Origin of the sequence: Sphingobium fontiphilum, from assembly GCF_014196635.1 — a bacterium.
Taxonomy (GTDB): Bacteria; Pseudomonadota; Alphaproteobacteria; order Sphingomonadales; family Sphingomonadaceae; genus Sphingobium; species Sphingobium fontiphilum.
In genome coordinates, this window is the sequence record NZ_JACIEB010000006.1 from 56,732 (window position 1) to 281,018 (window position 224,287).

Below are 224,287 nucleotides of genomic sequence, written 5' to 3' on the forward strand. Positions count from 1 at the left end.
GTTCATCACTTCCGATTCGCCCGCCCGTTCGCGGCGTTTGTCGACGATGGCGAGCGGGGCGTTGTCGAGCCGCTTGGCGAGCGCCCGGGCGCGCACCACGCCGCCCACGTCGGGCGACACGACCATGATATTCTTCTCGCCGAAACGCGCCTGAATATCGGCCGACATCACCGGCGCGCCGAACAGGTTATCGGTCGGAATGTCGAAAAAGCCCTGGATCTGCCCGGCGTGCAGATCGACCGACAGCACCCGGTCGGCGCCCGCCGTGGTGATGAGGTTGGCGACCAGCTTGGCGGAGATCGGCGTGCGCGGGCCGGGCTTGCGATCCTGCCGGGCATAACCGAAATAGGGAACGACCGCCGTGATCCGCTTGGCCGACGCGCGTTTGAGCGCGTCGATCATGATCAGCAACTCCATCAGATTGTCGTTGCAGGGGTAGCTGGTCGACTGGAGCACGAACACATCCTCGCCCCGGACATTTTCATGGATTTCCACGAAAACCTCTTCATCGGCAAAGCGGCGGACGCTGGCGTTGGTCAGCGGGATTTCGACATAGTCGGCAATAGCGCCGGCCAGCGGCTTGTTGGAGTTGCCAGTCAGCAATTTCATGTGCCCGAATCCCCGTGACAGATCGGTTACGTTGGCGAAGTCGCCGCCCCTTTAGCGGCGCGACCCCCCGCTGGAAAGGCGCTTTTGCGTGGCGCGGCAAAATGCTTTAGGGGGCCGCCATGACCGCCAAACTCGTGATCGCCCTTGCCCAGATGACCCAGTCGGTGGGCGACCTTGCCGCCAATGCCGACGCGATGCTGGAATGGCGCGCCCGCGCGACCGGCGCGGACCTGATCGTCTATCCCGAATTGCAGTTGATCGGATACCCGCCAGAAGATCTGGTGCTGAAACCCGCGCTGATCGAGCGCGCCGACCATGAACTGGACCGGCTGGCGCAGGCGACGGCCGATGGCGGCCCGGCGATGCTGGTCGGCACGGTGGCGGCGGCGCAGGGCGTGCTGTTCAACGTCGTCGCCCTGCTGGAAAATGGCGCGGTGACGCAGATCAGGCAGAAGCGCGAACTGCCCAATTACGGCACGTTCGACGAAAAGCGGCTGTTCGCGCCCGGCCCCCTGCCCGCGCCCATCGACTTTCGCGGCGTGAAGATCGGCGTTCCCATCTGCGAGGATATCTGGTTCGCCTTCGTCACCGCCCATCTGAAGGCGCAGGGCGCCGACATCCTCATCAGCCCCAATGGCAGCCCCTATGAAGTGGACAAGGACGAACGCCGCCTCAATGGCGTGGCGGGCACGCGGGTGCGCGAAACCGGCCTGCCGCTCGTTTACCTCAACCGGGTCGGCGGGCAGGACGAACTGGTGTTCGACGGCGCATCCTTCGTGATGAACGCCGACCTTTCCATCGCGGCGCAGATGCCCGACTGGGAAGAGGCGCTGGCGATCACGACATGGGAAAAGCGCGAGGGGGCGTGGACGTGCCTGCCCGGCGATGTCCACCAGCTGGATGAGCGGCCTGCCGATATCTATAATGCTATGGTTCTGGGCCTGCGCGATTATGTAAACCGCAACCGCTTCCCCGGCGTGGTGCTGGGCCTGTCGGGCGGTATCGATTCGGCTTTGTCGGCGGCGGTAGCGGTCGACGCGCTGGGGCCGGACCGGGTGTGGTGCGTGATGATGCCCTCGCGCTTCACCAGTCAGGACAGTCTGGACGACGCCATCGAATGTGCGCGCCTGCTGGGCGTGCGTTATGACAACATCCCCATCGAACCGGCGGTGGGCGCGTTCGACGCGATGCTGGCGGATGTGTTTTCGGGCCGCAATCGCGACCTGACCGAGGAAAATATCCAGTCGCGCATCCGCGGCGTCACGCTGATGGCCCTTTCCAACAAGTTCGGCCACATGCTGCTGACCACGGGCAACAAGAGCGAGATGTCGGTGGGTTACGCCACCATCTATGGCGACATGGCGGGCGGCTATTCGGTGCTGAAGGACGCCTACAAGACCACGGTGTTCGACCTGTCGCGCTGGCGCAACGCGAACATGCCTTCGCTGGGCGTCGGCTTTGGCCCGCAGGGTCCGGTGATGCCCGAACGCGTCATCACCAAGCCGCCCACGGCCGAACTGCGCGACAATCAGAAGGATGAGGACAGTCTGCCCCCCTATGAGGTGCTGGACCCGATCCTTTATGGTCTGGTCGAGGAGGAATTATCGGTCGCCCAACTGGTTGCGCGCGGTTTCGATCAGGACATTGTCGCGCGGATCGAGCGGCTGCTCTACATCGCGGAATATAAGCGCCGCCAGTCGCCGCCGGGGGTCAAGATCGGCAGCCGCAATTTCGGCCGCGACCGCCGCTATCCCATCACCAACGCCTTTCGTTCGATCTGATCCATGGCCGTCGTCACCCGTTTCGCGCCGTCGCCGACCGGCCATCTGCATGTCGGCAATATCCGCGCCGCGCTTCACAACTGGCTGTGGGCGCGCAAGAGCGGCGGGCGCTTCCTGCTGCGGCTGGACGACACCGATCTGGAGCGGTCGCGCGAAGACTATGCCGACGCCATCCGCGCCGACCTGCAATGGCTGGGCCTCCAATGGGACGCGGAGGAAAAGCAGTCGCAGCGCTTTGCGCTTTATGAGGAAAAGTTCGCCGCCCTGCGCGCGGCGGGCCGGGTCTATCCCTGTTACGAAACGCCGCAGGAACTGGAATTGCGGCGCAAGATATTGCTCGGCCGGGGCCTGCCCCCGGTCTATGATCGCGCCGCGCTGACCCTGACCGCCGATCAGGTCGCGACCTATGAAGCGGAGGGGCGCAAACCCCATTGGCGGTTCAGGCTGGACCATGACCGGCCGATCGTCTGGACCGACCTGATCCGTGGCGATCAGCATTTCGACCCGAAATTGCTGTCCGATCCGGTTGTCCGCCGCAGCGACGGGTCGTGGCTCTATCTGTTGCCCTCGGTCATCGACGACGCCGACATGGGCGTCACCCATGTGCTGCGCGGCGAGGATCATGTGTCCAACACCGCGACCCAGATCCAGATGTTCGAGGCGCTGGGCGCGCCCCTGCCCGCCTTCGCGCATGAGGCGCTGCTGACCGGGTCGGAAGGCAAGCTGTCGAAACGGCTCGGCTCGCTGGGCGTCGCCCATTTCCGCGAGATGGGGCTGGAGCCGATGGCGGTGATATCGCTGCTGGCGCGATTGGGGTCGAGCCAGCCGGTCGAACCCTTCACCGATCCCGCGCCCTTGATCGACAGTTTCGACTTCGCCCATTTCGGCCGCGCGCCCGCCCGCTTCGACGAAGCCGAAATGGCCGCGCTCAACCACAAGATCGTGCACCAATTGCCCTATGCCGCCGTCGCCGACCGCCTGCCCGACGGCGTCGGTGAAGCGGGTTGGGAGGCGATTCGCCCCAATCTGGAAACGGTGGATCAGGCGGCCGACTGGTGGCGGATCGTCACCGGGCCGGTCAAAGCCCCGGCGGCGGAAGAGGAGGATGCCGCCTATCTGGCGCAGGCCGCCGCCACGCTCGCAACCCTGCCCTTCGATGCCGGCATATGGAAGGCGCTGACCGAGGCGTTGAAGGCGCAGACGGGGCGCAAGGGCAAGGCGCTGTACCTGCCGCTGCGCCGGGCGCTGACAGGGCTGGACCATGGCCCGGACATGGCCGCGCTGTTGCCGCTGATTGGCCGGGACGCGGCGCTCGCGCGGCTCAAGGGCGGCTGATCACGCCTTGCGCGCGATGCCGTTGGCGACCAGCGCGTTGGCAATGGCCGCCACTTCCTGCGGATCGCGGCTGTCGTCCCACACGCCATAGCGCAGGCCCAGAAACACGTTCATGCCCATGATCGCCCAGGCGTGAACCTCGTCCACGTCATCGCTCAATTCCCCTCGCTCCGCCGCCTTGCGCAGACGAGCGGCCATGCGCGAGGCGGTCGTTTCATAATGGGCGCGATAGGCCGCATGATCGACGAATTCCGCTTCGTCGATGATGCGATAGATCTCCTTGTGCTCGCGCGCGAATTCCAGAAAGCTCAATAAACCGATCCGTTCGGCGTCGATCCCGTCCCTAGCATCCGGCAGGCGCAGCGCGACATGGTCTCGCACCTGGCCTGACATATCGGCCACCAGCGCACGGAAAATATCGTCCTTGCTGGCGAAATAGGTGTAGAAACTGCCCAGCGCACAGCCCGCCCGGCGGGTGATGCCGCTGATCGATCCTTCATGGAATCCCTTTTCGCCGAACTCATCGGCCGCCGCCCGCAACAAGGCCCGGCGGGTGCGCTCGCCGCGCGCGGTGCGAGGCGTCTTGTCGTCCCGCGCGCTCGCCGATTCGGTCATGCCTGCTCCCATAGCTGTGTTGTTTTTGTCGCAGCATTACTGCGACATTGGTAGGGGCTCCTATATTTGAAGTTGAAAGCCGGTTCAACTTTCATTATCCAATCATTCAAAGCAATCCGGCAGCCCGGTGGACCGGGCGCCGCCATCAGGAGAGGAACCGCCATGGCCGTTCGCAGCACCGCCCTAAACACCTTTCGAATCCTCGCCCTTTCCAGCGCCGCCTGGGGCGGTTGCGTCACTCTGCCCGCTCTCGCGCAAGAAGGCGCCAGCGCCCCGTCCGACGATGAAGGCGCGATCGTCGTCACCGCGCGCCGCCGCGAGGAAACGCTGGTCGCCGTGCCCATCGCCGTCAGCGCCTTTTCCGGCGACAAGCTGGAATCGCAGGGCGCGCTCGACATCACCGACATCGCCAACGTCGTCCCCAACACCACGCTGGAGGCGTCGCGCGGCACCAATTCGACGCTGACCGCCTTCATCCGCGGCGTGGGCCAGCAGGATCCCGTTTCCGGTTTCGAACAGGGCGTCGGCATCTATCTCGACGACGTCTATCTCAACCGTCCGCAGGGCAGCCTCCTCGACATTTACGATGTGGAGCGGATCGAAGTGCTGCGCGGTCCGCAGGGCACGCTCTATGGCCGCAACACCATTGGCGGCGCGGTCAAATATGTGACCAAGATGCTGCCGCAGGAATTCGCGCTGAAGCTCAAGGGTTCGTTCGGCACCTATGACCAGGCCGATGGCGTGCTGACCGTGTCGGCCCCGATCAGCGACCTGATCCGCGTCGGCGGCGCCGTGGCCCGCCTGTCGCGCGGCGGTTTTGGCAAGAACCTGACCACCGGCGAGGATAATTACAACAAGGACGTCTGGGCGGCGCGCGCCACATTTGAAATGGGCGGCTATGGCGAACCGGTGCTGATGCGCATCACCGGCGATTATACCAAGGACAACAGCAATGCGCGCGGCGGCCACCGCCTGATGCCGGGCCAGCTTTCGGGCACGCCGATGCTCAAGGACGTGTTCGACACGCAGGGCGGCCTCACCGATCCCAAGCAATATGTGAAGTCCTATGGCCTGTCGATGAACATCAGCGCCGAACTGTCGGACAGCGTCACGCTGCGTTCGATCAGCGCCTGGCGCAAGGATGACAGCGCGTCGCCGATCGACTTCGACGCCCTGCCCGCCATCGACGTCGACGTTCCCGCCTATTATTTCAACGAGCAGCTGAGCCAGGAATTCCAGCTTCTCTATGACAATGGCCCGCTGAAGGGCATGGTCGGCTTCTATTATCTCGACGCCAGGGCCGACACCCTGTTCGACGTGCGCCTGTTCACCACCCTCGCTGGCCTGACCGCCTTTACCCAGGCCAATGTCGACACCGAAACCTATGCCATTTTCGGCGACTTCACCTTTGACGTGACGGACCAGATCAGCCTGTCGGCCGGTGGCCGTTACACATGGGACAAGCGCCGGGCCGACATTTTGCGCCAGAATTATCTGGGCGGCGGCTCGCCCGTGTTCGACGGCGCGGGCGTTCCCTTCGGCGCGCCCGGCACCGATTTCAACGGCGAGCGCGAATATAAGAAGTTCACCCCGCGCTTTTCGGTCAGTTACAAGCCGAACCGCGACCACAATGTTTACGCCAGCTATTCGAAGGGCTTCAAGGGCGGCGGTTTCGACCCGCGCGGCGTGGGCGTGAACGCGCCCGACCTCAACCAGGACGGCATTCGTCAGGACAGCGAAGTCGCCGCCTTCCTCAGCTTCGCGCCGGAACAGGTCGACAGCTATGAAGTCGGCTACAAGGGCAACTTCATGGGCGGCGCGCTTTATGTCGCGGTCGCGGGCTTCTATGCCGATTACAAGGATGTGCAGATCCCCGGCTCGGTGGCATGCAGCGTCGGCGGCATCGCCTCCTTCTGCGGCATCGTGTCCAACGCGGGCAAGGCGACGTTCAAGGGGCTGGAGTTTGAGAGCAACGCGCGCCTTGGCCGTGATGTGCTGACCGGCGGCGACCGCATCAACCTGTCGACCGCCATCGGCTATATCGACGCGAAATATAAGGAATATATCTCCAATATCGGCGGCGTTCCGACCGATGTCGCCGATTTCCGCAAGGTGCAGAACACCCCCAAATGGACCGCCAGCGGCACGCTGAGCTATACCGCGCCGGTCGGCGAGGGCAGCATCTATGTCGGCAGCACCCTGTCCTGGCGTTCCAAGACCTATCAGTTCGAAATCCCCAACCCCTATATCGACCAGAAGGGTTTTGCGCTGTGGGACGCCAGCATCGTTTACACCGCGCCCGACGACCGCTGGAGCCTCGGGCTCCATGGCAAGAACCTGCTGGACAAGGAATATAAGACCTCCGGCTACACCTTCGTCGCGGCCAACCCCACGACCGGCGCGATCATCAACAACGCGGCGGGTTTTCCGACCCCATCGCTGGGCAAGGAAGGCACGCTGACCGCCTTCTACGGCAATCCGCGCCAGGTTTTCGTGACCGGCACGCTGAAGTTCTGATCCGGCAGAGTCCCCCTCTTACCCCCGACGCCGCCCTTGCCCTTTGGACAGGGGCGGCGCACGGAGATTGCATGACCCAGGCATCGTCCCCCGCCCCCGCCCGAAACAACCCTGTCTATTCGGGCGTGGTGCTGGCGATGCTGTTGCTGGTCTATACCTTCAACTTCCTTGACCGGCAGATCCTCGGCATCCTCGCCGGCCCCATAAAGGCCGAACTGGAACTGACCGATACCCAGTTGGGGGCGTTGGGCGGCATCGCTTTCGCGCTGCTCTATTCCACCCTCGCCATCCCGCTGGCGCTGCTGGCGGACCGCACCAGCCGCACCTGGGTCATCACCGTGTCCCTCGCCATCTGGAGCGGCTTCACCGCGCTGTGCGGCCTGGCGGGCAATTTCATGCAGATGTTCCTGTGCCGCATCGGCGTGGGCGTCGGCGAAGCGGGCGGCGTCGCGCCATCCTATGCGGTCATTTCCGACTATTTCCCGCCGCACCAGCGCGCTCGTGCGCTCTCCATCTATTCGCTCGGCATCCCCTTGGGGTCGGCGGGCGGCGTGCTGCTGGGCGGCTATATCGCGCAGACGGTGGAATGGCGCACCGCCTTCATCGTCGTCGGCCTGCTCGGCATCGTCATCGCGCCGCTGTTCCGGCTGGTGGTGCGGGAACCGGCCCGGCCGGTGCCGACGGGCGACGCCGTGCCGGTCAGCGCCGTGTTCGGCATATTGGCGGCCAAGCGCAGCTTCTGGCTGCTGGCGCTGGGCGCGGCGAGCAGTTCGATGTGCGGCTATGGCGTCGCCTTCTGGCTGCCCAGCCTGCTGATGCGCAGCTTTGGCCTCGACCTCATCGGCGCGGGCCAGTTTCTGGGCGGGCTGCTGCTGATCGGCGGGGTTGCGGGCGTGCTGGCGGGCGGATGGCTTGGCGACGCCATGGGCGGGCGCGACAAGGCCTGGTATGCCTGGGTGCCCGCGATCAGCTATGTCGTGGGGATGCCATTGTTCGTGATCGGCGTGCTGTCGAACAGCGTCACCTTGGCCTTCGCCCTGTTCCTGATCCCGCAGGCTTTGGTCTATGTCTGGCTCGGCCCGGTGCTGACCGCCATCCAGCACCTCGTCCCCGCCCATATGCGCGCCAGCGCGGCGGCGACATTCCTGCTCATCAACAATCTGGTGGGCCTGGGCCTTGGCAGTTGGGCGGTCGGCTCGCTCTCCGACGCGCTGACCCCCGCCTTTGGGAATGAGGCGCTGCGCTACGCCATCGTCGCGGCGCTGGGCTTCTACCTGCTCGCCGGCCTCTTCATGGCGCTGGCGGGCAAGGCGCTGCGCCGGGATTGGGTCAGCGCCTGATCGCGCCGATCAGCGTTCCTTGGTCGCGCTGAACTTGACCTTGGGGTGGCGTTCCTGCTGATAGCCGATGTCCCACGCGCTTTTCGCCATGAAGACAAGGTTGCCGTCGCGGTCGCGGGCCATGTTCGCGCCATTATAGGCGACCAGATCCTTGACTGCGGCTTCTTCCCCGCTGATCCAGCGGGCGGTGTCGAAGGGCGAAGGCTCCAGCCCCGCCGCGACCTTATATTCCGCCTCCAGCCGCGAAATCAGCACTTCAAGCTGCAACTGGCCAACGACGCCGACGATCCAGTTGCTGCCGATTTCGGGGTAGAAGACCTGGATAACCCCCTCTTCGGACAGGTCGTCCAGCGCCTTGCGCAACTGTTTGGTCTTGGTCGGGTCTTTCAACTGCACGCGGCGCAATATTTCCGGCGCGAAATTGGGCAGGCCGGTGAAGCGCAGGCCCGGCTTTTCGGAGAGCGTATCGCCCACGCGCAGCGCGCCATGATTGGGAATGCCGATGATGTCGCCGGGGAAAGCCTCGTCCGCCAGTTCGCGGTCCTGCGCGAAGAAGAGGATCGGCGAATGGACGGCCAGCGGCTTGCCCGACCCGCTGGGGGTCAGCTTCATGCCGCGTTTGAACTTGCCCGAAACCAGCCGCATGAAGGCGATGCGGTCGCGATGCATCGGGTCCATATTCGCCTGAACCTTGAAGATGAAGCCGGTGACCTCGCTCTGATCGGGTTCGACCGCCGCGGGCTCGGCGGGCTGCGAACGGGGCGGCGGGGCATGGGCGGACAGCGCGTCGATCAGCTCGGTAACGCCGAACAGCTTGAGCGCCGACCCGAAATAGACCGGAGTCAGGTCGCCATGGCGGTAGCGGCCAAGGTCGAATTCGGCATAGCCGCCCTGCGCCAGCTCCGCTTCCTCGCGCAGCCTTTCCAGCCCCTGCGCCGACAGCACATCGGCCAGTTTCGGGTCGTCGAGGCCGTTGAAAAGCTGTTCCTTGCCCTCAAATTCGCGTGACGGGCCGGTCGGCTGGCGCAGGCGGTTGGTGGCGAAGTCGTAAATCCCCTCAAACTCGCCGCCCATGCCCACGGGCCAACTCATCGGGCATACGTCGAGCTGCAACTGGTCGGCCACTTCGTCCAGCAGGCCGAAAATCTCGCGCCCTTCGCGGTCGACCTTGTTGACGAAAGTGATGATCGGCACGTTGCGCAGGCGGCATACCTCGAACAGCTTGCGGGTCTGCGGCTCGATGCCCTTGGCGGCGTCGATCACCATGACGGCGCTGTCGACGGCGGTCAGCGTGCGATAGGTGTCCTCGCTGAAATCCTCGTGCCCCGGGGTGTCGAGCAGGTTGAAGGTGATCGTCTCGCCATCGCGGGTCCGCTCGAACGTCATCACCGACGAGGTGACGGAAATGCCGCGCTGCTGCTCGATCTTCATCCAGTCGGACCGGGCGCGCCGGTTCGCCCCGCGCGCCTTGACCTCACCGGCCAGATGGATCGCGCCGCCTTCCAGCAGCAGCTTTTCAGTGAGCGTGGTCTTGCCTGCGTCGGGGTGGGAAATAATGGCGAAGGTGCGGCGGGATGGGATGGTCATGGCCGCGCATATAGCAAGCTTTGCCGCCCGCGCCAGATGCCGGTCAATCGACCAGCGTCACATCCATGCGGAAGCTGCGGCTGTCCCCCGGCTCCAGGCGCATGATCCCTTGTTTGGACCACACATCGCCTGCGAACCCCTCCACATCAGCCATGCCCGCCCAGGGTTCGACGCACAGATAATGGGCGCCCGGCTTTTGCCACAGGCCCAGCCACGGCGTGTCGGGAAAGTCGATCTTCAGCCGCTCCCGCCCCGGCACGCCCCAGAGCAGCGAGCGGCTCTCCAGTTCATCCCAGATCAGCGCGTCGCGTTCGAACATGGCGTGGATGGGGGCAAGCGTGTCGCCAGCCACGGGGGATGATATGCGATCATGCGCGATCAGGCCCGGTTCTTCACCGACGCGGCGGATCGGTGCGGGTTCTTCCCGTTCAAAGACGATGCGATGATCCTCCACCGCCCCCCCAAAGGGCAGCGGCCAGGCGAAAGCAGGGTGATAACCGAAACTGAACGGCATCGCCGCCGCGCCCCTGTTGGAAATGGTGGCGGTCATCCGCAGGCCGCGCCCTTCGACCGCGAAAGCCATGTCCAGCCGGAAATCAAAGGGATAGACGGCCCGACTCTCCGCGTCGGCCTCCAGCCGGAAGGTCACGGCATCGCCCGCCCGCGCCACAACGCCGAAGTCGCGCCGCCGGGCAAAGCCATGCTGGGCCATGGGATATTCAACGCCGTCGATCCGATAGACATCGCCGCGCGACCGGCCGACAAAGGGGAAAAGCAAAGGCGCATGGCCCGTCCACCAGCGGGGATCGGCATCTGTCATCCATTCGCGCCCGGCCCCGTCGCGTATCGACCAGAGTTCCGCGCCCAGCGGGTTGATGGCAGCGGTCAGCCCTTCGGCGGCGATAGTGACAAAGGGTTCGGACATGGCTTTCAATCTCCCGGAGCACCGTCAATCCTAGTGTGGTGGATTTGAAATTCGCCACATTGAGCGGCCAGGCGCGGAGCGAATTTCAAATCCTTAAACCACACTAGAATCATATAGTTGCTAGTGACCCTTTTGAATCTGAAGTTCGCTCCGACCTATCCATCCAATGTGGCGAACTTCAGATTCGGGTCACTAGCTGGTAATGCCATGGCTTCAAACCCGGAAGGGAACCGCGACCTGCGCCCGATGGTTACACTATCGCAACCGCCACATGATCAGGAAACGCCCCTATGCTGACCCGCGCTCTCGCCCTTTCCCTGCTGCTCGCCACCCCCGCCATGGCCGCGCAGGAGCGGGCACAGGAGCCGGAGAAGAAGGACGACACCCTTAGAAAGGCGGGCGACATCGCCACCCAGCCCGCCCGCGACATCGGCCTCGACAAGGATCAGATTCCAGCCGTGCTGACAGCCGCCGCCGAAGACCCCTATGCCGCGCCGCCCAGCCGCAGTTGCAAGGGGCTGAACCGGTCGCTGGGCGAGCTCAACGCCGTTCTGGGCGACGATTTCACCGTGGGCGAAAAGGCGAACGAAAATCGCACGGGCAAGATCGCCGAAGCCGTGGGCAAGACGGTGGTCAATTCCCTGATCCCGTTCCGCGGCCTTGTCCGCGAGATCAGCGGCGCGGCCCCCGCCGAACGCCGGTTGCAGGCGGCGGTGACGGCCGGGATCGCCCGGCGCGGCTATCTGCGCGGGATGGCCAGCGCCAAAGGATGCAAGATCGCGCCGATCATGCCGGCAGCGCCCGATGCGAAGGACAAATGATCAGGCCCGGTCTGCGTGCCGCACACCGAACAGGACCAGCCAGCCCGCAAGAGCCGCTTCGCCGATCAGCGGCAACAAGCCGACCGGACCGGGGATCAGCAGGCGAAGCTCCGGCGACAGCATCGCCGTGACCCGCAACAGCAGATGGGCAAGCCCGCCTACAGTCATCAGCGCGCCGATCAATGCCGGGACTTGCCGGGAACGGATAGCAAGAACCCCTATCAACAGGCAATAAAAGCCAAAGAAGACAAGGCTGATCGCATAAATCTGACCATGTAGCGACAGCGACAACGGGATGAGGGCGGCGCGATCCGTCATGTTGCTGCCCATCAGCACCAGCGGGGCCATATGGAAAATGCCGGCGCAGGCCAGCACCGCAATACCCGTCAGGCTGAATCCGGCGGCAGCCAGCGACAGCAATCGCCCGCCATTGCGAAACAGGCCATAGAGCAGCGCCGTCACCGCGATATAACAGCACAGCATGAAGAGGTCGGCTACCTCGCCCGCACGATACAGCGTCGGATGAGCCGCGATGGCGCGCATCGTGGCGGCGCCGTCGCCATCCACGACCAACCGCCCCCGCACGCCGACTTCGGCAAATATGCCGCCGATGATCGTGCCCAGATAGAGAAGTCCGGCCAGCCGCGCCTGAACAGCCGAAACCGGCGTCAAATCAGCCGAAGACATGAAGCGATGCCCTGGATGGCCAGCGCCACGCCGTCACGACGATCCCGATGGTCAGCGCGACCTCGATCACGCCCAGCGTCAGGTAAAATGGCGGCGCGCCTCCCGACATGGTGAGCAGCATGATCGCGGTGTAAAGACAGCCGAGCAGGATATTGAGCCAGCGATTGATCGCCGTCGGCAGCACCAGAGCCAGGAAGATCATCACCGACGGGATCGCCATCATCACGGAGACGGCAACCAATATCGTGGGTGTCGCCGGGCCCAGCGGCCCGATGATGCCCTCATTCATCGCCATGACGCGACCCGGCCGGAACATGCCGAAAAAGTCGCCATAGACATAGCAGAACATGGTCGACGCCCACAGGGCGCTCAGGCGCAGCGGCGCGGGGGCGTGAAAGGGTTCAACTCCGACAGGCTCGACTTGGGACATGGCGACGCTCCTCTGACATATCGTATTATATCACTAATACACATGGTCAGAGGGCGCAAGCCCGCCGCGCGCAGATCAGCCGCGCAGCGTTCCGCCCAGCTTTGCCGCAGCCTTCACCACCGCCGTGCTGATCGCGTCCAGCTCTTCCTGGGAGAAACTCTTTTCGCCAGGTTGCAAAGTCACTTCGATGGCCAGGCTCTTGTGGCCCTCCTCGACGCCTGCGCCGGTGAAGATGTCGAACAGCCGCGCCTCGACAATGGCCTTCTTGTCCGCACCCTTCACCGCCCGCACCAGCGCGTCCGCCTCGACCGCTTCGGGCACGATGAAGGCGAAGTCGCGCTTCACCGCCTGCAAGGCGGGCGGGGCATAGGGCGCGCGCATGAAGCCGGTCTTGCGCCTGGCCGGAATGGCGTCGAGGAAAATCTCGCCAGCGACGACCATGCCGGTCAGGCCGAATTGCTTGGCCAGGCTGGGATGCAGCACGCCATATTCGGCCAGAACCACTTTCGGCCCCAGACGCAGCGTGCCCGACTGGCCGGGATGATAGGCGGCCGATGCCTCCCCGAAATTCTGGAGATTGGCGACCGGCGCGCCCGCCGCACCGAGCAGGGCGATGACTTCAGCCTTGGCGTCGAAGGCGGTAAATCCCTGCGCCTTGCCGCTCTGCCAGCCGCGCGGCGCCTTCTCGCCCGCGAGCACGAAGCCAACCGCCGCGCGTTCCTTGTCCGCGCCATAGCGGCGGCCTAGTTCGAACAGGCGGATGGACGGCGCGCCGCGATCCATGTTGCGGCGCGTGGCCGACAACAGGCCCGGCAGCAGCGAGGGCCGCATGACTTTCAGATCCTCCGAAATCGGGTTGGCCAGCGTCCATGCGCCGCCGCCGACCGATGCGGCTTCCTTTTCGGAAATGAACGACCAGTTGATCGCTTCCGACAGGCCACGCGCGGCGGCGGTGCGGCGCACGCGGCGCTCCATCAACTGTTCGGGCGTGGCGGTCGGCCGGGCGACGCCCGGCTCGCGCGGCAGCGGCGTGGACGGCACATGGTCCAGCCCGACGATGCGCACCACTTCTTCCACCAGATCGGGCCAGCCATCGACGTCGCGCCGCCATGTCGGCACGGTGACGGTCCAGTCGCCCGCAATCGAAACGGGCATCCCGTCCTGATATTCGACCCGCGACTCATCGCCCTCGACCGTGAAGCCCAGGCTTTGCAGAATGCGCTTCTGCTCGGCGGCGGGCACGTCGACGCCGGCCAGACCCAGGCAGCGGGCAGGATCATAGCTAACCTTCTTGGGCGTCAGCGGCGGTTGCCCGGCGCGGGTCGCCTCGCTCGCCGTCCCGCCGCACAGCTTCATCACCAGATCGGCGGCGATCGACAGGCCATCGTCGAGGAAAGCGGGGTCGACGCCACGCTCGAACCGACCGCGCGCATCGCTGGTCAGCGTCAGCTTCTGCCCGGTCATGGCGATATGTTCGGGCGTGAAATAGGCGCACTCGATCAGCACCTGCGTGGTGGCATCCGTCGCCCCCGAATGTTCGCCGCCCATGATGCCGCCAATATCGTGCACAGCTTCATCATCGGCGATCACGGTCATGGTCGGATCGACGGTATAGGTCTTGCCGTTGAGCGCCAGCACCTGCTCGCCGCTGCGCCCCTTGCGCGCGACCAGCGGGCCTTTCAACATCGCCATGTCATAGACGTGCAGCGGACGGCCCAGATCGATCATGATATAGTTGGTGATGTCGACGAGCGTGCTGATCGGCTTCTGTCCGATCGCCTTCAACCGCCGCGCCATCCATTCGGGCGACTGACCGTTGGTGACGCCGGTGACGGTGCGCGCAAAGAAGGCCGGGCAGCCTTCGGGATCGTCCGTCCTTACATCCGGGCCGGGGCCGACGCCCTCGATCACCGGCACGACAATGGCGTTCAGCGTCCCCAGCCCCTTGGCCGCCAGATCGCGGGCGATGCCGCGCACGCCCATGCAATCCTGCCTGTTGGGGGTGATGGACACGTCGATCACAGGATCGTCGAGGCCCGCCCAGGCGGCATAATTCTGCCCCACCGGCGCATGGGCAGCCAGTTCGATGATGCCGTCATGCTCGTCGCCCAGTTCCAGTTCGCGGAAAGAGCACATCATGCCGTTGGACTCGACGCCGCGAATGGCCGTCTTTTTCAGCACCATGCCATTGGCGGGCACGACCGCGCCCTCCACGCCGAACACACCGACCAGCCCAGCGCGGGCATTGGGCGCGCCGCATACGACCTGCAACGGGTTACCGTCGCCATGATCGACGGTCAGCACCTGCAACTTGTCGGCCTGCGGATGGCGCTCCGCGCTCAACACCTTGGCAATCTTGAACGCGCCGAGCTTTTCGGCGGGATTTTCGACGCCCTCGACCTCCAGACCGATGTCGGTCAGGGCTTTCAGGATCATCGGCAGGTCGGCGTCGGTGGCAAGGTGCGTCTTGAGCCAGCTCAGGGTGAACTTCATGCGCCCACTCCCCCGCTCAGCGTCGGCACATCGAGCGCCGAGAAGCCATAATGGCGCAACCAGCGCAGGTCGCCGTCAAAGAAAGCGCGCAAGTCGTTCATCCCATATTTCAGCATGGCGAGGCGGTCGACGCCGGTGCCAAAGGCAAAGCCCTGCCATTCATCGGGGTCGAGACCGCACGCCTCGATCACGCGGCGGTTGACCATGCCGCTGCCCAGCACCTCCAGCCAGCCGCCGCCGGGCGCATCACCATCGCCGCCGATAACGCGCTGGCCATTGGTCAGGGTATAGCCGACATCGACCTCGACCGACGGTTCGGTGAAGGGGAAATAACTGGGGCGCAAGCGCAGAACGATGTCTTCCCGCTCGAAGAAAGCCTTGAGGAAGGTTTCCAGCGTCCATTTGAGGTGGCCGAGCGTGATGCCCTTGTCGATCACCAGGCCCTCGATCTGGTGGAACATCGGCGTGTGCGTCGCGTCGCTGTCGCTGCGATAGACGCGGCCGGGCGCGATGATGCGGATCGGCGGTTCCTGATCCTTCATCGTGCGGATCTGCACCGGCGAGGTGTGGGTCCGCAACAGCATCGCCTTGCCCGGCGGGTTTTGCGGGAAATAGAAAGTGTCGTGCATCGCCCGCGCCGGGTGGGTCTCGGGAATGTTGAGCGCGGTGAAATTATGCCAGTCGTCCTCGATTTCCGGGCCTGTGGCGACCGAGAAGCCCAGGTCCGCGAAAATTTCGGTCAACTCGTCCATCACCTGGCTGACGGGATGGACCGATCCCTGCGGGCCGATATCGGCGGGCAGGGTCATGTCGATGCGCTCGGCGGCCAGCTTCGCGGTCAGCGCCGCTTCCTCCAGCGCCGCCTTGCGCGCGGCGAGCGCGGCCGTCACGGCCTCGCGCAGGTCCTGGATCGGCGGGCCTTTCTCCAGCCGCTCCTCCGCCGACATCGGGCCAAGCGTCTTGAGCAGCCCGGTGACGACGCCATTCTTGCCGATGGCGCCGACGCGCAGCGCCTCCAGAGCGTCAGTCGTGGCGGCGGCGTCGATATCGGCCAGCAGGCCGGCCTTCAGTGCGCTGATTTCGGTCATGGTCTTTTCGCAATGCGTGAACGTGTCGCCCCGCGCCTTAGCGGGGCGGGACGAACATGAAAAGGGCGGCATGAAAAGGGCGGTTCAGCCCCGCGCGCGCGAACGGAAGGAGGACATGACCAGACGGCGGATGAGGCCCATGAGGTCGGGATAGCTCGCCCGGCCATAGGCCGACCCGGCGGGCAGCGCCGCGACCAGCCGCCGGTGCGCCTCGCCCAGCGCGTGATAGGGCATTCCGGGCAGCAAATGGTGGAGCGCATGATATCGCAGGCCAACGGGCGCCCACAGGCCGGGCAGCAGGCCGGGCGGCGGCACGTTGACGCTGTCCAGATATTGGGCGGTCAGGCTCATTTCTTCGCCCTCATTATCCCACAGATGGGCCACCAGCGTGCGGACCTGGTTGATCGCCATCGCCCCGGCGATGACGCCCAGATAAATGGCATAGGCGCGCAGCGGCGCGATACCAGCGATCACCAGCCCCAGCAGGGTGATGGCGAACAGGCTGGCCGCCACGTCCCAGCGCCGCCAGAACCGGCCATAGGCCGGGTCCGGCGCGGCGCGCACGAATTGCGGGTTGATGGCGAGCGCCGACAACCGCTCGCGCACCACACGGCGCAGGCCGGGGATGAAAAGGCTCAGCGGATTAAGGATGACGAGGCGGATGAGAAAGCCCAGCGGTGCGAGCAGCGCGGTCAGCATGAACACCGCCAGCGTCCCCGGCCCCATGTGCGACAGGGGCAGATATTCCGGGTCCGCCGCCGTGCCATAACGCTGCCGCTGGTGGTGCAGCGTATGGACCCCTTCATACATGAAGGACGGCACCATCATCGGCACGCCGATCAGCGCGTTCCACGCGGTGCGAAAACCGGGGACTGCGCCGGGTTTCATGTGCGAGATTTCGTGGATGAACAGGGTCGCGCGATACAAGGCCAGCATCGCCACGGCCGCCGCCGCCAGCGCCAGCCAGAGCGGCTTGGCAAGGATGGTCAGCGCCAGCGCGCCATAGCCCAGCGCCGCCGAACCGAAACAATCGGTCCAGTAAAGCAGCCGGTTATGCCGCCCCAACTCCTTGTTCAGCCTGGCGGCGGCACGCAACATCGCCATATCCTCGCCAGGCCCTTTTCCGGGCCTGGGCGATGGCACAGGGGCCGTCCCGCTTTGCATCGCTTCACCCAGATACATCATGCTTCCCATGTTCGTCCGCCAACCGGCCATCGCCGACCGCCACTATATGCGTTCGCTTCGTGACATCTTGATCGACATCAGGCGCGCGCGCCCAGCAGCGCCCCGCCAAAGCCGATGAACAACGCGCCGGTCAGACGGTTGAACATCTTCTGACGACTCTGCCCTTTCAGCCAGCCCGCCAATCGCAGGCCGCCGAGCGCATAGACGCCATACCAGAAGCTCTCAATGACCACGAAGCTGATCACCAATATGCTTAACTGGGGGGCAAATGCGGCACGGGTGTCGATGAATTGTGGAAATAATGCGGCGGCGAAGATGATCAGCTTGGGATTGGACAGGCCCGTCAGAAGCCCCGCGCCATAGAGCGCCCAGCCCGAACGGTGCGGCCCGTCATCGTCCATGTCCCCGGCGGACACCGGCGCGCGCCAGGCCTTGATCCCCAGCCAGATGAGATAGGCGACACCGGCATAGCGCAGCACATCGAACAGGCGCGGCGACGCCTCCAGCACCGCGCCGAGGCCAAATGCCGACGCGATCAGGCACAGCAGCACCGCGCTCATCAACCCCGCCATGGTCGCCATCGCCTTGCGCGGGCCATGATGGATGGATTGCGCCATGACATGCAGCATGTTCGGCCCCGGCGTCGCCGAAATCAGGAACACGGCGGTGACGTAGAGACACCAGAGATGCATCGACATGGCCTCAAGTCCTTTTCCTGCCCAGCGCAGCCATGCCCCGGCGCGTGCCGACGCCAAAGGGCCAGTAAACGAAAAGAGGCGCCGGAGCATCTGCCCCGGCGCCTCTTTTTCAACCCTTCCCGGTTGGGGAAGCGGATCAGGCCGCGGGCAGAGCCGCCTTCGCCTGCGCGATGATCGCGCTGAAGGCTTCGCCTTCATGCATCGCGATATCGGCCAGAACCTTCCGGTCCAGTTCGACGCCGGCCAGCTTCAGGCCGTGCATGAACTGCGAATAGGTCAGACCCTCCGCGCGGACACCGGCGTTGATGCGCTGGATCCAAAGGCCACGGAAGGACCGCTTCTTGACCTTGCGGTCGCGATAGGCGTACTGGCCCGCCTTTTCGACGGCCTGACGGGCGATACGGATCGTATTCTTGCGACGGCCATAATAGCCCTTCGCCTGATCCAGAATCCGCTTATGCTTCGCCTTGGTGGTCGTACCACGCTTGACACGCGCCATTGGTCAGACCTCCCTTACTTCAGGCCATAGGGCGCCCACAGGCGCACATGGGCAACATCGGAATCCGACAGCACGGAGGTGCCGCGATTCTGGCGGATATATTTGGCATTGTGGCTGATCAGGCGGTGACGCTTGCCAGCGACGCCGTGCTTGACCTTGCCGGAAGCGGTGAATTTGAAGCGCTTCTTCACACCGCTCTTGGTCTTGAGCTTGGGCATTTTCGTCTCCTTGTTTCAGCGCGACGATTACAGACAGCCCCGGCAGCCCTGGTTAGCCGGGCGGTCCTTCCGAATATCGCGAAGGGCGGCGCTTAGTCGCATGAGGGTATAAAAGCAAGGCGATTCGGAGCCAAAGCGGCGTCCGGGGCGTTCATGCGCCCATGGCGGATACAGAACCCATCCCTGCCCCCGTCGCCCCGGCCGCATTGCGTGCGACAAACATAGAAGCGGCCCCTTCCTGGATCGGCGCGGCGCGCGTGCGCTGGAGGCGTCTGCCGCTGCCCGCGCGCATAGTGCTGTGGATCGTCGGCATCCTCTTCGCCATCTGGCTGATCCTGTTCATCACCAAAGGGCGATTCCTCAAAACGCCCTTTGAACGGATCATGTCCGCCTCGCTGGAGCGGCCCGTGCGGGTGGGGGGCGATTTTCAGCTCTATTTCGCACCGATTACCATCAAGTTTTTGGCGCAGGACATGACCATCGCCAACCTGCCCTGGGCCAGCCGACCCGCCTTTTTTCAGGCGGGGCAGATCGACATGCGGATCGCGCCGCTCAGCCTGATGTTCGGGGATCGCTACCGGGTGCGCACGCTCGATCTGCAAAAGGCGGCAATCGACCTCGAATGGTCAAAGGACGGCAATTCCAATACATGGACGTTTGGCGCGCCCGACGCCAAGGCCGAACCGCTCACCCTTCCCTTGATCCAGCGCGCGCTGATAACAGGCACGACCATGCGCTATCGCGATCCCGCGATGCAGATAGCCACCGACATCTCCGTGGATACGGTGAAGGCGCAGGACACCCGCTTTGCCAGCGATATTCGCTTCACTGGCGCCGGCACCATGCGCGGCAAGCCCTTTTCGATGCGGGGCGGACTGTTGTCGCCCAATGAAACGGTGACCGGCGGGCGAAACCAGCTTGCCGTCGCGGCACAAGCTGGCGCGACCGAACTGGACATCACCGGCACCCTGCCGGGTGCGACGGTGATCGAGGGCGCCGACCTGAAGCTGAAGGCCAGCGGCCCCAATATCAGCCTTCTCTTCGACTATCTGGGCATCGTCACGCCCGATACCCGTGCTTATCATGTGACTTCAGCCCTGACCAAGGTCGGCGGGGAATGGCGCTTTACCCATATCAAGGGGCGCTTTGGCGACAGCGACATTGCCGGGCGGATGACCGTATCCCTGCCCGACAATCGCCCGCTGCTGAAAGCGAACCTGTCGACACAGAGGCTCGACATCCTCGATGCCGGGCCATTCATCGGTTATGATCCCGAAAGACTGGAGGCGCAGGGCGCGGCGGGCGCGATCACCACCGTCGGCGGCCAGAAACGGCTGTTGCCCGACGCGCCGCTGCGGATAGAGGCAATCCGCAATTTCGACGCCGACGTGCGCTATACGGTCAAATCGGTGCGCGCTGACAATGTGCCTGTCTCCAACATCGCACTGGCGCTGAAGCTGGACCACAGTCTGCTGACCCTGTCGCCGCTGACCTTCGACATGGCGGGCGGGCATATCAGTTCCGATATCGCCATCGACGCGCGGGTCAAACCGGTCGACACCCGCTATGACATCCGCCTGTCGCCCACGCCCATGGGCCGGTTGCTGGCCGGATGGGGCGTGGAAGAATCGGGCACCACCGGTACGATCAAGGCGCGGGTGCAAATGACCGGCATCGGCAACAGCGTCCATGATTCACTGGCCGCCGCCAATGGGCGCATTGCCGTCATCCTGCCCGCAGGCAGCATGTGGGCGCGCAACATCCAGTTGTCGGAACTGGACGTCGGCACCTTCATCTCCAAAATGTTTTCCGGCAAATTGAAGAAGCCGGTGCAGATCAATTGCGGCCTGATCGCCTTTACCGTGCGCAACGGAGTCGCGGCGGCCGACCCGATCCTGATCGACACGCAGAAGAATGTGATGCTGGGCCGGGGCAGCTTTTCCTTCCGCGACGAGAGCATCGACCTGCGTTTCCGCGCCGATGGCAAGAAGTTCAGCCTGTTTTCGGGCCAGTCGCCCGTGGGCATCGGCGGCCATTTCGCCGCGCCCAGCTATGACATCATCAGCCCCGAATTGGTCGCGCGCGGCGGCGCAGCGGTGGCGCTGGGCGCGGTGGCCAGCCCTCTGGCCAGCGTGCTCGCCTTCGTCGACATTGGCGACGCAAAGAGCGCGGCCTGCGGCCCGGTGCTGGCGGGCGCCAACGCCGCCGCGCAGCGTGCGAAGGGCGGCAAACCGCGCAACGATGTGGGGCGCGGCACCACCAGCAAGAAGGAGTAGGCGCGGTTACCGCGTAACCGTCAGCCGCACTCCACCGTGACGTGCGCCATGCGGGGCATCGCCGCCACCTTCGCACGGATGGCGGGGCCGTCAGCGCCCGGCTCCAGGCTGATGATGACGGCATGGGCATGGGGACCGATGCGCCAGATGTGGAGATCCCGCAGCCGCGCGCCCTCGCCCTCCACCGTCGCCCGCACCCGCGCCAGCAGCGCCGGTTCGGCGGTATCCAGCAATATGCCGACCGTATCCTGCATCAACCCCCAGGCCCAGCGCGCAATGACCACCGCGCCCAGCAGGCCGACCGCAGGGTCCAGCCACAACCAGCCCCAGTAACGCCCGGCCAGCAGCGCGACGATGGCCAGCACGGAGGTCAGCGCATCGGTCAGCACATGGATATAGGCGGCACGCAGATTATTGTCGGCATGGCCGTGGGCGTGCCCATGGCCGTCATCATGCCCATGGTCATGACTGTGATCATGGCCCAGCAGCACGGCGCTGACCAGATTGATGACCAGGCCGATCACCGCCACAAGAGTCGCCTCGCCAAATTCGACATTCACCGGCTGGAACAGGCGCACGCCCGATTCGATCGCGATAAAAAGCGCCGTCACCGCCAGCAACAGGGCGGAAGCAAAACCCGCCAGATCGCCGACCTTGCCCGTGCCGAAGGTGAAACGCGCGCTGCGGGCATGGCGGCGGGCATAGCCATAGGCGGCGGCGGCCACAGCCAGCGCCCCGGCATGGGTCGCCATGTGGAAACCGTCGGCCAACAGCGCCATGGAACCCGTCCACCAACCCGCCGCGATCTCCACCACCATGGTGAGAGCGGTCAGCCAGACGACCCACAAAGTCCGCCGCGCGTTCCGGTCATGCCCGGCGGTCAGGTAGATATGATCGAAAAAATGTTCCTCGCCCCCATCGGCAGCGCCAAAGGCGGCCAAATCCGGGGCGGGTATGTGATCGTGATCGTGGCGATGATGGCTGTGATCGTGGGCCATGGTCATTTCCCGTAACGACGGATGATGGCCAGCATCTCTTCCGTCGCCGCGCTGCGCTGTGCATCGGTCAGGCCTGGCCTGGCGACATGCTCGCGCATATGCTGTTCGATCAGTTCGTCCATCAGCCCGCCGACAGCCCCCCGCACCGACGCAACGAGTTGCAGCAGTTGCGAACAATCGGCCTGGCCCGAAAGTTGATTTTCCACGGCCTGGACCTGCCCGGCGATGCGGCGGACCCGGCCGAGCAGTTTTTGACGATCTTCAACAATGTGCATAGGATAGTCCCCTACCCTATGCCGCCACGCAGTTCAACCTAGCGTTTCTTCGCCAAGCGCCCCAGAAAGTCGCGCTTGCCGACCGCCACGCCCTGCGCGCGCAATATGTCGTAGGCGGTCGTGGCGTGGAACAGAAAATTGGGGAAAGAAAAGGAAAGCAGGAAATTTTCAGCCAGAAAATCGACATGCGCCTCGCCAAAGGCAAAGCGCATGTCGCCACCCTCCAGCGCATCGATTTCAGCGGGCGTCAGGGCGGCAAGCTGCGCCAGCGCCCCTTCCACCCGTTCGCGCAGGGCGGGAAAACTGTCGGGCGGGGTGCTGTCGTCGGGCCGGAATATGCCAGCCTTCACGCCATCTATCGCACCCAGCGAGTGAACGACAGTTGATTTCACCTGATAGGAAAAGGGCAGCATGTCGGGCGCCAGGCGCGCTTCGATGATGGTTTCGGGCGCTACGCCGGTCTGCGCGCAATGCGCCTCCGCCTTGTCCAGCAAATGCAGCATGGTCCCCAATATCTGCTGAAAAAGGGGGACGGTGACGGTGTAAAGCGACAGGGCCATGGGCATTTCTTCTCCGGTGCTCATCTCGATGGCGGGAGGATAATGGGGCGGTGCGCCCTTATCCAGTGGCTTTGCCCGGCCAAACCGTTAGTCAGGGGCGAATGACCAGCATGACATGCGACATCGCCATCGTCGGCGGCGGCCTCGCCGGAGGACTGATCGCCCTGGCCCTCGCGACGCGACACCCCGACGCCCGGCTCCTGCTGGTCGAGGGCGCGCCGACATTGGGCGGCAATCATGTCTGGTCCTTCTTCGACGCGGATATCGCGCCCGATCATCGCTGGCTGGTCGATCCGTTGGTCAGCGCGCGCTGGCCCGGCGGCCACGACGTGCGCTTCCCCGATCTTCGTCGCCACCTGTCCGCCCCCTATAACAGCATCGTTTCCAGCGAATATGATGGGCGCCTGCGCACCATTCTGGGCGACCGGATTCTTGCCTCCGCAACCGCCGAGAGAGTAACGGCGGGCAGCGTTATGCTGGCCGACGGCCGCATCATAGATGCAGCCGCGGTGATCGACGCGCGGGGCGCGGGCGACCTGTCGGCCCTGCGCTGCGGCTGGCAGAAATTCGTGGGACAGGTGATCGAACTCGACCGTCCCCATGGGGTCGACCATCCGGTCATCATGGATGCGACGGTCGAACAGGTGGACGGCTATCGCTTCGTCTACCTGCTGCCGATGGGCGAGCGGCGCATTTTCGTTGAGGACACCTATTACAGCGACGCGCCAACGCTGGAGGTGTCGGCCATTGAACGGCGAATCGCCGATTATGCGGCGCACGCCGGCTGGGCGGGGGCGCGGGTCATCCATGGCGAGACCGGCGTGCTGCCGGTTGTCTATGGCGGCGATTTTGATCGTTTCTGGCCCGCCGCCGATCCGGTTGCGCGGGCCGGCGCGCGAGCCGGGCTGTTCCAGCCGATGACCGGCTATTCCCTGCCCGACGCCGTCCGCTTCGCCTGTGCGCTGGCGGATCGATGGCCGATGGATGGCCCGGCGCTCGCCCGCTTTTCGCGACAATGGGCCGCCGACCACTGGCGCCGGGGCGGCTATTACCGCCTGCTGGGCAAGATGTTGTTCGGGGCCGCCAAGCCGGACATGCGCTGGCGCATCTTCGACCGATTCTATCGCCTGCCCGAACCGCTGATCGGCCGCTTTTATGCCGGGCGCTCGACGCAAGCTGACCGTTTGCGCATCTTGTGCGGCAAGCCGCCCGTCCCCATAAGAGCCGCCATGCGTGCTTTGTTGGGATATTCCGCCTGATGGCGAAGACAGCCATTGTCATCGGCGCCGGTTTCGGCGGCCTCGCCCTTGCCATCCGTCTGCAATCGGCGGGGATCGAGACCACTCTGGTCGAAGCGCGCGACCGTCCCGGCGGGCGCGCCTATGTCTGGCACCGCGACGGCTTCACCTTCGACGCCGGGCCGACCGTCGTCACCGATCCCGACTGCCTGGCCGAACTCTGGCGCCTGTCGGGGCACGACATGGCGCAGGACGTCGACCTGATGCCGGTCATGCCCTTTTACCGGCTCAACTGGCCTGACGGCACCAATTTCGACTATTCCAACGACGAAGCCGGGCTTCGGGCCGAAATCGCCCGGCTCGATCCCGCCGATGTCGCGGGCTATGAACGCTTCCTCGAATATTCGGCGGGCGTGTTCGAAGAAGGCTATCGCAAGCTCGGCGCGGTCGCCTTCCTCGACTTTGCCTCGATGATAAAGGCCGCGCCCGCGCTGGCCAAATATCAGGCATGGCGATCCGTCTACTCGATGGTCTCCTCGTTCGTGCGCAACGAAAAGCTGCGCGAGGCGCTGTCCTTCCACACGCTGCTGGTCGGCGGCAATCCGATGGCGACCAGCGCCATATACGCCCTGATCCACAAGCTCGAAAAGGATGGCGGCGTGTGGTTCGCGCGCGGAGGCACCAATGCGCTGGTGCAGGGCATGGCGACCCATTTCGAGCGGCTGGGCGGCGTGATGCGGCTGGGCGACAAGGTGGTGGAGATCGAAACCCATGGCGACCGCGCCGTTGCCGTGCGCACGGCCAGCGGATGGCGGGCGGAGGCGGACTCCATCGCCAGCAACGCCGACCTGATGCACAGCTATCGCGACCTGCTGGGCCATCATCCGCGCGGGGAAAAGCAGGGCGAAAAGCTGGCGAACAAAAACTGGTCGCCCAGCCTGTTCGTGCTTCATTTCGGCATCAAGGGCACATGGCCCGGCATTCCCCACCACATGATCCTGTTCGGTCCGCGCTATAAGGGGCTGCTGGCCGACATATTCGACCATGGCGTGCTGGCGCAGGATTTTTCGCTCTACCTCCACCATCCCACGATCAGCGACCCGTCGATGGCGCCGGAGGGGCATTCGACCTTCTACGCGCTTGCCCCGGTCCCGCACATGGGCAAGCTGCCGATCGACTGGGATCAAGTGGGGCCGCTCTATGCCGGACGCATCCTCGACGAGATCCAGCACCGGCTGATCCCCGACATCCGGTCGCGCATTGTGACGCAATTCCATTATGCCCCGCCCGATTTCGAGCGCGACCTGGCCGCGCACAAGGGCAGCGCCTTCAGCCTGGAGCCGCTGCTGACCCAAAGCGCCTGGTTCCGCGCCCATAATCGCGACGATGTCATCCCCAATCTCTATCTGGTAGGGGCCGGAACCCATCCCGGTGCCGGCATCCCCGGCGTGGTGGGCAGCGCCAAGGCGACGGCGGCGCTGATGCTGGACGATCTGGGCAGGGCGTGATGAAGAGACTGGCGGTTTACTGCGGTTCAGCGACGCCGGCGGACCTGACCTATATCGACGCGGCGCGCCATGTCGGCCGCACATTGGCGCAGCGCGGCATCGGCGTCGTCTATGGCGGCGGGCGCCTCGGCCTCATGGGCGCGGTGGCCGACGCCGCGCTGGAGGCGGGTGGCGAGGTGATCGGCGTCATCCCGCAGGCGCTGGTCGGCGCGGAAGTCGCGCACAAGGGCTGTTCGCAGCTTCACGTCGTGGAGACCATGCACCAGCGCAAGCAGATGTTCACCGACCTGTCGGACGGTTTCGTCACCCTGCCCGGCGGCGTCGGAACGATGGACGAATTGTGGGAAGCGATCAGTTGGGCGCAGCTTGGCTATCATAAAAAGCCCGTAGGCCTGCTGAATGTCGCGGGCTTTTACGACCAGTTGATCGGCTTCAACCGGCACATGACGCAGGTCGGCTTCATCCGGCCGCAACATGCCGGCATCATGCTCCACGCCGACGCCATCGAGGATCTGCTGGAGGCGATGGCCGCCTATCAGCCGCACGAGACGATCTTCGCGATGAAGGCGGCCAACCTCTGAGCTTCGACCGGCCCGCATTGGTCGCCCACGCCCGCGACAGTATCGCGCGCGGGTCGAAATCCTTCGCCATGGCGTCGAAACTGTTCGACCGGGTCACGCGCGAGCGCGCCTGGCTGCTTTATGGCTGGTGCCGCGAATGCGACGACATCATGGACGGGCAGGACCACGGCGGCGCGATGAACGCGGTCGCAGACGCGCAGGCGCGGCTGTCGACCATCCGTGTGCTGACCGATATGGCGCTGGCGGGTGAACCCAGCGGCGACCCGGCGTTCGACGGGCTGGCCGTGGTGATGCGCGAATGCGCCATCCCCCATGGCTTCGCCCATGACCTGATCGACGGCTTCGCGCTCGACGCGCGCGAATGGCGGCCCCGCACGCAGGACGATCTGATGCGCTATTGCTATCATGTCGCGGGCGCGGTCGGCTGCATGATGGCGGTGCTGATGGGCGTCGATCCGGCGGACGAGGCGACTTTGGACCGCGCCTGCGACCTCGGCCTTGCCTTTCAGCTCGCCAATATCGCCCGCGACGTGGCGGAGGATGACGCGGCCGACCGCTGTTACCTGCCCGTCCAATGGCTGGTGGAGGCGGATATTCCGCCCGGCGAGCATATGAAGCCATGGGCGCGGCCAAAGCTGGCGGTTCTGGGCCAGCGGCTGGCGATGCTGGCCGCCGCGCATGAAGACAGCGCCCGCCATGGGACCGGCGCCCTGCCCCCGCGGGCGGCCTGGGCCGTGCTGGCGGCGGCAGGCATTTACGGCGACATCGCCCGCGCCGTCTCCGCACGCGGCGCGCAGGCATGGGACAGCCGCATCGTCACGCCCAGATCCGACAAGCTGCTCTGGCTGCTGCGCGCCGGGCTTCAGGTGCCCGTCCGCGCCATCCGCTGGCCGGCCGCCACGCCAAGGCCGGATTTGTGGACAAGGCCGCGCGGGCGGGTTGAAGCATTGTCCCAGCCCCATTCATCGCCCTGAACTTGTTTCAGCGTCCATTCCACCCATCTGAACGAAGGCTTGCCGCGCATGGATGCTGAAACAAGTTCAGCATGACGATTGGAAAGCCGCCGTTCCTTGCTCGCCCCTACCGCCGCAACCACTGCGTCGCCATGAACCAGCCGCCTATGCCCATCGCCATGGCGACACAGGTGGCGACCACGCCCCAGAAGGCCCAGCGTTCATGGGCGAAGGGAATGCCCTCGACATTCATGCCGAGCAGGCCGGTAAGGAAGGTCAGCGGCAGGAAGACCAGCGCCACCACCGATATGATGAGCGCCTGCCGGTTGATCCGCTCGGCGCGCAGGTCGGTCAGTTCCTCATGCGCCAGCGCCGATCGTTCGCGCACCGCCTCCAGTTCCTCCGCCATGCGCGCGCAGCGATCGGCCGCTTCCTGAAGGTGCAGCCGGTCATCGGGGTGAACCCACGGCACATCGGCCATCGCCAGCAGGTCGAGCGCCTGCCGCTGGGGCGCGATGAAGCGGCGATAGGATATGGCGGTGGCGCGGATGCGCGAGACCCGGCGACGGGCGTGAATCGGCGCATGATCGCCAAGGTCGCTTTCGATCTCGTCCAGATCGTCGCCGAGATCCGCGACGTCGGGGTCCAGTTCGGCGGTAATATGCTGCGCCATGTCGGTGATGAGGTCGCCCGGATCGCGCAGCCGCCCCGCCATCATGTCGGCCACCACCGCGTCGAGAATGGCAAGTTCGCGATAGCCGACAGACACGACCCGCGCATGATCCGCCCATAGCCGGATCGACACCAGCGGATCGCCGCCATTCCCCTGCGCAGCGCCCAGCCCGCGCAGGTTGATGAGCGCGCCCTCCCCCATCACCAGACAGCGGGGCCGCGTCTCCTGCGCCAGCAGGGCCGAGGCGGCGGCATCCGGCACATCACAGCGTTCGACCACCGCGCGCGCATCCTCCGCGCCCGCATCGACATGGATCCACACAAAGGCCGGGCGCGTCTGCAAGGCGCGATAGGCGTCGAGATGCAGTTCATGCGCGCCTTCGTCATCATAGACGAAAATGCGGCTCATTCCGCCATCTCCAGCCAGAGCGTCAGCCCTTCCCCCGACGCGTCCGGCATGGCGTCGGCGATGATCCGCACGGCGTCGGCGCGGGCGCGGTGCAAGATGGCGGGCGGGACGGCGGGGTGATGATAAACCACGTCCGCCTCCCCCAGCAGCCGCGCGGCGCGCAGCGTCAGATCGTCGGGATCGGCTGACAAAAGGCGGATCGGCACCGTCCCCTGTGTGGCGGCGGCGCCATCCGCGCTGAGCCAGCCGGGCACAGCGTCGGCTGCGTCAGCACGCAGCGGGTCCAGCACGCCGCCCGGCGCCAGCGCCGCGTCGATGGCGCGACGCCGGTCCGCCGCGCCCGGCCAGCGCGCCTTCATCGCTCCACGCGCCTGCGCCAGCGCATCGGCCAGCGCGCCCAGTCGCGCGGGCAACATCGCCTCCAGCCTTTGCCGCAGCGCCTTGGCCAGCCCCGCCGAAGCGCCGCCGGTGCCGATGGCGATCAGCACCGGATCGCGATCGACGATGGCGGGAAGGGTGAAGTCGCAATGTTCCGGTCGGTCGGTCGCGTTGACAAGCACGCCGCGCGCGCGCAGCCTTTGCGCCGTCGCCTCATCCCCGTCCGACACGATGGCGATGGCGGCCTCCGCTTCCTCGCCCACGATCACCGCCCCCGCCCGCTCCAGCAGGCGGCGCTTGGCGTCAGCCGCCTCGCCCATGCCGGTCAGGATCACGGCCCTGCCCGTCAGTCGCAGAAAGACGGGCAGGCTGTGCATCAGCGGACGCTTTTCAGCCAGTCGGGGATGATGTCGCCCGCGATCAGCGTCTCGACCGGCGGGCGGGCGCGGACCACCGCCCATTTGTCGCCCGACACCAGCACTTCAGGGGTCAGCGCGCGGCTGTTGTAGGTTCCCGCCATGGTCGCGCCATAGGCCCCGGCGGTCATGAAGGCGACCAGATCGTCGGCCGCCACCACATCCATGTCGCGATCCATGGCGAAGGTGTCGCCCGTCTCGCACACCGGCCCGACGACATTGGCGGCGGCGCGCTGGCCCGAAGGCTTGACCGCGCGAATATCGTGCCATGCGTCGTAAAGGCTGGGCCGCATCAGATCGTTCATCGCCGCGTCGACGATGACGAAGGGGGCCTGCGCGCCCTGCTTCACGCGGATGACGCGCGACAGCAGCGCGCCGGCATTGCCGACGATCACCCGGCCCGGTTCGAACAGCAGGCGCACATTCCACCCCTGCGTCACGCGCGTCACCATCGCGCCATAATCGGCCGGGCTGGGCGGCACAGGCAAAGCGGGGTCATAGGGAACGCCCAGGCCGCCGCCCAGGTCAGCGGTGCGGATGTCGTGCCCCGCAGCGCGCAGCGCGGCGACCAGCGCGCCGACCTTCACGAACGCCGCCTCAAGCGGGGCAAGATCGGTCAACTGGCTGCCGATATGGACGGCAACGCCCTGCACGTCGAGACCCGGCAGGTTGCGCGCGGCGGCATAGCTGGCCAGCGCCCGGTCATAAGGGATGCCGAACTTGTTTTCCGACTTGCCGGTCGAAATCTTGGCATGGGTGCCCGCATCGACATCGGGGTTGATGCGATAGGCGACTGGCGCGCGCTTCCCCATCGACAGGGCGACTTCCGACAGCATTTCCGCTTCGGGCTCGCTCTCCAGATTGAACTGGAAAATGCCCAGCTCCAGCGCCAGGCGCATTTCATCGGCCGTCTTGCCCACGCCGGAAAAGACGATGCGGCTGGCCGGGATGCCCGCAGCCACCGCGCGCCGCAATTCTCCGCCGGAGACGACGTCAGCGCCCAGCCCCAGCTTCGCCAGCGTGGCGAGCACGGCGGCATTGGGATTGGCCTTGACCGCAAAGGCGATCAGCGGGTCGTCGAGCGCCGACAGGGCGTCGCTGAACACGCCGACATGGCGGGTCAGAGTCGCGGTCGAATAGACATAAACAGGCGTGCCCACGGCTTCGGCAATGGCCGCCATCGGCACCTGCTCCACCCGCATGGCGCCGTCGACATAGTCAAAATGGTCCAATGATCCGTTCCTTGAAATAGGCTCGCCGGCCGCTCAGCCTTCCGGCGGCAGGTCGAAGGGGTCGTCGCGCCGCTTTTCCGACTGACGCAGCAATTCCACATTGCGTTCGGGCCGCGCCTGGCTCGACGGGTCGGTCAGCTCAGCGGCGGTGGGCGCTGCCGCCGCCCCCACCGGCACGGCGGGCAGGCGCTGGCCCTCGACGGGTTTCAACGGCTGGCGACCGCCACAGGCCGACAGGAAAACGATCAGCGCCAGCGCGGCCATGCGATGCTTCATCATGCGTCTCCCAATGCGGCGCGCGCCTGCGCGATGCGGGCGCGCACCTGCGCGGGCGCAGTGCCGCCATGGCTCATCCGGCTGGCGACCGATGCGTCGACGGTCAGCACCGCATAGACACGCTCGTCGATGCGCGGGTCGATGCCCTTGAGCGTCTCGATCGGCAGGTCGGCCAGCGGCACGCCAGCCGCCTCCGCCGTCGCCACCGCCCGGCCGGTGATATGGTGCGCCTCGCGAAAGGGAATGTCGCCCTCGCGCACCAGCCAGTCGGCAAGGTCGGTGGCGGTGGCGAAACCGCTTTCGGCCAGCGCCCGCATACGGTCCGTGCGGAACGTCACCGTTTCGATCATTCCCGTCATCGCCGCGATGGACAGGCCGAGCATGTCATGCGCCTCGAACACCGGCGGCTTGTCGTCCTGCATATCCTTGGAATAAGCGAGCGGCAGGCCTTTCATGGTGACGCACAGCGCCGTCATGCAGCCCATGACGCGCCCGGCATGGCCGCGCACCAGTTCGGCGGCGTCCGGGTTGCGCTTCTGCGGCATGATCGAACTGCCGGTCGAATAGGCGTCGGGCAGCTTGACGAAGCCGAAGGGCTGGCTGGCCCAGATCACGAACTCTTCCGCCAGTCGCGACAGGTGCAGCGCCAGTTGCGTGCCCGCCATCAGATAATCGAGCGCGAAATCGCGGTCGGACACGCTGTCCAGGCTGTTGTCGGTTGGCCGGTCAAAGCCCAGCGCGGCAGCCGTCATGTGCCGGTCGAGCGGAAAGCCGGTGCCGGCCAGCGCGGCGGCGCCCAGCGGGCATTCGTTCATGCGGACGCGCGCATCGGCAAAGCGGCTGCGGTCGCGGCGGATCATCTCATAATAGGCCATCAGGTGATGGCCCAGCGTCACCGGCTGCGCCGACTGCAAATGGGTGAAACCGGGCATCACCGCGTCGACATGCTCTTCCGCCCGCGCCAGCAGCGCGCGTTGCAGCGCCAGCAGGCCCGCGTCCACTTCATCCATGGCGTCGCGCACCCACAGGCGGAAATCGGTCGCCACCTGATCGTTGCGGCTGCGCGCGGTATGCAGCCGCCCAGCCGTGGGGCCGATCAGTTCGGCAAGGCGCGACTCCGTGACCATGTGGATGTCTTCCAGGTCCAGATCGACCGGCACGCCGTTCGCCGCATAGTCGTCGGCAATGGCGTTGAGGCCGGTGGTGATCGCCTGCGCGTCCTCGCCATCGACGATGCCCTGCGCGGCCAGCATGGCGACATGCGCCTTCGATCCCGCTATGTCCTGTTTCCACAGGCGCTTGTCGAACGGGATGGAGGCATTTATCTCGCGCATGACCGCGGCGGGGCCAGCGGCGAAACGGCCGCCCCACATATTATTGGAGGTTGGCGTGCGATCCGAAATGAGACTGCTCCTGTCGGGTGCGATGATGATGGCTCTACTGGCCGGATGCGATAGGCAATCCGGGCCTTCGGGGCAAGCCAATGCGACGCAGGCCGCCAGCGGCGAAGCGACCGGCGGCGAGGCGACCGGCAATGCCAACGCAGCGGCCGACGGCGACGAAATCTACCGAATCGACCGCAGCAAGGCGGGCGCCCCTGCCCCCGACTTCCCGTTCAGCGGGCCGGGCGGGCAAAAGACGTTGCAGGATTTTGCCGGACGCCCGCTGCTCGTCAATCTGTGGGCGACATGGTGCGCGCCCTGCATCGCGGAAATGCCGACGCTCGACCGGGTGGCGGAAAGCCATGCAAAGGATGGCCTCGCCGTCCTCACCATTTCGCAGGACAGCCAGGGCGCGAAGCTGGTCGAACCCTTTTTCGCCAAGCATAAACTGCCTCATCTCGAAGCCTGGACCGACGCCGAAAACGAGTTCGGGTTCCATTACGCCACCGGCCTGCTGCCCACGACCGTGCTCTATGGCAGCGATGGCAAGGAGGTCGCGCGGGTGATCGGCGCGATGGACTGGGAAGGCGAGGAAGCCCAGGCCTTGATCGCCGAATTGTTGTAGGCAGCCCGCATCAACCCCATATGCCCTTTGCAGGCCGGGACACTAACATGGGTGAGCGCGGCCATGCGCCCGCAGGAGAGCAGAATATGCAGGATGATCCCGTCGTCATCGCCGGCTATGCACGCACGCCCATGGGCGGGTTTCAGGGCGTATTCGCCGACATCAAGGCCACCGACCTGGGCGCCGCCGCCGTGCGCGCGGCGGTGGAGCGCGCCAAAGCCCCAGCCGACGCGATAGAGCGCATCTATATGGGCTGCGTCCTGCCCGCCGGGCTGGGCCAGGCGCCGGCGCGTCAGGCCGCCTTGCTCGCGGGCCTGCCGATGTCGGTGGAGGCGACCACGGTCAACAAGATGTGCGGATCGGGGATGCAGGCGGCGATCATGGCGCAGGAGGCGCTGGCGTCGGGCGCGGTCGACATCGTCGTCGCCGGCGGCATGGAAAGCATGACCAACGCCCCTTATGCCCTGCCCAAGCATCGCGGCGGCGCGCGCATCGGCCATGACCGCATCATCGACACGATGATGATGGACGGGTTGGAGGACGCCTATGAACCCGGCAAGGCGATGGGCGTGTTCGCCGAGGAAGCGGTGCGCGAATATCAGTTCACGCGAGAGGATCAGGATCGCTTCGCCATCCGTTCGCTCGAACGGGCCAATGCCGCCATCGCCGGCGGCGCCTTTGCGGGCGAGATCACGCCGGTCACGGTCGCCCGGCGCGGCGGCGATGTGGTCGTCGACACCGACGAACAGCCGGGCAAGGCGAAACCGGACAATATCCCCAACCTCAAACCCGCCTTCGTCAAGGATGGCACCATCACCCCTGCCAACGCATCGTCCATCTCCGACGGCGCGGCGGCGCTGGTGATGACGCGGGCCAGCGTCGCGGCAAGGTTGGGGATGCCGGTTCTCGCCATGGTGCGCGCCAGCGCCGCCCATGCCCATGAGCCCGCGAAATTTACCACTGCACCGGTGCCCGCCATCCGCAAGGTGCTGGGAAAGGCAGGCTGGAACGCCGACGAAGTCGACCTGTTCGAAGTGAACGAGGCCTTTGCCGTGGTCGCCATGATCGCCGCGCGCGATATTGGCATCCCCGACGAGAAACTGAACGTCAATGGCGGCGCGACGGCGCTGGGCCATCCCATCGGCGCGTCGGGCGCGCGCATCATCGCCACGCTGATCGCCGCGCTCCAGAACCGGGGCCTCAAGCGCGGGATCGCGTCGCTGTGCATCGGCGGCGGCGAAGCCACGGCGATGGCGATCGAACTGGACTGACCGTGTACGCGGGGAAGGCCCCGCGCCCGATCAATCCTCCAATATGCGGCTGTGTGCCTGCGTATCGCGCATCCGGGCATAGACGATCAGGGAAATGGCGATCATGCCCGTAACATAGACATAAAAGGCCTGTTCCATCCCCCTATCCTTGAACCACAGGGCAACCAGTTCCGCCGTGCCGCCGAACAGCGTGTTGGCCAGCGCATAGGGCAAGGCGACGCCCAGCGCGCGGATATGGGCGGGGAACAGCTCCGCCTTCACCACCGCATTGATCGACGTATAGCCGGTGACGATCACCAGCCCCGCCATCACCAGCAGCCCGGCAATGACCGGATCGCGCGTGACCGCCAGTGTCGCGAATATGGGATAGGTGCACGCCACGCCCAGGACGCCGAAGCCGATCATCAACGGCTTGCGCCCGATCCGGTCGGACAACGCGCCCGCCACCGGCTGCAACAGCATGAAGACGAACAGGGTGACGGCGTTGATCTGCGACGCCGCCTCGCGGCTGAGGCCACTCGTATTCACCAGGAATTTCTGCATATAGATGGAATAGGCGTAGAAGGCGATGGTGCCCCCCGCGGTCAGCAGCATCACCGTCAGCGTTTCGCGCGGATGGCGCGTCACCAATTCCCAGAAGCCAGATTTCGGTGCGCCCTCCGCCTTCGCCGCGGCAAAGCTCTGCGTTTCGGACAGGCCCCGCCGCAACCAGAAGACGATGATAGCCAGCGCCCCGCCGATGGCGAAGGGAATACGCCAGCCCCAGGCGTCGAGCGCCGCTTCGCTGAGCAGGGATTGCAGCACCAGCAGCACGCAGATGGCGACAAGCTGTCCGGCGATCAGCGTGACATATTGAAAGCTGGAGAAGAAACCGCGTCGGCTTTTCCCGGCCATTTCGGATAGATAGGTCGCACTCGCCCCATATTCGCCGCCGATGGAGAGCCCCTGCATCAACCGCGCGACCACCAGCAGGGCGGGCGCGGCGACGCCGATCAGCTCATAACCCGGCGTCACCGCGATCAGCAGCGATCCCGCGCACATCAGCGACACGGACAAAGTCAACCCGCTCTTGCGCCCATGCCGGTCGGCATAGACGCCCATCAGCCATGCGCCGATCGGCCGCATCAGGAAACCGACGGCGAACACGCCGGCCGCGCCCAGCAATTGCGCCGTGCGATCCCCGCTGGGGAAGAAATGGGGCGCGAAATAGAGGGTGAAGGCCGCATAGGCATACCAGTCATACCATTCCACCAGATTGCCGGTGGAACCGCCGATAATGGCTTTCAGGCGCGCGCGTTGATCGGGGGCGCTGGTCATGGCGTCAGGATCATCTCACCATTTTCCACCCGCCAGCTTGAAAGCCGCGACAACAGGTTCATGCCAATCACATTGACCCCGCCGAACGAGGCGGAAACGGCGACCGGCAGGTCGCTGGCGCTGATCGGCCCCAATGTCAGCATGGCGATGCTGGACCGCTGCGCCGTGATCGTGCCGTTGGCGGTGTTCATCATCATCGGTGGAGCCAGACGATCGATGTTGAGGCCGGCCGCCATCGCCGTTTCTTCCGACAGGGCGGTGACGGTCGCGCCGCTGTCGATCAGGAAACGGGCGGTCGTGCCGTTGATCTGCGCCTCCACCCAATAATGGCCGTCCGCGCCCGGCGCGATCCGCAGCGACTGGCCGCTGACCTTCTGGTCGGGCTTGCCCGCCACTTCATTGCGCACGCGATTGGCGACAAAGCCCAGTTCGTTGCGGAAGCTGAACAGGATGAGCACGCCTGCGAAGATGGCGACCCAGGCCAGCACCATGCCCATCGCGCCGCGCCACGGCACCCGCCGCGCCAGCAGGGCGGACCCGACCAGCACCAGCAGCACGAGCAGATAAACGCCCCGCATCATCTGGTCGGTGGTCATGTCCATCAGTCGGTTCGCGTCCCTTGCGCCAGGTCGATCACCATGCCGTCATAACCGGGCTCGACGCCCGGCGGCAATGTCGCCCGTAATGTCGCATAGTCCATGCTCTGGTCCATATGGGTCAATATGGCGCGGCCGGGGCGGCAACGCGCGATGGCGTCCAGCGTCAGCGACAAATGCGGATGGGTGGGATGCGGCCGTTCGCGCAGGGCATCGACCACCCATATATCGACGCCGGCGAACAGGGCGTCCATGGCGGGCGTCGCTTCATGGAAATCGGTCGCGTAACCGATAGACCTATCCCCATGGCTGAAGCGGAAGCCGGTCGAGAAAATTTCGCCATGGGGCATGTCGGTGCAAGCGATCGAGATGTCGCCGATGGTCAGCCGGTCGGGCAGGTCCATGCCATGGATGGTCGGGTGATAGCCGTTGCTGCCCTCAAACGCATAGGCGAAGCGGCGACGCAGCAGCGCCATGGTCTGCCGCTTTGCATAGCCGGGCACGGGGCTGCGGCGGTGATGATAGATTTGCCGCACATCGTCCAGGCCATGGCTGTGATCGGCATGGTCATGCGTCCACAGGATCGCGTCGATGTCGATGATGTCGGCGGCCAGCAACTGGGCGCGCATGTCGGGCGAGGTATCGACCAATATGCGCGTGGTCGGGCTTTCGACGATGATCGACACGCGCGTCCGCCGGTTCTTTGGTTCGGCGGGGTCGCAATCGCCCCAGTCATTGCCGATGCGCGGCACGCCCGACGATGTGCCGCAGCCCAGCAGGGTCAGCTTCAGGCTCATGCCGCCTTGGCGAACAGGGTGCGGAAATTGGCCGATGTCGCCGCCGCCAGCGTCTCGACGCTTTCGCCGCGCAACTCCGCCAGGAACTTCGCCGTGTCCGCGACGAAGGCCGGTTCACAGCTTTTACCCCGGTGCGGCACCGGCGCGAGAAAAGGCGAATCCGTCTCGATCAGCAGGTGGTCGAGCGGCAGGCGCGCGGCCGTTGCCTGCAAATCCTTCGCGCTGCGAAAGGTCACGATCCCCGAAATGCTGATGTAGAAGCCCAGCTCCATCGCCGCATCGGCAAAGGCGCCGCTGGCGGTGAAGCAATGGATGACGCCGCCATAGGCGCCCTTGCCCATCTCGTCCCGCATGATCGCCAGCGTGTCCGCCTCCGCATCGCGGGTGTGGACGACCAGCGGCAGGCCGGTGTCGCGCGATGCCGCGATATGGCTGCGAAAACTGGCCTGCTGCCGCGCGCGATCGCTATGATCGTAATAATAGTCGAGGCCGGTTTCGCCGATGCCCACGACGCGCGGATGGGCGGCGCGCGCGACCAGCTTGGCGGTGTCGATATGGGGGTGCTCGTCCGCCTCGTGTGGGTGAATGCCGACCGTCGCCCACACATCGGGCTCGCGCACGGCGGTATCAAGGACATCATCCCATTCGCTTTCGCGGGTGGCGATGTTCAGCATCGTTTCCACCCCGCGCGCGCGGGCGCGGGCGAGAACATCGGCCTGATGCTCGATCAACCCCTTGTAATTCAAGTGACAATGGCTGTCGATCAGCATCGCTTCACGCCTCGTCCGACGGCAGTTCAAGCCGGGGAAACAGCGGCTTGGGCGCGGCCAGCACAAAATCGCTTTCGGCGAGGTCCGAATACCAGTGGTCGCCAATCGCGTCATAGGTCCGCTTGTCGGCGGGCACGCCCATATGGTCGAGCAAGGCGGTGGCGCTGGCCGGGATGACCGGCAGGATGGCGACCGCCAGTTGCGCGATGGCGATATAGAGCGTCGCCAGCACCGTTTCCATCCGCTGCGGGTCGGTCTTGCGCAGCGCCCAGGGCGCCTGCGCGTCGATATAGGCGTTGCAGGCGAAGGCCGCGCGCAGCCAGGCGTCGATGGCGACCGAAGGCGCGAGGTCGTTGAAAGCGGCGGGCATGTCCGTGCGGACGGCCCGGTCGATCAGCCTGAACAATTTCGCATCGGCTGCATCATGGCCGGTGATGGCGGGCAGCCGCCCTTCCAGATTCTTGGCGATGAAGCTCAGGGTGCGCTGGGCGAGATTGCCGAAGGCGTTGCCGAGGTCACTGTTCGACCGCGCGACGATCGCCTCCGCGCTATAGCTGCCGTCATTGCCGAAGGTGACTTCCGACAGCAGGAAATAGCGCAACTGATCGACGCCGAAACGCTCGGCCAGTTCCATCGGATCGGCGACATTGCCCAGCGATTTCGACATCTTCTCGCCCCGGTTGAGCAGGAAGCCATGGCCGAACACCTGTTGGGGCAGCGGCAGCTTCGCACTTATCAGGAAGGCGGGCCAGTAAACGGTGTGGAACCGCACGATATCCTTGCCGATGATATGGATGATCTCGCCGCCGTCCGCCCAATAGCGCGCCATGCGCTCGGCATCGTCGGGATAGCCGCAGCCGGTGATGTAATTGGTCAGCGCGTCGACCCACACATACATGACATGGCCGTCCGCGCCCGGCACCTTCACCCCCCAGTCGAAACTGGTGCGCGATACGCTAAGGTCCGACAGGCCGCCTTCGACAAAGCGCAAAATCTCGTTGCGGCGGCTTTCCGGGCGGATGAAGTCGGGCTGGCTTTCATAGAGGGCGAGCAGCCGGTCCTGATAGGCGGACAGGCGAAAGAACCAGCTTTCCTCGACGGTCCATTCCACCGGCGTGCCCTGGGGCGAGAGCTTCGCGCCCCCTTCCCCCTCGACGATTTCCTTTTCGTCGTAAAAGGCTTCGTCGCGGACCGAATACCAGCCTTCATAGCGGCCCAGATACAGGTCGCCGTTCTTCTCCATCGCCTGCCAGATCGCCTGGCTGGCGCGATGATGGTCGGCCTCGCTGGTGCGGATGAACCGGTCGTAACTGATGTTGAGCCGGTCATCCATATCCTGGAAATAGCCGGACATCTCGTCGGCCAGTTCGCGCGGTTCGATGCCGCGCGCCCGCGCCGTCTGGGCCATTTTCAGCCCATGTTCGTCAGTGCCGGTCTGAAAGAAGACATCGCGGCCCATCATCCGCTGGAACCGGGCGATGGCGTCGGTGGCGATCACCTCATAGGCATGGCCGATATGCGGGCGGCCATTGGGATAGGATATGGCGGTGGTGATGGTATAGGGCTTGGACATGGGGCCTTCCCTAAAAGCTGCGCGAAAAAGAAGGAACGGCTTTTTGCCCGAAAAGCCCCGCTGACGAAAAAATATCGGCCTTTATCGCCCGCCGCCGCGCGCGGGGGCCAGTGCGGCGACATGGCCCGCCAGTTCGAACACCACCGACTGCGGCTCCAGCGTCAATATGACCGCCCCGGCCGCCAGCTTGCGCGCTTCGTCCCAATGGTCGAGCGCACGGCCCAGCGACGCCCCTCGCCGTGTCCGCGCCGCGCGCGCAAGGAAGGCTGGCGCGCGCTCCAGAAAGGCCTGATACCGGGCGCGGGCGGGTTTTGTCCCCAATTGCTTTGCCAGCGCGAGCCGCTCGCTATTGTCCGGGTCGCCATGGGCCGCGATCCGTTCCAGCGCGGATTCCAGCCCGGCGATGTCCAGCCCGGCATAGGCCATGGCCCGCCCCGGCGATCCCTCCGCCGCGCGCAGCAGCGCGTCGAGCTCCGTCCCCTGGATGTCGGGCTGCTGCGCGCCCAGCACGGCGCGCATCGCCGCATCATCCAACGCATCGAACCGCAACAGGCGGCACCGCGAGCGGATGGTCGGCAAGAGCCGCGCCGGGGCGTGCGACACCAGCAGGAAAACCATGTCGGTCGGCGGCTCCTCCAATGTCTTGAGCAGTGCGTTGGCGGCGGGCGCTTCCATGTCGTCGGCGCTGTCGATCACCACCACCCGCCGGGTCGACAGCGACGGCGCGGTGGAAATCAGGCGCGACAGCCCGCGTATCTGGTCAACGCTGATATTGCGCGCCTGATCGCCATTATCCTTGGTCAGGCAGATGAGGTCCGCATAATCGGGATGTGCGCCCGCCGCGATCAGCCGGGCGATGGGGTGATCGTCCGCCACCGACAGGCCGTCGTCGCCGGGCGGCGGCCCGGCCGCCTCCGCCAGCAGGCGCAGCGCCATGGCTCTGGCGAACATGCCCTTCCCCACGCCCAGCGGCCCGGCCAGGATCCAGCCATGATGCAGCCGCCCGGCCCGCGCCTGCTCCAGCATGGCGCGCGCCTGCCGCTCATGGCCGATGGGAAAGGTCATGGCAGCAGGTCCGCGATGGCGTCCATCAGCCGCGCGGTGACATCCTCCGCCGCGCCCGATGCGTCGATCAGGCGGACGCGAGCGGGTTCCGCCGCCGCGTGACCGGCAAAGGCGCGGGCGACGGCGTTGTGAAACGCCCGGTCGCGCCCGCCGATACGGTCCCCCGCCCCGCCGTCGCGGGCATGGGCGCGCGCCTGCGCCTCCGCTTCGGGCAGGGTGAGCACCAATGTCCGGTCGGGCAGCAGCCCTTCGCTGCCAAAGCGGTGCAGCGCCAGGATGTCGCCATCATTCAGCCCGCCCGCCCCGCTTTGATAGGCGCGGCTCGAATCAAGGAAACGGTCGGACAGTACCCATGCTCCCCGCAAAAGCGCAGGCCGGATCGTCTTTTCGACATGGTCGGCGCGCGCCGCCGCGAACAGCAGGGCTTCGGCCCGCACGCTCCAGCGGTCGGCCTCGCCGGTCAGCAGCAACTGGCGGATCGCCTCCGCCCCGGCGCTGCCGCCCGGTTCGCGGGTTTCGACCACCGCGATCCCGCGCGCCCGCAACGCCGCCGCCAGCGCGCGGATCTGGGTGGACTTGCCCGCCCCCTCGCCCCCTTCCAGAGAGAGGAAACGCCCGGTCACACGAAGAAGGACTTGAGGCCGTTCCACAGGCGGCCGAACAGGCCCGCTTCCGCCACATCCTCACCGGCGACCAGCGGCAGCACCTGCGGCGCGGTGTCGGGGGTGGAGATGATGAGCTGGGCGATCTGCTGCCCCTTGGCGATGGGCGCCTTGATCGGGCCGGTATAGGCGACCTTGACGGTGATGTTGGCCGATGCCGTGCGCGGCAGGGTGACGGCCATGTTCTGCGGCGCGACCAGCGGCACGCTCGACGCGCTGCCCAGTTGCACCTCGGCGGTTTCGACCACCGCGCCCTTCTTGAACAGGGGCTGCGACTTCCAAGCCTTGAACCCCCAGTCCATGAAGCGCACCGATTCGGCAATGCGGCCGTTGAAGCTGGTGAGACCAGCGACCACCATCACCAGACGGCGGCCGTCCTGTTCGGCCGAACCGGTGAAGCCATAGCCCGCTTCTTCCGTGTGACCGGTCTTCAACCCGTCGGCCCCCGCGATCTTGCCCAAAATGGGATTGCGGTTCGCCTGGGTGATGTCCGACCCGCCCATCGTCTTGCCCCAGGTGAAGGAGGTCGTGGCGTAAAATTTCTTGTAGAGGTCGGGCGTCTCGTTGACGGTCGCTTCAGCAAGGCGAGCGAGGTCGCGCGCCGTCACATAGGTCACGCCTTCATCGGGCCAGCCATTGCTGTTGCCGAAATGGCTGTTGTCCAGTTTCAGCCGCTTGGCTTCCTCGTTCATCAGGCCCGCGAACGCCTGTTCCGTGCCCGCAATCCCTTCGGCCAGAACGACGCAGGCGTCATTGCCCGACAGGGTGACGATGCCGTGCAGCAGATTTTCGACCGAAACCTGCTCGCCAGCCGACAGGAACATGGTCGATCCCGCCTGCGGCCCGTGCCATTTCGCCCAGGTTTCGGGGCGAACCGTGAATTTCGTATCGAGCTTCAACTGCCCCTGCTGGATCAGGCGGAAGGCGACATGCGCGGTCATCATCTTCGCCATGGAGGCGGGCGGCATCGGCGTGTCGCCGCCCTTGTCATACAGGATCGCGCCCGACGACAAATCCTTCATGAACGCGATCGGCGCTTCGCTGGTATAGGGCGGCGCGCCCGCCGACACGGGCTGCACCAGCAATCCGGCAAGAAGGACGGCGGCGAAGGTTTTTTTCATGGAAGGATGAACCCTGATAGTGATGATGGCGGCGCGTCGCGCCCGTCTATGACCCGTCATTAGCCATGATCCGCGCGTCGGCATAGCCCCTCGATGCGGCCCGGTCGACGCCCGCGCGCGCGGCGGACAGGTCGGCATAGGGGCCAAGCCGCACCCGCCACACGCCATCGCCCTTCACCACATTCCCGCCGACATGACCGGCCAGGTCGCGCGCGCGGTCGGCAGAGGAAAAGGCGGCGACCTGCACAACATAGCCCGCCCGGCCGGGCACATATACAGGATCGTGCGTCGACGCCTCGCCGCCTTGCCAGCCGCCACCCATGCGCCGCCGCAGCGCGTCGAGCGCGCCATGGCTGGCCGGCGCGCGCTCGCTCGCGGGCAGATGGGCGCGCAACCGCGCCCGGTCGCTTTCGGGCGGCTCCACCCGGCGCACCCGCACCGCGCTGCTCCCCCGCCCCATGACGCCCAGCAGCCGCGCCGCCCCCGCCGACAGGTCGATGATCCGATCGCCGGAGAAAGGTCCGCGATCATTGATCCGCACCAAAATCGTCCGCCCCGTATCCAGCGCCGTCACCTCGACATAGCTGGGCAGCGGCAATGTGCGATGAGCCGCCGTAATGCCTTCAGGCAGAAACGGCTCGCCTCTTGCCGTCATGCTGCCGCGCAGTTCATGCCCATACCAGCTCGCCAGCCCCACCGCGTCATAATCATGGTCGTCAGCCGGGGTATAGGTGACGCCGCGCACCCGATAGGGCGGGCCGATCTTGACCGGCAGGTCGGACACGGCGCGCGCCGCAGGCCTGTCCCCGCCGGGCCGCCGCCCGCCGTCCGATCCCCCGCATGACGCCAGCAGCGCGGCCGCCGCCGCCGCGCCGACCAGCCTATTGCCGCACCGCATCGGCCAGCAATCCCACCGACAGCGCATAGAAATTGGAGCAGTTATAATCGAGGATCGCGCGATAATTGCCGGTCAGAAGGTAAGCGGTCTTGCCCGGCCCGTCCGGTTCCAGCAGCGTCGCCATGATGGTGTCGGCGGGCCACATGCCCGACTGCGGCACGATGCCCAGCCGCCGCCATTCCGCCATGGTCAGCCAGCGGCTGTGGCGGTTGAAAACGCGCGGGCAGCGGGCGGGGGTGGTTTTCGCCTTCACCGCGTCGCGGTCCAGCCCGGCGGGAACCGACACGGCGAGGCCCCATGGCTCGCCGCGCCGCCATCCGGCATCGACGAAATAATTGGCGATGGAGGCCAGCGCATCGGCCTGGCTGGTCCAGATGTCGGCTCGCCCGTCGCCATCGCCATCGCGCGCCAGCCGCAGATAGACGGACGGCAGGAATTGCGGATAACCCGTCGCCCCCGCCCAGCTTCCCACCAACCGGCTGCGCGGCACGCCGCTGTCCAGCATCTTGATCGTGGCCAGCAATTCCGGTTCGAACAGCGTCCGCCGCCGCCCTTCCCACGCCAGCGTCGCCAGACTGCGGATCAGGTCGAAATCACCGGTATAGGAACCATAATTGGTTTCATGCCCGAAAATGGCGACCATGATTTCCTTTGGCACGCCCGTCTCCGCCTCGATCCGCGCCAGCCGCGCGCGATTGGCGGCATAGGCGGCCCGGCCCCCGCTGATCCGCGCCGCGTCGACATGCTGGCGGCGATAGGGCTCGAAAGCGGGAATCGGCGAATAGGCGCCGCCGCCGGGCTGATTCTGGTCGAGTTGGATGACGCGGGGATTGGGCGTCAGCGTGGGATAAAGCGCGTCGAGCGTCGAATCGCTGATCCCCATCGCCCGCGCCCTGGGCCGCAGGCTCTCCAGATAGGCGCGGAAGCCCTCATCGACGGGCGCCTGCGCCTGTGAAACCGGCGCGGGCGCGACCGAAAAGGCGGCGGTCAGCAGCAGCCCGGCCAGCAAGATGGATCGCAACGAACGAAATGCCATACGCCCTTTGTGACACAGAGGGCGGGCGCGACAAAAGCCCCTTATCGCACCTGTCCCCCGCCCGACCCGATTTTAGGACTTGGCAGCGCGCGCGCGGGCGTTAGGGAGGGCTGACCAGCGGCGCCGCGATGGAAGGGTGGCAGAGTGGTCGATTGCAGCGGTCTTGAAAACCGCCGATGCGCAAGTATCCGTGGGTTCGAATCCCACCCCTTCCGCCATTACTTCAGCGGCAGCACGTTGGTTCCAACGCCTGATGCCCAAAGCCGCGCAGTAAATGCCGCAGGATCTTTGCTCGGAGGATCATCTAGGTCGTCCCTAATCTCCCACACAAGTCGCGACCAAAGGTCGTCGTGTTTGCCTTGCGACTTTTTCTCATTCGAGAAAGCCACTTCATCACAATAATCATGCAGCGCCTTGATAACGCCAGCCGAACCAATGAGATGTAGGTTGTTTACGGCATTAGCAAATCTGATCTGGGTATCGGGCGGAGGCGTCTTTCCCACGATGCCGCTTACTGCGGCGAAAAACTCCTCATAATAGGATAGTTTCTTTGCCCGCCAGATCGCTTCCCTCTCCTTCTGCTTGGTGACATAGATCGCGCCAGCGGAGGCTACGATTGCGGCGAGCGCAGAAATGAGAGTGGCGAGCATAACGGATCGTATCGCCTGATTGGGCCCTGGAACAGCATATTACGCGCGGATGCGTAGAATGCTCGGCGGCGTCAGACGAGAGAGCACACTATTGGTCCGCCCCCGGCCCCGATCATGCCAAGGGAAGGCAGCGATAGCTCTCATTCCCGGCGCGACGGGCGATGGAGCCGCGTCAGCGCGACCGGCCTATTCCCATTCGATCGTGCCGGGCGGCTTGGACGTGTAGTCGTAGACCACGCGGTTGATGCCCTTCACCTCGTTGATGATGCGGGTGGCGACGCGGCTCAGGAAAGCGGCGTCGAAGGGGTAGATGTCGGCGGTCATGCCGTCGGTGGAGGTCACGGCGCGCAGCGCGCAGACGCTGTCATAGGTGCGATAATCGCCCATTACGCCCACGGTCCGCACCGGCAACAGCACGGCGAAGGCCTGCCAGATCGCGTCATACAGCCCTGCCGACCGGATTTCCTCCAGATAGACCGCGTCGGCCTTGCGCAATATGTCGCAGCGCTCCTTGGTCACTTCGCCGGGGATGCGGATGGCGAGGCCAGGGCCGGGGAAGGGATGGCGACCCACGAAGATTTCGGGCAGGCCCAGTTCCCGGCCCAGCACGCGCACTTCGTCCTTGAACAGCTCGCGCAAGGGTTCGACCAGCTTCATGTTCATGCGTTCGGGCAGGCCGCCGACATTATGGTGCGACTTGATCGTCACGCTGGGGCCGCCGGTGAAGCTGACGCTCTCAATCACGTCGGGATAGAGCGTGCCCTGCGCCAGGAAATCGGCGCCGCCGATCTTCGCGGCTTCTTCCTCGAACAGGGCGATGAATTCGCCGCCGATGAACTTGCGCTTCTTTTCCGGGTCGGTGAGGCCGGCGAGACCGCCGAGGAAACGCTCCTCCGCATTCACATGCACCAGTTTGATGCCATAATGTTCGCGGAACAGGCTGACGACCTGTTCGGCCTCGCCCAGCCGCATCAGGCCATGATCGACGAACACGCACGTCAACTGGTCGCCGATCGCTTCGTGGATGAGGACCGCGGCCACCGCGCTGTCGACGCCGCCCGACAGGCCGCAGATGACCCTGCCCTCGCCCACCTGCTCGCGAATTTCGGCGATCTTCACCTGTCGGAACTCGGCCATCGTCCAGTCGCCGGGGCAACCGCAGACATGGCGCACGAAATTGGCGATCAGCTTGCCGCCATCGGGCGTATGGGCCACCTCCGGGTGGAATTGCGTGCCATAGAATTTGCGGTCTTCGTCAGCGATGACGGCAAAGGGGGCGCCGTCCGACACGGCGACGATCCTGAAGCCCGGCGCGAATTTGGTGACCTTGTCGCCATGGCTCATCCACACCTGATGCCGCTCGCCCACGCCCCACAGCCCGTCGAACAACGCGCAGGGTTCGGTGACGGTCAGGAAAGCGCGGCCAAATTCGCCGCCTTCACCCGTTTCATGGCCGGGGCGGACTTCGCCGCCCAGTTGGTGGCTCATCACCTGCTGGCCGTAGCAGATGCCCAGGATCGGCACGCCTGCATCGAACAGCATCTGGGGGGCGCGCGGGCTGCCCTCTTCCGGCACGCCTGCGGGTGAGCCGGAAAGGATGACGCCCTTGGGCTTCATGCGCTGAAAGGCGGCTTCGGCCTGGGTGAAGGGGGCGATTTCCGAATAGACGCCGGCTTCGCGGACACGGCGGGCGATGAGCTGCGTCACCTGGCTGCCGAAATCCACGATAAGGATGGAATCCTGAAGGGGCAGCGTCATCGAATCGCCTTTGCTGGAGCGGGGAAAAGGGGGTGAAGGGCGGTTAATCGCCCCGGCCCCGAATGTCCAGCAAGGCGGCCCCGCGCCAGCACGGATGCGTCAGGCCGGGCCGAGATAGACCCATTTGACCCCCAAACCGATAAGGCGCGTATCCTTATTGTGGCTGTTCCGTTCTGACAGACGTTGCGCAAAAGGAACATCCAGACGCAGAACCGGGCGTTCTGCCGTTTGTGCAAGCGGAGGAATTTCCGCCACCAAACGCCAGCCGCCGCCGTCGCGCAGATATTCCAGATCAAGTTTTTCGGGGCCCAGCCATGCTTGCACTTCATGCATGCGGTGATTATCGATACTGTTGAGAATGCGCACGGCCAAGCGATATGCCGTGCCTTCAACCATCCGGCAATCCATGGTCAATTCCGCCCGGTCGGTTGTCCAGCGCATGCCGCCCCAGGTCAGCACGTGTTGACGCATATTCCAGCCGGAATGGCGGGTCTGCTCACTGAAATCGGCGAAATAATGATTGGCGACCGGCGGAAGCCGCTCGGCCGGCGCATATTTCCCCAACCGTTGCGACGCATGGACATATATGATCCGGTCGATCCGTGTCATCATGGCCAAGCGGGCGGCGGTTTCAGGCCGCAGACGCTCCTTGTATCGGCCTACGTTGTCGCGCGGGGTCGCGATGGGAATATTCCATCCGAAACGATTACAAAGGCGCTCGACCGATTCATCCATCTGCTCAACGATGCCGACGAAATCCATACGATCAAGATTCGCCAATGCGCACGACAGGATGTTGTTATCTTCAGCCTTACTATCAATCATCTCCTTCAGCGCATCGAAGGAAATCGGCCGGGCGGGCTCTCTCAAAAACTTCAGGTCGGGCACGTCCTGCTGCGCCAGCCACCGACTTTGATAGTTGGAGAGGTAATAGGCGTGATCCGTTTGCATGAAATCATCGAAAGACACCTCGGGCCGCACTGCCCCCAATTTGACGGCATAGTGAAAGGCGCTGACCGCCAGTTTGAGCGGATCGCGCAGGAAGGTGATGATCCGCGTCGGCTTTCCCAGAAAATCGGCCATCGCCAGCGGGATATGGCCGCCGATAAAGGCCAGTTTCGCACTGTCCGGATGAGGGCGCCGCACTTCCGCCCAATATTGCTGCGCCTGCCAGGCCGCCAGCGTATCGGCGAGGCTGATATTATCCTCGATCAGTCGATGAACAGATGTGCCTGCCGTCTTGGGAATGTGAAAGAAGAAAACCGATCCCACTGCGTTGGTCACATCGATATCGCCTTGCTGTTTCAGGGAAGCGCTGCTGATCTTCCTTGGCAGAACAAGACTATGGCGTCCACCGGTCAACGGCCATTGTCGGCGCAATCGAACGGACTAGCGCGCGACCACATCCCGGCTCAGATAGACTTGCGCGACGCGACCGTCCCTGACGGTGCAGGTGAAGCGACGTAGCGCGCCGCTGGCCGCATTCCATGACGCCCTGCTCTCGACTTTGCCGTCGATATTGAAACCGCCGTCAATCGGCTGGGGCTCGTCCATGGACCGGACCTCGGCATAGCCGCCATTGGCCGACGCCTCGTCCCGCGCGGCCAGGGCGCAGGCGTTGGCGGCCTCCTCCAGGGCGTCGCCGGCAGTCGGCGCCGCGCCATCGTCGTGCGGCAGGGCGTCCACGCCGTCCGGACGGTCGTCTGACGGCGGGGGCTGCCCGTCGAGCGCATCGTCATGTGCAGCCCGACGGTCCTTCGACGCTGACGACGCCACAATGGCGACCGCCCCCAGCAGCGCCGCAATGCCGATCGCATCGCCCAGACCGAAATCATCATGCCGATGGTGGTGACGATCATAATGGCGCGGACGCGCCTGCGCGGGGGTGATGCTGCCCGCCAGCATCGCTGCGACCATGATGCCGCCCGTCATCTGTGCCATCTTTCCAGCCATCGTTCATGTCCTGTCCCGTCGCGATAGACCGTTACCTAAACGCGACCGGCTGTCACGATGCTGAACGATACGCTCCGTTTAGGGCGTGGACTCCCCGATCTTCAACCCGGTGAACCGCGCGACAAAGGCATAGCTGTCGGCAAATTCCTCGATCAGCTTGTCGGTGGGCTTGCCCGATCCATGGCCTGCGCGCGTTTCGATACGAATGAGGTGCGGTTTCGACCCGAGATCGGCAGCCTGCAACGCGGCGGCATATTTGAAGCTGTGGCCCGGAACGACACGGTCGTCAGTGTCCGCCGTCGTCACCATGATCGCGGGATAATCGCGGCCCGACGCAATATTATGATAGGGCGAATAAGACAGCAGGCGGTGGAAATCCTCTTCCTTGCCCGGCGATCCATAATCGTCGGTCCAGTAGCGCCCGGCGGTGAACCGGTCGAAGCGCAGCATGTCCATCACCCCTACGCCCGGCAGCGCGGCGGCGAACAGGTCGGGCCGCTGGTTGACCACCGCGCCGACCAGAAGCCCGCCATTGGAACGCCCCTCCACCGCCAGCCCGTCGGCGGTGGTGTAACCATTGGCCTTCAGATATTCGCCCGCAGCGATGAAATCGTCGAACACATTCTGCTTGTTGGCGAGCCGCCCGGCATCATGCCAGGCCTTCCCATATTCGCCGCCGCCGCGCAAATTGGCGATGGCATAGACGCCGCCCTGTTCCAGCCAGGCGAGCCGGGTTGGCGAAAAGCTGGGCGTGACCGAGATGTTGAAGCCGCCATAGCCGTAAAGGATGGTCGGCGCCGCCCGCTTCGCGTCGGCCAGCGCCTTCTTGCGCACCACGAACATGGGGATTTTCGTTCCGTCCTTCGACGGATAGAAAAGCTGTTCGGTCACGAAATCATCGGGGTTGAAGGCCAGCTTGGGCTGCGCGAACAGGCTTGTCTCCCCTGTCGCCGTGTCGAAGCGATAGATGGTCGAGGGCGTCGTGAAGCTTGAAAAATTGAAGAAGGTTTCAGGATCGCCGCTCTTGCCGCCAAAGCCCGCCGCCGATCCGACGCCGGGCAGCGGCACGTCGCCAACTTTGCGGCCATCCAGTTCGACCAGTTCAGCCAGGGTCGCCGCATCGGACATATAGGCCAGGATCAGCCGCTGCCCGACCATCGACCCGCCCGCCAGCGTATCGACCCGTTCCTGCACGACCTGTTTCGGGCGAGCGCGGGGATGCAGGGCGTCCAGCGTGACGACGCGCAGGCGCGGCGCGCCCCTGTCCGTAATGAAATAGAGCGTCGCCCCCTGATTGCCGATCATCCGCCAGTCATTTTTCAGCCCCTTGACCAGGGTTCGCGGCTTGATCGGGCCGCCATCCAGCCGGGCGACGTGCAGTTCATAACGGGCATCGGTGCCCTGCGACGATGTGATGAGCAGCCACTGGCCGTCGTCGCCCACCTCCGCGCTGTGGCCGAGCTTCGGCCGGTCGGGCGTGGCATAGATCAACCGATCTTCGGACTGGGGGGTGCCGAGGCGGTGATAATAGACCTGCTGGTTCTCGTTCAGGCTCTGAAACGCCTGTCCCTCCGCCGGGGCGGCAAAGCGGGAATAGAAAAAGCCCTCGCCCTTCCCGTCCCAGGCCAGTTCGGAAAATTTGACCCACTCGATCCGCTCGTCCAGCAACTTGCCGCTGTCCACATCCAATATATGGAGCGTGCGCCAGTCGGTGCCGCCGTCCTGCACGGCATAAAGCAGATATTTGCCGGTCGGCGCAGGCTTCCATTCGGCCAGCGCCGTCGCGCCATCCTTTGCCCAGCCGTTCGGATCGACCAGCATCTTCTGCTCGCCCGTCAGGCCTTCGCGCATGAACAGCGGGCTCTGGTTTTGCAAACCACTGTTATAGCTGTAAAAATAGCGGCTGCCCGCCTTGCGCGGCAGGCCGTATCGGCCATAATCATATAACGCCTGCATCCGCTTCTTGAGCGCATCGCGGCCCGGCACCGTCGCCAGATAAGCCCGTGTCACCTCATTTTGGGCGCTGACCCAATCATGCACGGCCTGATCGGCGCGCACGTCATTTTCCAGCCAGCGATAGGGGTCGGCAACCTTTACGCCGAATTGGTCCTCCACCACATCGCCGCGCTGCGTCTGTGGATAGCGGATCGCCTGCTGCGCACTGTGCTGCGCGACGGCGGCATCGGGATTGGCCAGCGCGGGCGCGGAGGAAAGCGCCGCCAGCAAGGGCAGCGCCAGATAATGATGGGGGGACATCGGCATCCTCGTCAAAACAGATCAGGCCGCAGCCTAGGGGGCTGCGGCCTGATTGTGAACCTCTGACCTTTGCTGCTCCATCAATTCAGACGGAGCGGAAAAGGGTCAGGCGTTTTCCAGCTCATCCTCATCGGCGCCCATGACCGGGCCAGAATCCTGACCCTTGGCGCTCACGTCGCGATCGACCAGTTCAATGATGGCGATCGGCGCGGCGTCAGAGGCGCGGAAGCCGGCCTTGATAACGCGGGTATAGCCGCCGTCGCGATTCTTGTAGCGTTCCGCCAGCACGTCGAACAGCTTGGCCAACTGCGCGTCGTCCTGAAGGCGCGACTGCGCCAGACGGCGATTCGACAGGCCGCCACGCTTGGCGAGCGTGATCAGCTTTTCGACATAGGGGCGCAGTTCGCGCGCCTTGGCGATCCCGGTGGTGATCTGCTCGTGCTTGATGAGGGCAGCCGCCAGATTGCGGAGCAGGGCGGTGCGATGACCGGCGCTGCGCTGCAGCTTGCGATGACCAACCTTATGACGCATGTCTTCTTCCTTCGTTCGTTAGGGGGCCGTGTGAGGTACCCCGGACCAGGCGACCGTTGGAGGTCGTCGCCCATTCACCTATTGCGTCATCCCAGCGAAGGCTGGGATCTCGTGCGCCAAGGTCGCCCTTGGCGGCCTGAGACCCCAGCTTTCGCTGGGGTGACGGTGTTGGATCAGCCCAGCAGCTCCTGTTCGAGCTTCTTGGCCATTTCCTCGATATTTTCCGGCGGCCAGCCGGGAATGTCCATGCCCAGGCGCAAGCCCATGGACGACAGCACTTCCTTGATTTCGTTCAGCGACTTGCGGCCGAAATTGGGGGTGCGCAACATCTCCGCTTCGGTCTTCTGAACCAGATCGCCGATATAGATGATATTGTCGTTCTTGAGGCAGTTGGCGCTGCGGACCGACAGTTCCAGTTCGTCCACCTTCTTGAGCAGATAGCGGTTGATCTGGTTGGTGTCGCTTTCGCCTTCGCTCGCCGAAGACACCGAACCGACGCCGGCGGCCGGGGCGGCGCTGGGCAGCGCATCTTCGAAGTGGACGAACAGCTGGAGCTGGTCCTGCAGGATGCGCGCGGCATAGGCGACCGCGTCTTCCGGCGTCACTGTGCCGTCGGTTTCGACGGTCAGCGACAGCTTGTCATAGTCCAGTTCCTGGCCGACGCGGGTGTTGTCGACCTTGTAGGCGACCTGACGAACGGGCGAATAGAGCGCATCGACCGGGATCAGACCGATCGGCGCATCGGCCGGACGGTTGGCGACGGCGGGGACATAGCCCTTGCCGACATCGGCGGTCAGTTCCATGTTCAGGCTCGCGCCCTGATCCAGGTGACAGATCACCAGATCGGGGTTCATCACCTGAATGTCGCCGGAAACGGCGATATCGCCCGCCTTCACCACGGCCGGACCGGTGGCGGACAATTGCAGGCGCTTGGGGCCATCGCCTTCCATCTTGAGCGCGACCTGCTTGATGTTGAGGACGATGTCGGTGACGTCCTCACGCACGCCGGCGAGCGACGAGAATTCGTGCAGGACGTTCTCGATCTTGATCGAAGTGACCGCCGCGCCCTGGAGCGAGGAAAGAAGAACCCGGCGCAGCGCGTTGCCGAGCGTCAGGCCAAAGCCGCGCTCCAGCGGTTCGGCGACGAACACCGCCTTGCGCTTGCCGTCACCCGAAGCCTTGATTTCGAGGGCGTTGGGCTTCTTCAATTCCTGCCAGTTCTTCATGTTGACAGTCATGTAATTCCCCTGGGGATGTGGCCGAACCGCTTTTCCTGAACCCAACAGGACGTTCCGGCCGATGCAAATGGGTGAACGGGCGACGCGTCCGCCGCCCGCCTGAAAACGCCAGCCGCTGGTTTAGACGCGGCGACGCTTGGAAGGACGCACGCCGTTGTGCGGGATCGGCGTCACGTCACGGATCGAGGTGATGTGGAAGCCCACGGCCTGCAGAGCGCGCAGCGCCGATTCACGACCCGACCCGGGGCCCTTCACTTCGACTTCCAGAGTGCGGACGCCATGTTCGGCGGCCTTGCGGCCGGCGTCTTCGGCGCACACCTGGGCGGCGTACGGGGTCGACTTGCGGCTGCCCTTGAAGCCCATCATGCCGGCCGAGGACCAGCTGATCGCGTTGCCCTGGGCATCGGTGATGGTGATCATGGTGTTGTTGAAGCTGGCGTTGACGTGCGCCACGCCGGCCGAGATGTTCTTGCGTTCGCGGCGCTTGATGCGCTGGGGTTCGCGTGCCATTTTTTGCTCTTCCTACAGAAACTTGTGATGCTGGAGGCGTCTCGCATGGGGAGAGCTGCCTCCGGCGGAGAAAAAGTACAAATCCGTCCCCCGGACGGATTTTTACTTTTTCTTACCAGCGATCGGCTTCGCCTTGCCCTTGCGGGTGCGCGCATTGGTGTGCGTGCGCTGACCGCGAACCGGCAGGCCCTTGCGATGACGCAGACCGCGATAGCAGGCCAGGTCCATCAGGCGCTTGATGTTCATCGCGGTGTTGCGGCGCAGGTCGCCTTCGACGGTGAGGTCGGCGTCGATCGTTTCGCGGATCTGCAGCACTTCGGCGTCGGACAGGTCCTGAACGCGGCGGCCGTGGTCGATGCCCAGCTTGTCGGCGATGTCGACGGCGGTCTTGCGGCCGATGCCGTGAATGTAGGTGAGCGCGATGATCACGCGCTTGTTGGTCGGGATGTTAACACCCGCAATACGTGCCATGGTAATCTTGTCTCCTGCTCCACGGGGCGGTTGGCGCCGCCCCATCTCAAAGCGTCCGGCCGCGCCAGACAGGCAACGGCGATTCACAACCCCCGGGACGCAAAAAAGACGGTCAGTGCCAGAGCACTGCCGCTTGTCAGCGTATCGGGATGCGCGCGCTTTACCGATTCGTCCCATGGCTGTCAACCAATCCGCCCATCCACGCCTGAAACGGCCTGCCCCGCCCCGCGCGTTTCCCATCCATTTCCGGTTGAGCGACACAGGCCGCTCGGGCAAGGAGGGGGGATGCCATCATATCCGCACTGTCTCGCCCCTTCGCGCCTGCTCGCTTCCGGCCTGGCGCTGACGGCCCTCGTTCCGCTCGGATCATGCACCGGCGAACAGCGCCCCGCTCCGGCTGCGGCGCCCGCACCGCCCCCAAGCCCCGCTCCGGCACCCTCCGCAGCGCCGCCGCCCGGGCCGCCCCCGGCAGCGAATTGGCAGGACCGCGCTCTGACCGTCGGAACATGGACCTACCGTGCTGACGCCTCCGGATCGTCGGCGCATTTTGGCCCCGTCGGCGGCGCTCCCCTTTTGCGCATTCGCTGCGACAAGGCGGGCGGGCGAATCCAGTTCGCACGGAATGGCGTCGCGACCGGCCCGATGATCGTGCGAACCAGCTTCGCGGTCGCCCAATGGCCCACCGCCGCCAGCACCGGCACGACGCCGGAAACGATCGCCACGCGCGCGTCGATGGACGCCACGCTGGACCAGATCGCCTATAGTCGCGGGCGCTTTTCGGTGGAGTTGCCCGGCCTTGCGCCATTGACGGTGCCGCCATGGGCGGAAGTGGGGCGGGTGATCGAGGATTGCCGGAATTAAGGGCTGCGACACGGCCCATGTCGGGACGCAGCATTATGATTCGAAAAAAGATTATTACAAGCCTTGATCGTCGCCCGATGATGGCGGACACATCATGCGTGGCCGGCGCAGGGCACGCCGAAAACCGGTCGCAAAGAGCTTCAACTTAGCGAAAGGAGGTGATCCGATGTCTCATGGTTCAGCAATGGGGTCGGTCAAGTCCATTCGGGAAGCGCGCTGCTGAGCGACGCTGAAACAAGCGTCGATTTCCCCTAATTCCAAAAGTGACAGGCCTCCGATGCGCTGATGCGCAACGGAGCGGTCGCCGGGGCGAAAGAGCGCGATCCACGTTTCCCATGGGCGGCACTTCCGGCCGCTGACCATGCACATGATGGGCCGTCGGGCGCCGACCCGGCGGCCCCTCTCATTGGCATGGTCGATGAAGAAACCCTTGAAAGGCGCTGATCAACGAAGCCCTTGCGCTTCAATCCAGCACGTTGGGCAGGGATTCGAACCCCTTGCGCAGCGCCGCCGACCAGCTTTGCGAGATCATCGCGAACTGTTCATTATCGGCTTCTATGCGGGTGCGGATGCCAAAGGCGCAACTGTCGCGCTCGATGACGGTCAGGTCCAGCGGCATTCCCACTGAAAGGTTCGAACGCAGGGTGGAATCCATCGACACCAGCACCGCCTTCACCGCATCCTCCAGGGAGGTTTCGGGGCGGATGATCCGGTCGAGGATCGGCTTGCCATATTTATGCTCGCCAATCTGGAAGAAGGGCGTGTCGGCCGTCGCCTCGATGAAATTGCCGGCCGAATAGACCAGGTAGAGGCGGGGCTTGCCGCCCTTGCGCTGGCCCGAAATCAGGATCGAGGCGTCGGCGGCGGCGCCCTGCATCTCGATGGTGTTGCGATAGCGATTCTGCATCGCGCACATCGCCTCCCCCACAATCTGGGCGACGCGGTGCATGGTCGGGCAATTGAGGATGGTTTCGATTTCCGGGTCGTGCGCCGAATCCTTGATGGCGCGCGACAGCACTGTCTTCACCCCCTGGGTGATCGACAGGTTGCCCGAACACATCAGCGTGATCGCGCGTTCCCCCGGCACTTCATAGGTGAAGCTCTTCCTGAAACGGGCGATATTATCCATCCCCGCATTGGTGCGAGTATCGGACAGCATGACCAGACCCTGGTCAACGCGGACTGCCACGCAATAGGTCATTACCCCCCGGCTCCCTGATTCACCCGGCCTTATTCAGATTTCCGGCCGATGACGACATATTCTGTTGTTGCTGACGTTGCAGCTGTCGTTCCTCGACCCCGTCCTCCGCCTGCGCGATCCGGACGTCCGCGTCAATCCAGATGTTGCCCGCCAGTGTCACCGAACCACGAACCGGCGCGGCCTGATCGGCGTCGAGACCGGATGCTACGCGCAGATAATGGTCGGTCACGCACACCCGATTGGAGGGGTCGAAGCCGACCCAGCCCAGCCCCGGAACCAGCGCCTCCGCCCAGCCATGCGTTTCGTGCAGAACATCGCCTTCCTGCGCCAGCAGATAGCCCGAAACATAGCGCGCCGGAATGCCCATGACCCGCGCGCCCGCAATGAATATCTGCGCCTGATCCTGGCACACACCCGCGCCCACCGCGAACGCCTCGGCAGCCGTCGTGTTCGCGCCCGTCACGCCCGCGCGATAGGTCACGCTGTCGCTGATCGCCGCCGACAGGGCATGGAGCCGGGCCAGCGCGCCGATGTCCGGATCTATGGCCAGCGCCATCTGCTCGATCGCCGGCGACGCGGCGGTCAATGGGGTCGAACGCAGGAAATAGCGCGGGTCGACGCGCGTCGCCGGCCATCCCAGCACGCCATGTGTCTCGCGTGTTTCGACCAGCCCTTCCGCGACGATCACCGCCTCGTCCTGACGGTCATGGCGAATCCAGATCGCCTCCATCTCGCCATGGGCGTTGCGGGTGAAGTCCGTCACCGGCTGGTCGTTGATGCTCACCCGCCAGTCGATGACCGTCTGCGCCGCGCTGTCCACCGGCATCAGCTTCAGGCGCATCGCCACGCGCCCGGCCGTCGCTTCATAACGATAGACGGTCTGGTGGCGGACCAGCAGTTTCATGCCCCCTGCCCTCCCTATCCGAAATGATAGGCCTGGGCGATTTCCGCACCCAGTCGATTGGACGCGGCAAGCCCGCTCTGCACCGTTTCGTGCAAGCCGATGCGGAAAATCTCGCCGCTGTCGAGCGCGCCCAGTTCAGTGACCATCGCCTCGATCGTGTCATTGCACTCCGCGCGCGCATTGTGCCAGCCGGCCAGCCGGTTCAGGCGAAAGGCGAGCTGGTCGTAACAATAGGCGACGCTGCGCGGGAACAGGCGGTTGAGCATCAGGAAATCGGTGATCTGCCAGGGCGTATAGGTGCCGCCATAGACATGGTGATAGGCGCGGCTGCCTGACAAGGCGTGAAGCACCGACGTCCATTGATAATGGTCGCGGCTGCCGCCAATCACTTCGGTTTCAGGCAGCAGCACATAATATTTGATGTCGAGCAGACGCAGCGTCATCTGCGCCCGCTCCAGCGCGCTGCCCACGCGCAGGAAATCATGGCCCGCATTGCGCAACTGGCCCGAATCGGCCGCCCCGCGAAAGGTCATCACCCGCGTCTTCACCCAGTCGATCAGGCTGGGCAGTTGCTGGCGCGCTTCGGAGAGGTCATAGCTGTCGAGCTTGCGCCAGCCGTCATTCAGCGCCTCCCACATGTCCTGCGTCAACATGGTGCGCGCCGACTTGGCGTTGGCCCGCGCCTTGAGCAAACAGGATCGGATCGAGGACGGATTGTCGAGATCCAGCATCAGGAAGGATACGACATCGCTTTCGGTGACGGTCGTGCCTTCGGGGAAATGGCAATCGGCGCCGGTCGCGCGCACGACCGATCGCCATTCGTCGCGATGGTGCGCGCCCGGCAGGATGGCCATGCGCTGTCCCATGGTCAGCAGGCGCGCGGTCGATTCGGCGCGCTCCATATAACGCGCCAACCAGAACATGTTTTCGGCGGTGCGGCTCAGCATGGGAACACTTTCCGATTATTGCGGCTGTTGCGGACCGGCGGCGTGCGCCTGGATGAAAGGACAGGCAGCACCATCGTCAATCCTGCAGCACCCAGGTATCCTTCACCCCGCCGCCCTGGCTGGAGTTGACGACCAGCGATCCTTCGGTCAGCGCGACGCGCGTCAGCCCGCCGGGCACGAGCCTGATCTGCTTGCCGACCAGGCAATAGGGGCGGAAATCGGCATGACGCCCGACGACGCTGGCGGGCCCGAGCGTCGGCACGGTCGACAGGTCGAGCGTGGGCTGGGCAATGAATTCGGACGGGTTCGCCTTGATCCGCTCGGCATAGGCGGCAACCTCGTCCTTGCTGGACTTGGGGCCGATCAGCATCCCGTATCCGCCCGATCCATGCACTTCCTTGGCCACCAGTTCGTGCAGATGCTCCAGCACATAGGCGAGTTCATCGGGGCGCGAACATTGCCAGGTCTGGATATTGTCGAGGATCGGCTCCTCGCCCAGATAGAACCGGATCATTTCGGGCACATAGATATAGACCGCCTTGTCGTCGGCGATGCCCGACCCCGGCGCCGACGCCAGCGTCACGCCGCCATTGCGATAGACGTTGAAGATGCCCGGAATGCCCAGCAGGCTGTCGGGCTTGAAGACCAGCGGGTCGATATATTCGTCGTCGATCCGGCGATAGATGACATCCACGGCCTTTGGCCCCAGCGTGGTCTTCATCCACACCCGCCCTTCGTCGACGAACAGGTCGGCCGGCTCCACCAGTTCCACGCCCATCAGATCGGCGAGGAAGCTATGCTCATAATAGGCGCTGTTGAGCGAACCGGGCGTCAGCACCACAACCACCGGTTCGCCCTTGCAGGCGGGGGGGGCCACTTCCTGAAGGCTCTTGAGCAGTTCGGCGGGATAGTCGTCCACCGGCGCCACCAGACCATCGCTGAACAGGTCCGGGAACATGCGGGTCATGATCTCGCGATTTTCCAGCATGTAGGAAACGCCCGACGGCGTGCGGCAATTATCCTCCAGCACCTCGAAACGGGCCGGGCCGGTGCGCACGATGTCGATGCCGACAATATGGCTGTAAACCTTGCCCGGCGGGCTGAAGTCAGCCATCTCGGCCAGATAGGCGCTGTTTCTGTAAATGATGTCGGCGGGCATGACGCCGGCCTTCACAATCTCGCCGCGGTGATAGACATCGTGGAGAAAGGCGTTCAAGGCCCGCGCCCGCTGGCGAATGCCCTTGTCCAATATGCGCCATTCGTGCGCAGTAAAAATGCGCGGCAGCAGATCAAAGGGGATCAGCCTTTCCGGATCGCCGCCCTCGCCATAGACGGCAAAGGTGATGCCGATCCGCCGGAAAATGGCTTCTGCTTCATCGAGACGACGGTTCAGGCCCGCGATCCCGGTTCGCTCGACCCAATTCTGCACCTCCGCATAGCAGGCGCGGACGGAACCGTCGGGTTCGAACATTTCATGGAAGGGCAATGTGTGGTTCCTCCCTTCGGCCGGACGGCCGCTTGTGCATTGCAACATTAGTGCAACCGCCCGAAATTATTGCAAGCCCTAAAATTGCAGGGATTTTTGCGTATTGCTCCAACAGGAGAATGGGAAGCCTCCAATCGCGGAGCCAGCAAGGGATCAGGCGGTGAAAGTCGGGCTGTGAAGGCAGGATGAAAACAACCGCACCTCCCCTGTTGACCCATCGCCCGACCCTGCGTATAGCGCGCCCTCACCCGAAGGGGCGGAGTAGCTCAGCTGGTTAGAGCAGCGGAATCATAATCCGCGTGTCGGGGGTTCAAGTCCCTCCTCCGCTACCAACCCGGATTGTCCACCAGTGACCCACTGAGGCCACTGGCAGACATTTTTCGAGGAAAATCAAATATTTTTCGCGTCCCGTTGCGTACGCCGGCGTCCCGGTGCGACCGGCTGCGGCCACCCACGGCGATTTGGATTGGGGGTATTTTGGGGGTATTTTTCGGCTGTCCCCAAAACAGGCGATACCCCCAGATGGCTTTGAAAGAACTTGAGGTCAAATACGCCACCAAGCGGCAGCGCCCCTACAAGCTGTCCGATGGAGAAGGCCTGCACCTGCTCGTCCAGCCGAACGGATCGAAGCTCTGGCGCCTGAAATACCGCTTCGACGGCAAGGAAAAACTGCTGAGCTTCGGCAAATATCCGACCGTCACGCTGGCGATCGCCCGCGAGAAGCGGACCGAAGCCAAGCGGCTGCTCGATCAGGGTGAGGACCCCGCCGAGGCCAGGAAGCGGGCGAAGAAGCAGAGGGCCGCGCTCAAGCTGTTCGAAGAGATTGCGCGGGCCTGGCACGCCAATCGTATTGAAGGGCTGGACTCGGCCCATGCCCTGCGCGTCATCAACCGGATGGAGCGCGACGTCTTTCCGGTCATCGGGAAGCGTCCGATCACGGAAATCGACCCGCCCGAGATTCTCGAGATGATCCGCGCGGTCGAAGCGCGCGGCGCCCTCGATATCGCCCGTCGCCTCAAGCAGAACGTCAGCCAGATCTATCGCTTCGCGATCGCGAGCGGCTGGGCGACCATCGATCCGACGCTCGGCCTCAACGATGCGCTCAAGCCCAAGCCGCCCGTCAGGCACATGGCGCGCGTGCCGCTCGCGGAGTTTCCGAAGCTGGTGCGAGCGATCTTCGCCTATGACGGCGAGGACACGCCGCGCCGCCGCGAGATCACCCGTGACGCGCTGCTGTTCACCTTGCTCACATGGGTCCGAACCAGCGAAACCCGCTTCGCGGCCAGGGACGAGTTCGAGGATCTCTATGGACCGAACCCGCTATGGCGTCTGTCGCCGGAGCGCATGAAGATGGAACGTGAGCATCTTGTTCCGCTGTCCCGCCAGGCCGCAATGATCGTTCAGCGCCGCTTGCAGGCGACGAACGATGCGTTCCTCTTTCCCGGAGCCAAGCCTGGAAAGTCTATTTCCGAGAACACCATGATCTATGCCTGTTATCGGATGGGGTATCTCCATCGGCAGACGGTACATGGGTTTAGGGGGCTCGGCTCGACCTGGGCGAACGAAGCCGAACGCTACAAGCCGGATTGGATCGAGATGGCGCTCGCTCACGAGGACGAGGATGAGGTGCGCGGCGCTTACAACAGTGCGCTCTATCTCACACCGCGAAGGCGGATGCTCCAAGACTGGGCCGACGTGATCGACGCGGCAACCGCAGTGTCGAATGTCGAGAAGAATCCTATCGAGTTCTCACAATTCATGCGCTGTTCCGCTCCCATCCAGCACCTGCCACCAAGCGACCAGAGACAGCCGTATTGGCAACGCCCCCTTCGGGCGGCTTCGCGATGAGCCTCAAAAGTCAGAACCGCCGATTTAGAGGCGCGGTTTTCTGCCATAGTTGTTAGAAATATCAGCTACTTAGATGCATCCGCGAATAGTAGAATGAACTCCAAGAAACCGTATCTCACTACATCTCATCATAGCTGATTCCCCTTGCAACTCGACAAGGGAAACCGCCGGGACCGCCAATTACGCCGATACATCGTCTGGAAGGGCTCGATTGGGGCGAGCAGAACGCGCGCATCCGTCCCGATGGACGCGCTCAGCGTGACTAATTCAATGAAATATATGGGGTTATTTGCGTCGCCACGAAGCGTCAGCGGTGCAGGCTCATCAGTCCTTAATCAATGAGTGGGAGGAATAGTTCGCCAACAAATTGAATTGGACGATGAGCCCCAAGGCGCGGCAAATGGCGCCAAATCAAAAAATGCCGTGGGGAGGACAGTCATGGTCACAGCCTTTAGGACAAATTTGCTTTGTGCCACCGCGCTATCGATCGCGTGTGCGCTTGCAGTGCCGGCACATGCCCAGGACGCTGCATCGCAGGGCGAAAAGCCCGAGGCGCAGGAAGGTGGCCTTGAGACAATCGTCGTCACGGCGCAGAAGCGCGAACAGAATTTGCAGGATGTTCCAGCCGCCGTTTCCGCCATAGGCGGCGAGACGCTGCGCACGCGCGGCATCACGGAGACCTCAGACTTGATGGGCGCGATCCCCAGCCTGCAAGTCACCACTCCCTATGGTCGCACCCAACCGAATTTCTCGCTGCGCGGGATTTCAGTGGCGAACGAATTTTCCGCCTCCACTGCGTCGCCGGTTGGCGTCTATGTCGATGAAGTCTATCAGAGCTTCCGGGCGAGCCATGGCCTGCAACTCTATGACATCGACCGGGTCGAGGTACTGCGCGGACCGCAAGGAACACTCTACGGTCGCAACACCACGGGTGGCGCGATCAGCTTCTTCACGCGCAAGCCGGATCTGGGAGAGGCCAATGGCTATCTGACCGCCGGCTATGCCAATTACGACACTTTCACGGTGCAGGGCGCCGCTGAAGCGACGCTGGTTCCCGACATCTTGGGCGTCCGCGTCGCCGGTACTTTTGCAAAAGGGGATGGTTGGCAGCGCAATGTACTGCCTGGGAATGAGCGCGACCTAGGGACCACCGATACGATCGGCGGTCGCATCTCGATCCGCTTCCGGCCCGATCCCGATCTCGACATCAATTTGAAGCTCTATGCCGCGAAGGACGATCCATGGGGCACCGCGCCCTATGCAGGTGGTCAACTCGCGGGCGGGCAGGATGCGCTCGGCTATTCGCGTTACGATCCGCAACCTTTCCTAGGCGGGCGGTTGCTGCGTGACAATGAGGTCGCAGTTGATCGGGTAGGTAAGAACATCAGCAAGTCGAAAGGGATAGCCCTCAACATCAAATGGGATGTCAGCGACCAATTCTCCGTCACCTCGATTACCGGCTACGACACCGGCGACTATATCAACAATCCTGATGATTGCGATGGCGGCCCAGCCGATCTCTGCTCGATCGGCCTCACGTCGACGAGCAAGAATTTCAACCAGGACCTGCGTTTCAGCTATTCGAACGACCGCCTCGATATCATTGCCGGCCTTTATTATGGCAGGGACAAGGTCAAGACGGTCAACTACCCGGACTTTTTCGGGGCGCTGAGGCCGCTGCTGCTTGGCGCCGGTCTTCCGGGCAGCTACAATAACGCCGCAATCGGAACGCCCGACGCGATCCGCTATATCCCAGCCTTTGCCGCCAATCCGGCGTTGGGGCCTGGCGATGCCGGATTCTGCGACGCGATCGAGATCAATCCCAACGGCTTCCTTGATGCACGCTCGCTGATTGCACTCCAGACCGACATCGCGATCAATAATACGGGCAATGGCGGCATGGGGGGTAGCTTTTCGGCGGGCTGCGCCGGGGCAGGCGCGCCTCCGTTCACCCCGATCCTCGGCGAACAGCGTTTTGACGTGTCGCGCCCCTCGAAGGCGATCTACGGCGACGTAACCTGGAAAGCGACCGAGCGGCTGACCGTGGCGGTGGGTGCACGCTACACCCAGGATAAGGTCAATTACCTTAACGGCAGCACTTTCCTCTATGCGCTCGACGGTACGACGCCGGTTGTCAACCTGATCCCCTACAGCAATCCATACAACCCCAATCTCGCGCCGCTTGAGCAGCGCGAAAAGGCAAACAGGCTAACCGGCCGTATCAATGTCAGCTATGAGTTCGCCGATGATATCATGGGCTATCTCCAGTACAGTCGCGGTTACCGCAGCGGCAGCTTCAACGGGCTTGCCTATCAGGGCGTCAATCAAGTCTATTATATCCAGCCTGAAAAGGTGAATGCATATGAGGCGGGGCTCAAAACCCGGCTGTTCGATCGCCGCGTCCAACTTAACCTCGCGGGCTTCTACTACGAGTATTCGAATCACCAAGTAACGCAGGTGGTCGCCGCTACAACCTTCACGCGCAGCGCCAATGGTCGCCTGTTCGGTGGCGAGGCCGAACTCGCCTGGCAGGTGGCCGATACGTTGCGTTTCGATGCTTCGCTGGGCTATCTCAACAGCAAGTACAAAGGCAATGTGATCGATCCGGCAAACCCGGCCAGCCCGACATTGAACGTCAACGGCAATCCCTTCCCGAACGCGCCGGAGGTTACGTTCCAGGCCGGATTCGACTGGGATATGATCGATGACGGCACCAACAAGCTGACCTTGCGCGGTGATGCGTCCTACATGGGCAAGTACTATTTTGATCCGTTCAAGAATTATGGGCAGACACCGTGCGATACACCCCCAGCGGGATCGAACATAACGCTCGCGGGTAAGGCGATTACATGCGCAAATCCGGGCTACTGGCTCGCCAATGCGCGATTAACCTATGCGCACGACAATATGTCGGTTAGCTTGTGGGCGAAGAATCTGTTCGACAAATATTACTACACCTACGGCCTCAACATGGACGTGTTCGGCTACGATTATCTGAACCGCGGCATGCCGCGCACTTATGGCGTCGAAGCGACAGTCAAGTTCTGATCGCTGCTGCGACGGGGGCGGCGGGCATCCTCTCCCGCCCGCTGCCCCCGATTTTTTCGACCTGACTTTCAGACCGAGGAGCATCCATAATGCGTTCCACCGGCAACGGTCCCTCATTCATCGGCACGGCGTACAGAATCGAGCGCGCTGTGATCACTGAGATCGGCGCAGCTGAAAGCACCGCCCAGGCGAGCAGCGCCGAGCGGCCAGCGCGCCTCCGGACGATTTAACGTGGATGCGTCTCGGAACAGAACTGAGCTGGAACGAATTTTCGCGACCCAACGCGAAGGGACGCGTGAGCAGGTTTCGCGCAGCTACGAAGAACGCATGGACCTGCTCGGGCGCCTTGGCCGGATATTTGAGCAGCACAGAGACGAATTGGTCGATGCCGTTGCCGCCGATTTCGGCATTCGATCCCGCTACGAGACTATCCTGCTCGACCTGATGCTTGGCATATCGGAAATTAAATTTGCGCGCCGCAATCTGAAGACGTGGCTGAGGCCGCGGCGGGTGAAGACTGACATCTTCGGCCTTCCCGGTTCATCGCGCCTGGTCCCCCAGCCCCTAGGTGTGGTGGGCGTTCTCGGCACGTGGAACTATCCGCTCGGCACCATATTCGTTGGCGCGGCCGGTGCATTGGCGGCCGGCAACCGCGTGATCGCAAAGCCGAGCGAAGTTTCCGCCAACGCCGCCGAAGCCAGCGAGCGGCTTGTGCGCCGGTATTTCGCCGAAGAGGAATTCGCGATTGTCCAGGGCGGGCCCGACATGGCACAGGCGATGACGGCCCTACCTTTCGACCATATTCTCTTCACCGGTTCACCCGCGGTTGGCCGCAAAGTCTATGAAGCGGCGGCTGCCAACCTTACACCTGTTACTCTGGAACTTGGCGGCAAATGCCCTGCCATCGTGGGCAAGGGTGCATCGCTTGCACAAGTCTGTGAAAGCTTAGTGTTCGGCAAGCTGCTCAACGCCGGCCAGACCTGCATCGCCGCTGACTATGCCTTCGTCCATGTCGATCAGATGGAAAGCTTCGTCGCCGCACTCCGCGCTCAGGTTGCCAAATGCTACCCCAACGCGGCAAGCAACCCCGATTTCACCAGTATCATCAATGACCGACAGTTCGCGCGGCTCCAAGGTTTGCTCGATGATGCCGAAGCCAAGGGCGCGACGGTGCTCAACCTCTCGGACAACGGCGATGGAACGCTTCCTGAACGGCATCGGATCGTGCCGTTGGCGGTTCTCGACGTTACCGATGACATGGCGATGATGCAGGAGGAGATTTTCGGACCGATCCTGCCGATCATGCCATATCGCTCCGAAGACGAGCTCATTCGCTACGTAAACCGGCATGAGCGCCCGCTGGCGCTCTATTATTTTGGCGACGAAAGTGAGGAACGGCGCAAGATCATTTCCGAAACGCACGCTGGCGGCGTGACTCTCAACGGCACGGTCATGCACGTCTTCCAGCGCCGGCTGCCTTTCGGTGGCATCGGACAGAGCGGCATCGGTGCCTATACCGGCGTCGCCAGTTTCGAGCGCTTCACTCATTACAAGCCGGTGTTCTCTCAGCCGAAACTCAGCCTGCTTGGTCAACTTCTGCCACCCTATTCGAGCAAGACCGAAGGACTACTCAACATCTTCGAAAAGATCCTCTGACGTGGCTGCGGCGGTTGATGCTGGCATGTTGCATGACGCCGGGTCGCCAGCATGGGTCGAATGACAAGGGAAGCAAATGGCTGACTATGTAATTATTGGAGGTGGGTCGTCGGGCGGCGTTATCGCCAGCCGGTTGTCCGAGGACCCCGATGTCACCGTTTGCCTGCTCGAGGCAGGCGGCCCAGGCACCTCGCCGCTTGTGTCCACGCCCGGCGCTTTTGCGGCGCTGATCCAAGACTATCGGATCAATACGCTCAACTGGCGGTTCAACACCGACCCTTCAAAGGCGCTCAACGACCGCCGCCTCTACAATCCGCGCGGGAAGATGCTGGGTGGATCGAGCGGTATGAACGGGATGGTCTATATCCGCGGCGACCGGTCGGATTTCGACCACTGGGCCGAACTCGGCAACGACGGCTGGGGTTACAACGATGTCCTGCCCTATTTCCGCAAGGCTGAGAATAATGAGCGCGGTGAGGATGAGTTTCACGGCTCGTCGGGACCGCTTCACGTATCCAACGGCAAGCGCGAATTCGATGTCTATGATGCTTTCATCGAGGCGGCGACTGGACTGGACCATCAAGCCAATCCGGACTTCAATGGTGCCAGCCAGGAAGGTGTCGGCATCTATCAGTTTACCGTGAAGGACGGGAAGCGCGCCAGCGTGAAGGCGTGTTACCTTGATCCGGTGATGGGCAGGCGCGGCAACCTCCGCGTCGAAGTACATGCCCGCGTCCATCGTATCAGGTTTGAGGGCAACCGCGCGGTGGCAGTCGAGTATTCCCAGGACGGGCAGTTGAAGACGATCCCGTGCGAAAAGGAAGTCATTGTCAGCGGCGGCGCCTATAATTCGCCCCAACTGTTGATGCTTTCCGGTATCGGACCGCGTGATGAGTTGGAGAAGCATGGAATCGAAGTGATTCATGATATTCCCGGTGTCGGCCAGAATCTTCACGACCATCCTGACCTGATGCTGAGCTACCAGTCGAAGAAGCGGCTCGGGATCGCACTCAATGTCGTTGGCGCGCTCAAGACCGTGCGAGACCTATTCCAGTATCTCACGCAAAGGAAAAGCTGGCTGGCATCGCCGCCCACGGCTGCAGGCGGTTTCTTGCGATCCGCGCCGGGGCAGAACCGGGCGGACTGCCAGGTCCATGTCGTGCCGCTCGCCTATCGCGACCATGCGCGCGACTACAAGCTGATGACGAAATGGGGCTATACGATCATTCTCAATATTGGGCGCCCAAAGAGCCGCGGCTGGGTTGCCTTACATGACTCAAACCCCGAATCCGATCCCAAGATAGACCTCAATCTCTTGAGTCATCCCGACGACCTCAAGACGTTGCGCAATGCCTTCCGTGTCGTGCAGGAGATCCTGCATTCGGATCGCATGAAGGCGATGATGAAACGGCCTCTCTATCCTGACCGCTACCTTGAAACTGATGAAGAGATCGACGCCTATATCCGGGCAGAAGCCAATCATGCTTATCATCCGGTGGGAACATGCAAGATGGGCACCGACGAGATGGCGGTGGTCGACAACCGCCTGCGCGTTCACGGCCTCGCAAATATCCGCGTGGCCGATGCCTCGATCATGCCATCAGTCGTCAACGGCAACACCAATGCAACCTGCATCATGATCGGCGAGAAAGCCGCCGACATGATCCGGCACGATAATATGAGCAGCAAGAATAGCATCGCAGAATATTGAATTGGACGATTGGATCAATGCTGCAGACACAGATGCTTACGAAAAGAAGTCCGGAGAGGCCTATCGCATGTCAGTTTATTATGTGTCGACTGCGCCATTGTGGGCGAGCGCCTTAGAGGAGCGCGGCTGATGGACGTCCGTACGCAAATACGTCGCGCCGCACGTTATTTCGCCCAGCAAGAGGCTCTCGTTCACGGCCACAGGCGGTTGACTTTCTCGGAAGCCTGGTTGCGCGGCGTGAAGCTCGCAAATGCTCTTGCGGAGTGCGGCCTTCAACCGGGTGACCGGATTGCTACGCTGGAGAAGAACTCCATCGAGGCCGCCGACATCATACTGGCGGCTGCCATTGGAAACTATACGCGTGTTCCTCTCTATGCGCGCAACCGATGTGAAGCGCACGCCCATATGATCGCGAGTACCGGATCTCGGTTGGCGCTGGTCGATGAGGCATTGGCTTCGGAGTTGGCGGGGCTGGATGCCCAAGCTCCGACGCTTGAGCGGATCATTATCCGCGATCACAACTATGAGAATTGGTTGGCGACAGCCTCGGACCGGGATCCTGATCCCGTCGTCGCGCCGGAGGACTATTGTGTCATCCGCCACACCGGCGGCACGACGGGCAAACCCAAGGGCGTTGCCTATCGGCACCGTTCATGGATGACGATCTCCGCCGCATTTTTCAGCATCGGCCCCCAAGTGGCCCCAGGGGATGCCATTCTGCATGTCGGCCCGTTGTCCCATGCATCGGGCTTCCTGTTCGTGCCGGCCTGGTATTGCGGCGCCCGCAACGTGATGATGGACGGCTTCGATCCAGCGTCCTTTCTTGACACTCTCGAGCAGGAACGGATCAGCCATGCCTTTGTAGCCCCCACCATGCTCAATGCCATAGTGCATCACGACGGGGCATATGGCCGCCACTTTCCGAATTTGAAGTTTCTGCTGAGTGCTTCAGCGCCGATCTCCGAGCCGACGCTTCGCAAGTCGTGCCAGATATTCGGGAATCATGTTCTTCATTCGGGCTATGGACAGACCGAAATCCTGCCCATCGCGTCTATGGGGCCCAACGAGTGGTTCGGCGAATTTGAAGGTTCTGCCCCAATTCGGGCGGTCGGACGTCCCATGAGTGGCGCCGATATCGAAATCCGTAACGAGGACGGAAAGGTGCTGGGACCAAACGAGCCCGGCGAGATCGTCGCACGGTTCGAAAATGGCCAGATGGAGGAATTCTGGAACGATCCGGAGGAAACCGCCCGGCGCATGGAAGATGGCTGGGTCAAAACCGGCGATGTCGGCATGATCGACACAAACGGATTTTTGTATCTGCTCGATCGCAACAACGACATGATCGTGTCAGGCGGCTTCAATATCTATCCCACCGAAATCGAAAACGTAATTGCCGACCATCCCGGTGTACTCGAGGTCGCGGTCTTTGGCGTGCCCCATGAAAAATGGGGTGAAACGCCGCTTGCAATGGTGCGTGTCAAGCCCGGAGCACAAATCACGGAGACCGAGATAATAGATTTGGTGCGCCAGCGTCTGGGCTCCGCAAAAAAGCCAAGCAAGGTCGTTTTTACCGCCGAGCCACTGCCGTTGAGCAATGTCGGAAAGGTGCTTCGTTCAAAGCTTCGAGAGCCCTATTGGGCGGGCCAGGACCGGCGCATTTCGGGGGCATGACCGACGCAGCCATCCTAGCCACATCCTCTATTCCGGTGACCGCCTGCCGGCGCGCGGGAGACTGCAATGGACTATGAATACATCCTGGTTGAGCAACGCGGCCCAGCGCTTTGGGTGACCCTCAACCGGCCGGCAGCGTTGAACAGTCTGTCGTTGGCTTTGGCCGAGGAACTCGCCGCAGCGATCGAGGCAGCGGAAGCAGATGCGACGGTGCGCGCTTGCATTCTTACCGGCGCCGGACGGGCGTTTTGCGCTGGCGCGGATCTGCTCGCAATTGGCGATGGAACAGGCGGACAAACTCTCGCCGAACGCTTAAATCTGTTTCTGCCGCCGCTCGGTCAGGCTTTTAACAGGATCGAGACGTCGCGCCTTCCGATAATTGCGGCGGTCAACGGCCTTACGCTCGCCGGCGGCTTGGAACTGGTGTTGTGCTGTGATCTCGTCATTGCCGCGCACCCGGCCAGATTTGGCGACGCCCATGCAAATTACGGCCTGTTGCCCGGCGGTGGAGGGTCGGTTCGACTCCCTAGGAAGATCGGCGAAGCGCGTGCGAAACATCTGATGATGACCGGCGGGACCATCTCGGCTGCCGAGATGAAGGAAGCCGGACTCGTGACCCAACTGGTTGCTCCCGAGGATCTCATTGCGGCAGCGCAAGCGCTGGTAGAATCTCTTGCAGAAAAGAGCCGGCCAGGGCTCGCCTACATGAAGCAGCTAGTCCGCGCTGCGCAGGATAGCTCGCTCGAAGTCGGGCTGCGTCAGGAACTCGAAACCATGGCTGCTTACGCCTTGTCCAACGACATTGTCGAAGGACTGGCGGCATTCCGGGAGAAGCGGAAGCCCGATTTTTCCGACCGGTGAGACCTGATCGGATGCGGAACACATTGGAAGAATGGATCAACGAATGACCGACATATTCGTCATGGGGGTTGGGATGACCCCGTTCGGAAAACAGTTCGACAAGAGCCTGAAAATGCTCTGCGCCGAAGCTTCGTCGCAGGCCTTTTCCGACGCAGGATGCACCGCCGGCGATGTCGAAGCCATCTTCTTCGGCAATTGCGTCCAGGGGCATATGGAGGGCCAGGACATGATCCGCGGCGAAATCGTGGCGCGAGCGATGGGCATCTCAAGCGTTCCCGTGGTGAATGTCGAAAACGCATGTGCGACGGCTTCCACGGCCTTGCACATGGCCGCCGCCTATGTTCGATCGGGGGCAGCGGATGTCGTACTCGCGCTCGGCGCGGAGAAGATGTACTCGCCCGACAAGGCGCTCATGTTCAGTGCATTCGATGGCGCTTGGGACGTGCATGAAACCGAGTCGGGCCGCGCGCAGCTGCTGGCCATGGGCAATGGCGTCGATGTTCCGGAAGGAACGACATCGAGTCAGCCTTACAGCGTTTTCATGGATGTATACGCCGCGATGGCACGCGCGCACATGAAGACCTACGGCTCGACGCAAGCGCAAATCGCGGCCGTCTCGGCGAAAAATCACATGCATTCGACGCGCAATCTGCTTGCCCAGTATCGCCTCCCATATACCGTCGAAAGTGTACTCGCTGCGCCTCCGATCGTTTACCCGTTCACACTGCCGATGTGCTCCCCGATCAGCGACGGCGCCGCCGCTGCGATCATCTGCAGCGAAGCCGGTCGGCGCAAACTGTCGGCAGCCCCGGACAGGGCGCTAAGAATCCTGGCGTCTGTGCTGCAAACCGGCGCCGCGCGCGATCCCTTTGATTATGACCACCATGTCAGCCGCCTTGCGGCGAACCGGGCCTATGCGATGGCCGGCGTGGGGCCAGAAGATATTGGCGTCGCGGAGGTGCATGACGCCACGGCGGTTGGCGAGATCATTGAAATCGAGGCGCTCGGCCTGACGCCGCCTGGCGAGGGCGGACTCGCGGCAGAGCGCGGTGAGACGGCGCTGGGTGGGCGTATTCCGGTAAACACGTCGGGCGGGCTTGAATGCAAGGGACATCCGATCGGCGCCACCGGGCTCGGCCAAATCTACGAGCTTGCGCTGCAATTGCGCGGCGAGGCGGAAGATCGACAGGTTCCGAATGCCCGGTTCGCGATCGCGCAGAACGGCGGAGGTGTCATCGGGGTGGAAGAGGCGGTGGTCGCCGTCACGATCCTGGGCCGGTAGTTGTCAGAGCGCGCCTAGGGAAACACGGGGTCACGATATGAACTTTGAGCTGTCCGATGAACAACGCATGGCGGTGGAAACCGTCCGCCGCTTTCTCGACAACAAGCTTGAGCCGGAAATCCGCCGGCATGGGGAGCGATTCATCCCCAAACCGCTCATGAAGGAATGGACTCAAGCACTGACCGGCTATGGCCATATTACCGCACCGCATCAGGAGCAATGGGGCGGGCTTGATATGGGATGGCTCACTCATCTGCTCATTTTCGAGGAGATCGCCTATTCCTCGCTCGATGTGGCCATACCCGGCTTCATCAACGCGGTTGGCGCAGAACTCATCCGCCGCTTCGCCCCGGAGACGATCAAGCAACGCTATCTTGCCGACCTCGTCGCGGCCGAGAAGTTCGTTTCGCTCGGCATCTCGGAGCCCGATGTCGGCTCGGACGTCGCCGCCATCAAGACACGCGCCGTACGAGACGGCGATTTCTGGGTCATCAATGGCGAAAAGACCTGGATCACCAACGGAGCCTACTCGGACATCTTCATCTGTACGTGCAAGACTGGCGAAAATGAAGTCACTCACATCCTGGTCGATCGTGACGAGAGTGAGTATGAGGTGCGCGATATCCAGAAGATGGCGCTCAACGGCCAATCGACTGCACAGATATTCCTGTCCGATTGCCGCGTACCGGTGGCAAACACGATCGGCCGGGTCGGCGATGGATTGCGCAATACGTTGCAAGTGTTCGAGATTGCCCGCTGCCATATGGCGATGTGGAGTATCGGCATCGCACGGCGAGCAATGGATGAGGCGATCGCGTACGCTCGCGATCGCGCGCAGCATGGCAAGAAGATCGCCGGCCATCAGCTGATCGCCGACAAGATCGCCATCATGGCGACCAAGATCGACGCAGCCCGTCTGTTGACGCACCGGGCAATATCCCTCGTCCAGGCGGGCACGCGCGCAGAGACGGAATGCTCGATGGCCAAGTGGTACGCCACCGAAATGGCGATCGAAGCGACGCGCGATGCGCTTCAGATCCATGGCGGCAACGGCGTCACCCGCGAATTCATCGTTGAGCGGCTGGTGCGTGAGGCGATCATTTGCCCCATCCCCGATGGCACGACGGAGATTCAAAAGCTTGTTGTTTCGCGCGCCCTGACCGGCATTCAAGCCTTTCGGTAAGGCTCAGACGAAAACGACAGCGTCGACGGAAATGGAGCCGCGTGCCTGACTCGCACAGGATCAAATGCGCAGATGCGTCGCTCAGGTAAAAGAGGCAGACAAGCGATGGACGAAGAGCTTCGTTTCGATGGCAGGGTAGTGGTTGTGACCGGAGCCGGAGGCGGACTTGGGCGCCAGTACGCGCTGATGTTTGGCGGGCGCGGAGCCAAGGTGGTGGTGAATGATCTGGGTGGCGACGAGAAAGGGAGCGGCAGCTGCTCCACAGCCGCTGACAATGTGGTCGACGAAATTCGAGCCACGGGCGGTCAGGCGGTGGCAAATTATGCGTCGGTCGAGGAGGGCGCGCTGATCATCCAAGCCGCGGTTGACAACTTCGGAACCGTTGACGTCGTCATCAACAATGCCGGCATCCTGCGCGATGTGAGCTTCCACAAAATGACCGACGAAGACTGGACACTGCTTCAGCGGGTCCATCTGAATGGGACGCGGGCAGTGACGCAGGCAGCATGGCCGATACTGCGCGACAAGGGCTATGGCCGCATCGTCATGACCACGTCTGCAGCCGCAATCTACGGCAACTTCGGTCAGGCCAACTATGCCGCAGCCAAGCTCGGAATATTGGGGCTTGCGAACGCGCTGGCGGAGGAGGGGCGGTCCAGAAACATCCAGGTTAATACGATCGCCCCAATCGCCGCATCGCGTATGACCGCGACTGCCTTTCCACAAGAGTTTCTCGCCAATCTCAGAGCGGAAGCGATCAGTCCATTGGTCGGTTGGCTTGCGCACGAGAATTGCAGCGAAACCAAAGGGCTTTTTGAAGTTGGAGCCGGCTATATCGCCAAGCTTAGGTGGGAGCGCGCGCTTGGGCACGCCTTCGGAGCGGACAGGGCGTTCACGCTCGATGATGTCGCCCGGCACTGGGGTAGAATTGTCGACTTCACGGATGCCGAGCACCCGCTCGGGCTGAATGACAGCCTTGAGGCGGTAGAACGGGCGCTGAGAGCGTAATCAACCCGATGAATTACCATGATATTTTTGAGCGGCCGTCGGGCTGCCGATGGCGTCGTGCTGCCGCCAGATATCGATGAGCAGCAGGAATAGTTCTGCAGCGAATTGAATTGGACGACGGCCCTCAAATGCCGCCAAACGGCATGAACTACACAATATCTCCTGGGAAGAGAGGATCAGCCATGAGAGGATGTCTATTGGCTTCTGCCGCGTTGTTGTGCTCGGGAACAGCATTTGCCCAGGAAGCAACGCCCTAGGCGAACGACCAAACCGGGAGCGCCACGGAAGCGCTGGCTGAGGACATTGTCGTTACCGCCACCAAAAAGGGCTATGGCGAAAGCGTGCAGAAAGTACCGATGGCGGTCACGGCTTTTGGTGAAGCGCAGCTGGATGCCAAGTTCGTCCAGAATCTTCAAAGTCTGAGCTACGACGTTCCCAACGTCCAGCTCGAGGATGTGGGTACGGCACCGGGCTATGCCAATTTCACTATCCGGGGCCTCGGCATCAACAGCACGATCCCATCGATCGACCCCACCGTAGGCGTTTTCACTGACGGTATTTACCTCGGCATCAACGCTGGTGTCGTGCTGGACAACTTCGACCTTGAGGGGATCGAAGTTCTGCGTGGACCGCAAGGCTTGCTTTTCGGTCGCAACGTTACCGGCGGTGCCGTGGTTGTGCGGACCACGCGGCCCAGCTTCGATTTTGGAGCCAAAGCCAAGCTATCCATTGAAACGGGACTGAAAAAGACCGTAAGCGGCACGGTTACCGGACCTATCGTCGATGACGTTTTGGCTGCCAAATTGGCCGTCTACTACAGCGACGACAATGGCTGGTTTCGCAACCGCTTCGACAATCGCAGCTTCGGTAAATCACATGACCTTATCATTCGCCCGGCACTTTCGCTCAAGGGTGGCGACCGCTTCCGAATGGATCTCCGCTATGAGCATGGCGATGTCGAAAGCGATGGAGCCCCTGTCCAGAGTCACGCGCTGTTTCCCCGCGACAGCTTCAGGTTTTCGATCAATTTCCCAGGTTTCTATGATGCCAAATGGGACCAGGCGATCGTGGAAACCAACATCGATGTTGGTCTGGGCGAAGGCGTCTTCACCAACATCGCTGGCTATCGGAAATTCCGATCCTCCGCGGGCGCTGATATCGATGGAACACCACAGTCCTTCTTTCATGCCTTTTTCGAAATCGACCAGGATCAACTCAGCGACGAACTTCGTTATGCCGGAAGGTTCGGTGACGTCGAATTGACAACCGGTCTATACTATTTTTCCCAGGATCTTCGTTACGCCGAGCTGCGGAATCTTTTGGGCGGTGCTCGGATCGTTTCCGGTGGGGGTACGCAAGACCAGACAACATGGGGCATTTTTGCTTCGACCGACTGGCATTTCACCGATACGCTGACCTTGAATCTCGGCGCGCGGTATAGTTGGGAACGCAAAGCCGTTCGGGTCTCGGCCTTACGCGCAAATGGTTGCAATCTAGACACGCTGATCTGTGCAACCAATTTCGCCGACGCGGCAAAATGGCGAGGGTTTACGCCGAAAATCGGCCTTCAGTGGAAGCCGGATGACGACACGCAGATTTATGGCCTTTACACGCGCGGGTTCCGCAGCGGCGGATATAATTTGCGCAACACCGATCCCGCTGTGCCGCCGGGGCCATTCAATCAAGAGACCCAGGACAGTTTCGAACTCGGCGCCAAGAAGCAATTCGGGCGCCACCGGATCAACCTGGCGGCCTTCTACAATCGCATGAAGGACCTGCAGCGCGAGATCAACCTGCCCGGACCGCTTGGCGTCAGCCAGGTCATACGGAACACCGCCGACGCCACAATCAAAGGCGTCGAGGCCGAGGGGCAGTTTTTTCTTTTGTCCAACCTCGTGATTTCGGGTCAGCTCGGCTACGTGAATGGCCAGTATCGCAACGTCCAGTTCGACCTCAGCGGTGATGGCGTCATCAACGATGTGGATCGTGCGCTCAAATTGCCAAGGCTGTCGCCATGGACCTATGGCGTGGGGCTGACTTATGATCAGCAGCTTGGCGAATTGGGGACAGCAACGGCGCGTGTCAGCTTCACGCATCGCGACAAGGCGGCATTCACCGACAACAACGTCGGCTTCCTTCAGGGCGCCGATATGCTCGATGCGAGCCTCACATTGGCGACCGACAACAAGCACTGGCGCTTCTCCATCTATGGCCGAAACCTCCTGAATGAGGTGACGATTGGCGGCGATACACCTTTGCCGGCGGCCTTCGGGGGCACGGGTGCAAGCCTTTCACCGCTAAACAGGGGGCGCGTCATCGGCGGAGAAGTGGCGATTAGCTTCTAGGCCATTTTCGAGGCGAGTGGAATCACCCGCCAACTCGGAAAATGCCCAAGATCAATTTGCTAGAGCATTTCCTGCCGGAAAGCCGGTTCCCACTTCTGCGCGAAATGCTCTAGCTGATCGCGACGGATGCAGCGGATTTCCGATCGCACCCCGCCCCCTTGCCGTTAATCCGATGATGCGGTGCGCCATGCCTGACGAACAAGGCTGACGAGCGCACGGCCAGCCGGTTTTACCTGCCAGCGGCTACGCACAGCATAACAAAGCGTCAATGGATCGAATAAACCGATTCCCTCCAAGGCCACGAAATTGGCGCGAAACCATGAGTTCTCGGTGAACTGTTTTGCAACCATCCCGATAGCATCGGATGTGGCAACGATCCGTCGAACCAATTGAAAATAGTCTGTCATGTGGATCCAGTCAGCGGGACGCTTACCGCTTTTTTCGTACATCTGCTGAATGATCGATGTGTAGGGTTCGGAAGATGAGGGCACTACGAATTCGAACTGGACCAGCGGCTCCTTGCTGGTCGGGTTTATCCCCAGAATGGGATGATTGTTCCGCACAAAAGGCAGTATTTCGATCGAGGCGACCCGCTCGCACTTGAATTCCGGCCAGCGTGCAAAGGCCGCTTCAAGTCCAAAGGCGACATCGATATCGCCGCGCGACAGGAGTCGCACGCCCCTTTCGCTGTTGCCCGAAACGACTTCGACGCGCACTGCCGGATGGCGCCGCAGCAAAGAAACCAGAGGTTGGGTGAGCAACCAGTCGATTGACCCTGGGAACAGTCCGATTCGAAGCGGGCCCGCATAGGCGTCGGCGCGGCGGGCTGTATCTCCGAGTAGTTCAGCTGCGTCGGCAAGCAAGCGCGCTGCGCGATCAATAAATTCGCGTCCCTCCTCTGTCGGCATCGCGCCCCGTGAGGTCCGATGGAAAAGGGAATAGCCAAGATGCCGTTCGAGTTCAGCGACACTCTTGGTCACCGCCGACTGCGTGACACCAACCGCATCCGCTGCCCTGGAGAAGGAACGAAGCTGACCAACCGCGACGGCATGCTTGAGGCGAGAATCGAGCATGGACATGCCCCACAGGAATAATTGCTCCAGAGAATGAATTAGGCGAATCAAGGTCATTTTGCCAATCTTACTTTCGACACTGCCGCCCAGCACGACTGCAACCCGTCTCGAAATCTGGAGCGGCGAAACGGCCTGGATCAAAGCGCCAAGGTCTCAGACGCAGGTATGCCTGAATGACGAAAACTGGTCCGCTTGCAGGCCTCAAAATACTCGAAATTGCGGGCATCGGCCCGGCGCCGTTTTGCGGAATGCTGTTGGCCGACCTTGGCGCCGATGTCGTCGTCATTGAACGCGTAAGCCCTAACTCCGAAAATATCGATCTTGGCAGCGGCGCCATTGTGAACCGCGGGAAACGTGTAATTGCCTTGGATCTGAAGTCCCCCGAAGGCGTCGCGCATGTCCTGGATCTCGTCCAAAGGGGCGATGTACTGATCGAAGGCATGCGGCCTGGGGTGATGGAGAGGCTCGGCCTTGGTCCCGAGGTTTGCCTAGCGCGTAACCCCCGCCTTGTATTCGGTCGCATGACGGGTTGGGGGCAGCAGGGACCTCTCGCCCAAGCGGCCGGCCATGACATCAACTATATCGCGCTGTCAGGAGCCCTTTGGTATGCTGGGCATCCCGGTGAACCGCCAATGGCGCCGCCAAGCCTGGTAGGCGATATTGGGGGTGGAGCGCTCTATTTGGCCATCGGCGTCCTCGCAGCGGCAATGCACGCGCGGGATACCGGGAATGGGCAAGTGGTTGACGCCGCGATCGTCGATGGGAGCGCTCACATGATGAACTTGCTCCTGAGCCTGAAGGCCGCCGGCCAGGTTGCCAGCATACGCGGCTGCAGCATCCTTGACGGCCCTCACTGGTACTCGACCTATCGGTGCGCCGACGGGAATTTCATCTCAGTCGGATCACTCGAGCCCAAGTTCTATGCGCTGCTTTGCAAAAAGCTGGGGTTGGCCGGCGATAGCAGTTTTGACGACGGCTATGATCGTGATGCCTGGCCCGAGCTCAAGCAGCGTTTTAGCGAGATATTCGCCATGCGGACACGGGAAGAATGGCGCACACTGCTGGAAGGCAGCGATGCCTGCTTTGCCCCCGTGCTTGATCCGGACGAAGCGGCGCGCCATCCTCATATGGCAGCGCGAGGCGTCTATCGGGAGATCGACAATATCCTCCAGGCAATGCCGGCGCCACGTTTTTCGGGCTCGTCACTACCGATCCCCGGACCGATCCCGCTGCATCATGAAGATCCGAGTACAATTCGGCGGGGCTGGAGCAAACCGGACCGCTGCGGGATTACCGCCAGAACCGACTGTTGCGAGTAGTCGGTTGGCATGGTGGGCGGCCAGCGGCCCGACACGAACGGTGATTTCATAACTATGAACCAATGCGACGCTCCGCTTCGCTGCGCTGCATTCAAATCAAAGGAGACAACGACACACAGGCACGTCAAACTATCCGATGATTCCTGTACGCCACGCCGGAACGGCGATTGCGGACGTGTCCACGGGACGTTGTTCGCATCGTGATTCGCTCGGCGCTTGAAATCAATGCTCGCCCCGGATGTGACGACGCCGATGGGATTTCCACTGCGGCGTCCACGGCCAATGTCCTGGCGTGAGGGCTTCGGTCATCGACCGATTCGACCGTCCGAATGCGGTCTTTTGGCGCGCCTGAGAATCCGCATCAGAGTTGAGTGCGCGTTGTTCGGGAATCTCATTTAAATATTTGTAAAAACGTAATAATATAGATAATAACTCCAACCTGTATCCAGTGTGGAGTAATGGTCGCAGGGCGTGAACTTACGCCCTTATGGATGCGTCGAAGTCCTTCAGTTTGAATCTCAGGAAATTGCGGCTTGCGATGCGCATCACGCAAGAAGCGCTCGCCCATGATGCGGGCACGAGCAGCTCTTATCTGAGTGCGATCGAAAATGGCCGGTCGAGCCCGACGCTGAAAGCAATGGAGCGGCTCGCGAAGGCACTCGGCGTTAATGCCGTCTATCTCTTGTCCGGCCGGATATCGATCTCGATCGTTTCGGACGACGAACTGGAAATCGGCGCGATACTGGCGCGCCCGGCGGTGACGCTCCGGCGCCATCCGCACAAGCCGACGGGGCGGCCGAGCAAGACCAAGTAAATCATCGGGGGCTGCACGCGCGTGGGCTGGAACCACGCGCCCGATAGACGCGCCCGCAACGCGCGCGTCGAAAGGAGTGCCCCTCGGTGCCGTTTCGCGACCTCGATGCCTATATTAAGCAGGCCAGGCGCGCGAACAGTGATCGCGAGCTGTTCAGTTGCAGCGAGGCCGCCGCACGCCAGCTCGGCCTCCCATGGCTCGCGATCGTCCAGAGCATGGCCTTCTTTCAGCCCGGTGGGCGATATTTCCGCATGGACAATTTCCAGAGCTGGGGCGACGTTTTCGTCGCCGAAGGCTATTACCGCGACGATCCCGCCTTGCTCGCGGCGCGCTCGACAAGCCGGGCGTTCTGCTGGCACGAAATGGAGCGACTGCTGGGCGGCTTCACGCGGCGACAGGCGCGCATCGTGCGCGAAGCCGCGCGTCATGGCCTGCGCAACGGCCTCACCGTTCCGATTGGCGTCGCCGGCGAGCCGCCCGGATGCTGTACGTTCGCAACGCGCGACGGGCAATTGCCGCCATCGCATATCTGCCGGATCGCGACGCTGATGGCGAGCGAGGCGTTTACCGAGGCGCGGCGCTTGCACGGCTTTCCGGCGCGCCCGCTGAAATTACCCCATCTCAGCCCAAAGCGGCTCGAATGCTTTCGCTTGGCGGCGATGGGCAAGAGCGACGTCGAGATCGGGATCATGATGAACATCGCCCCGACGACAGTGCGCACCTACATGCGTGACCTGCGCGAACATTTCGGAATCTATTCCCGCGCGCAGCTCCCGGCGATCGCGCTCGCCTGCGGAATCGTCTGCATCGAGGAGATCGTCCCGCGGTTCTGAGCGGGATCGCCGCATCCTCAATATTGACGACTGTTTGAGCCCTTCATCTCTGCTCCCTTCGCGACTGTTCAATTTGAACGGGAGCTACTGCCATGATCCATATTGTCAAAGGGTGCTCGCTTACCGATGCGCGCGCCGCCTCGATGTTCGAGGACCGCAAGACCCTGTTCGTCGATCTGCTGGGCTGGGATGTTCCGGTCGTCGGCGGCCGCTATGAAATCGACAGCTATGACGGCGACAAGGCGGTCTATCTGATCGCCACCGACGATGGCTGCATTCACCAGGGGTCGATGCGGCTGCTATCGACAGAGGGCGCACATCTTCTCGCCGATCGTTTCGCGTCGCTCTGCGAGTGCGATGCGCCCCGGGGGGAGCAGGTTCGCGAGATTACGCGACTTTGCCTGCCGCAACGATTGGGCGCCCCCGGACGCCTGCGTGTCCGCAACCGGCTCATCTCGGCGATGGTCGATCATGCGCTCGGCAGCGGAATCACCATGCTAACCGGCGTCGTGACCGCTGCTTTTCGCGAGGAGGTTTTGGCGATGGGCTGGCGCGCAGCGCCGCTCGGCCCCGCGCGCCGCATCGATGGCGCGTTCCTTGGAGCGTTCCGCATCGAGATCTGCGCCGGTACGCCTGCGCTGCTGGCGTCGAACGGCATCTATGTACCGGGTGCGATCACTCCCGATGCGGCGGCAAGAGCCGCGTGAAGGGAATGGCGATGCACGACCCCGCCCGCCTCGCCGCGATGCTGCTCGCCGACGGTTATGTCATTGTCGATAACGCCGTGCCGACCGAGCTAATCACCGCGCTCGAAGCCGAACTCGCACCGCGCTTCGTCGCCACGCCCTTTTGCGAAGGCGGATTCTACGGAGCCCGCACCAAGCGCTTTGGCGCGTTGTTGCGGCGTTCACGGCATATCGCCGGCCTTGTGCTGCACCCGATCATCCGCGGTATCGCCGAAACGGTGCTCGGGGAATGGTGCGATCGTATCGTTCTCAACCTCACCCAGGCGATCGAAATCCATCCCGGCGCGCTCGCGCAGGTGCCGCACCGCGACCAGGATCTCTGGGGCGGCGTCAAGACCGGGATGCACTATCAGATCAACGTCATCTGGCCGATCGATCCGTTCACGCTGGAGAGTGGCGCGACGCTGGTCTGGCCGGGCAGCCATCACGATGCGGCATCGCAACCGGGCGATGCACGTCCGGTCGCCGCCGAAATGCCACCCGGCTCCGCGCTGCTGTTCCTCGGATCGATCCTGCATGGTGCCGGCGCTAACCAGTCCGATCATGTGCGCCGCGCGGTCATCACCTCCTATTGCCTCGGATGGCTGCGGACGTTCGAGAATCAGTATCTCGTCTATCCGCCCGCCATCGCTCGAGCGTTCGATCCCGATCTGGCCGCGCTCATCGGCTATGCCCAGCATCGCCCCAATCTCGGCAATGTCGAAGGCCAGTGCCCGTCCGTGCTGCTTCACCGGGACGATATCGACGGCCTCCCTGCGATCGACGCGCTGCTCCCCGGCCAGGCCGACATGCTGGATGCCTATGTCGCCGAACAGGAAGCCGCGCGTGCGGGCCTGATCGGCGGGTAACGCGGGTTCGTCGGACCGGGCGCTGCACTCATGACACACGATCCAAACCCCGAAGCAGGCGGCGGCGCGCGAACACGGATCGAGGCGGATTCATCCGCTGTGGACGGTGGAGCCACGGCGTCGTCGGCCGCGGAGCGCGCTCGGCGGGCACGCGAGCATTGCCCGTTTCTGACAACCAAGCAGGCCGCGTTCCATCTCGGTCTCGCGGGGGACACGCTCAAGAAGATGCGCCGGGAGCGGCGCGGCCCGCCGTGCCGAAAGCATGGCACCGTCTGGCGCTACCATATCGACGATATCGAGGCCTGGTCGCGCGCGAACATGCGGGAGGGAGGCAATGGCTAGGCTGCTACCCTCCCGTCTGCCGGCTAAACCCACCGCGCTGATCGGTCTCGGCGCGGCCGCGCTGGCGACCACGATCGCGCTGCCGCCAACGCCGTGGCTGGTCTGGAACGCATCGGCCAGCGCGCCGATCGGTCTCTATGCCGTCAGCGGACGGCAGGACATCGCATCGGGCGACATGGTGCTGGTCCGGGTGCCCGACCGCTGGCGCCGGCTCGCCGCCGAGCGGCGCTACATTCCGATCAATATCCCGCTGGTCAAGCGCGTCGCGGCCGCGCCCGGCGATCGCGTCTGTGCGCGCGGGCGGGAGATCTATGTCAACGGCCACCCGGTGGCCGAACGCCGCGAAGCCGATGGCCGCGACCGTCCGATGCCGTGGTGGAATGGCTGCGTGATGTTGCGTTCGGGCGCATTGTTCCTGCTGATGGACAGCCCGGATTCGTTCGATGGGCGTTATTTCGGACCGACATCGCGCGGCGACGTCATCGGCGAGGTGCGACTGCTGTGGCTGGGCTGAGGGTCGCCATCACCGCCCTGGCGCTGCTGGCGGCGGCACCGGCTGACGCGCAGTCGGTCGTTCACTGGCGGCCCTATATCGAGGCAGCCTCGGCGCGTTTCGGCGTGCCGGTAGAATGGATCGAGCGCGTCATGCGCGCCGAGAGCGGCGGGCGCACGGTGCTGGACGGGCGCCCGATTACCAGCCACGCCGGCGCGATGGGACTGATGCAGCTCATGCCCGGCACCTGGTCCGAAATGCGCGCGCGGCTCGGGCTCGGACGTGATCCCCATAGCCCGCGCGACAACATATTGGCGGGGACGCTCTATCTTCGTCTGATGTATGACCGCTTCGGTTATCCCGGACTGTTCGCAGCCTATAACGCGGGACCGGCACGCTATGCCGAGCACGTGCGGACCGGCCGCGCGCTGCCCGGTGAGACCCGCGCCTATCTCGCGAGCGTCGCCGGAGTGCCCGTCAATTCCCGGTCGGCTGTCACGGCCGCCAGTGCAACGCCGCGTACCGTCAATGCCATCTTCTTCGCGATCGGCGACCGGCCCCCTGCCGGCCGGAGCGAAGCCGGTGCGGCCACGCTGTTCGTCGCGCTGCGATCGACGTCGCCCGAGAAGAACGCGCCAGACCGCCCATAGTGCGAGCCGATCGGGGCTTCATGCCGAATCGTGTTTCTGCTATGTTCCGAGCCTATGGAGTTGGTCGTGATGTTGCTCGGTCTGATCCTGTCCGCCACCGGCATCGTCCTCTTCGCCTGGGCGATGTTCCGGCTCGCCGTCTTCGCACTCCCGGTCGGGCTCGGTGCGGCCGCATTTCTGTGGGCGGGGGGTGGCGAACTGGGGCCGTTGCTCGGTCTGCTTCTCGGCCTCGTCGTCGGCGTCGCGGTCTTGCTGATCGGACGCATGCTCATCGCGTCGCGGTTGCCCGTTCCGCTTCGCGGAGCGATCGCGCTTCTCTTCGCCGTGCCCGCCGGGATCGCCGGCGGCAGTGTCGTCTCCAGCCTGATGCAGCTCGGCGGTGCGGGGCCGACCGCGACCGGCATCGCCGCGGCGGTCGGCGCGATCATCATCGCCGGTGCCGCCATGATGAGCCTGTTGCCCGCGATGACCGCTTGCACCGGTTCGAACGGATCCCCGCTGCACGGTTGATCTGTTGGGGCCAGTGGGCCGAGTGCTCGCTCCTCGTGTCACCGCGCGCATGGCGACCACGACGAGAGTGCTTCAAGACGGCAGGGTCTGACCTGACGCATCCGGGTTTTCAGGCGCCTCGCGCCTGCGGCGCGACCGCCGCTCTATTCCGCTAGGCTCACATCCGTTCGCCAAGCTCCACCGGGCCACGCTTCGCGCGTCCCGGCCAAAGGTGACGATCGGACTGGCGGGATGCCGGAGCCTTGCTCCGGCCTGTCGTCGCCGCGCCTGACCGGCGCGGCGGCATTTTTCGTTGGGCCTTCCCCTCGTCGCGCGGGTGGGCGGCGCTCCCTTCTGGGCCCGGCCCGGCGTCCCGCAAGCCGGCCTTCGACTGCGCTCGGGTCCGGCTCCTCCATTGCATTTCGGCCCTGCGGGTGCGGACCGCCTCCTGGCCGCGCCCGGCAGGTCGCAATTCGCCGCCCACCCCCGCTCCGGGGGAGGCCCTGGGGTTTTTGGGGCGGCATTGGAGGATAGCCATGCACCAGACCGGCAGCCAACGCGCGCGCGCAGAGGGCAGCAAACGCCAGCCCCCGGCGGAGCGCGCCAATCTTTACGACGAGGTGACGGGCCGCATTGTTTCCGAACTTGAGGCGGGCCGCTTCCCTTGGGTCCAGCCTTGGGGCCGCCCCAATGGTCAAGGCTTCTCCGCCGCCCCCGGCCTCCCGCGCAACGGGCTCACCAGCCGCAATTACAGCGGCGTCAATGTCCTGATCCTGTGGGGAGCAGTGATCGAGAACGGCTATCCGTCGCAATCGTGGCTGACCTTCCGCCAAGCCTTGGAGGCGGGCGGCAATGTCAGGAAAGGCGAGCGCGGGACAAGGGTTGTCTATGCCGACCGCTTCACCCCCGAAGCCGAGAAGGAACGCGCGCGCCAGACCGGCGGCGAAGCCCGCGCGGTGCCGTTCCTCAAACGCTTCACCGTGTTCAACGTCGCACAGTGCGAAGGCTTGCGCCCCGGCCTTGCCACCGACCCCGCACCGCTTCCCGAACGCCAAGTCGTGCCGATCGCCGAAGCGGTCATTGCGGCATCGGGCGTCGATTTCCGCATCGGTGGGGACAAGGCCTACTATGTCCCGAGCGCCGACTATGTGCAGGTGCCCCCGCAACCGGCCTTCCACGAACAGATCAATTTCTACCGGACGGCGCTGCACGAACTCTGTCATGCCAGCGGCCACCCGTCGCGCCTCAATCGCAATCTGCGCAATGCGTTCGGCAGCAAGGACTATGCGCGCGAAGAATTGATCGCCGAGATGGGATCGGCCTTCCTTTGCGCCGCGCTCGGCATCGTGCCGACCGTTCGTCACGCCGATTATCTGGCATCATGGCTCGACGTGCTGCGCGAGGACAATCGCGCGATCTTTCGCGCGGCCAGTCAGGCGAGCAAGGCCGCCGATTGGCTGCTTGCCCGCTACGCCGAGACGCAGGACGAAGGGAGGGAAGCGGCATGATTACGCTCCCCCATGCGATCCTTTCGGCGCTGCGCGCGAATGCGCGCGCCAGCCGCCTCCACGAGCAGCGCGACGAACGGTTCGACCCGTTCCCGGTGGTCAAATTCTTCAATCCGGTCGGCGCGGCGACGTGGATCGCCACCGAGCTTTACGACGATGGAGACACGCTGTTCGGCCTCGCCGACTTGGGGTTCGGATGCCCGGAAATGGGCGTGTTCTCGCTTACCGAGATTGCGGGCGTCCGCTTGCCCTTCGGCCTGTTCATCGAGCGCGACGAGCATTTCGAGCCGCTGGCCCCGCTTTCGCTATGGTCCGATACCGCGCGGCGCATGGGTGCAATCGTTCTGGCCGAAGCCGAACTTCGCCGCATCACCGATAGCCGGAACGGCAACGAGCTTCCGCCGCCTCTTGATGATCGAGGGGCCGGATGACGCGCGGCGCGTTTCGCCGCATTGAGTGCCGGTCCCGCCCATCCAGCAAGACAAACGGGACCGGCGCTCCAGAAGGAGCAGACCAATGAAACTCGACTTTATCGACCATAGCAAGCTGGTTCCGTCCAAGGTGAACATGCGGCACGGACCCAAGCCCCCGGACGTGGGCGACATTCTGCCCTCGATCCGCAAGCGCGGTGTCATCGTGCCGCTGATCGTGCGCCCGCAGGCGGGCAACGATAATGGCGTCCACGAAATCGTCGCCGGGCGGCGGCGCTGGACGGCGAACGCCATCGCGCTTGTCGAGGGCATCGACCACGGCCCGCTTCCCGTCGCCATCCTCGACGCCGGGGACGACGCCGACGCCATCGAGGCATCGCTTCTCGAGAACACCCGGCTCGATCCCGACGAGGTGACGCGATGGGAAACCTTCGCACGGCTGGTCAAGGAGGGCCGCGACATTGCGGATATCTCCGCGACGTTCGGCATTCCCGAGCTTGGCGTGAAGCGTATCCTAGCGCTCGGCAACCTGCTTCCGCGCATCCGCGATCTTTACCGCAAGGAGAAGATCAACGCGGCGACCGTCCGGCATCTGACGCTGGCGAGCAAGCAGCAGCAGAAGGCATGGCTGGCGCTCTACGACGATGACGACGCCTATTGCCCGACCGGCCAGCAATTGAAGGCATGGCTGTTCGGCGGGCAGTCGATCAAGGTCGAACATGCCCTGTTCGACGTCGATGCGAGCGGCCTTGCGATCGTCGCCGATCTGTTCGGCGAAGACCGCTATTTTGCAGATGCCGACGCGTTCTGGACCGCGCAGAACGCCGTAATCGACGCGCGCAAGGAGGACTATCTGGATGCCGGATGGTTCGACGTGGTGATCGTCCCGCCCGGCGAATATTTCTACCGCTATGAGTTCGCCAAGGCACCCAAGCGCAAGGGCGGGCGCGTGTATATAGATGTGCGCGAAAGCGGCGAGGTCGAGGTCCACGAAGGCTATGTGACGAGCAAGGAGGCCAAGCGGCTCGAACGCGGCGAGGCAATCGAAACCGGCCCCAAAGTGCCGCGCCCCGAAGTGACGAGCACGATGCAGACCTATATCAACCTGCACCGTCATGCCGCTGTCCGCGCCTCGCTGACCCGTCATCCCAAGGTCGCGCTGCGCTTGATGGTCGCCCATGTCATCGTCGGGTCGCCACTGTGGACGGTCAAGCCCGAGCCGCAGACCGCGCGCAACGACGATGTGCGCGAAAGCGTCGAAACTTGCCGCGCGGAAACCGACTTCGACGCGAAGCGCCGCGCCGTATTGGACCTTCTCGGCTTCTCGCCCGAGGAACCGACCGTCACAGGCGGCAACGGCGACGACTTCGGACTGGTCGGCGTGTTCCTGCGCTTGCTCGACGTGCCCGACCGCGCCGTAATGGACGTGATCGTCATCGTCATGGGCGAAACGCTCGCCAGCGGCAGCGCCGCCATCGAGGCGGTCGGCGGCGAGATCGGCGTCGATATGGCCCGCTACTGGCAGGCCGACGACGCCTTTTTCGAGTGTGTCCGCGACAAGGAGGTGCTGACCCGCATCGTCGCCGAGGTGGCGGGCGAACCTGTCGCCGCCGCCAATGCGAAGGAACCGGGCAAGGTCTTGAAGCGCATCGTCCGCGACCATCTGGAGGGTGCGAACGGGCGGCCCAAGGTCGAGGGTTGGGTGCCGAAATGGATGGCGTTCCCGCCCGCTACCTATACGGCGCGCGGCGGCGTCGGCACCGTCGCGGCTCATGCCAAGGTGCTCGCGGCGCGCCCCGACCGCGAGCCGGAACCGACCGGCCCCGGCGCGGTGATTGCGCTTCCGGCCCCTGCCAAGGCCGAGCCGCAGGAACAGCCCGAGCGCGAAGCCGCATGAAACTGGACGGGCGGCGGCGCACCCGCCGCCCGTTCCGTCCCCCATAAAATCGCCGCGCCGCTCGGCCGCAAGCGGCCCTCGCGGCGCGGATTTCAGACAGGAGACTTGTCATGGCCGACCGTGTTTCGGCATCCATCACCATCGGCGGGACGCTCCCCGCCAGCCAGCTTCCCGCCTTCGCCGAGGCCATCGCGAACGAAGGGCTGTCCACCGAATGGGACGGCGAACCCTTCGCGCTCGGCGATCTGCCCGAGGGCGAGCCCTTGGCGCTCATGGCGCACGAGGTCGCCTGGGGGCGGTTCGAGGGACTCGAAGCCTTCTGCATCGCGCATGGGCTTTTCTTCGCGCGCTGGTCGGGCGCCTATGCCTGCCAGTGGGGTGCGGAACGCACCGTGTTCACCGGCAGCGGCGAACCGCAAAGCTACGCTGCCGACGAGGACGACTATATCCTCATGGGGCGCTGCACCGCCGAGCGATTGGGCAGCTATGCGGCGATCATCGCGCATTTCGATGCGGCCGACTTCGCGGTGCCCCCGCTTGTCATCACGCCCGAACGGGAGGAGGCGAGCAATGGCTGACATCTGGATTCAGGGCAGCTTCGCCTTTCGCTGCACCGCCGCCGAGTGCGCGCTGATCGAGGAAGTCGCAAACGCTGGCTACGCGCTAGCGAATGACGACGCGCCCGATCCGCCGAGCGCGGCGCTGCTCGCAGCCTTTCCGCCGGACGATGCGAACGCGCGGTGGAGCGGGTTTCGCGAGGCGTTCAACGATCCCGAATTTCCCACCATCGGAGCCGATTTCATCGCTGAAACCTGCCCCGACGATCCATCCGCGCGGATCGTGTGTTTCGCCAGCATGGACGATTTCGATGCCGCTGCCATCGCGGTGGTGATCCAGCGATGTTGCCCCGAAACGCTCGCCAAGGGGCCGATCGGCTTTGAATGGGCCATGACCTGTTCCAAGCCCCGCATCGGGGAGTTCGGTGGCGGCTGGTGCGCGATTTTCGCAGACCGCATCGAGATCGACGCGACCAACGAGGCGCTGTCGCGCGCGCTCGCGGGCGACGGCAACTAGCCCAAATCGCGCCGCACTGCGCGCTCGCGTGCCGAAAACCCCTGCCGCCTGACCTACCGGGCGGTGCGGCGGATCACCGTCCGGGCGCTTCCGCATAACGTGCATTCGTCCTTCTGCCGCTCGAATCCGCGCGTGCCGCCGAGCGCGCAGGTGACGACATTGGCCTGTGCGGTAACCGACAGGTTGAGCCGGTCAGTCACGCAGGCATCGCACACCGCCGCGCCGTCCAGCCGCACGATCAGCCGTTCGATCTGCCCCGCAATCGTCGTTCCTTCGTTCATCGCCGTGAGGCTATAGCCGCGGCCTCGTGGCCGCGAAAGCAATCATGGCTTCCCGGAAAGACGCCGGACTGGGCTTCCTGTCCGCGCGCGCATCTCGTCCTTTCGTGTCTCACCAACCCGTCGCCGGCTCCTTGGGCGCATGACCTGGGACGGCCGCGCGCCTCGCGAAACCATCGCGCGGAACTGATTTCCCCGCGCCGCTTTGGCGGCGCTCCTCGCGGCCGCTTCGCTCCAAATCAGCCCCGCGCTTCCGGTCCTCCGCTTCGCTTCGGCCTGCGGTTCGCAGCGCGCTCAAGGGCCGTCCCTTCGGTCCGCCCATCGCCCGGCATCGGGTCGGGCGAATGTGCAAGGAGACGAGAAATGCCCTCAATCGGTCATGTCCAGCGCCAGAACGACGGTTCGTTCCGGGGCGCCTTGAAGACGCTTTCGGTCAATGCCGAGATCGCCATCATCCCCAACCGCAGTAAGACCGGGGACCAGCCCGACTACCGCGTGCTGTCGAACGGCGTCGAACTGGGCGGCGGCTGGATCCGCACCGGCGAGGTGAGCCAGCGCGAATATGTCCGCCTCGCCATGTCGGCCCCCGAACTTGGCGGCCGCACCCTCTACGCCAATCTCGGCCGCGCCGCCGGGCAGGACGACGACGACGCGTTCGCCGTTATCTGGAACCCCGGCGACTGAGCCGGATCGGCCCCGCGCCGGTCACCCGGCGCGGGGCTTTCCTCATGCCTTGAGGGCTTGGCGTGGGCCTTTTCCTGCACCGGAACGCGCTTGCGGGCCTGCAGAGAGGAAGAAATCCGCTCAGCAAGCACCGAGTATCCGGCGGCGAACGGACCGCCTCAACCATCGACGGTTCCCCCAATTTTCACGCCACCTGCGTTCCGCTTCGCTCCACTCCGGCGACGAGAAAATCGGCTCCCCCGTCGCCCGCTTCGCGGCCGCTGCGCGGTGGTTGACCCCGCCCGCTCCCCGCCGGGCGATGGCTCATCTTTCGCTTGTATCAGGAGGATGAGATGTCGGTTGAACAACAGATCGAGGAGCTTCGCGCGGAGCTTTCATGGTGCGATGACGCGGGAGAACGGCGGCAGATCGAAGCCGAATTAAGGGCCGCTGAGAAGAGGCTGAAGCGGTGCAATCGGGCGCTGCGTCAGGCCGAACAGGCAGGCTGGCAATAAGGCGATGCGCTGTTGAAGGGGCAGGTTCGCGGGAGTGGTGCCGCATGGCGCCGCTCCCCTTTTTTGATCGGGAAGGCGGGAAGGCAAAGCGGGCGTCTGGGGCGGCAGGTGGCAGTCGGGCTCGATGGCAAGATAGAGGCAAAATCTCGCGATTTTGTAAGTGTTTGTCTGCACATCGTTTTTTGAAGGCTTTTGCGAGACTCGCCCTTTGAGTGCGAGACAGGGTTACCAGGAGTGGCGGTTTTCTGGGCTTTTCCGATCCCAATCGCGAGACTCCTTGCGCTCTGGCGAGGACGCGCCATTCTTATCGGCGGGGAGCGTCATTCCGGCATGGAAGGACGCCGCTATGCGCGATGATGAGTTCGAACCGCAGCTGGGCCGGATGCGCGGCCGGGGCAAGGAGCAGCGCTACCTGAGCCGCGTCGTGAAAGCGGCAAAGCGGGCCGGCATGAAAACGGGCAGGCGCGGCCGTTTCGACGGCAGCCGGATCGGGCGCGGCGCGAGTGTTGCGCGGGTGCTCAGATCGCGCGACCGATTGGGCGCGTTCCGGTCGCGCCGCGTGATCGTCAAGATACGGCCTGTCGGCCTTGGCGGGAAAGGCATGGGCGGTGCGAAGGCGCACCTTCGCTATATTCAGCGCGACGGCGTGACCCGTGAGGGCGAGGCTGGTGCGCTCTACTCGCCCGACAGCGACGTCGCCGATGGCAAGGCGTTCCTCGAACGGTGTGACGGCGACCGCCGCCAGTTCCGGTTCATCGTGTCGGCCGAGGACGCCGACCAGTATCCCGACTTGAAGCCGTTCGTGCGCCGGCTGATGACGCAGATGGAGCAGGATCTTGGGACAAAGCTCGATTGGGTGGCGGTCGACCATTTCAATACCGGCCATCCGCACACGCATATCGTGGTGCGCGGCGTAAACGATCGGGGTGAGAATCTGCTGATCGCGCGCGAGTATATCTCGCACGGGAGCCGGCAGCGGGCGATCGAGATCGTCAACCTCGACCTGGGGCCGCGCACCGACCTTGAAATCGAAGAGCGGCTTCGCAGCGATACGGGTGCCGAGCGGCTGACCGCGATCGACAGACGGCTGATCCGCGACATGGATACCGCGCGGCTGGTCAGCGCGAGCGATGGCGATCCCTTCCAGCAATCGCTTCGCGTCGGTCGCCTGCAGAAACTCGGGCGCATGGGACTCGCCTCGCATGTCGGCAACGGCACCTGGCGGCTTGAGCCCGACCTTGCGAACACACTGCGCCAGATCGGCGAGCGCGGCGACATCATCCGCACCATGCAGCGCGAGCTGACCGCGCGGAAGCTCGATCGTGCTGCGGTCGATCGCGTCATCTACGACCCGGTCGCGAAGGAGGCGACGCCGATCATCGGCCGCGTCGTGATGCGCGGGCTCGCCGACGAACATGAAGACCGTCATTATCTGCTGGTCGACGGCATCGACGGGCGCACCCATTATGCCGAGATCGGCAAGGGCGAGCTGGTCGACACGATCCCCGAAAATGCCATCGTCCGGATCGCGCCACGCGAGGGCGGCATTCGCGCCGTCGATCGGACGATCGACGAGATCGCGGCGGCGAACGGCGGGCGCTATTCGATCGACGCCCATCTGAAGCACGATCCGACCGCCAGCGAACGCTTCGCCGAAACGCATGTCCGGCGGCTTGAAGCGATGCGAAAAATCTCGGGCGTCGTCGAGCGCGAGCCCGACGGAAGCTGGATCATCGCGCCGGACCATCTCGCCAGGGTCGAGAGGTTCGAAGCCATGCAGTTCCGCGACCACCCCGTTGCCATTGAAACCCTGTCGGCGATCCCGCTCGACAAATTACCGGGAACCGATGCCGCGACCTGGCTCGATCGCGAGCTGGTCGCCGAAGCGCCGGTGCCAGTGCGCGATGCTGGGTTCGGGCACGAGGTTCGTTCAGCGCAGGCGATGCGACGGCAATGGCTGATCACCGAACAGCTTGCAGACGAACAGGATGGGCAGACGGTCTATCGGCGAGGGATGCTCGCCGCGCTCCAGCGGCGAGAATTGCTGCGTGTCGCCCGCCAGCTCTCCGACAAGTTAGGCGTTCCGTTCGCCGAGGCCAGAGAGGGGGAGGCTGTTCAAGGCAGGCTCGTGCGCGCAGTCGAGATGACGAGTGGTCGCCATGCGCTCATCGAACGGTCGCGCGATTTCACGCTGGTGCCGTGGCGCTCTGTTCTCGATCGCCATGTCGGTAAATCGGTCTCGGGCATCATGCGCGACGGCGGGATCAACTGGACACTCGGGCGGCAGCGCAGCGGGCCGAGCGTCTCCTGATCCGGAGGATTCGGGCTTTCTATTTTCATGAAATTATGTTTTCATGGATTCATGAAAAATATCGCAGCGCAAACCGATGTCGGCGACGAGCATCTTCAGGTGCAGATTCCTGCCGTTACGAAACGCGATCTCGGTCAACGGTCGCTCGATTCCCGCGAGCCGATCCGGATGATCGTACTGCGGGCACTTGAAGCCTATGGCGTGAGCGTCCCCGCAGACGCGATATCGGATCGCCGGAAGGGCAGGCGATGAGCGAGGATTTCGAAGCTCTCACTGTTGCGGATTATGCGAAGCAGGCCGCGCGGACTGATCAACGCAGCGGTGGCCGCGCACTGGGCTTCTCGATGCTTGGCCTTTTCGGCGAAGTCGGCAGCTTGCTCAGTGAGGCCAAGAAAAAGCAGCGCGACGATGCCTCCTACCTGGGTTACGCTCACGCCGTCGCGGAAGAGCTTGGTGACGTCCTTTGGTATCTGGCGGCGATCGCACGGCGCAGCCGCATGGCGCTCAGCGACATCGCTGCCGCCGCGGCGACAAACGGCGGACAATGGCAGACGGGCGGCAACGAAACGCTCAGTTTCCATGCGCTGCAGCCGCAGCACATTCCGCTTGCCAAGGCACCGATGCCGCAGTTCGAGCATAGCCTGCTCGCGCTGGCAGGCGACGTTGGGCTGCTCATCAACGATTTCCAGGCGGGCGGTCTTGCGAAGGACCGCGAAGCACTCGCGGGCCGGCTGGTCGCGGTCATGCGCCGGTTGATCCAGGCGGCAAACGAATCCGGTGTTACCATCGAGGCTGCCGCCGTGAAGAATCTTCACAAGATCTTCGATCGCTGGCCGCGCGAGCGCATCTATCCGGCGCCGACCGATGCGGCGCTCGACCCAGAAGAGCAATTGCCGCGGCGGATGGCGATCGACGTCTATGAACGCACCGTTCGCGGGCAGACATTCGTGTATCAACGCTCAAGCGGTGTGTATGTCGGCGACCGGCTCACCGACAACGCGCTCGAACCCGACGACTATCGTTTCCACGATGTCTTTCACTACGCTTATGTCGCGGTGCTTGGCTGGTCGCCAGTGCTGCGTGCGCTGCTCCGTCTCAAGCGCAAGAGCGATCCGAAACTCGACGACGCCGAAGACGGTGCTCGGGCGATTCTCATCGAAGAGGGCATAACTTCCTGGATTTTCGGACAAGCGCAGCAACTCCGGTACTTTGAAAACGTGAAGCGCGGTGGCCTTCCGCTGGACATGCTGAAGCATGTCCGCCAGTTCGTCGCCGGCTACGAATCAGAACGCTGTCCGCTGTGGCTTTGGGAGGAAGCGATCCTCCAGGGCTATACGGCTTTCCGCTTCCTTCAGGAGCATCGGCGCGGCCGCGTCCTGATCGACTTCGCCAATCGCCGCCTGCGTATCAAGGAATTGCCGTCATGACCCCGAAATCCTTTGTGTCCACCCTGGCGGCGACCGAACTTCCCTCAGTGTTCAATCCCTGGCGCGATCGCTGCACGGTCCATGACCGCAGCGACGCCGCCGCCCGGCGCCGCGACAATCTCGAAATGCTGCTCACCGCGGCGCTTGATCATCGCGTCGAAACGATCTGGATCGCGCGTGATCTCGGCTATCGCGGGGGGCGGCGTACGGGCGTACCGCTGACCGACGAAATTCACCTCGGACATGCCGGCACGCTGATGGGCGGCATCGCATTTGAACGTGCGACGCAGGGACCCGCCGTGGCGGAGCGCACCGCGGCGATCGTCTGGCGTGTGCTAGAGCGGATCGGTCAGCCTGTCATGCTCTGGAACGTTTTCCCGTTCCATCCCCATGAAGCGGATGATCCGATGTCGAACCGATGCCACACGCGAAGCGAGCGCGAGGCGACCTGGCCGATATTGCAAGCCCTCGTGTCAATGATCCGGCCCCGCCAGATCGTCGCGATCGGGCGCGACGCTCACCTGGCGCTGGACGGTCTCGACATTCCGACCACCGCGGTCCGCCATCCGAGCTACGGCGGGCAGCGCGAGTTCATCGAGGGCATGTTCAGCCTGTACGGTGTCGCGGATGACAACGATGAGCCGCTAGAACTGCCGTTGGGCGCGCCTCACGCCGCAGCACGGAGATGTGCGCTCGCCTGATCGCAGCGTTCAAAGAGTTGCTTAAGATCGCCGCGGTTCCAGTTGGCGGTGTCGACCGTGGCGTTGGTCGAGACGATCGTGAGCGGACCCAGCGCGACCCCGCCTTCCTTGGCGATGAATTCGAGCAGACGGCCGAGGCCGATCAGATTGCCGAGCAGTTTTTCGATATAGTAGTGATTGCGGTAGAGCGCGGTCATGCCGAGGCGACGATCGTCGCCCTTGCCGATCAGCTTGAGACTGGCAAAGCTCAGGCACTGACCGCCGTAGGGCGAGTCATTCACGTCGCGGGCGGGGTCGAAGATCAGCAGTTCGAATTTGTTGAGCGCTCGGACGTTCGGGTTGCGCAGGCGCTCGACGATGCCCCAGATTTGATTGATTGGCTGGCCGTCGGCGCGGGGCAATTCCATCATCCGTTCGAAATAATAGCCCGACCAAGCGCCCGACCTCCGGACCTTCGGCAGCACGTTGTCGCGAAACCGGTCGAAGAATTGCGGCGCGCCGTAGCGCCTGTACAGCGCTGCCGGAAAAATCGTGTTGGCGACCGTCTCGATGGGCTTCTTGCCATGGCCCGAAAGGAAGGCATCGACTTCCGCCACGACGGGATCGGCGAGTGTTGCGCGCGCAGTCGGCTCGGCCACGGAGATGACGACATTCTGCGCCTGGTGTCCGGTGGCGAGGTCGACGAGCCGGACCGCCTCGCGCCAGCCAGCAACGCAGTCAGGCTGCGGCGGTATGGGAAGATACATCGACTTCCTCCGTCAAATTTGCCGTGGCGAAAAGGCGCGGCGCTAGAAAGCGCTCAGTAAGCCAGGCGTGGCCTTCCAAGCCCCAACCTGGTCCCCAGCTGTTGCGGATGAGAATGGCCGGGGTGCCGTCCACGGTTCCATGCCCGACCGCGACGACCGCGTGCCGTTGCGCTGGCTCGGGGAGTTCGTCGTTCGCCGGATCGACGACGCCATCACCGCGCGGCTGGAAGAAAGACCGTGACAGCATCGTCAGCATGAGCACCGGCGTGTCACGATCCAGCGCGGCAAGGATGGATGACAGGTCGGTTCCATCCCTCTGTCCGTTGCGGCCATAGAGCGGGCCAACGGTCGCCGGCGGCGTCCACAGTCGATGATCGGCTGGAACCGCTGCCAGATACGGCCAGCCTTTCTCGTCGGGTTGGCCATCGAGCCGTAGCGCGTCCAGCATTGTGGATAGCAGTGCGCCGCTCGTCGGCGGTCTGCCCGCCCGTTTCTGCGCGGCATAAAAGGCGAATTCACACGACAGCGGTGCCCAGCCGTCGCGAAGCCCGGCGTGGGTGTCGCTCGCGGCGAATGCGAGGCATGTCGGCCGCGCGCCTTGATCGCGCGCAGGCCCGAACAGCGGCCGAAGGTCACGGACGATATCGATCATGGGGCGTCAGGCGGCCTCGAGCAGGTGCCGCCGTTCGGCGCGCGACAGGCCCGTCTGTTCCGGGCCGGTGAGGTCGAAATCGAGCGTCAGGCTGGTGAGGGCCGGCGCAGGCTGCCACGGCCGCCGCTCGTCGAGCGACATGCGGCCGCGCCGCGGCGCATCGGGCGCCGCGGTGACACGGCGGACAACGGGACCACCGATGCCATCGCCGTCGATTGCCTCACGCTCGTCTCGAACGACGGCGAAGCCGCTGGCGATCAGTTGGTCGAGATCCCAGAGATACCCACCGCCGCTATGTTCTTCGAGCTGCAGCACGAAAAGATCATTGCGACTGCCATCGATCCGCGAGCCGGCATCGCGCTCGGTCAGCAGCCAGACGTCGCCGCGATAGTTGTCGGGCCGATAGTCCTTGAGGAGATCGACCTTCAGGCTGCGCGGCTGCGTCCGGAGCAGGTCGGTCATCACCGATGGCGAAATCAGATTGTAGCGAACCAGGGTGCGGCACGTCGCCTCATAGCTGGCGCCGATCCGCAGCGAGAGCTGATAGACGACATTGGGGCGCCGGAAATGATCGATCTGCCATCCTTGTCGCGCGCTGTGCGCGAGCACCAGCCATTTCGGCATCATGAAGGCGATCGCAAAGGCGTCGGCTTCGGTTTCCTCGAAGTTGTTTCCCGGTTCGGGCGACATCGGCATCCGGCGCAGGATGCTCTCATCGTCGAGGCTCGGCTCGTGTCGCATCGAAAAATGCCCGAGTTCGTGCGCGGCCGTGAAGCGCTGGATGCTCATCGGTCGTTCCGTCGTGACGAGAACGCCAGGAGCAGGTGCGCTGAGATAGGCGCCGAGCAGGCCTTTCAGAGGACGAAGCAGCAAGGGTAGACCCACGGCATGGATCGCGCCGAAGACATCGACGCTGCCGCCTTGGGTCTCGATCAGTGCGCGCGTATCGAGTTCGCGATGCAGGCGGCCCGCTGCCATCGTACCAGCGCGAACCGCGCTCGCATAATCCGACGCCATCGATCAGCTCCGTTCGCCGCCAGACCGCGAGCGGAGATATTCGGCAAACCGGCTCAGCTCGGCCCGGTCCTCAGTCGACAAGGCCGCAACGCGTCGCGCCAGATGGGCGACATCGGCGGGAAGGCTCGCGGAGGCCTCGTCTTCGCCGGTAAAATAGGCCACCGACTGGCGGTAAAGACGGGCAAGCCGCGTCAGTTCGATCGCTTCAACGCGGCGCTGGCCATTCTCGATATCGGTAAGCGCGGTCCGGGGAATCTTGAGATAGGCAGCAACTTCTTCCTGCTTGAGGCCGAGATATTTCCGTGCTTCGCGCAGACGGTCGCCCAAGCGCCGCCGCTCCTGCTCGTCGCCTTCCTGGCGGAGTGCGAGATTGGTCATGGCTTCGACCCTTTCTTCTTAACCCAGACGCGTTCGATCTTAGGGAGGAGGTCGTCAATCGCCTTCTCGATCGAATTGTAGCCGCCGGTGCGGACGATGCTGTCGCGAAGCTCGATGTCGAGGACCTGCTCCACCGCGCAAAGCGTGTCGACCACGGACAAGGAGTCGAGTGGCACGGGCGCCTGGATGATCTTCGGGTTTTCCGGAGGCAGGGCAATTCCGCGCACCTGTGCCTCAGCCCTGGCCACTTGCAGCAGTTCGTCGACCAACGCCCTAATGGCGTCGGCTTTGGGAAACGCGGTTGCCGCGGGCTGCGGAGGAGCGATTGTCGCCATGCATGCCTCGCACGATTTCACTACATTAAATGCGATATAATGTCTGATAATCCGACACGCAAGCCCGAATTTGCAGCTCGGATTTTTGCAGGGTGTAGCGGGTCATCGGCGGTGCGGTGTGGTGGTCAGTGCCACCTCGAGGGACAACGACAGGGCAGAATCATCAACTCGGGTCATAGCTCGATCAAAAGAACAGAGCTGGAATATTGAGTCAGTCGCCGACGAGTGATCTCCTTCGGTCACCCACCAGCCCCCAGCGGCTCCGTTCATTTCGGGCGGCCCATAGCCGAGTCTTGAAGCCGCGCCCCGACCGCATCCGGCGGTATGGGCGGGAGCTTCAACGTGACCCCGACCAAATTGCTCATCGGCCAGATCCTTGTCGTGTTCGCAATCGTGATCGCGGGCCTCTGGGCGGCGACCCAATGGGCGGCGGCGATGCTCGCCTACCAGCCCGAACTTGGTCCGGCCTGGTTCATGGCTGGAAGCACGCCGGTCTATCGTCCCTGGGCGCTCTTCCCCTGGTGGTATCACTACGATGCCTATGCGCCGCATGTTTTCGACAAGGCCGGCGCGCTCGCCGGCGCGAGCGGTTTCATCGGCTGCGGCGCGGCGATCGCAGGCTCGCTCTGGCGCGCGCGGCAGTCGCGTCACGTCACCACCTATGGTTCGGCGCGCTGGGCCAGGCCGAACGAGATCGAGCGGGCCGGCCTTTACGGTGATGCCGGCGTATTCCTGGGCCGCTCGCGCGGCCGCTATCTCCGGCATGACGGCCCCGAACATATCATGGCGTTCGCGCCAACCCGTTCGGGCAAGGGCGTCGGGCTGGTCATACCGACACTGCTTGGCTGGACCGGCAGCGCCGTGGTTCACGACATCAAGGGCGAGAACTGGCAGCTCACCGCCGGCTGGCGCGCGCGCTTCTCCCACGTCCTGCTGTTCAATCCGACCGATCCCGCTTCCGCCAAATACAACCCGCTGCTGGAGGTCCGGCGCGGCGAGCATGAGGTCCGCGACGTCCAGAACATCGCCGACATCCTGGTCGATCCCGAAGGCGCGCTCGAACGGCGCAACCACTGGGAGAAAACCTCCCATTCGCTCCTGGTCGGCGCGATCCTCCACGTCCTTTATGCGGAGGAAGAAAAGACGCTCGCACGGGTAGCCACATTCCTGTCGGACCCGCAGCGGCCGTTCACCGCCACGCTCCGGCGGATGATGACCACCAATCACCTCGGCACGAAGGATGCGCCGCAGATCCATCCCGTCGTCGCCTCGGCGGCGCGCGAGGTGCTCAACAAGAGCGAGAACGAGCGCAGCGGCGTCCTCTCCACCGCAATGTCGTTTCTCGGGCTCTATCGCGACCCGACCGTCGCCGCGGTGACATCGCGCTGCGACTGGCGGATCGCCGATCTCGTCGAGGCCGGCCATCCGGTCTCGCTCTACCTTGTCATCCCGCCATCGGACATCAGCCGCACCAAGCCGCTGGTGCGGTTGGTGCTCAACCAGATCGGCCGCCGCCTCACCGAAAAGCTCGATGCCGATCCCGCCAGGGCGGGCAAGCACAAGCTCCTGATGATGCTCGACGAGTTCCCGGCATTGGGGCGGCTCGACTTCTTCGAGACCAGTCTTGCCTTTCTCGCGGGCTATGGAGTGCGCGCCTTCCTGATCGCGCAGTCCTTGAACCAGATCGAGAAGGCTTATGGCGAGCACAACTCGATCCTCGACAACTGCCATGTCCGCGTCGCGTTTGCGACCAACGACGAGCGCACGGCGCGGCGGATTTCGGACGCGCTCGGCATCGCCACCGAACAGCGCGCGATGCGCAACTATGCCGGCCACCGGCTCGCGCCCTGGCTGGCGCACGTCATGGTCAGCCGGCAGGAGACCGCCCGGCCACTCCTGACCACCGGCGAGGTGATGCAGCTCCCGCCCAAGGATGAGCTTGTCCTTGTCTCCGGCATGGCCCCGATCCGCGCGAGGAAGCTGCGCTATTACGAGGACCGCAATTTCCGCGAGCGGATCGCACCGCCGCCGCAGCCCGCGCCCGGAGACTATCCCGACCGGCCGCAGGCACGCCCCAACGACTGGAGCGGACTGGTCCGCGCGCCCGATACCCGGCTCGGCAAGCCCGATGACGATGCGAAGGCGGATGAGGACGGCGGCTTGCAACAGCAGCGCCACCCCGGCCTCGGCGAAGAACCCGCCAAAAAACCCGAGCCGCCAAAGCAGCTCGACCTGCTCGGCCTGGACAGCGACGACACCGACACGATCGCCGACAAGCACGCGATGGACCGCGCCGGCGCCACCGGCACGCTGATCCGCGCTCACGCGATCAATCAGGGTCGCAGCGCCGACATGCTGCCGGACTTCTGACAATGGCCGCGATCAAACCCAACCGCGTCCGCTACCAGCTCTTCCTGCCCGAAGATCTGAGCCACCGCTTCGAGGCGCTGGCGAGCCAGCCCGGCGCGTCCAAATCGGCGATCCTCACCGACGCGCTCACCGCCTGGCTCAACCGGCAGGCGGCGAGCGAGCTGGAGAACAAGTTCAGCCAGCGGCTCGATCGCATGTCGCTCGCGCTGGGGCGTGTCGAGCGTGACGGGCATGTGCTGCTCGAGAGCCTGGCGCTGTTCATCCGCTATGAACTGATGGTGCAGGCCCCTTTGGCCGAAGCCGACGAAGCGGCGCGTGCGATCGGCCGAGACCGCTTCGAGGCGTTCATTGCCCGCGTCGGCGAAGCGCTCGCCAGCGGCCAGCGCACGCTTGCTGCCTCCGCGAAAGACAATGGAGGTGGGCGATGAGCGACACGCTTTTCGGCTCCGATAATTCCGCAGGGCGTCGGCGCGCGATGCTGCGCACCGCGATGGGGCCGACCATCGCCGCAGCGCTGGCCGATCCGGTGGTCATCGAGATCATGGTGAACCCGGACGGCGTGTTGCGCCTTGATCGACTCGGCGAAGGCCGGATCGATACCGGCACCAAATATGAGCCCGCGCAGGTCGAGCGGATCATCCGCCTGGTTGCCAGCCACGCACGGACAGAGGTTCATGGCAATGCGCCGATCGTGTCAGCCGAGCTGCCACCGCACGGCGAAGGCGCGGGCGAGCGGTTCGAGGGTATCCTGCCGCCGGTCAGCCTCGCGCCGTGCTTCTCGATCCGCAAGCCCGCGGCGCGCATCTACACTTTGCTCGACTATGTGCGGGACGGCATCATGCCCGCCGACACGGCGCGACTGCTGTCGATGGCCGTGGTCGAGCGCAAGAACATCCTGGTCGCGGGTGGCACCAGTTCGGGCAAGACGACGCTTGCCAACGCGCTGCTCGCCGAGATGGCGCACCTCGACGAACGCGTCATCATCATTGAAGACACGCGTGAGTTGCAATGCGCCGCGCCCGACGTGGTGGGGCTGCGCACGCGTACGATTGGCACTGCCGGAGCCGGCGGCGTCACGATGGCTGATCTTGTCCGCTCGACATTGCGGCTCCGCCCCGATCGCATCGTCGTTGGCGAGGTGCGCGGGCGCGAAGCGCTCGACATGCTCAAAGCCTGGAACACCGGGCATCCGGGCGGCATCGCAACCGTCCACGCCAATTCGGCAGTGTCGGCGCTCTACCGGCTCGAGCAGCTCGTGCAGGAAAGCGTCGTCACCGTTCCGCGCCGGCTGATCGCCGACGCCATCGACATGATCGTGTTCATCGCCGGGCGCGGCCTCGCGCGCCGCGTCGACACGATCGCGCGCGTCGCCGGCCTCGATCCCGACGGCGGCTACGCCGTCCTCGACCTTACTCCCGACCACGCCCTCGAACCCCAAGGAGAATGACCATGCGCTTGTCCCGTATTCCTGCCCGTATTCCCGATCGTCGGAGCATCTTCCTCACCGGCGCCGCCATCGGCCTCGGGCTTGCGCTCGCCGCCACCGCGCAGGCCGCCGGCTCGGGCATGCCGTGGGAGGAACCGCTTCAGCAGGTCCTCGAATCGGTCCAGGGTCCTGTCGCCAAGATCGTCGCGGTGATCATCATCATCGTCACCGGTTTGACGCTCGCGTTCGGCGAGACGGCAGGCGGGTTCCGGCGCCTCATCCAGATCATCTTCGGCCTGTCGATCGCGTTTGCGGCGTCGAGCTTCTTCCTCAGCTTCTTCAGCTTCGGCGGCGGGGCGCTCATCTCGTGAACGCGCCAAATTCCTATGGCGCCAGCCATATCGAGGGGTTCGAGGCGCCGATGCACCGCGCGCTTGCCGAGCCGATCCTGCTTGGCGGGGCGCCGCGAGCGATCGCGATCGTCAATGGTACGATCGCGGCCGCGCTCGGACTCGGTCTCCAGCAGTGGATCGCCGGGCTGGCCATGTGGGCGTTCGGGCACACTCTCGCGGTGTTCGCCGCCAAGCGCGATCCCGACTTCGCCCCGGTCCTTGTCCGCCACCTTCGCCAGAAGGGGCATCTGTCATGCTGAATCTGCGCGAATACCGTCAGAAGGCCGACCGGCTCGCCGATCATCTTCCATGGGCGGCGCTTGTCGCGCCCGGCGTGGTGCTCAACAAGGACGGCAGCTTTTTGCGCGTCCTCAGGTTCCGCGGCCCCGATCTAGAATCCGCCACCGAAGCCGAGCTTGTCGCCGCCTGCGCGCGGGCGAACAATGTCCTGAAGCGCTTCGGCTCGGGCTGGGCACTCCATTTCGAGGCCGAGCGGCGCGAAGCGCTGGGTTATCCCGACAGCAGCTTTCCCGATGCGGCGTCGTGGCTGGTCGATGAGGAACGGCGCGCGGCGTTCGAAAGCGCGGGCGCGCATTTCGAGAGCCGCTATTATCTGACGCTCACCCTCCTGCCTCCGCCCGATCAGGCGGACACGGCGGGCCGAGCGCTGATCGAGCGCAGCGACGACGCGAAGGGCCGCGACTGGCGACAAGCGCTTGCCGGCTTCATCGCCGAGACGGATCGTGCGCTTGACCTGTTCAGAGGCTTCATGCCCGAGGTGCGCGCGCTCGGCGACAGCGAAATGCTGACCTTTCTCCACGGTGCGATCTCCGCGCGCCGCCATGTCGTCGCCGTGCCCGAAACGCCCATCTATCTGGACGGGCTGCTCGCCGACACGCCGCTGACCGGCGGGCTCGAACCGATGCTCGGCGACGAGCATCTGCGGACGCTCACCATCCTCGGATTTCCGAACGCGAGCCGTCCCGGCATCCTCGACGGACTCAACCATGAGGATTTTGGCTATCGCTGGGTGACGCGCTTCATTGCGCTCGACAAGACCGACGCAACCAAAGCGCTCACTCGCCTGCGGCGGCAGTGGTTCAACAAGCGCAAGTCGATCACCGCGCTGCTGCGCGAAGTCATCTACAACCAGCCGGTCCAGCTTCTCGACAGCGATGCCGACAACAAGGTGGTCGATGCCGACCTCGCCTTGCAGGCGCTCGGCGGCGATCATGTCGCGTTCGGCTATCTGACGACGACGATCACCGTTGCCGATATCGACCGCGCCCGCGTCGAGGAAAAGGTCCGCGCGGTCGAGCGCATCGTCAACGGGCTCGGCTTCACCTGCATCCGCGAGGGCATGAATGTGGTCGAGGCGTGGCTGTCGAGCCTGCCGGGCCATGTCTATGCGAACGTCCGGCAACCGATCGTCCACACCCTGAATCTCGCGCATCTCATGCCGCTGTCCTCGGTATGGGCAGGACCGGCGCGTAATCCGCACCTCGACGGTCCGCCGCTGCTTTATGCGGAAACCAGCGGCTCGACGCCGTTCCGTCTCAGCACGCATGTCGGCGACGTCGGTCATATGCTGATCGTCGGACCCACCGGGGCCGGAAAGTCGGTGCTGCTCGCAATGCTCGCGCTTCAGTTCCGGCGATATCCAGACTCCCAGGTCTATGTCTTCGACAAGGGATTTTCGGCGCGCGCGGCCGTGCTGGCGATGGGCGGCGCGCATCACGCGCTCGGGCTTGGCGGTGAGAGCGGTCATGCCGATGACGTGGGCGGGCGAACGATCGCCTTCCAGCCGCTGCGCCACATCGATCGCTCCAACGCACGCGCCTGGGCGACCGAATGGATCGGCGCGCTGCTCGCCCATGAGAAAGTACTGGTCACACCCGAGATCAAGGAGGCCGTCTGGTCGGCGCTCACCAATCTCGCGACCGCCCCGATCGAGGAACGCACGCTCACCGGCCTGTCGCTGCTGCTGCAATCGGCACCGCTGCGATCGGCGCTCGCGCCCTATACGCTCGAAGGATCGTTCGGCCGCCTGCTCGACGCCGCCGAAGACGATCTAGCGATCGCCGACGTGCAGTGCTTCGAGACTGAAGCGCTGATGGGGCAGGCGGGCGTCGTTGCGCCCGTGCTGACCTACCTGTTCCATCGTCTCGAGGAGCGCTTCACCGGGCGGCCGACGCTTCTCGTACTGGATGAAGCCTGGGTGTTCCTCGACCACCCGCTGTTCGCCGCGCGCATCCGTGAGTGGCTGAAGGTGCTGCGCAAGAAGAACGTCAGCGTCGTGTTCGCGACACAGAGCCTAGCCGATATCGCCGACAGCACGATCGCGCCGGCCATCATCGAAAGCTGTCCGCAGCGCATCTTGCTGCCCAATGATCGGGCGATCGAGCCGCAGGGCCAGACGGTCTACGTCCGCTTCGGTCTCAACGCGCGCCAGATCGAACTGGTCAGCCGCGCGACGCCCAAGCGGCAATATTATCTGCAATCAGCGCGCGGCAACCGGCTGTTCGAGCTTGGGCTAGGCCCGATCGCGCTGGCGTTGTGCGGCGCGTCCGATCCCGACAGCCAGAAGCGCATAGACGCGGTGCTGGCCGAAAAGGGCCAGGCCGACTTCGCCGCGACCTTTCTCTCCCAAGCCGGCCTCGATTGGGCGGCCGACCTGCTTGGGCGTCACCCTGCCGCCCGCCCCCCAGAAGACAAGGAGTAATTTCCCGTGCCCCGTATCCCTATCCGCAAATATGCGTGCCTCTCCGCTCTCGCGCTCGGCGCCGTCGGCTCGCTCGGTATCGGCATCGCGTTGACCTCGACGCCCGTCGCGGCCCAGCTCAGTGTGTTCGATCCATCGAACTATTCGCAAAACCTGCTCACCGCCGCGCGCACGCTTGCCCAGATCAACAACCAGATCCAGAGTCTCCAGAACGAAGCGCAGATGCTGATCAACCAGGGCAAGAACCTGTCCCGGATCGATTTCCCGCAACTTCAGGAGCTTCGCCAGCGCCTCCAGCAGATCGACCAGCTCATGGGCCAGGCGCAGGGCGTCGACTTCCGCATCGATCAGCTCGACGAGCGCTTCCGCCAGCTCTACCCGCAGGAGTTCGATCAGGTGTTCCGCCGCGATCAGCGTGTGGCTCGCGCACGCGATCAACTCGATACCGCGATGTCCGCGTTTCGCCAGACGATGGGGGTCCAGAACCGCATCGTCGACAACGTACGGAGCGACACGCAGGCGCTCGCCGACATCGTCGCGCGCAGCCAGGGCGCGGAAGGCTCGCTTCAGGCGCAGCAGGCCACGAACCAGCTTCTCGCGCTCACCGCCAAGCAGCAGCTCCAGCTTCAGCAAATGATGGCGGCGCAGTTCCGGGCGGAATCGGTCGAGCAGGCGCAGCGGGGCCAGATCGCGCGCGAGGCACGCGAGTCGACGCGCCGCTTCCTCGGCGACGGCAAGGCTTACACGCCACGCCAATGAGCTGAGGCAGGCGAGGACCGCGCCCCCAGCTCCCCCCGGGTCCGAACCTGTCTCGTCGCGGGGGCCGTAGGGCTTGCCCCTCTCATGGCCGCCGGTCCCCGCGACACCTTTCAACTTCAAGCAGGAACCCGCCCATATGGATGACCTGAATGTCATCGATCAGTTCATGGAGGCCTTCGCCTCCTACATCGACAGCGGGTTCGGCCTGTTGGGCGGTGACGTCGGTTTCCTGACCACGATCCTGATCGGCATCGACATCACGCTCGCCGGGCTGTTCTGGGCGCTCGGCGGCGAAGACGACGTCATCGCCAAGTTCCTCAAAAAGATCCTCTATGTCGGCGTCTTCGCCCTGATCCTCAACAGCTTCTCGACACTGTCCGATATCATCTTTCGCAGCTTCGCCGGCCTCGGCCTCACCGCAGGGGGCAGCGCGATTACGGCTGACGATTTATTGCGACCCGGCAAGCTGGCCGGGACCGGCTTCGAGGCAGCATGGCCGCTCCTCGAGCAGGCGAAGGAGTTGGTTGGCCCGATCGCCTTCTTCGACAATTTCATCGAGATCGCCGTGCTGGTGATCGCCTGGGTCGTCGTCATCGCCGCCTTTTTCATCCTCGCGATCCAGCTTTTCATCACAATCCTCGAATTCAAGCTTACTTCGCTCGCCGGCTTCGTGCTCGTGCCCTTTGCGCTGTGGAACCGCACGTCGTTCCTCGCCGAACGGGTGCTCGGGAACGTCGTCAGTTCGGGCATCAAGGTCATGGTGCTCGCGGTCATCGTCGGCATCGGCTCTAACTATTTCGCCGACTTCACCAGTGCGATCACCGGCGACGAGGTGTCGATCGAACAGGCCGTGTCGCTGATGCTCGCGAGCCTCGCGATCTTTGGCCTCTCCATCTTCGGCCCGGGAATCGCATCCGGCCTCGTCGCCGGCGCGCCGCAGCTCGGCGCCGGATCGGTGATCGCCACTACCGTGCTTGCCGGCGGAGGTCTTGCGATGGCAGGCGCTGGCGCCGTCGGCGCGGCACGCGGTCTCGCGGGGGCCGGTCTCGGCGCGATCCGCGCCGGTACATCGATGGGGTCTGCCGCATCCACTGCCTACAAGCTCGGGCAGGAAACCTCGGGCTCGACCAGCGTCGGCGCGGGCCTCGGCGGCGTTGCGACCGCCATGCGCGGCGCGGCTGCCAACCGGATGAGCGGCGGTCTCGGCGTTAGCGCTGCCGCCGATCGTGGGCAGCGCGCCGCATGGGAAGCAGGAAGCACCCGTGCCGGCGGCGCCGCCCCCGCAGCCGCGCCGATAGGCGCAGCTGAAGGAACACCCGCCTGGGCGCAGAAGCTTCATGCCAGCCAGAATGCTCGCCACCGCCGCCAGATGGCGATCCACGCAATCCAGGGCGGCGACCGCGGCGGCGCTGGCGCCACTCCAGACATCAAGGAAAGGGACTGAGCGATGAAATTTCGACGCGCATTGCAGCGCTATGGGCGAACGCCCGAACCCGAGACACCCTACCAACGAGCGGGCCAGCTTTGGGATGAGCGTATCGGCTCGGCTCGCGCACAGGCGAAGAACTGGCGGCTGATGGCCTTCGGCGGCCTGTTCCTGACCACTGGTCTGTCGGGCGCGCTGGTCTGGCAATCGATGCAAAGCCGCGTCGTGCCCTATGTGGTCGAGGTCGATGCACTCGGGCAAGCACAGGCCGTCGCGCCTGCCGCCAAGGACTATCGGCCGACCGATCCGCAGATCGCATGGTTCCTCGGCCGGTTCATCACCGGCGTTCGAGCGCGCTCGCTCGATCCGGTATTGATGCGTGAAAACTGGCTATCAGCCTATGATTTCGCGACCGAACGTGCGTCACTGTTCCTCGGCGAATATGCCCGCACCTCCAATCCGTTCGCCGATGTCGGGCGCAAGACGGTTTCGGTGCAGGTGACGAGCGTCGTCCGCGCGTCGGATACGAGCTTCCAGGTCAAATGGACCGAGCAGCAATATGAGCGGGGAAGCCTCGCCAGCACGTCACGCTGGACGGCGATGCTCACGGTGAAGATCAAGCCGCCGCGCTTGGCCGATGTGCTCCGAAAAAACCCGCTCGGTCTCTATGTTGACGCGATCGACTGGAGCCGCGAACTGGAAACGCCTCAGGACCGGCCGCCTTCGCCGCAACCATCGGCCGTGCCCGATCCCGCACAATCACTCCCGGTCGCGCCGCCCACCGACATTCCGCTGGGCTCGCCGCTCGATCCGACCCTTGCTCAACCCGCAGCCGCACCATCCCCCGAAAGGACCGACCAATGATCCGTGCCCTCATCCTGGCGGCGAGCGCGATGGCGCTTGCCATGGGCGTCGCTGCGCAGAGCCGCGAACCCGCGTCACCCACCGCGCGCGTCACTGCCGCCAACCGGGCGGCACTGCGCGAGCCGTCGAGCGCGGGATATATATATGCCGTCCAGGTCTATCCCTGGGCGGAAGGCGTGCTCTACCGGCTCTATGCCGCGCCCGAGCGCATCACCGACATTGCCTTGCAGCCGGGCGAAACGATTGTGTCCGTCGCCGCCGGCGACACCGTGCGCTGGACTGTCGGCGATACCACCAGCGGCATCGGCGAAAGCAAGCGCGTGCACATCCTCGTCAAGCCGTTTTCGGCGGGCCTACGCACAAACCTTGTCATTGCTACCGATCGCCGGACCTACCATCTCCAGCTCGAAAGCACGCCCGCGACCGCGATGGCGGCGATCTCCTGGACCTATCCACATGACGAGCTGATCGCGCTCCGGCGTCAGCGCGATGCAGCCGTGGCGGCGACGCCGATCGCGTCGGGCCTCTCGGTCGAAAGCCTCAACTTCAACTATGCGATCTCGGGCGACAAGCCGGCCTGGCGGCCGCTGCGCGCGTTCGACGATGGGCGGCAGACCTACATCGAGTTCTCGCCTGCGATCGCCGTGGGTGAGGCGCCCCCGCTGTTCGTGATTGGCGAGGATGGCGAGGCCCAGCTCGTCAACTATCGCGTCGCCGGCCGCTATTATGTGGTCGACCGCCTGTTCGGTGTCGCCGAGCTGCGCCTTGGCGGCAAGAAACAGCAGATTGTCCGTATCACCGCCGCCCAGCCGAAGAGCCGGCAGCGCAAGGCCGGGAGGGGCGCGTGACCGATCCAACCGCTTCTTCCGCGCCGATCGCGGCGCCCAAAGCCGACCCCGAAACGCTCGTTCTGCGCGCGGCGCCGGGCCGCGTCACCCGTTTTCGCCGCGGTGCGATCGTCGCCATCGCTGCCGCCGGCTCGACCGCGATCATCGGCGTCGCCTGGCTGGCGCTCAAGCCCGCGACCCTGAGCCTGATCGCACGAAGCGATGAAAAGCTGGTTGGCGCGAAGGCGCCGCCTGATGCGCTCGCGGGCGCGCCGACGAGCTATGGCGACGTGCCGAAGCTCGGGCTACCGCTTCCCGGTGATCTCGGGCGGCCGATCCTCGAGCGCCAGCGGCAGCTTGGCGGGATGGTTCCCCCTGACCCCGCTGCCGATGCGGTGAGCCGGGCCGCGCAGGAAGCCGAAGCCGAGCGCCAGCGCATCGCCGCTGAGCAGAAGGCCGCACGCGAGTCTGGCGTCATGCTGCAATTGGCGGGCGGCGGTCGCGCCGCCGCCCCTGCACCGGTGACTACCGATGCAAGTGTTCCGCCAGCATCGGCCGAGACTGCCAAGCCGCTCCTCGACCCTGACCGAGATCCTAACGCCCAGGGGCGCAAGAACGAATTGGTCGGCCACGCCAATCGCGACGACGACATCAATCCGCACGCGCTGGCGCAGTCCGTATCGCCTTGGACCTTGCAGGCCGGCAGCATCATTGCCGCGAGCCTCATAACCGGGCTCAACTCGGATCTTCCCGGGCTCGTCACCGCGCAGATCACGGAGAACGTCTATGACAGTGTGACCGGGCGCGGTCTGCTCATTCCGCAAGGATCGCGGCTGATCGGCAGCTACGACAGCGTTGTAGCGTTTGGGCAGAGCCGTGCGCTGGTCGTCTGGCAGCGGATTATCCTGCCCGACGGCTCGTCGATTCGTATCGACAATGTGCCGGCGACCGATACGCAGGGCTATGCGGGTCTGTCCGACCGGATCGACCGGCATACTTGGCAACTTCTGAAGGGCGTCGCCCTGTCGACACTGCTGGGCGTCGGCACTGAATTGAGCTTCGGCAGCACCGAAAGCGACCTTGTCCGGGCGATCCGCGAGTCAGCGCAGCAGAGCGGCGCGCGCGCCGGCGATCAGCTCGTCACGCGCAATCTCAATATCCAGCCGACCTTGCGCGTGCGTCCCGGCTGGCCGCTACGGGTGGTCGTGCACAAAGACATCATATTGCCCGGACCCTGGGGAGGCCGTCATGGCTGATTTGAAGCTGCCAAGGCTGCCCGATCGGACGCCGGCTAAGATCACGATCAACGTCATGCCGGATCTCATCGAAGCGCTGAACGACTACGCCGAGGCCTATGAGGCGGCCTACGGCCGACGCGAGTCCGTACCGGACCTCATTCCATTCATGCTTAGCGGCTTCCTGGCGAGCGACCGCTCGTTCAGCCGGGCACGTAAGAAATAGTCCGATGTCGGCCCGGCAGCCTGCAACGAATGGCGACGACGCGCCCCCGATTGGGCCGATAAGCGTTCGCATTCCCGACGCAGTACGGATGACGGGGCTCAGCAAATCCAAGATCTACCAGCTCATCGCTTCCGGCGACATCGAGGCAGCCAAGGTCGGCCGTGCAACCGTGGTGTTTGTCGATAGTCTGCGGTCCTTTCTGCGATCACACTGTAAACAGCCGCGTTCTCGGGCGTAGCAGGGATCGCGCATGTCGGCCTGTCGATATTTCGGCACGGCCTGTCGCGAAGGGGTAAAATTGGGGGTGGATTGAGCGGAATTATCGGCACGACGATCAAGAACGTTGTTATAAATCAGTATCTTATGTTTTTCGTGTGAATCCCTCCTCCGCTACCATTTTCCGATGCCAAAGCCCTCAGTCGCTTCCGCATCATTCCGAAAATCCCCGCCTCGACGCAAAATGGCTTGCGGTTCCCCTGCACCGACAGCGATGGCGGAGTGCGCGCGTCCGGGTTCGATAATATTTCTCCAAAGGCATCGAACAGATCGGAATTAATGAATATTGGCTGTCAGTCGCGCTGGAATGGGGGAGGACAACCAATCAATACCGTCATTTATGTGATATATTGCACAGCCAGCGGGTCTGGATCGGTTTAGTCGGTGCAAACGGGCTTGGCCTTGGCCATGGCGATGATACAAGCACCAGCCTGTTCTCTGTCCTGAAATGCTGAGACGAGAAGCTGGGGCGAGACCTTATGTGGGGCAACGGGATGTCTGCTGGATTTGCGATGGGTGGCCAATTGGCGTTGGCGCTTGGAAAGAGCCGCCGCGCATTATGGACGGTCGGTCTGCTCAGCGCGCTGCTGAACATACTGATGCTCAGCGGCTCTTTCTACATGATGCTGGTTTATGATTCGGTGATACCCAGCAAGAGCGAACAGACATTGTTCGCGTTGTTCGCGATGATATCGGTGATCTATGTTTTTCAGGGCCTGTTCGACATGCTGCGGGGCCGGATGCTGGCGGACATCGGCGCGCGGATGGACCGGGACATCGGCACGCAGCTTCAGAAGGCGATGACCAACATCACGCTGCGCCTGGGGCGCAAGCCCGAGGCGGGCGCCGACGCGATGCGCGATTTCGACCAGATCCGCAATTATGTGTCGGGCCCGGGCCCGGGCAACCTGATGGACCTGCCCTGGATCATCCTCTATTTCGCCCTGCTCACCCTGCTGCACATCTGGCTTGGCGTCGCGACGCTGGTTGGCGCGATCATCCTGATCGGCCTGACGCTCTATGCCGACCGCAAGACGCGCGCACCGACCGAATCGCTCGCCCGTCACGCCAGCAAACGCGCCGCGATGTTGAGCGAGCAGCAGCGCCATGTCGAGATGATCCACGCCATGGGCATGGAAGGCCGACTGTGGCTGCGCTGGAACCACAATAACAACGCCTATCTTGCGGCGGCCGCGCGCCTGTCCCGCACGGCCGGACTGCTGGGCATGAGCAGCCGCGTGTTCCGCATGTTCCTGCAATCGGCGGTGCTGACGGTCGGCGCGCTGCTGGTGCTCGACAACAAGGCGACGGGCGGCATCATCTTCGCCAGTTCGATCATTTCGAGCCGCGCGCTGGCCCCGATCGACCAGTTGCTGGGCAACTGGCGCGGCCTCGCCACCGCGCGTTCGGCATGGAACCGGCTGGAAAAGCTGTTCGCCGCTGCGCCGGCCGCCGCATTGACGACGACCGAGCTGCCCCCTCCGGCCGCCAGCCTGTCGGTGGAGAAGCTGGCGATCGTGCCGCCGGGCGCCCAGCGGCCGGTCATACAGAATATCCATTTCCGCCTCTCGGCAGGCGACGCCGCCATCGTCATGGGCCCCAGCGCGGCGGGCAAGTCGACGCTGGCGCGCGCGCTGGCCAATATCTGGCAACCGGCCCTGGGGTCGATCAGCCTGGACGGCGCGTCGCTGGCGCAGTGGGACAGCGACAGGCTGGGCGTCCACATCGGCTACCTGCCCCAATCGGTCGAACTGCTGACCGGCACGATCGCCGAAAATATAGCGCGCTTTGCCGAACCGCACGATTCCGCCGCAGTCATCGCGGCAGCCAAGGCGGCCGGGGTGCACGACATGATCGTCGCCATGCCGCAGGGCTATGACAGCTTCATCGGGGTGGAGGGCGCCAATCTTTCCGGCGGGCAGCGCCAGCGCATCGGCCTTGCCCGCGCGCTTTATGGCGACCCGTTCCTGGTCGTCCTCGACGAACCCAATTCCAATCTCGACGCACAGGGCGAAGCGGCGCTCGACCGCGCCATTCAGGGCGTGCGGGATCGCGGCGGCATCGCGCTGGTCGTGGCCCATCGCGCCGGCGCCGTGGCGCGGTGCAACTTTGCGCTGATGCTCAAGGACGGGGCGCAGGTCGCCTTTGGCCCGACCGAGGAAATATTCGCGCGCGCCCGCGCCGCCGCGCCGGGTCAGGCGCAGGTCGTGGCGACCGGCAACAGGAATTGAGCAGATGAACCAGATCACCCTTCAGAAGGATCTGACGCCTTCGGACGAGGATTTCGACTATGCGCCGGAACACTCCATTCGTGCGCACAGCCGTCAGGCGCTGATCGCTTCGGCGATCCTGGTCTTCGGCCTTGGTCTGGCCGCAGCGGTCATCCCGATCGGCGGGGCGGTGATCGGTTCAGGGCAGATCGGCGTCGAATCCCATGTGAAACGGGTGGCCCATCCACAGGGCGGCGTGATTTCCGCCATCTCGGTCAAGGATGGCGACGCGGTGCGCAAGGGGCAGGCGCTGATGCGCCTCGACACCGCGGTCAGCGGCACCAGCGCCGATTTCTCCACCCAGTCGCTGTTCCAGATGCTGGCGCAGCGCGCGGCGCTGGAGGCCGAGCGCGACGGGCTGAGCCGGGTCCGCTTCCCGCGCGAACTTACCGCCAGCGCCAATCCCGCCGCGCGCGAGGCGATCGCCATGGAACAGCGGGGCTTTGACCTGCGGATGGCGGAAGACAGAGGCATCCAGAACCAGCTGAGCGAGCGGGTCAACCAGTTGAACCAGCAGATCGCCGGCTATCGCGCCCAGATTGCGGCGCTGGAGGACCAGCAGAAGCTGATCGAACCCGAACTGGCCGGCGTGCGAAAATTGTGGGACCGGCAATTGGTGACCATCAACAAGCTCAACAGCCTGGAACGCACCCGTGTCGACATGCGCGGCAGCATCGCGGCGCTACAGGCGCAGATCGCCCAGGCGCAGGGCCGCATCGCTGAAACCCGCGAACAGGCCATCTCCACCCGCCAGTCGCGTCGCGCCGAAGCCGCAACCCAACTGGCGCGCATCATGGAAACGCTCAACCAGCAACAGGTGCAGAAGGCCAGCAGCACCGACCAGTTCGAACGCAGCATCATCCGCGCGCCCGCCGACGGCATCGTCGACAAACTCACCTACACAACCATCGGCGATGTGATCCGTCCCGCGGAAACCATCATGTCGATCGTCCCCAGCAAGGATGAACTGGTGGTCGAAGCCTCCATCAGCCCGGCCGACGTCGATCAGGTCGCCGCCGGACAGCCGGCCCAGATGCGCTTCACCGCCTTCAACACCCAGACGACCCCCGAAGTCCATGGCAGGGTGATCTATGTCGCACCCGAACGCAGCGTCGACGAACATAGCGGCCTTAGCTTCTACCGCATCCGCGTTCAGCTCAATGACAAGGAAGTCCAGGCCCTCAAACAGCCTCTGAAACCCGGAATGCCGGTCGAGGTCTATGTTTCGACGGGATCGCGGTCCATGCTCTCCTACGTCACGAAGCCCATGCGCGACCAGCTCGCCCGGGCTTTCAGGGATCAATAGCGCGCGGCCCGATTGCGGGCGTCAATTGCCAGACCCGCCGCCGCTCAGCCGCAGTTGCGCCGCCAGTTCCGCTCCGACAGGCGCAGGCATGCCGAACAGATAGCCCTGCGCCTGCCGGCATCCTTCCTCCAGCACCATTTGGCGCTGCTCGTCGGTTTCGACGCCCTCCGCGACGACAGGCATGTTCAGGCTCCTTCCCAGCCCGACAATCGCGCGAATGATGGAACGCGCCGCGCCGTCATCAGCCACTGACGACACGAAACTGCGGTCGATCTTGATCTTGTCAAAGGGAAAGGATCGCAAATTGCTGAGCGAGGAATAGCCGGTGCCGAAATCGTCCATCACGATATTCACGCCCCGCGCTTTCAGATCATGCAAGATGGCGATGGTCGCGCTGCGGTTGCGCAACAGCACGCTTTCGGTCATTTCCAGCTCCAGCCTTTTGGGGTTGAGGCCGCTGTCCCGCAATGCCGCGTCGACGACCGACGCCAGATTGCCGACCCGGAACTGGACCGCCGACACATTGACCGCAATCGACAGATAGTCTGGCCAGCGAGCCGCGATGCTGCAGGCTTCGCGCAACACCCATTCGCCGATCGGCAGGATGACGCCGACATCCTCGGCAATAGGAATGAAGACTTCGGGGGGCACGTCGCCGCGATCGGGATGGGACCAGCGCAACAGCGCCTCATAGCCCACGACAGCCGAAAAGGCGGTGGAGACGAGCGGCTGGAAGGCGAGGTAGAACTCGCCCCGCGACAGGGCCTGACGCAGATCATACTCCAGCGCGCGACGCTCGCGCATCTGCTCGTCCATCTGCTGATCGAAGAAGCAGGCGATGCCGCGCCCCTCCTGCTTGGCGCGGTAGAGAGCGGTATCGGCATTGTGGCGCAGGCTCTCCGCGTCCTCCCCGTCGCGCGGGAAAACGGCCACGCCGATACTGACGCCGACCGCCATCGGATCGCGGGCGATGTCCATCTCCTGCGCAAAGGAGTCCAGGATCCGCGACGCAAGCGCCCTGACATCGTCATCGCCGCAGACATGGCGTTGCAGGATCACGAATTCATCGCCGCCGATCCGCGCCACGACATCGTCCGGCCCGACGGCGTTGCGCAGGATCGTCGCCACCCGCTTCAATATGTCGTCGCCCGCCGCATGACCGAAAATGTCGTTCACCGCCTTGAACCGGTCGAGGTCGAGCGCCAGCACGGCAAACATGCCGCCCGATCCCATGGCGCGCAGGCTTTCGCCCAGCATTTCGGCCATGTGCACCCGATTGGGCAGGTCGGTCAGCGCATCGTGGGAGGCCATATGGGCGATGGCGCGCTCGGCCCGCTTGCGTTCGGTGAGGTCGCGAACGGCCAGCACCTGACAGAGGCGACCACGATATTCGATCTGGTGGGAAGCGATTTCCAGAACCTGATCGGCTGTGGTCGGGCGCAAAGCCGACGCCTCCACCGTGCCGGGGCGCTCGCCTTCCAGAGGCTGATAATCATGCGCGACGAACCAGTCCCCCGGCCTAGCGCCCAGCAATGCGTCCGCTTCCATATCCAGCATCGCGCATAATTGGTCGTTCACTTCCACTATTCTGCCATCGCTGACGATCAATATGCCCTCCAGGGTCGCGCCGGTCAGCCCCTTGAGGTCGGTGAGCATCCGGTCGACAAAGGAACTGGTCAGGACCAGGCCCAGCAGGGCAAAGGTGGCGAAGGCGATGGTCGGGATCAGCCAGCCATGCGGACTGAACACGCCATTGACATCGGCTCGCGGATCGACCTTGAGCGTAGTGGCGGACATGGCGGTGAAATGCAGGGCGACGATCGCCAATATGGTCAGCGCCGCCGGCACAGCTATGCGCCAATTGCCCTTGAGCCGAGTAAAACCGGCGAAAGCCGCCGCCAGAGCGATCGCGGCCACCACGAAAGAAATCAGGATCGGCGGCCACGCATAGTGAATGGATACGGGCGCGATGATCGACATCATGCCGACAAAATGCATGATGGCGATGCCGCCCGCAGCGACCAGCGCGGCGCCGATGCTCCGCCACAGCGATGGCGCAATCCCCAGCACATGAAGAGCCGCCCAGAAGGCGAGGATCGCGACGACGGCCGACGTCACCGTCAACGGCACATCAAATTCAAGCGGCAACGCTCCACGATAGGCAAGCATCGCTACGAAATGCGTCGCCCATATGCCGACGCCTTGCGCAATGGCCGCGACCGCCAGCCAATGGCGTCGCCTGTTTTCAACGCAATCGCCGGCGCGCCGGAGCAGGATGAAAAGCGCCGTGCTGCCCAAGGCGCATATCAGAGCCGCGACAAGCACCAACCTGTAGTCGTGCTCATTGACCACGCACTCAATCACGTTGAACATTCCGCCGTTCTCCCGCTTTGAGCAGGATCATCCCCTCCTTTTGTAAAAATCATTTATGCGCTATTGATCAATATTATCCAAAATGGATGTTATTGCTGAGATGGCAGAAATATGATCTCGATTAATGTTTCCGGGAAATCGGCGAGATATTGAAAATCGAACATTCGGCTGCTGTCTGGCTGACATGGTTAAAATCGCTGGAATCAGAAGATTGTCGCCGCCGACAATTGTCAGGGGACACCAGACCTGGCCACACCCCGGGTTGCCGCTCTGATAGCAGTATGGCTTTTCCGGGGGCATTTCGTGGACCATGTCCAGCGCCGGCCTCAGCCCTACCCCTCCGGCAGCAGGAGGCTTGAGTCCCCATAAGAGTAGAAACGATAGCCTTCCCCGATGGCGTGCCTGTAAACGGCCTGCATCCGTTCCCGCCCCATCAGCGCCGAGACCAGCATGAACAGCGTCGATTTGGGCAGATGGAAATTGGTCATCAGGCCATCGATCGCACGAAAGCGATAGCCTGGCTGGATGAAGATGCGCGTTTCGTCGGCGAAGGGACGAATGAGCCCTTCGGCATCGGCGGCGCTTTCCAGCAGGCGCAGGCTGGTGGTGCCGACCGCGATCACGCGCCCGCCCTGCGCGCGCACCGCGTTTAGCCGATCGGCGACATCGGCTTCGATCCGCCCCCATTCGGCATGCATCCGATGATCGTCGGTATCCTCCGCCTTCACCGGCAGGAACGTGCCTGCCCCGACATGCAGGGTCAGCGTCTCGCGCGCTATGCCCGCCCGGTCCAGCGCCTCGATCAGCGCGGGGGTGAAATGCAGCGCCGCCGTGGGCGCGGCGACCGCGCCATCCTGCCGCGCGAACATGGTCTGGTAATCGCTTCGGTCCTGGTCGTCGGTCGGGCGCCTGCTGGCGATATAGGGCGGCAGCGGCATCCGCCCCGCCCGTTCCAGCAGGATTTCGACCGGCTCGTCACCTTCGAACGACAGGGTGACGCCGCCATCCTCGTCACGCCCGCTGGCGATGGCGCTCACGCCCGCGCCAAAGTCGATCCGGTCGCCGGCCCTCACCCGCTTCGCATTGCGCAGGAAAGCCTGCCAGTCGCGCAGCCCCAGTCTTTTGTGCAGCGTCGCGCCGATGCGCGCTTCGCCGCGTTTACCCTCAAGCTGGGCCGGGATGACGCGGGTGTCGTTGAAAACCAGGCAATCGCCCGCGCGCAACAGGTTGGGCAGGTCCGACACGTGATGATCGACCATCGCGCCATCGCCCGGAACGAGCAGCATCCGGGCAGAGTCGCGGGGCGACACCGGCCGCAGCGCGATATTTTCAGGCGGCAGGTCGAAATCGAACAGGTCTACGCGCATGGACGCTCGCCCGCGAAAGGCGGGTTATTCGCCGGGAACGGGCGCAGGCGCGGGTTCGGCGACCGGCGCGGCGACGGGTGCAGGCGCACCGCCATCAGCTTCGATCGCAGCGCGCACGATGGTCGACGGTTCGGCCGGCGGCTCGCCCGGCGCGATCGCGTCAACATATTGCATACCCTCGATCACGCGGCCGAAGATGGTGTATTTCTTGTCGAGCTGCATCCGGGGCAGCAGGACGATGAAGAACTGGCTGTTGGCGCTGTCCTCGCTCTGCGCGCGGGCCATCGACACGGTGCCGCGCAGATGCGGCAGCAGGTTGAACTCCGCCTTCAGGTCGGGAAGTTGCGACCCGCCGGTGCCGTCGCCTTTGGGATCGCCGCCCTGCGCCATGAAGCCGGGGATCACGCGATGAAACTTCAGGCCATTATAAAAGCCCTGACGGGTCAGTTCCTTGATGCGTTCGACATGGTTCGGCGCGACATCGGGGCGCAACTGGATACGGACGCGACCGCCGGTCGACAGGTCAAGGGCCCAGACATTGGCGGGGTCGAGCGGAACGGTCGCAGGCGGCACCTTGGGCGCAGTTTCGGCGTTCAGCGCCTTGGCCGTCTCTTCGGCCTTGGCGGCGGTTTCCGCTTTTTTCAGGTCTTCACCCCTGCCGCCCTGGGCCATGGCCGGGCCGGATGCAGCGAACAAGGCGCAACCGATCGCAATTGCCTGGAACACTGACCTGAAACCCATGAATCGTTCGCCTTTCATTGCCGGGCGGTTTCCGCACGGTTTGCCCTGATAGCGCCTGAATCGCGATTGGCAACTGAACCGCGCCTGACTGGCGGGTTTCAGCCGCCCTTGCGGCCGATCAATTCCACCCGGTCCGTCACCTGTCGGCATATGGTGGGGCTGACGAATTTATGGATCGGCCCGCCATAAAGCGCGATTTCCTTCACCAGCCGCGAAGCAATCGGCTGCAAAGACACATCGGCCATCAGAAACACGGTCTCGACACGGCCGTTTATCTGCTGGTTCATGCCGGCCATCTGATATTCATATTCGAAATCGGCGACAGCGCGCAGGCCGCGCACGATGATGCTCGCGCCCTGCGCCTCGGCAAAATCCATTAGCAGCGAATTGAAGCCGACGACTTCTATGTCCGCGTCGATGCCCGCGCATTCGCGGCGCACCATGTCCAGCCGCTCCTCGTCGGTGAACATCGGCGACTTGCTGATATTGGTGGTGACGCCGATGACCAGCCGGTCGACCAGCTTCGCGCCGCGCCGGATGATGTCCATATGCCCCAATGTGATGGGGTCGAATGTGCCGGGATAAACGCCGATCCGCGCCTTCTCAGTCGCCATGCCCTACCTGTCCCTCTCCACGATGTAATCCGCGATGGCGCGCAGCAGGTCCGCCTGTGCGCCAAAACCGTGCAGATGCGCCTTGGCCTGATCGACCAGCATATGCGCCTGTTCCCGCGCCCGCTCCACGCCCAACAGCGATACGAAGGTTTCCTTGCCAGCCGCCGCGTCCTTGCCCAGCGCCTTGCCGGCGAGCGCCTCATCCCCTTCGACGTCGAGCAGATCGTCGACGATCTGGAACGCCAGACCGATGTCGCGGGCATAGCCGCGCAGACCCGTGCGCCCCTCGTGCGGCACATGGCCCAATATCGCGCCCGCTTCCACGCAGAAGCCGATCAGCGCGCCGGTCTTGAGCTGTTGCAGGCGCGTGACCGTCGGCAGATCGAAACTGGCCTTTTCCGCCTCCAGGTCCATCATCTGCCCACCCGCCATGCCCGCCGGGCCGCTGGCGAGCGCCAGCGCCTTCACCAGTTCGCAGCGGACGAAGGGGTCGCCATGGGTGGCCTCATCGACCAGAATTTCGAAGGCCATGTCGTGCAGGCAATCGCCCGCCAGGATCGCCGTCGCCTCATCAAAGGCGCGGTGGACGGTCGGGCGGCCGCGGCGCATGTCGTCATTGTCCATCGCGGGCAGATCGTCATGCACCAGCGAATAGACATGGATGCATTCGACGGCGACGCCAACGCGCAGGGCCGAATCCTGCGCCACGTTGAACAGGTCGCCGGTCGCGCTCACCAACAGGGGGCGCAACCGCTTGCCGCCGCCGATGGCCGCATGGCGCATCGCTTCATAAAGCGACCGGCGTGGGTCCTGCGGCACCGCAAACAACTGGTCAAACAGATGATCGACCGCTTGCGCGGTCTGGCGCGCCCGATCGGCTAGAAGGCTGTCCTTCATGATTCCGGGGCTTTTCAGTCTGCGCCGAACGGCTGGGCGCCGGTGATTGCGCCGCTCGCATCCACCGTCAGCTTGCTGATCCGCGCTTCGGCATCCTGCAGGCGAGCGACGCACTGCTGCCGCAATTTTTCGCCCTGCGCATAAAGGGTGATCGATTCGTCCAGCGGCACGTCCCCGCTCTCCAGCCGCCGGACAATGCCCTCCAGCGCGCGCAACGCATCTTCGAAAGACAGGGCGCCGGTATCGCCGACGGCGTTTTCAACTAACTCAGCCATGAGCCCAGCATTGGGCGCACAGGCTCATCGGGTCAAGCATGGACAAGGGGTCATTGCGGCTTTGCGCGCCAAATTCGTTAAGGCCCTGTGCAACATCGGTGCAACAAAGATGTAGTTTGGCGTTGACGCGCCATGCTGCAATTGCACATAGGAAGGCCGCTATGAAATATTACCTCTCCCTGATCGCTGTCGCATCGCTGAGCCTTCTCTCTGCCTGCGGCTCCAATGACGAACCCGAAGTCGTGGGCGGCCCTGCCGACCCTATGGCCAAGGAACTGGCTAACGCCGCGCCGGTCGAACTGCCCCCGGCGGTGAAGGACAGCCGATCCTATCGCTGCAAGGACAACAGCCTTCTGTTCGTCGACTTCCTGGCCGACGACAAGACCGCCAACCTGCGCACGGAAAAGGGCGGCGCGCCAACCAAGCTGGTCGCCCCCGAAGCCGGCAAGCCCTTTGTCGCCGAAGGCGGCTATTCGGTCGAAGGCAGCGGCGCGGCCATCACCGCCACCCTGCCGGGCAAGGGCGCGCAGAGCTGCAAGGCCTGATCGACTATCGCAGTTTCCCATGGCGGGGTCGGACTTGGCGGCATGTCCGGCCCCTCTTCTTTTCACTCACAGCCGCGTCTGGCCGCCTTCGCCCACCTCGACAGGATCCTGCCCGAAACGGTTGGGCCCGCGGGTGCCGCCCATGATGAGAAAGACGATCACCAGCGCTTGCCCGATGATCGGGATGATGCTGGCGAGCAGCCACCAGCCGCTGCGGCCGCTGTCGTGCAGCCGCCGCACCGCCACGGCGAGCCACGGGATGAAAACCCCGAGCAGAAACAATTTGACCAGCGGCCCGCCGCGCGTTTCATAACCCGCGCTTGTCCAATATTGCCCGGCCTGCGCCCACCGGCGCGCTGGCGCCAGGCCCAGCGCCGACTCGATGATGCTCAGCGCAATCAGGCACAGCAGCATGAACAGCACGAACATCCAATATTCCTTGGGTCGCGCCCGCCCGTTGAACCTGGCGTAGCGGCGCAGCGGCAACAGCATCCATTGCATGGTCATTCCCTTCGGCCTTCGCCCATGCTTTTACCAGCAACCGCCTCCCAGGCACAGCCAAGGATTGTCTATCCCCGCCGCCGCCGCTAAAGGCGCGGGCATGTCCAGCACCGCATCCCCGATCACGCCCGAAATCGTCGCCGAACACGGGCTGTCCCCGGAAGAATATGATCGCGTTCTGAACGCGCTCGGCCGGGAACCCAATCTGACCGAACTCGGCATATTTTCGGTCATGTGGTCGGAACATTGCTCCTATAAAAGCTCGCGCATTCACCTGAAGAAGCTGCCGACCACCGGCCCCCAGGTCATTTGCGGCCCCGGCGAAAATGCGGGCGTCGTCGACATTGGCGACGGGCAGGCGGCGATCTTCAAGATGGAAAGCCACAACCACCCCAGTTACATCGAACCCTATCAGGGTGCGGCGACGGGCGTGGGCGGCATATTGCGCGACGTGTTCACCATGGGCGCGCGCCCGGTGGCGAACATGAACGCGCTGCGTTTCGGCCGCCCCGATCACCCGAAAATGCGCCACCTGATCAGCGGCGTGGTGCGCGGCATTGGCGGCTATGGCAATTGCGTGGGCGTGCCGACCGTAGGCGGCGAGGTGAATTTCCACCCCGCCTATGACGGCAATATCCTGGTCAACGCGATGACCGTTGGGGTAGCCGACACCGACAAGATTTTCTATTCGGCGGCGAGCGGCGTCGGCAACCCCATCGTCTATGTGGGATCGAAGACCGGCCGCGACGGCATCCACGGCGCGACCATGGCCAGCGCCGATTTCGGCGACGACGCCGACGCCAAACGTCCGACGGTGCAGGTGGGCGATCCCTTCACCGAGAAGCTGCTGATCGAAGCGTGCCTGGAACTGATGGCGTCCGACGCCATCGTCGCCATTCAGGACATGGGCGCGGCGGGCCTCACTTCCTCCAGCGTCGAAATGGCGTCGAAGGGCGGCGTCGGCATCCAGCTCAACATGGACGACGTGCCCCAGCGCGAAACCGGCATGACCGCCTATGAAATGATGCTCTCCGAAAGCCAGGAGCGCATGTTGATGGTCTTGAAGCCCGGCCGCGAAGCCTTTGCCGAAGCGATCTTCCGCAAATGGGAGCTGGACTTCGCCGTCATCGGCCATGTTACCGATACGGGCCGCATGGTGCTGATCCACATGGGCGAAACGGTGTGCGACATCCCGCTTGCGCCGCTGGCCGACGACGCGCCGCTTTATGATCGCCCGGCGATGCCCAAGGAAGACTACAAGGTCTGGTCGGGCGTGAAGCCGCTCGGCGATCTGCCCGACAGCACCGACATCGGCGCCGACCTCATCAAGCTGATGGGTAGCCCCGACATCGCATCGCGCCGCTGGATCTGGGAACAATATGACCACATGGTCGGCGCCGACACGGTGCAGCGCCCCGGCGGCGACGCTGCGGTGGTGCGGGTCCACGGATCGAACAAGGGCATCGCGATCAGCACCGATTGCACGCCGCGCTATTGCTATGCCGACCCCTATGAGGGCGGCAAGCAGGCTATCGCGGAATGCTATCGCAATCTGAGCGCGGTCGGCGCGACGCCGCTCGCCGTCACCAACTGCCTGAACTTCGCCAACCCGCAGCGCCCCGAAATCATGGCGCAGTTGACCGGCTGCCTCGACGGCATGGGCGACGCCTGCCGCGCATTGGACTTCCCCATCGTCAGCGGCAATGTGTCGCTCTACAATGAAAGCAAGGCCACCGGCGGCGGCTCCGCCATCCTGCCGACCCCCGCCATCGGCGGCATCGGCCTGCTGGCTGACGTCGACAAGATGGCGACCGTCGCTTTCAAGGCGGCTGGAGAAGACATCATCCTGATCGGCGGTACAGCCAGCCATCTCGGCCAGTCCATCTGGTTGCGCGAGGTCGCAGGCCAGGAAGCCGGACCGGCCCCGACCGTCGATCTGGCCGCCGAACGGCTGGCGGGCGATTTCGTCCGCGCGCTCGTCGGTGATGGCCTTGCCACGGCGGTCCACGATATTTCCGACGGCGGCCTGCTGGTCACGGTCGCCGAAATGGCGCTGGCCAGCGCCATCGGCGCCACCATCGCGCCCGACTGGTCGAGCGAGGTTCACCTCAACGCCCAGATGTTTGGCGAGGATCAGGGCCGCTATGTCGTCACCGGCGATGCCGCCGCCATTTTGGCCCGGGCGCAGGCCTTGGGCGTCACCGCGGTCCGCATCGGCAGCACCGGCGGCGACGCGGTGACCGTGGGCGATGCCGAACAGAATATCGGCTGGGCCACCCTCGACGACCTGCGCGCCGCGCATGAGGGCTTCTTCCCGGCCTTGATGGACAGCGAACTTTGACGAGAGGGCGCGGCCCCTCCGTCTGGCCTTCGGCCAGCCACCTCCCCATCGCTTTGCGACGGGGAGGATCAAATCCTACCCCGTTCCTCCCTGTGCCGAAGGCATGGGGAGGTGGCAGCCTGAAAGGCTGACGGAGGGGCCAATGGCGCGCGCAACGACACCACGCACCGTCGCCAAGGCCCGCACCCTCCGCCAGAACCTCTCCCTGCCCGAAGCCCTGCTCTGGCGATTGCTCAAAGGGCAACCGCAAGGAATCAAATTCCGTCGCCAACACCCGGTCGGCCCTTATATCCTCGACTTCTACGTTTCCTCTGCAAAGCTTGGCATCGAAATCGACGGCGAAACCCACGATAGAGGCGACCGACCGCACCGAGACGCAACGCGCGACCACTGGCTCGCCGAGCAGAACTTGCGGATCATCCGTATCTCGGCAGCAGATGTCCTCAAAGACCCGACCGCCGTCGCCGATGGCCTGATCGCTCTGGCCCAGGCGGCAAGCGCTGACGCCGAGGGCTATCGCGGTGCGGGCGCCGAAACTGCGAAGCGTCCCTAACAGGTGACACCAGACGCCGTCCGAAGCAGGAGCCACACCCGCACCAGCCATCGTCTTTGATCGACCAACGCCCTTCGTCGGCCACTCTTCCCCACCCGTCGACTTTCGCTTATCCTCCCCGAGCAAAATCACCATGGGTCGCGCCGACAAAGAATGGAGGAGATGCATCCCATGGATGCGATGACGCACCCCTTGCGCGCTGATGCGCGCGACAATGGATTTTTCCTGTTCATGGCCATCGCCATCGCCCTTACGGTGATCGGCGGCTTCGGCTCATTCGCCCTGCGCGGGATGGTGGACGCGCGGGTCGCGCCTTTCTGGGTGCATGTGCACGGTGCGGTGTTCATGGCCTGGACCCTGCTCTATGTGGCGCAGGCGGCGCTCGCCGCGTCCGGTTCGCTGGCGCTGCACCGGCGCATGGGGTGGAGCGCGCTGGGCCTCGCCACGGTGATGGTGCCGCTGGGCGCGGTCACGGCGATGATGGCGGTGGTGCGCGACCGTGTGCCCCCCTTCTTCACACCGGAAATCTTCCTGGCGCTCAGCGCGCTGGAACTGGCCGCCTTCGTCCTGCTGCTGGCGCTCGCCATCCGCGCGCGGCGGCGCAGCGACTGGCACAAGCGGCTGATGCTGTGCGCGATGGTGGCGATCATCGGCCCCGCCTTTGGCCGCCTATTGCCCATGCCGCTGCTGGGGCCGATGGGCGGCCTGGCCGTGCTGATCGGGCAAATGGCCTTCGTGTTGATCGCCATAGCCCATGATGTCGTCACCCGCCGCCGCATCCACCCGGCCTATGGCGTCGGCGCGGCCGTCATCATCGTGGAGGGGCTGGCGGTGCCTTTGCTCGCCGCCTCCGCTCCTTTTGTCGCGCTGGCGGCCACCCTCGCCGGATGATCGTCCGATCATAGGCCCTTAGTCCAATTTATGCCGTCCGCCCCCTCGCAGATAAGGCGCGCACTGTTGCGAGGGAGAGGATGGCCATGATCAAGCCATATGCGATTATCGGTTCGGTTCTGATGCTGGCCGCCTGCTCAGGCGAGCCCAAGGCGACGAACGAAACCGCCAACATGGTGGCGAATGCGGTTGAAAACACCGCAAGCGCGGCCGACAATGCCGCCAACGCCACGCAAGCGGTCGCCAACAGCGCTGCTGCGGAAGCCGCGAACATAGCGGCAGCCGACGCCATGAAGAAGGCCCGGGAGGAAGCCGAAGCCAGGAAAGAGAAGGAAGAGGCCGAGGCCCAAAAGGCGGCTGAAGCCAAGCCCGCGACCATAGCCAAGGTCGACGTCACCCCGCCGCCCGCCTTCGCCCGCTGCGCCATATGCCATGACGCCAGCTCCGCGCGCCAGAACAAGATCGGCCCGGAACTCTATGGCGCCTTTGGCAAGGCCGCCGGCACCCATGCGCCCAGCTACAGCTATTCCGCCGCGCTCAAGGACAGCGGCCTGAAATGGGATGCCGCCACGCTCGACAAATGGCTGGAAAATCCCCGCACCCTGGTGCCGGGCAACCGCATGTCCTTCCCCGGCCTGAAAGACCCCGCCCAGCGTCAGGCGATCATCGACTATCTGAAGGCCCAGTCCTGATCCCTGCGCTGGTCGACGCCTGATTGGCTCTTCGATCAAGAAGAGGCCGTCCCCAACGAGGCGGCCTTTCTTGCTTTGGGCTCATAAGGCTTTGGTTGCATGATGACGCGCCTTGCGCTAAGGGCGCGGGGCAATCGGGCGGTTCTGCCGCCTGATACCCTGACATCTCCATGCAGCCCCATGATCTGGGTTCGGGTGGACGCTGGCCGGCGAGGTTTCGCCCGCCGGCGATTTTGTCGTTTTACGGGTATGCACGGTTTTCCGGGCCTTTTCGGCCCAAATGAGGTGATGATGTTCGATTCGCTAAGCGATCGCCTGGGCGGCGTATTCGACAAGCTGAGGGGGCGCGGCGCGCTGACCGAAGCGGACGTGCGCACCGCCATGCGCGAAGTGCGAATCGCGCTGCTGGAGGCCGACGTCGCCCTGCCCGTGGTGCGCCAGTTCGTCGATCAGGCGACCGAACGGGCGGTCGGCAGCGATGTTCTGCGCTCCGTCACCCCGGGGCAGATGGTCGTCAAGATCGTCTCCGACACGCTCACCGAAATGCTGGGGTCCGAAACGGCGGACCTGATGATCGACGTGACCCCGCCCGCCGTCATCATGATGGTCGGCCTCCAGGGGTCGGGCAAGACGACCAGCACCGCCAAGATCGCCCGCCGCCTCAAGCAGAAGGACCGCAAGAAGGTGCTGATGGCGTCGCTCGACGTGCAGCGCCCGGCCGCGCAGGAACAGCTTGCCGTGCTCGGCACGCAGGCCGATGTCGCGACCCTGCCGATCATCGCCGGGCAGCAGCCGGTCGACATCGCCCGCCGCGCGCTCCAGTCGGCGAAGCTTCAGGGCTTTGACGTCGTCATGCTCGACACCGCCGGCCGCCTGCACGTCGATCAGGCGCTGATGGACGAGATGAAGGCGGTGGCCGACGTCGCCAGCCCCGCCGAAATCCTGCTCGTCGTCGACTCGCTGACCGGGCAGGACGCGGTGAACGTCGCCACCAGCTTCTCGGCGCAGGTGCCGCTGACCGGCGTGGTGCTGACCCGCATGGACGGCGACGCCCGCGGCGGCGCAGCGCTGTCGATGCGCGCGGTCACCGGCCGTCCGATCAAATTCGCGGGCGTCGGCGAAAAGCTGGACGCGATCGAACCCTTCCACCCCGCCCGCGTCGCCCAGCGCATTTTGGGCATGGGCGACGTCGTTTCGCTGGTCGAAAAGGCCGCCGAGAGCATCGACGCCGAGGAAGCCGACAAGCTCGCCAGGAAAATGGCCAAGGGTCAGTTCGACATGAACGACCTGCGCGCGCAATTGAACCAGATGCGCCGCATGGGCGGCCTGGGCGCGCTGGCGGGCATGTTGCCGGGCCTGAAAAAGGCGCAGGCGGCGATGGCCAACAGCGGCGCCAATGACAAGACGCTCGTGCATCTCGACGCGATGATCGGTTCGATGACGCCCAAGGAGCGGGAAAAGCCCGCCCTGATCAACGCCAAGCGCAAGATCCGCATCGCCAAGGGCGCCGGGCGGACGGTGCAGGACGTCAACCGTCTCCTGAAAATGCATCAGGAAATGGAAACGGCGATGAAGAAGATCCGCAAGATGGGCGGCCTCAAGGGGCTGGCCAAGATGTTCACCGGCGGCGGCATGGGCGGCCTTGGTGGGCTGGGCGGTCCCGGCGGTGCTGGCGGTCCCGATCTGGGTGGGCTTGGCGGTTTGGGCGGCATGGGCGGCAACGCCCCCAAATTGCCGCCCGGTTTTGAAAATTTCCTGAAAAAGTAAATCAAGTCAGTATTTTAGAAAGGCAAAGGTTAGTAACATGGCAACTTCCATTCGTCTGTCGCGCGGCGGCTCCAAGAAGCGTCCCTATTATCGCATCGTCGTCGCCGACAGCCGCGCGCCCCGCGACGGCAAGTTCATCGAACGTATCGGCAGTTACAACCCGCTGCTCGCCAAGGGCGATGAAAAGCGCGTCGTTCTGGACACCGAGCGCGCGAAATATTGGGTGGCCGCCGGCGCTCAGCCGACCGACCGCGTCGCCCGCTTCCTCGACGCAGCCGGCGTGAAGGAACGCGCCGCCCGCAACAACCCCAACAAGGCGGAACCCGGCCAGAGGGCCAAGGATCGCGCTGAAGACCGCGCCGCCAAGCTGGCCGAGGCCGAGGAAGCCGCCAAGGCCGCCGCTGAAGCCGCCGCCGCTCCGGCCGAAGAACCGGCTGCCGAAGAAGCCGCGACCGAACAGGCCGAAGGCTGAACCCCTTGACCGACAAGCCCGTCATTCTGGCCGTCATCATCGGCGCGCATGGAGTGTCGGGCGAGGTCCGCCTGAAATTGTTTGGCGAAGGGCCGGACAGCCTGAAGGCGTATAAGGCATTGGACGCCGCCGGGCGGGTGTTGACGCTCAAGTCCATCCGTCCCGGCCCCAATGGCGCGGTGGCGCGCTTTGCCGAAATCGGCGACCGCTCCGCTGCGGAGGCGATGCGCGGCGCGGAAATCACCGTGCCCCGCTGCGCCCTGCCCCCGCTGGCCGAGGGCGAATATTATCATGTCGACCTGATTGGCCTGCCCTGCATGGCGGATGGCGGCGCGCCGCTCGGCAGCATCGTCGCGGTCGAGAATTTCGGCGCGGGCGACATCATCGAAATCGAAGCGCCCGCGATCGAAGGCAAAAAGCCAAAGCGCTTCATGGTGCCGATGCACGCCGTGACGGTCGAACCGGACCGCGCCATCATCGAAGCGGCCTTCGTCGCATGAAGGGCCTGCCCCTCCTTCTTCTCGCGCTTTATCTGCTCGCCATGATGGGCGCGGGCTGGCGGCTGTTCACCATGCCCTGGTCGCGCGGCGTCAAGCTGGCGGCGGCCGCCGCGCTGGTGTGCCCGGCGCCGCTGCTCCTCATCCTTCCAGGCATCATGCAGCGGGGCGAAGGCTTTGCCGACATATTGGTGACGCTGGGCGCCACATTGCTGGCTTGCGGCGCGCTGTGTTTCGGCAGCGGCATGGGCCTCGCCTGGTATCGCGCGCGCCGCCGTTGACCGCGACAGGGGGTTAAAGTATATACACTGCGTATATACGGAGTCCGTCATGAGCGAGGAATTTAAGGCCAGAGTGTTCAAGTCGGGCAATTCGCTGGCGCTTCGCCTCCCCAAGACGCTTGGCATGGCGGAAGGAGACGACATCGTCATCGCCGCCCATGCCGATGGCAGTTTCAGCTTCTGGAAGGAAGATGCGGGACTGGACGTGCTTATGGGCCTCTATGGCGCTTTTTCACCCGGCTTCATGTCCGAGGGACGCGGCGACATCGAACAGGGCGAACGGGACTGGTCCGGGGCTCCGGGCAAGGCCGCCTGAGTGTTTCTGCTCGACACCAATGTCTGCATCGACTTCGCTCTGGCGCGCAGCGATGCGCTGCGGGATCGTGTGCGCGCGTCATACGCGGCGGGACTCAATATCTCAGCGATCACGCTGGCGGAATTGCGCGTCGGCGCGCGCCATCGCGGCACGGTAGCAGAGGACGGGCGCAAGCTGGACATGATGATGCATGTGCTGTCAGTCCGCCCTTTTGACGCCGCTGCTGCGGAAATCTATGGCCGCATGGCGCGCGCCATCGGGGTCAGGCGCAAGAGCTTCGACCGGCTGATCGCCGCCCATGCGCTGTCGCTGGGGTTGACGCTCGTCACGCGCAATGAAGCCGACTTCGCCGATGTGCCGGGGTTGAAGGTCGAGAATTGGGCGGCGTGATGACCAGCATCGTTCTTGTCCTCATCCTGCTGGCATTGGTCCCGGCGACGCTTTCCTGCGTGATCTGGCGGCTTTCCAAGCAGCTATTCAGACCTGCACGAATAATGTTCGCATCGTTCGCCGGTATGATTGTGCCGACAACGATAGGTTATATGATCTTCCAGAGCGAAGGCGGTCATGGCGATCCCGATCCGGAGGCGTTCATGTGGTTCGCAATGGCCGTCGCAGCAGCCGTAACCTTCGCCATTATCCTTTGGCTGGAAACCCGGCAGTTTAGTAAATGACCTTCACCGCCCAGATCCTGACCCTCTATCCCGAAATCTTCCCCGGTCCGCTGGGCCTGTCGCTCGCCGGGCGCGCTCTGGCCGAAGGGACATGGGCGTGCGACCCGATCCACATCCGCGATTTCGCCACCGACCGGCACCGGACAGTCGACGATACGCCCGCGGGCGGCGGCGCGGGCATGGTGTTGAAGGCCGACATTTTGGCCGCAGCGGTCGATCATGCCATGGCGAAGGCCCCCGCCCTGCCCGTCATCGCCATGACGCCGCGCGGCGCGCCGATCACCCAGCGTCGCATCCGGCAGCTTGCGCAAGGGCCGGGCGTCACCCTGCTCTGCGGCCGGTTCGAGGGGTTTGACGAGCGGATTTTCGAGGCCCGCCCCATCGAACAGATCAGCATGGGCGACATCATATTGTCGGGCGGAGAAATGGGCGCGCTGATGCTGCTCGATGCTTGCGTTCGGCTGCTTCCTGGGGTAATGGGCGCGGCTTCAAGCGGGGTCGAGGAATCCTTCGAAAGGGGATTGCTCGAATATCCGCACTATACCCGGCCCGTCGAATGGGAAGGGCGCACGATCCCGCAAGTGTTGCGATCGGGGGATCATGCGAAAATCGCCGCCTGGCGGAAACAAAGGGCGGAGGATGATACACGGCTAAGGCGGCCGGACCTTTGGGAACGCCATATCGGCGTTCGGGACCAGTCGCCCTCTGGCGCGCAACGCGAAACGAAGGACTTGAGTTAAATGAACTTGATCCAGCAGATCGAGGCGGAAAACATCGCCGCCCTGGCCAAGGATATTCCCGAATTCCGCCCCGGCGACACGCTGCGCGTCGGCGTGAAGGTCGTCGAAGGCGACCGCAGCCGCGTCCAGAATTATGAAGGCGTGTGCATCGCCCGCTCCAACAAGGGCATGGGCAGCAACTTCACCGTGCGCAAGATTTCGTTCGGCGAAGGCGTGGAGCGCGTGTTCCCGCTCTATTCGCCCAACATCGACAGCATCACCGTGGTCCGCCGCGGCGTCGTGCGTCGCGCCAAGCTCTACTATCTGCGCGGCCGCACCGGCAAGCGCGCCCGCATCGCCGAGCGCCGCGACAACCGCGAAGGTTGAAAAGCTGGAGGCTGAAGGCGCGGCCAGCGCCTTCTTCACCGCTTCGCAATCCGACATAAAAAATCGGGCGCCGAAAGGCGCCCGATTTCTTTTTGCGTTACGCAGGTTCTCAGATCTTTACCCTCAGGCGAGCGTACCAGAAACCGCCATTGGCGCCGAAAGGCCCGCCGCTGTTGGGATAGACCTGCCCATTCGACAGGCTGTTGGTCAGCACATAGATCGGGTTGGCATCGGTCGCCTTGATCTTGTCCGGATAGGTGTTGAACAGGTTGGTCGCACCCACAGCCAACGTATAATGTTCGGCGATGGTGTAGCTGACCTCTATGTCGGTCGTGAACTTCGAACCGAAGGTTTGACCCGGGAAAGCATCTTCCAGACCAAATGAACCGTAGAAGTTTTCGCGCCCGGTGATCGTGAAGTCGCCGATCGCATAATTGGCGGTGAAGGTCGCGCGATGCTTGGGGATAGTGCCTTCAATATCCTTCTTCTGCGACGCGCTGATGATGGCCGTATCGAACTTTGTAACCTTCGTCTCGTTATAGTTGTAGGCGAGCGTCAGGTTGAGTTTGCCATCGCCAAGGTTGGAGCGGTAGGTGCCGACAAGGTCGATACCGGCCGTGCGCGAGTCATAGGCGCTGGTGGGATATTGCACGTCGCCGCCTTCACCCACTGCCAGCAGGGCCGGCTGAGCGGCGATATCCGCTGCAGTGACATTATAGGTCTGCGACGTTCCGATGCGATCCTTGATCTTGATCCAGTAGCCGTCCAGTGTGACGGTCAGTGACGGCATCGGAGTGAAGACGAAGCCAAGACCATAGTTGGTCGATTTTTCCGGCTTTAACGCCGTTGCGCCATAATATTGCGCGATCGGATTGGATACCGGATAAGTGCCGGTCTGCACCTGAAGACCGTTGGTGAAAGCGGTCGTCAGAATCTGCACGTTGCTCTGCCCCGGCGAAGGAGCGTGATAGCCCGTGCCGACCGTGCCGCGGACGGAGAAGGTCGGCGCGACTTTCCACAGCGCGTTTACCTTGCCAACCGTGGTTCCGCCAAAGGTGTTATAATCTTCATAGCGGCCGGCCACACCAACCGAGAAGGTGTCGGTCAGGTCGGCTTCCACGCTGAGGTAACCGGCAATATTATGCTGCGAATAGCTGGCCGCTGCGTCCGGACTGGTGCCGCCGTAGCCGCTCGCGCCAACGGGCATGGTGACCGTGGAGTCAGGCGCGAACACGCCCGGCGCGGTTTCGACATACAGAGCCTGACTGTAATAGGGCCCAATGCCATAGGATTGCGGATCGCCCTCGGTCGCCGTGTAGGTTTCCTTGCGATATTCGGCGCCGAACGCGATCGTTACCGGACTCGATAGCCCGGCGTCGAGCGAGTAGACGAAATCGGCATTCAGATTGGTTTCCTTCTGAATGAGCGATCCGAACTTGAACGATGTCTGCGAATCCGGCCCATAGGACGGGCTGATCGAGTCGAACATCGACAGGGTGAGCGCGTTGCGGCTGAGCGACCCCGATACGTCGAACGTCAGATTTTCGAGCAGGTCGCCCTTGATGCCCGCCACGCCGAACGCCTGATCCTTCACACCGACGAATTGCGGCGTGAAACCGGCGGGATAGAGGCTGGAGAAGGAATAGGTGTTGCTATCCTTGACGAAACCGCCTGCGGGGCAGGTGGCGTTGCCAGCCGGGCAGGGCGTCAGATAGATCGGATGGGCAAAGGCGCTATTGCGCGTCTGGTTGCGCACGACGCCAGCGGTGTCCGTCGCAGCGAAGGTTTCCACGGGACGGTAGTTGAAGCTTTGGGTAATCTTCGAATGCGCGAAATTGCCGAACGCGTAAATCTTGGTCGCGTCGGTCACGTCATAGCTGGCGTTGACGGTGGCCTTCCAGCCCTCGGACGGCGAATTGCCGAAGATCTGCACGGGCTTGGGATAATTGGGAAGTTGCGAGGCCAGTTCCGGGTGCGCTTGCGCAAACAGCACGGCGTTGGGACGCGTCGCGTTGCGGATCGTGCCGTCATCCTTGTTATATTCGCCCGCGAACGAGATGAAGCCGCGGTCGCCGAGCTTGAAGCCGGCATAGCCCGCAATCTGCCGCGCCTTGCCGTCGCCGCCGCCATCATAGAACTGGCCGTAGCGGGTGCTCAACTCTACGCCTTCATCCTCACGCAGCGTATAGTTCAACACGCCGGCAATCGCGTCGGTGCCATATTGCGCGGTCGCGCCTTCGCGCAGAATCTGGAGGTTGCCAAAGGCGATGGTGGGCAGGACCGCAAGGTCGGCGCCTTGCGACAGATTGTTGGTCGGATCGCCCGCCGCGACCTGGACCAGCGCGGAACGGTTGAGGCGCTTGCCGTTGATCATCACCAGCGTCATGTCGCCCGCCAGGCCGCGAATGGACGGCGAGCGGACGAAGGTCGAAGCGTCGGAAATCGCATTTTGCGGGACGTTGAAGCTGGGCACGATGTTCTTGAGAACTTCAAGCATATCCGCCGCCGGCTGGGTCTTCAGCTCCTGCGCACCGATCACGTCGATTGGCGAGGCAGAGTCAGTAACGGACCTGTCGGTTCGGCGCGTACCCAACACCACGATCGTAGCTCCGGCATCGTCTTCCGCCGCCAGTTCCGGCGCGGCGGGCGTTTGAGAGAAGGCCGGCGCCGTCATGGCGGCAAGAGCGGTAGTCGCTAGCAGCGCCTTGGTCAGCCCACGAGCAAATAATTGGTCGATCATCAATAGCCCCCTACATTAGTGTATGGGCCTTCCATCCATCCCCGCCATATTTAGATTTATTGCTGACATGTGAAACGGACCGCGCAGCTCAACCCGCCAACGATACGCTGTCGGGTGCTGCATGTTTTCTTTAACTGTAACATAAATGATACAGGTCGGTCGACTTTCAGCGAATGCGGTCGAACGACTTCGCATGGAGATTGAAAAGGCGAGGAGGTTGTGCAGCACAGGGCCAATGCCCCTCTCCCACCGCCTCGCCACACTGCAGGACGAACCCGTCCTGCGCGACCTGATGACCAGCGCCATCGACCAGTTGCAGGCCGATTTCCTCACGCCCGATCAGATCGCGGCCAGCCATGGCTTCATGGGTCTCGACAGCCGGTTGATCGCGGATGGCACCTATTTTGTCGTGGAGTCGAACGGCGCCGTCGCCGGCTGCGGCGGATGGAGCCGCCGGGCGACGCCCTATGGCGGCGATCACAGCGCCGGGCGCGACGACCGGTTGCTCGATCCCGCGACGGAGGCCGCCAAGGTGCGCGCCATGTACACCCACCCCGATCATGTGCGCAAAGGGGTCGGCCGCCTGATCCTGAGCCTGTGCGAGGTCGCGGCGCGGGCGGAGGGCTTCACCGCGCTGGAACTGTCCGGCACGATGGCGGGCATTCCCCTCTATCGCAGCTTCGGCTTTGAAGGGGTGCGCCCGATGGAGGACAGCGGCGTCCCCATGCTGTTGATGCGCAAGGCCATCGCCTGACCGCCGCGCCGCTTCAGCCCGCGCGGCTGGTGAACCACAGGCCCGCCAGGCTGAGCGCGGCGGCGACGGACATATAAAGGCCGACAAGCGCCACCCCCTGCACCGCCGACAGCCATGTGGCGGCGATGGGCGCCAGCGCACCGCCGATGATGCCGCCGAGATTGAACGAGAAGGACGCGCCGGTATAGCGCAACTGCGTCGGGAACAGCGCAGGCAGATAGGCGCCCAGCGGCCCATAGACAAAGCCCATCAGGAACAGCGCGACGCTGAGGATCAGGAAAATGGGCAGCAGCGCACCCGTGCCCATGGCCAGCCCGAACACCATGCCCATGGGAATAGTGCCGATGCAGCCCCATACCAGAACGCGGGTCGGCGTGGTGCGGTCGGCCCACCATCCCGCCAGCACGATGCCGCCCGCCATGAACAGGATCGCGCCCAGTTGCAGGCCCAGGAAAATCTCCCGGTCGATCTTCAGCGTCTTGGTGCCATAGCCCAGCGCAAAGGCGGTCGCGATGTAGAAGACCGCGAAACAGGCGACCACGGCAAAGGTGCCGGCGATGGCCGCGCCCAGATGATGGGCGAACAGCGTGGCCAGCGGCACCGCGGGCGGCGGCGCTTCGGCCTGCGCGGCGGAAAACTCTGGCGTTTCTGTCAGCTTCAGGCGAATCCACAGGCCCAATATCACCAGCAGCGCGCTGGCAAGGAAAGGTATGCGCCAGCCCCAGGCCAGAAACTCCGCATCGCTCAGCACCGCGCCCAGCAACAGGAACATGCCGTTCGCCGCGATGAAGCCCACCGGCGCGCCCAGTTGCGGGAACATGCCGAACCGCGCGCGCCAGCCCGGTGGCGCGTTTTCCACCGCCAGCAAGGCCGCCCCGCCCCATTCGCCGCCCAGGCCCAGACCCTGCCCGAAGCGGAGCACGCACAATATGAAGGGCGCCCACCAGCCGATGGACTGATAGGTCGGCAGGAAAGCGATGGCCAGCGTCGATCCGCCCATCAGCATCAGCGACGTGACCAAGGTCGCCTTGCGCCCGATGCGGTCGCCATAATGGCCAAACACGGCCGCGCCCAAGGGCCGTGCGAAAAAGGCGAGCGCCAGGCTGCCATAGGCGGCGAGCAACTGGGCGGACGGCGAACTGGCGGGAAAAAAGAGCGGCCCGAACACCAGGCTGGCGGCGGTGGCGTAGATATAGAAGTCGTAAAATTCGACCGCCGTGCCGATCAGGCTGGCGGCAAGCACCCGCTTGTGCAGCCACATCGCGCCCATGCCGCCTGTCATATCCTTTGTCCCTGCCCCCTTCATCGTCATGCCCTTCTTTTCTGGTTCAGCAGTTCATAGGCCATGACTGCGGTCGCGACCGCCGCGTTCAGGCTGTCGGCCTTGCCCATCATCGGCATCTTGACCAGCAGGTCGCATTGCGCCTCATAATCGGCGGGTAGCCCCTGCGCTTCGTTGCCGACCAGCAGGAAGGCGGGGCTGGCATAAGCGGGTTCCTGATAATCATGGGTCGCCTTCAGGCTGGTGCCGATCAACTGCCCCGGCCCGGCGCGCAGCCAGTTGATAAAGTCTTCCCAGCGCGCCTGGGTGATCGACTGGGTGAACAGCGCCCCCATGCTGGCGCGCACCGATTCGACCGAGAAGGGATCGACGCAATCGTCGACCAGGATCAGGCCGCCCGCCCCGACAGCATCGCCGGTCCGCAATATCGTGCCCAGATTGCCGGGGTCGCGCAGCGACTGCGCGACGATCCAGATGTCGGCGCCGGCCCGGTCGATCCGCTCAAGCGGCGTAACCCGGTCGCGATAGACGCCGACCACCGCCTGCGCATTGTCCTTGCCCGAAATCTTCGACAATATGTCGGGCGTGGTCAGGATGACGTCGCAGTCCGCCGCCTCCATCGCCGCGATCAATTGCTGCGCCAGCGGGTGCGTCGACCCGGCGTGGAACAGCATTTCGGGCAAGATGCCCTCCTCGCGCGCTTCGGTCAGGATGCGTAATCCTTCGGCCAGGAACAACCCTTCGGCCTTGCGGAACTTCTTTTCGCGCAGGGATCGGACCCGCTTGATCAGCGGGTTTGAAAATCCTGTGATTTCGCGCGCCACGCCCTGTCCCTTGCCGGTTCGAAAGGCGCGCTTTAGCGAGCCGGCGAAGGGATGAGAAGCGTCAGCTGAAATTCACCATGCAATAAAGCATGGCGAGCGACAGCAGCGTGTTGGTGCGGCTGGCCATCATGGCGACGCTGGCCGCCTTCGCCTTGGCCGCATCGTCCGCCGCCACGATGCCCAGGGCCTTTTTCTGGTTCGGCCAGATCACGAACCACACATTGGCCGCCATGATCAGGGCCAGCCACATGCCGATGCCGATCAGCAGATAGGGCGCCTGCAGCATCAGCGCCTGATGCACATAACCAGCCAGCCAGGCCACGACCAGACCGGTGACAACGGTGAGCAACGCCGCCCAGCGGAAGAAAAACAGCGCCGCTGGCGCGATATGCTTCGACACGCCCGGCTTCAGTTCCGCAGGGATTTTCGGCATTGTGGGAATCTGAACAAAGTTGAAATAATAGAGAAGCCCGATCCAGGTGATGCCGAAGAACAGGTGCAGCCACCGGAAAACGCCGTTGGCGTCCACCATGCCCGGATGGGCGGCAAACATAACCACCAGCGCAAGGGCCAGCCCCGCCGCAAGCACAAGATGCAGATTGCCGAAAAATTTCGCCATGACCCTGACCTCTCCCCAAAAAGGTTCCCCGGACGCTGCGGCGAGCGCTTCATCCTGATCGAACAGTCTAGGCTAACGCCAGGTTGCTGTCACATGGATAATTCCGATGGGGCAATGAAAAATTCCTCATTTTTCGTATCGCCTCATCCTTGCTAGGGGCGCGCAACCTTCCGGTCGCGCCATCCGTTGTGCGACCATCCACCCATGAAACCGAGGAGTTTCTTCATGGCCTTCGTTCTGCCTGCCCTGCCCTATGCCAAGGACGCTTTCGGCGACATCCTGTCGTCCGAAACCTTCGACTATCACCATGGCAAGCATCATAATGCCTATGTCGTGAAAGCCAACGAACTGGTCGCCGCCGATCCGACCCTGCAAGGCAAGTCGCTGGTCGAACTCATCAAGACCGCCAAGGGCGGCCTGTTCAACCAGGTTGGCCAGATCTGGAACCACAGCTTCTACTGGCTATGCCTGTCGCCCGAAAAGAAGGCGCCCTCGGGCAAGCTGCTCGACCTCATCAACGAAGGCTTCGGTTCGCTCGACGCGCTGGTCGACAAGCTGAAGGCCGAAGCCGTCGGCCACTTCGCCAGCGGCTGGGCCGCGCTGATCCTGAAGGACGGCAAGCTGGCCGTGACATCCTATCACGATGCCGATTGCCCCGTCGCCCATGGCGACACGCCGCTGCTGATCCTCGACGTGTGGGAACATGCCTATTATATCGACTATCGCAACCTGCGCCCCAACTATGCTGAAAAGCTGCTGAAGGAAGCGATCGACTGGGATTTCGTCGCGCTGAACCTGGATGGCGAAGGCGCCTCCCGCGCCGATCAGCCCGCCTGATCCACGCCATGATGACCGGTCGGGGCCATGCTCCGGCCGGTATATCCGGAAAACAGTATCGAAAACGGACTGGTCGCAACCATCTCTTAATCATGCCCCGCCATGGTTCCATACAGAGCAGACGGGGCAAGTGATGGACATTGCGGAACTGAGGCGGCAGCATGATGAAATCTCGCTGATCGCTGCGCAGCTGGGTGAAGCGGTCAGCGATGAAAGCGCGCCTCGTCAGGTTGCGCGCCTGCGCTGGCAACTGGCCCGCCTGTTGATGACCCACCTCGCGCTCGAAGACAGGCTGCTTTATCCGGCGACCGTGCATTCGTCCGACGATGATACGCGCAAGACGGCCGCCGCGCTGCAACAGGAAATGGGCGATCTGGCCGCGCGGTTTTCCAGCTATATGACCGCCTGGTCGGATGATCGCATCCTGCGCGAATGGTCCGCCTTTTGCACACAGACGCGCGCGATGCTGACCGCGCTCGCCGACCGGGTCGACAGCGAAAATCGCATACTCTATCCGCTGCTCATCAGGGCCGCCGCTGACAACCCGCGCCGCAAGGCTTCATAACCGCTCAACCGGCGACAGCTTCATCCTCTATCGCCAGTTCCCGCGCCAGTTCATCCAGATCAGCGCCCGGCCGCACCAACAGCCATTCCCGGCTGGCGGCTCCGTTGACCACCGTCACCGCGCCCTTGGGACAGATGCCCAGGCACGACACCTCGACGATCCCCGCCGCCGCCTTGCGCCCCTTGCCCAGCGACAGATGGCGACGCAACGCCTTGGCCAGCTTCTGCTTGCCGTCCGGGCCGAAACCGCCATCCAGCTTCTTGGAACATTTGCGGCAGACAAGGATCGCATGATCCCAGTTGGAGGCGATATGCGTCTTCAACCTGCGGGCCTCGACGGCTTCCACGTTCGCCGCTCCTCTGCCGCGCGCAGCACTTCATAGGCAGCCTGGATCGCCTGAAAGCGCACGGCGGCATCGGCATCGCCGGGCTTCACGTCGGGATGATATTCCTTGGCCAGCCGCCGCCAGCTTTTCTTCACAGCCTCAAAATCGGCATCGGCTTCCAGCTCCAGGGCTTTGAGCGCATGAAGCTCCTCCCGCGACCGGCTGCCATCGCCCGGCCCGCCCCAGCCATGATAGGCGCTGGACTGGAACCCGCTGGCGTCGCGCCGTTCATCATGTTCGCGGCGCTCGCGCTCTTCCTTGTCCAGCCCCTGAAAATAATCCCAGTTCCGGTTATATTCGGCGGCATGGTCGGAACAGAAATACCATCGTTCCGGGCTGTTGGGCGATTTGGGCGCGGGGCAATCGCCCGGCCTGTCGCAGCCATGGCGATCGCACAGGCGCACCGCCTGCGCCTCACGCGAAGACCCATAGCCCCGCCAGCGCGGAAAGCCCCAGTCATTTGATCGGCTGTTGCGTGCCATCCAACCTACCTAGGGAAGCTTCGCCCCGAATGCCAGCGGCGCGGCAAGCCATCAGTTCGGCATCATGAAACGGATACTATGCCGGCTACCGCTGCACGCCAGCCCGCCCGCAGGCCGGTAGCTGGGTTCGAAACGGGAACGCGACACCATCTTCGTGGCATTTCCGCTGAAAATCATGGGCGGATAGGCTGCGATCGCGCGGACATTAAGCGCGCTGCCCTGGCTGGACACATCATATTGCATCCGCGCCCACCCTTCGATGCCAGCCATCACCATGTCCATCGGATAGTCGCTGCTGGATCCGCCAAAGGATTTCATTTTGGGCGCCGCATCCACGATGGAACATTGCTGTTCGGTGAGCCCTGAGGCCAGATAATCCGCCCGAGCGCCGGCCATATCCTTGTCCGCGACCTTGGCCGCCGCCCGGCGAATGAGCGCCGCTGTCCGCAAGGGATGGTCCTGCGGCAAGCGGCTGTCGCCCAGAACCGCCTCCAGCGCCGCCTGGCTACGCTGGCTGCGACGCCGGGTCGCGCGGTCATAGTTGATCAGCATCGCCAGTCCCTGCGCCGTCGCATCGTTGGCATAGCGGGCTGGATCGAGGTCGACCCGGTAATCGCTCCTCAGGATCAGCCAGTCACTCCACAGGCGCGCCTGTGGCGGCGCGCCCGCTTCCTCCAGCAGATCCTTGAGCGCCGCGCCATAGGCCAAGGCCTGCGCTCCGGTGACCAGCGGATTTTCCAGAAGGTCCGACAGCGCCGCCGCCTGCGAAAGCTTCGAACTGCCCGCCGTCGCGCGAAGCCGGTCCAGCTCCGCGACCAACAAGGCCCGCCGCTGTATTTCCGAAGCGGCCTCGACCTCGAAACGCCTGCCACCCCTCTGCTCCACCCATTCGAAAAATGCCGTCCGCGCGCCATCGGCCAGCGATGGTCCGCCCTCGCTGACCGAACAACGCACTTCGAGCCGGGTCACCATCCGGAACAGCGCCGGGATCTCTGCGACTTCCTCCGGTCGCCACGACCATTGCTGCACGGCACGCGCAAAAATCAACGGCATGGCGCCCTGTCGCGAGCCATAGATCGGGCGCGAATAGCTGATGCCGCCATCGTCTCTGATGCCAAACTCCACGACCGCCACGTCATCCGGGCGAATCCCTTCCTCGCCGCACAGGGGCAAGGGCATGTCCGCGCCAAGCGTGAAATCCTGTTTGGGCAGCCGGCCGGCACCGGTATAAATCAGATATTGGCGCGCCTTGTCCCGGTGCCCTGCCAATAGCGCGGCGATTGACGCGTTGGATCGCGCCACCAGATCGCGATAGTCGACCTTCCGGGTCAACCCGCCCTCTGCCGCGACATAGGCGGCAAACGCCGTCTCCGCCTCCGCAAACCGCCCGAGATTAAGCAGAACATCCCCGCGAGCCGCGCCGACCATCGCCACAAGCGCCTTGTCCTTGGGAAAATGGCTTGCAACCAGAGCGACCGCCTGGTCGACATCAGCCAGCGCCTTCTGGCCATCGACGAAGCGGCCCGCCTGGGCTGCGCGAATCAGCGCGCCCAACCGCTCCAACGGATCTGTCTGTATGGCAAGAGCCCGGTAAAAATAGGCTCGCGCAGCCTCATAATCGAGATGGTGCATCTCCAGATCGCCCAGCGCGCGCAGGGCCTGACCCCGGTCAATTTCCAGGCTCTGATCATCCTCGGGCAGTTCCGCTATAGCTCTTTCCAACAGCGGGCGCGCCTCGTTCCAGCGCGACAATTCGGTCAGAGCAACACCCTGCCGCAGGCGAATGATGGCCAGGCTGCGTGGGTTCTTCACCCGTTTGACCAGCGCCTCCAGCATGGCCAGAGCCTTTTGATGATCGCCGACATTGGTGGCGGCGGCAGCCGCGTCGAACATTTGCTGGACAGTCTGCGTTGCGGGGACAGCAGGCTCCTGCGCATAGGCGGCCATCGACATCAATGGCGCGCAGAGCATCGCGGCCTTTGCGAAGCGCATCACTATTTCCCCTGAAATCTGCAATCTTTCAACGCTTATCGAGCGTGCAACATGTTTGCCAGAGGGCCTGTAAGCCGGGTTTTGTCCACCATGTCGCCATGGATGGGCGACCATTCCTCTAGAGGCCGGATTGCTCCGGCCCTCAAGCAACCAACCCGGGCGGTCTCGGCCGAAACAAGCCTAGCAGCCTTTCGACTGCGCGCCGCCCCTATTCGGTCTTGCTCCCGGTGGGGTTTACCGTGCCGCCGCCCGTTGCCGGGGGCGCGGTGCGCTCTTACCGCACCCTTTCAATTTCGCTGGGCCGAAACCTTAGCGACCTGCTTTCTGTTGCACTGTCCCTTGGATCACTCCAGCCGGCGGTTAGCCGGCACCGTCATTTCGTGGAGCCCGGACTTTCCTCGCCGTGGAAGTTACCCGCCACGCCGCGGCCGCCCGGCCCTCTGGCGACACGCCCCTTAACGCAGTCCGCCAGCGCCGTCACCCGGTTATTCGTCACCCATGGGCTTGGGCAGCAACAGCGCCAGCAATATTGCCCGGCATTCGCCGTCGATGATGCCGTCGATCATTTCCGGGCGGAACCGGCGCTGGAAAGCGATCACCGCCGCCTGCGGGTCGGTGATGTCGTAACCGAATCGTTCCAGCGCCAGCATGAAGCCGCCATCAGTCCAGTGCGGATCCATCAAATTCTTCGTCGGTCGCGGCAGCGCCAGCCGCAGTCGGGCCAGTTGCCCCCAGGGAAACAGCTCGCCCGGATCCTGCTTGCGCGCGGGCGCAACATCGCTGTGCCCGACGATATTCCCGCGCGTAATCCGGTGGCGTTGAACAATGTCATGGATCAGGGGGATGAGCGCGCCCATCTGCGTGGCAGGGAATGGGCGATACCCCCATTCATGCCCCGGATTGACGATTTCGATGCCGATACTGGCCGAATTCACATCGTCTATGCCCCGCCAATATGCCCTGCCGGCGTGCCAGGCGCGCTTGGTCTCGTCGACCATGCGCACCACCTGGCCATCCTCGGTCACGACATAATGGGCCGAAACCCTGGCTTCGGGGTTGGCGAGCCAGTTGATGGCGCTCGCGGCGTCCGGCATCCCGGTATAATGAAGCACCAGCATCGAGACGGGCAGGCTGCGCTCGTCAAAATTGGGGGAAGGCGTCTCTATCATCGCGTGCACCGGGCGCTGGGCCACATGTCCCCTGATATGACCGGCGGCTCGATGCGCCGGAAGCCGACCATGGCCGAGAGCGGGCAGCCGATCAAGCAGGATGACAGGGTTCAGCCCGTGCGGCGCGTACCCGCCGATCCTTCCAGCATGATGGGCAGGCGGCGGCCATAAGCGCCCCTGAAAGCGGGATGGGCCATGAAGTCGTCGCTCTGCCCGATCACCGTTTCGCCCGCGCCCAGCAACAGGACTCCATGATCATGCGTGTGGCGGGACAGAAGGTCGAACACCTTGCGCCGCCTGTCCGCCGAAAAATACAGCAGCACGTTGCGGCACAGAACCAGGTCGAACAGGCCGTGGGGGGCATGAGGAGCAAACAAGTTGTCGGCGCGAAAATCGATCATATGGCGCAGTTCGTCGGAAGCCTTCCAATCGTCGCCCGACGGTTCAAACCATTTCAGCAGATCGCCGATCGCCAGCCCGCGCTGCACATCCATCTGGCAGAAAACGCCGCTGCGCGCCTGCTGGATCGCGGCGGTGGAGATATCGGTCGCCAATATCTCGATCCGCCAGCCCTTCCACCGGTCGGCATCCTTGCGGATCTGCATGGCCAACGAATAGGCTTCCTGTCCGGTCGAACAGCCCGCACTCCAGATGCGCAACACCCGGTCCCGCTTGCGCTCGTGCAGCGCGGGCAGGATGTCTCGATACAGCATGTCGAAAATCTGAAGGTCGCGGAAAAAGCTGCTTTCATTGTTCAACAACGCGTTGACGACGTCGTCTTCCAGCGCGGCGTCGCGCGTCGTCAGCAGGCGCGCGATCAGCGCGTCAATGCTGGCGAAGCCATGGGCGCGCAACACTGGACGCAAGGCCGTGTCGGTGCGCCAGGAACGATTTTCCGACAATGTCTGGCCCGTCCGCGCCTCCAGCAGGCTGTTCAATACCCGGCTGACGCCCTCGCGCGCCGCTCCCTCCTCTCGACGCGCGATCATAGCGATGCCTGCTGCGCGCGGTGGGCGATGAAGGGCATCATGCTTCCCGGCTCCATCAAGGCGCAACTCAGGCCCGCTTCAGCCACCGATCCGGGCATGCCCCACACGACGCTGCTGTCCTGATCCTGCGCCACGACGCAGCCCCCGGCCGCCACGATGCGACGCGCGCCCGCCGTGCCGTCGCGCCCCATCCCGGTCAGCACGATGCCGACCGATCCGCCGCCATAGACGTCAGCCATCGACGCGAACATGGGGTCAACGCCAGGCAGGTTGCCGATCGGCGTCTTTTTGGGGTCGAGCATGATGCACACCCGCCCCTGAAGCCCGCGCCGACACAACAGGCTGGCGTCGCCCGGCGCGACATAGACCGTGTCGGGCATCAACAGGTTGCCCTGTTCGGCCACGCGCACGGGCAGCGAAGTCATGCGGCCCAGTTGCTGCACGAAATAGGGCGTAAAACTGAGCGGAAGATGCTGCGTCACCAGCACCGGCACGCCTGGCGCCTCCGTCAGCCCCGCGAAAAGCTGTCCCAGCGCATGAATGCCGCCGGTCGAGGCGCCAATGCCGATGCAGGCCACGGGGGCGCTGCCCAGTTCGGCGATGGGCCGCATGACCGGAGGGGGCAAGGGATCGGGACCGCATGCCGGATCGAACAGACGGGCCAGCCGCTCGATCAGCGCCTGGGGGAATTGCTGACCAAAACTGCCGCTGCCCGGCTTGGCGACGATGTCGCTGGCGCCCAGTGCAAGCGCCTCCATCGCGGGCGCGCTGCCTTCCTCGCAATGGCCCGAAAGGATGACGATCTTTGCGCCCGGCTGCTGCGCGAGCATGGCTGGCAAAGCCGCAAGCCCGCTCAGTCCGGGCAGTTCGATGTCGAGCAGGATGAGATCGACAGTCTCCGCCTTCAGATAGGTGAGCGCATGTTCGGCCATGTTGGTCTTGTGCGCCACCAAGAAGCCGGGCTCGGCCGACAATATCCGGTCGATCACCGTGCGGACAACAACAGAATCGTCCACCACCAGAACGCGCACGGGGCCTTTTTCAGCCGTAGCGATCGGGAGTGACAGGGAAGGCGACATGACGGGGGACTTTCCGGGAACTTTGGGGGGAAGGCGGAAGGTCCGACGCTAGATCACCCCGACAATGGCGAGTTTGCTCTCAAGCGTTTCACGGTCGAAGGGCTTCATCATATATTCGTCCGCCCCCGCTTCGACCGCGGCCTTGATATGGCCGATGCCGTTTTCGGTGGTGCAGAAAATGATCTTGGGTCGCGCCTCCAGCTTGGCCGTGGCCAACGCCTCCAGAAATTCCATGCCGCTCATCACCGGCATGTTCCAGTCAAGCAGGACGACATCGGGCGCGCCTGCCTCGCACTGGGTCAGAGCATCCTGGCCATCGACGGCTTCGCTGACCGACAGGTCCAGCGACTCCAATATGTGGCGGGCGACCTTGCGGATCACCTTGGAATCATCGACGACGAGGCAGTTTTTCATTTTGCTTCCCTTTGATGTGTCGGCTTCGACAACCCCGTGATGCTAACGAATAATGTTAAGCGATTGGTAAATGCCGATGGCGTTGCGGCGCTCAGGCCGCCTGCGGCCAGACCCCGGCTTCGACGAAACTGGACAGGGTGACCAGCAGACAGGCGCCCGCATCGCCATCGACCAACCCCCTCGCATAAGGGCGCCATTCCGGCGCGATCTGGCCGCGCAGCGGCTGTGGCCCGCCATCGACGGCGTTGATGTCGGAAACGCCATCCACCATCAGCCCATAGCTGTGGCCGCTGATATTGGCGATGATCGCCAATCGGCGCTGATCGGTGGGGGTGGCATGGCCATGGATCAGCGCGGCGATGTCGATGATCGTCAGCACGCGGCTGCGTAGCGCCGAAAGCCCGGCGACATGCGACGGCATGCCCGGCACGGGCGCGATTTCGGTCAGCTTCACCACCGCCTCGATCTCGTCAGTGGCGATGGCGACGCGGGTGCCCGCAAGGGTGGCGAAGAGATAGCTGATCCGTCACAGGCCGTTCCTCCGTCCCCCGGCAGCGGCGATCGCCGCCATCAGGCCGTCAAAGTCATAGCGGTAAATGCTGGCGTCGCCCGGCCCGACAGGTCGCGGCGATGTGCGCAACCGGACAACCGGCCTGCCGGTGAGCTCGGCCGCCGCGCCCGCATCGGCGCTGGCGCACAGAATGATGTCGCCACTGTCAGGCTGTTCGCCCATCGGTAGGCCCATCGCCACCTTGTGCCCAGCCTGCCGCAACAGCGGCGCCAATATCTCGCGCGTCCAGCCATCGTCGGCATCGGCCAATATGCAGCGGCCAACCGCGCAATCGCTGATCGGATCGGTCGGCAACGACGCGAACAGCGCGAAGGGATTGACGACCTCCAGATGTTCGCCTTCGATCAGGGCGACGCCGCTGACCATGCCGTGCATGGCGACCATGTCGGGCGTCACCGGCATGTCGACGATGTCGAGCACGGCGGCGACCGGATAGCAGGCTTCGCTGACCCCGTCGCGCAGGCGCAGCGCCGTGACCAGCGGCGTGTCGAAGCGATGCTGACCGTTGACCACCGGCACCAGCCGCCCGTCCAGCCGCACAAAGGCACGCCCGCCCGAACGGCCAAATTGCGAACGATCTATATCCTCCACACGTTCGATCATCGACAGTTGCAACAGGCGCCGTTCGCCGGAAATCTCCTCGAAACGCAGGGCTGCAACCGTCTCTTCGCAGGCATCGCCATTGGCCCGTTCGGCCTTGTCGCGTACGGCGCGATCATCGACGATGGTCGGCAGATCCATCGCCTGCGCCAATCCGCCGGCGTCCAGCAGCAGCATCGGTCGGCCATTGTCGGGCAGGGTCATGCCCGCATAAACGCCCGTCGCCATCACCAGCGGCGACGCGGGACGAATGACCAGTTCCTCATGGTTGTCGACCGCCGACACGCCCAGCGCATAGGGTGTTCCGGCGGAAGATCGCACCACCATGATGGCGCGCGGCCCCGGCTGGTTCAGCACAGGCAGGCCCAACACGTCCTCCAGGTCGATCATCGAATGACGGACGCCCCGGATGGTGGCGACACGCGCGCCGCCGACCGAATCGACCGACAGCATTTCATTGTTGTCATGCAGGATTTCGACAACGGCTGACCGTGGAATGGCGAAATGCTGCCCCCCTGCCCGCACGATCAATCCCGGGATGATGGTCAGCGTCAACGGCACGCGCAGGATGATCGTCAGTCCCTTGCCGGGATGGTTGTCGAGCGCGATGTTGCCGCCGATGCGTTCGATATTGGCGCGCACCACGTCCATGCCGACGCCCCGCCCGGACACGGCTGTGATCTTTTCCGCGGTCGAGAGGCCAGCGTGGAAAATGAGCTCCAGCTTTTCGGCCTCGCTCATCCGGCCAGCGGCTTCAGGGGTGAGGCGGCCGTCGCCGATCGCCTTGTCGACCAGTCGGCGCGTATCGATGCCCGCGCCGTCGTCGGCAATTTCGATCACGATCTGGTTGCCCGACTGCCGCGCGGCGAGCTTCAACTGGCCGACTTCCGGCTTGCTGCGCGCGCGGCGGCGCTCGGGCGTTTCAATGCCATGGTCAATGCTGTTGCGCACGATGTGGGTGAGCGGGTCGACGACCATTTCCACCATCTCGCGGTCCATTTCGACGTCGCCGCCCTCCAGCGTCAGATCGACGCGCTTGCCAAGGTCGCGGCACAGGTCGCGCACCATCCGCGGAATCGCCGCGAACAGGCGGTCGACGCGCTGCATCCGGGTCTTGGATATGGCGTCGCGCATGTCGGCGACACAACTGGAGAGCCTTTCGAAAGCGGCGTCCAGTTCAGGATCGGCGGACCGTTCGCGCAATTTGCGGGACAATTCGTTGCGCGCCAGCACCATGTCGGACACGCCGTTCATCAACTGGTCGATCAGCGACAATGGCAGGCGAATGGTGCGCGGCGCTGAACGCGGGGCGCCCGGTTGCGGTTGCGCCAAGGGCGCCTGCTCCGCCTCTGGGTGGGCGGCTTCGGCCTGACGCTCGGCCAGTTGCCCGATCAGAAAATCGTCATTTTCATTCGGCAGCGCCGTGCCGGTCGCGACCGCCTCCGTCAGTTCACCGATGCGGTCCATCACCGCCAGGACCGCACTGACGGTCGCAGGGTCCGCCCCGCGAGTCCCGGCGCGAATTTCCGAGAGGACGTCTTCGGCTGCATGGCTGAGCCGCTCGAAACGCGGCAGGTTCAGGAAGCCGCAACTCCCTTTTACGGTGTGAAAAAAGCGGAATATGGCATCCAGCCGGTCGCGGTCGGCCGGGTCGGCTTCCCACGCCACGACTTCGCCCGCCAGGGCTTCCAGCGTTTCCTGCGTTTCGGAGATAAATTCCTGAAGTAGCTCGTCCATGCCCCGGATCCGATCAATGCGCGCAGCGGCACCTTTGCGCAGGCATGGTTAAGGCAGGGTAAAGGGCGCAGGCGCATGACACGCAAAATGGTCGAACAAGCCTGAACAGAAATCGAAAAATCAGCTAAGGACGTTTCCCCAACCCGCTTGGGGGAACTTTAAAGGCTCCGGCAAAAAAACCACCTGAATTCAAGGTGGTGACCCCTACGGGAATCGAACCCGTGTTTCAGCCGTGAAAGGGCCGCGTCCTAACCGCTAGACGAAGGGGCCATGAGGCAGCGCGGCAAGCCGCAGTGCATCGGAGCGAGGGGCGCTTTACGGGCAGACCGGCGAACGGTCAACCCCCCGCGCTGGGAAATTGCTCAATCAGATCAATCGACCCAGGCGGCATCGTCCAGATGCAGTTCCGCCGCCGGTCGCGGCCCCCAATCGTCGATCTTGGCGCGGCCCGCCACCCACAGGCGCCGGTCGCGCGGCGCCCCCAATATCGCCTGACCCAGCTCGCTTTCCGCCTGGCGAAAGGCGATGGTCTTGATCGAGCGCCCGTCGTCGCCCGCCATGATGGCGCGCAAATGGCCGTTGCCGACCACATCGGCCTTGATCACCCGCATCGGTCCAGCGGCCACGCGCGGCGCGGGCCAGCCCACGCCATAGGGACCGCCCGCCTCGATCGCGGCGACGAAATCGGGGTTTACGCCAGCGGGGGCCAGCACCGCGTCGATCAGCAGGGCGCGATCATCGCGCGCCTTCGCGACCGCCGACGCCAGCCGCTCGTCCAGAAAATCGCCCAACGCCTCAACCTTGCCCGCCGCCACGGTCAACCCCGCCGCCATGGCGTGGCCGCCGCCTGCGACCAGCAGGCCCATGTCCCTGGCCGCCAGCACCGCCGCCCCCAGATCGACGCCGGAGATCGACCGGCCGGAACCCTTGCCGACGCCATCTTCATCCAGAGCGACGACGATGGCGGGTCGTCCGGCCTTTTCCTTGATCCGCCCCGCGACGATGCCGATGACGCCGGGGTGCCAACCCTGCCCCGAAACCAGCACAACGGCGCGATTGCCCTGCGCCGCCATCAATGCTTCGGCCTGTTCCTGCACGATCGATTCGATGGCGCGCCGTTCTTCGTTCAGCCGGTCGAGTTCAGCCGCGATGGCGGCCGCTTCCGCCGGGTCAGCGGTGGTCAACAGGCGCACGCCCAGATCCGACTTCCCCACGCGCCCGCCCGCATTGATCCGCGGCCCCAGCGCAAAGCCCAGATCATGGGCCAGCGGCGCGCGCGACAGCCGGCTGGCGTCCATCAATGCGGCAAGGCCGATATTGGCGCGCGCCGCCATCACCTTCAGCCCCTGCGCGACAAAGGCGCGATTGAGCCCGCGCAGTTGCGCCACATCCGCCACCGTGCCCAACGCGACGATGTCGAGCAGGTCCATCAGGCGCGGTTCGGGCCGGGTCGCGAACCAGCCCCGCCGCCGCAATTCGCGCAGCAAGGCCGCACCCAGGAGGAAGGCGACGCCGACCGCCGCCAGATGACCGTGGACGGCCGCCTCCTCGCTTTCGTCCAGCCGGTTGGGATTGACCAGCGCCAGTGCGGCGGGCAGCGTGGTGGCGCATTTATGATGGTCGACGACGATCACGTCGACGCCCGCGTCACGCGCCATCGCCAGCGCATCGAACGCCTGCGCGCCGCAATCGACGGTAACGATGAGTTCGGCGCCCTCCCCCTGCAACCGGACCAGAGCCTCGCCCGACGGGCCATAGCCTTCCATCAGGCGGTCGGGGATATAGGGCCGGGCATGGAGGCCCAGGTCGCGCAACAACCGCACCAGCAACGCGGCGCTGGTCGCGCCATCGACGTCATAATCGCCGAATATCCGCACATCCTGCCCCCGCTCGACGGCATCGGCCAGCCGTGCGGCGGCGGCATCCATGTCGCGGAAATGGCTGGGATCGGGCATGAAATGGCGGAGGGTCGGGTGGCGATGCGGCTCCACCTCCTCGCGCGAACAGCCGCGCGCCATCAGCAACTGGGCAATGAGGTCATCGGGCCGATAGCCCGGTTCGCGCGCGTCAGCGCCCTGCCCGCGCCAATGCCAGGGCTGGCCCATGATGGATCGGGTGACTTTGAGAGCGATGGCCATGAACGGCGTTTAGCGCGCGGGCATGACGGCTGACAATGGCGCAGGGAAGAAGCGGTCGCCTCAGAGTTTGTCTCGAAATGCGCTTGTCGCGCTTCCGCACCGGCCTCACCCCCACCCGACCTCCCATCCAGGATACACTTTGTGGGCGGTCGGGTGGGGGTGAGGGCCGGTGCCGCATCCGAAATGCGCTCTCCCGCGCATTTCGAGACAGGCTCTCACACGCTGCGCAAGGCTACCGCCTGTCGGCCATAGCGGCCCAGATAGTCCGCTTCATTCATGGGACGGGCCAGATAAAAGCCCTGAAACTGGGTAACGCCCAGCACGCGGAGAAGATCGATCTGTGCCTGGCTTTCGACGCCCGCGACCACGACCTCCAGCCCCAGACCGTGAACCAGGCCGATCACCGCGCCGCAGATGGTCCGGGCCTCGGCGGAAGAAACGATGTCGCGCACCAGGCTGCGGTCTATCTTGACCCGGTCGACGGGCAGATCCTTCATTCGCGACAGGTTGGAATAGCCTGTGCCGAATTCGTCAATGGTGACCCGCACGCCTTCACCGCGCAAGGCCCGCAACTGGCCGAGCACGCGGGTGGGCAGATCCATCCCGATCGATTCGTTCAATTCCAGTTCCAGCATCGCTGGCGGCGTCTTGTGGGTCGCCATGGCGTGGCGCAGCCGCATGAAGAAATCGGCCTGCGCCAGTTCGCGGCTGGAAATGTTCATCGTCAAACGCTGCGCCACGCCGCGCCGCGCCCATTGGGTCGCCGTTTCGCAAACATGCCCCATCACCCAGTCACCCAATGCGATGATGACGCCGCTTTCCTCCGCGAGGGGCACGAAAGCGCCGGGCATCACCATGTCGCCACGCCCGGGATGAACCCAGCGCACCAGCGCCTCCGCCGCCACCGCGCGGCCCGACACCACATCGACCTGAGGCTGGAATTCCAGCATGAACTCATTACGTTCGAGCGCCAGCATCAGATCGCGCTCCATCTCGGCGCGATCAGACGCCTCCAGCGCCAGCGCCGGGGAGAACATCTCCGCCCGTCCCCGTCCTTCCCGCTTGGCATGATACATGGCGATGTCGGCCGAACGCAGCAGCGCGGTCAGATTATCGCCATGGTCGGGATATGCGGCGATGCCTATGGACGCGCCCAGGCCGACCTGCTGACTGCCCAGATCGAACCGTTCGCCCAGGGCGAACTGGATCGCGCGGGCGATGCGCGGCGCAGCGTCGGCGTGGGGCAGATGGGGGAAGAACAAGGTGAACTCGTCGCCCGCAAGGCGGCCGACAATCCCGTCGCCCATGCCCTGCGTAACCTGCGCCATCACCACCTCGCGCAGGCGGCTGGCGACGCGGGCCAGCAACTGGTCGCCCGCCGCATGGCCCAGTGTGTCGTTGATCGCCTTGAACCCGTCCAGATCGAGGAAGAACAGCGCCGCTGGCGATCCGTCATCCCGGTCGGCCAGAATGCGCTCCACCTGCCGGCAGAAGCTGGTGCGATTGGCAAGGCCGGTGACCTGATCGAACAGGGCCAGCGCCTGCACATGGTCCAGATTGGTGCGAACCTGACTGAACAGGCTCTCCAGCGCGATGCCCAGTTCGGGCATCTCGCGGCCAATGCTGGCTGGAATCGGCGATTGCAGGTCGCCATGGGCGGCGCAGATCAACCGTTCGGTCGCGTCGTCAATGGCCGCGGCTGTGGTGGCGACGGTCCGCTGGGTCGACGCCCAGCTCATCGTGCCGCATAAAATGGCGATGATGAGGGACCGGCCAACCGTCAAAAGGTCGTCTTCGCCGCCCGCGCCATAGCCCAGGACCAATGATAAGATGAAGACGAGTGCCCCGGCTCCTGCGGCAAATGCGGCGGCGCGGCTCGTCAATGTCACGCCCTGCATCCGCCCTGAATCCGCCTTTCGCGCCCTGATCGTCACCTATGCTGCCAACCATTTTTGAAGGAAGCTGGTTAATATTCCGTCAGTGGCGGGGCAGAAGCGTCAACCTTTTTTGCGGCGCAAGATGATGTAGAGCGCGCCGTCGCCGCCATGACGCGGATGGGCGACGCGGACGCTGGCGATGGCGTCGGCATGGGCGCTGCCATGCAGCCAGTGGCCGATTTCCGAGCGGATGGCGCCACGCTGGCCGCTGCCCATCCCCCCGTCGCGCGGCCGGGGCTTGCCGGTGACGACCAGCAGGATGCGCACGTCCTGCGCCCGCGCCTGCGCCAGCGCGCGATCAAGCCGGACATGCGCGGCTGAGAGGCTGTGCCCGTGAAGGTCGATGGCCATGTCGGGGACGAGCGTGCCGCCGCGAATGCGCTTTTCCCACCCACTGTCGAGCACCGGCGCGGGTGCGCGCGCCGGCCCGGGCGCAGGCTTTGACCTGGCCGTTGGTGTGGAGGCAGGCTTCGGAGGAGGCGCCGTTATGGACGGGGGTGGTGCGGCAGGCAGGGCGCTGAGCACGCGCCGGCCCTTGATCGGTCTGACCGTGCGCGCAACCGCGTCCCACAGAGTCTGTTCTTCGGGAGAAAGGCCCCGCCGCGCCATCGCCCGGTCAGCGCGCGGTCAACCGGGCATAGCTGCCGATGGGGAGCAGCAGCAACGCGCTGCCCCGCGCCGACATGCCGCCCGCTATGCCCCGCGCCCGTGCGCCCGCGCCCCAGAAGCTGTCGAACCGGTTGGCGCCCTTGATCGCGCCGCCGGTGTCCTGCGCGATCCACAGTCCATTGGGTTCGGCCCGGTCGAGCGACAGGATGACGGGCGCGCCCAGCGGCACATATTTGGGATCGGCGGCCAGGCTCGTCTCGCCCGTCACCGCCACGCCCATGGCGCCGATGGGGCCGGAGCCGGTCAATTCACGGAAAAAGACGAAGCTCTTGTTTTCGTTCATGATCGCCGCGCCCTCGGCGGGGTTGGCGCGCAAATAGGCCATGATGTCCTGCATCGACCCGGCCTTGATCAGCCCGCGATCCTTCATCAGCTTGCCGATGCCGGTATAGTCGCGGCCATTCTGCCCGTCATAACCGATGCGCATGACGCCGCCGTCGGGGAGGTTGAGCCGACCGCTGCCCTGGACCTGAAGGAAGAAGAATTCGATCGGATCGGCGGCATAGGCCAGTTCCAGCCCGCGCCCGGCAAGCGCGCCCGCAACAATCCGCGACCGTTCGTCATAGGGGACTAACTTGGCGCCGTCCACTTTGCCCCGGATCGTCCGCCCCTTCAGGCTGTCGCTGAACTGACCAAGGTCGACGTCGATCAGGTCAGGGGGGCGGCGATAGATCGGCACCTCGTAGCCTGGCTGGCGCACGCGCGACCCGGCGATTTCGGGCTCATAATAGCCGGTGACGAAAGCCGCGCCGTCACCCACCTGCACCGCTTCGAAATAGCGGGCGAAAAATTCGGCGGCGGTCGCCTCCGGCCAGCTTGCCACGGCCGAACAGGCGCTGTTCCAGTCGCTGCCGCGCGTGAGGCCGCTCTGGTCGGTGCGCCGGGTTAGCGAGGGGCAGGAGAGTTTGAAGGCGCGCAAGGCCTGCACCGCCTTTTCGCCGGACGGAACCAGTTCGGCAACGGATGGACCCAGGGTGACGCCAGCCGCCGCCGCCGTGCCGGGTTCCACCAAGTCGAGCGGCAATGGCGCGACAGGCAGCGTCGGCCGGGGCGTCGAGGGAACCGGGCGCGTAGCTTCTGGGGGAGGTGTCGGCGAAGGCGGGACCGACGAACCCGGCGGTATCATGCCGCCTGCGCAAGCCGACAGCCACAGAGCGCCGACAAGGGCGCCCGCACGACGGAAGATCATGCAGCCTCGTCGGTTTCGCTGAGCTTCCAGTTGGGGTCAGAACTGCGAATATCGCGGGTGAAGGTCCAGATGTCCTTGGTGCCGACCGCATCGGTCAGCGACCCGGCAACGACATTGCCGTCCTTGTCGCGGGTCACCGCGGCGATGTCCGCCTCGAACCGCAGGGCGACCTGCGCGATCCGGCCGTTGAGGCCAGCTTCGACGATCTGCGCCTTTTCAATGCGGACCACGCGGTTGTCGAGGGTCAGCCCCTCCGCCTCGCGCGCGTCGATGGCTTCGACGAAGGAGCCGAGCACATCGGCGTCGCACAGCCAGCCCAGTTCATCCTTGTCGCCGCGCCAGAAAGCTTCGAGCACCATGCGGTAGGCGCTCTGCGCGCCGTCCACGAATTGCGGCACGTCGAACGTGCGGTCGGCCGCGATCAGGGCGCGCACGCCCGCTTCAGCGCCCGGCGCGATCAGGCCGTCGGCAATGCGCACGTTGTCCGTAGCCACGTCCCCCGCCGCGCGGGGTTGCAGCACCGTCACCTTGGGCCGTTCATCCGCCGTCCGGGGCGCGGGCTGCTGTTCGTGGCCGGTGCGCTTGCCCAGCACGGAATAGAGCCGCAATGCCAGAAAACCGGCGACCATGGCGAGGATGACGATCACATACACGGGGGCGGGAACCCTTCTTTCGACCTTGGAAGGCTTAACATAGGCATGTTTGCCCGCAGATTCAAATGAACGATCATCCATTGGCGCCATGCCGGAGCCGAAGCGACGCCATTGCCCTGTCCTGCCCGCCCTGCTAAGCGCGCCGGTCATGTCGGCATCGACTGCCGCATGAAGCGACAACAGGGTATAGACAGGATTTTTCACGATGGCCGACGAGCCCGACACCATCACCGTTACGGCCCCCAATGGCGCCGATCATTCGCCCCAGATCGCGCTGATCAGCCAATATGTGAAGGATCTGTCGTTCGAAAATCCGAACGCTCCGGCCGTATATCAGTGGCAGGACCAGCCCAATATCGACGTGCAGTTCAATATCGGCGCCGACAAGGTAGGCGATGAAGTCATCGAAGTGTCGCTGAAGATCGAAGTGAAGGCCGTCGCGCCGCAGGGCACCGCCTTTGCCGTCGAACTGCTTTACGCCGCGCTGTTCGGGATGCGCAACGTGCCGGAAGACCAGATGCAGCCCTTCATGCTGGCCGAAGCGCCGCGCCTCGTCTTCCCCTTCGCCCGCCGCGTGCTGGCCGATGCTGTGCGCGACGGCGGTTTTCCGCCCCTGCTGCTCGACCCCATCGATTTCGGCGCGCTCTACATGCAGCAGGCGCAAGCGATGGCGCAGACAGCGGGCGAGCCGCTCGGCAACGCCTGACGCACCCTTCATGCCGTTCGCGTCGCCCGTTAGAATCTCTCCCGCGACGCGAACGGTCGAAAGCATGACGCCATGGGCCTGCTGAAAGCAACGTCCACCATCGGCGGCCTGACGCTGGTCAGCCGCGTGCTGGGCATGGTGCGCGACATGGCGGTCGCGCGCTTTCTGGGCGCGGGGCTGGCGTCCGACGCTTTCCTGATCGCCTGGCGGCTGCCCAACCTGTTCCGCGCCCTGTTTGCCGAGGGCGCCTTCGCCGCCGTCTTCGTGCCGATGTTCAACCGCACCATGGCGCAGGGGGATCAGGATCAACCGGGCAGCGGCAAGGCGGCGGCGATCGCCTTCGCCAGCCAGATCTTGTCGGTGCTTTTTCCGGTGCTGGTGGTCTTTACCGGCCTGATGATGGCGCTGTCCGCCCCTGTCGTCTGGGCGATGACCGGCGGCTTTCCCGATGGCGGCCCGGAAAAATTCGACCTCGCCGTCAACCTCACACGGATCACCTTCCCCTATCTGGCGCTTATCAGCCTGGTTTCGCTGCTGGGCGGGATATTGAATTCGCTCGACCGCTTCTGGGTCAACGCCGCCGCGCCGGTGCTGCTCAACATCTGCATGATCGTCGCCATCCTGTTCTTTCGCGGCGCAACCCCGGTCGAAACCGCCTATACGCAGGCGATCGCCGTCACCGTGTCGGGCGCGATGCAGTTGCTCTGGCTGATCTGGGCCTGTCGCCGCGCGGGCGTGGTGCTGCGCCTTGGCGCGCCGCGCCTGTCGCCGCCGGTCCGCCGCCTGCTGGCGCTGATCGGCCCGGCGGCGCTGGGGGCGGGCGCGATCCAGTTCAACCTGCTGATTTCCACCAGCCTCGCCGCCCGTTTCCTGCCGCAGGGCGCGGTCAGCTACCTCTATTATGCCGACCGGCTCAACCAGTTGCCGCTGGGCCTGATCGGCATCGGCGTGGGCACGGCGATCCTGCCCGCCTTGTCGCGCCAGATCGGTTCGGGTAATGAGGAAGCGGCCAGCCATACCCAGAACCGGGCGATGGAGCTGGCCCTGTTCCTGGCCCTGCCCGCCGCCGTGGCGCTGTGCGTGTCGGCGACGCCGCTGATCCGCGGTCTGCTGCAACATGGCGCCTTTTCCGCCGCCGATACGGTGGGCGCGGCGGGCGCGCTCGCCGCCTTTGCCGTCGGCGTCCCTGCCTATGTGCTCATCAAGGTGCTGACCCCCGGCTTTTACGCGCGGCAGGATACAAAGACCCCGGTGCGCGTCGCGGTCTTTTCCATGCTCTTCAACCTCGTCGGCAACCTCACGCTCATCTGGCCATTCGGCCATGTCGGCGTCGCCATCTCCACCGCCATCGCCGCCTGGGTCAATGTTCTGGTCCTTTACTGGCTGCTTCACCGGCGCGACCAGTTGCGGATGGACGCGCGGTTCCGCGCCAAGGGGCTGCGCATCGTGGCGGCCAGCGCGGTGATGGGCGCGGCCTTGTGGTTCCTCAATCCCTTGGTTGACCCGCACATGGCCGCCGGTCTGGTCGAACGGGTGGTAGCGCTTGGCCTGTTGTGCGGGCTTGGCGGTCTGGTCTATGGGGCGGCGGCCCTGATCTTCCGGGCCTATTCCCTTTCAGAATTGCGCGCGGCCCTGCGTCGCCCGCACAGAGCGAGTTGAACACAGACATGCGCGTCCTTTCCGGCATCCAGCCCACCGGCAGCCTGCACCTTGGCAATTATCTGGGCGCGATCCGCAACTGGGTGCGGATGCAGGACGAAATGGAGCCGGGCAGCCAGTGCTTCTTCTTCCTCGCCGACATGCATTCGATCACCGTGCATGAGGCACGCGAACAGCGCATCCGCAACGTCCGCGACATGGCCGCCGCGCTGGTGGCGGCGGGCATCGACCCGGATCGCAGCGTATTGTTCAACCAGGCGCGCGTGCCCGCCCATGCCGAGCTTTGCTGGCTCCTCAACGGCACCGCGCGGATCGGCTGGCTCAACCGCATGACCCAGTTCAAGGACAAGGCGGGCAAGGACCGCGAGGGCGCATCGGTCGGCCTGTTCGTCTATCCCGTGCTTCAGGCCGCCGACATTCTGGTCTACAACGCAACCCATGTGCCGGTGGGCGAGGATCAGAAACAGCATCTGGAGCTGGCGCGCGACATCGCCACCAAGTTCAACACCGATTTCGGCGTCGACCTGTTCACCCTGCCCGCGCCGATCATCCCGCGCGCCACCGCCCGCATCATGTCGCTGCGCGACGGCGCCAAGAAAATGTCGAAGTCCGACCCCAGCGACATGAGCCGCATCAACCTGACCGACGATGACGACGCCATCATTCAGAAGGTGCGCAAGGCCAAGACCGATCCCGAACCGCTGCCCGAATCGGCGGAGGGGCTGGGGGGTCGGCCGGAGGCCGAAAATCTGATCGGCATCCTCGCCGCCCTGTCCGGCGAAGCGCCCGACGCCATCTGCGCGCGCTTCGCGGGCCAGGGTTTCGGCGCGTTCAAGCCGGCGCTGGGCGAAGTGCTGGTCGAAACCCTGCGCCCCATCCGCACCCGCTTTCTGGAACTGCGCGGCGACGACGCGGCACTCGACGCCATCCTCGAAAAGGGCGCGACCAGGGCATCGGCCGCCGCCGACCCGACCCTGCGCGCCGCCTATGACGCGATGGGCCTGATGCGCTGAACCTGTCGACGGGCAAGGCCAGCCTGTCGAACAAAAAAGCAATGGGTGGCCACGGTTTTACCCCCGTTGCGGCGTCATAGCTGGGACGGGCGCGGCGCCGTTTTCGCCTTTCCTGTCGCAGCGTTCAAATCATGTTCAGTTGCGTTTTGCTATTGCAGAGCGCACACAACAGAAAAGGGTCGGTTCGGCCTGTTACGGGACTCGAAAAACATGATCGGTTTCAAGACGTTCGGATGGATGGCCGCGCCCGCACTGGCGCTGATGGCGCTATCGGGCTGCGCCGCGCCGTTCAAGGCCGATGTGGCCCGCTTCCAGCAATTGCCTGCCCCCGCAGGGCAAAGCTTCACTATCGTCGCCGACGATCCCAAACTGGCCGGCGGGCTGGAATTTGCCCATTATGCTGATCTGGTCGGCGAACGGCTGCGCCAGACCGGTTATGTGCCCGCCAGCGATCCCGCGGCAGCGGACCTGATCGTGCGCGTCGCCTATGAAGTCGACACCGGCAAGGAGAAGGTTCGCTCGACCGGCTTTGGCGGGGCCGGATGGGGTCCGGGCTGGGGGCCCGGCTGGGGCGGCCGTTTCGGCTATGGCGGCTATTGGGGCCGCCCATGGGGCTATGGCTTCTATGATCCCTGGCTGTTCGGCGGGGCTGGCTATGGCGACGTCACCAGCTACACCGTCTATTCGAGCGACCTGACTATGAAGATCGACCGCGCCGCCGACAGCCGCCGCCTGTTCGAGGGCAAGGCCAGCGCCCAGTCGCTGTCGAACAAGCTCACCTATCTGGTGCCGAACCTGATCGACGCCATGTTCACCAACTTTCCCGGCCAGAATGGCGAGAATGTGAAGATCACTTTGCCGCCGGAAAAACGCTGACCGGCAATATCCAACCGGCGTAGGCTCCCAGTCGCGCGCCAGTCTCGCCCGGCAATCATCCGATTGCCGGGCTTTCTTTTTGCCATCCGTCTTTTAGGGTGGGCAAAAATCGGGGGAGCGATGCCGACGATCCGGGGGAATTTCTGTCCATGTCGTTGACCGTCCGTATCCTCATCGCGCTGGCGCTTGGCCTCGCCATCGGCATAGCCCTGTCGGAATGGGGCGGCGCGCTGGATGCGCAGGCCATCGCCATCGCCCAGCCGGTGGGCAAGGCGTGGCTCAACGGCCTGCAAATGCCGCTGATCCCGCTGATCTTCGCGTTGCTGGTCACGGGCGTCGCACAGGCGACGCAGAGCGCGCGGGGCGGCGGCGTCGCCGGGCGCGCCATCGCTCTGTTCGCCGTGCTGCTGACCGGATCGGCGGCGGTGGCGGCCCTGATCGGCCCGCTGCTGCTCCACTGGTGGCCGGTGCCGTCGGGCGCGGTGGCGGCGCTTGCGGGCGCTGGCCCGGCCAGCGATGTGGGCGATGTGCGCCCTTCGGCCGAATGGCTGCTGGGCTTCATCCCCGCCAATCCGATCAAGGCCGCGAGCGAAGGACAAGTGGTCGCCGTGGTGCTCTTCGCCCTTGCCTTCGGCTTTGCGGTGACGCGGATCGCGCCGGGAGCGCGTGAAAGACTCAACGGTTTGTTCGCCGCGTTGGTCGACGCGCTGCTGGTGCTGGTCGGGTGGGTATTGTGGCTGGCGCCCATCGGCGTATTCGCGCTGGCGCTGGTCGCGGGCAGCCGGTCGGGCATCGCCACCGCCGGGGCGCTGCTCCATTATATCGCCTTCATCGTCATATTGTGCGTCGTCGTGACGCTGCTGCTCTACCCGATGGTGGTAATGCTGGGGCGGATCGCGCCGGGCCGCTTCGCCCGCGCCGCCTTCCCTGCGCAGGCCATCGCCTTTTCCACGCAATCCTCCATCGCCTCGCTGCCCGCGATGATCCAGGCGAGCGACGGCGCGCTGGCGGTGCGGGCGTCGACGCGCGCCATCGTGCTGCCGCTCGCCATATCGCTGTTCCGCATCACCAGCCCGCCCGCCAATCTGGGCGTGGCGCTGTATGTGGCGGCGATGAACGGCGTCGCCATCGGCCCGGCGCAGCTCGTCATGGGCGTGCTGGTCGCCGCCATCGTCAGCCTCGCTGCGGTCGGCCTGCCCAGCCAGATCACCTTCTTCACCACCACCGGCCCCATCTGCCTCGCCATGGGCGTGCCGGTGGAGGCATTGCCGCTGCTGCTCGCCGTGGAAACCGTCCCCGACATTTTCCGCACGGTCGGCAATGTCACCGCCGACATGGGCGTCACCCGTATCCTCGACCACTGGGGCGATGACGGGCAACAGTCCGTTTCTACCGGCGCGATGGACGGCGGCAGCATCGAGCCATAGATTGCGCGCCGCCCACGCAGGAGAACCCGCCCATGCCGCGTTACAGCCAGATCGCCATCGCCCTGCACTGGGCCATCGCCGCCCTGATCGCATTCCAGATCAGCGTGGGATGGGCGCTGGAGGATCTGGGCGCGCGCGGCTTTGCCCTGTATCAGTTGCATAAGTCCATTGGCATCACCGTGCTGGCGCTGACCCTGATCCGCGTCGCGGTGCGTTACTGGAAGCCCCGCCCCGCCCCGGTCGAGGGCGGGTGGCAGGGGGCGCTGGCCAAAGGCGTCCATGTCGGGCTTTACCTCTTCATGCTGGGCGCGCCGCTGACCGGATGGGCGCTGGTGTCGAGCGCGAAGGTGAAGGTGCCGACCCTGCTCTTTGGCGTATTGCCCCTGCCCCATTTGCCGCTGGGCGCGAACGCCCATGAAGCGGCGGAGGCGGCCCATGGCCTGCTCGGCTGGATCGGCGTGGCGCTGGTGATGCTCCATGTCGCCGGAGCGCTGCGCCACCATGTCCAGCTGCGCGACGGGCTGATGTGGCGGATGATGCCGGTGCGCTCGACCGCCTTGCTGTTCCCGCTGCCTGCGCTGGTGCCGCTGGGGCTGGTCGTCGGCAAGGCGATCCTGCCCGCCCCGGCCGCGCCAAGAGCCGAGCCTGCCGCGCCCGTCGGCAACAGCGCAGAAGCAGACGAAGCGCCCGTCGCCAATATCGCGGATGCGGACAATGCCGCCCCGCCCGTCGAAAATGCCGTTGCTGCCGTGGAGGAACCCATCGGCCCGCCGCCGACATGGGCGGTGCAACCGGGCGGCAGCATCGGCTTTGCAGTCGGCAATGATGGCGAGACGATCAAGGGCAGCTTCGGCAAGTGGACCGCCGCCATCGCCATGGACCCGGACCATCCCGAAAGCGCCGACATCCGCGTCACCATCGACATGGCGAGCGCCAGCGTCGGCGACGCCTACAAGGACGGGATGTTGCCGGGCGAGGAATTTTTCGCCACCGCCGCCCACCCGACCGCGACCTTTACGGTCAAGGGCGCGGAACGGACCGGCCCCAACGCCTACCGCGCTGCGGGCACGCTGACGATGAAGGGCGTGACCAAGCCCCAGACGATCCGCTTCACCCTGTCGGGCAGCGGCAAGATCCGCAAGGTCAGCGGATCAGCCAGCATCGCCCGCCTGCCCTTTGGCGTCGGCAATGGCGACAGTTCGACCGGGCTGGACCCGAAAGTGGCGGTGACATTCGCGTTCAGCGCGACGGCGGAATGAACTGGTTCAGCCATCGACCGGGCGGCTCATGGGCAGATAGCGCGCCATACGCGCTTCCAGCAGGCGGATGAGATCGGGGTCCATGAACGCATAGTCGTCCGGAATATCCAGGCAGACCATATGTTTGCCCTTCAGATGCGAACGAAAGCGTTTCTGGATCTTGCTCCGATGCGCACGTTCCATGACGACGATGGTGTCGGCCCATTCCAACGCCTCGCCGGTCAGCGGATTTTCGGCATCATGGTTGGTGCCGGCCGACGACACTTCCATGTCGCTTCGAGTAGAAAATATCTGTTCCGCCGTCGGGCTGCGCAGCTTGTTCTGGCTACAGACGAAAAGATAACGCTTCATCCCGCCTCCAACGCCGCGCCCGCCTCCATCCAGGCTTCCTCCGCCGCTTCCAGCTTCTTTTCGACCGCTGCGCGTTTCACCATCAGTTCGGACGTGGTCATCTTCGCTTCGGCGCCGCTGGCGCTTTTGGGGTCGAACAGCGCCGCGTCGATGCGGCGGCGTTCGGTAGCCAGGGTCGCCATTTCCTTCTCTGCGCGCGACAGGGCGTTTTTGAGCGCCTTCTGCTTTTCGCGCCATTCGGCAGCGGCGCGCTTGTCGGCCTTGCGGTCAACCTTGGGCGTGTCGCCGCCGCTGGCCGTGTTGCCATCACTCTTGCGCAGCACGATGGCGGTATAATCGTCGAGCGACCCGTCAAACGGTTGCGCCGTGCCGCCATCGACCAGCACCAGCCGGTCAGCGACCAGCTCGATCATGTGGCGATCATGGCTGACGATCACCACCGCGCCCGAATATTCGTTGAGCGCCTGGACCAGCGCTTCGCGGCTGTCGACGTCGAGATGGTTGGTCGGTTCGTCGAGGATCAGCAGGTGCGGCGCTTCCCGCGTGATGAGAGCCAGCGCCAGCCGCGCGCGCTCGCCGCCCGACATGGAGCCGACCTTCTGCGTCGCCCGCTCGCCCGAAAAGCCGAAACGGCCCAGTTGCGCGCGCACCGCGCCGGGCGTCGCCCCCTTCATCACCCGCGTCATATGCTCCAGCGGCGTGTCGGCGACGTCCAGTTCCTCCACCTGATATTGGGTGAAATAGCCGACATTCATCTTCGACGAGCTTTGCATCGCGCCCTCCATCGGCGCGAGCTGCGCGGCGATCAGGCGGGCGAGCGTGGTCTTGCCATTGCCGTTGCGGCCGAGCAGAGCAAGCCGGTCGTCAGGGTCGATGCGCAGGTTGACGCGGCGCAACACCGGCGTCTCGCCATAGCCCACCGCCGCCATGTCCATGGTGATGAGCGGCGGGCGCAGTTCGGGTGGGCTGGGGAAGCTGAACGCCAGCGTCGGGTCTTCGATGGCCGCAGCAATCGGCTGCATCCTCGCCAGCGCCTTGGCGCGCGACTGGGCTTGTTTCGCGGTCGAGGCGCGGGCGGAATTGCGGGCGACATAATCCTGCAATTTCTCGCGCTCCGCCTGCTGCTTGGCGCGCGCCGCCTCCTGCTGCGCCAGCCGTTCGGCCCGCTGCCGCTCGAATGCGTCATAGCCGCCGGGATAAAGGGTGATCTTCCCCCCTTCCAGGTGCAGGATATAATCGACGACATTGTTTAGCAGGTCGCGCTCATGGCTGATGACCACCACGGTGCCGCGATAGGCTTTCAGGAAATTTTCCAGCCACAGCGTCGCTTCCAGGTCGAGATGGTTCGACGGTTCGTCGAGCAGCAGCAGGTCGGGATTGGAAAAGAGCAGAGCGGCGAGCGCCACGCGCATCTTCCAGCCGCCCGAATAGCTGTCGAGCGGGCGGCCCTGCATCTCCTCGTCAAAGCCGAGGCCGACGAGTATGCGACTGGCGCGGGCGGGCGCGGTATAGGCGTCGATCGCGGTCAGTCGCTCATAGATATGGCCGAGGCGATCGGGGTCTTGCGTCGTCTCGCTTTCCGCCATCAGCGCGGCGCGCTCGACATCGGCGGCCAGCACCGTGTCGAACGGCGTCGCCGTGCCGCTGGGCGCCTCCTGCGCGATATAGCCCAGCCGCGTGCCGCGCGGCATTTCGCACGATCCGCCATCCGGGTCGATCTGGCCGATCATCACCTTCATCAGCGTCGATTTGCCAGCGCCGTTGCGGCCGATCAGGCCCACGCGGCTGCGCGGCGGCAATGAAGCGCCCGCACGATCCAATATGGTGCGCCCGCCCAGCCGCACGGTGATGTCGTTGATATTCAGCATGGCGCGCCGCCTAGCACAGCCGCACCGAATGCGCGCAATCAAAAATGCGGCGCTGGAAAGGGATATGGTGGACAGGGCTGGATTCGAACCAGCGTACGGGAAACCCGGGCAGATTTACAGTCTGCTGCCTTTAACCACTCGGCCACCTGTCCAGTGCCCTGACGCGTTTGACCGGAAAAAACTTCCAATCTTTGCGCTGGAGGCGGCTCAATGGCGAAAGGAGGCTTGCCTGTCAATGCCCCGATGTGAAATGAGCGCCAGATGAAAAGAGGTCATCGTTCCGCCAAGCCGAAAGGCATGCTGCCCCGCTTCTATGGCCGTCACGCCGTGACCGCCGCGCTGGCCAATCCGGACAGGGTGGTGCGCAAAATCTGGGGCACGCGCGAGGCGATCAATGCGCTGGAGCTGCCGCCGGTGCTGCCCATCGTCTATGCCGATGTCGCGGACCTTGGCCGCATGGTCCCGTCGGACGCGCCGCATCAGGGCATCGTGGCGGAGGTCGAGCCGCTGGACGATGTGTGGCTTGGCGACGTGCTGGAACAGGGGCAGGACGACAAGCGACCGGTGCTGGTGCTCGATCAGGTGACCGATCCGCACAATGTCGGCGCGATTCTCCGGTCGGCCGCCGCCTTCGACGCGCTGTGCATCGTCACGCAGGATCGCCACGCCCCGCCCGAATCGGGGGTGCTGGCCCGGGCCGCGTCCGGCGCGCTGGAGATCATGCCTTGGGTGCGGGTGGTCAACCTGGCCCGCGCGCTCGACGAGATTGCAGAAGCCGGCTACTGGCGCATTGGCCTGGATGGCGACGCCGGCGCCACGTTGGGCGATGCTATCGGCGAATCGCGCGTCGCGCTGGTGCTGGGGGCCGAGGGCGAAGGGCTGCGCCACAACAGCATGGCCCATTGCGACATTATCGCCAAACTGCCGATCAGCCCCCGTATGGAGAGCCTCAACGTCTCCAATGCGGCGGCGATCGCGCTTTACGCCGCAACCAACAGATAGGCGGCGGCAGACGGAGGAGGGGGAGGCCGATGATCCATTGGAAGCATAGCGTCTTGGCGATGGCGGCGGCCCTGATGCTGCCGGGATGCCTGGTGACGCCAGGACAGTTCGAATCCTCGCTCGACATCCGCGCGGATCGCAGCTTCACCTTCGCCTACAAGGGCGAGATACTGGCCGCCAACATGAACAAAGGCAGTATTTCGCCGCTGGAGGGCGGCGGCGCCCCCGCCAAGGAAGACAGCGCCTATTCCCAGATCGCGCTGTGGCAGGCCGAAGGCCGCGCGGAGGGCACCGGAAAGGACAACCGGCCCGATGGAGCCAGGGAAGACGTCGCGCAATTGAACGCCATGGCCGCCGCACTGGCGAAGGAGCCGGGTTTCCGGTCGGCCCGCTATGTCGGCAACAAGACGCTGGTGGTCGACTATCGGCTTTCGGGCACGCTGACCCACGCCTTCCTGTTTCCCTTCAACATCGACGCGCAGGTCCCGCTGCCTTTTCTGGCAGTCGAGTTGCGCGGCGCGGACACGGTAAGAGTCAAGGCGCCCGCCTTCGCCAATCAGTCGGGCAAGGCGGGAGACGCCGCCATGCTGGCGGGCAACAGCGATGAATCGGCCAAGGCGCTGAACGGCCATTTCGTCCTGACCACCGACGCGGAAATCATCAGCCAAAATCAGGAGGATGGCGCACAGCCCGGCGCCAGTGGCAAGCAAATCCGCTGGACGATCACACCGCTGACCAGCGAAGCGCCGATGGCGGTTCTGCGCCTGAAACCGCTTTAGTCGGCAGCGAAATGGTGTGGCAGGCAGGAGCGGGCGTTCATCCACGCCCCTGCCTGAAGGGATCAGTCTTCCGGCGCGATTGTGACGCGCAGACCGTCGACAGCATCGCTCAACATGATCTGGCACGACAGACGGCTGGTTTCGTTGCGATGATCGGAACTGTCGAGCAGGTCGCTTTCATCCTCGCTGACCGGCGGCAGCGCGCCAGCGAATGCCGGATCGACATAGACATGACAGGTCGCGCAGGAACAGCAGCCGCCGCACAGCGCCAGCAGTTCATCGAACCCGTTATCGCGAATGACTTCCATCACGGACAGGCCATCGGCGCCATCGACGGCGCGCTCTTCCCCATCGCGGTTGACCACAAACAACTTAGGCATATAGGCAAACCCCCTTCCAAATACCAATCTGCCCATATCGGCGGAATTGAGGAAATCAAGGGCGCAGACGCCGGAACCGGGGACATGATGGTTACAACCGCCGATCAGTTGCGCGCCAGCCTGGACGCGATCGCCGCCGCAGAACCCGCTTTTGCCGGCGCAATCGCCCGCGCAGGCTACCCCGCGCCGCGGGTGCGCGAGCCGGGTTACGAAACATTGCTGCGCACGATTGTGGGGCAACAGGTCAGCGTCGCCGCCGCCGCGTCGGTCTGGCGCAAGCTGGAGGCGGAACTGGGCCTGGGCTGCGCGCCCGATGCGCTGATCGCGCGCGATTTCGATGCTTTGCGCGCCTGCGGTCTTTCGCGGCAGAAACAGGGCTATGCGCGCAGCCTGGCCGAACTGGTGCTGTCGGGCGAACTCGACCTTCACGCCCTGCCCGCCGACGATGAGGACGCGATCGCGCAACTGGTGCGGATCAAGGGCATTGGCCGCTGGTCGGCGGAAATATACCTGCTTTTCGCCGAAGGACGGCCGGACATCTGGCCGGCAGGTGATCTCGCCGTGCAAATCGCCGTCGGCCAGATATTGGGCCTGCCTGAACGCCCCAGCGAAAAGACGACTCGCGCGCTGGCGGAAAACTGGCGTCCGCATCGCGGCGCGGCGGCGATCATGGCCTGGCACCATTATAATGGCGGCGCAGACATGCTGGAAAGCTGAACCGCAGCGTCAATAGCTCTCGCCGCCGCACGCCACCCGACCCGCGCCATTATTGGCGACGGTGCAGGCTGCGGGGCCGCTGACCGTGACATCGCCCGTCCCGCTCGCCCGCACATCGGCGGAGGTGATCGCGGTCAATGCCATGTCGCCTGGCCCGTCATTGCTGACCCGCGCCGTGCGCGCCGCCAGCCCGGACGCGGCCAGTTCGCCCGGTCCCCACAGGCGGATATCGGCGGCGCCCGCCTTGCCCGACAGGGTCACGCGCCCGCCACCGGCCAACGACACGGTCAGCCGGTCGACCTCGACCGCGGCGACCGTCACATCGCCATTGCCGCCCACCACGATGTCGCCGTTCAGCCCCTTCATCCGATCGACGCTGACCGCGCCGCCGCCGACCATCACCAACCGGCGCAAATCGCCCGTGGACAGACGCAACGTGGCGGAACCGGCATTTTTCTCGCCCGGCCGCAGTGGCGTCATCCGGATCGACAAGAGCCGCCCCGACACGCTGAGCGCGATCCGGTCCAGCGTCGCGCGCGGGCCTTCGCCGCTGGCCGCAACACCCCGCCCGGTGGTCAATTCGACGCGAATGGGCGCGTCGATCCGCACCGAATCGAAACTGGGGACGACATAGGCCTGGGTCGCGGCCATGGCCGGAACGGCGGCCATAACGGCCAAAACCGCGATCAGGGCGCGCAGTGCGCCTCGCCCGATCCCATTATATCCGCCTTGCACCTGGCCTTGCCCTTCACGTTCGCGTCGCCCGATCCCAATATGCTGATAGCGACCGCGCCGTCGGAGGCAAAGCGGCTGTTGCCCGACCCCATGATTTCAACCTTGCCGCCGCCAGCCTTCAAGGCGTCGCCATCGAAATCGCCCGACCCGGTGATCGACACCTCCACCGACTTCGCGCCGCCCTGCGCATAGATGTCGCCCGATCCGGTCAGTTCGGCCTGAAGCAAGTCCACCGCGACCGCGCCCAACGTGAGATTGCCTGATCCGGTCAATGCAGCCTTCATCGCCTTGCCGTCGACCCGGTCGACCTTCAGATCGCCCGATCCGGTCAGGCTTGCGCCGCTGATCGCTGGCATGGTCACATGGATGGTCGCCCCCTTGTCGCTGCTCCATCCCAGATTCCAGCGCGGTTCGCGCCCGATTTTCAGCACGCCGTCGACGACCCTGATCTCCAGTTGGCTGATGGCGGCGGGATCGCCCTCCGCCCGAACGGCAAAGTCCCTGCCCTGTCGCACCGCCACATCGTCCGGCCCGGTCAGGTCGATCCGGTCGAAATCGCGCAGGCCCGACCAGTTCTTCGGCGCGGCGCCTCCATGCTCTTCGGTCTCCCGCCCGCTCGAACAGGCCACGACCAGCATCAAGGCAACAAGCGGAAAAGAGCGGATGAAATGGCGATTGGGCATGGTCGAACCTTCCTGAAACTGTATTGCAATCATAATACAGTGCGATGGCGGTTCCAAGCCCCTTGTTCGTCCCTCTCGACAAAGCCCGTCCTTCCCCGGACAACAGGCTTCCGATCCTTCTGCCGTTAGGAGACGAACCTTGACCCTTCGCCGCAATACCATGGCCCTGATGCTGCCTTTCGCTGTCGCCGCGCCTGCCATTGCGCAAGATGCGCGCGGGGACGCATGGTGGGCGCATGTGGCCTATCTGGCGAGTGACGAACTGGAAGGGCGCGAGGCGGGATCGCCCGGCCATGAAAAGGCGGTGCAATATGTGATCGGCCAGTTTCAGGCGTCGGGCCTGAAACCCATGGGCGAGGATGGCTTTCGCCAGCCCGTGGCGCTGACAGAGCAGCGGGTTTTGCTAGACAGAAGCAGCGCGACATTGATCGGCCCGGATGGCGAAACCGCGCTGTCCATCCCGGCCGACATCATCCCCGGCGGCCGTGGCGGCCCGCCGCCCGCAATGGTGGACGCGCCGCTGGTCTTCGCCGGATATGGCCTGCACTTGCCCGAAGTGGGTTATGACGATTTCGCCGGGCTGGACCTGGCCGGCAAGATCGTCGTCGTCATATCCGGCGGTCCGGCCAGCATTTCGGGCGCGCTCAAATCCCACGCCCGCTCGGAACGCGGCGGATGGCTGGCCAAGCAGGGCGCGGTCGGCATGATCGAGCTGGTAACGCCCCCGCAGGTCGAAATCCCCTGGGATCGGCGCATGGCGCTGGCTCCGCGCGCGGCGATGTATTTCAGCGACCCGGCGATGCGGGAAACGTCGGCTCCCTTCTTCTCCGCCCAGTTCGACCCCGCGAAATCCGCGATGCTGTTTGCGGGGTCTGGGCAGGATTTCGAAAAGATCGCCGCCGCTGCGGACGCTTCCGCCGCCGTGCCGACATTTGCGCTGGCAACCCGGCTGCGCGCCAGCACCGCGACCACGCAGGTCGAACGCCTCTCCACCAATGTCGTGGCGATGATGCCCGGCAAGGGGAAGCTGGCGAAGGAATATGTCGTCCTGTCCGCCCATATCGACGGCTATGGCGTCGGCACGCCGATCAAGGGCGACGCCATCTATAATGGCGCGCTGGACAATGCTTCGGGCGTTGCGTCGCTGATCGAGATCGCGAAAAAGCTGAAGGCCGACAAGGCGAGGCCCAGACGCTCCATCCTGTTCGCCATCGTCACCGGCGAGGAAAAGGGTCTGCTCGGCTCCCGCTATTTCGCCAAACGCCCGACCGTGCCCAAGGCGGACATCGTCGCCGACCTCAATTTCGACATGGCGCTGCCGATCTTCAAGCTGACCAGCGTCACCCCCATCGGTTATGACCAGAGCAGCCTGGGCAAGGATGCCGAGGCGATCAGCGCCGCCATGGCCCTGCCCATCGTGCCCGATCCCTTCCCCAACCGCAACGTCTTCATCCGGTCGGACCAATATGCCTTCATCCGCGAAGGCATACCCGCGCTGTTCTTCAAATATGGGTTCAAGGCGGGAACGCCCGAGGCCGATGTCGAAAAGGCGTGGCGGGCCAATATCTATCATTCGCCTTTCGACGACGCGAACCAGCCGGTGATGCCCGCCGAAACGGTGAAGCTGAACGATTATGTCGCCGCCGTCACCATGCGGGTCGCCAATGCGAAGGCGCGCCCGGCATGGAATGCCGACAGCTTCTTCAAGCGATTCGCGGATGAGGCGAAAGCAGGCCCGGCGAAGGAATAGGCCGACGCGACGCTGTTACAGGGCCAGCGTCAGAAACTGGTTGTGCGGGCTTTCCTGATAGTCCGCAAAGGGACCGCAGGGTGTGAACCCGGCCCTGCGATACAGGCGCACGGCTGGCTGGTGCAGTTCCGCCGTGCCGGTTTCCAGACTGAGCCGGGCATAACCGCGCGCCCGCGCCTTTCCGATCACATGGTCGAGCAGGGCGCGCCCGACGCCAGCGCCGCGCGCCGCCGGGGCCGCGCGCATCGACTTCACCTCGCCATGGGTTTGGTCCAGTTGCTTGAGCGCGGCAAAGCCCGCGAGTTCCCGGCCGCGCCACGCCGTCCAGAAGATGACGTTCGGCGCAGACAGGCCGGTGGCGTCCAGCGCAAAGGCAAAATCGGCCATCACCGAACGCAGTTCGGCCAGATGATGGGCCAGCAGCGCCGCGACATGCGGCGCGGCGGGATCGTCCTGTCTGATGTCCAGCATATCATCCCCGGTCCCGATCATCCGGGCGAATCAGATGCACACGCAAAAAAGCGGCCCCGACGGGACCGCTTCATCGCACTCGTCCCGAAACGGGCGAATCAGGCGGCGGAGGCCGCCTGCTTCTTGACGATGTCGCGCTTCAGGCGACGGGCCTTCAGCGACAGCTTGTCGTCGCTGGTCTTGAGCAACCAGTTGTCGAGGCCGCCATTATGTTCGACCGAACGCAGGCCGTGGGTCGACACGCGCAGCTTCACGCCGGTTTCCAGCGCTTCGGAGATCAGCGTGACGTTCTGCAGGTTCGGCAGAAACACGCGCTTGGTCTTGTTGTTGGCGTGAGACACATTGTGGCCCACCTGGCGGCCCTTGCCAGTCAGTTCGCAAATGCGCGACATAATCGTATCAACCTTGTTCGTTCGGGTTCGGTCGGAAAGCGGCGCAGTTAGCGTCAAACCGGTCTTTCGTCAACCGTTTCGGCCAGCCCCTTGCGCGCCTTTCCCTTGGCCGCGCCCTTAGGCTAAATGCGCGCGATGGACCAGCCTTTTCCCCTGCCCGCTCCCATGCGCCGCGCGCTGGAACTCGCCCGCGCGGCGGCGGCTGCGGGCGAAGTGCCGATCGGCGCGGTCGTCACCCGCGACGGCGCCATCATCGGCGAGGGCGAGAATCGCAACCGGCGGGACAATGACCCCACCGCCCATGCCGAGATCGTCGCCATTCGAGCAGCAGCGCAGGCTTTGGGCGATTTCCGGCTGACGGGATGCGACCTGTGGGTGACGCTGGAGCCATGCCCCATGTGCGCGGGGGCCATATCCCATGCGCGCATCGCCCGTCTCTATTACGCGCTGCCGGACGCCAAGGGCGGCGGGGTGGAACATGGCGCGCGGGTCTTTGCCCGGCCGCAATGCACCCATCGGCCGGAAATCTATGGCGGTCTGGCGGAAACCGAGGCGTCAGCGCTGCTGCGTGACTTTTTCGCCGCCCGGCGCTGAATAATCGATTCGATAGACCTGATAGGGCAGCGTCAGCGGCGACCGGAACGTCACCGGCTTCAGCCAGGCCGGAATATTGCCCCGCATCAGTTGGGCGTAAAAGCCATGGACGCTACGCTGTTGATACAGCGTGCCTTCGGGAAAATTGGGGCAGAGCAACAGCAATGTCGCGCCATGCCGCCGTGCAATCGCGCGGAAGGCGTCGGGCGGCCCGTCAAAAGCGTGGTGGATGTCCAGGATCGCCGGGCCATTGCGGTGATAGGGGCCAGCGATGGCGCTGTGATGCGTGGTCGCGATGATTCGCGGCCCCAGATCGACGACGGTGAAGATGGTGGCGGGCGGCAATTCATCGAGCACCGCCAGCGCAGGCTGGGTGCGGCACCGCGCATTGGCGCGCTTGATGGCGTCGCGCCGCGCCTGAACCACGGGCTTGACCGGCGTCGGCGTCGTTCCGGTCCATTTGTTCCACAGCGCCATGGCCTGCGGATAGAGCGGATAGGCGCACAATATCGCCAGCCCCGCAGCCCCGGCGACCAGTCCCGCCGCGCGCGCCAGCTTTCGACCATGGATCACCGCGCGGACCACGCCATGCAACGCATAAGCGGCGGCCGGGATGGCGAGCAACTGGGCCGCCGGCCCCGCGCGCAACTGCCAGAACAGCAGCGCGGCGGCAAAGACCATCATCAGCCCGATGCTGCCGATGGCCCACATGCGGTCGGGATCGCGCCGGGCCGCCCACAGGCCGCCGATAACGCCGAACAGCCCCAGCACGGGCAACGCCAGCAACGGCACCACCAGACTTTGCGACTGCACCGTCAGCGGCTTTGCCTCGCGGATATTGGCGAGCCACAGGCGCTGAAGCTCCGGCGAGATTTGGTATGCGCCCGACAGGCATTGCGGCCAGTTGAGCCAGGCGAAGGCGACGACCGCGCCGCCCACCACCACGCCCGCAGCCAGCCGCAGGGGCCAACTTTTGAGCGGCAGCAACGCCAGCAGCGTCATACCCGCGCCCACCGCCGCGAAAATCGCCACCCATATCGGCGACAAGGCGTCGCAGACCATTTCCCGGTTCGCATAGCTGGCGAACAGGACGAAAAACAGCGCCGTCGATCCCGATAGGCTGATCGCATAGGGCAGCATCCGCCGCGCCGCGCCATCCTTGAACACCCATCGTAGGGCGATCACCGCGCCGCCCGCCGCCAGATAGACGATCATTTCCATGCCGATGGCGAGCGAGAGCGCGCTCGAAACGCCGGCCACCACGCCCCCGCGCAGCCAGTCGCGGTCGACCAGCCCCGCCACCATCGTCAACGCCAGCGCCAGTTGCCAGCCATGATGGTCGACGCGCATGGGCACATACATGCTCATCCCCATGCCCGCCGCGAGCGGCAGCAACATGGCGATGATCCAGCCATGGCCGCCCGACAGCCGCCGGGCGATGAACGCCAGGCTGCCCATCAGCAGCAGCAGCGGGATCAGCGGCGCGACGCCGCAGGCAAGCCGGTCGGCCATGCCCTGATCCACGAAGGCGCGGAAGAACAGCATCAGCGCGGCGAGCGGCAGATCGACGATGCGCGACCAGTGGATATTGGCTCCGTCCGGCGGGTCCAGCCGGTACTGGCGCAAATCATACCAGCCCTGCCCGGCCAGCCAGTCGCGCACCTGCACATAACGGATATTGTCGTCGGTGTCGGACAGCACCATCCATTGAATCGTCGGCCAGCGGGTGACGAGGAAGAAGGCGACAATGCCGATCCAGGCGACAAAGGTCAGCCATTTCCAGTGCCGGTCGCTCCAGACCGACAATGCGGCCAGCGCCGCCACGATCCGCCCGCGCAAGGCATCGACGCTTTTCAAGTCCATGCTCGCCTCAGAACGCGGAGCAGGCTGTCAGCGCCAGCAAGGCGCACGTCCGGGATATTTGCTGTCGCATCATTTTCCGCCGAAAACCGGTTCCCACTTTTCGGCTTGATGCTCTAAACCTCCCGCCGCAAAGCGCAACGGGGAGCATCACCATCTACACGCGATTGACCGCACAGCAGCGCGCGCTGTTCTGGCAGATCGTCCGCTATGGCTTGTCGGGCCTGTTCATCACCGCCTGTCAGGCGAGCATCTACTGGGTTCTCGCGGCGATCGTCGGGACGCATGTGCAGATCGCCAACAGCATCGGCTATCTGGCGGCGGTCGGCATCGGCTATGTCACGCACAGCCTGTTCACCTTTCGCGGTCAGGCCGGGGAAGGCGGCCATGGCGCGCGCGGCGTCCGCTTTGTCGCGGTATCGCTGGTCAGCTATGCCCTCAACGCCCTTTGGGTGGGCCTGTGCGTCACGCTGATGCGCTGGCCCGAATGGTCGCCCATCCCCGCCATGCTGTTCGTAACGCCTGGCATCGTTTTCATGCTGAACCGCAAATGGGTGTTCCGCTGATTCAATCCGCCTCGATGGCCCCCAGCGGAAAATAGGGCCGCCAGGGGCGCGCCTCGTCCACCGCGCGAGCAAAGGATGGCCGGGCGAGCAGCCGCTGGCGATAGGCCAGCAGATGGCCGAAATGCGGCGCGATGGGCTGCGAATGATGGGCGTAGAACAGGTGCGGCGCGGCGGCGCAATCGGCGAGCGAGAAGGCATCGCCCGTCGCCCATTCCCGACCCGCCATATGGGTATTGAGCCAGCTATAGGCCTTTGCCAGCGCAGCCTTCGCGTCCGCCACGCCCGCAGGATCCTTGAGTCCCTCCGGGCGTATGGCGTCGGCCACCAGCTTCTGCTGGGGCGTCGCGACATGATTGTCGAAAAAGCGATCCAGCCTCCGCGTCTCCAGCGACGCCGCCGGATCATCGGGAATTAGGCGGACGGGGCCGGGATGATGGATTTGCAGATATTCGATGATGATGCTCGATTCGGGCACCGCTTCATCGCCATCCTGCAAAAGGGGAAACTTGCCGATCGGCCAAAGCGCGGCAAAAGCCGCGCCATTGTCCGGCTGGTCCGGCTCCAGCATCCGCAGTTCAAAGTCGATCTCATTCTCGTAAAGCGCGATCAGCGCCTTCTGGCAGTAGGATGAGAAGGGGTGACCGAATAGTTTCAACATGGCTGCCCCTCCCCCCGTATCCGGCAATCAATGGACGAACCGCGCCACTACGTCGCGATAGGACCGGCTGACCTTCACCTGCGCGCCCGATTCCAGCACCAGAAAACATTCGCCATTGGTGTGGGGTTTCACCTGCCGCACCTGGCTCAGATTGACGATGGTGGAACGGTGCACGCGCTGGAAATTGCGCGGGTCAAGCCGCTTTTCCAGATCCTTCATGGTTTCGCGCAGGATCAGACTATTGTCGGCGGTGTAGATGCACATATAATCGCCCGCCGCGTCGATCCGCTCGATCGAATCCACGTCGACCCGGAAAATCTGGCCGCGATCCTTGATGTTGATCAGCTTTTCATAACGGCTCGACGCGGGGCCTTCCTCGTCCGCCGCCGCAAATTCATGCATCGCGTCGGGCGCAACCTCGGCCAGCATCTCGCGCAGCTTTTCCACTTCCTGCACCTGCCGTTTTTCGGCCAGACGCTGGCGCACACGGTCGAGCGCATCGGCCAGGCGCCCTTCTTCCACCGGCTTCATCAGATAATCGACCGCCTGCGCCTCGAACGCGCGGATGGCATGGTCGCTATAGGCGGTGACGAAGATGAACAGCGGCGGCTCAATCTCCATCATTCCCTGCACAACCGAAAAGCCGTCGAAACCGGGCATCTGAATGTCCAGGAAGACAAGGTCGGGCTTGTGCGTCTTGATCGCCCTGATGGCTTCGCGACCATTGGTGCAGGTTTCGATGATTTCGACATCCTCATGCGCTTGCAGACGCAATTGCAGGCCCTGAATGGCCAGGCTTTCGTCGTCGACGAGGATCGTTCTGATGGTCATGCGGCAACTTTCGATGGTTCTTCCATGGCGAGCGGTATTTCGATGATCACCGAAAAACCGCTGGGGCTGGAACGCGTTTCAAAGCTTTGTCGTTCCCCGAATGCCTGGGCCAGACGTTCCTTGATGTTCGCCAGTCCGACACCGGTTCCGCCCACGCTTTCAATGTTTGGCCTGCTGCCGCCTTCATTCAATCCCGGCCCGGTATCGGATACGATGATCCGGACATTTTCACCGGCCAATTGCGCGCTGACCGATATCTCCGCACCCTCTTCCTTGGGCGTGACGGCATATTTGATGCCGTTTTCGACGAGCGGCTGCAAAAGGAGGGATGGCAGGCGCGCATGGGCCACGGCCGGGTCAATGGAAAAGGTCGGGCGCAGCCGATCCTCGAACCGCATCTTTTCAATGTCGAGATAGAGTTTGAGCGTCTCGACCTCCTGTTCGATCGTCACCTGCGCCGTCGGTTCATTGGTCAGCGTGTAGCGAAGGAAGGAGGAGAGGCGCGACAGCATCTTGTTGGCGCGATCGGTCTGCTTCAACAGCACCAGGGTCGAAATGCTGTTGAGCGTGTTGAACAGGAAATGCGGGTTAAGCTGGTAACGCAGCATGGCGAGCTGTGCGCTGGACGCCTGACTTTCCAGCCGCAGAAGCTGATCCGCCTGTTCCTCCACGGTCAGATAGAAATTGATGGCATAATAGAGCGCCGACCATGCGCCCAGCAGGGTCATGTTGAGGTAGAATGCCCCCAGCAACAGTTGCACGCCGATGCTGTCGACCGATTGATTCTGCGTAGCAAACACCCACGCGTCGATGAAGGCGCACAGCCCCGCCGCCGCAACGACGGCCACGATCGACGCGCCCCAGGTGATAAAGGGCCGCTGTTTCAGCAGCCATCGGAACATGACGGCGATCAGCAACGTCACCGAATAGCCGGTGACGGTGGATATGAGCACCGGGACAAGCGACGAGAGAGACTGCCCGTTGGCCAGGGTTGAAGAGGCCCGCAACAGGAACGCGCCCGCCCAGCCGAGGGACTGGAGGTTCCAGAAAGCCCGGTTTTTGTCGGCGAAAAAAGGCTGCGGCTGGAAAGGATTGGCAGACATCGTCCGAAAACCTAGGCCATTTGCGGACGGTCGTGAAGCCGAACCGAAAGGAGCATCAGGCAGCGGCCTGTTCCTTGTCGCCCGCACAAGCGAATGGACGGGCTTCGTCCTCGTCAAGCCAGATCAGGTCGGAGAGAGCGAGCACCCTGTCGTCATGCGCCCGAATGCCGATCGGCTGGATCGGCCGGCGGTCGCGCCGGTCGGCCAATATCGGCGTACAGGGCGCGCCGCTGCCCCATTTTTCGCCCCATTGCCGCAGGGCGATCATCACCGTGCCCAGTTCCTGCCCTTTTTCGGTGAGGCGATATTCGACCTTGCGCCGGTCGCACTGCATGGGCTGACGCACCATGATGCCATTTTCCACCAGCCGGGCCAGACGGTTGGCCAGGATGTTGCGGGCGATGCCCAGTGTCGATTGAAACTCCTCGAAATGGCGAATGCCCGAAAGGGCGCCCCGCAAGATCAGGAAGGACCAGCGTTCCCCCATCGCCTCCAGCGCGGCGGGAAGGGCGCAATGTTCGAAATGCTGGATCGGTGCCGGTGTCATTATCAGGCAACAATAGCCCAAAGCGATGGGGGTTGCAAAATCGCAATCCGTTGTGCACCGCAAAAGGATCGTTTCGTGGCCTTGCGCGATTTTTTTGTTGCACGCACAGGGCCTTCCCACACAATCGGATCACGATGTTACGCCAGTATGAACTTGTCGAACGGGTAAAGAGCTACGATCCCGAAGCGGACGAGGCGATGATCAACCGCGCCTATGTGTTTTCCGTCCAGAAACATGGCAGCCAGAAGCGCGCCAGCGGCGACCCCTATTTCAGCCACCCGATCGAGGTGGCGGGCATTTTGACCGACCTGCACCTCGATGACCGCACCATCGTAACCGCCCTGCTGCACGACACGATCGAGGACACGCTCGTCACCTATGAGGAGATCGAGGAGGCGTTCGGTCCCGACGTCGCTCGCATGGTCGATGGCGTCACCAAGCTGTCCAAGATCGAGGCCCAGTCCGAAAATGAGCGGGCGGCGGAAAATCTTCGCAAGTTCCTGCTCGCCATGTCGGACGACATCAGGGTGCTGCTGGTCAAGCTGGCCGACCGGCTGCACAATATGCGCACGCTGCACTTCATCAAGAATGAGGTGAAGCGGCGGCGCATCGCGCGCGAGACGATGGACATCTACGCCCCGCTCGCCGAGCGGATCGGCATGTATGATTTCATGCGCGAAATGCAGATGCTGGCCTTTCGCGAACTGGAGCCGGAAGCCTATGACAGCATCACCAAACGGCTGGAGCGGCTGAAGGAAGGCGGCCACGACAAGGTCGACCGCATCGGCGCGCAACTGCAACTGCTGCTGGGCAGCAACGGGCTGTCGGTCACCGTTTCGGGGCGTGAGAAACACCCCTATTCCATCTGGCGCAAGATGCAGGAGAGACACATCAGCTTTGAACAGCTGACCGACGTCATCGCCTTTCGCGTCATCACCGACAACACCGACGACTGTTATCGCGCGCTGGGCATCATCCACCAGCACTATAAAATGGTGCCGGGCCGCTTCAAAGACTATATCTCGACGCCCAAGCGCAACGGTTATCGGTCCATCCACACCACCGTCATCCACAGCGAAAATGCGCGGATCGAGGTGCAGATCCGCAGCCGGGAAATGCATCAGGACAGCGAATTCGGCCTCGCCGCCCACTGGGCCTACAAGCAGAAGGGCGACGCCGGCGACCGGCAGGCGGCATGGCTGCGCGATCTGGTCGAGATCCTGGAGCAGAGCCAGGATGCCGACGAGTTGCTCGAACATACCCGCATGGCGATGTATCAGGACCGGATATTCGCCTTTTCGCCCAAGGGCGAACTGCATCAGTTGCCCAAGGGGTCGACCCCGGTCGACTTCGCCTATGCCGTCCACACGACGCTGGGCAACCAGACGGTGGGGGCGAAGGTCAACGGCCGGGTCGTGCCGCTGCGCACCCCGCTTGAAAATGGCGATCAGGTCGAGATTCTGAAATCCGGCGGGCAAAGCCCCCAGCCCAACTGGCTCACTTTTGTGGTCACCGGCAAGGCGCGCGCCGCCATCCGCCGCTTCATCCGCCACAAGCAGCGCGACGAGATGGTGGCGCTGGGCGAGAAGCTCTATGAGGAAATCGTCGGCCGCCTGCCCGCGGACCTGGCCGCCGAACTGGGCGACAAGGCGCTCAAGGCGGCGCTCAAGCGGCTGAAGCTGGAGGATCGCGCGGCGATGATGATCGCCATCGCCACCCACCGCCTGCTCGATTCGGAAATATTGGAGGCGCTGATCCCCGGATCGACCACCAGCGAGGGGCTGGCCGAGGCCCATCCGCGCCAGCACGCGCCCGTGTCTATCCGCGGTTTGACGCCGGGCATCGCCTATGAACTGGGCGAATGCTGCCACCCGGTGCCGGGCGACCGGATCGTCGGCATCCGCCGCACCGGCGCCCCGATCGAGGTGCACACCATCGATTGCCATTCGCTGGAAAGCGGACAGGATGCCGACTGGGTCGACCTGTCCTGGGATACCGGGTCAAAGGGCGGCACGGCGCGCCTGTCGGTGATCGTCAAGAACCAGCCGGGCGCGCTGGCCGCCGTCACCAATGTGTTCGGCGCGACCAAGGCGAACATCCTCAACCTGCAACTGGTCAACCGCGAGGGGCCGTTCCACACCGACATCATTGACATAGAAGTGGACGACGCCGCCCACCTGATGCGGATATTGTCGGCCCTGCGCGGGCTGGACGCGGTGGCGCAAGCGGACCGCGTGTGATCCGAAAAGGCCGCCACCCATCCGGGCAGCGGCCTTTCACATCATTGCTATATCAGCCGGTCAGTCCGGCTTTTTCGCCACGCCGACCAGAGCCGGGCGCAGCAGGCGGTCCTTGATCAGGTAGCCGGCCTGCATTTCGGTCAGGACCGTGCCCGGCTCCATGTCGGCGGAGGGAATTTCCATCATCGCCTGATGCCTGTTGGGGTCCAGCGGTTCGCCGACGGACACCAGCTTCGTAATGCCGTTGCGGCTAAACACGGCCTCCAGTTCGCGGCCCGTGGCCTCAAGGCCCACCACCAGCCCCTTCATCTTCTCGTCGTCGCGCAACTCGGCGGGGATCGCCTGAAGCGCGCGGGCGAGGTTGTCGGCTACCGAAAGCATGTCGCGGGCGAAGCTGGTCGCGGCATAGGCGCGGGCGTCGGCCAGTTCCTTTTCCATGCGGCGACGCACATTCTGCGTTTCGGCATGGGCGTAGAGCACGTCCTGCTTCGCGGCGGCCAGATCATTCTCCAGCGCGGCGATGCGATCATCGACGGCGTCCATCGCTTCCTGCGCGCTCATATCCTCGGGCAGCGTGTCCACGGCCTCTTGATTATCCATCGTCTGCTTTTCGTCACTCATCTCATCAATCTCGACAGCGTCTGTGCGGTGAAATCCACCATGGGGATCACCCTGGCATAGTTCAAGCGTGTGGGGCCGATGACGCCGACCACGCCGACCACGCGCCCGTCGCCCCCGCGATAGGGGGCGGCTATGACCGAAGAACCCGACAGGGAAAAGAGCTTGTTTTCCGAACCGATGAAGATTTTGGCCGCGCTGGCGCCCAGCGCGCCTTCCAGCAGGCGGGCGATTTCCTGCTTGCCTTCCAGTTCCTCCAGCAATTGCCGGACCCGTTCCAGATCCTCGGCGGCGGCGGCGTCGATCAGGTTCGCCTGCCCCCGCACGATCAGCACCGGGCGCTGCTGCGCATCGGCCGACCATATGGCAAGCCCCCGCTCCACCAGCGCTCGCGCCGCGCCGTTGAGCGCCGTCTGGTCCCGCTCCAGTTCGCCGCGCAACTGTTCGCCCGCCTGTCGCAGGGTCAGCCCGGCAAAGCGTGCGGACATGTAATTGGCCGCTTCCGACAGGGCGATGGGCGACACGCCTTCGGGCAGGTCGAGCACCCGGTTTTCGACCGATCCGTCCTGCCCGACCAGCACGGCCAGCGCCTGCCGGTCGTTCAGGGGCACGAAACCGAACTGGCGAAGCAGCGCCTCGCGCTGGGGCACCATCACGATCCCGGCGCAGGCCGACAGGCCCGACAGCGCCGCCGTCGCCGCCGACAGCGCCTCCTCTATCCGCCCGCCCTCGCTGATCCCCGCCTCTATCGCGCGGCGTTCCTCGACCGATGGTTCAGCCGCCTGCATCATCCCGTCGACGAAAAGGCGCAGGCCGGTTTCGGTCGGCATCCGCCCCGCCGATGTATGCGGCGCGGCCAGCAGGCCCAGTTCCTCCAGATCCTGCATGACGTTGCGGATGGAGGCCGGCGACAGGCTGAGCGAATTCATCCGGCTGATCGTGCGCGACCCGACGGGCAGTCCCGTGCCCAGATAGCTTTCCACCACCAGGCGGAAAACATCGCGGGCGCGGTCGTTGAGTTCACTGATCGGGGACGTGGCCATGGACATCATCTAGGAAATCGCCGCCGCACGCTCAAGCCGCCAGCAGCGCGTCGATGGCGCGGGCCATGTCGATGTCGCGTTGCGACAGCCCGCCCGCGTCATGGGTGGTCAGCAAAATATCGACACGATTATAGACATTGGACCAATCGGGATGATGGTCTGCCTTTTCCGCCAGCAACGCCACCCGCGCCATGAAGGCGAAGGCCGCCGAAAAATCGCCGAAGATGAAGCGCCGGCTAATCCCTTCCGGTTCATCGACCAACCGCCATTCGGGCAGGTCCGCCAGCGCCCGCGCGCGGGCCGCATCGTCCAGTCTGTCAACCATATCGGTGGCTATCCTCCGCCTGCGCTTTGTCCTATGTCGCAGCCATGCCCGACCCAGGTCAACCACCCCTTTTCGCGCCGACCACCGCTCAGATCGAGCAACTGGCGCTGGCCGCGCTCAGCCGCCTGCCCGATCCGTTCCGCGATCATCTGCGCCATGTCGTTCTGTTCGTGCAGGATTTCGCGGATGAAGCGGTACTGGCCGACCTCGACATCGACGACCCTTTCGGCCTCACTGGCCTCTATTCGGGCCGCCCGGTGGGCGAGCCCGCACAGACCGGGGATGCGCCGCCGACCATCCACCTGTTCCGCCGCCCCCTGCTCGACGAATGGGTCGAAACCGGGGTCGCGCTCGATGCGCTCATCACCCATGTCGTCGTGCATGAAGTTGGCCATCATTTCGGCCTGTCCGACCTCGACATGCATGTTTTGGAAGACATGGTCGCGCCGTGAGCGAGCGGCCAGCGCCTGTTCCGAGCGGCGCGCGCCTGCGCCTTGCCGACCTTGCCTGCCTGCGCGGCGGGCGGCTGTTGTTCCATCATGTGAACCTGTCGCTGGCGGCGGGCGAAGCGGCGATGCTGACCGGCCCCAACGGCATCGGCAAATCCAGCCTGATGCGGGTCGTAGCCGGCCTGTTGCCCGCCTTTGCCGGGACGGTCGAGCGCGAAGGCGCGCTGGCGCTGACCGATGAGCGGCTGGCGCTGGACATGGAGCGCCCGATGGCCGATGCGCTGGCCTTTTGGGCCATGATTGACGGCGCGTCTCCCGCCGCGCTGGCCGTGGCGCTCGACCGTATGGCGCTGACGAACCTTGCCCCGGTGCCGGTGCGGATGCTGTCGACCGGCCAGCGCAAGCGGGCGATGCTGGCGCGGGTCATCGCGTCGGGTGCGCCGATCTGGCTGCTCGACGAGCCGGCCAACGGGCTCGACACCGCCTCCATCGCGCTGCTGGGGGAGGCCATCGCGGCGCACCGCGCGAGCGGCGGGCTAGTGCTCGCGGCGTCGCATCAGCCATTGCCAATGGACGGCGCGATCGGCATCGACCTGCGCGATCATGCGGTGGAACCGGCATGAATATGCTGATCCCCCTCATCGCCCGCGACCTCGCCAATGGCTGGCGTTCAGCCGGACTCTGGCTGCCCGTCGCCTTCCTGTTGCTGGTCGCCAGCCTTTATCCCTTTGCCTTGGGGCCGGACGCGGGCCTGCTCGCCCGCACGGGCGGCGGCATGTTGTGGATCGCGGCCCTGCTCGCCAGCCTGCTGCCCATCGACCGGCTGATCGCGCCCGACCGCGATGCCGGGGTGATCGACCAATTGTCGCTGCGTGGGGTGAGCGAGGAAACGCAGGTCATCGCCAAGCTGATCGCCCACTGGATCGGCTTTGGCCCGCCTTTGCTGTTGGCGTTGCTGCCCGCCGCCGCGCTGCTGAAACTGCCCGCGCCGACCATCTGGACGCTGGAGGCGGGGCTGCTGATCGGCACGCCCGCGCTTGCCGCCCTGTCGATACTGGTGGCGAGCCTGACCGCCGGGTTGCGCTCCAGCGGAGCGCTGGCGGGGCTGCTGGCGTTGCCGCTGGCGGTGCCGCTGCTGATCTTCGGCGCGGGCACTCTGGGCGACGGCAGCGGCGCGGCCATGAAGTTCCTGGGCGCAACGTCGCTGCTGCTGGTCGCCATCACCCCCGTCGCTGGCGGCGCGGCCCTGCGCGCCGGGCGCGAATAGCCCCGCCATAAAGGCGGATCGACAGCGGCCGTCCGATCCGCCAAGGGAACGCCATGTTCGCCCTGTTCGCCGCCATCGCCTTCGTGCTTATCTGGTCCACCGGTTTCATCGTCGCGCGCGCGGTGGTGCCCCATGCCTCGCCCGAACTGGTGCTGGCGATCCGCATGACGCTGACCGCCGCGCTCTTGCTGGCTGCCGCTCTCTATCGGCGCGAGGCGTTGCCGCGCGGATCGCGACTGATGCACCATCTGGCGGCGGGGGCGATGCTGCACGGCCTTTACCTGATCGCCAGTTGGTGGGCGGTGCTGCACGGAATGCCGGCGGGCATCATGGCCCTGCTCGGCGCGCTTCAGCCGCTGATGGTCGCGCTCGCCAGTTTCCTGTTGTTCGGCGAACGCCTGTCCGCCCGCGCCGTCACCGGCATGGCCATCGCCATGACCGGCGTCGCCTGTGTGCTCTCGCCCATGATCGCGCGCAGCGATGTCGGCGGCCTCACCGTGCTGACCGCCGCGGCCGCGATCTTTTCCATCCTGGCCATGGCGGGCGGCACCCTCATTCAGCGCGGCGCGATTGCGGGCGACCCCATCCTGATATCGGGCGCGGTCCAGAATGCGGGCGGCGCGATCTTCGCCATCGTCGTGACGCTGCTGGTCGGCGATTATCACTGGGATAACAGTCCGATGCTGTGGCTGGGGCTGGGCTGGTCGATATTCGGCCTGTCGATGGCGGCTTTGTCGCTGCTGGTGTGGCTGGCCCGGCATCAGGGGCCGACGCGCATGTCGATGCTCCTTCTGCTGGTGCCGCCGCTCGCCGCGATCGAGGCCTGGCTGCTGTTCGGGGAACGGCTTGGCCTGGTCCAGATCGTCGGGTTTCTGCTGGCGCTGGGCGGGGTGTTGCTCGGCCGGTCGAAGGCGCGCGCCCGCGCGGACCTGATCGAACCGGCTTGACCGTCACGCGCCTGTCATAAAATGCCACGGGAACGTCATGTTTCAGGATTAATGACCCGCAATGAAGAAACCCGGCCCTACCCCGCCTCTCCCCGCCCTGCCCGGCACGGGCGGCGACCTGCGGCTGCAAATGGCCCTGCGCCAGATCGGCTTCGATCCCCGGCAGACTGAACCCAGGGCGCAACCGCAGCCCCGTCAAGCCAAGGCGCAACCATTGCCGCCAGCCGATGACAGTCGAGCCCTCAAACGTCGCGAATGGCTGCTCGACACGATGGAGCGTCAACGGGCGCTGTCCCCCTATGCTTCCGGCCTGCTGACCGCCGAAAATCTGTCCACCGACCAGTTCCTCCACGAATTCTACGCACCCGGCCGCCCGGTCGTGATCAAGGGAGCGATGGCAGACTGGCCCGCCCTGGCGCGCTGGACGCCCGATTATCTGGCCGACCTGATCGGCGAGGCGCTCGTGGAGTTTCAGGGCGGGCGCGACGGCGCGGGCGACTATGAGTTGATGAAGGACCGGCACAGGCGCCGCGCGCCCTTTCGCCAATTCATCGCCCTCGCGCGCGATGGCGGCAACGACGCCTACCTGACCGCCTATAACAGCGCCGCCAATGGCGCGGCGCTGGCGCCGTTGCAGGCTGACCTTGGTCATCCCGACGCCTATCTGGCGCGCGCGCCGGGCATGCTGTGGATTGGCGGTGCGGGCGCGTTCACCCCGCTGCATTTCGACCTCACCAACAATATGCTGGCGCAAGTGACGGGCGCCAAGCAGATCATCCTGATTCCGCCGTCACAGACCCGCCACCTGGCCCATGACCGCCATGTGTTCAGCGATGTCCACGACATCACCGACCCCGAGCGCATCGCCCTTTATCCGGCGGCCCGCGACCTGCTCCGTTATGAGGTGCGGCTGACACCCGGCGACCTGCTGTTCATTCCCATTGGCTGGTGGCATCAGGTGCGGTCGGAAAGTTTCAGCACAATGCTGACCTATACGGGCTTCCGCTGGCCCAATGCGGGCCACGAAACCTATCCGGGCTGACCGCCTGTTTGGAAATGCGCCTTTGGCGCATCCGCACCGGCCCACACCCCCACCCGGCCACCCATCAGAATACCATGTCTGGGCGGCCGGGTGGGGGTGTGGGCCGGTGCCGCATCGAAAATGCGCTCTTCCGCGCATTTTCCAAACAGGCGCTGACCGCTTTGCCGCAGCGACGGCGCGCTCCGTCGCCGTGCCTCGATCTTGCGCGGATCTTCCTGCCACGATCGGCATTTCCTCCCTCGCACTTGCGGGAGATGATTGAAATGCAGCACAATTTTGACCGGGTTTATTTCGAGCAAGGCCTTTCGCGCAACCTTTACCTGGCCCAACAGGCCACCGATCCCGGCGTCGCCGCCTGCCACCATTCGCTGGCCCAGCTCTATGCAATCATATTGGAGGCCGTCGCCCCTGTGCCCGCCGCGACCGACTGAACGCCGCGGACAGTTCAGCCCTCGCGCAGCCTTTCATGATGGCGAATCACCTCATCAATGATGAAGCGCAGGAATTTTTCGGTGAAATCGGGGTCCAGCCGCGCGTCGAGCGCCAACTGGCGCAGGCGCGCAATCTGCCGCTCCTCCCGCCCCGGATCGGCGGGCGGCAATTGATGGATCGCCTTATATTCGCCCACGGCCTGCGTCACCTTGAACCGTTCGGCCAGCATGAACACCAGCGCCGCGTCGATATTGTCGATGCTTTCCCGATAGCGATTGAGCGTTTCGTCCACTGCCGTCCTCCCGTTGCGGTCGCGCTTTTTGCCCGTTCCTTCGCGGGAGGCAAGCTATTCCGCTTGCCAAGCCCGTTCCGCGCGGCCACATGGCGGCCATGACCGCCGCAGCATCCGACAATGTCCAGTCGCTCCGCCGTTCCGGGCCGCCCTCCCTCGACCCCATGATGGCTCTGGTCGCCGACGGCATGAACCAGGTGAACGCCGTCATCCTCGACCGGATGCAGTCGCGGATCCCGCTCATCCCGGAACTGGCCGGCCACCTGATCGCGGGCGGAGGCAAGCGGATGCGGCCGATGCTGACGCTCGCCTGTTCAGAATTGCTGGGCTATGCGGGCACACGCCATTACAAGCTGGCCGCCGCCGTCGAATTCATCCACACCGCCACCCTGCTGCACGACGATGTCGTCGACGGGTCGGGCCTGCGCCGCGGGCGCAAGACCGCCAACATCATCTGGGGCAACAGCGCCAGCGTGCTGGTCGGCGACTTCCTCTTTTCCCGCTCCTTCGAACTGATGGTCGAGGCCGAGTCGCTCAAGGTGCTGAAAATCCTGTCGGGCGCTTCGGCGATCATCGCGGAGGGCGAGGTCAACCAGTTGTCCGCCCAGCGCCGAATCGACACGAGCGAGGAACAATATCTCGACATCATCGGCGCCAAGACCGCCGCGCTGTTCGCCGCCGCCTGCCGCATTTCGGCCGTGGTCGCCGAACGGGACGAAACGCAGGAAACCGCGCTGGACACCTATGGCCGTTATCTGGGCATCGCGTTCCAACTGGTGGACGACGCCCTTGACTATGAATCGGATGGCGCGACCATGGGCAAGGACGCTGGCGACGATTTCCGCGACGGCAAGGTGACGTTGCCCGTCATCCTCGCTTATGCGCGCGGCAGTGATGAAGACCGCGCCTTCTGGAAAGCGGCCATCGCCGGACACAAGATCAGCGATGACGATCTGGCCCGCGCCACCGGCCTGCTGCGCCGCACCGGCGCCATATCCGACACGCTGGCCCGCGCCCGCCATTATGGCCAGCGCGCTATCGACGCCATCGCCATCTTCCCCCAGGGTCGCGCCCGCGATGCGCTGACCGAAGCGGTCGAGTTCGCCATCGCCCGCGCCTATTGACGGTGCTGCGGCAGGCCTGAGGGGCCAGCCTGCATGATCTGGCGCATTTCCTCGCGCCGTTCGTCTGGTTGAGCGCATACGCCTTCTCCTTCCAGCCCACCGGGCGGAGCATCCATGATCCTGTCGCCCGAAACCCTCGCCTTCCTGACCGCGGCCGCGATGATCGCCGCCTGTATCGACGCGATGGCGGGCGGCGGCGGGCTGATCTCGCTCCCCGCTTTGATGGCGGCGGGGGTGCCGCCGGTCGCGGCGGTCGCCACCAACAAACTGCAATCGTCGATCGGCACGGCCGGGGCCTGCTGGGCCTATGCGCGGGCGGGCCATATGGACCTTGCCGCCTATCGCTGGCCGGTGATCGCCGCGTTCCTGGGGTCGGTCGGGGGGGCTTGGCTGCTCCAGCGGGTCGATCCGTCGATCCTCGCGGGCCTCATGCCCGCGCTGCTGATCGCCATCGCGGCCTATTTCACCTTCGGTCCGCGCGCAGCCGATTTTGACCGAAAGCAGCGTGTTGGCATGGGCCTGCTGGGCCTGTTGATCGGCGTCATCGGCTTTTACGACGGCTTTTTCGGGCCGGGCGCGGGCGCATTCTACGCCACCATCTTCCTCGCGCTGGGCGGCCTTTCGCTGCTGCGCGCCACCGCCCAGACCAAGGCGGCGAACCTCGCCAGCAACATCGCCGGGCTGCTGACCATGGTCGCGGGTGGCCATGTGTTGTGGATCGCCGGGCTTTGCATGGCGGCGGGCAGCATCGTCGGCGGCCAGATCGGTTCGCACCTCGCGATGCGGTTCGGCGGCAGGCTGATCCGCCCGTTGCTGATCCTGATGTCGCTGGCGCTGACCGCGAAGATGGTGATCGACCCCAAAAACCCGATCCACATCTACCTGTCGGGCTGAGGCGCGCTTCAGCCGGTCTTGACGTCCAGCCGCGTCAGCCGCGACCGGGCGATGCGCCATACGCCGTCCACCCGGCGATAGTGCTCATGATAATGACCGGTTCCGTGGACGATCAGCGTGGAGCGGTCGGCGGTCCAGACGATATCCTCCATCGCGATCACGCCATGGGCGTCATCCGGCCCGTCAATGGTGATTTCATGGCAGTGGCCATGATGGGTGGTGCGCAGCGCGGTAACGGCCCCCTCGATGAAAGCGGCGATAGCTTCGCCGCCCCTCACAATCGCGTCCTCGCCGCCCTGCGGTTCGATGCTGAGCGCCGTCCGCGCGTCGAACGTGGCGTCATCGGTAAAGATGGTGCGCATCCCCGCCCAGTCCTTGCCATCCATGAAACGGAAATAGCGCGCCTTGAGCTGCTTGATCTCCTCGATCGCCCAGAGCTTTTCAATCAGGTCCATGCCCATCCTCCCATCATCATTGCCCGTTGACCCTAACATGCGCCGCCCACCGGCGCGGCTGTAGGAAATCAGGGGGTATTGCGGCCCGCGCCATTTGCGGCGACAGGGGCAGGCGTGACCGAACTGCCGATCAACGCCGTCCTGCCCGACCTGCTCGCCGCCCTGTCGCGCGGCAGCAACGCCGTGCTGGTCGCCCCGCCGGGCGCGGGCAAGACCACGGCAGTCGCACCCGCCCTGCTGGATCAGCCATGGTGCACGGGGCAGGTTCTGCTGCTCTCCCCCCGCCGTCTCGCCGCCCGCGCGGCGGCCGAGCGCATCGCCGAACTGATGGGAGAGCAGCCGGGCGGCACGGTCGGCTACGCCACGCGCATGGACAGCAAATCCTCCGCCCGCACCCGCATGCTGGTGCTGACCGAGGGGATTTTCGTCCGCCGGATTCAGGACGACCCGGAACTCGCCGGGGTGTCAGCGGTGCTGTTCGATGAAGTGCATGAACGCAGCCTCGACAGCGATTTCGGCCTTGCTCTCGCGCTCGACGCGCAGGCGGCCTTGCGCCCCGACCTGCGGATCGTGCCAATGTCCGCCACGCTGGACGGCGCGCGCTTCGCCGCCTTGCTGGACAACGCGCCAGTGGTCGAGAGCGAAGGCCGCATCCAGCCGCTGGAGCTGCGCCATGTCGGTCGCAACGCTGAAAAGCGGATTGAGGATGAAATGGCCGCCGCCATCCGCCGCGCGCTGATCGAGGAATCCGATGGCGACATTCTCGCCTTCCTGCCCGGCGTCGCCGAAATCGAGCGGACGGCCGAGCGGATCGAAGGCATCGCCGCCACCGTCCACAAACTCCACGGCAGCCTCGACCCCGGCGCCCAGCGCGCCGCCATCCGTCCTGCGCCCGATCGCAAGGTCATCCTCGCCACCTCCATCGCCGAAACCAGCCTGACCATCGACGGCGTGCGGATCGTCGTCGACAGCGGCCTTGCCCGCCGCCCCCGCTATGATCGCGCCGCCGGGGTCACCCGCCTCGTCACCGAACGCGCCAGCCAGGCCAGCGCCACGCAGCGGGCCGGGCGCGCCGCGCGCCAGCGGCCGGGCGTCGCCTATCGCCTGTGGGAAGCCGCCGCCAGTGCCGGGATGCCACCGTTCGACCCGCCGGAAATATTGGAGAGCGATCTTTCCGCCCTGCTGCTCGATTGCGCGCTTTGGGGGGTGAGCGATCCCGCCAGCCTACGCTGGCTCGACCCGCCGCCCGCCGCCGCCATCACCGAAGCGCGATCCCGCTTGTCCAGTCTGGAGGCCATTGACGACGATGGCCGCATCACCGCCCATGGCCGCGCGCTGGCGAAACTGCCGGTTGCGCCGCGCATCGGCCATATGCTGGTGCGCGCGGGCGAAATGGGGCTGGGCGACGTGGCGGCGGAGGTCGCCGTGCTGCTGGGCGAACGCGGCATTGGCGGGCAGGATGCCGACCTGACGCAGCGCCGCATCCGCTGGCGTCGGGAAAGCGGCAAGCGGGCCGATGCCGCGCGGGCCATGGCGAAACGCTGGGCGCGGCTGGCGCCATCGGGCGGTGACGCGCCGCCGACCGATCAGGCAATCGGTCTGTGCCTGGCGCTGGCCTTCCCCGACCGGGTGGCGAAGCGCCGGTCGGCTGACGGCGGCGATTGGGCGAGCGTTGGCGGGCGCGGCTTCCGCCTCGATCCGCTGTCGCCGCTGGCGCGGGAGGACTGGCTGGCCGTCGGCGAGGTGCAGGGCAGCGCCGCGGGCGCGCGCATATTGTCGGCCGCGCCGATCAGTGAGGCCGATGTGCTGCGCCTGTTCGGCGAACGGGTTCGGGAGCATCGCACCGTCCGCTTCCGTCCCGACAATGGCGGGGTGGAGGCGCTGCGCGAGCGGCGGCTGGGGTCGCTGCGCCTGTCTTCGGGGTCGGATGACCGGCCCGACCCGCAGGCCGTTGCCGATGCGCTGCTCGCGGGCGTGCGGCAGGGCGGCCTTCCCCTGCTGCCATGGTCCGACCCGGCCCGTTCGCTCAGGACACGTGCGGCCTTCGCCGGGGTGGCGGCGCTGTCGGACGAGGCGCTGATGGCCGGCATCGACCAATGGCTGCCGCCGCTGCTCGTCGGCCGCCGCCGCCTGTCCGACATCGACCGGTCGCAACTGTCGGGCGTGCTGGAAGGCCTGCTGGGCTGGGACGGCAAGCAAGCGGTCGAGCGACTCGCCCCGCCCGCCTTCCGCTCGCCCGCAGGGTCCAGCCATGAAATCGACTATGCCGCCGAAGGGGGGCCAAGGGTGGAACTGCGCGTGCAGGCGCTCTTTGGCCTGGCGGAACATCCAACCGTGGGCAGCGCCCGCATTCCCTTGGTCCTCTCCCTCACCTCACCCGCCGGCCGCCCGATCCAGACGACCCGAGACCTGCCCGGCTTCTGGGCCGGAAGCTGGAACGCCGTCGCCAAGGAGATGCGCGGCCGTTATCCCCGCCACCCCTGGCCCGACGATCCGGCGGCGGCCAGCGCCACATTGCGCACCAAAAATGCCGACGCCCGGCGCACCCCTTGACTTGACGATCGGGCTTGGTGCAACGCACAATCACCAGTTACCGGAGTCTTTCGCGATGACCGCGCGTATTTACCAGATCCAGAAGAACGCCCTGCAATCGGGCAAGGCGCTGACCCATAAATGGGTGCTGGAATATGCCCCCGCCGAAGCGAAGAAGCCCGATCCGCTGACCGGCTGGGCGGGCTCTGGCGACACAAAGCAGCAGTTGAGGCTCAGCTTCCCCTCGCAGGAGGCCGCCGTCGCCTACGCCCGCAAGCAGGGCGTGCCCTACACCGTTATCGCGACCCCGCCCAAGACGCTGAAGTTGCAGGCCTACGCGGATAATTTCCGGTAAGCTGCGTCAGGCGATGGCCAGTTCGACCGCAAGCGCGACGAAGCTGGCGATCACCCCGACCAGAAACAGCCGGTAGGCATAGCCCAGCCAGCGATATTTCCTGCGCTGAAGCACCCGGCCATTCTGATGCAGATCGCGCAACATGGTCCGGCACAGGCTGGCGTCGTCGGTGACGAGGTTCATCACCCGGTCGGTAAAGTCCTTCTCATCCAGTGCGCTGAAAATCCCGAAGAAAAGCAGATTGTCGCCCTCGCCGACTGCCCCATCGCCCACGCGCGGAACGCTGGGCAGCACCGCCATGATGGCGCAGATCGCCGCCAGAAACACTGCGACCGCCAATATCGCGATGGGCGCCATCAGGCGTCCCGCGCGCAGTTGCCCGATGCACAGGGTAAAAATGACCATGGAGGCGCCGATCAGCATATTGGCCTTCTGGTCCGCCATCTGGCTGAGCTGCATATGGGTGGTCACCGCCGTGCGGATCAGGTGGACGGCATTGGGAACCGGCCGGGCGCCATCAGGTTCGATCATGCTGGCCATAATTTCGCGCCTTCCCACCTTCGCGCCGCATAGCGGCACCATCATGCCCGATTGCCGCCTTATTCGCTTGCCAAATACCGGCCCGCGCGGGCAAAAGCCCCACTTTCAGGGAAAGCTCAAGAGCATATGACGGATCGCCAGCCCATTTTCGACACAGTCGCCGCACAGATCGCCCCATTCAACAAAAAGGGCATCGAACTGACCGACGCGACCAGCTTCGCCACCGATCTGGAGTGGGACAGCCTGACCGTCATGGATTTCGTCGCGGCGATCGAGGATGAATTCGACATCATCATCACCATGAACATGCAGGCCGAAATCGAAACGGTCGGCCAACTGGTCGACGCGGTGATGAAGCTGCAGGCCGCCTGACGCATCCCGCCATCCATGGATGGCTGAAGAACCCGAACGGACATTTTTGATGACCAACAGCCGCGACCTTTTTTCCAAGTTCGACGCCCTGATCGCAGAGCGCGAGGCGCTGCTCGCCACCGGTGTGCGCGACCCCTTCGCCATCGTCATGGATGAAGTGAAGTCGCCCACCCTTGCCGTCATCAAGGGCAAGGACACGATCCTGCTGGGCACCTATAATTACATGGGCATGACTTTCGATCCCGACGTCGTGGCGGCGGGCAAGAAAGCTCTGGACGATTTCGGCGCGGGCACGACCGGCAGCCGCGTGCTCAACGGCACTTATCAGGGGCATCGGGAAGTCGAAGACGCGCTGAAGGAATTTTACGGCACCTCGTCGGCCATGGTGTTTTCGACCGGCTATCAGGCCAATCTGGGCATGATTTCCACGCTGGCGGGCAAGGGCGACTATGTCGTGCTGGACGCCGACAGCCACGCCTCCATCTATGACGGCTGTTTTCTGGGCGACGCCGAAATCGTCCGTTTCCGCCACAACAGCGTCGAGGATCTGAACAAACGTCTCGGGCGCCTGCCCGCCGACGCGCTGAAGCTGGTGGTGCTGGAAGGCGTCTATTCGATGCTGGGCGACGTCGCCCCCCTGCCCCAAATGGTCGCGGCCGTCCGCAGCCACGAAAACTGCATGATCCTGGTCGACGAAGCCCATGGCATGGGCTTTTTCGGCGCGCATGGCCGGGGCGTCTATGAGGAGCAGGGCGTCGAGAAGGACGTCGATTTCGTCGTTGGCACCTTCTCCAAATCAGTGGGGACGGTCGGCGGCTTCTGTGTTTCCAACCACCCCAAATTCGAGATTTTGCGCCTCGTCTGCCGCCCTTATGTCTTCACCGCGTCGCTTCCGCCCAGCGTCGTCGCAACCGCCGCGACCAGCATCCGCAAGTTGATGCATGCGGGCGAAAAGCGCGCGCATCTGTGGAAGAACAGCCAAAGGCTGCACAAGGGGCTGACCGATCTCGGCTTCACCCTGGGGACGAAGGAACCGCAATCGGCGATCATCGCCGTCATCCTCACCGATCAGGCGCAGGCCGTGGCGATGTGGCAGACGCTGCTGGAGCTGGGCCTTTACGTTAACATGGCGCGCCCGCCCGCGACACCGGCCGGCACCTTTTTGCTGCGCTGCTCGCTATGCGCGGAACATAGCGACGAACAGGTCGGCCAGATCATCGGTATTTTCGAGGCGGCTGGCCGCGCCGTGGGCGTGATCGCCTGACAGGGTGCGGACCGGACTGGCGGAACGGATGGCTTTTGCGATGCCTTCCCTTCGTCTAGGATAGTCGACCATGGTGGCTTTCCGATCCGAAAATGATGGCGGGTGGCGGGAAAGACTGGCCCGCGCCCTGCCCCTCATTTTGGGCTTCATGCTCGCTGGCGCGCTTGGCGCGTTGCTCTTTGGCGCCTCGACGGCGCAGGAAGATCATCAGCGCGCGCTCGACGCCCAGCGCCGCAGCATGGAGGTGATCGCTCTCGTTCGTCAGTTGGAGGCCACCACCGCACGCGCGGAAGCGACGCTGGCCCGCTATGTCATCAGCCTCGATCCCGATACCGGCCGTCTGTATCAGGCGCAATGGCGCGCGGCGGCCGGGCAATTGCGCAGCCTGGCCTATGCGACGCGCCGCTCGCCCGAACAACAGGCCAATGTCCGCGCCTTGCAGGTCGCCTTCGATGAGCGCGGCAAGCGGCTGGCGGAAATCGGCCTGCGCACCACGTACGACCAGAAAATGGCGGCGTTGGCGAAATTCCATGCCGCCGGAACATCGGACGACCTGCGCCGCATCATATTGTCGCTCGACCGGGTGAGCGCCACCGAGAAGCAGCGACTGGAAGAACGCAGCATGGCGGTGGATGCGGCGGGCGACCGCACCGTCCGCGTCAGCCAGACGTCCCGCCTTCTGGGGCTGACGCTGCTGGCCTGCGTCCTTTTTGCCTTCTGGATCGCGCAGATCGCCTATAGCGAGCGCCGCAAGGCTAATAATGAAGCTGAAGCCGAAAGCGAACGCGCCGACCGGCTGGAAACGGCGGTGGCCCAGCGGACACAGGAATTGCGCGAGGCGAACGAAGCCCTGCGTCGCGAGGCCGCCGAGCGCGAAGCTGCCGAGGAACATTTGCGTCAGGTGCACAAGCTGGACGCGGTGGGTCAGTTGACCGGCGGTATCGCCCATGATTTCAACAATATGCTGGCGGTCGTCGTCGGCGGTCTGGAACTCGCCCGGCGCAAGCTGCGGCTGAAACCCGACGACGCCGAACGCCATATCGACAACGCCATGGAGGGCGCATCTCGCGCGTCGGCGCTGACCCGGCGGCTGCTGGCCTTTGCCCGGTCCGAACCGCTGTTGCCCAGCGCGATTTCACCCGACGCTTTGCTGGAGGGCATGGCGGACCTGATCGACCGGACGATCGGCGACCAGATCATCGTCACGATCAACGGGCGGGCTGCCGGATGGCGCATCTTCGTCGACCGGCACCAGATGGAAAACGCCTTGCTGAACCTGTGCGTCAACGCCCGTGACGCCATGGACGGGCGCGGGACGCTGAGCATCGAAACCACGCAGGCGCCGCTGGCCGAGGCGGAGATCGGCGAGTGCCCGGCGGGCGACTATGTGCGGCTCACCGTCCGCGACACTGGCTGCGGCATGACGCCGCAGGTGCTGGCCCGCGTGTTCGAACCCTTTTTCACGACCAAGCCGGTGGGCAAGGGCACCGGCCTGGGGCTCAGCCAGATTTTCGGCTTCGTTCGCCAGAGTCATGGCGAAATCCGTATCGAATCCGAACCAGGACAGGGAACCGCCGTCCATATTTACCTGCCGCGTCACCGCGCCAGCGCGCAGGAAGCGGACGAGCAGGCGCAATCCGCCGCGACCGACGAAACCCGCCATCCCCCCACGCGCATCCTGGTGGTGGAGGATGATCCGCGCGTGCTCAAACAGACGCTGGCCGCCGTCGCGGAACTCGGCCATTTGCCGGTCCCGTGCGAACATCCCGCACGGGCCGCCAAATTGCTGGCCAGCCATGGCGACATTGGCCTCATCATCAGCGACGTGCTCATGCCCGACATGACCGGACCGGAAATGGTCTGCGCCTTGCCCGAAGCCTTTTCCGATATTCCGGTGCTGTTCGTCACCGGCTATGCCGGCGACAGCATGGACAGCGCCCAATTCGGCGGCCATCCGGTGTTGCGCAAACCCTATACGCTGATCAGCCTGTCGCGCGCGGTGGCGACCGCACTTACCGGATCGCGCCTCCCCGGAACAGTCGCGGCAGCAGAGTGATCGCGCCGACCAGCGGCCAGCGCCGCTGCCATGGTTTGATGACGATGGCGGTCCCGGCGTGGCGGTTGATCTTCCACGCCAGATAGTCGATGCCGCCAGCGAATGTGAAGCTGGCCTTGGCCAGCCGCACGACCGACAGCCATTTGCCCCGGCGCTGCAACTGGCGCCAGCGCCGCCTCGCCCGCGCGGGCGACAGGCGATAAGGCGCGTCGCCAATCATTGCCAGCGCCGCCTCGCCGACACGCGCATAGCGCGCGGGGTCGACATCGACGATCGACTGCGACCGCCCCTTCCGCTCGGCGCGAAGCTCGCCATTATAGGTCAGCGCAAAGCCGGCCTTCCACAGATCGGTAATTGCGTCGCCGCCCCCCTGCGCCATGGTCGGCAGGGTCATTTCCAGCAGCGTCGGCGCGGCGCGCGCGACCGCCGACACCGCAACCTCCCGCGCCATGTCGTCCGCCGCCCACACCAGCCGCGACGGCTGGGCAAAGCGCGCCCAGACCGAAATATTGTCGGCATCCCACCCGTTCAGCCGGGCGAAGTCGGCTTCACTGAGCACCGCATATTTGGCGATCAACCCGCCCTGCTCGAACGGAAAGACATTGGGCGGGATCAACCGGTTGGCGGTCGCCAGCCAGCTTTTGCCATAAGCGGCGCGATAGTCCGAAACGATCAGGTAGAAATCGAGCATCAGCCCGTCGAGACTGGCCTCGCGCAGGCATGAGCCGTAAAACAGCACGGCGCGGGCGGCATAGGGATATTGGTCCGCCAGCGCCCGCGCCATCGCGGTCACCCGCGGATCGACGGGCTCGGCCAGTTCGGCGGCAACGAGGGCAAAAAGATCATCGGACATCCGTGCCGCTGATACACGAGCGAAGCGCGATTGGCAGTCCCGATCAATCGGTGTCCCACACCACATGGATTGAATCGGCTCCACGCAGGTTCAGTCCGCGCACGAACGGCGCTTCATGATCCGGATCGAACCTCAGATTGGGCAGGTCGAGCAAGGCATCGAGCGCGACTTCTATCTCTGCAAGCGCCAGGTGCATGCCCATGCAGATATGGGGGCCGAACCCGAAGCTGAGCAGTGGACGCATCGGGCGCTGGATCCACAGTTCGTCGGGCCTTTCGTAGACTTCGGGATCATGGTTGGCCGAAGCGATCGAAAGCGATACCGCCGTGCCCTTGGCGATTTTCACATCGCCGATTTCCATGTCCTTCGCCGCGATCCTCGCCAATGCGGCAGCGGTCGGATCGCGCCGCATGGTCTCGTTGATCGCCTTGGGGATCAGCGAGCGATTCTGGCGGACCTCTTCAAGAACATCGGGCCTTTCGAGCAGTTGCACCATCATGTTGCCAAATGTGCGGCTGGTCGTTTCGCCGGCCGCCAGCAGCAACATTCGCACGAATGCGGTGATATCATCGTCGCTAAAGCGCCTGCCACCGATTTCGCTGCGCATCATGAAACCGATGACGTCGTCCTGATCGGTCCCTTCGGCGCGACGCGCAGCGACGATCGGCAGGATGATTTCGTGCATCCTGACGCCGGCGGCCATCGACGCGGGAACGGTGGTCCTGGCCAGTTCTGGATCGAACTGGGGCCCGGCCAGCACCTTCAGCGCAAGTCCGGCAAGTTCCTGCACCACACGCGGATCGTCAGGGAAGCCCAGGAAGGCGTAGGCGATGCGCAGCGGGAAGGGCAGCGCGAAATCGCGGATCAGGTCGGTGCGGCCAAGGGGCCGCATCCGGGCGATATATTCGTCCCGGATGATCGGGACGACCAGTTCATCCATCCGCCGGCGGATTTCAGGGCGGGAGAAGGGCTTCTGGATCAGCGCGCGATAGGTATCATGCACCTCGCCGTCCATGCCGGTGAACAGCATATTATCGACCGCCGCGCCGAAGCCTTCGGCGAGCAGGTAGCTTTGCCAGTTCACCGGATCCTTCAGGACGGCATGGACGTCCTTGTAACGGAACAGCGTGACGATGGGTCGGCCGGACCGCATGAAATCGGCCTGGCTGGGCACGCTGTATTCCGCCAGCACATCCCCATGCATGACCGGACATTTGCCGCGCCTTTCCGCGAGCATGGGATAGGGATTGGCGGGACAACTGCCGGAATAGCTGTCGCTCACCAGTTGATAGTCGCTCAGCATTTTGTCGAGCGGATCGATTGCATCAAGTCCCATGTCGGGTTCCTTCGTCAGGCGAGAGTCTGGTTCGCTTCAGCGCGACCAGACGAGCGGCAAGGCGAGCGGCTGGATCATACCCAGATGGAATTCCATCTCTACCCCCGGTTTAAGCTGGAACGGCGGTATGGCGGCAAGAAATTCGCTGATCGCGACCAGCAATTCGCGGCGGGCGAGATGCATGCCGAGGCACAAATGCGGTCCGCTGGCGAAACTGAGATGCTGGGGCATACGCGACAGGACGACGTTGCCCGGATTTGGCCAGGCTTCCGGATCGCGGCCGGCCAGGGTGGTCGACATCGCCACCTTGTCGCCCGGCTTCATGGTGATACCGGCGATCTCGATTTCCTTGACGCATGTGCGGAACGTGGTGACCGCTGCATAGGCGCGCAGCATCTCTTCAATGGCTTCGCGAATGGCGTCCGGGTTCTGGCGCAGGTATGCCTGATCCTCGGGATGGGTCGACAGATGCCAGAATTGCAGGCCAAGATTGGTCGAAACCGTGTCCAGACCCCCGATGAACAGATTGAAGGCGAAGCCCAACACTTCGTCGTCGCTCATGCGCACGCCATCCACTTCGGCATTGATGCCGAAGGTGATGAGATCCTCGCGCGGGTTGCGTTTGCGCTCGGCTATCTCGCTGCGCAGATAATCCACCACCTGGCGCGTCGCGGCCGCGATCTCTTCAAGATCCTTGCCGTGCAGCAGGTCGTTCTCCCAGATCATGAACTGTTTGGTCATGTCCTGCGGCAAGCCGATCAGATCGAGAATGACCTTGACCGGAAATTCGAATGCAAATTCACTCATGAACTCGCATTCGCCCTTTTCCTTGAAACGGTCGATATAAAGGCGCGCATAGTTCAGCACCTTTTCTTCCAGCGCGCGCACCGCCTTGGGCGTGAACAGCGGGAAGATCATGCTGCGATAGCGGCCATGCTTGGGCGGGTCCATTTCGGCGGGGACGTTGTACCAGGTTTCGCCCAGCAGCTTTGCGAACGGCGCGAAGCCCATATTCGAAAAATGAACATTGTCCTGATAAATCGCCGCCAGTTCGGCCGACCGCCGCACGATCCATGCCGGTCCTTCACCCGGATAGGCGTTCCGGGCGAAGAACACGGGCGGGAGATCATGTATCGGGGCGACCAGATCCGCATAAGGATCTCCCTTGTAGGTCTGACCGAATACGAACGGCCATTCAAGCACCAGTTCGGGCGGGACGTGGGACGGTATCGAGCGGTCCAGTTCAAAAGCGGTCGCCATACAAGTCTCTCCGGATTGTGGTTATCGGCCGTGGCTCAAAGGAAAATGGCGAGGTTGGGCATGCCCAGCACCACCTGGTCCAGCAGGATCGTCCTGCGCGACAGGAGGAAACGCTCGCCGTTCCAGCGCAGGCGGTCATTACGCTCCGCCGAAAGCTGCTTGTAATCCTTTGCATCCGCGCGGTTGCGCGTCAGCAGCAGGTAGCTCGAAACCTTATACTCATCGGGTATATCCGTTTCCCATATGGAGATGTTCGTGACGAAGCGGCGCGTGCGGGATGCCGGGTCTTCAGACCACGCGCTCTTGGTGCCGGTCAGTCGCTTGACCCGCGCCGTCATGGAGGCGTGATCGTCATCGAAATGGCCGATGGCGCCAAATTCGGTATCGAAGCCCTGGACGCGGCGGGTGAGTCGAACGGGCGCCTTGTAGACCAGATCTTCGGCCAGATAGGTCTGCCATTCGTCGAGCAGACGGTGATCCAGCAGGCGCGCTTCCCTGATATACCAGCCGGTGATCCGGTCGTGGATGGGGCTGCCATAGTCCACCTCGGTCAGAACCGCGCTCGAGGTTTCGGGGGTGATTTGCGTGGAAATCGACATCGATGATTCCTTTCGAACAGGCAGTTGCGGCTCAGGCTTCGGCGAGCATCAGGTCGCGGTAGGCAAGCCACCAGTTCCACTGGGCGTCGTCCTTGCTGAAACCGGAATAGACCTTCGCCTTGTCGGGCCAGTCGTCAGGGCGGGTTTCGCCCAGGATCGCCTGATATTTCAGCGTCTCGGTGCGGCCGATGACACCGCGGGCGGATTCGGACATGTGCGGCCAGGTGTCGCTGTCGTCCTGCTCGATGACGCCGGAGGTGCCGGTGCCCTGAGTAGCGGCGGCGCGCATCATCGCCTTGACCTCTTCCGGCGTGTCCTTTTCGGCAAAGAAGTAGGTCACCCACTCGAACTTTTCGGGCCCCTTGGGGTTGATGGAGTGCATGACCATCGCCGAACCCAGCGTTCCGTCGCGCAGCGGCGAGTAGATGAAGAGGAGGTTCACGTTGGGGAACATGCCGCCCACGACCGGCGGCGCCTTGGCGAAGACATGAAGCTGCTCTGCCGAGAGGTTCTTGCGAACCTGCGGCAGCAAATCCTTGGTGATGCCCGGAGGCGGCATGAGTTCAAGGCGCTCATCATCGGTCATGCCGGCGTGGGTCTTGCCGGCCATCATCGCCCAGCTGGTGTCGGCGGGGATGCAGCGCAGCGAATGGCCGTTGCCCGAGACATTGACGCCATACATGGCGGGTGCGCTTTCATGCTCGGTATTCTCCTCGCCCGCCATCGCGCCGCCTTCCAGCAGCGACTGGTGGAGGGTGAGGGTGTGAAAGCCGTCGCAGGCAGACTGTTCGCCGGCGGTCTTCCAGTTGGCGTCAATGGTCAGGCGCTGCGGCGGGCCCAGTATCTCCAGGCCCCCGTCGGTGCGGCAGAACAGCATGTCGTAATAAAACTTCATGTCGCCCAGGAAATCTTCCAGCGTGGGACCGTCATGGTTCCAGGTCGCGAAGACCAGGCCGCCATAGACGGTGACGCGCGCCTTCTTGAGGCCAAGCTGTTCCTTGGACTTGATCTCGCCGTGCATCTTCTCCTTTTCGATCGGCGCGCCGATGAAGCTGCCGTCGGGGCGGAAAGCCCAGCCGTGATAGATGCATTTGTGGACGCGCGCATTGCCGGAATCGGCGATGCAGATGTGCATCGCGCGGTGGGGGCAGACGTTGAGTGAAACATGGACCTGCCCGTCCGCCGCGCGTGCGACGATGACCTGATCCTCACCCATCAGGCGCACGACATAGTCGCCGACATTGGGGATTTCGCTCTCGTGACCCAGCAGGAGCCACGCCTTGGCGAAGATCCGCTCCATTTCGAGTTCATACAAGTCGGGATCATGGAGCGCGGCGACCGAAACCTCGCGATTTTCGACGTCGATCAGATCGCTGACGGGGTCGGACAGGAAGGTGGAGCGACGGTTGATACGCATGATGGTTCTCCTCTCGCAATCGGGTGTCAGATGAAGTCGGGGTGGGCGATGTTGGGCTCGATCCCGAGCAGGGATTTGCCGAAGATTTCGTAGCCGACATAAGGAAGGTTCGCGGTGTGGCGCATGGCGAACACGGCATCGCGGTAGAAGCGCTGGATCGGGTTGGCATCGGCAAAGGCGCTGGAGCCGGCGAGGAACATCAGCTGGTCGACCGCCTGGGACAGGAGGTCGACGGCGAGCGACCCCTCGCCCTTGCTCTGCGCGCGCTGGTGCGGCGTCATCGGCACGCGGGTCAGCCCGACCTGGTCGATCAGGTCGCAATTCTTGAGGGTGAGGGCGACGGCGGCGGAAATCCGCGCGGCGGCCTCGCCCACTTCGCCTTGCGCCATCACCGCTTCGGCCTGACGGGCGTAGCTGGTGTAGACGATGGGGCGTTTTTGCGCCGCTTCCATTACCCGGTCCAGAATGGCGGTGGCGGCGCCGGCGACGACGGCATGGGCGGTGGCGCGCAGGAAGGGCATGAACGGCCAGAAGTCGGACGGCTCGCCGACGTGGCGCTTGCCGGGCTCATGCCCGCCGATGCCGAGCTTTGCGACATGAAAGAACTGCGCCTTGGGGATGAAAACATCCTTGGCGACGATGGTGTTGGAGCCTGTGCCCTTCATCCCCATCATGTGCCAGGTGTCTTCAATCGTGTAATCCTCGCGGCGCAGATAGGCGAAGCCGCCATGTTCGATCGAACCGTCGGGCTTGCGGATATTGACGCCGAGCTGGGCCCAGGAGGCATGGAGCGAGCCGGACGCATAGGGCCAGCGGCCATTGACGATATATCCGCCGTCAACCTCGTCCATCGTGCCCGGAGGATTGGCGATACCGCAAATGACCGGATGCTCCTTGCTGGAGCCAAAGATCGCCTCCTGCAGCGCATCGGGTCCGAGGCTCGCGACCCAGGTGGTGCCGTGAAGAACGGTATAGACCCATCCGACCGAGGGATCGGCCTTGGCCAGTTCCGCGCCGACCAGCGACATGGCGCGGGCGCTGGTGCCGAACCCGCCCCAGCGTCGCGGCGCGGCCATCGCCCAGAAACCGGCGTCGGTCAGCGCGTCGAACGCTTCGGGGTGCAGGGTGCGATGCGTGTCGCCATGCGAGGCATGTTTGAGCAGCAGCGGCTGCAACTCGCGGGCGCGCCCGACCAGTTCGCGCTCGGCTTCCTCGTTATAGCCTTGACCGGCTGCATTCTCGGCAATTTTCAGGACAGTCGCCATGGTTGTTTCCTCCGTGATCAGGCGGTGACGAGCGCCGGCTCGACGGGCTGCGCCTCTGCGTTTGCGATGAAGTCGGCTGGCGGCGGCGGGCCCCAGAGATAGAAGGCGTCCTCCGCCCTGCGGTCTCCGGGAACCCGGTCGGTATCGGCCGCGATCTGATCGAGGCCAGTGGTCAGTTCCACATGGCACCCCCAGGGATCGCGCACATAGTGGAAGAAATTGGAACCCAGCACATGACGGCCCATGCCCCACCCGGCATCGTAGCCCTGTCGGGCGAGGTGGGCGGCGCGCAAGCCTATCGCGTCGATAGTGCCCATTTCGAAACTATAGTGGTGAAGGCCCGGCCCGGATGACTGCGCCAGCGCCAGTATATGGTGGTCGCCGCCATGCGGGCTGTGCAGAAATGCGAGTTCGTTGTCGCAGCGATCCGCCACGCGCAGGCCCAGAACGCCGCAGTAGAAGTCCAGCGCCTCCGGCATGGCCGATACGAAGATCGCGGCGTGACACAGGTACAGCGGACGAGGCGTTTCGATCTCCCCGTGCAGCGGGGCGTGCGGCAGAATAAGCGATCCCGGCGCATCGGCTGCCGCAAGCGGCGCATCGCGCGCGACAAGCTCGCTTTCAATGCCGTCAGGTCCAATCAGGAGAAGCGAGGCATCGCGAGCCTCGATCGCGGCGTAGCCCGCCGCCCTCGCCCGCGCGCCGATGAGTGCGACCTCCGAAGGCAACGCGGTGAAAGTGAGGCGACGGAGTCGCCGCCCTGCCGAAGCGAGCCTGAGCGTCAGGCAATCGGCCTGAACGGCCGTATGCACCGAACACTGCATATCATCGGCAACCGCATCAACGCCGAGCGCCGCGAAGAACGAGGGCGCGGCCTTCAGATCGGGCACGTCCATGGTGACGCCGACAAGAGCGGTCACACCAACACTGAAACTCATTGAACAGTTTTCGTTCATTTTGTCTCTCCTGTGGCTGGTGTATATGGTCGAGACGGCAGCGCTTTGATCTGGGTCAAAATCCGGCCGCCAAATTTCGGGGAGGGCAATCAGCGTGCCTCCAACAGAAGGATTTGACCGACTGCGCATGGCGCGACGCCGGAGGGCCAAAGCGCCCGAGCGCGGTCGCTGGCGCCGCGCGCGCCGCTCATGCGCTGCGACATCGTCGGAACGGGTAACGATGGCTGGCGTTTGGAAAATCGCCACTGAGCCCGTTATCCTGGCTGTCATCACACCCAGCCACGGGCAACAATCGGGCCTTCGGCTTTGCTCCCCGGTGAAAAAGGCGGTGGCTCCGGCCGCAATGCCAAAATTCCGCTCCAACATTCATAGATAGGGATAAATGCGTAACGCCCCTTGTGTTGCTTTTGAGCAACACTACATTCTGCTTATCTGCACAAAGGGGATGACATGAACCTCGAAAAATTCACTGATCGCGCCAAGGGCTTCCTGCAATCGGCGCAAACCGTCGCCATCCGCATGAACCATCAGCGGATCAGCCCGGAACATCTGCTCAAAGCCCTGCTTGAGGATAATCAGGGCATGGCGGCGGGCCTGATCAAGGCCGCAGGCGGCTCCGCCGACGTCGCCGTGCGCGAAGTCGATGCGGCGCTGGCCAAAGTGCCCGCCGTGTCGGGCAGCGGGGCGCAGCAAACCCCCGGCCTCGACAATGACGCCGTGCGTGTGCTGGATCAGGCAGAACAGGTCGCGACCAAGGCGGGCGACAGTTTCGTCACCGTCGAGCGGCTGCTGCTGGCCCTGACCCTTGCAACGACGACGACCGCGGGCAAGGCGCTGGCGGCTGCGGGGGTGAAGGCGGAGGCGCTGAACGGCGCGATCAACAGCCTGCGGGGCGGCCGCACCGCCGACACGGCGGGCGCCGAGGATCGCTATGACGCGCTCAAGAAATTCGCGCGCGACCTGACCCAGGCGGCGAAGGACGGCAAGCTGGACCCGGTCATCGGCCGTGATGAGGAAATTCGGCGCACCATCCAGATCCTGGCCCGCCGCACAAAGAACAATCCGGTGTTGATCGGCGACCCCGGCGTGGGCAAGACCGCCATTGCGGAGGGTCTTGCCCTGCGCATCGCCAATGGCGACGTGCCCGATACGCTCAAGGACCGCACTTTGATGGCGCTCGACATGGGTTCGCTCATCGCGGGCGCCAAATATCGCGGCGAGTTTGAGGAACGCCTGAAGGGCGTTCTGGACGAAGTGAAGGGCGCGGAAGGCCAGATCGTCCTGTTCATCGATGAGATGCACACGCTGATCGGCGCAGGCAAATCCGAAGGCGCGATGGACGCGGGCAATCTGCTGAAGCCTGCGCTGGCGCGCGGCGAACTCCATTGCATCGGCGCGACCACGCTCGACGAATATCGCAAATATGTGGAGAAGGACCCGGCGCTCCAGCGGCGGTTCCAACCCGTGTTCGTGGGCGAACCGACGGTGGAGGACACCATCTCCATCCTGCGCGGCATCAAGGAGAAATATGAAACGCACCATGGCGTGCGAATCGCGGACGCGGCCATCGTGTCCGCCGCGACCCTCTCCAATCGCTATATCACTGACCGCTTCCTTCCCGACAAGGCGATCGACCTGATGGATGAGGCCGCTTCGCGCATCCGCATGGAAGTGGAAAGCAAGCCCGAAGAGATCGAGAATCTCGACCGCCGGATCATGCAGTTGCAGATCGAGCGCGAGGCGCTGAAGAAGGAGAGCGACCAGGCGTCGAAGGACCGTCTGGCGACCCTGGAGGCGGACCTTGCCAATCTGGAGCAGCAATCGGCCGAACTCACCCAGCGCTGGCAGGCGGAAAAGGACAAGATTGCGGGCGAGGCGAAGCTGAAGGAGCAGCTCGACGCCGCGCGCATCGCCCTCGAACAGGCGCAGCGCGGCGGCGAATATGCCAGGGCGGGCGAACTGCAATATGGCACGATTCCCGCGCTTGAAAGGCAACTGGAGGAGGCGCAGTCCGCCTCAGCCGGGGCGATGCTGCGCGAGGAGGTGACGAGCGAGGACATCGCCGCCATCGTATCGCGCTGGACTGGCATTCCCGTCGACAAGATGATGGAGGGCGAGCGCGAAAAGCTGCTCGCCATGGAAGCGGAACTGGGCAAGCGCGTCATCGGCCAGGCCGATGCGGTCAAGGCCGTGTCGACCGCCGTGCGCCGCAGCCGCGCGGGGTTGCAGGATCCCAACCGGCCGCTCGGCAGCTTCCTGTTCTTGGGGCCCACGGGCGTCGGCAAGACGGAATTGACCAAGGCGCTCGCCGGCTTCCTGTTTGACGACGACAGCGCGATGGTGCGGATCGACATGAGCGAGTTCATGGAGAAGCACAGCGTCGCCCGCCTGATCGGCGCGCCTCCGGGCTATGTCGGTTACGAGGAAGGCGGCGTGCTGACCGAAGCCGTGCGCCGCCGCCCCTATCAGGTGGTCCTGTTCGACGAGGTCGAAAAGGCGCATGGCGACGTGTTCAACGTGCTGCTTCAGGTGCTGGATGACGGCCGCCTGACCGATGGTCAGGGGCGCACGGTGGACTTCACCAACACCATCATCGTGCTGACGTCGAACCTGGGCAGCCAATATCTGACGGGCCTGGCCGACGACCAGAAGGTGGAGGATGTCGAACCGCAGGTGATGGAGATCGTCCGCGCGCATTTCCGGCCGGAATTCCTCAACCGCCTGGACGAGATCATCCTGTTTCACCGGCTGGGCGCGGATCATATGGCGCCGATCGTCGATATTCAGGTGGGTCGCGTGCAGAAGCTGCTGAAGGACCGCAAGGTGACCCTCGACCTGACGGATGCGGCGCGCGCCTGGCTTGGCCGGGTCGGCTATGACCCCGTCTATGGCGCACGGCCATTGAAGCGGGCGGTCCAGCGTTATCTGCAAGACCCCCTTGCCGACCTCATCCTGCGCGGCGAAGTGCCCGACGGATCGACGGTGAAGGTCGATGAAGGCGACGGCGGGCTGAGGCTGGAAGTGGGATAAAAGGAAAGGGGCGGCTCCACCCGGAGCCGCCCCTCTCTTTCAGGTTCCTGCTGAAGCTCAGAACTTCAGCTTGGCGCCAGCGTAGAACTTCCGGCCAATCACGTCATAGACGCCCGACAGGGTGCTGATGCCCGCGTCGCCGCCCAAAGTGCCGGGAATGAACGGCGCCTTGTTGTCCAGCAGATTGTCGGCGCCGACATAGAATTCATAATTGTCGCCGACCGAATAACGGACCTGGGTGTCGAGATAGAACTGCGAACCAACCTCGTAGAACTTGTTGGTCCCCGGCTTGGCGCCGGTGAGCTGATCATCCAGACTGGCCTTACCGATATAAGTTCCGGTGAAAGTCACGCCCAGCGAACCGATCGCGTAATTGAGGTTCGCCGTGAACCGATCCTTGGATGCCCCCACTTCGCCGGCGAAATAGTCCTTATCGGAGCCAGGGAGCGGGATGACATAGCCCTTCAGCAGATGGGTGTAGGCCACGTTCAGGCCAAGCGTACCGGCAAGGCCCCAACTGTCGAGATTCTGCTGATAGGCAAGAGACACGTCGATGCCGCTGGTGCGAAGACCGCCACTGTTCGATGCGCCGCTGTTCACCTCATCCAGCGAGCCCGCACTGTTGGCGCCTTCCGGAGTGGCGCGACGTACGATGAAGTCGCAGAAGTCCTGCTCACCCTGACCGTAGCATTGATCGAGGATGAATTGCAGCGGAGTCGAGACGATTGCGTCTGTCACCTTGATATCGAACCAGTCGACGCTCAGTGTCAGATTGCGGAGAGCATCAATCGACCGGGGATTGATGACCACGCCCACGGTCCAGGACTTGCCCTTTTCCTCGCCCAGATTGAGATTGCCGCCTGCATAGCTGGTGATGCCCTGAAGGTCTGCCTGAGAAACCGTGAAGGCGCCATTGGCCGCGATGTTGGCGAGAACGCCTGGGGCCGCGCGGCAATTGTCACCGAGAGCACCGCCACCCGATGCGGTGATGCCAGCGCATGGATCCTGCAAACCACTCGGGAAGTCCTGCAATAGCGGCGAATAAAGTTCCGAGATGTTCGGCGCGCGCGTTGATTGGGCACGGGTCGCGCGGAAACGAATGTCCTCGACGGGGGCCCATTCCAGACCATAGTTATAGCTGAAAGTCTTGCCGACCGTCGAATATTTCGAGACACGGATGGCGCCGCGGGCATTCAGAGTCTTGAAGAAGGGCTGATCGGCCAGGATGGGAACGATCGCTTCGACATAGCCTTCCCAAACATGGAAGCGCCCCTTGGTCGGCGGCAAGGCGTTGCCCGCGTTAAGACCAGCCTGCGTCAGCGCGTCGAACTCGCTGCTGGAGAATTCCCGGCGATATTCGGCGCCCGCCGCGATCGAAATGGGATCGGCCCCCAGGCCCAGCGAGAAAAGTTCGCCAGTCACGCCGGCAGACGCGACCGATTGCTGGATCTTCGTCGTCAGGCTGGAAGGCGCGGCCAGATATGCAGCCGCAGGCGCGAGTGAATTCGCCCCGAAGATGTTGGCGGGAACACAGCCCTGCGCCCGTGCAGTGGCATCAGCGCAGATGATCTCGGTTGTGTTTCCGTTGCCATTCAGGTCGGTTGTATCGACAATGGCATTGAGCGCATTGCGGAAGTTCAGGACATTCACCTGACCCGTGCCTGACTGCGCTTCCTTCGTCTGGCCGAAGACATAGGACGCTTCATAGCGCCATGTGCCGCCGATACTGCCGTTCACGCCCACGACAAGGCGGAAGGTGTCACGATCAACCTTGCTGGTACGCGGCCCGAGATCGGCAAGCCGCTTGTCGAAGAAGATATCGCGCAGGCCGTCGCCATCGGTATCCGACGCATCATTAAAGATTGCAGTCGGCACGAACGGGTTACGAACCACAGTTCCGCCCACGAGCGTTTCAATCGGCACCTGACCGGTTTCGGTGATGTAGGTGGAGTCGAACGGGAAGGGCTCAATGTTGGTTGCAGAACTGGTCGATGCGTAGGTCCCCTCCATGAAGAAGTTCGCGCTGTCCGATACCTCGTAATTGCCCTTGAAGGCCGCGAGATAGCGTTCGACCGGCACCGCGAAGACGCGGAAGTCGGAACGATTGAAACCGTCCGGGCCGATGGTCGATCCAGGGGCCAGTCCGCACGCTGCGACGGCCGACGGGTTTGTGCTGCCGTTGGTGGAAGCGCAGGGGCGCAGAGCGCCAGTGTTGCGATCATAGGTCCAGACATAGTTGTCCGAATAATAACGGCCACGCGGGTTAAAGCCCGAATAGAAGGGACGGATCGGCGTGAACAGATCCTCATCCGCGCCGGTAACGGCTGCGCCGAGGCTTTCCTCGTCAATCGCCATCGACCCTGCTTCGGTGCTGCGGTCCTTGGTGAAGATGCGCTCCTGCTTGGTGTAGCCGAGATACAGCATCACATTGCCGCGGTTATCGCCGAAATTGCCGCCCAGCGTCATGTTGAGCTGCTTTTCGGCGCCATCACCGCGACTCGTCAGGCCATATTGACCGCCGACTTCCACGCCCTGGAAATCGCTCTTGTAGATGATGTTGACCACGCCTGCGACCGCGTCCGAACCATAAACGGCCGAAGTGCCGCCAGTCACCACGTCAACGCGTTCGATGAACTGGGCGGGAATGGTGTTGAGATCGACAGCGGGGCTGCCGGGAATGCCCGAAACCACGCGACGGCCATTGATCAGAACAAGCGTGCGATCAATGCCCAGGTTGCGCAGGTCCACCGTCGCCGCGCCAGCGCCGCTGGTGGCGAAGCCGGTGTTGGTGCGGCTGAAAGTCGGCGCACCAAAAGTGGGATTCTTAAGAAGAATGTCCTGCAGGTTGGGGACACCCGAATTTTCGATCTGGGCGGCGCCGATCACCTGAACCGGCGCGACCGAGGTCGCGTTCGGCGAAACGATGCGCGATCCTGTAACGATGATGGCTTCGCTTTCCGATGCATCTGCGCCCTGCGGGGTGTCTTGCGCGGTTGCAGCCGAAGCGATCAGCGACGCGCCCAGAATGGCCGGTGCGACGCCGGCGCGCAGAAGCGCCCTTTTGGAGAATGTTTTCACGGTCCAGTCCCTTGCTCTGGAGTTTGGCGGAGAGCCCGCCATTTCTTTGTACCTATGGGGGGATTTTGGTGCCCGACAGCGATCCCCTCATATGGATGGCGATGAAACTGCGCGGGGAGACCGGCTGTTGTAAAGCGGTCGAGAGTGCGGTTTACCGCTTTTGGATGGGCCTGTATCATAAATGCAACAAGGCTATGCTAGGCGTGAAGACTCCCTATATAGCAAGAAAATTTCGCCGATGCTGGAGGTGTTGCAGTATTAATGCCACACCTATCGCAGTGTCGATCAAATATGGCGGCGGCATGGCTTCATCGCCTGTTCATGCACGACATTGACGTTCACGTTGGCCGGTGCATGGTGATGGCATGAGATCGAATGTTGGCAGAGGCGAAGCATGAAAACATGGATGGAAGCAGCAGCGGCGATGTCGATCTGCCTTTTGGCCGCGCAGGCGCAGGCCGCGCCCGGCAAGCAGCAGCCGCGCCCGGAGATATTCACCAACCTCCTGAATTGTCGGTCGATAGCCGATGATTCCCAGCGCCTCGCCTGTTTCGACCGGCAGGTCGGCGCGATCGAGGCCGCCGCGCAACGCGATGAGGTGGTGGTGCTCGACAAGAGCGAACTCAAAAAGACACGCAAGACGCTGTTCGGCTTTTCCTTCCCGAAGCTGCCCTTCCTGGGGGACAGCGATGGCGACCGGGATGAAGCGCGCGAGGAAGAGGGGGTCAGCCACATCGAGGAGAAGATCGTGTCGCTCCGCCACCTGGGCTATGGCAAGTGGCAGATCGGACTCGACGATGCACAATGGGCCACGACTGAAGCGATAACAGGCCGGGAACCCGAGGTGGGCCAGATGATCGAAATCCGCCGGGGGGCGATGGGCGGTTTCAGGGGCAAGATTGCGGGTGGCCGGCCGGTTCGGATGAAGCGGATCAGTTAAACTTCATCCCGCCGCCATCGCCCCCGCGACCAGCATCGGGTCGATGCGCGCGTCGTTCCACTTCATGCCCCAGTGCAGGTGCGGTCCGGTGGCTCGCCCGGTCGCGCCGATGGCGCCGATCACCTGTCCCTGACTCACATGGTCGCCCTCCTTCACGTCGATGCGCGACAGATGGAGGAAGGCGCTGTTGAGGCCCATGCCATGGTCGACCATCAGCAAATGCCCCTCCAGCGTGAAGGGCTTGTCCGCCGCCAGGATGACGACGCCGTCGGCGGGCGCGACAACCGGATCGCCCGTGGCCCCGGCGACATCGACCCCGCCATGATAGGCGCCCGGCTGCCCCTGATAGATGCGCTGCGAACCGAACAGGCCGGAAATGCGCCCCTGGCGCGGCCAGATGAATGTCTGCCGCCAGCCCGCTGCGTCCGTGACCTTCCCTCGAGCCGCCGCGATCCGCGCCAGTTCGGGTCGACGAAGGTCCAGAAACGCCTCGCTGCTTTTCACGGGACGCAGTGGCGCATTGATCCGCTCGATCCGCCAGTCGCGCGGCGCGACCTTTATCGCCCGTTCCACCGTGCGGCCATCGGCAAGGCGCGCGACCAGCCTTGCGTCCGGCCCAGCATCCCGGTCGAAGGCGATCAGAAAGCGGCCATCGGCGGCGACCGGCACCGACTTGCCGTCCAGTGTCAGGCTGGCCGTCCCCTTGGGCGCGGAACCTGTCGCCGCGCCGCCCTGGCTGAGCGCGCCGGAGAGCGGGATTTCGAGCGCAGGCGCAGCGGCGACCAGCATCATGGCCGCTAAGGGCAGCGCCAGCCGGATTATGCCCCGGCTCCGGGCAACTGGGCTTTCGCCGAAGCGGCGGCGTCGGCATAGGGCTCCTGCCGGGCGATGCTCCAGTAACGCAGATCCTCCAGCGCGATCGCCTTGCCCGTCACCGAGCACAGCACATGGTCGCCCGGCTGCAACACGCGAAAACTGTAGGCCATATAATGGAGTCGCGCGGGACCGCCCCGGTTCGTCATCAACATCGCATTCGTCCTTTCGGCCGCAGTTCAGGAAAACAGATCCTGTTGCCGCCCTTCCTTTTCCGCGCGCGGCTTGCGCGCAATCTTCGTCGGTCGGGATATATCCTCTCCCGCCCCCCGCTCAAGGGGCGCGCCTGCACCATCGACATCGGCCGCCACTTCGCCATCGGCAAAGCGCAGTTCCACGCGCCCCGCCGCCCGCGCCGCATCGGTCGTGCGGACGAGCTGGCCGCCCGCCATCACTCGCGCAAAGCCCCGCTGCAAGGGCCGGTCTGGATCGTTCGAAGCGAACAGCCGCGCCATCCGGTCCAGCGCGACCTGCGATTCTCCCAGCCGCCGGGTCAGCAATTCGGGCCGCAACCCTATCCGCTCCAGCCGCTCGGCCGCACGCGCCGCCTGCGCCTTGAGCAGCGCCGGGCGCAGCGCCCCAGAACTGTCCGCCAGCGCCGCGCGGGCAGCGGCCAGCCGATGGCGCAAACCATGGTCGAGCCGGGCGCCGGCGTCATCCAGCCGCTGGCGCTGTGGCGCGAGCAGCATGTCGGGCGCGGGCATCAACCGCGCCTGCATGTCCAGCCGCTCGCGCGCCTGGGCGATGCCGCGCCGCACGGAGCGGCTCATGCGCAAACCCTGTTCGGCCAGCATGGCGAGCAGGTCGGCGCGCACCGGAACCGCCATTTCGGCGGCGGCGGTCGGCGTCGGCGCCCGACGGTCGGCGGCGAAATCGCACAGCGTCGTATCGGTTTCATGCCCCACCGCCGAAATGATCGGAATGGAACAATCGGCGACGGCGCGCACCACCGCTTCCTCGTTGAACGCCCACAGATCCTCGATCGATCCGCCGCCGCGCGCCACGATCACCAGATCGGGGCGCGGCATCGGGCCGCCGCCGTCCATCGCGCTGAAACCGCGCACAGCGCGCGCCACCTGCTGCGCCGCGCCCTCGCCCTGCACCAGCACGGGCCACAGCAGCACCTGCGTCGGGCAGCGATCCGCCAGCCGGTGGAGAATGTCGCGGATCACCGCGCCCGTGGGCGACGTCACCACGCCGATGACGCGCGGCAGAAAGGGCAGCGGCCGCTTGCGTTCCGGCGCGAACAGCCCTTCGGCCGCCAGTTGCTGCTTCAGCTTTTCGAGCAGCGCCATCAACGCGCCTTCGCCCGCCAGTTCCATGCGGTCGATGACGATCTGATATTTGGAACGCCCAGGATAAGTGGTCAGCTTGCCGGTGGCGATCACCTCCACCCCGTCCTGCGGCGCGAAGGCGAGACGCTGCGCCCCGCCCTTCCACATCACCCCGTCAATGACGGCATTGTCGTCCTTCAGCGCCAGATAGAGATGGCCCGAAGCCGCCCGCTTGAAACCCGAAATCTCGCCGCGCAGGCGGACATGGCCGAAACGATCCTCCACCGTCCGCTTCAACATGCCCGACAATTCGCTGACGGAGAGCGGCGGCGCGTTGTCCCCCGCCCTTTCCTCCGCTAACAGGCGGCCCGACACATCAAATCCGGTATCGAGATCAGGCGACATGGGCGACATCAACATCCTTCTGCTTGGCGGCGGCGGCCGCGAACATGCGCTGGCTTGGAAACTGGCGCAATCGCCCCGGCTGGGCGCGCTGTTCGCCGCGCCGGGCAATCCGGGCATAGCCGACCATGCGACATTGGTCGACCTTGATGCGACCGATCATGCGGCGGTCGTGACATTCTGTCGCGCCAACGCCATCGGCCTGGTCGTCATCGGGCCGGAAGCGCCGCTGGTCGACGGCCTCGCCGACACGCTGCGCGCCGCCGACATTCCCGCCTTCGGCCCCGGCAAGGCCGCCGCGCAACTGGAAGGGTCGAAGGGCTTTACCAAGGATTTGTGCGCCCGCGCCAAAATCCCGACAGCAGGCTATGTCCGCGCCGGGACCAAGGCCGATGCTCTCGCCGCGCTCGAAGGCTTTGCTATCCCCGTGGTCATCAAGGCGGACGGTCTGGCCGCCGGCAAGGGCGTCATCATCGCCATGACCCGCGAAGAGGCGCTGGCGGCCCTCGACGAAATGTTCTCCGGCGCCTTTGGTTCGGCGGGCGAGGAAGTGGTGATCGAGGAGTTCCTGACGGGCGAGGAGGCGAGTTTCTTCGCCCTGACCGATGGCAGCGCGATCCTGCCCTTCGGCTCCGCGCAGGACCACAAGCGCGTCGGCGATGGCGACACCGGCCCCAACACCGGCGGCATGGGCGCATATAGCCCGGCGCGGGTGCTGACCCCGGAACTGGAGGCGGAAGTCATCGAAACGATCATCCGCCCCACCGTCGACACCATGGCGGCGGACGGCATCCCCTATTCGGGCGTGCTTTATGCGGGCCTGATGCTGACGCCGGACGGCCCGAAGCTGATCGAATATAATGCCCGTTTCGGCGACCCGGAATGCCAGGTGCTGATGAGCCGTTTCGATGGCGACCTTGTCGACCTGCTGCTGGCGGTCGCGCAGGGGCGGCTGGCCGATCAGGGGCCGGTGGCGCTGGCCGATCGGACCGCGCTGACCATCGTCATGGCCGCAAACGGCTATCCCGGCACACCCGAAAAGGGCGGCGCCATCGCCAACATCGCGGCGGCGCAAAGCGCGGGGGCCAAGGTGTTCCACGCAGGCACGGCGATGAAGGACGGCGTGCTCGTCGCCAATGGCGGACGCGTCCTCAACGTCACCGCCAGCGGCGACAGCGTGGCCCAGGCGCAGGCGGCGGCCTATGCGGCGGTCGACGCCATCGAATTCCCCACCGGCTTTTGCCGCCGCGACATCGGCTGGCGGGAGGTCGCGCGCGAAGCGCAGTGACGCAGCCGGCGGGCTTGTCGAAGCGGCCGGCGCGCCTAAATGGTTCGCATTCAAGGGATTGAAAGAGAGAAAGGCGAGCGATGCAGCAATTTCTGATGGATTATGGCCTGTGGCTGCTTGCCGCGGCGCTGATCGTCATCGCCGTCGTTTTTCTGCTCACCCGCGGCGATGGGGCGGGAGCGCCCCCCACAGAGCAACCGCTCAGCGCCGCTGAGGCCAATGCAGTGCCGATGGAACCCATCGCAGCCGCCATCGCTCTGGTCGCGCCTGAACCGGCGGAAACGGCGCCACAAGCGCCCGCGCCCGCTGCGCAGACGGCCATGGCAACGCCCGTCAGAGAGGAAACCGACGACCTGCTCCGCATGAAGGGCGTTGGACCGAAACTCAACGCCCGCCTGATCGAACTGGGCATCACCCGCTTCAGCCAGATCGCCGCGTGGAGCGCCGCAGACATCGAAGCGGTCGACGCGCAACTGGGCGCGTTCAAGGGCCGCCCGGTGCGCGACCAGTGGGTCGATCAGGCCCGCTATCTCGCCAATGGCGACATCGCCGGGTTCGAAGCGAAATACGGCAAGCTCTGAAAATAGGCGCTTGTCGCCGCCTGCGCCGAACCAATGACCGGCGGCGGCGCGCCGCAACCGACCGGCATTTCATCGCGATCAAAGCTGTTCCCGCTGCAAACACTGTTGCATTTTAATGTCTATCGTTTAAGTAGATTAAATCCACCTCGCATGAGGCGACGCGGCTGAGGCGCTGACGTCAGGCTGCATTCTCCCACCCGCCAATCCCTGTTCCTTGAGAAGGCATGGCCTTTTCCGGGGCTGGACCGGCGCGCCCTTTCCGAGGAGCACAGCGATGTCCGATACGTCCTATACCCATATCGTCAGCCTGGGCGCCTGGTGTCAGGTCGCCAGCCAGATCAAGACATGCACCGGCGAACTCGCCACCGGCCCCTTCGACTGGCTGGTCACGCCCCTGCCCGCCCTGGTCCGCATATTGCGCGACGACGGACAGGGCCTTGCGCTGGCGGCCCTTGCCGAGGGCGACACGGCGATCTGCCCGACCTATGGCTGCCTTTACCACCATGAATTCGAACGCGACGCCGCCCGGCGCTGCATCATCACCGACGAAGCCCTTGCGCGGACGCGCTCCAAGCTGCTCCACAAATGGGACTCGCTGAAACAGAAATTGTCGGATCGGCAGCGGACCCTGTTCGTCCGTTTCGGCGGTGACGCCCGCCCGGCCCGCGCATGGCCGTATCATTTCGATCCGCACCGGACATGCAGCGCCGAGTTGAACGCGCTGGACGATGCGCTGGCCAGCCGATTCCCCGGACTGCCATTCGACATATTGCATGTCTGGCATGAACAGATGCACCCGTCCGACTTCAGCGCCCCATTGTCGCCGCGCATCCGGCTTGCGCCCATGACCACGCCATCCCACCGCGACTGGCGCGGCGACGCCATGGCCTGGGAGGCGCTGTTCCACCGGCACGGCGTCGCTACGCTTCCCCAAGCCGTTCCGCAGGCCGCCTGATCGACCAAGACCCAAGGCCGGGGGCTGTCCGCAATGGCGGCCCCCGGCGGCTGGCATCGCCGAAAATGCTGCGTCGCAAAACTGATCCCAGACCCCTTTCTCGCGCCTCCACTCCGCCCCCTGGAATATTGCGCCCACAGCAACGCAGCGGCAACATATCGGAAAATGCAGCGTAACATCGCTGGCCGCAGCAGCCTTTGTGACAGTTTTTTGCAACGAGGACTGGCGGAATTCCGGACAAGCTTCGTTCAACCCCGCGACGAAACATAATATCGCAAAGGGGTAGCGAATATGTCCGGACGAACCGCGCTGAAATTATCTCTCATTCTGGCCTCATCCTGGTCGGCCTGCGCCATGGCCCAGGTCGATGCTGCACCGCAAACGGATGAAGGCAACGAGATCATCGTCACCGGCACCCGCGCCGTCGGCATGCAGGCGGCGGAATCGGCGGCGCCGGTGCAGGTGCTGAGCGCCGATGCGATCAGCCGTGTCGGCCAGCCCAACCTCAACCAGGTGCTGACCCAGATCGTCCCGAGCTTCACCGCCCAGACCCAGGGCACCGACATGTCGAGCTTCTCGCTGTCGGCGCGCCTGCGCGGCCTTTCGCCTAACCACACGTTGATCCTGGTCAACGGCAAGCGCCGCCATGGTAACGGCATTCTTCAGGTGCTTGGCGCCTTCTCCGGCTCGGCCGCGCCCAGCATCGACCTCATCCCGCCGGATTCGGTCGCGCGTGTCGAAGTGCTTCAAGAAGGCGCGGCCGCCGTTTACGGAACCGACGCCATCGCGGGCGTCATCAACTTCATCCTGAAAGATCAGGACGAGGGCGGCAGCTTCAAGATCACCGGCGGCCAGCACTATAACAGTGAAGGCGAACTCTTCTCCATCTCCGGCAATATGGGTTTCAAGCTGGGCGAAGACGGCTATTTCAACATGAGCCTGTTCCACCGCCGTCAGGACTATACCACCAACGGCAAGGGCCAGATTCAGGTCACGCAGGCCGATGGCACGCTTCAGCCCAACGCACCGGCCCAATGGTCCAATCTGGCGGGCGATGCGCTGGCCAACATCAACGGCGGCCAGCCCAAGTCGCGCCTTACGCTCGGCTTCTACAACATGGGCTACGACTTTGGCGGGGTCGAAGTCTACAGCTTCGGCGATGTCGCCCGCCGTGAAGGCTGGGCCAACCAGGGTTATCGCCACCCCAAGCGCATCTGCTATGACGACGGCACGGTCGGCAGCGGCGGCGTCACACCGTCCGCTTATGATCCCGCGCTTTGCTATGGCGACACCGGTGTGTGGGGCATGGTTCCCTTGCAGCATGTGATCGAGGACGAATATAGCCTGACCGTCGGCGCCAAGGGCGAAGTCGGCGGCGGCTGGAACTATGACATCAGCGCCAGCTATGGCTATCAGAAGAATGAAATCTGGACCGAACGCTCGGCCCATCGCGAAGTCTGGCAGGAAAGCTATGCCGATTCGCTGAACGGCATCGGTTCGCCCAATACGCCCGACAAGGCCTATGATGGCGGCTTCCGCCTGAGCCAGACGACGGTGACGAGCGACATCCGCAAGGAATTCGAAGTCGGCATGGCGTCGCCGCTGACCTTCGCCTTCGGTGGCGAATATCGTCGCGACATGTACGCGATCGTCCAGGGCGATTATTATTCGACCTACAAGACCGGCGTTCAGTCATTCCCCGGCTACAAGGCGACGGACGCTGGGCGCTACACCCGCAGTTCCAAGGCCGGATATATCAACTTCATCATGGAGCCGGTGGAAGGATGGACGGTCGACCTTGCCGGTCGTTATGAAGACTATACCGATTTTGGCGACACGCTGATCGGCAAGATCACGACCCGCTATGACTTCAGCGACGCCTTCGCGATCCGCGGCACGGCAAGCACCGGCTTCCGCGCGCCGACTCTGGCCGAACAGAAATATTCGACCATCAACGTCGGTCCGACCAGCGCCGTGGCGCAGCTTCCGGCTGGCACGCCCGCCGCGCAGCTGCTCGGCTTCGGTCCCCTCGGTCCGGAAAAGTCGAAGAACTTCTCGGCTGGCATCGTTGTGCGTCCGGCCCCCAAGCTGGCCATCACGGTCGACGGCTATCTCATCAAGATCAAGGATCGGATTGCCGCCACCGCGTCGCGCAACGCCGTGCAGGGCGGCGTGGTGCAGCCCGGCGCGGATGCGATCTTCGACGCCCTCGCTGCGGCTGGCATCGTGCTGGACACGGGGCTTCAGACCGTCGGCGTGCAAAGCTTCACCAACGGCATCGACACCCGGACCTGGGGCATCGACGTGTCGGCAAGCTATCCGGTGTTGCTGGACTTTGGCACGCTCAACCTTTCGCTGACCGCAAACTACAACAAGACGAAGATCACAAACAACAAGGTCGGCTATCCGCTGTTCAACGCTGCTTCGGAAAGCAATATCGAAGACTCGACGCCGGACTACAAGGTTGTCGCCGGCGCCCTGTTCAAGAGCGGCAAGTTCAGCCTGAATGTTCGTGAAACCTTCTATGGCAAGACCAGCATGCTGGTGCGGCCCGGCTTCACTTCCCGCGATGCAATGGGCAACATTATCATTCCCGATGGGGGCTTCCTGATTCCCGACGCTGCCGGTGGAGCCAACCAGCTCTACTTCAACGGTGTCGTCAAGGCCGCCGCGATCACTGACATGGAAGCAAGCTACGCCTTCACCGACTTCGTCAGCTTCTCGCTGGGTGCAAACAATCTGTTCGACAAGCGCCCCGAAGTGCCCAATATCCTCAAGGGGGTGACACCGGCTCCGGGCATCTCGCCATATGAGAACGGATCAGGCGCATGGAACGCCTATTATAACCACGGCCCATATGGCGTCGCCGGAGGTTATTACTACGCCCGTATCGATTTCAAATTCTGACGGGTCGCAACGGAGGGCCGGTCCGGCGACGGATCGGCCCTTTCTTTTCACATTTTGCCATCAATCGGGGAGACGCTGAAATGAAGGCGGCATTGGGATGGACTTTGGCGCTTTGGGCACTCGGCATGACGACAGCCGCGCAGGCGCAGGTCACTCGCAAACAGAGCGACGCATCGCCCATCGCCTCATCCGCCACCGTGGCGGCGGGCGCCACCCTCTATTTCCTCTCGGGCGCGACCGGCGCGCCGATCGACCCCAAGGTCACCGACACGCCCGACGCCTATGGCGATACCGAGGCGCAGACCATGTCGATCCTCACCAAAATGAAGGCGCAGTTGGCCGACCTTGGCCTTGGCATGGGCGATGTCGTGAAGATGACCGTGTTTCTGGTCGGAGATCCGAAACTGGGCGGCAAGATGGATCGCGACGGCATGATGCGCGCTTATCTCAAATTTTTCGGCACCGCTGAACAACCCAATAAGCCGACGCGCTCGGCCTTCCAGATCGCGGGCCTCGCCCGGCCGCAGCAACTGGTCGAGATCGAGGCGATCGCCGCCAAGGCCCCCTGATCGGAAAAGGACCAACCCTCCGTTCGTGTCGAGCGAAGTCGAGACCGGGCGCTGATGCTTCTCGACTTCGCTCGAAGCGAACGGATGTGAAACGTCCGGGCGCTATAACAGGGGGACGCACATGACCGAAATGACCACGCCCAGTCGCCGCCAGCTTCTGACCCTGATCGGCAGGATGGGCGGCGCGGCCGCCATGTATCAGGCGATGACCGCGTTCGGCCACGCCGCCGAAACGCAGTTTACCGGACCGCCGGTGCTGACTGGCGCGAAGCCGGGCGCTTCGGTGGTTGTGCTCGGCGCGGGTCTTGCCGGCATGGTCGCCGCCTATGAACTGACCAAGGCGGGCTATTCGGTCAAAATCCTGGAGTTTCAGGATCGCCCCGGCGGCCGCAACTATACGCTGCGCGGCGGCGACAGCTTCACCGAAAGCGACGGCACGGTGCAGAAGGTGCAGTTCGCGCCGGGCAATTACATCAATCCCGGCCCCTGGCGCATCCCGCACCATCACAGATGCCTGCTCCATTATTGCCGCCAGTTCGGCGTCGCGCTGGAGCCGTTCATCCAGCTCAACCATAATGGCTTCATCCATAGCGGCAGCGCCTTTGGCGGCAAGCCGATGCGGTACAAGGAAGTCGCCACCGATTTTCGCGGCCATACGTCCGAACTGCTGGGCAAGGCGCTGAACGCGGGCGCGCTGGACCAGAGCGTCAGCGCGGAGGACAAGGAGAAGCTGCTGGAGGCGTTGCGCCACTGGGGCCTGCTGGACAATAACATGGCCTACACGTCCAGCGTCCATGTCTCGTCGCAACGCGGTTACGATCAGCCGCCGGGCGGCGGCCGCAACGGCGCGCCGACCCCGTCGCAGATCGCTGGGCTCAGCGACGTGCTCGACCCGCAGGTGTGGACCGCCATGTCCTTCTACTTCAACTATGTGATGCAGACGACGATGTTCCAGCCGGTCGGCGGCATGGACATGATCGGCAAGGCCTTCGCCAGACAGGTCGGCAAGCTCATCACCTATAACGCCAAGGTGACGAAGGTCGCACAAGGCGGCGACGGCGTCACCGTCAGCTACAAGGACGCGCCATCGGGCAAGATGCAGAGCGTCAGCGCCGATTATTGCGTGTGCACCATCCCGCTGTCGATCATCAGCCAGGTGGAGATGCAGGTCGGGCCGAAACTAGCCGCCGCGATGAAGGCCGTGCCCTATGCCGGGCAGCTCAAGATGGGGCTGGAGTTCAAGCGTCGCTTCTGGGAAGAAGACGACAATATCTATGGCGGGCACAGCTTCACCGATCAGGCCATCGCCCAGCTCTCCTACCCCAATGACCGCATGTTTTCCAAAGGCCCCGCCGTGCTGCTGGGCGCGTTCGCCCGCGATCTGGGCGCTTTCCAGCTGACGGCGATGACGCCCGAACAACGGATCGAGGCGGCGCTGAAACAGGGTGAGGTGTTCCATCCGCAATATCGCAAGGAATATATGAACGGCGTGTCGGTGCCGTGGAGCCGCGTGCCCTGGATCCTGGGTTGCACCTCACGCTGGAGCGAGGCCAACCGCGAGAAACATTACAGGAATCTGGTCGAAATGGACGGCCGCGTCGTGCTGGCGGGGGAACATGCCAGCTATTATGGCGGCTGGATGGAAGGATCGCTGCTCTCCGGCATCGACGCGATCACCCAGATCCACGAACGGGTGACGGCGGCATGAGCGAGCGACCCGCTCTTCTGTTGCTGGCCCTCCCGCTGCTGGCGCTGCTCGCCGCGCCCGCCATGGGCGACACGCCGGGCAGCGTGCAGGCGAAGAACAATATGGCGGAAGGCAAGGCGCTGTTCGAACAGATTTGCGCCGCCTGTCACATGGCCGATGCGCGGGGCAGCGGCGATGGCGCGATTCCCTCGCTGGCGAGCGACGCCAATCTGGCCGATCCCGCCTATCCGGTCGGCGTGGTGATGAACGGCAAGGGCGCGATGCCGCCCTTTGCCGAGTTGCTGACGCCCGCGCAGGTCGGCGCGGCCATCACCTATGTCCGCACCCATTTCGGCAATGATTATCCGCAGCCCGTGACCGAAGCGGACGTCCGGAAACTGGCCCAGCCCTGAAGGAAGTTGGAATGAGCGAGATGATCGACCGCCTGTCCCGCCGCGCGCTGATCCGCGGCGCCATGGGCGCGGCGGCGCTGGCGGGCGGCGTCCCCGCCATCGCCCAGCGCGGGCGCAAGGTCGCCTTGCCCGACGACCCCAAAGGCATGGTGGCCACGCTCACCGACGGCGTGTTCATCAACAGCAACGAACATCCGCTCGGCCCCTGCCCCGCCGCGCTGGAGACGCTGTCAGGCCTGGAAAAGCTGTCGGGTCGCTATGGCATGGCCTTTGCGGGCAAACTGGAAAGCCTGTTCGCCCGGCAGAACGGCCTGACCCCTGAACAGGTTCAGGTCCACCCCGGCTCCTTCATGCCGCTGCGTTCGGTGGCGCTCGCCTATTCCAGCGCTGATCGCCCCATCGCCTATTTCGAACCGACCTTCGACAGCGGCTTCGTGGGCAAGGGCGCGAACAGCGTCACCCGCTCCGTCGCGGTGCCCCTGTCGGGCGATTATGCCGTGGATGTGAAGGCGCTTCTCGCCGCCGCCCCGGATGCGGGCGTCTATTATCTGTGCAATCCCAACAACCCGACCGGCCTCGTCACGCCGCGCGCCGACATTGAATGGCTGCTCGCCAACAAGCCCGCCCGGTCGGTGCTGCTGATCGACGAAGCCTATATCCACTTCAGCGACGCACAAAGCTGCCTCGATCTGGTGGCGAAGGGCGCCGATGTGCTGGTTGCCCGCACCTTCTCCAAGATTTACGGGCTGGCGGGGCTGCGTTGCGGCATCATCGCCGGGCGCAAGGACTTGCTCGACGGCATGGCGACCTATGGCGTCAACATCACCCCCATGCCCGCCGTGGTCGCGGCCGAGGCGAGCCTGCTCGACCCTGGACTGCTCGCGGAACGCAAGGCCTATAACAAGGCGGTGCGCGACGACCTGTTCGCCTGGGCCGACGCGCGCGGCATGCGTTACCTGCCCTCGCAGGCGAGTTTCGCCATGCTTCATGTCGGCCGCCCCGGCGCGGAGGTCACCGCCGCGCTGGCGAAGGAGAAAATCTTCATCGGCGGCCCGCGCAAGCATATGGAGGACTGGGTCCGCGTCTCCTTTGGCACGCCGGCGGAAATGCAGGCGTTCAAGGCGGCGTTCGCGCGGATCATGGCGTGAAGCTCAGCCGCCGGGAGGCTTTGGGGGCGGCGATGCGCAACCTTGCGGTGTCAAAAGAGCCGCTGGCCGCCCCGCTGGCCAGGGCGCACGTGGACCTATCATTTTCCAATGACCAGAGCGACATCGACCGACTGATCGCCGCGCTGCCGTACGTCTGACCCGCAAAGGAGCCTGTCCCCCATGAAAAGCCTGAAAATCGCCGTCGCGCTCGCCGCCTTCGCCCTGGCCACGCCCGCCCTGGCGCAGCAGGCGATGCCCGCGAAGCTGCCCTTCTCCCCGTCTGTCCGGGTCGGCGACACGCTCTATATGTCGGGCCAGATCGGCCAGGCGCCAGCCGGCATGGACCCGCACAAGGAAGGGTTCGACGCGGCGGTCAAAGGGGCGATGGATTCGATCGGCAAGATTTTGGCCGACAATGGCCTCGACTTCGGCCATGTCGTCAAATGCACGGTGATGCTGGACGATATGGCCGACTGGCCGCGCTTCAACGCCGTCTATGTCCCCTATTTTGACGGCAAGCGCCTGCCCGCGCGGTCGGCCTTTGGCGCCGATGGCCTCGCGCTGGGTGCCCCGCTGGAAGTGGAATGCATCGCCGCCTTCAAATAGGGGCGGTCATTGCATGGTCGCGCCGCCCTCCGGGTCGGCGCGACCGAAAAACTGCATCAGTTGAATCGTCCGTTCCGCCCGTTCGGACAGGCTGTCGGCCTCCAGCAATATCTGCTTGGCGGCCGGGTCGAACGGCGCGATCTGGGCAATGCCGTTGACCAGCGAGGCATCGTCCAGCCGCGAAACCGCATTCCAGTCGACAACATAGCCCAGCGCCTGCGCGAAACGTCGCGCCTCCATTTCCAGCGCCGCCCGCTCGGCCATGGCCAGCGCATCGTCGTCGCCCTCGCCCGGCTGCTCAATGTCGGCTTCGACCTGACGAAAGGGGGTCGTTACATCCAGTTCGCGCAACACGCGAAAACGGGCGATGCCGGTCAGGATGATGTTGAACCGCCCGTCCTCCAGCGCCTCGAACTCGCCGATATGGCCGACGCAGCCCATGTCATAAAGCGGCGGTGCGGCCCCGTCGCCGCGCGGTTGGATCATCCCGATCCGCCGGTCGCGCGCCATCGCGTCGTGCATCAGCGCCCGGTAACGCGGCTCGAAGATGTGCAACGGCAACATCATGCCGGGCAACAGCAGCGCGCCCGACAGGGGAAAGATGGACAGGCGCGCCACCTCCGCCGCCCGTCAGGCGAACAATATCTGCGACAACCGGCGCCGGGTCGCCGACACCCACGGGTCTTCCAGCCCGACCGCCTCGAACAAGGTCAGCAGTTCCGCGCGCGCCGCGCCATCGTTCCAGCCGCGATCACGCCGCACGATTTCCAGCAGCGCGTCGGCCGCCCCGTCGCGGTCGCCATTGGCCATCAGGCCTCCGGCCAGATCAAACCGCGCCTGATGATCGTCGGCATCCGCCTCCAGCCGCGCCAGCAGGGGCGACAGGTCGGCAACGGGGCGGGCATTGCGCGCCAGCGTCAACGCCGCGCGGGCGCGCTCGACCGCCTGATCCTTTGCCGCTTCGGGCGGCAGCGCGGCGATCAGCGTATCGGCCTCGTCCAGTTGGCCCAGCGCGACAAGGGCGCGAACCATGCCCGATGCGACATCCGCATTGCCCGGCGCCATCGCCTCGATCTGCTGAAAAACCGACAGCGCGCGATCCGCCTCGCCGCCGTCCAGCAATTCCTCGCCCATGGCAATCAGCGGCGCGATTTCCTGCGCCTGCGCCTTTTCATCCGATTCAATCGGCAATTGCGCCAATATCTGGTCCAGATATTGTTTCAGCTGCCCTTCGGTGCGCGCCTGGCTCAGGTCCGCAACCGGCTGCCCCTGAAACACGGCATAGACGGTGGGGATGGACTGGACCTGGAACTGGCTGGCGATGAAGGGATTTTCGTCAACATTGATCTTCACCAGCTTGACGCCCTTGGGCGCATATTCGGCGCAGACCTTCTCGATCACCGGGGCCAGTTGCTTGCACGGCCCGCACCATTCGGCCCAGAAATCGACGACGACGAGCGCGGTCCGCGAAGGATCGACCACGTCGCGGCGAAACGCCTCAATCGCCGCCCTGTCCTTCTCGCTCAATCCCAACGTCGCCAATGCCTGTCTCCCGTTTGTGTCCGGCCATCGCCCGGCCCCCTTCATAGCCCGCTATATGGGTGGCGTCACCCTCGCGCGGCAAGGGGCGGGCTTTGCATATGGCTGAATGGAGGGCCGGAATGCAAAAGCGGCCTCACTCAGTCGCGCGCCCCTGCTTCAGCCAGCGGCCGCCATGCGACAAAATCCGCTCGCTCCGCCCTCGACGCAAAAAGAATGGGGAAATGACATTTCCTGCAAATCCCCTCTTGCCGACCGCAAAAACCGCTGCTAGTTGCCCCCCTCACCCGCCGAGAGGAACGTCCTCCGGCCGCCAGAGCGGGCGTAGCTCAGGGGTAGAGCACAACCTTGCCAAGGTTGGGGTCGAGGGTTCGAATCCCTTCGCCCGCTCCAGTTTTTCCGATTGAAATCATTTACATAACTTCTGTGCGTGGGATGGTGAATGGCTTCGGCTGGCACGCAACTGGCACGCAGTTTGCGGAGACACGGGGCAGCTCCATCCCCAGGTCCGCGAAATACCCGTCGATAGCCGCCCGCCCCGCGCTCAGATAATCAGGAGAGAAGACAGCATAGCTTTCCGTGACGCCGGGCCTGCGATGTCCCAACAGGCCTTCAACTTCCCATGCAGGAACACCCCTTCCCCGTAGTTCGGCGGCCATGGTGTGGCGAAGGCTGTAGGGAGTTATGTCGGCAGAGAGGCCTGCATTCTTGACCGCCCTCGCAAACGTCTTCTTGACGCTTCTGATCGGTTTGTCGCGCCAGGTCACGAAGCGGACGACTTTGCGATCAAAGACGAACGGCATTAGCGTATCCGTGATCGGCACAGTGGGCCGATACTTTTTGGTCTGCTTGCGCCCCTTTGGATTGAGGTTGATTGAGCGATATTCCAGATCGACCTGGGCAGGTGCGAGGTCCAGAACTGCTTCCGGTCGTCCAAGCGTGTTCAGCATCAGCATGGAAAATGTATAGAGGTGCGGCCATTCCTGAACGGCTGAGAGGAAGCGCCGCATTTCGGATTTCTTCAGCCGGTATGCCTCCTTGGCATCGCTCCGGTCGGACACATGCTCGATGAACGGTGGTGAGGTAATCTCTCCCCACTTCCACGCGAGATTTAGTGCAGCCCGACCCACAGAGAGGATTCTGTCGACATACGAGTTTTTGTAATCGCGCGCTTTTAACCAGGTCCTAAACTCGCGCTGCCGAGGAATAGATAGGTCGGCAACTGTTGCCTCACCCCAAAACTCGTTCCACAGCTTCAAGGCGAAGCGTTGGGTGTCGTGGGAAGCGACATTCGCACCGTGCCGGTCCCAATATCGGATCAAAACGGTCGCCAGCGGCATTTCGACCGGCGGAACGTTCTTCAGTTCCGCCTTCTTTGTGACCAGTTCGGCCAGCTTCAGCTGGGCTTGCTGAAAATCGCTTGTGCCAAGTGACCTGCCCCCCGCTGGTCCCGCGGTTATAACGAGAGTCCGCCGGTTTGTGCACTGCTACCCAACCTTGGACCGCTCGGGTCTAGAGATTTCCGCCTGGTCCGGGTCCGGAGGGCTGGTGGCTCCGGTCGGGTTTGCCAACATG

The 224,287-nt window shown here is 64.3% G+C and carries 222 protein-coding genes, 5 tRNA genes and 1 other RNA gene (1 of these 228 only partly in view); 117 read left to right on the forward strand and 111 right to left on the reverse strand.

The window, feature by feature from the left end; translation table 11 throughout:
- A protein-coding gene (locus GGR44_RS12645; protein WP_183955958.1) for a ribose-phosphate pyrophosphokinase crosses the window boundary here: on the reverse strand, window positions 1–609 show its 5' portion. 327 nt of this gene lie to the left of the window's left edge; only the first 609 of its 936 coding nucleotides appear in the window; it begins with the start codon at window positions 607–609; the stop codon falls past the left edge of the window.
- A 119-nt stretch (window positions 610–728) separates the two neighbouring features.
- Between GGR44_RS12645 and GGR44_RS12650 the strand changes: the two genes are divergently transcribed.
- Together GGR44_RS12650 and gltX are read left to right on the forward strand one after the other, a co-directional pair.
- A complete protein-coding gene (locus GGR44_RS12650) occupies window positions 729–2,390 on the forward strand; it encodes an NAD+ synthase (RefSeq protein WP_183955959.1) in 1,662 nt (553 codons plus the stop codon).
- Between the two features lie 3 nt (window positions 2,391–2,393).
- Entirely contained in the window at window positions 2,394–3,725 is a 1,332-nt protein-coding gene (gltX, locus tag GGR44_RS12655) for a glutamate--tRNA ligase (RefSeq protein WP_183955960.1), read from the forward strand.
- Here gltX and GGR44_RS12660 read toward each other — a convergent pair whose 3' ends face one another.
- On the reverse strand, window positions 3,726–4,340 hold the full coding sequence (locus GGR44_RS12660) for a TetR/AcrR family transcriptional regulator (protein WP_183955961.1): 615 nt from the start codon (window positions 4,338–4,340) through the stop codon (window positions 3,726–3,728).
- A gap of 162 nt (window positions 4,341–4,502) precedes the next feature.
- Between GGR44_RS12660 and GGR44_RS12665 the strand changes: the two genes are divergently transcribed.
- Both GGR44_RS12665 and GGR44_RS12670 read left to right on the forward strand, forming a co-directional pair.
- The gene (locus GGR44_RS12665) at window positions 4,503–6,857 is read left to right on the forward strand and encodes a TonB-dependent receptor (protein ID WP_183955962.1); all 2,355 of its coding nucleotides are present in this window, start codon (window positions 4,503–4,505) and stop codon (window positions 6,855–6,857) included.
- A gap of 71 nt (window positions 6,858–6,928) precedes the next feature.
- Complete coding sequence (locus GGR44_RS12670) at window positions 6,929–8,197, forward strand: spinster family MFS transporter (RefSeq protein WP_183955963.1); 1,269 nt, start codon at window positions 6,929–6,931, stop codon at window positions 8,195–8,197.
- Window positions 8,198–8,206: 9 nt separating this feature from the next.
- Here the strand turns inward: GGR44_RS12670 and GGR44_RS12675 are convergent, their stop codons facing one another.
- Both GGR44_RS12675 and GGR44_RS12680 read right to left on the reverse strand, forming a co-directional pair.
- Window positions 8,207–9,784, reverse strand: coding sequence for a peptide chain release factor 3 (locus tag GGR44_RS12675; RefSeq protein WP_183955964.1), 1,578 nt, complete (start codon window positions 9,782–9,784; stop codon window positions 8,207–8,209).
- A 43-nt stretch (window positions 9,785–9,827) separates the two neighbouring features.
- On the reverse strand, window positions 9,828–10,709 hold the full coding sequence (locus GGR44_RS12680) for an aldose 1-epimerase family protein (protein WP_183955965.1): 882 nt from the start codon (window positions 10,707–10,709) through the stop codon (window positions 9,828–9,830).
- Window positions 10,710–11,047: 338 nt separating this feature from the next.
- Here GGR44_RS12680 and GGR44_RS12685 point away from each other — a divergent pair, with 338 nt between their 5' ends.
- Entirely contained in the window at window positions 11,048–11,530 is a 483-nt protein-coding gene (locus GGR44_RS12685) for a hypothetical protein (protein WP_183956110.1), read from the forward strand.
- Here GGR44_RS12685 and GGR44_RS12690 read toward each other — a convergent pair whose 3' ends face one another.
- From GGR44_RS12690 to rpmI, 8 genes are all read right to left on the reverse strand, one after another.
- Window positions 11,531–12,217, reverse strand: coding sequence for a DUF4386 domain-containing protein (locus GGR44_RS12690; RefSeq protein ID WP_183955966.1), 687 nt, complete (start codon window positions 12,215–12,217; stop codon window positions 11,531–11,533).
- A complete protein-coding gene (locus tag GGR44_RS12695; RefSeq protein WP_183955967.1) occupies window positions 12,204–12,647 on the reverse strand; it encodes a DUF6326 family protein in 444 nt (147 codons plus the stop codon). Before GGR44_RS12695 ends, GGR44_RS12690 begins: the two co-directional genes overlap by 14 nt.
- Window positions 12,648–12,722: 75 nt before the next feature.
- Complete coding sequence (gene pheT, locus GGR44_RS12700) at window positions 12,723–15,140, reverse strand: phenylalanine--tRNA ligase subunit beta (protein ID WP_183955968.1); 2,418 nt, start codon at window positions 15,138–15,140, stop codon at window positions 12,723–12,725.
- On the reverse strand, window positions 15,137–16,228 hold the full coding sequence (gene pheS / locus GGR44_RS12705; RefSeq protein WP_183955969.1) for a phenylalanine--tRNA ligase subunit alpha: 1,092 nt from the start codon (window positions 16,226–16,228) through the stop codon (window positions 15,137–15,139). Before pheS ends, pheT begins: the two co-directional genes overlap by 4 nt.
- Before the next feature lie 84 nt (window positions 16,229–16,312).
- Window positions 16,313–17,326, reverse strand: a complete 1,014-nt coding sequence (locus GGR44_RS12710; RefSeq protein ID WP_246344637.1) for a fatty acid desaturase family protein — start codon at window positions 17,324–17,326, stop codon at window positions 16,313–16,315.
- Between the two features lie 164 nt (window positions 17,327–17,490).
- Window positions 17,491–18,111: a LysE family translocator gene (locus tag GGR44_RS12715; protein ID WP_183955971.1), complete on the reverse strand. Its 621-nt coding sequence runs from the start codon at window positions 18,109–18,111 to the stop codon at window positions 17,491–17,493.
- Between the two features lie 136 nt (window positions 18,112–18,247).
- Window positions 18,248–18,610: a 50S ribosomal protein L20 gene (rplT, locus tag GGR44_RS12720; RefSeq protein WP_167304233.1), complete on the reverse strand. Its 363-nt coding sequence runs from the start codon at window positions 18,608–18,610 to the stop codon at window positions 18,248–18,250.
- Window positions 18,611–18,624: 14 nt separating this feature from the next.
- Window positions 18,625–18,828, reverse strand: a complete 204-nt coding sequence (gene rpmI / locus GGR44_RS12725) for a 50S ribosomal protein L35 (RefSeq protein WP_183955972.1) — start codon at window positions 18,826–18,828, stop codon at window positions 18,625–18,627.
- 161 nt (window positions 18,829–18,989) lie between these two features.
- Here rpmI and GGR44_RS12730 point away from each other — a divergent pair, with 161 nt between their 5' ends.
- Window positions 18,990–21,104 (forward strand): AsmA family protein, encoded by a 2,115-nt coding sequence (locus GGR44_RS12730; protein WP_183955973.1) that lies wholly within the window; start codon window positions 18,990–18,992, stop codon window positions 21,102–21,104.
- Window positions 21,105–21,124: 20 nt separating this feature from the next.
- Here GGR44_RS12730 and dmeF read toward each other — a convergent pair whose 3' ends face one another.
- From dmeF to GGR44_RS12745, 3 genes are read right to left on the reverse strand one after another with little or no spacing between them, the layout of a single operon-like run.
- Window positions 21,125–22,108, reverse strand: a complete 984-nt coding sequence (dmeF, locus tag GGR44_RS12735) for a CDF family Co(II)/Ni(II) efflux transporter DmeF (RefSeq protein WP_183955974.1) — start codon at window positions 22,106–22,108, stop codon at window positions 21,125–21,127.
- The gene (locus GGR44_RS12740) at window positions 22,105–22,377 is read right to left on the reverse strand and encodes a metal/formaldehyde-sensitive transcriptional repressor (protein ID WP_183955975.1); all 273 of its coding nucleotides are present in this window, start codon (window positions 22,375–22,377) and stop codon (window positions 22,105–22,107) included. Before GGR44_RS12740 ends, dmeF begins: the two co-directional genes overlap by 4 nt.
- A gap of 38 nt (window positions 22,378–22,415) precedes the next feature.
- Window positions 22,416–22,961: a DUF1993 domain-containing protein gene (locus GGR44_RS12745; protein WP_246344639.1), complete on the reverse strand. Its 546-nt coding sequence runs from the start codon at window positions 22,959–22,961 to the stop codon at window positions 22,416–22,418.
- Window positions 22,962–23,038: 77 nt separating this feature from the next.
- Between GGR44_RS12745 and crtY the strand changes: the two genes are divergently transcribed.
- Genes crtY through GGR44_RS12765 form a run of 4 tightly spaced genes read left to right on the forward strand, consistent with a single transcriptional unit; the run spans window position 23,039 to window position 27,238 of the window.
- Window positions 23,039–24,196 carry a lycopene beta-cyclase CrtY gene (gene crtY / locus GGR44_RS12750; protein WP_183955976.1) on the forward strand — a complete coding sequence of 386 codons (1,158 nt, stop codon included), beginning with the start codon at window positions 23,039–23,041 and terminating at the stop codon, window positions 24,194–24,196.
- Window positions 24,196–25,683 (forward strand): phytoene desaturase, encoded by a 1,488-nt coding sequence (locus tag GGR44_RS12755; protein WP_183955977.1) that lies wholly within the window; start codon window positions 24,196–24,198, stop codon window positions 25,681–25,683. Before crtY ends, GGR44_RS12755 begins: the two co-directional genes overlap by 1 nt.
- The gene (locus GGR44_RS12760; protein ID WP_183956112.1) at window positions 25,683–26,264 is read left to right on the forward strand and encodes an LOG family protein; all 582 of its coding nucleotides are present in this window, start codon (window positions 25,683–25,685) and stop codon (window positions 26,262–26,264) included. Before GGR44_RS12755 ends, GGR44_RS12760 begins: the two co-directional genes overlap by 1 nt.
- 17 nt (window positions 26,265–26,281) lie before the next feature.
- Window positions 26,282–27,238 carry a phytoene/squalene synthase family protein gene (locus GGR44_RS12765; protein ID WP_281374257.1) on the forward strand — a complete coding sequence of 319 codons (957 nt, stop codon included), beginning with the start codon at window positions 26,282–26,284 and terminating at the stop codon, window positions 27,236–27,238.
- Between the two features lie 106 nt (window positions 27,239–27,344).
- Here the strand turns inward: GGR44_RS12765 and GGR44_RS12770 are convergent, their stop codons facing one another.
- From GGR44_RS12770 to argH, 5 genes are read right to left on the reverse strand one after another with little or no spacing between them, the layout of a single operon-like run.
- On the reverse strand, window positions 27,345–28,298 hold the full coding sequence (locus tag GGR44_RS12770; RefSeq protein ID WP_183955978.1) for a zinc transporter ZntB: 954 nt from the start codon (window positions 28,296–28,298) through the stop codon (window positions 27,345–27,347).
- Complete coding sequence (locus tag GGR44_RS12775; RefSeq protein WP_183955979.1) at window positions 28,295–29,053, reverse strand: precorrin-2 dehydrogenase/sirohydrochlorin ferrochelatase family protein; 759 nt, start codon at window positions 29,051–29,053, stop codon at window positions 28,295–28,297. The genes GGR44_RS12770 and GGR44_RS12775 overlap by 4 nt, the downstream gene beginning before the upstream one ends.
- Window positions 29,053–30,324, reverse strand: a complete 1,272-nt coding sequence (gene lysA / locus GGR44_RS12780; protein ID WP_183955980.1) for a diaminopimelate decarboxylase — start codon at window positions 30,322–30,324, stop codon at window positions 29,053–29,055. The genes GGR44_RS12775 and lysA overlap by 1 nt, the downstream gene beginning before the upstream one ends.
- Window positions 30,325–30,357: 33 nt before the next feature.
- Window positions 30,358–30,603 (reverse strand): hypothetical protein, encoded by a 246-nt coding sequence (locus tag GGR44_RS12785; protein ID WP_425511322.1) that lies wholly within the window; start codon window positions 30,601–30,603, stop codon window positions 30,358–30,360.
- Complete coding sequence (gene argH / locus GGR44_RS12790; RefSeq protein WP_183955981.1) at window positions 30,600–31,973, reverse strand: argininosuccinate lyase; 1,374 nt, start codon at window positions 31,971–31,973, stop codon at window positions 30,600–30,602. Before argH ends, GGR44_RS12785 begins: the two co-directional genes overlap by 4 nt.
- A gap of 28 nt (window positions 31,974–32,001) precedes the next feature.
- Between argH and GGR44_RS12795 the strand changes: the two genes are divergently transcribed.
- Entirely contained in the window at window positions 32,002–32,607 is a 606-nt protein-coding gene (locus GGR44_RS12795) for a TlpA family protein disulfide reductase (protein ID WP_183955982.1), read from the forward strand.
- An 86-nt stretch (window positions 32,608–32,693) separates the two neighbouring features.
- Window positions 32,694–33,878, forward strand: coding sequence for an acetyl-CoA C-acyltransferase (locus tag GGR44_RS12800; RefSeq protein WP_183955983.1), 1,185 nt, complete (start codon window positions 32,694–32,696; stop codon window positions 33,876–33,878).
- Window positions 33,879–33,908: 30 nt separating this feature from the next.
- On the opposite strand, the gene GGR44_RS12805 is transcribed toward GGR44_RS12800, so the two are convergent.
- From GGR44_RS12805 to GGR44_RS12850, 10 genes are all read right to left on the reverse strand, one after another.
- Window positions 33,909–35,195 (reverse strand): MFS transporter, encoded by a 1,287-nt coding sequence (locus tag GGR44_RS12805; RefSeq protein ID WP_183955984.1) that lies wholly within the window; start codon window positions 35,193–35,195, stop codon window positions 33,909–33,911.
- Window positions 35,192–35,797, reverse strand: coding sequence for a retropepsin-like aspartic protease family protein (locus GGR44_RS12810; protein ID WP_183955985.1), 606 nt, complete (start codon window positions 35,795–35,797; stop codon window positions 35,192–35,194). The genes GGR44_RS12805 and GGR44_RS12810 overlap by 4 nt, the downstream gene beginning before the upstream one ends.
- Window positions 35,797–36,588, reverse strand: coding sequence for an MBL fold metallo-hydrolase (locus GGR44_RS12815; protein WP_183955986.1), 792 nt, complete (start codon window positions 36,586–36,588; stop codon window positions 35,797–35,799). The genes GGR44_RS12810 and GGR44_RS12815 overlap by 1 nt, the downstream gene beginning before the upstream one ends.
- A complete protein-coding gene (locus GGR44_RS12820) occupies window positions 36,585–37,358 on the reverse strand; it encodes a TatD family hydrolase (RefSeq protein ID WP_183955987.1) in 774 nt (257 codons plus the stop codon). Before GGR44_RS12820 ends, GGR44_RS12815 begins: the two co-directional genes overlap by 4 nt.
- 4 nt (window positions 37,359–37,362) lie before the next feature.
- Window positions 37,363–38,931, reverse strand: coding sequence for a methionine--tRNA ligase (metG, locus tag GGR44_RS12825; protein ID WP_183955988.1), 1,569 nt, complete (start codon window positions 38,929–38,931; stop codon window positions 37,363–37,365).
- An 81-nt stretch (window positions 38,932–39,012) separates the two neighbouring features.
- Entirely contained in the window at window positions 39,013–39,996 is a 984-nt protein-coding gene (locus tag GGR44_RS12830; protein ID WP_183955989.1) for a DNA polymerase III subunit delta', read from the reverse strand.
- Complete coding sequence (gene tmk, locus GGR44_RS12835; protein WP_183955990.1) at window positions 39,993–40,619, reverse strand: dTMP kinase; 627 nt, start codon at window positions 40,617–40,619, stop codon at window positions 39,993–39,995. Before tmk ends, GGR44_RS12830 begins: the two co-directional genes overlap by 4 nt.
- The gene (locus GGR44_RS12840) at window positions 40,616–41,779 is read right to left on the reverse strand and encodes a D-alanyl-D-alanine carboxypeptidase family protein (protein ID WP_183955991.1); all 1,164 of its coding nucleotides are present in this window, start codon (window positions 41,777–41,779) and stop codon (window positions 40,616–40,618) included. Before GGR44_RS12840 ends, tmk begins: the two co-directional genes overlap by 4 nt.
- 46 nt (window positions 41,780–41,825) lie before the next feature.
- The gene (locus GGR44_RS12845; RefSeq protein WP_183955992.1) at window positions 41,826–42,677 is read right to left on the reverse strand and encodes a septal ring lytic transglycosylase RlpA family protein; all 852 of its coding nucleotides are present in this window, start codon (window positions 42,675–42,677) and stop codon (window positions 41,826–41,828) included.
- Window positions 42,661–43,713, reverse strand: a complete 1,053-nt coding sequence (locus GGR44_RS12850; RefSeq protein WP_183955993.1) for a lytic murein transglycosylase — start codon at window positions 43,711–43,713, stop codon at window positions 42,661–42,663. The genes GGR44_RS12845 and GGR44_RS12850 overlap by 17 nt, the downstream gene beginning before the upstream one ends.
- 130 nt (window positions 43,714–43,843) lie before the next feature.
- On the opposite strand from GGR44_RS12850, the gene GGR44_RS12855 reads away from it, so the two are divergent.
- A tRNA-Ser gene (locus GGR44_RS12855) sits at window positions 43,844–43,931 on the forward strand.
- Here the strand turns inward: GGR44_RS12855 and GGR44_RS12860 are convergent.
- From GGR44_RS12860 to rpsM, 9 genes are all read right to left on the reverse strand, one after another.
- Complete coding sequence (locus GGR44_RS12860) at window positions 43,932–44,363, reverse strand: hypothetical protein (RefSeq protein WP_183955994.1); 432 nt, start codon at window positions 44,361–44,363, stop codon at window positions 43,932–43,934.
- 186 nt (window positions 44,364–44,549) lie between these two features.
- Complete coding sequence (guaA, locus tag GGR44_RS12865) at window positions 44,550–46,121, reverse strand: glutamine-hydrolyzing GMP synthase (RefSeq protein ID WP_183955995.1); 1,572 nt, start codon at window positions 46,119–46,121, stop codon at window positions 44,550–44,552.
- Window positions 46,122–46,220: 99 nt separating this feature from the next.
- A complete protein-coding gene (locus tag GGR44_RS12870) occupies window positions 46,221–47,483 on the reverse strand; it encodes a sulfotransferase domain-containing protein (RefSeq protein WP_183955996.1) in 1,263 nt (420 codons plus the stop codon).
- Window positions 47,484–47,510: 27 nt separating this feature from the next.
- A complete protein-coding gene (locus tag GGR44_RS12875) occupies window positions 47,511–48,062 on the reverse strand; it encodes a hypothetical protein (RefSeq protein WP_246344641.1) in 552 nt (183 codons plus the stop codon).
- 90 nt (window positions 48,063–48,152) lie between these two features.
- The gene (locus tag GGR44_RS12880) at window positions 48,153–50,330 is read right to left on the reverse strand and encodes a prolyl oligopeptidase family serine peptidase (RefSeq protein WP_425511323.1); all 2,178 of its coding nucleotides are present in this window, start codon (window positions 50,328–50,330) and stop codon (window positions 48,153–48,155) included.
- Between the two features lie 105 nt (window positions 50,331–50,435).
- Entirely contained in the window at window positions 50,436–50,861 is a 426-nt protein-coding gene (rplQ, locus tag GGR44_RS12885; RefSeq protein WP_183955998.1) for a 50S ribosomal protein L17, read from the reverse strand.
- 173 nt (window positions 50,862–51,034) lie between these two features.
- Window positions 51,035–52,099 (reverse strand): DNA-directed RNA polymerase subunit alpha, encoded by a 1,065-nt coding sequence (locus GGR44_RS12890; protein ID WP_183955999.1) that lies wholly within the window; start codon window positions 52,097–52,099, stop codon window positions 51,035–51,037.
- Between the two features lie 120 nt (window positions 52,100–52,219).
- Window positions 52,220–52,609 carry a 30S ribosomal protein S11 gene (gene rpsK / locus GGR44_RS12895; RefSeq protein WP_092952865.1) on the reverse strand — a complete coding sequence of 130 codons (390 nt, stop codon included), beginning with the start codon at window positions 52,607–52,609 and terminating at the stop codon, window positions 52,220–52,222.
- A 102-nt stretch (window positions 52,610–52,711) separates the two neighbouring features.
- Complete coding sequence (gene rpsM, locus GGR44_RS12900) at window positions 52,712–53,080, reverse strand: 30S ribosomal protein S13 (protein WP_183956000.1); 369 nt, start codon at window positions 53,078–53,080, stop codon at window positions 52,712–52,714.
- A gap of 642 nt (window positions 53,081–53,722) precedes the next feature.
- Here rpsM and GGR44_RS16975 point away from each other — a divergent pair.
- A complete protein-coding gene (locus GGR44_RS16975; RefSeq protein ID WP_246344643.1) occupies window positions 53,723–53,941 on the forward strand; it encodes a hypothetical protein in 219 nt (72 codons plus the stop codon).
- Window positions 53,942–54,404: 463 nt separating this feature from the next.
- Here the strand turns inward: GGR44_RS16975 and GGR44_RS12910 are convergent, their stop codons facing one another.
- The 4 genes from GGR44_RS12910 to GGR44_RS12925 form a co-directional block, all read right to left on the reverse strand.
- Complete coding sequence (locus GGR44_RS12910) at window positions 54,405–55,142, reverse strand: proteasome-type protease (protein ID WP_183956001.1); 738 nt, start codon at window positions 55,140–55,142, stop codon at window positions 54,405–54,407.
- Between the two features lie 19 nt (window positions 55,143–55,161).
- On the reverse strand, window positions 55,162–56,046 hold the full coding sequence (locus tag GGR44_RS12915; protein ID WP_183956002.1) for a transglutaminase family protein: 885 nt from the start codon (window positions 56,044–56,046) through the stop codon (window positions 55,162–55,164).
- Window positions 56,047–56,060: 14 nt separating this feature from the next.
- Window positions 56,061–56,993, reverse strand: coding sequence for an alpha-E domain-containing protein (locus GGR44_RS12920; RefSeq protein WP_183956003.1), 933 nt, complete (start codon window positions 56,991–56,993; stop codon window positions 56,061–56,063).
- Window positions 56,994–57,069: 76 nt separating this feature from the next.
- On the reverse strand, window positions 57,070–58,479 hold the full coding sequence (locus GGR44_RS12925; RefSeq protein ID WP_183956004.1) for a circularly permuted type 2 ATP-grasp protein: 1,410 nt from the start codon (window positions 58,477–58,479) through the stop codon (window positions 57,070–57,072).
- Between the two features lie 255 nt (window positions 58,480–58,734).
- Here GGR44_RS12925 and GGR44_RS12930 point away from each other — a divergent pair.
- The 10 genes from GGR44_RS12930 to GGR44_RS12975 all read left to right on the forward strand — a co-directional run bounded on the left by GGR44_RS12930 (window position 58,735) and on the right by GGR44_RS12975 (window position 72,750).
- Window positions 58,735–58,811, forward strand: a tRNA-Met gene (locus GGR44_RS12930).
- A 190-nt stretch (window positions 58,812–59,001) separates the two neighbouring features.
- Window positions 59,002–60,327: a tyrosine-type recombinase/integrase gene (locus GGR44_RS12935; protein WP_081095415.1), complete on the forward strand. Its 1,326-nt coding sequence runs from the start codon at window positions 59,002–59,004 to the stop codon at window positions 60,325–60,327.
- Between the two features lie 438 nt (window positions 60,328–60,765).
- Complete coding sequence (locus tag GGR44_RS12940) at window positions 60,766–63,375, forward strand: TonB-dependent receptor (protein ID WP_246344644.1); 2,610 nt, start codon at window positions 60,766–60,768, stop codon at window positions 63,373–63,375.
- A 231-nt stretch (window positions 63,376–63,606) separates the two neighbouring features.
- A complete protein-coding gene (locus tag GGR44_RS12945; RefSeq protein WP_157228455.1) occupies window positions 63,607–65,031 on the forward strand; it encodes an aldehyde dehydrogenase family protein in 1,425 nt (474 codons plus the stop codon).
- A 76-nt stretch (window positions 65,032–65,107) separates the two neighbouring features.
- Window positions 65,108–66,742 (forward strand): GMC family oxidoreductase, encoded by a 1,635-nt coding sequence (locus GGR44_RS12950; protein WP_026108916.1) that lies wholly within the window; start codon window positions 65,108–65,110, stop codon window positions 66,740–66,742.
- Window positions 66,743–66,871: 129 nt separating this feature from the next.
- Window positions 66,872–68,416: a class I adenylate-forming enzyme family protein gene (locus GGR44_RS12955; protein WP_026108915.1), complete on the forward strand. Its 1,545-nt coding sequence runs from the start codon at window positions 66,872–66,874 to the stop codon at window positions 68,414–68,416.
- Between the two features lie 66 nt (window positions 68,417–68,482).
- A complete protein-coding gene (locus tag GGR44_RS12960) occupies window positions 68,483–69,277 on the forward strand; it encodes an enoyl-CoA hydratase/isomerase family protein (RefSeq protein ID WP_011415062.1) in 795 nt (264 codons plus the stop codon).
- Between the two features lie 43 nt (window positions 69,278–69,320).
- Window positions 69,321–70,559 carry a thiolase family protein gene (locus tag GGR44_RS12965; protein WP_011415063.1) on the forward strand — a complete coding sequence of 413 codons (1,239 nt, stop codon included), beginning with the start codon at window positions 69,321–69,323 and terminating at the stop codon, window positions 70,557–70,559.
- A gap of 37 nt (window positions 70,560–70,596) precedes the next feature.
- Window positions 70,597–71,742 (forward strand): acyl-CoA dehydrogenase family protein, encoded by a 1,146-nt coding sequence (locus tag GGR44_RS12970; RefSeq protein ID WP_017499968.1) that lies wholly within the window; start codon window positions 70,597–70,599, stop codon window positions 71,740–71,742.
- 105 nt (window positions 71,743–71,847) lie between these two features.
- The gene (locus GGR44_RS12975) at window positions 71,848–72,750 is read left to right on the forward strand and encodes an SDR family oxidoreductase (protein WP_011415065.1); all 903 of its coding nucleotides are present in this window, start codon (window positions 71,848–71,850) and stop codon (window positions 72,748–72,750) included.
- Here the strand turns inward: GGR44_RS12975 and GGR44_RS12980 are convergent, their stop codons facing one another.
- Window positions 72,751–72,984: a hypothetical protein gene (locus tag GGR44_RS12980; protein ID WP_082734761.1), complete on the reverse strand. Its 234-nt coding sequence runs from the start codon at window positions 72,982–72,984 to the stop codon at window positions 72,751–72,753.
- A 107-nt stretch (window positions 72,985–73,091) separates the two neighbouring features.
- Here GGR44_RS12980 and GGR44_RS12985 point away from each other — a divergent pair, with 107 nt between their 5' ends.
- Window positions 73,092–75,095, forward strand: coding sequence for a TonB-dependent receptor (locus GGR44_RS12985; RefSeq protein ID WP_231735665.1), 2,004 nt, complete (start codon window positions 73,092–73,094; stop codon window positions 75,093–75,095).
- A gap of 164 nt (window positions 75,096–75,259) precedes the next feature.
- Here the strand turns inward: GGR44_RS12985 and GGR44_RS12990 are convergent, their stop codons facing one another.
- The gene (locus GGR44_RS12990) at window positions 75,260–76,261 is read right to left on the reverse strand and encodes a LysR family transcriptional regulator (RefSeq protein WP_017499965.1); all 1,002 of its coding nucleotides are present in this window, start codon (window positions 76,259–76,261) and stop codon (window positions 75,260–75,262) included.
- An 80-nt stretch (window positions 76,262–76,341) separates the two neighbouring features.
- On the opposite strand from GGR44_RS12990, the gene GGR44_RS12995 reads away from it, so the two are divergent.
- From GGR44_RS12995 to GGR44_RS13060, 14 genes are all read left to right on the forward strand, one after another.
- Window positions 76,342–77,487, forward strand: a complete 1,146-nt coding sequence (locus tag GGR44_RS12995) for a CaiB/BaiF CoA transferase family protein (protein WP_026108913.1) — start codon at window positions 76,342–76,344, stop codon at window positions 77,485–77,487.
- A gap of 487 nt (window positions 77,488–77,974) precedes the next feature.
- Window positions 77,975–78,301 (forward strand): helix-turn-helix domain-containing protein, encoded by a 327-nt coding sequence (locus GGR44_RS13000; RefSeq protein ID WP_017499963.1) that lies wholly within the window; start codon window positions 77,975–77,977, stop codon window positions 78,299–78,301.
- An 86-nt stretch (window positions 78,302–78,387) separates the two neighbouring features.
- Window positions 78,388–79,134, forward strand: a complete 747-nt coding sequence (locus tag GGR44_RS13005) for a LuxR family transcriptional regulator (protein WP_017499962.1) — start codon at window positions 78,388–78,390, stop codon at window positions 79,132–79,134.
- 92 nt (window positions 79,135–79,226) lie between these two features.
- Window positions 79,227–79,841 (forward strand): acyl-homoserine-lactone synthase, encoded by a 615-nt coding sequence (locus tag GGR44_RS13010; protein WP_017499961.1) that lies wholly within the window; start codon window positions 79,227–79,229, stop codon window positions 79,839–79,841.
- Window positions 79,842–79,846: 5 nt separating this feature from the next.
- Window positions 79,847–80,728 carry a phytanoyl-CoA dioxygenase family protein gene (locus tag GGR44_RS13015; protein ID WP_017499960.1) on the forward strand — a complete coding sequence of 294 codons (882 nt, stop codon included), beginning with the start codon at window positions 79,847–79,849 and terminating at the stop codon, window positions 80,726–80,728.
- Window positions 80,729–80,758: 30 nt separating this feature from the next.
- Window positions 80,759–81,070 (forward strand): helix-turn-helix domain-containing protein, encoded by a 312-nt coding sequence (locus GGR44_RS17165; RefSeq protein ID WP_081095412.1) that lies wholly within the window; start codon window positions 80,759–80,761, stop codon window positions 81,068–81,070.
- Window positions 81,063–81,584, forward strand: coding sequence for a S26 family signal peptidase (locus GGR44_RS13025; protein WP_017499958.1), 522 nt, complete (start codon window positions 81,063–81,065; stop codon window positions 81,582–81,584). The genes GGR44_RS17165 and GGR44_RS13025 overlap by 8 nt, the downstream gene beginning before the upstream one ends.
- A complete protein-coding gene (locus tag GGR44_RS13030) occupies window positions 81,572–82,213 on the forward strand; it encodes a lytic transglycosylase domain-containing protein (protein ID WP_017499957.1) in 642 nt (213 codons plus the stop codon). The genes GGR44_RS13025 and GGR44_RS13030 overlap by 13 nt, the downstream gene beginning before the upstream one ends.
- A 66-nt stretch (window positions 82,214–82,279) precedes the next feature.
- Entirely contained in the window at window positions 82,280–82,723 is a 444-nt protein-coding gene (locus tag GGR44_RS13035) for a hypothetical protein (protein ID WP_136175471.1), read from the forward strand.
- A gap of 515 nt (window positions 82,724–83,238) precedes the next feature.
- Window positions 83,239–84,210 carry an ArdC family protein gene (locus GGR44_RS13040; protein WP_017499955.1) on the forward strand — a complete coding sequence of 324 codons (972 nt, stop codon included), beginning with the start codon at window positions 83,239–83,241 and terminating at the stop codon, window positions 84,208–84,210.
- Window positions 84,207–84,641, forward strand: a complete 435-nt coding sequence (locus GGR44_RS13045) for a DUF2958 domain-containing protein (RefSeq protein ID WP_017499954.1) — start codon at window positions 84,207–84,209, stop codon at window positions 84,639–84,641. The genes GGR44_RS13040 and GGR44_RS13045 overlap by 4 nt, the downstream gene beginning before the upstream one ends.
- 85 nt (window positions 84,642–84,726) lie before the next feature.
- Window positions 84,727–86,538, forward strand: a complete 1,812-nt coding sequence (locus tag GGR44_RS13050) for a ParB/RepB/Spo0J family partition protein (protein WP_017499953.1) — start codon at window positions 84,727–84,729, stop codon at window positions 86,536–86,538.
- A gap of 110 nt (window positions 86,539–86,648) precedes the next feature.
- Window positions 86,649–87,116: a hypothetical protein gene (locus GGR44_RS13055; RefSeq protein ID WP_017499952.1), complete on the forward strand. Its 468-nt coding sequence runs from the start codon at window positions 86,649–86,651 to the stop codon at window positions 87,114–87,116.
- On the forward strand, window positions 87,109–87,612 hold the full coding sequence (locus tag GGR44_RS13060) for a hypothetical protein (RefSeq protein ID WP_017499951.1): 504 nt from the start codon (window positions 87,109–87,111) through the stop codon (window positions 87,610–87,612). Before GGR44_RS13055 ends, GGR44_RS13060 begins: the two co-directional genes overlap by 8 nt.
- Before the next feature lie 53 nt (window positions 87,613–87,665).
- Here the strand turns inward: GGR44_RS13060 and GGR44_RS13065 are convergent, their stop codons facing one another.
- Entirely contained in the window at window positions 87,666–87,893 is a 228-nt protein-coding gene (locus GGR44_RS13065; protein WP_017499950.1) for a hypothetical protein, read from the reverse strand.
- 360 nt (window positions 87,894–88,253) lie between these two features.
- Here GGR44_RS13065 and GGR44_RS13070 point away from each other — a divergent pair, with 360 nt between their 5' ends.
- The 5 genes from GGR44_RS13070 (at window position 88,254) to GGR44_RS13090 (ending at window position 93,507) form a co-directional block, all read left to right on the forward strand.
- The gene (locus GGR44_RS13070; RefSeq protein ID WP_017499949.1) at window positions 88,254–88,574 is read left to right on the forward strand and encodes a DUF736 domain-containing protein; all 321 of its coding nucleotides are present in this window, start codon (window positions 88,254–88,256) and stop codon (window positions 88,572–88,574) included.
- An 840-nt stretch (window positions 88,575–89,414) separates the two neighbouring features.
- The gene (gene rlxS, locus GGR44_RS13075) at window positions 89,415–91,379 is read left to right on the forward strand and encodes a relaxase/mobilization nuclease RlxS (RefSeq protein ID WP_017499947.1); all 1,965 of its coding nucleotides are present in this window, start codon (window positions 89,415–89,417) and stop codon (window positions 91,377–91,379) included.
- A 51-nt stretch (window positions 91,380–91,430) separates the two neighbouring features.
- Window positions 91,431–91,631, forward strand: coding sequence for a hypothetical protein (locus tag GGR44_RS13080; protein ID WP_017499946.1), 201 nt, complete (start codon window positions 91,431–91,433; stop codon window positions 91,629–91,631).
- Window positions 91,628–92,806 carry a nucleoside triphosphate pyrophosphohydrolase family protein gene (locus tag GGR44_RS13085; RefSeq protein ID WP_017499945.1) on the forward strand — a complete coding sequence of 393 codons (1,179 nt, stop codon included), beginning with the start codon at window positions 91,628–91,630 and terminating at the stop codon, window positions 92,804–92,806. Before GGR44_RS13080 ends, GGR44_RS13085 begins: the two co-directional genes overlap by 4 nt.
- The gene (locus tag GGR44_RS13090) at window positions 92,803–93,507 is read left to right on the forward strand and encodes a uracil-DNA glycosylase (protein ID WP_017499944.1); all 705 of its coding nucleotides are present in this window, start codon (window positions 92,803–92,805) and stop codon (window positions 93,505–93,507) included. The genes GGR44_RS13085 and GGR44_RS13090 overlap by 4 nt, the downstream gene beginning before the upstream one ends.
- Here GGR44_RS13090 and GGR44_RS13095 read toward each other — a convergent pair.
- Genes GGR44_RS13095 through GGR44_RS13115 form a run of 5 tightly spaced genes read right to left on the reverse strand, consistent with a single transcriptional unit; the run spans window position 93,474 to window position 96,635 of the window.
- Window positions 93,474–94,253: a thymidylate synthase family protein gene (locus tag GGR44_RS13095; protein WP_017499943.1), complete on the reverse strand. Its 780-nt coding sequence runs from the start codon at window positions 94,251–94,253 to the stop codon at window positions 93,474–93,476. The two genes, GGR44_RS13090 and GGR44_RS13095, sit on opposite strands and share 34 nt — an antisense overlap.
- Window positions 94,225–94,905 carry a C1 family peptidase gene (locus GGR44_RS13100; protein ID WP_017499942.1) on the reverse strand — a complete coding sequence of 227 codons (681 nt, stop codon included), beginning with the start codon at window positions 94,903–94,905 and terminating at the stop codon, window positions 94,225–94,227. Before GGR44_RS13100 ends, GGR44_RS13095 begins: the two co-directional genes overlap by 29 nt.
- A gap of 6 nt (window positions 94,906–94,911) precedes the next feature.
- Window positions 94,912–95,922: an ImmA/IrrE family metallo-endopeptidase gene (locus tag GGR44_RS13105; RefSeq protein ID WP_017499941.1), complete on the reverse strand. Its 1,011-nt coding sequence runs from the start codon at window positions 95,920–95,922 to the stop codon at window positions 94,912–94,914.
- 3 nt (window positions 95,923–95,925) lie between these two features.
- Window positions 95,926–96,300 carry a helix-turn-helix domain-containing protein gene (locus tag GGR44_RS13110; protein ID WP_017499940.1) on the reverse strand — a complete coding sequence of 125 codons (375 nt, stop codon included), beginning with the start codon at window positions 96,298–96,300 and terminating at the stop codon, window positions 95,926–95,928.
- Window positions 96,297–96,635 (reverse strand): hypothetical protein, encoded by a 339-nt coding sequence (locus tag GGR44_RS13115; RefSeq protein ID WP_017499939.1) that lies wholly within the window; start codon window positions 96,633–96,635, stop codon window positions 96,297–96,299. The genes GGR44_RS13110 and GGR44_RS13115 overlap by 4 nt, the downstream gene beginning before the upstream one ends.
- 342 nt (window positions 96,636–96,977) lie before the next feature.
- Between GGR44_RS13115 and GGR44_RS13120 the strand changes: the two genes are divergently transcribed.
- The 15 genes from GGR44_RS13120 to GGR44_RS13190 all read left to right on the forward strand — a co-directional run bounded on the left by GGR44_RS13120 (window position 96,978) and on the right by GGR44_RS13190 (window position 112,734).
- Complete coding sequence (locus tag GGR44_RS13120; protein WP_038292469.1) at window positions 96,978–99,005, forward strand: conjugal transfer protein TraG; 2,028 nt, start codon at window positions 96,978–96,980, stop codon at window positions 99,003–99,005.
- Window positions 99,006–99,007: 2 nt separating this feature from the next.
- Window positions 99,008–99,433 (forward strand): hypothetical protein, encoded by a 426-nt coding sequence (locus GGR44_RS13125; RefSeq protein ID WP_017499937.1) that lies wholly within the window; start codon window positions 99,008–99,010, stop codon window positions 99,431–99,433.
- The gene (gene trbB / locus GGR44_RS13130; RefSeq protein ID WP_017499936.1) at window positions 99,430–100,452 is read left to right on the forward strand and encodes a P-type conjugative transfer ATPase TrbB; all 1,023 of its coding nucleotides are present in this window, start codon (window positions 99,430–99,432) and stop codon (window positions 100,450–100,452) included. Before GGR44_RS13125 ends, trbB begins: the two co-directional genes overlap by 4 nt.
- A complete protein-coding gene (locus GGR44_RS13135) occupies window positions 100,449–100,802 on the forward strand; it encodes a TrbC/VirB2 family type IV secretion system protein (RefSeq protein WP_017499935.1) in 354 nt (117 codons plus the stop codon). The genes trbB and GGR44_RS13135 overlap by 4 nt, the downstream gene beginning before the upstream one ends.
- Before the next feature lie 50 nt (window positions 100,803–100,852).
- Window positions 100,853–101,083, forward strand: coding sequence for a VirB3 family type IV secretion system protein (locus GGR44_RS13140; protein ID WP_051035683.1), 231 nt, complete (start codon window positions 100,853–100,855; stop codon window positions 101,081–101,083).
- The gene (gene trbE, locus GGR44_RS13145) at window positions 101,077–103,545 is read left to right on the forward strand and encodes a conjugal transfer protein TrbE (RefSeq protein ID WP_017499933.1); all 2,469 of its coding nucleotides are present in this window, start codon (window positions 101,077–101,079) and stop codon (window positions 103,543–103,545) included. Before GGR44_RS13140 ends, trbE begins: the two co-directional genes overlap by 7 nt.
- 6 nt (window positions 103,546–103,551) lie before the next feature.
- The gene (gene trbJ / locus GGR44_RS13150; protein WP_017499932.1) at window positions 103,552–104,304 is read left to right on the forward strand and encodes a P-type conjugative transfer protein TrbJ; all 753 of its coding nucleotides are present in this window, start codon (window positions 103,552–103,554) and stop codon (window positions 104,302–104,304) included.
- Window positions 104,305–104,440: 136 nt separating this feature from the next.
- The gene (trbL, locus tag GGR44_RS13155; protein WP_017499931.1) at window positions 104,441–105,748 is read left to right on the forward strand and encodes a P-type conjugative transfer protein TrbL; all 1,308 of its coding nucleotides are present in this window, start codon (window positions 104,441–104,443) and stop codon (window positions 105,746–105,748) included.
- Between the two features lie 3 nt (window positions 105,749–105,751).
- The gene (trbF, locus tag GGR44_RS13160; protein WP_026108910.1) at window positions 105,752–106,594 is read left to right on the forward strand and encodes a conjugal transfer protein TrbF; all 843 of its coding nucleotides are present in this window, start codon (window positions 105,752–105,754) and stop codon (window positions 106,592–106,594) included.
- Entirely contained in the window at window positions 106,591–107,442 is an 852-nt protein-coding gene (gene trbG / locus GGR44_RS13165; protein WP_006635655.1) for a P-type conjugative transfer protein TrbG, read from the forward strand. Before trbF ends, trbG begins: the two co-directional genes overlap by 4 nt.
- Window positions 107,439–108,677, forward strand: coding sequence for a TraB/TrbI/VirB10 family type IV secretion system protein (locus GGR44_RS13170; protein ID WP_017499929.1), 1,239 nt, complete (start codon window positions 107,439–107,441; stop codon window positions 108,675–108,677). The genes trbG and GGR44_RS13170 overlap by 4 nt, the downstream gene beginning before the upstream one ends.
- Complete coding sequence (locus GGR44_RS13175) at window positions 108,670–108,882, forward strand: DUF2274 domain-containing protein (RefSeq protein WP_017499928.1); 213 nt, start codon at window positions 108,670–108,672, stop codon at window positions 108,880–108,882. The genes GGR44_RS13170 and GGR44_RS13175 overlap by 8 nt, the downstream gene beginning before the upstream one ends.
- A 4-nt stretch (window positions 108,883–108,886) precedes the next feature.
- Window positions 108,887–109,120: a helix-turn-helix domain-containing protein gene (locus tag GGR44_RS17105; protein WP_051035681.1), complete on the forward strand. Its 234-nt coding sequence runs from the start codon at window positions 108,887–108,889 to the stop codon at window positions 109,118–109,120.
- A 562-nt stretch (window positions 109,121–109,682) separates the two neighbouring features.
- The gene (locus GGR44_RS13185; protein WP_183956005.1) at window positions 109,683–111,389 is read left to right on the forward strand and encodes a type I secretion system permease/ATPase; all 1,707 of its coding nucleotides are present in this window, start codon (window positions 109,683–109,685) and stop codon (window positions 111,387–111,389) included.
- A 4-nt stretch (window positions 111,390–111,393) separates the two neighbouring features.
- Entirely contained in the window at window positions 111,394–112,734 is a 1,341-nt protein-coding gene (locus tag GGR44_RS13190) for an HlyD family type I secretion periplasmic adaptor subunit (protein ID WP_183956006.1), read from the forward strand.
- Between the two features lie 21 nt (window positions 112,735–112,755).
- On the opposite strand, the gene GGR44_RS13195 is transcribed toward GGR44_RS13190, so the two are convergent.
- The gene (locus GGR44_RS13195; RefSeq protein WP_246344647.1) at window positions 112,756–114,882 is read right to left on the reverse strand and encodes a putative bifunctional diguanylate cyclase/phosphodiesterase; all 2,127 of its coding nucleotides are present in this window, start codon (window positions 114,880–114,882) and stop codon (window positions 112,756–112,758) included.
- A gap of 30 nt (window positions 114,883–114,912) precedes the next feature.
- Here GGR44_RS13195 and GGR44_RS16990 point away from each other — a divergent pair, with 30 nt between their 5' ends.
- Window positions 114,913–115,128 carry a hypothetical protein gene (locus tag GGR44_RS16990; protein WP_246344648.1) on the forward strand — a complete coding sequence of 72 codons (216 nt, stop codon included), beginning with the start codon at window positions 114,913–114,915 and terminating at the stop codon, window positions 115,126–115,128.
- A 311-nt stretch (window positions 115,129–115,439) separates the two neighbouring features.
- Here the strand turns inward: GGR44_RS16990 and queA are convergent, their stop codons facing one another.
- The 5 genes from queA to GGR44_RS13220 form a co-directional block, all read right to left on the reverse strand.
- Window positions 115,440–116,474: a tRNA preQ1(34) S-adenosylmethionine ribosyltransferase-isomerase QueA gene (queA, locus tag GGR44_RS13200; RefSeq protein WP_183956008.1), complete on the reverse strand. Its 1,035-nt coding sequence runs from the start codon at window positions 116,472–116,474 to the stop codon at window positions 115,440–115,442.
- A gap of 24 nt (window positions 116,475–116,498) precedes the next feature.
- Window positions 116,499–117,215 (reverse strand): peptidylprolyl isomerase, encoded by a 717-nt coding sequence (locus GGR44_RS13205; protein WP_183956009.1) that lies wholly within the window; start codon window positions 117,213–117,215, stop codon window positions 116,499–116,501.
- 98 nt (window positions 117,216–117,313) lie between these two features.
- Window positions 117,314–117,829, reverse strand: a complete 516-nt coding sequence (gene coaD / locus GGR44_RS13210) for a pantetheine-phosphate adenylyltransferase (protein ID WP_183956010.1) — start codon at window positions 117,827–117,829, stop codon at window positions 117,314–117,316.
- A 3-nt stretch (window positions 117,830–117,832) separates the two neighbouring features.
- Window positions 117,833–118,726: a polyprenyl synthetase family protein gene (locus tag GGR44_RS13215; RefSeq protein WP_183956011.1), complete on the reverse strand. Its 894-nt coding sequence runs from the start codon at window positions 118,724–118,726 to the stop codon at window positions 117,833–117,835.
- A 14-nt stretch (window positions 118,727–118,740) separates the two neighbouring features.
- Complete coding sequence (locus GGR44_RS13220; protein WP_183956012.1) at window positions 118,741–119,001, reverse strand: exodeoxyribonuclease VII small subunit; 261 nt, start codon at window positions 118,999–119,001, stop codon at window positions 118,741–118,743.
- Window positions 119,002–119,162: 161 nt separating this feature from the next.
- Between GGR44_RS13220 and GGR44_RS13225 the strand changes: the two genes are divergently transcribed.
- The gene (locus GGR44_RS13225) at window positions 119,163–119,546 is read left to right on the forward strand and encodes a hypothetical protein (RefSeq protein ID WP_183956013.1); all 384 of its coding nucleotides are present in this window, start codon (window positions 119,163–119,165) and stop codon (window positions 119,544–119,546) included.
- Between the two features lie 66 nt (window positions 119,547–119,612).
- Here GGR44_RS13225 and GGR44_RS13230 read toward each other — a convergent pair whose 3' ends face one another.
- The gene (locus tag GGR44_RS13230; protein ID WP_343052340.1) at window positions 119,613–120,053 is read right to left on the reverse strand and encodes a DUF805 domain-containing protein; all 441 of its coding nucleotides are present in this window, start codon (window positions 120,051–120,053) and stop codon (window positions 119,613–119,615) included.
- A gap of 94 nt (window positions 120,054–120,147) precedes the next feature.
- Between GGR44_RS13230 and purL the strand changes: the two genes are divergently transcribed.
- The 13 genes from purL to rplS all read left to right on the forward strand — a co-directional run bounded on the left by purL (window position 120,148) and on the right by rplS (window position 129,637).
- Window positions 120,148–122,388, forward strand: a complete 2,241-nt coding sequence (gene purL / locus GGR44_RS13235) for a phosphoribosylformylglycinamidine synthase subunit PurL (RefSeq protein WP_183956014.1) — start codon at window positions 120,148–120,150, stop codon at window positions 122,386–122,388.
- A gap of 142 nt (window positions 122,389–122,530) precedes the next feature.
- The gene (locus GGR44_RS13240) at window positions 122,531–122,941 is read left to right on the forward strand and encodes an endonuclease domain-containing protein (RefSeq protein ID WP_183956015.1); all 411 of its coding nucleotides are present in this window, start codon (window positions 122,531–122,533) and stop codon (window positions 122,939–122,941) included.
- Window positions 122,942–123,112: 171 nt separating this feature from the next.
- Window positions 123,113–123,832: a hypothetical protein gene (locus tag GGR44_RS13245; protein WP_246344649.1), complete on the forward strand. Its 720-nt coding sequence runs from the start codon at window positions 123,113–123,115 to the stop codon at window positions 123,830–123,832.
- A gap of 86 nt (window positions 123,833–123,918) precedes the next feature.
- Entirely contained in the window at window positions 123,919–124,524 is a 606-nt protein-coding gene (locus GGR44_RS13250) for a c-type cytochrome (protein ID WP_221214372.1), read from the forward strand.
- 288 nt (window positions 124,525–124,812) lie between these two features.
- The gene (gene ffh / locus GGR44_RS13255; RefSeq protein ID WP_183956017.1) at window positions 124,813–126,291 is read left to right on the forward strand and encodes a signal recognition particle protein; all 1,479 of its coding nucleotides are present in this window, start codon (window positions 124,813–124,815) and stop codon (window positions 126,289–126,291) included.
- Window positions 126,292–126,328: 37 nt separating this feature from the next.
- Window positions 126,329–126,763: a 30S ribosomal protein S16 gene (gene rpsP / locus GGR44_RS13260; RefSeq protein WP_183956018.1), complete on the forward strand. Its 435-nt coding sequence runs from the start codon at window positions 126,329–126,331 to the stop codon at window positions 126,761–126,763.
- A 5-nt stretch (window positions 126,764–126,768) separates the two neighbouring features.
- Window positions 126,769–127,263 (forward strand): ribosome maturation factor RimM, encoded by a 495-nt coding sequence (gene rimM / locus GGR44_RS13265; protein ID WP_183956019.1) that lies wholly within the window; start codon window positions 126,769–126,771, stop codon window positions 127,261–127,263.
- Window positions 127,260–127,541, forward strand: coding sequence for a hypothetical protein (locus GGR44_RS13270; RefSeq protein ID WP_246344650.1), 282 nt, complete (start codon window positions 127,260–127,262; stop codon window positions 127,539–127,541). The genes rimM and GGR44_RS13270 overlap by 4 nt, the downstream gene beginning before the upstream one ends.
- A 49-nt stretch (window positions 127,542–127,590) precedes the next feature.
- Window positions 127,591–127,857, forward strand: coding sequence for an AbrB/MazE/SpoVT family DNA-binding domain-containing protein (locus GGR44_RS13275; protein WP_183956020.1), 267 nt, complete (start codon window positions 127,591–127,593; stop codon window positions 127,855–127,857).
- Window positions 127,858–128,247, forward strand: a complete 390-nt coding sequence (locus tag GGR44_RS13280) for a PIN domain-containing protein (protein ID WP_183956021.1) — start codon at window positions 127,858–127,860, stop codon at window positions 128,245–128,247.
- Entirely contained in the window at window positions 128,247–128,531 is a 285-nt protein-coding gene (locus tag GGR44_RS13285) for a hypothetical protein (RefSeq protein WP_183956022.1), read from the forward strand. The genes GGR44_RS13280 and GGR44_RS13285 overlap by 1 nt, the downstream gene beginning before the upstream one ends.
- Complete coding sequence (gene trmD / locus GGR44_RS13290; RefSeq protein ID WP_183956023.1) at window positions 128,528–129,271, forward strand: tRNA (guanosine(37)-N1)-methyltransferase TrmD; 744 nt, start codon at window positions 128,528–128,530, stop codon at window positions 129,269–129,271. Before GGR44_RS13285 ends, trmD begins: the two co-directional genes overlap by 4 nt.
- On the forward strand, window positions 129,272–129,637 hold the full coding sequence (gene rplS, locus GGR44_RS13295; RefSeq protein WP_183956024.1) for a 50S ribosomal protein L19: 366 nt from the start codon (window positions 129,272–129,274) through the stop codon (window positions 129,635–129,637).
- Window positions 129,638–129,746: 109 nt separating this feature from the next.
- On the opposite strand, the gene GGR44_RS13300 is transcribed toward rplS, so the two are convergent.
- Window positions 129,747–132,377, reverse strand: coding sequence for a TonB-dependent receptor plug domain-containing protein (locus tag GGR44_RS13300; protein ID WP_183956025.1), 2,631 nt, complete (start codon window positions 132,375–132,377; stop codon window positions 129,747–129,749).
- 235 nt (window positions 132,378–132,612) lie between these two features.
- On the opposite strand from GGR44_RS13300, the gene GGR44_RS13305 reads away from it, so the two are divergent.
- A complete protein-coding gene (locus tag GGR44_RS13305; RefSeq protein ID WP_183956026.1) occupies window positions 132,613–133,131 on the forward strand; it encodes a GNAT family N-acetyltransferase in 519 nt (172 codons plus the stop codon).
- 13 nt (window positions 133,132–133,144) lie between these two features.
- On the opposite strand, the gene GGR44_RS13310 is transcribed toward GGR44_RS13305, so the two are convergent.
- The 3 genes from GGR44_RS13310 to GGR44_RS13320 form a co-directional block, all read right to left on the reverse strand.
- Window positions 133,145–134,413: an MFS transporter gene (locus tag GGR44_RS13310; protein ID WP_246344651.1), complete on the reverse strand. Its 1,269-nt coding sequence runs from the start codon at window positions 134,411–134,413 to the stop codon at window positions 133,145–133,147.
- 26 nt (window positions 134,414–134,439) lie between these two features.
- The gene (locus tag GGR44_RS13315; RefSeq protein WP_183956027.1) at window positions 134,440–135,237 is read right to left on the reverse strand and encodes a TrmH family RNA methyltransferase; all 798 of its coding nucleotides are present in this window, start codon (window positions 135,235–135,237) and stop codon (window positions 134,440–134,442) included.
- 61 nt (window positions 135,238–135,298) lie between these two features.
- A complete protein-coding gene (locus tag GGR44_RS13320) occupies window positions 135,299–135,856 on the reverse strand; it encodes a urate hydroxylase PuuD (RefSeq protein ID WP_183956028.1) in 558 nt (185 codons plus the stop codon).
- A 225-nt stretch (window positions 135,857–136,081) separates the two neighbouring features.
- On the opposite strand from GGR44_RS13320, the gene GGR44_RS13325 reads away from it, so the two are divergent.
- Both GGR44_RS13325 and GGR44_RS13330 read left to right on the forward strand, forming a co-directional pair.
- Entirely contained in the window at window positions 136,082–136,693 is a 612-nt protein-coding gene (locus GGR44_RS13325; protein WP_183956029.1) for a superoxide dismutase, read from the forward strand.
- Between the two features lie 133 nt (window positions 136,694–136,826).
- Entirely contained in the window at window positions 136,827–137,258 is a 432-nt protein-coding gene (locus GGR44_RS13330; protein WP_183956121.1) for a hemerythrin domain-containing protein, read from the forward strand.
- Between the two features lie 4 nt (window positions 137,259–137,262).
- On the opposite strand, the gene GGR44_RS13335 is transcribed toward GGR44_RS13330, so the two are convergent.
- The 13 genes from GGR44_RS13335 to GGR44_RS13395 all read right to left on the reverse strand — a co-directional run bounded on the left by GGR44_RS13335 (window position 137,263) and on the right by GGR44_RS13395 (window position 150,637).
- Window positions 137,263–137,580 carry a (2Fe-2S) ferredoxin domain-containing protein gene (locus GGR44_RS13335; protein WP_183956122.1) on the reverse strand — a complete coding sequence of 106 codons (318 nt, stop codon included), beginning with the start codon at window positions 137,578–137,580 and terminating at the stop codon, window positions 137,263–137,265.
- Window positions 137,577–138,125, reverse strand: a complete 549-nt coding sequence (locus GGR44_RS13340) for a J domain-containing protein (RefSeq protein ID WP_183956030.1) — start codon at window positions 138,123–138,125, stop codon at window positions 137,577–137,579. The genes GGR44_RS13335 and GGR44_RS13340 overlap by 4 nt, the downstream gene beginning before the upstream one ends.
- A gap of 51 nt (window positions 138,126–138,176) precedes the next feature.
- Window positions 138,177–140,117 (reverse strand): energy transducer TonB, encoded by a 1,941-nt coding sequence (locus tag GGR44_RS13345; protein ID WP_246344676.1) that lies wholly within the window; start codon window positions 140,115–140,117, stop codon window positions 138,177–138,179.
- 54 nt (window positions 140,118–140,171) lie between these two features.
- Window positions 140,172–140,561: RNase P RNA component class A (gene rnpB, locus GGR44_RS13350), an RNA gene on the reverse strand.
- A 41-nt stretch (window positions 140,562–140,602) separates the two neighbouring features.
- A complete protein-coding gene (locus tag GGR44_RS13355) occupies window positions 140,603–141,286 on the reverse strand; it encodes an N-acetylmuramoyl-L-alanine amidase (protein ID WP_183956123.1) in 684 nt (227 codons plus the stop codon).
- A 110-nt stretch (window positions 141,287–141,396) separates the two neighbouring features.
- A complete protein-coding gene (locus GGR44_RS13360; protein ID WP_183956032.1) occupies window positions 141,397–142,275 on the reverse strand; it encodes a CheR family methyltransferase in 879 nt (292 codons plus the stop codon).
- The gene (locus tag GGR44_RS13365; RefSeq protein WP_183956033.1) at window positions 142,272–143,354 is read right to left on the reverse strand and encodes a chemotaxis protein CheB; all 1,083 of its coding nucleotides are present in this window, start codon (window positions 143,352–143,354) and stop codon (window positions 142,272–142,274) included. The genes GGR44_RS13360 and GGR44_RS13365 overlap by 4 nt, the downstream gene beginning before the upstream one ends.
- A 48-nt stretch (window positions 143,355–143,402) precedes the next feature.
- A complete protein-coding gene (locus GGR44_RS13370) occupies window positions 143,403–143,768 on the reverse strand; it encodes a response regulator (RefSeq protein ID WP_183956034.1) in 366 nt (121 codons plus the stop codon).
- 91 nt (window positions 143,769–143,859) lie between these two features.
- Window positions 143,860–144,291, reverse strand: a complete 432-nt coding sequence (locus GGR44_RS13375) for a chemotaxis protein CheW (protein WP_183956124.1) — start codon at window positions 144,289–144,291, stop codon at window positions 143,860–143,862.
- A 3-nt stretch (window positions 144,292–144,294) separates the two neighbouring features.
- Complete coding sequence (locus GGR44_RS13380; RefSeq protein ID WP_183956035.1) at window positions 144,295–146,676, reverse strand: chemotaxis protein CheA; 2,382 nt, start codon at window positions 146,674–146,676, stop codon at window positions 144,295–144,297.
- A 195-nt stretch (window positions 146,677–146,871) separates the two neighbouring features.
- A tRNA-Glu gene (locus tag GGR44_RS13385) sits at window positions 146,872–146,946 on the reverse strand.
- 101 nt (window positions 146,947–147,047) lie between these two features.
- On the reverse strand, window positions 147,048–148,814 hold the full coding sequence (gene recJ, locus GGR44_RS13390; RefSeq protein ID WP_183956036.1) for a single-stranded-DNA-specific exonuclease RecJ: 1,767 nt from the start codon (window positions 148,812–148,814) through the stop codon (window positions 147,048–147,050).
- Window positions 148,815–149,029: 215 nt separating this feature from the next.
- Complete coding sequence (locus tag GGR44_RS13395; RefSeq protein ID WP_246344652.1) at window positions 149,030–150,637, reverse strand: putative bifunctional diguanylate cyclase/phosphodiesterase; 1,608 nt, start codon at window positions 150,635–150,637, stop codon at window positions 149,030–149,032.
- Between the two features lie 7 nt (window positions 150,638–150,644).
- Here GGR44_RS13395 and GGR44_RS17110 point away from each other — a divergent pair, with 7 nt between their 5' ends.
- On the forward strand, window positions 150,645–150,770 hold the full coding sequence (locus GGR44_RS17110; RefSeq protein ID WP_281374273.1) for a hypothetical protein: 126 nt from the start codon (window positions 150,645–150,647) through the stop codon (window positions 150,768–150,770).
- Between the two features lie 41 nt (window positions 150,771–150,811).
- Here the strand turns inward: GGR44_RS17110 and GGR44_RS13400 are convergent, their stop codons facing one another.
- From GGR44_RS13400 to GGR44_RS13410, 3 genes are read right to left on the reverse strand one after another with little or no spacing between them, the layout of a single operon-like run.
- Entirely contained in the window at window positions 150,812–151,360 is a 549-nt protein-coding gene (locus tag GGR44_RS13400) for a Smr/MutS family protein (RefSeq protein ID WP_183956038.1), read from the reverse strand.
- Window positions 151,361–151,367: 7 nt separating this feature from the next.
- A complete protein-coding gene (gene mltA, locus GGR44_RS13405; protein WP_183956039.1) occupies window positions 151,368–152,609 on the reverse strand; it encodes a murein transglycosylase A in 1,242 nt (413 codons plus the stop codon).
- On the reverse strand, window positions 152,606–153,262 hold the full coding sequence (locus GGR44_RS13410) for a Tim44/TimA family putative adaptor protein (protein WP_183956040.1): 657 nt from the start codon (window positions 153,260–153,262) through the stop codon (window positions 152,606–152,608). The genes mltA and GGR44_RS13410 overlap by 4 nt, the downstream gene beginning before the upstream one ends.
- A 205-nt stretch (window positions 153,263–153,467) precedes the next feature.
- On the opposite strand from GGR44_RS13410, the gene secB reads away from it, so the two are divergent.
- From secB to GGR44_RS13440, 6 genes are all read left to right on the forward strand, one after another.
- Window positions 153,468–153,968 carry a protein-export chaperone SecB gene (secB, locus tag GGR44_RS13415; protein WP_183956041.1) on the forward strand — a complete coding sequence of 167 codons (501 nt, stop codon included), beginning with the start codon at window positions 153,468–153,470 and terminating at the stop codon, window positions 153,966–153,968.
- Window positions 153,969–154,040: 72 nt separating this feature from the next.
- Window positions 154,041–155,627, forward strand: a complete 1,587-nt coding sequence (gene murJ / locus GGR44_RS13420; protein WP_183956042.1) for a murein biosynthesis integral membrane protein MurJ — start codon at window positions 154,041–154,043, stop codon at window positions 155,625–155,627.
- Window positions 155,628–155,635: 8 nt separating this feature from the next.
- Window positions 155,636–156,640: a tryptophan--tRNA ligase gene (gene trpS / locus GGR44_RS13425; protein WP_183956125.1), complete on the forward strand. Its 1,005-nt coding sequence runs from the start codon at window positions 155,636–155,638 to the stop codon at window positions 156,638–156,640.
- Window positions 156,641–156,850: 210 nt separating this feature from the next.
- Window positions 156,851–157,516, forward strand: coding sequence for a DUF4136 domain-containing protein (locus GGR44_RS13430; protein ID WP_183956043.1), 666 nt, complete (start codon window positions 156,851–156,853; stop codon window positions 157,514–157,516).
- A 149-nt stretch (window positions 157,517–157,665) separates the two neighbouring features.
- Window positions 157,666–158,943, forward strand: coding sequence for a dicarboxylate/amino acid:cation symporter (locus GGR44_RS13435; RefSeq protein WP_183956126.1), 1,278 nt, complete (start codon window positions 157,666–157,668; stop codon window positions 158,941–158,943).
- A gap of 32 nt (window positions 158,944–158,975) precedes the next feature.
- Window positions 158,976–160,202 (forward strand): YceI family protein, encoded by a 1,227-nt coding sequence (locus GGR44_RS13440; protein WP_183956044.1) that lies wholly within the window; start codon window positions 158,976–158,978, stop codon window positions 160,200–160,202.
- Between the two features lie 6 nt (window positions 160,203–160,208).
- On the opposite strand, the gene GGR44_RS13445 is transcribed toward GGR44_RS13440, so the two are convergent.
- The 3 genes from GGR44_RS13445 to GGR44_RS13455 all read right to left on the reverse strand — a co-directional run bounded on the left by GGR44_RS13445 (window position 160,209) and on the right by GGR44_RS13455 (window position 162,573).
- Window positions 160,209–160,553, reverse strand: a complete 345-nt coding sequence (locus GGR44_RS13445; protein ID WP_183956045.1) for a low molecular weight protein tyrosine phosphatase family protein — start codon at window positions 160,551–160,553, stop codon at window positions 160,209–160,211.
- A complete protein-coding gene (locus GGR44_RS13450; protein ID WP_183956046.1) occupies window positions 160,550–162,421 on the reverse strand; it encodes an ABC-F family ATP-binding cassette domain-containing protein in 1,872 nt (623 codons plus the stop codon). The genes GGR44_RS13445 and GGR44_RS13450 overlap by 4 nt, the downstream gene beginning before the upstream one ends.
- 65 nt (window positions 162,422–162,486) lie before the next feature.
- Window positions 162,487–162,573: transfer RNA gene (locus GGR44_RS13455), tRNA-Tyr, on the reverse strand.
- A 109-nt stretch (window positions 162,574–162,682) separates the two neighbouring features.
- Here GGR44_RS13455 and rlmB point away from each other — a divergent pair.
- Window positions 162,683–163,423, forward strand: a complete 741-nt coding sequence (gene rlmB, locus GGR44_RS13460; RefSeq protein WP_183956047.1) for a 23S rRNA (guanosine(2251)-2'-O)-methyltransferase RlmB — start codon at window positions 162,683–162,685, stop codon at window positions 163,421–163,423.
- Window positions 163,424–163,452: 29 nt separating this feature from the next.
- Window positions 163,453–164,202, forward strand: coding sequence for a hypothetical protein (locus GGR44_RS13465; protein WP_183956048.1), 750 nt, complete (start codon window positions 163,453–163,455; stop codon window positions 164,200–164,202).
- 62 nt (window positions 164,203–164,264) lie between these two features.
- On the opposite strand, the gene GGR44_RS13470 is transcribed toward GGR44_RS13465, so the two are convergent.
- Window positions 164,265–164,582, reverse strand: a complete 318-nt coding sequence (locus GGR44_RS13470) for a 2Fe-2S iron-sulfur cluster-binding protein (RefSeq protein WP_183956049.1) — start codon at window positions 164,580–164,582, stop codon at window positions 164,265–164,267.
- 87 nt (window positions 164,583–164,669) lie between these two features.
- Here GGR44_RS13470 and GGR44_RS13475 point away from each other — a divergent pair, with 87 nt between their 5' ends.
- Window positions 164,670–165,299: a DNA-3-methyladenine glycosylase family protein gene (locus tag GGR44_RS13475; RefSeq protein ID WP_183956127.1), complete on the forward strand. Its 630-nt coding sequence runs from the start codon at window positions 164,670–164,672 to the stop codon at window positions 165,297–165,299.
- A 9-nt stretch (window positions 165,300–165,308) separates the two neighbouring features.
- On the opposite strand, the gene GGR44_RS13480 is transcribed toward GGR44_RS13475, so the two are convergent.
- Together GGR44_RS13480 and GGR44_RS13485 are read right to left on the reverse strand one after the other, a co-directional pair.
- Complete coding sequence (locus GGR44_RS13480; protein ID WP_246344653.1) at window positions 165,309–165,950, reverse strand: GIN domain-containing protein; 642 nt, start codon at window positions 165,948–165,950, stop codon at window positions 165,309–165,311.
- A gap of 35 nt (window positions 165,951–165,985) precedes the next feature.
- Window positions 165,986–166,717 (reverse strand): head GIN domain-containing protein, encoded by a 732-nt coding sequence (locus tag GGR44_RS13485; protein WP_183956051.1) that lies wholly within the window; start codon window positions 166,715–166,717, stop codon window positions 165,986–165,988.
- A gap of 160 nt (window positions 166,718–166,877) precedes the next feature.
- Between GGR44_RS13485 and GGR44_RS13490 the strand changes: the two genes are divergently transcribed.
- Window positions 166,878–168,467 (forward strand): M28 family metallopeptidase, encoded by a 1,590-nt coding sequence (locus tag GGR44_RS13490; RefSeq protein ID WP_183956128.1) that lies wholly within the window; start codon window positions 166,878–166,880, stop codon window positions 168,465–168,467.
- 15 nt (window positions 168,468–168,482) lie between these two features.
- Here the strand turns inward: GGR44_RS13490 and GGR44_RS13495 are convergent, their stop codons facing one another.
- Window positions 168,483–168,938 (reverse strand): GNAT family N-acetyltransferase, encoded by a 456-nt coding sequence (locus GGR44_RS13495; RefSeq protein WP_425511324.1) that lies wholly within the window; start codon window positions 168,936–168,938, stop codon window positions 168,483–168,485.
- A gap of 98 nt (window positions 168,939–169,036) precedes the next feature.
- Window positions 169,037–169,330 (reverse strand): 50S ribosomal protein L28, encoded by a 294-nt coding sequence (rpmB, locus tag GGR44_RS13500; protein ID WP_183956052.1) that lies wholly within the window; start codon window positions 169,328–169,330, stop codon window positions 169,037–169,039.
- 135 nt (window positions 169,331–169,465) lie between these two features.
- Between rpmB and GGR44_RS13505 the strand changes: the two genes are divergently transcribed.
- Window positions 169,466–169,924: a nucleoside deaminase gene (locus tag GGR44_RS13505; protein ID WP_183956130.1), complete on the forward strand. Its 459-nt coding sequence runs from the start codon at window positions 169,466–169,468 to the stop codon at window positions 169,922–169,924.
- Here the strand turns inward: GGR44_RS13505 and GGR44_RS13510 are convergent.
- Window positions 169,886–171,787 (reverse strand): hypothetical protein, encoded by a 1,902-nt coding sequence (locus tag GGR44_RS13510; RefSeq protein WP_183956053.1) that lies wholly within the window; start codon window positions 171,785–171,787, stop codon window positions 169,886–169,888. The genes GGR44_RS13505 and GGR44_RS13510 overlap by 39 nt on opposite strands.
- A 146-nt stretch (window positions 171,788–171,933) precedes the next feature.
- On the opposite strand from GGR44_RS13510, the gene GGR44_RS16995 reads away from it, so the two are divergent.
- Window positions 171,934–172,350: a GtrA family protein gene (locus GGR44_RS16995; protein WP_183956131.1), complete on the forward strand. Its 417-nt coding sequence runs from the start codon at window positions 171,934–171,936 to the stop codon at window positions 172,348–172,350.
- Between the two features lies 1 nt (window position 172,351).
- Here GGR44_RS16995 and GGR44_RS13520 read toward each other — a convergent pair whose 3' ends face one another.
- The 4 genes from GGR44_RS13520 to GGR44_RS13535 are packed head-to-tail and all read right to left on the reverse strand — an operon-like array spanning window position 172,352 to window position 175,489.
- A complete protein-coding gene (locus GGR44_RS13520) occupies window positions 172,352–173,008 on the reverse strand; it encodes a glutathione S-transferase family protein (RefSeq protein WP_183956054.1) in 657 nt (218 codons plus the stop codon).
- A 27-nt stretch (window positions 173,009–173,035) separates the two neighbouring features.
- On the reverse strand, window positions 173,036–173,839 hold the full coding sequence (locus GGR44_RS13525) for a LytR/AlgR family response regulator transcription factor (RefSeq protein WP_183956055.1): 804 nt from the start codon (window positions 173,837–173,839) through the stop codon (window positions 173,036–173,038).
- Window positions 173,836–174,942 carry a sensor histidine kinase gene (locus GGR44_RS13530; RefSeq protein WP_183956056.1) on the reverse strand — a complete coding sequence of 369 codons (1,107 nt, stop codon included), beginning with the start codon at window positions 174,940–174,942 and terminating at the stop codon, window positions 173,836–173,838. Before GGR44_RS13530 ends, GGR44_RS13525 begins: the two co-directional genes overlap by 4 nt.
- A gap of 55 nt (window positions 174,943–174,997) precedes the next feature.
- The gene (locus tag GGR44_RS13535; protein ID WP_183956057.1) at window positions 174,998–175,489 is read right to left on the reverse strand and encodes a winged helix-turn-helix transcriptional regulator; all 492 of its coding nucleotides are present in this window, start codon (window positions 175,487–175,489) and stop codon (window positions 174,998–175,000) included.
- Window positions 175,490–175,623: 134 nt separating this feature from the next.
- Here GGR44_RS13535 and GGR44_RS13540 point away from each other — a divergent pair, with 134 nt between their 5' ends.
- On the forward strand, window positions 175,624–177,729 hold the full coding sequence (locus tag GGR44_RS13540; RefSeq protein WP_183956058.1) for a RelA/SpoT family protein: 2,106 nt from the start codon (window positions 175,624–175,626) through the stop codon (window positions 177,727–177,729).
- Between the two features lie 60 nt (window positions 177,730–177,789).
- Here the strand turns inward: GGR44_RS13540 and grpE are convergent, their stop codons facing one another.
- From grpE to GGR44_RS13555, 3 genes are read right to left on the reverse strand one after another with little or no spacing between them, the layout of a single operon-like run.
- Entirely contained in the window at window positions 177,790–178,350 is a 561-nt protein-coding gene (gene grpE / locus GGR44_RS13545) for a nucleotide exchange factor GrpE (protein WP_183956059.1), read from the reverse strand.
- Complete coding sequence (gene hrcA / locus GGR44_RS13550; RefSeq protein ID WP_183956060.1) at window positions 178,347–179,390, reverse strand: heat-inducible transcriptional repressor HrcA; 1,044 nt, start codon at window positions 179,388–179,390, stop codon at window positions 178,347–178,349. The genes grpE and hrcA overlap by 4 nt, the downstream gene beginning before the upstream one ends.
- 31 nt (window positions 179,391–179,421) lie before the next feature.
- Entirely contained in the window at window positions 179,422–179,715 is a 294-nt protein-coding gene (locus GGR44_RS13555) for a 4a-hydroxytetrahydrobiopterin dehydratase (protein ID WP_183956061.1), read from the reverse strand.
- Between the two features lie 44 nt (window positions 179,716–179,759).
- Between GGR44_RS13555 and GGR44_RS13560 the strand changes: the two genes are divergently transcribed.
- From GGR44_RS13560 to GGR44_RS13585, 6 genes are all read left to right on the forward strand, one after another.
- Window positions 179,760–180,167 carry a metallopeptidase family protein gene (locus tag GGR44_RS13560; protein ID WP_183956062.1) on the forward strand — a complete coding sequence of 136 codons (408 nt, stop codon included), beginning with the start codon at window positions 179,760–179,762 and terminating at the stop codon, window positions 180,165–180,167.
- Window positions 180,164–180,787, forward strand: a complete 624-nt coding sequence (gene ccmA, locus GGR44_RS13565; protein WP_183956063.1) for a heme ABC exporter ATP-binding protein CcmA — start codon at window positions 180,164–180,166, stop codon at window positions 180,785–180,787. The genes GGR44_RS13560 and ccmA overlap by 4 nt, the downstream gene beginning before the upstream one ends.
- 2 nt (window positions 180,788–180,789) lie before the next feature.
- A complete protein-coding gene (locus tag GGR44_RS13570) occupies window positions 180,790–181,431 on the forward strand; it encodes a heme exporter protein CcmB (protein ID WP_425511325.1) in 642 nt (213 codons plus the stop codon).
- Between the two features lie 53 nt (window positions 181,432–181,484).
- Complete coding sequence (locus GGR44_RS13575; protein ID WP_183956065.1) at window positions 181,485–182,378, forward strand: DMT family transporter; 894 nt, start codon at window positions 181,485–181,487, stop codon at window positions 182,376–182,378.
- Between the two features lie 61 nt (window positions 182,379–182,439).
- Window positions 182,440–183,420, forward strand: a complete 981-nt coding sequence (locus GGR44_RS13580) for a cupin-like domain-containing protein (protein ID WP_183956066.1) — start codon at window positions 182,440–182,442, stop codon at window positions 183,418–183,420.
- A gap of 263 nt (window positions 183,421–183,683) precedes the next feature.
- Window positions 183,684–183,851: a hypothetical protein gene (locus tag GGR44_RS13585; protein WP_183956067.1), complete on the forward strand. Its 168-nt coding sequence runs from the start codon at window positions 183,684–183,686 to the stop codon at window positions 183,849–183,851.
- Window positions 183,852–183,865: 14 nt separating this feature from the next.
- On the opposite strand, the gene GGR44_RS13590 is transcribed toward GGR44_RS13585, so the two are convergent.
- Window positions 183,866–184,144, reverse strand: a complete 279-nt coding sequence (locus tag GGR44_RS13590) for a chorismate mutase (RefSeq protein ID WP_183956068.1) — start codon at window positions 184,142–184,144, stop codon at window positions 183,866–183,868.
- Between the two features lie 98 nt (window positions 184,145–184,242).
- On the opposite strand from GGR44_RS13590, the gene GGR44_RS13595 reads away from it, so the two are divergent.
- Both GGR44_RS13595 and GGR44_RS13600 read left to right on the forward strand, forming a co-directional pair.
- On the forward strand, window positions 184,243–185,268 hold the full coding sequence (locus tag GGR44_RS13595) for a polyprenyl synthetase family protein (RefSeq protein ID WP_183956069.1): 1,026 nt from the start codon (window positions 184,243–184,245) through the stop codon (window positions 185,266–185,268).
- 114 nt (window positions 185,269–185,382) lie between these two features.
- On the forward strand, window positions 185,383–186,162 hold the full coding sequence (locus GGR44_RS13600) for a TSUP family transporter (protein ID WP_183956070.1): 780 nt from the start codon (window positions 185,383–185,385) through the stop codon (window positions 186,160–186,162).
- A gap of 8 nt (window positions 186,163–186,170) precedes the next feature.
- Here GGR44_RS13600 and GGR44_RS13605 read toward each other — a convergent pair whose 3' ends face one another.
- On the reverse strand, window positions 186,171–186,617 hold the full coding sequence (locus GGR44_RS13605) for a nuclear transport factor 2 family protein (RefSeq protein ID WP_183956071.1): 447 nt from the start codon (window positions 186,615–186,617) through the stop codon (window positions 186,171–186,173).
- A gap of 114 nt (window positions 186,618–186,731) precedes the next feature.
- Between GGR44_RS13605 and hrpB the strand changes: the two genes are divergently transcribed.
- Together hrpB and GGR44_RS13615 are read left to right on the forward strand one after the other, a co-directional pair.
- The gene (gene hrpB / locus GGR44_RS13610) at window positions 186,732–189,170 is read left to right on the forward strand and encodes an ATP-dependent helicase HrpB (protein WP_183956072.1); all 2,439 of its coding nucleotides are present in this window, start codon (window positions 186,732–186,734) and stop codon (window positions 189,168–189,170) included.
- A 55-nt stretch (window positions 189,171–189,225) separates the two neighbouring features.
- Window positions 189,226–189,504 carry an ETC complex I subunit gene (locus GGR44_RS13615; RefSeq protein WP_183956073.1) on the forward strand — a complete coding sequence of 93 codons (279 nt, stop codon included), beginning with the start codon at window positions 189,226–189,228 and terminating at the stop codon, window positions 189,502–189,504.
- A 6-nt stretch (window positions 189,505–189,510) separates the two neighbouring features.
- On the opposite strand, the gene GGR44_RS13620 is transcribed toward GGR44_RS13615, so the two are convergent.
- Complete coding sequence (locus GGR44_RS13620; RefSeq protein WP_183956074.1) at window positions 189,511–190,044, reverse strand: Pycsar system effector family protein; 534 nt, start codon at window positions 190,042–190,044, stop codon at window positions 189,511–189,513.
- Window positions 190,045–190,170: 126 nt separating this feature from the next.
- Between GGR44_RS13620 and GGR44_RS13625 the strand changes: the two genes are divergently transcribed.
- From GGR44_RS13625 to GGR44_RS13635, 3 genes are all read left to right on the forward strand, one after another.
- Window positions 190,171–190,416, forward strand: coding sequence for an acyl carrier protein (locus GGR44_RS13625; RefSeq protein WP_183956075.1), 246 nt, complete (start codon window positions 190,171–190,173; stop codon window positions 190,414–190,416).
- A 49-nt stretch (window positions 190,417–190,465) separates the two neighbouring features.
- Window positions 190,466–191,680 (forward strand): serine palmitoyltransferase, encoded by a 1,215-nt coding sequence (spt, locus tag GGR44_RS13630; RefSeq protein ID WP_183956076.1) that lies wholly within the window; start codon window positions 190,466–190,468, stop codon window positions 191,678–191,680.
- A 70-nt stretch (window positions 191,681–191,750) separates the two neighbouring features.
- Window positions 191,751–193,736, forward strand: coding sequence for an ATP-binding protein (locus GGR44_RS13635; RefSeq protein ID WP_183956077.1), 1,986 nt, complete (start codon window positions 191,751–191,753; stop codon window positions 193,734–193,736).
- Here the strand turns inward: GGR44_RS13635 and GGR44_RS13640 are convergent.
- The 7 genes from GGR44_RS13640 to GGR44_RS13670 are packed head-to-tail and all read right to left on the reverse strand — an operon-like array spanning window position 193,693 to window position 201,404.
- Window positions 193,693–194,589, reverse strand: coding sequence for a hypothetical protein (locus GGR44_RS13640; RefSeq protein WP_183956078.1), 897 nt, complete (start codon window positions 194,587–194,589; stop codon window positions 193,693–193,695). The genes GGR44_RS13635 and GGR44_RS13640 overlap by 44 nt on opposite strands.
- A 43-nt stretch (window positions 194,590–194,632) precedes the next feature.
- Window positions 194,633–195,925: a cytochrome P450 gene (locus tag GGR44_RS13645; RefSeq protein ID WP_183956079.1), complete on the reverse strand. Its 1,293-nt coding sequence runs from the start codon at window positions 195,923–195,925 to the stop codon at window positions 194,633–194,635.
- Between the two features lie 36 nt (window positions 195,926–195,961).
- Window positions 195,962–197,185 (reverse strand): cytochrome P450, encoded by a 1,224-nt coding sequence (locus GGR44_RS13650; RefSeq protein ID WP_183956080.1) that lies wholly within the window; start codon window positions 197,183–197,185, stop codon window positions 195,962–195,964.
- Window positions 197,186–197,220: 35 nt separating this feature from the next.
- On the reverse strand, window positions 197,221–197,784 hold the full coding sequence (locus GGR44_RS13655; protein WP_183956081.1) for a 3-phenylpropionate/cinnamic acid dioxygenase subunit beta: 564 nt from the start codon (window positions 197,782–197,784) through the stop codon (window positions 197,221–197,223).
- A 31-nt stretch (window positions 197,785–197,815) separates the two neighbouring features.
- The gene (locus GGR44_RS13660; RefSeq protein ID WP_183956082.1) at window positions 197,816–199,201 is read right to left on the reverse strand and encodes a Rieske 2Fe-2S domain-containing protein; all 1,386 of its coding nucleotides are present in this window, start codon (window positions 199,199–199,201) and stop codon (window positions 197,816–197,818) included.
- Between the two features lie 26 nt (window positions 199,202–199,227).
- Complete coding sequence (locus tag GGR44_RS13665) at window positions 199,228–200,466, reverse strand: acyl-CoA dehydrogenase family protein (RefSeq protein WP_183956083.1); 1,239 nt, start codon at window positions 200,464–200,466, stop codon at window positions 199,228–199,230.
- 17 nt (window positions 200,467–200,483) lie between these two features.
- Window positions 200,484–201,404, reverse strand: a complete 921-nt coding sequence (locus tag GGR44_RS13670) for a VOC family protein (protein ID WP_183956084.1) — start codon at window positions 201,402–201,404, stop codon at window positions 200,484–200,486.
- 468 nt (window positions 201,405–201,872) lie between these two features.
- On the opposite strand from GGR44_RS13670, the gene clpB reads away from it, so the two are divergent.
- Window positions 201,873–204,452: an ATP-dependent chaperone ClpB gene (gene clpB / locus GGR44_RS13675; protein ID WP_183956085.1), complete on the forward strand. Its 2,580-nt coding sequence runs from the start codon at window positions 201,873–201,875 to the stop codon at window positions 204,450–204,452.
- Between the two features lie 57 nt (window positions 204,453–204,509).
- Here clpB and GGR44_RS13680 read toward each other — a convergent pair whose 3' ends face one another.
- A complete protein-coding gene (locus tag GGR44_RS13680) occupies window positions 204,510–207,530 on the reverse strand; it encodes a TonB-dependent receptor domain-containing protein (protein ID WP_221214377.1) in 3,021 nt (1,006 codons plus the stop codon).
- A gap of 394 nt (window positions 207,531–207,924) precedes the next feature.
- On the opposite strand from GGR44_RS13680, the gene GGR44_RS13685 reads away from it, so the two are divergent.
- Entirely contained in the window at window positions 207,925–208,470 is a 546-nt protein-coding gene (locus GGR44_RS13685; protein ID WP_246344658.1) for a hypothetical protein, read from the forward strand.
- A gap of 3 nt (window positions 208,471–208,473) precedes the next feature.
- Here GGR44_RS13685 and GGR44_RS13690 read toward each other — a convergent pair whose 3' ends face one another.
- From GGR44_RS13690 to xseA, 3 genes are read right to left on the reverse strand one after another with little or no spacing between them, the layout of a single operon-like run.
- A complete protein-coding gene (locus tag GGR44_RS13690; RefSeq protein ID WP_183956087.1) occupies window positions 208,474–209,262 on the reverse strand; it encodes a M23 family metallopeptidase in 789 nt (262 codons plus the stop codon).
- A gap of 26 nt (window positions 209,263–209,288) precedes the next feature.
- A complete protein-coding gene (locus GGR44_RS13695) occupies window positions 209,289–209,498 on the reverse strand; it encodes a DUF2093 domain-containing protein (protein ID WP_183956088.1) in 210 nt (69 codons plus the stop codon).
- A 24-nt stretch (window positions 209,499–209,522) separates the two neighbouring features.
- Complete coding sequence (xseA, locus tag GGR44_RS13700) at window positions 209,523–211,022, reverse strand: exodeoxyribonuclease VII large subunit (RefSeq protein ID WP_183956133.1); 1,500 nt, start codon at window positions 211,020–211,022, stop codon at window positions 209,523–209,525.
- Between the two features lie 7 nt (window positions 211,023–211,029).
- Between xseA and purD the strand changes: the two genes are divergently transcribed.
- From purD to GGR44_RS13750, 10 genes are all read left to right on the forward strand, one after another.
- Window positions 211,030–212,307, forward strand: a complete 1,278-nt coding sequence (gene purD, locus GGR44_RS13705) for a phosphoribosylamine--glycine ligase (protein WP_183956134.1) — start codon at window positions 211,030–211,032, stop codon at window positions 212,305–212,307.
- 80 nt (window positions 212,308–212,387) lie between these two features.
- Window positions 212,388–212,888 carry a hypothetical protein gene (locus GGR44_RS13710; RefSeq protein ID WP_183956089.1) on the forward strand — a complete coding sequence of 167 codons (501 nt, stop codon included), beginning with the start codon at window positions 212,388–212,390 and terminating at the stop codon, window positions 212,886–212,888.
- 274 nt (window positions 212,889–213,162) lie between these two features.
- Complete coding sequence (locus tag GGR44_RS13715) at window positions 213,163–213,843, forward strand: DUF1796 family putative cysteine peptidase (protein ID WP_183956090.1); 681 nt, start codon at window positions 213,163–213,165, stop codon at window positions 213,841–213,843.
- 291 nt (window positions 213,844–214,134) lie between these two features.
- On the forward strand, window positions 214,135–216,750 hold the full coding sequence (locus GGR44_RS13720) for a TonB-dependent receptor plug domain-containing protein (protein ID WP_183956091.1): 2,616 nt from the start codon (window positions 214,135–214,137) through the stop codon (window positions 216,748–216,750).
- 80 nt (window positions 216,751–216,830) lie between these two features.
- Window positions 216,831–217,319 (forward strand): RidA family protein, encoded by a 489-nt coding sequence (locus GGR44_RS13725; RefSeq protein ID WP_183956092.1) that lies wholly within the window; start codon window positions 216,831–216,833, stop codon window positions 217,317–217,319.
- Window positions 217,320–217,440: 121 nt separating this feature from the next.
- Window positions 217,441–219,027, forward strand: coding sequence for a flavin monoamine oxidase family protein (locus GGR44_RS13730; protein ID WP_183956093.1), 1,587 nt, complete (start codon window positions 217,441–217,443; stop codon window positions 219,025–219,027).
- Entirely contained in the window at window positions 219,024–219,419 is a 396-nt protein-coding gene (locus tag GGR44_RS13735) for a c-type cytochrome (RefSeq protein ID WP_183956094.1), read from the forward strand. Before GGR44_RS13730 ends, GGR44_RS13735 begins: the two co-directional genes overlap by 4 nt.
- 11 nt (window positions 219,420–219,430) lie before the next feature.
- Entirely contained in the window at window positions 219,431–220,567 is a 1,137-nt protein-coding gene (locus tag GGR44_RS13740; protein WP_183956095.1) for an aminotransferase class I/II-fold pyridoxal phosphate-dependent enzyme, read from the forward strand.
- A complete protein-coding gene (locus GGR44_RS13745; protein ID WP_183956096.1) occupies window positions 220,564–220,725 on the forward strand; it encodes a hypothetical protein in 162 nt (53 codons plus the stop codon). The genes GGR44_RS13740 and GGR44_RS13745 overlap by 4 nt, the downstream gene beginning before the upstream one ends.
- Before the next feature lie 22 nt (window positions 220,726–220,747).
- Window positions 220,748–221,173 (forward strand): RidA family protein, encoded by a 426-nt coding sequence (locus GGR44_RS13750; RefSeq protein WP_183956097.1) that lies wholly within the window; start codon window positions 220,748–220,750, stop codon window positions 221,171–221,173.
- 6 nt (window positions 221,174–221,179) lie between these two features.
- On the opposite strand, the gene GGR44_RS13755 is transcribed toward GGR44_RS13750, so the two are convergent.
- Together GGR44_RS13755 and GGR44_RS13760 are read right to left on the reverse strand one after the other, a co-directional pair.
- Window positions 221,180–221,791: an LON peptidase substrate-binding domain-containing protein gene (locus tag GGR44_RS13755; protein ID WP_183956098.1), complete on the reverse strand. Its 612-nt coding sequence runs from the start codon at window positions 221,789–221,791 to the stop codon at window positions 221,180–221,182.
- Between the two features lie 12 nt (window positions 221,792–221,803).
- The gene (locus GGR44_RS13760; protein ID WP_183956099.1) at window positions 221,804–222,715 is read right to left on the reverse strand and encodes a tetratricopeptide repeat protein; all 912 of its coding nucleotides are present in this window, start codon (window positions 222,713–222,715) and stop codon (window positions 221,804–221,806) included.
- A gap of 315 nt (window positions 222,716–223,030) precedes the next feature.
- Between GGR44_RS13760 and GGR44_RS13765 the strand changes: the two genes are divergently transcribed.
- Window positions 223,031–223,105 (forward strand) — tRNA-Gly (locus tag GGR44_RS13765).
- Between the two features lie 20 nt (window positions 223,106–223,125).
- Here the strand turns inward: GGR44_RS13765 and GGR44_RS13770 are convergent.
- Window positions 223,126–224,052 (reverse strand): tyrosine-type recombinase/integrase, encoded by a 927-nt coding sequence (locus GGR44_RS13770; RefSeq protein WP_183956100.1) that lies wholly within the window; start codon window positions 224,050–224,052, stop codon window positions 223,126–223,128.
- Between the last annotated feature and the right edge of the window lie 235 nt (window positions 224,053–224,287).

What these genes read in the sequence shown, in the direction of transcription:
- GGR44_RS12650 (WP_183955959.1), top strand. Translation starts at nt 729, where the DNA reads ATGACCGCCAAACTCGTGATCGCCCTTGCCCAGATGACCCAGTCGGTG.
- gltX (WP_183955960.1), top strand. Translation starts at nt 2,394, where the DNA reads ATGGCCGTCGTCACCCGTTTCGCGCCGTCGCCGACCGGCCATCTGCAT.
- GGR44_RS12660 (WP_183955961.1), bottom strand. Translation starts at nt 4,340, where the DNA reads ATGACCGAATCGGCGAGCGCGCGGGACGACAAGACGCCTCGCACCGCG.
- GGR44_RS12665 (WP_183955962.1), top strand. Translation starts at nt 4,503, where the DNA reads ATGGCCGTTCGCAGCACCGCCCTAAACACCTTTCGAATCCTCGCCCTT.
- GGR44_RS12670 (WP_183955963.1), top strand. Translation starts at nt 6,929, where the DNA reads ATGACCCAGGCATCGTCCCCCGCCCCCGCCCGAAACAACCCTGTCTAT.
- GGR44_RS12675 (WP_183955964.1), bottom strand. Translation starts at nt 9,784, where the DNA reads ATGACCATCCCATCCCGCCGCACCTTCGCCATTATTTCCCACCCCGAC.
- GGR44_RS12680 (WP_183955965.1), bottom strand. Translation starts at nt 10,709, where the DNA reads ATGTCCGAACCCTTTGTCACTATCGCCGCCGAAGGGCTGACCGCTGCC.
- GGR44_RS12685 (WP_183956110.1), top strand. Translation starts at nt 11,048, where the DNA reads ATGGCCGCGCAGGAGCGGGCACAGGAGCCGGAGAAGAAGGACGACACC.
- GGR44_RS12690 (WP_183955966.1), bottom strand. Translation starts at nt 12,217, where the DNA reads ATGTCTTCGGCTGATTTGACGCCGGTTTCGGCTGTTCAGGCGCGGCTG.
- GGR44_RS12695 (WP_183955967.1), bottom strand. Translation starts at nt 12,647, where the DNA reads ATGTCCCAAGTCGAGCCTGTCGGAGTTGAACCCTTTCACGCCCCCGCG.
- pheT (WP_183955968.1), bottom strand. Translation starts at nt 15,140, where the DNA reads ATGAAGTTCACCCTGAGCTGGCTCAAGACGCACCTTGCCACCGACGCC.
- pheS (WP_183955969.1), bottom strand. Translation starts at nt 16,228, where the DNA reads ATGACCGAAATCAGCGCACTGAAGGCCGGCCTGCTGGCCGATATCGAC.
- GGR44_RS12710 (WP_246344637.1), bottom strand. Translation starts at nt 17,326, where the DNA reads ATGTTGCGTGCCGCCGCCAGGCTGAACAAGGAGTTGGGGCGGCATAAC.
- GGR44_RS12715 (WP_183955971.1), bottom strand. Translation starts at nt 18,111, where the DNA reads ATGTCGATGCATCTCTGGTGTCTCTACGTCACCGCCGTGTTCCTGATT.
- rplT (WP_167304233.1), bottom strand. Translation starts at nt 18,610, where the DNA reads ATGGCGCGTGTCAAGCGTGGTACGACCACCAAGGCGAAGCATAAGCGG.
- rpmI (WP_183955972.1), bottom strand. Translation starts at nt 18,828, where the DNA reads ATGCCCAAGCTCAAGACCAAGAGCGGTGTGAAGAAGCGCTTCAAATTC.
- GGR44_RS12730 (WP_183955973.1), top strand. Translation starts at nt 18,990, where the DNA reads ATGGCGGATACAGAACCCATCCCTGCCCCCGTCGCCCCGGCCGCATTG.
- dmeF (WP_183955974.1), bottom strand. Translation starts at nt 22,108, where the DNA reads ATGACCATGGCCCACGATCACAGCCATCATCGCCACGATCACGATCAC.
- GGR44_RS12740 (WP_183955975.1), bottom strand. Translation starts at nt 22,377, where the DNA reads ATGCACATTGTTGAAGATCGTCAAAAACTGCTCGGCCGGGTCCGCCGC.
- GGR44_RS12745 (WP_246344639.1), bottom strand. Translation starts at nt 22,961, where the DNA reads ATGAGCACCGGAGAAGAAATGCCCATGGCCCTGTCGCTTTACACCGTC.
- crtY (WP_183955976.1), top strand. Translation starts at nt 23,039, where the DNA reads ATGACCAGCATGACATGCGACATCGCCATCGTCGGCGGCGGCCTCGCC.
- GGR44_RS12755 (WP_183955977.1), top strand. Translation starts at nt 24,196, where the DNA reads ATGGCGAAGACAGCCATTGTCATCGGCGCCGGTTTCGGCGGCCTCGCC.
- GGR44_RS12760 (WP_183956112.1), top strand. Translation starts at nt 25,683, where the DNA reads ATGAAGAGACTGGCGGTTTACTGCGGTTCAGCGACGCCGGCGGACCTG.
- GGR44_RS12770 (WP_183955978.1), bottom strand. Translation starts at nt 28,298, where the DNA reads ATGAGCCGCATTTTCGTCTATGATGACGAAGGCGCGCATGAACTGCAT.
- GGR44_RS12775 (WP_183955979.1), bottom strand. Translation starts at nt 29,053, where the DNA reads ATGCACAGCCTGCCCGTCTTTCTGCGACTGACGGGCAGGGCCGTGATC.
- GGR44_RS12785 (WP_425511322.1), bottom strand. Translation starts at nt 30,603, where the DNA reads ATGATGAAGCATCGCATGGCCGCGCTGGCGCTGATCGTTTTCCTGTCG.
- argH (WP_183955981.1), bottom strand. Translation starts at nt 31,973, where the DNA reads ATGTGGGGCGGCCGTTTCGCCGCTGGCCCCGCCGCGGTCATGCGCGAG.
- GGR44_RS12795 (WP_183955982.1), top strand. Translation starts at nt 32,002, where the DNA reads ATGAGACTGCTCCTGTCGGGTGCGATGATGATGGCTCTACTGGCCGGA.
- GGR44_RS12800 (WP_183955983.1), top strand. Translation starts at nt 32,694, where the DNA reads ATGCAGGATGATCCCGTCGTCATCGCCGGCTATGCACGCACGCCCATG.
- GGR44_RS12805 (WP_183955984.1), bottom strand. Translation starts at nt 35,195, where the DNA reads ATGACCAGCGCCCCCGATCAACGCGCGCGCCTGAAAGCCATTATCGGC.
- GGR44_RS12810 (WP_183955985.1), bottom strand. Translation starts at nt 35,797, where the DNA reads ATGGACATGACCACCGACCAGATGATGCGGGGCGTTTATCTGCTCGTG.
- GGR44_RS12815 (WP_183955986.1), bottom strand. Translation starts at nt 36,588, where the DNA reads ATGAGCCTGAAGCTGACCCTGCTGGGCTGCGGCACATCGTCGGGCGTG.
- GGR44_RS12820 (WP_183955987.1), bottom strand. Translation starts at nt 37,358, where the DNA reads ATGCTGATCGACAGCCATTGTCACTTGAATTACAAGGGGTTGATCGAG.
- metG (WP_183955988.1), bottom strand. Translation starts at nt 38,931, where the DNA reads ATGTCCAAGCCCTATACCATCACCACCGCCATATCCTATCCCAATGGC.
- GGR44_RS12830 (WP_183955989.1), bottom strand. Translation starts at nt 39,996, where the DNA reads ATGACCTTTCCCATCGGCCATGAGCGGCAGGCGCGCGCCATGCTGGAG.
- GGR44_RS12840 (WP_183955991.1), bottom strand. Translation starts at nt 41,779, where the DNA reads ATGAAAAAAACCTTCGCCGCCGTCCTTCTTGCCGGATTGCTGGTGCAG.
- GGR44_RS12845 (WP_183955992.1), bottom strand. Translation starts at nt 42,677, where the DNA reads ATGCGGTGCGGCAATAGGCTGGTCGGCGCGGCGGCGGCGGCCGCGCTG.
- GGR44_RS12850 (WP_183955993.1), bottom strand. Translation starts at nt 43,713, where the DNA reads ATGGCATTTCGTTCGTTGCGATCCATCTTGCTGGCCGGGCTGCTGCTG.
- GGR44_RS12860 (WP_183955994.1), bottom strand. Translation starts at nt 44,363, where the DNA reads ATGCTCGCCACTCTCATTTCTGCGCTCGCCGCAATCGTAGCCTCCGCT.
- guaA (WP_183955995.1), bottom strand. Translation starts at nt 46,121, where the DNA reads ATGACGCTGCCCCTTCAGGATTCCATCCTTATCGTGGATTTCGGCAGC.
- GGR44_RS12875 (WP_246344641.1), bottom strand. Translation starts at nt 48,062, where the DNA reads ATGGCACAGATGACGGGCGGCATCATGGTCGCAGCGATGCTGGCGGGC.
- GGR44_RS12880 (WP_425511323.1), bottom strand. Translation starts at nt 50,330, where the DNA reads ATGTCCCCCCATCATTATCTGGCGCTGCCCTTGCTGGCGGCGCTTTCC.
- rplQ (WP_183955998.1), bottom strand. Translation starts at nt 50,861, where the DNA reads ATGCGTCATAAGGTTGGTCATCGCAAGCTGCAGCGCAGCGCCGGTCAT.
- GGR44_RS12890 (WP_183955999.1), bottom strand. Translation starts at nt 52,099, where the DNA reads ATGACTGTCAACATGAAGAACTGGCAGGAATTGAAGAAGCCCAACGCC.
- rpsK (WP_092952865.1), bottom strand. Translation starts at nt 52,609, where the DNA reads ATGGCACGCGAACCCCAGCGCATCAAGCGCCGCGAACGCAAGAACATC.
- rpsM (WP_183956000.1), bottom strand. Translation starts at nt 53,080, where the DNA reads ATGGCACGTATTGCGGGTGTTAACATCCCGACCAACAAGCGCGTGATC.
- GGR44_RS16975 (WP_246344643.1), top strand. Translation starts at nt 53,723, where the DNA reads ATGATCGTGCGAACCAGCTTCGCGGTCGCCCAATGGCCCACCGCCGCC.
- GGR44_RS12910 (WP_183956001.1), bottom strand. Translation starts at nt 55,142, where the DNA reads ATGACCTATTGCGTGGCAGTCCGCGTTGACCAGGGTCTGGTCATGCTG.
- GGR44_RS12915 (WP_183956002.1), bottom strand. Translation starts at nt 56,046, where the DNA reads ATGAAACTGCTGGTCCGCCACCAGACCGTCTATCGTTATGAAGCGACG.
- GGR44_RS12920 (WP_183956003.1), bottom strand. Translation starts at nt 56,993, where the DNA reads ATGCTGAGCCGCACCGCCGAAAACATGTTCTGGTTGGCGCGTTATATG.
- GGR44_RS12935 (WP_081095415.1), top strand. Translation starts at nt 59,002, where the DNA reads ATGGCTTTGAAAGAACTTGAGGTCAAATACGCCACCAAGCGGCAGCGC.
- GGR44_RS12940 (WP_246344644.1), top strand. Translation starts at nt 60,766, where the DNA reads ATGGTCACAGCCTTTAGGACAAATTTGCTTTGTGCCACCGCGCTATCG.
- GGR44_RS12950 (WP_026108916.1), top strand. Translation starts at nt 65,108, where the DNA reads ATGGCTGACTATGTAATTATTGGAGGTGGGTCGTCGGGCGGCGTTATC.
- GGR44_RS12955 (WP_026108915.1), top strand. Translation starts at nt 66,872, where the DNA reads ATGGACGTCCGTACGCAAATACGTCGCGCCGCACGTTATTTCGCCCAG.
- GGR44_RS12960 (WP_011415062.1), top strand. Translation starts at nt 68,483, where the DNA reads ATGGACTATGAATACATCCTGGTTGAGCAACGCGGCCCAGCGCTTTGG.
- GGR44_RS12965 (WP_011415063.1), top strand. Translation starts at nt 69,321, where the DNA reads ATGACCGACATATTCGTCATGGGGGTTGGGATGACCCCGTTCGGAAAA.
- GGR44_RS12970 (WP_017499968.1), top strand. Translation starts at nt 70,597, where the DNA reads ATGAACTTTGAGCTGTCCGATGAACAACGCATGGCGGTGGAAACCGTC.
- GGR44_RS12975 (WP_011415065.1), top strand. Translation starts at nt 71,848, where the DNA reads ATGGACGAAGAGCTTCGTTTCGATGGCAGGGTAGTGGTTGTGACCGGA.
- GGR44_RS12980 (WP_082734761.1), bottom strand. Translation starts at nt 72,984, where the DNA reads ATGCTGTTCCCGAGCACAACAACGCGGCAGAAGCCAATAGACATCCTC.
- GGR44_RS12995 (WP_026108913.1), top strand. Translation starts at nt 76,342, where the DNA reads ATGACGAAAACTGGTCCGCTTGCAGGCCTCAAAATACTCGAAATTGCG.
- GGR44_RS13000 (WP_017499963.1), top strand. Translation starts at nt 77,975, where the DNA reads ATGGATGCGTCGAAGTCCTTCAGTTTGAATCTCAGGAAATTGCGGCTT.
- GGR44_RS13010 (WP_017499961.1), top strand. Translation starts at nt 79,227, where the DNA reads ATGATCCATATTGTCAAAGGGTGCTCGCTTACCGATGCGCGCGCCGCC.
- GGR44_RS13015 (WP_017499960.1), top strand. Translation starts at nt 79,847, where the DNA reads ATGGCGATGCACGACCCCGCCCGCCTCGCCGCGATGCTGCTCGCCGAC.
- GGR44_RS17165 (WP_081095412.1), top strand. Translation starts at nt 80,759, where the DNA reads ATGACACACGATCCAAACCCCGAAGCAGGCGGCGGCGCGCGAACACGG.
- GGR44_RS13025 (WP_017499958.1), top strand. Translation starts at nt 81,063, where the DNA reads ATGGCTAGGCTGCTACCCTCCCGTCTGCCGGCTAAACCCACCGCGCTG.
- GGR44_RS13040 (WP_017499955.1), top strand. Translation starts at nt 83,239, where the DNA reads ATGCACCAGACCGGCAGCCAACGCGCGCGCGCAGAGGGCAGCAAACGC.
- GGR44_RS13045 (WP_017499954.1), top strand. Translation starts at nt 84,207, where the DNA reads ATGATTACGCTCCCCCATGCGATCCTTTCGGCGCTGCGCGCGAATGCG.
- GGR44_RS13050 (WP_017499953.1), top strand. Translation starts at nt 84,727, where the DNA reads ATGAAACTCGACTTTATCGACCATAGCAAGCTGGTTCCGTCCAAGGTG.
- GGR44_RS13055 (WP_017499952.1), top strand. Translation starts at nt 86,649, where the DNA reads ATGGCCGACCGTGTTTCGGCATCCATCACCATCGGCGGGACGCTCCCC.
- GGR44_RS13060 (WP_017499951.1), top strand. Translation starts at nt 87,109, where the DNA reads ATGGCTGACATCTGGATTCAGGGCAGCTTCGCCTTTCGCTGCACCGCC.
- GGR44_RS13065 (WP_017499950.1), bottom strand. Translation starts at nt 87,893, where the DNA reads ATGAACGAAGGAACGACGATTGCGGGGCAGATCGAACGGCTGATCGTG.
- GGR44_RS13070 (WP_017499949.1), top strand. Translation starts at nt 88,254, where the DNA reads ATGCCCTCAATCGGTCATGTCCAGCGCCAGAACGACGGTTCGTTCCGG.
- rlxS (WP_017499947.1), top strand. Translation starts at nt 89,415, where the DNA reads ATGCGCGATGATGAGTTCGAACCGCAGCTGGGCCGGATGCGCGGCCGG.
- GGR44_RS13080 (WP_017499946.1), top strand. Translation starts at nt 91,431, where the DNA reads ATGAAAAATATCGCAGCGCAAACCGATGTCGGCGACGAGCATCTTCAG.
- GGR44_RS13085 (WP_017499945.1), top strand. Translation starts at nt 91,628, where the DNA reads ATGAGCGAGGATTTCGAAGCTCTCACTGTTGCGGATTATGCGAAGCAG.
- GGR44_RS13090 (WP_017499944.1), top strand. Translation starts at nt 92,803, where the DNA reads ATGACCCCGAAATCCTTTGTGTCCACCCTGGCGGCGACCGAACTTCCC.
- GGR44_RS13095 (WP_017499943.1), bottom strand. Translation starts at nt 94,253, where the DNA reads ATGTATCTTCCCATACCGCCGCAGCCTGACTGCGTTGCTGGCTGGCGC.
- GGR44_RS13100 (WP_017499942.1), bottom strand. Translation starts at nt 94,905, where the DNA reads ATGATCGATATCGTCCGTGACCTTCGGCCGCTGTTCGGGCCTGCGCGC.
- GGR44_RS13105 (WP_017499941.1), bottom strand. Translation starts at nt 95,922, where the DNA reads ATGGCGTCGGATTATGCGAGCGCGGTTCGCGCTGGTACGATGGCAGCG.
- GGR44_RS13110 (WP_017499940.1), bottom strand. Translation starts at nt 96,300, where the DNA reads ATGACCAATCTCGCACTCCGCCAGGAAGGCGACGAGCAGGAGCGGCGG.
- GGR44_RS13115 (WP_017499939.1), bottom strand. Translation starts at nt 96,635, where the DNA reads ATGGCGACAATCGCTCCTCCGCAGCCCGCGGCAACCGCGTTTCCCAAA.
- GGR44_RS13125 (WP_017499937.1), top strand. Translation starts at nt 99,008, where the DNA reads ATGGCCGCGATCAAACCCAACCGCGTCCGCTACCAGCTCTTCCTGCCC.
- trbB (WP_017499936.1), top strand. Translation starts at nt 99,430, where the DNA reads ATGAGCGACACGCTTTTCGGCTCCGATAATTCCGCAGGGCGTCGGCGC.
- GGR44_RS13135 (WP_017499935.1), top strand. Translation starts at nt 100,449, where the DNA reads ATGACCATGCGCTTGTCCCGTATTCCTGCCCGTATTCCCGATCGTCGG.
- GGR44_RS13140 (WP_051035683.1), top strand. Translation starts at nt 100,853, where the DNA reads ATGCACCGCGCGCTTGCCGAGCCGATCCTGCTTGGCGGGGCGCCGCGA.
- trbE (WP_017499933.1), top strand. Translation starts at nt 101,077, where the DNA reads ATGCTGAATCTGCGCGAATACCGTCAGAAGGCCGACCGGCTCGCCGAT.
- trbL (WP_017499931.1), top strand. Translation starts at nt 104,441, where the DNA reads ATGGATGACCTGAATGTCATCGATCAGTTCATGGAGGCCTTCGCCTCC.
- trbF (WP_026108910.1), top strand. Translation starts at nt 105,752, where the DNA reads ATGAAATTTCGACGCGCATTGCAGCGCTATGGGCGAACGCCCGAACCC.
- trbG (WP_006635655.1), top strand. Translation starts at nt 106,591, where the DNA reads ATGATCCGTGCCCTCATCCTGGCGGCGAGCGCGATGGCGCTTGCCATG.
- GGR44_RS13175 (WP_017499928.1), top strand. Translation starts at nt 108,670, where the DNA reads ATGGCTGATTTGAAGCTGCCAAGGCTGCCCGATCGGACGCCGGCTAAG.
- GGR44_RS17105 (WP_051035681.1), top strand. Translation starts at nt 108,887, where the DNA reads ATGTCGGCCCGGCAGCCTGCAACGAATGGCGACGACGCGCCCCCGATT.
- GGR44_RS13190 (WP_183956006.1), top strand. Translation starts at nt 111,394, where the DNA reads ATGAACCAGATCACCCTTCAGAAGGATCTGACGCCTTCGGACGAGGAT.
- GGR44_RS16990 (WP_246344648.1), top strand. Translation starts at nt 114,913, where the DNA reads ATGCGTCGCCCATATGCCGACGCCTTGCGCAATGGCCGCGACCGCCAG.
- queA (WP_183956008.1), bottom strand. Translation starts at nt 116,474, where the DNA reads ATGCGCGTAGACCTGTTCGATTTCGACCTGCCGCCTGAAAATATCGCG.
- GGR44_RS13205 (WP_183956009.1), bottom strand. Translation starts at nt 117,215, where the DNA reads ATGGGTTTCAGGTCAGTGTTCCAGGCAATTGCGATCGGTTGCGCCTTG.
- coaD (WP_183956010.1), bottom strand. Translation starts at nt 117,829, where the DNA reads ATGGCGACTGAGAAGGCGCGGATCGGCGTTTATCCCGGCACATTCGAC.
- GGR44_RS13215 (WP_183956011.1), bottom strand. Translation starts at nt 118,726, where the DNA reads ATGAAGGACAGCCTTCTAGCCGATCGGGCGCGCCAGACCGCGCAAGCG.
- GGR44_RS13220 (WP_183956012.1), bottom strand. Translation starts at nt 119,001, where the DNA reads ATGGCTGAGTTAGTTGAAAACGCCGTCGGCGATACCGGCGCCCTGTCT.
- GGR44_RS13225 (WP_183956013.1), top strand. Translation starts at nt 119,163, where the DNA reads ATGAAATATTACCTCTCCCTGATCGCTGTCGCATCGCTGAGCCTTCTC.
- GGR44_RS13230 (WP_343052340.1), bottom strand. Translation starts at nt 120,053, where the DNA reads ATGACCATGCAATGGATGCTGTTGCCGCTGCGCCGCTACGCCAGGTTC.
- purL (WP_183956014.1), top strand. Translation starts at nt 120,148, where the DNA reads ATGTCCAGCACCGCATCCCCGATCACGCCCGAAATCGTCGCCGAACAC.
- GGR44_RS13240 (WP_183956015.1), top strand. Translation starts at nt 122,531, where the DNA reads ATGGCGCGCGCAACGACACCACGCACCGTCGCCAAGGCCCGCACCCTC.
- GGR44_RS13245 (WP_246344649.1), top strand. Translation starts at nt 123,113, where the DNA reads ATGGATGCGATGACGCACCCCTTGCGCGCTGATGCGCGCGACAATGGA.
- GGR44_RS13250 (WP_221214372.1), top strand. Translation starts at nt 123,919, where the DNA reads ATGATCAAGCCATATGCGATTATCGGTTCGGTTCTGATGCTGGCCGCC.
- ffh (WP_183956017.1), top strand. Translation starts at nt 124,813, where the DNA reads ATGATGTTCGATTCGCTAAGCGATCGCCTGGGCGGCGTATTCGACAAG.
- rpsP (WP_183956018.1), top strand. Translation starts at nt 126,329, where the DNA reads ATGGCAACTTCCATTCGTCTGTCGCGCGGCGGCTCCAAGAAGCGTCCC.
- GGR44_RS13270 (WP_246344650.1), top strand. Translation starts at nt 127,260, where the DNA reads ATGAAGGGCCTGCCCCTCCTTCTTCTCGCGCTTTATCTGCTCGCCATG.
- GGR44_RS13275 (WP_183956020.1), top strand. Translation starts at nt 127,591, where the DNA reads ATGAGCGAGGAATTTAAGGCCAGAGTGTTCAAGTCGGGCAATTCGCTG.
- GGR44_RS13285 (WP_183956022.1), top strand. Translation starts at nt 128,247, where the DNA reads ATGACCAGCATCGTTCTTGTCCTCATCCTGCTGGCATTGGTCCCGGCG.
- trmD (WP_183956023.1), top strand. Translation starts at nt 128,528, where the DNA reads ATGACCTTCACCGCCCAGATCCTGACCCTCTATCCCGAAATCTTCCCC.
- rplS (WP_183956024.1), top strand. Translation starts at nt 129,272, where the DNA reads ATGAACTTGATCCAGCAGATCGAGGCGGAAAACATCGCCGCCCTGGCC.
- GGR44_RS13300 (WP_183956025.1), bottom strand. Translation starts at nt 132,377, where the DNA reads ATGATCGACCAATTATTTGCTCGTGGGCTGACCAAGGCGCTGCTAGCG.
- GGR44_RS13305 (WP_183956026.1), top strand. Translation starts at nt 132,613, where the DNA reads ATGCCCCTCTCCCACCGCCTCGCCACACTGCAGGACGAACCCGTCCTG.
- GGR44_RS13310 (WP_246344651.1), bottom strand. Translation starts at nt 134,413, where the DNA reads ATGACAGGCGGCATGGGCGCGATGTGGCTGCACAAGCGGGTGCTTGCC.
- GGR44_RS13320 (WP_183956028.1), bottom strand. Translation starts at nt 135,856, where the DNA reads ATGGCGAAATTTTTCGGCAATCTGCATCTTGTGCTTGCGGCGGGGCTG.
- GGR44_RS13325 (WP_183956029.1), top strand. Translation starts at nt 136,082, where the DNA reads ATGGCCTTCGTTCTGCCTGCCCTGCCCTATGCCAAGGACGCTTTCGGC.
- GGR44_RS13330 (WP_183956121.1), top strand. Translation starts at nt 136,827, where the DNA reads ATGGACATTGCGGAACTGAGGCGGCAGCATGATGAAATCTCGCTGATC.
- GGR44_RS13340 (WP_183956030.1), bottom strand. Translation starts at nt 138,125, where the DNA reads ATGGCACGCAACAGCCGATCAAATGACTGGGGCTTTCCGCGCTGGCGG.
- GGR44_RS13345 (WP_246344676.1), bottom strand. Translation starts at nt 140,117, where the DNA reads ATGCGCTTCGCAAAGGCCGCGATGCTCTGCGCGCCATTGATGTCGATG.
- GGR44_RS13355 (WP_183956123.1), bottom strand. Translation starts at nt 141,286, where the DNA reads ATGATAGAGACGCCTTCCCCCAATTTTGACGAGCGCAGCCTGCCCGTC.
- GGR44_RS13360 (WP_183956032.1), bottom strand. Translation starts at nt 142,275, where the DNA reads ATGATCGCGCGTCGAGAGGAGGGAGCGGCGCGCGAGGGCGTCAGCCGG.
- GGR44_RS13365 (WP_183956033.1), bottom strand. Translation starts at nt 143,354, where the DNA reads ATGTCGCCTTCCCTGTCACTCCCGATCGCTACGGCTGAAAAAGGCCCC.
- GGR44_RS13370 (WP_183956034.1), bottom strand. Translation starts at nt 143,768, where the DNA reads ATGAAAAACTGCCTCGTCGTCGATGATTCCAAGGTGATCCGCAAGGTC.
- GGR44_RS13380 (WP_183956035.1), bottom strand. Translation starts at nt 146,676, where the DNA reads ATGGACGAGCTACTTCAGGAATTTATCTCCGAAACGCAGGAAACGCTG.
- recJ (WP_183956036.1), bottom strand. Translation starts at nt 148,814, where the DNA reads ATGGCCATCGCTCTCAAAGTCACCCGATCCATCATGGGCCAGCCCTGG.
- GGR44_RS17110 (WP_281374273.1), top strand. Translation starts at nt 150,645, where the DNA reads ATGAAGACGAGTGCCCCGGCTCCTGCGGCAAATGCGGCGGCGCGGCTC.
- GGR44_RS13400 (WP_183956038.1), bottom strand. Translation starts at nt 151,360, where the DNA reads ATGGCGCGGCGGGGCCTTTCTCCCGAAGAACAGACTCTGTGGGACGCG.
- mltA (WP_183956039.1), bottom strand. Translation starts at nt 152,609, where the DNA reads ATGATCTTCCGTCGTGCGGGCGCCCTTGTCGGCGCTCTGTGGCTGTCG.
- secB (WP_183956041.1), top strand. Translation starts at nt 153,468, where the DNA reads ATGGCCGACGAGCCCGACACCATCACCGTTACGGCCCCCAATGGCGCC.
- murJ (WP_183956042.1), top strand. Translation starts at nt 154,041, where the DNA reads ATGGGCCTGCTGAAAGCAACGTCCACCATCGGCGGCCTGACGCTGGTC.
- trpS (WP_183956125.1), top strand. Translation starts at nt 155,636, where the DNA reads ATGCGCGTCCTTTCCGGCATCCAGCCCACCGGCAGCCTGCACCTTGGC.
- GGR44_RS13430 (WP_183956043.1), top strand. Translation starts at nt 156,851, where the DNA reads ATGATCGGTTTCAAGACGTTCGGATGGATGGCCGCGCCCGCACTGGCG.
- GGR44_RS13435 (WP_183956126.1), top strand. Translation starts at nt 157,666, where the DNA reads ATGTCGTTGACCGTCCGTATCCTCATCGCGCTGGCGCTTGGCCTCGCC.
- GGR44_RS13440 (WP_183956044.1), top strand. Translation starts at nt 158,976, where the DNA reads ATGCCGCGTTACAGCCAGATCGCCATCGCCCTGCACTGGGCCATCGCC.
- GGR44_RS13445 (WP_183956045.1), bottom strand. Translation starts at nt 160,553, where the DNA reads ATGAAGCGTTATCTTTTCGTCTGTAGCCAGAACAAGCTGCGCAGCCCG.
- GGR44_RS13450 (WP_183956046.1), bottom strand. Translation starts at nt 162,421, where the DNA reads ATGCTGAATATCAACGACATCACCGTGCGGCTGGGCGGGCGCACCATA.
- rlmB (WP_183956047.1), top strand. Translation starts at nt 162,683, where the DNA reads ATGAAAAGAGGTCATCGTTCCGCCAAGCCGAAAGGCATGCTGCCCCGC.
- GGR44_RS13465 (WP_183956048.1), top strand. Translation starts at nt 163,453, where the DNA reads ATGATCCATTGGAAGCATAGCGTCTTGGCGATGGCGGCGGCCCTGATG.
- GGR44_RS13470 (WP_183956049.1), bottom strand. Translation starts at nt 164,582, where the DNA reads ATGCCTAAGTTGTTTGTGGTCAACCGCGATGGGGAAGAGCGCGCCGTC.
- GGR44_RS13475 (WP_183956127.1), top strand. Translation starts at nt 164,670, where the DNA reads ATGGTTACAACCGCCGATCAGTTGCGCGCCAGCCTGGACGCGATCGCC.
- GGR44_RS13480 (WP_246344653.1), bottom strand. Translation starts at nt 165,950, where the DNA reads ATGGCCGCGACCCAGGCCTATGTCGTCCCCAGTTTCGATTCGGTGCGG.
- GGR44_RS13485 (WP_183956051.1), bottom strand. Translation starts at nt 166,717, where the DNA reads ATGCCCAATCGCCATTTCATCCGCTCTTTTCCGCTTGTTGCCTTGATG.
- GGR44_RS13490 (WP_183956128.1), top strand. Translation starts at nt 166,878, where the DNA reads ATGGCCCTGATGCTGCCTTTCGCTGTCGCCGCGCCTGCCATTGCGCAA.
- GGR44_RS13495 (WP_425511324.1), bottom strand. Translation starts at nt 168,938, where the DNA reads ATGCTGGACATCAGACAGGACGATCCCGCCGCGCCGCATGTCGCGGCG.
- rpmB (WP_183956052.1), bottom strand. Translation starts at nt 169,330, where the DNA reads ATGTCGCGCATTTGCGAACTGACTGGCAAGGGCCGCCAGGTGGGCCAC.
- GGR44_RS13505 (WP_183956130.1), top strand. Translation starts at nt 169,466, where the DNA reads ATGGACCAGCCTTTTCCCCTGCCCGCTCCCATGCGCCGCGCGCTGGAA.
- GGR44_RS13510 (WP_183956053.1), bottom strand. Translation starts at nt 171,787, where the DNA reads ATGGACTTGAAAAGCGTCGATGCCTTGCGCGGGCGGATCGTGGCGGCG.
- GGR44_RS13520 (WP_183956054.1), bottom strand. Translation starts at nt 173,008, where the DNA reads ATGTTGAAACTATTCGGTCACCCCTTCTCATCCTACTGCCAGAAGGCG.
- GGR44_RS13525 (WP_183956055.1), bottom strand. Translation starts at nt 173,839, where the DNA reads ATGACCATCAGAACGATCCTCGTCGACGACGAAAGCCTGGCCATTCAG.
- GGR44_RS13530 (WP_183956056.1), bottom strand. Translation starts at nt 174,942, where the DNA reads ATGTCTGCCAATCCTTTCCAGCCGCAGCCTTTTTTCGCCGACAAAAAC.
- GGR44_RS13535 (WP_183956057.1), bottom strand. Translation starts at nt 175,489, where the DNA reads ATGACACCGGCACCGATCCAGCATTTCGAACATTGCGCCCTTCCCGCC.
- GGR44_RS13540 (WP_183956058.1), top strand. Translation starts at nt 175,624, where the DNA reads ATGTTACGCCAGTATGAACTTGTCGAACGGGTAAAGAGCTACGATCCC.
- grpE (WP_183956059.1), bottom strand. Translation starts at nt 178,350, where the DNA reads ATGAGTGACGAAAAGCAGACGATGGATAATCAAGAGGCCGTGGACACG.
- hrcA (WP_183956060.1), bottom strand. Translation starts at nt 179,390, where the DNA reads ATGGCCACGTCCCCGATCAGTGAACTCAACGACCGCGCCCGCGATGTT.
- GGR44_RS13555 (WP_183956061.1), bottom strand. Translation starts at nt 179,715, where the DNA reads ATGGTTGACAGACTGGACGATGCGGCCCGCGCGCGGGCGCTGGCGGAC.
- GGR44_RS13560 (WP_183956062.1), top strand. Translation starts at nt 179,760, where the DNA reads ATGCCCGACCCAGGTCAACCACCCCTTTTCGCGCCGACCACCGCTCAG.
- GGR44_RS13570 (WP_425511325.1), top strand. Translation starts at nt 180,790, where the DNA reads ATGCTGATCCCCCTCATCGCCCGCGACCTCGCCAATGGCTGGCGTTCA.
- GGR44_RS13575 (WP_183956065.1), top strand. Translation starts at nt 181,485, where the DNA reads ATGTTCGCCCTGTTCGCCGCCATCGCCTTCGTGCTTATCTGGTCCACC.
- GGR44_RS13580 (WP_183956066.1), top strand. Translation starts at nt 182,440, where the DNA reads ATGAAGAAACCCGGCCCTACCCCGCCTCTCCCCGCCCTGCCCGGCACG.
- GGR44_RS13585 (WP_183956067.1), top strand. Translation starts at nt 183,684, where the DNA reads ATGCAGCACAATTTTGACCGGGTTTATTTCGAGCAAGGCCTTTCGCGC.
- GGR44_RS13595 (WP_183956069.1), top strand. Translation starts at nt 184,243, where the DNA reads ATGACCGCCGCAGCATCCGACAATGTCCAGTCGCTCCGCCGTTCCGGG.
- GGR44_RS13600 (WP_183956070.1), top strand. Translation starts at nt 185,383, where the DNA reads ATGATCCTGTCGCCCGAAACCCTCGCCTTCCTGACCGCGGCCGCGATG.
- GGR44_RS13605 (WP_183956071.1), bottom strand. Translation starts at nt 186,617, where the DNA reads ATGGACCTGATTGAAAAGCTCTGGGCGATCGAGGAGATCAAGCAGCTC.
- GGR44_RS13615 (WP_183956073.1), top strand. Translation starts at nt 189,226, where the DNA reads ATGACCGCGCGTATTTACCAGATCCAGAAGAACGCCCTGCAATCGGGC.
- GGR44_RS13620 (WP_183956074.1), bottom strand. Translation starts at nt 190,044, where the DNA reads ATGGCCAGCATGATCGAACCTGATGGCGCCCGGCCGGTTCCCAATGCC.
- GGR44_RS13625 (WP_183956075.1), top strand. Translation starts at nt 190,171, where the DNA reads ATGACGGATCGCCAGCCCATTTTCGACACAGTCGCCGCACAGATCGCC.
- spt (WP_183956076.1), top strand. Translation starts at nt 190,466, where the DNA reads ATGACCAACAGCCGCGACCTTTTTTCCAAGTTCGACGCCCTGATCGCA.
- GGR44_RS13635 (WP_183956077.1), top strand. Translation starts at nt 191,751, where the DNA reads ATGGTGGCTTTCCGATCCGAAAATGATGGCGGGTGGCGGGAAAGACTG.
- GGR44_RS13640 (WP_183956078.1), bottom strand. Translation starts at nt 194,589, where the DNA reads ATGTCCGATGATCTTTTTGCCCTCGTTGCCGCCGAACTGGCCGAGCCC.
- GGR44_RS13645 (WP_183956079.1), bottom strand. Translation starts at nt 195,925, where the DNA reads ATGGGACTTGATGCAATCGATCCGCTCGACAAAATGCTGAGCGACTAT.
- GGR44_RS13650 (WP_183956080.1), bottom strand. Translation starts at nt 197,185, where the DNA reads ATGGCGACCGCTTTTGAACTGGACCGCTCGATACCGTCCCACGTCCCG.
- GGR44_RS13655 (WP_183956081.1), bottom strand. Translation starts at nt 197,784, where the DNA reads ATGTCGATTTCCACGCAAATCACCCCCGAAACCTCGAGCGCGGTTCTG.
- GGR44_RS13660 (WP_183956082.1), bottom strand. Translation starts at nt 199,201, where the DNA reads ATGCGTATCAACCGTCGCTCCACCTTCCTGTCCGACCCCGTCAGCGAT.
- GGR44_RS13665 (WP_183956083.1), bottom strand. Translation starts at nt 200,466, where the DNA reads ATGGCGACTGTCCTGAAAATTGCCGAGAATGCAGCCGGTCAAGGCTAT.
- GGR44_RS13670 (WP_183956084.1), bottom strand. Translation starts at nt 201,404, where the DNA reads ATGAGTTTCAGTGTTGGTGTGACCGCTCTTGTCGGCGTCACCATGGAC.
- clpB (WP_183956085.1), top strand. Translation starts at nt 201,873, where the DNA reads ATGAACCTCGAAAAATTCACTGATCGCGCCAAGGGCTTCCTGCAATCG.
- GGR44_RS13685 (WP_246344658.1), top strand. Translation starts at nt 207,925, where the DNA reads ATGAAAACATGGATGGAAGCAGCAGCGGCGATGTCGATCTGCCTTTTG.
- GGR44_RS13690 (WP_183956087.1), bottom strand. Translation starts at nt 209,262, where the DNA reads ATGATGCTGGTCGCCGCTGCGCCTGCGCTCGAAATCCCGCTCTCCGGC.
- GGR44_RS13695 (WP_183956088.1), bottom strand. Translation starts at nt 209,498, where the DNA reads ATGTTGATGACGAACCGGGGCGGTCCCGCGCGACTCCATTATATGGCC.
- xseA (WP_183956133.1), bottom strand. Translation starts at nt 211,022, where the DNA reads ATGTCGCCTGATCTCGATACCGGATTTGATGTGTCGGGCCGCCTGTTA.
- GGR44_RS13710 (WP_183956089.1), top strand. Translation starts at nt 212,388, where the DNA reads ATGCAGCAATTTCTGATGGATTATGGCCTGTGGCTGCTTGCCGCGGCG.
- GGR44_RS13715 (WP_183956090.1), top strand. Translation starts at nt 213,163, where the DNA reads ATGTCCGATACGTCCTATACCCATATCGTCAGCCTGGGCGCCTGGTGT.
- GGR44_RS13720 (WP_183956091.1), top strand. Translation starts at nt 214,135, where the DNA reads ATGTCCGGACGAACCGCGCTGAAATTATCTCTCATTCTGGCCTCATCC.
- GGR44_RS13725 (WP_183956092.1), top strand. Translation starts at nt 216,831, where the DNA reads ATGAAGGCGGCATTGGGATGGACTTTGGCGCTTTGGGCACTCGGCATG.
- GGR44_RS13730 (WP_183956093.1), top strand. Translation starts at nt 217,441, where the DNA reads ATGACCGAAATGACCACGCCCAGTCGCCGCCAGCTTCTGACCCTGATC.
- GGR44_RS13735 (WP_183956094.1), top strand. Translation starts at nt 219,024, where the DNA reads ATGAGCGAGCGACCCGCTCTTCTGTTGCTGGCCCTCCCGCTGCTGGCG.
- GGR44_RS13740 (WP_183956095.1), top strand. Translation starts at nt 219,431, where the DNA reads ATGAGCGAGATGATCGACCGCCTGTCCCGCCGCGCGCTGATCCGCGGC.
- GGR44_RS13750 (WP_183956097.1), top strand. Translation starts at nt 220,748, where the DNA reads ATGAAAAGCCTGAAAATCGCCGTCGCGCTCGCCGCCTTCGCCCTGGCC.
- GGR44_RS13770 (WP_183956100.1), bottom strand. Translation starts at nt 224,052, where the DNA reads ATGCCGCTGGCGACCGTTTTGATCCGATATTGGGACCGGCACGGTGCG.